At 58.9% G+C, this 230,176-nt stretch carries 207 protein-coding genes and 2 tRNA genes (2 of these 209 running past the window's edge); 95 read left to right on the top strand and 114 right to left on the bottom strand.

Annotated elements, in window-relative coordinates:
- Positions 1-189 carry the beginning of a heme-dependent oxidative N-demethylase family protein gene (locus BDE40_RS04430; protein ID WP_246030357.1) on the bottom strand. The gene continues 615 nt to the left of window position 1, outside the view, so only the first 189 of its 804 coding nucleotides appear in the window; its start codon is at positions 187-189; the stop codon falls past the left edge of the window.
- An 84-nt stretch (positions 190-273) separates the two neighbouring features.
- Here BDE40_RS04430 and dddP point away from each other — a divergent pair, with 84 nt between their 5' ends.
- Both dddP and BDE40_RS04420 read left to right on the top strand, forming a co-directional pair.
- A complete protein-coding gene (gene dddP, locus BDE40_RS04425) occupies positions 274-1,614 on the top strand; it encodes a dimethylsulfonioproprionate lyase DddP (protein WP_134013190.1) in 1,341 nt (446 codons plus the stop codon).
- A 101-nt stretch (positions 1,615-1,715) separates the two neighbouring features.
- Positions 1,716-2,924, top strand: coding sequence for a bifunctional alpha/beta hydrolase/OsmC family protein (locus tag BDE40_RS04420; protein WP_134013188.1), 1,209 nt, complete (start codon positions 1,716-1,718; stop codon positions 2,922-2,924).
- An 11-nt stretch (positions 2,925-2,935) separates the two neighbouring features.
- Here the strand turns inward: BDE40_RS04420 and BDE40_RS04415 are convergent, their stop codons facing one another.
- The 9 genes from BDE40_RS04415 to BDE40_RS04375 form a co-directional block, all read right to left on the bottom strand.
- Positions 2,936-3,301: a hypothetical protein gene (locus tag BDE40_RS04415; protein ID WP_134013186.1), complete on the bottom strand. Its 366-nt coding sequence runs from the start codon at positions 3,299-3,301 to the stop codon at positions 2,936-2,938.
- Positions 3,298-6,180 carry an excinuclease ABC subunit UvrA gene (uvrA, locus tag BDE40_RS04410; RefSeq protein ID WP_134013184.1) on the bottom strand — a complete coding sequence of 961 codons (2,883 nt, stop codon included), beginning with the start codon at positions 6,178-6,180 and terminating at the stop codon, positions 3,298-3,300. Before uvrA ends, BDE40_RS04415 begins: the two co-directional genes overlap by 4 nt.
- Before the next feature lie 89 nt (positions 6,181-6,269).
- The gene (locus tag BDE40_RS04405; RefSeq protein WP_162848025.1) at positions 6,270-7,406 is read right to left on the bottom strand and encodes an MFS transporter; all 1,137 of its coding nucleotides are present in this window, start codon (positions 7,404-7,406) and stop codon (positions 6,270-6,272) included.
- A 129-nt stretch (positions 7,407-7,535) separates the two neighbouring features.
- On the bottom strand, positions 7,536-8,933 hold the full coding sequence (lpdA, locus tag BDE40_RS04400) for a dihydrolipoyl dehydrogenase (RefSeq protein ID WP_134013180.1): 1,398 nt from the start codon (positions 8,931-8,933) through the stop codon (positions 7,536-7,538).
- Between the two features lie 112 nt (positions 8,934-9,045).
- A complete protein-coding gene (locus BDE40_RS04395; protein ID WP_134013178.1) occupies positions 9,046-9,741 on the bottom strand; it encodes an SGNH/GDSL hydrolase family protein in 696 nt (231 codons plus the stop codon).
- Positions 9,742-9,753: 12 nt separating this feature from the next.
- The gene (locus tag BDE40_RS04390; protein ID WP_134013176.1) at positions 9,754-10,332 is read right to left on the bottom strand and encodes a DUF924 family protein; all 579 of its coding nucleotides are present in this window, start codon (positions 10,330-10,332) and stop codon (positions 9,754-9,756) included.
- 87 nt (positions 10,333-10,419) lie between these two features.
- The gene (locus tag BDE40_RS04385; protein ID WP_134013174.1) at positions 10,420-11,715 is read right to left on the bottom strand and encodes an MFS transporter; all 1,296 of its coding nucleotides are present in this window, start codon (positions 11,713-11,715) and stop codon (positions 10,420-10,422) included.
- A gap of 109 nt (positions 11,716-11,824) precedes the next feature.
- The gene (gene queA, locus BDE40_RS04380) at positions 11,825-12,862 is read right to left on the bottom strand and encodes a tRNA preQ1(34) S-adenosylmethionine ribosyltransferase-isomerase QueA (RefSeq protein WP_134013172.1); all 1,038 of its coding nucleotides are present in this window, start codon (positions 12,860-12,862) and stop codon (positions 11,825-11,827) included.
- 10 nt (positions 12,863-12,872) lie between these two features.
- The gene (locus BDE40_RS04375; RefSeq protein WP_134013170.1) at positions 12,873-16,235 is read right to left on the bottom strand and encodes a DUF3971 domain-containing protein; all 3,363 of its coding nucleotides are present in this window, start codon (positions 16,233-16,235) and stop codon (positions 12,873-12,875) included.
- Positions 16,236-16,348: 113 nt separating this feature from the next.
- On the opposite strand from BDE40_RS04375, the gene bcp reads away from it, so the two are divergent.
- The 5 genes from bcp (at position 16,349) to BDE40_RS04350 (ending at position 21,154) form a co-directional block, all read left to right on the top strand.
- The gene (gene bcp / locus BDE40_RS04370; protein WP_134013168.1) at positions 16,349-16,810 is read left to right on the top strand and encodes a thioredoxin-dependent thiol peroxidase; all 462 of its coding nucleotides are present in this window, start codon (positions 16,349-16,351) and stop codon (positions 16,808-16,810) included.
- Entirely contained in the window at positions 16,807-17,625 is an 819-nt protein-coding gene (locus BDE40_RS04365) for a ferritin-like domain-containing protein (RefSeq protein WP_246030356.1), read from the top strand. Before bcp ends, BDE40_RS04365 begins: the two co-directional genes overlap by 4 nt.
- A gap of 174 nt (positions 17,626-17,799) precedes the next feature.
- Entirely contained in the window at positions 17,800-19,146 is a 1,347-nt protein-coding gene (locus BDE40_RS04360; protein ID WP_134013166.1) for a M23 family metallopeptidase, read from the top strand.
- Positions 19,136-19,672 (top strand): bactofilin family protein, encoded by a 537-nt coding sequence (locus BDE40_RS04355; protein ID WP_134013164.1) that lies wholly within the window; start codon positions 19,136-19,138, stop codon positions 19,670-19,672. Before BDE40_RS04360 ends, BDE40_RS04355 begins: the two co-directional genes overlap by 11 nt.
- 84 nt (positions 19,673-19,756) lie before the next feature.
- A complete protein-coding gene (locus tag BDE40_RS04350; protein ID WP_162848024.1) occupies positions 19,757-21,154 on the top strand; it encodes an MFS transporter in 1,398 nt (465 codons plus the stop codon).
- Between the two features lie 6 nt (positions 21,155-21,160).
- On the opposite strand, the gene prfB is transcribed toward BDE40_RS04350, so the two are convergent.
- From prfB to BDE40_RS04330, 4 genes are all read right to left on the bottom strand, one after another.
- A complete protein-coding gene (prfB, locus tag BDE40_RS04345; protein ID WP_134013159.1) occupies positions 21,161-22,288 on the bottom strand; it encodes a peptide chain release factor 2 in 1,128 nt (375 codons plus the stop codon).
- A gap of 109 nt (positions 22,289-22,397) precedes the next feature.
- Positions 22,398-24,920, bottom strand: a complete 2,523-nt coding sequence (locus tag BDE40_RS04340; RefSeq protein WP_134013157.1) for a penicillin-binding protein 1A — start codon at positions 24,918-24,920, stop codon at positions 22,398-22,400.
- A gap of 121 nt (positions 24,921-25,041) precedes the next feature.
- Complete coding sequence (locus BDE40_RS04335; RefSeq protein ID WP_134013156.1) at positions 25,042-26,238, bottom strand: N-acetylmuramoyl-L-alanine amidase; 1,197 nt, start codon at positions 26,236-26,238, stop codon at positions 25,042-25,044.
- Between the two features lie 61 nt (positions 26,239-26,299).
- A complete protein-coding gene (locus BDE40_RS04330; protein WP_134013154.1) occupies positions 26,300-27,436 on the bottom strand; it encodes a pyridoxal phosphate-dependent aminotransferase in 1,137 nt (378 codons plus the stop codon).
- 80 nt (positions 27,437-27,516) lie between these two features.
- Here BDE40_RS04330 and BDE40_RS04325 point away from each other — a divergent pair, with 80 nt between their 5' ends.
- The gene (locus BDE40_RS04325; RefSeq protein ID WP_246030355.1) at positions 27,517-28,860 is read left to right on the top strand and encodes a M48 family metalloprotease; all 1,344 of its coding nucleotides are present in this window, start codon (positions 27,517-27,519) and stop codon (positions 28,858-28,860) included.
- 48 nt (positions 28,861-28,908) lie between these two features.
- Here the strand turns inward: BDE40_RS04325 and BDE40_RS04320 are convergent, their stop codons facing one another.
- The 8 genes from BDE40_RS04320 to purC form a co-directional block, all read right to left on the bottom strand.
- Positions 28,909-31,689, bottom strand: coding sequence for an Rne/Rng family ribonuclease (locus BDE40_RS04320; protein WP_134013152.1), 2,781 nt, complete (start codon positions 31,687-31,689; stop codon positions 28,909-28,911).
- Positions 31,690-32,141: 452 nt separating this feature from the next.
- Positions 32,142-33,473: a sigma-54-dependent transcriptional regulator gene (locus BDE40_RS04315; protein ID WP_134013150.1), complete on the bottom strand. Its 1,332-nt coding sequence runs from the start codon at positions 33,471-33,473 to the stop codon at positions 32,142-32,144.
- Between the two features lie 27 nt (positions 33,474-33,500).
- Positions 33,501-35,342: a sensor histidine kinase gene (locus tag BDE40_RS04310; protein WP_134013148.1), complete on the bottom strand. Its 1,842-nt coding sequence runs from the start codon at positions 35,340-35,342 to the stop codon at positions 33,501-33,503.
- 52 nt (positions 35,343-35,394) lie between these two features.
- Entirely contained in the window at positions 35,395-36,063 is a 669-nt protein-coding gene (gene purQ, locus BDE40_RS04305; RefSeq protein WP_134013146.1) for a phosphoribosylformylglycinamidine synthase subunit PurQ, read from the bottom strand.
- A 14-nt stretch (positions 36,064-36,077) separates the two neighbouring features.
- Positions 36,078-37,115, bottom strand: a complete 1,038-nt coding sequence (locus BDE40_RS04300; RefSeq protein WP_134013144.1) for a zinc-dependent alcohol dehydrogenase family protein — start codon at positions 37,113-37,115, stop codon at positions 36,078-36,080.
- Positions 37,115-37,345 (bottom strand): phosphoribosylformylglycinamidine synthase subunit PurS, encoded by a 231-nt coding sequence (gene purS, locus BDE40_RS04295; protein ID WP_134013142.1) that lies wholly within the window; start codon positions 37,343-37,345, stop codon positions 37,115-37,117. Before purS ends, BDE40_RS04300 begins: the two co-directional genes overlap by 1 nt.
- A 13-nt stretch (positions 37,346-37,358) precedes the next feature.
- Complete coding sequence (locus BDE40_RS04290) at positions 37,359-37,733, bottom strand: ribonuclease E inhibitor RraB (RefSeq protein WP_134013140.1); 375 nt, start codon at positions 37,731-37,733, stop codon at positions 37,359-37,361.
- A 13-nt stretch (positions 37,734-37,746) separates the two neighbouring features.
- Positions 37,747-38,508 (bottom strand): phosphoribosylaminoimidazolesuccinocarboxamide synthase, encoded by a 762-nt coding sequence (purC, locus tag BDE40_RS04285; RefSeq protein ID WP_134013138.1) that lies wholly within the window; start codon positions 38,506-38,508, stop codon positions 37,747-37,749.
- A gap of 195 nt (positions 38,509-38,703) precedes the next feature.
- On the opposite strand from purC, the gene BDE40_RS04280 reads away from it, so the two are divergent.
- A complete protein-coding gene (locus tag BDE40_RS04280) occupies positions 38,704-39,018 on the top strand; it encodes a DUF1476 domain-containing protein (protein ID WP_134013136.1) in 315 nt (104 codons plus the stop codon).
- Between the two features lie 210 nt (positions 39,019-39,228).
- Positions 39,229-40,242, top strand: a complete 1,014-nt coding sequence (gene bmt, locus BDE40_RS04275; RefSeq protein ID WP_134013134.1) for a betaine--homocysteine S-methyltransferase — start codon at positions 39,229-39,231, stop codon at positions 40,240-40,242.
- A gap of 11 nt (positions 40,243-40,253) precedes the next feature.
- On the opposite strand, the gene BDE40_RS04270 is transcribed toward bmt, so the two are convergent.
- Positions 40,254-41,357 carry a PA0069 family radical SAM protein gene (locus BDE40_RS04270; protein ID WP_134013132.1) on the bottom strand — a complete coding sequence of 368 codons (1,104 nt, stop codon included), beginning with the start codon at positions 41,355-41,357 and terminating at the stop codon, positions 40,254-40,256.
- A 157-nt stretch (positions 41,358-41,514) separates the two neighbouring features.
- On the opposite strand from BDE40_RS04270, the gene BDE40_RS04265 reads away from it, so the two are divergent.
- The 3 genes from BDE40_RS04265 to BDE40_RS04255 all read left to right on the top strand — a co-directional run bounded on the left by BDE40_RS04265 (position 41,515) and on the right by BDE40_RS04255 (position 43,145).
- The gene (locus BDE40_RS04265; RefSeq protein ID WP_073141150.1) at positions 41,515-42,219 is read left to right on the top strand and encodes a corrinoid protein; all 705 of its coding nucleotides are present in this window, start codon (positions 41,515-41,517) and stop codon (positions 42,217-42,219) included.
- A gap of 115 nt (positions 42,220-42,334) precedes the next feature.
- Positions 42,335-42,526: a hypothetical protein gene (locus tag BDE40_RS04260; RefSeq protein WP_134013130.1), complete on the top strand. Its 192-nt coding sequence runs from the start codon at positions 42,335-42,337 to the stop codon at positions 42,524-42,526.
- A complete protein-coding gene (locus BDE40_RS04255) occupies positions 42,516-43,145 on the top strand; it encodes a DUF1638 domain-containing protein (RefSeq protein WP_134013128.1) in 630 nt (209 codons plus the stop codon). Before BDE40_RS04260 ends, BDE40_RS04255 begins: the two co-directional genes overlap by 11 nt.
- On the opposite strand, the gene BDE40_RS04250 is transcribed toward BDE40_RS04255, so the two are convergent.
- Entirely contained in the window at positions 43,142-43,549 is a 408-nt protein-coding gene (locus tag BDE40_RS04250; RefSeq protein WP_134013126.1) for a SufE family protein, read from the bottom strand. The two genes, BDE40_RS04255 and BDE40_RS04250, sit on opposite strands and share 4 nt — an antisense overlap.
- Positions 43,550-43,687: 138 nt before the next feature.
- Here BDE40_RS04250 and BDE40_RS04245 point away from each other — a divergent pair, with 138 nt between their 5' ends.
- Entirely contained in the window at positions 43,688-44,146 is a 459-nt protein-coding gene (locus BDE40_RS04245; RefSeq protein WP_134013124.1) for a hypothetical protein, read from the top strand.
- A gap of 9 nt (positions 44,147-44,155) precedes the next feature.
- Here BDE40_RS04245 and rnd read toward each other — a convergent pair whose 3' ends face one another.
- From rnd to BDE40_RS04225, 4 genes are all read right to left on the bottom strand, one after another.
- Positions 44,156-45,316 (bottom strand): ribonuclease D, encoded by a 1,161-nt coding sequence (gene rnd / locus BDE40_RS04240; RefSeq protein WP_134013764.1) that lies wholly within the window; start codon positions 45,314-45,316, stop codon positions 44,156-44,158.
- 113 nt (positions 45,317-45,429) lie between these two features.
- Positions 45,430-46,020, bottom strand: coding sequence for a phosphoribosylglycinamide formyltransferase (gene purN, locus BDE40_RS04235; protein WP_134013122.1), 591 nt, complete (start codon positions 46,018-46,020; stop codon positions 45,430-45,432).
- Positions 46,017-47,069, bottom strand: a complete 1,053-nt coding sequence (gene purM, locus BDE40_RS04230) for a phosphoribosylformylglycinamidine cyclo-ligase (protein ID WP_134013120.1) — start codon at positions 47,067-47,069, stop codon at positions 46,017-46,019. Before purM ends, purN begins: the two co-directional genes overlap by 4 nt.
- A gap of 60 nt (positions 47,070-47,129) precedes the next feature.
- Positions 47,130-47,690 (bottom strand): ABZJ_00895 family protein, encoded by a 561-nt coding sequence (locus BDE40_RS04225; protein ID WP_134013118.1) that lies wholly within the window; start codon positions 47,688-47,690, stop codon positions 47,130-47,132.
- 11 nt (positions 47,691-47,701) lie between these two features.
- On the opposite strand from BDE40_RS04225, the gene BDE40_RS04220 reads away from it, so the two are divergent.
- Positions 47,702-47,778 (top strand) — tRNA-Ile (locus BDE40_RS04220).
- A gap of 8 nt (positions 47,779-47,786) precedes the next feature.
- Here the strand turns inward: BDE40_RS04220 and BDE40_RS04215 are convergent.
- Positions 47,787-49,106 carry an ATP-binding protein gene (locus tag BDE40_RS04215; protein WP_134013116.1) on the bottom strand — a complete coding sequence of 440 codons (1,320 nt, stop codon included), beginning with the start codon at positions 49,104-49,106 and terminating at the stop codon, positions 47,787-47,789.
- A 41-nt stretch (positions 49,107-49,147) separates the two neighbouring features.
- Here BDE40_RS04215 and BDE40_RS04210 point away from each other — a divergent pair, with 41 nt between their 5' ends.
- Together BDE40_RS04210 and BDE40_RS04205 are read left to right on the top strand one after the other, a co-directional pair.
- The gene (locus tag BDE40_RS04210; RefSeq protein WP_134013114.1) at positions 49,148-50,059 is read left to right on the top strand and encodes an MBL fold metallo-hydrolase; all 912 of its coding nucleotides are present in this window, start codon (positions 49,148-49,150) and stop codon (positions 50,057-50,059) included.
- A 60-nt stretch (positions 50,060-50,119) separates the two neighbouring features.
- A tRNA-Asn gene (locus BDE40_RS04205) sits at positions 50,120-50,194 on the top strand.
- Positions 50,195-50,248: 54 nt separating this feature from the next.
- On the opposite strand, the gene BDE40_RS04200 is transcribed toward BDE40_RS04205, so the two are convergent.
- The 3 genes from BDE40_RS04200 to BDE40_RS04190 form a co-directional block, all read right to left on the bottom strand.
- Positions 50,249-51,238 carry an MBL fold metallo-hydrolase gene (locus tag BDE40_RS04200; RefSeq protein ID WP_134013112.1) on the bottom strand — a complete coding sequence of 330 codons (990 nt, stop codon included), beginning with the start codon at positions 51,236-51,238 and terminating at the stop codon, positions 50,249-50,251.
- A 63-nt stretch (positions 51,239-51,301) separates the two neighbouring features.
- Entirely contained in the window at positions 51,302-54,859 is a 3,558-nt protein-coding gene (locus tag BDE40_RS04195; RefSeq protein ID WP_134013110.1) for an LPS-assembly protein LptD, read from the bottom strand.
- Positions 54,860-54,871: 12 nt separating this feature from the next.
- The gene (locus tag BDE40_RS04190; protein WP_162848023.1) at positions 54,872-67,456 is read right to left on the bottom strand and encodes a DUF7507 domain-containing protein; all 12,585 of its coding nucleotides are present in this window, start codon (positions 67,454-67,456) and stop codon (positions 54,872-54,874) included.
- A gap of 557 nt (positions 67,457-68,013) precedes the next feature.
- Here BDE40_RS04190 and BDE40_RS04185 point away from each other — a divergent pair.
- Positions 68,014-68,343 (top strand): TfoX/Sxy family DNA transformation protein, encoded by a 330-nt coding sequence (locus BDE40_RS04185; protein ID WP_134013106.1) that lies wholly within the window; start codon positions 68,014-68,016, stop codon positions 68,341-68,343.
- 66 nt (positions 68,344-68,409) lie between these two features.
- Here the strand turns inward: BDE40_RS04185 and ndk are convergent, their stop codons facing one another.
- Positions 68,410-68,832: a nucleoside-diphosphate kinase gene (gene ndk, locus BDE40_RS04180; protein WP_073141126.1), complete on the bottom strand. Its 423-nt coding sequence runs from the start codon at positions 68,830-68,832 to the stop codon at positions 68,410-68,412.
- Between the two features lie 106 nt (positions 68,833-68,938).
- On the opposite strand from ndk, the gene BDE40_RS04175 reads away from it, so the two are divergent.
- The gene (locus BDE40_RS04175; protein ID WP_134013104.1) at positions 68,939-70,780 is read left to right on the top strand and encodes an ABC-F family ATP-binding cassette domain-containing protein; all 1,842 of its coding nucleotides are present in this window, start codon (positions 68,939-68,941) and stop codon (positions 70,778-70,780) included.
- On the opposite strand, the gene BDE40_RS04170 is transcribed toward BDE40_RS04175, so the two are convergent.
- Entirely contained in the window at positions 70,777-71,823 is a 1,047-nt protein-coding gene (locus BDE40_RS04170) for a zinc-binding dehydrogenase (protein ID WP_134013102.1), read from the bottom strand. The two genes, BDE40_RS04175 and BDE40_RS04170, sit on opposite strands and share 4 nt — an antisense overlap.
- Before the next feature lie 65 nt (positions 71,824-71,888).
- On the opposite strand from BDE40_RS04170, the gene BDE40_RS04165 reads away from it, so the two are divergent.
- Genes BDE40_RS04165 through BDE40_RS04155 form a run of 3 tightly spaced genes read left to right on the top strand, consistent with a single transcriptional unit; the run spans position 71,889 to position 74,828 of the window.
- Positions 71,889-72,515, top strand: a complete 627-nt coding sequence (locus BDE40_RS04165; RefSeq protein ID WP_134013100.1) for a MarC family protein — start codon at positions 71,889-71,891, stop codon at positions 72,513-72,515.
- 21 nt (positions 72,516-72,536) lie between these two features.
- Positions 72,537-73,115 carry a retropepsin-like aspartic protease family protein gene (locus tag BDE40_RS04160; protein ID WP_134013098.1) on the top strand — a complete coding sequence of 193 codons (579 nt, stop codon included), beginning with the start codon at positions 72,537-72,539 and terminating at the stop codon, positions 73,113-73,115.
- Positions 73,116-73,175: 60 nt separating this feature from the next.
- On the top strand, positions 73,176-74,828 hold the full coding sequence (locus tag BDE40_RS04155; protein WP_134013096.1) for a serine/threonine-protein kinase: 1,653 nt from the start codon (positions 73,176-73,178) through the stop codon (positions 74,826-74,828).
- Between the two features lie 98 nt (positions 74,829-74,926).
- On the opposite strand, the gene BDE40_RS04150 is transcribed toward BDE40_RS04155, so the two are convergent.
- Together BDE40_RS04150 and BDE40_RS04145 are read right to left on the bottom strand one after the other, a co-directional pair.
- Positions 74,927-75,394 (bottom strand): DNA polymerase III subunit chi, encoded by a 468-nt coding sequence (locus BDE40_RS04150; RefSeq protein WP_134013094.1) that lies wholly within the window; start codon positions 75,392-75,394, stop codon positions 74,927-74,929.
- A 2-nt stretch (positions 75,395-75,396) separates the two neighbouring features.
- On the bottom strand, positions 75,397-76,869 hold the full coding sequence (locus tag BDE40_RS04145) for a leucyl aminopeptidase (protein WP_134013092.1): 1,473 nt from the start codon (positions 76,867-76,869) through the stop codon (positions 75,397-75,399).
- A 123-nt stretch (positions 76,870-76,992) separates the two neighbouring features.
- On the opposite strand from BDE40_RS04145, the gene lptF reads away from it, so the two are divergent.
- The 6 genes from lptF to rsmA are packed head-to-tail and all read left to right on the top strand — an operon-like array spanning position 76,993 to position 84,452.
- Entirely contained in the window at positions 76,993-78,120 is a 1,128-nt protein-coding gene (gene lptF, locus BDE40_RS04140; protein ID WP_134013090.1) for an LPS export ABC transporter permease LptF, read from the top strand.
- Entirely contained in the window at positions 78,117-79,214 is a 1,098-nt protein-coding gene (gene lptG, locus BDE40_RS04135) for an LPS export ABC transporter permease LptG (RefSeq protein WP_134013088.1), read from the top strand. Before lptF ends, lptG begins: the two co-directional genes overlap by 4 nt.
- A gap of 1 nt (position 79,215) precedes the next feature.
- Positions 79,216-81,372 (top strand): LPS-assembly protein LptD, encoded by a 2,157-nt coding sequence (locus BDE40_RS04130; protein ID WP_134013086.1) that lies wholly within the window; start codon positions 79,216-79,218, stop codon positions 81,370-81,372.
- Between the two features lie 17 nt (positions 81,373-81,389).
- A complete protein-coding gene (locus tag BDE40_RS04125; protein WP_134013084.1) occupies positions 81,390-82,646 on the top strand; it encodes a peptidylprolyl isomerase in 1,257 nt (418 codons plus the stop codon).
- Positions 82,643-83,608 carry a 4-hydroxythreonine-4-phosphate dehydrogenase PdxA gene (gene pdxA, locus BDE40_RS04120; protein WP_134013082.1) on the top strand — a complete coding sequence of 322 codons (966 nt, stop codon included), beginning with the start codon at positions 82,643-82,645 and terminating at the stop codon, positions 83,606-83,608. The genes BDE40_RS04125 and pdxA overlap by 4 nt, the downstream gene beginning before the upstream one ends.
- A 1-nt stretch (position 83,609) precedes the next feature.
- Entirely contained in the window at positions 83,610-84,452 is an 843-nt protein-coding gene (rsmA, locus tag BDE40_RS04115; protein ID WP_134013763.1) for a 16S rRNA (adenine(1518)-N(6)/adenine(1519)-N(6))-dimethyltransferase RsmA, read from the top strand.
- Here the strand turns inward: rsmA and BDE40_RS04110 are convergent, their stop codons facing one another.
- The 3 genes from BDE40_RS04110 to prfA form a co-directional block, all read right to left on the bottom strand.
- Entirely contained in the window at positions 84,453-85,103 is a 651-nt protein-coding gene (locus BDE40_RS04110; protein ID WP_134013080.1) for a DUF4167 domain-containing protein, read from the bottom strand.
- A 222-nt stretch (positions 85,104-85,325) separates the two neighbouring features.
- On the bottom strand, positions 85,326-86,102 hold the full coding sequence (prmC, locus tag BDE40_RS04105) for a peptide chain release factor N(5)-glutamine methyltransferase (protein ID WP_134013079.1): 777 nt from the start codon (positions 86,100-86,102) through the stop codon (positions 85,326-85,328).
- Positions 86,099-87,151, bottom strand: a complete 1,053-nt coding sequence (gene prfA / locus BDE40_RS04100) for a peptide chain release factor 1 (RefSeq protein ID WP_134013077.1) — start codon at positions 87,149-87,151, stop codon at positions 86,099-86,101. The genes prmC and prfA overlap by 4 nt, the downstream gene beginning before the upstream one ends.
- Before the next feature lie 53 nt (positions 87,152-87,204).
- Here prfA and BDE40_RS04095 point away from each other — a divergent pair, with 53 nt between their 5' ends.
- Positions 87,205-87,438 carry a hypothetical protein gene (locus BDE40_RS04095; RefSeq protein ID WP_134013075.1) on the top strand — a complete coding sequence of 78 codons (234 nt, stop codon included), beginning with the start codon at positions 87,205-87,207 and terminating at the stop codon, positions 87,436-87,438.
- Between the two features lie 3 nt (positions 87,439-87,441).
- Here BDE40_RS04095 and BDE40_RS04090 read toward each other — a convergent pair whose 3' ends face one another.
- The 5 genes from BDE40_RS04090 to BDE40_RS04070 all read right to left on the bottom strand — a co-directional run bounded on the left by BDE40_RS04090 (position 87,442) and on the right by BDE40_RS04070 (position 92,366).
- Positions 87,442-87,891 (bottom strand): DUF1499 domain-containing protein, encoded by a 450-nt coding sequence (locus BDE40_RS04090; protein ID WP_134013073.1) that lies wholly within the window; start codon positions 87,889-87,891, stop codon positions 87,442-87,444.
- On the bottom strand, positions 87,892-89,022 hold the full coding sequence (gene ispG, locus BDE40_RS04085) for a flavodoxin-dependent (E)-4-hydroxy-3-methylbut-2-enyl-diphosphate synthase (protein ID WP_134013071.1): 1,131 nt from the start codon (positions 89,020-89,022) through the stop codon (positions 87,892-87,894).
- Positions 89,023-89,115: 93 nt separating this feature from the next.
- The gene (locus tag BDE40_RS04080; protein ID WP_134013069.1) at positions 89,116-90,321 is read right to left on the bottom strand and encodes a helix-turn-helix domain-containing protein; all 1,206 of its coding nucleotides are present in this window, start codon (positions 90,319-90,321) and stop codon (positions 89,116-89,118) included.
- A gap of 116 nt (positions 90,322-90,437) precedes the next feature.
- Positions 90,438-91,661 (bottom strand): 5-aminolevulinate synthase, encoded by a 1,224-nt coding sequence (hemA, locus tag BDE40_RS04075; protein ID WP_134013067.1) that lies wholly within the window; start codon positions 91,659-91,661, stop codon positions 90,438-90,440.
- Between the two features lie 117 nt (positions 91,662-91,778).
- Positions 91,779-92,366 (bottom strand): 5-aminolevulic acid synthase, encoded by a 588-nt coding sequence (locus tag BDE40_RS04070; protein WP_134013065.1) that lies wholly within the window; start codon positions 92,364-92,366, stop codon positions 91,779-91,781.
- A 177-nt stretch (positions 92,367-92,543) separates the two neighbouring features.
- Between BDE40_RS04070 and BDE40_RS04065 the strand changes: the two genes are divergently transcribed.
- A complete protein-coding gene (locus BDE40_RS04065) occupies positions 92,544-93,917 on the top strand; it encodes a M20/M25/M40 family metallo-hydrolase (RefSeq protein ID WP_134013063.1) in 1,374 nt (457 codons plus the stop codon).
- A gap of 35 nt (positions 93,918-93,952) precedes the next feature.
- On the opposite strand, the gene BDE40_RS04060 is transcribed toward BDE40_RS04065, so the two are convergent.
- Positions 93,953-94,414 (bottom strand): Lrp/AsnC family transcriptional regulator, encoded by a 462-nt coding sequence (locus BDE40_RS04060; protein ID WP_134013061.1) that lies wholly within the window; start codon positions 94,412-94,414, stop codon positions 93,953-93,955.
- Between the two features lie 137 nt (positions 94,415-94,551).
- Here BDE40_RS04060 and cysG point away from each other — a divergent pair, with 137 nt between their 5' ends.
- The 6 genes from cysG (at position 94,552) to BDE40_RS04030 (ending at position 99,932) form a co-directional block, all read left to right on the top strand.
- Positions 94,552-95,931: a siroheme synthase CysG gene (cysG, locus tag BDE40_RS04055; protein WP_134013059.1), complete on the top strand. Its 1,380-nt coding sequence runs from the start codon at positions 94,552-94,554 to the stop codon at positions 95,929-95,931.
- Entirely contained in the window at positions 95,928-96,230 is a 303-nt protein-coding gene (locus BDE40_RS04050) for a DUF2849 domain-containing protein (protein WP_134013057.1), read from the top strand. Before cysG ends, BDE40_RS04050 begins: the two co-directional genes overlap by 4 nt.
- Complete coding sequence (locus BDE40_RS04045) at positions 96,230-97,894, top strand: nitrite/sulfite reductase (protein WP_134013055.1); 1,665 nt, start codon at positions 96,230-96,232, stop codon at positions 97,892-97,894. The genes BDE40_RS04050 and BDE40_RS04045 overlap by 1 nt, the downstream gene beginning before the upstream one ends.
- Positions 97,884-98,603 carry a phosphoadenylyl-sulfate reductase gene (locus BDE40_RS04040; protein ID WP_134013053.1) on the top strand — a complete coding sequence of 240 codons (720 nt, stop codon included), beginning with the start codon at positions 97,884-97,886 and terminating at the stop codon, positions 98,601-98,603. Before BDE40_RS04045 ends, BDE40_RS04040 begins: the two co-directional genes overlap by 11 nt.
- Positions 98,600-99,013, top strand: coding sequence for a DUF934 domain-containing protein (locus BDE40_RS04035; RefSeq protein WP_134013051.1), 414 nt, complete (start codon positions 98,600-98,602; stop codon positions 99,011-99,013). Before BDE40_RS04040 ends, BDE40_RS04035 begins: the two co-directional genes overlap by 4 nt.
- Before the next feature lie 73 nt (positions 99,014-99,086).
- The gene (locus BDE40_RS04030) at positions 99,087-99,932 is read left to right on the top strand and encodes a ferredoxin--NADP reductase (RefSeq protein WP_134013049.1); all 846 of its coding nucleotides are present in this window, start codon (positions 99,087-99,089) and stop codon (positions 99,930-99,932) included.
- A 115-nt stretch (positions 99,933-100,047) separates the two neighbouring features.
- On the opposite strand, the gene BDE40_RS04025 is transcribed toward BDE40_RS04030, so the two are convergent.
- A complete protein-coding gene (locus tag BDE40_RS04025; protein ID WP_134013047.1) occupies positions 100,048-100,992 on the bottom strand; it encodes a translation initiation factor 3 in 945 nt (314 codons plus the stop codon).
- A gap of 232 nt (positions 100,993-101,224) precedes the next feature.
- Between BDE40_RS04025 and infC the strand changes: the two genes are divergently transcribed.
- Positions 101,225-101,740, top strand: coding sequence for a translation initiation factor IF-3 (gene infC / locus BDE40_RS04020; protein WP_246030354.1), 516 nt, complete (start codon positions 101,225-101,227; stop codon positions 101,738-101,740).
- Between the two features lie 66 nt (positions 101,741-101,806).
- On the opposite strand, the gene BDE40_RS04015 is transcribed toward infC, so the two are convergent.
- The 5 genes from BDE40_RS04015 to BDE40_RS03995 all read right to left on the bottom strand — a co-directional run bounded on the left by BDE40_RS04015 (position 101,807) and on the right by BDE40_RS03995 (position 106,520).
- Entirely contained in the window at positions 101,807-102,805 is a 999-nt protein-coding gene (locus BDE40_RS04015) for a molybdopterin-binding protein (RefSeq protein ID WP_134013043.1), read from the bottom strand.
- Positions 102,805-103,770, bottom strand: coding sequence for an XdhC family protein (locus BDE40_RS04010; protein WP_134013041.1), 966 nt, complete (start codon positions 103,768-103,770; stop codon positions 102,805-102,807). The genes BDE40_RS04015 and BDE40_RS04010 overlap by 1 nt, the downstream gene beginning before the upstream one ends.
- Entirely contained in the window at positions 103,760-104,224 is a 465-nt protein-coding gene (locus BDE40_RS04005) for a DUF1203 domain-containing protein (RefSeq protein ID WP_134013039.1), read from the bottom strand. The genes BDE40_RS04010 and BDE40_RS04005 overlap by 11 nt, the downstream gene beginning before the upstream one ends.
- A gap of 68 nt (positions 104,225-104,292) precedes the next feature.
- Complete coding sequence (locus BDE40_RS04000; RefSeq protein ID WP_134013037.1) at positions 104,293-105,543, bottom strand: vWA domain-containing protein; 1,251 nt, start codon at positions 105,541-105,543, stop codon at positions 104,293-104,295.
- 71 nt (positions 105,544-105,614) lie between these two features.
- Complete coding sequence (locus BDE40_RS03995; protein WP_134013035.1) at positions 105,615-106,520, bottom strand: AAA family ATPase; 906 nt, start codon at positions 106,518-106,520, stop codon at positions 105,615-105,617.
- A 110-nt stretch (positions 106,521-106,630) separates the two neighbouring features.
- Here BDE40_RS03995 and BDE40_RS03990 point away from each other — a divergent pair, with 110 nt between their 5' ends.
- Both BDE40_RS03990 and BDE40_RS03985 read left to right on the top strand, forming a co-directional pair.
- A complete protein-coding gene (locus BDE40_RS03990; RefSeq protein WP_134013033.1) occupies positions 106,631-107,851 on the top strand; it encodes an acyl-CoA dehydrogenase in 1,221 nt (406 codons plus the stop codon).
- A gap of 171 nt (positions 107,852-108,022) precedes the next feature.
- Positions 108,023-109,045: an extracellular solute-binding protein gene (locus BDE40_RS03985; RefSeq protein ID WP_134013031.1), complete on the top strand. Its 1,023-nt coding sequence runs from the start codon at positions 108,023-108,025 to the stop codon at positions 109,043-109,045.
- A gap of 50 nt (positions 109,046-109,095) precedes the next feature.
- On the opposite strand, the gene BDE40_RS03980 is transcribed toward BDE40_RS03985, so the two are convergent.
- The 3 genes from BDE40_RS03980 to BDE40_RS03970 all read right to left on the bottom strand — a co-directional run bounded on the left by BDE40_RS03980 (position 109,096) and on the right by BDE40_RS03970 (position 114,102).
- On the bottom strand, positions 109,096-110,745 hold the full coding sequence (locus BDE40_RS03980; protein ID WP_134013029.1) for an ABC transporter permease: 1,650 nt from the start codon (positions 110,743-110,745) through the stop codon (positions 109,096-109,098).
- Between the two features lie 65 nt (positions 110,746-110,810).
- Positions 110,811-111,902, bottom strand: coding sequence for a glycosyltransferase family 2 protein (locus BDE40_RS18555; protein ID WP_425462392.1), 1,092 nt, complete (start codon positions 111,900-111,902; stop codon positions 110,811-110,813).
- 1,168 nt (positions 111,903-113,070) lie between these two features.
- Positions 113,071-114,102 carry a glycosyltransferase family 2 protein gene (locus BDE40_RS03970; RefSeq protein WP_246030353.1) on the bottom strand — a complete coding sequence of 344 codons (1,032 nt, stop codon included), beginning with the start codon at positions 114,100-114,102 and terminating at the stop codon, positions 113,071-113,073.
- 138 nt (positions 114,103-114,240) lie between these two features.
- Between BDE40_RS03970 and BDE40_RS18335 the strand changes: the two genes are divergently transcribed.
- Genes BDE40_RS18335 through BDE40_RS03945 form a run of 4 tightly spaced genes read left to right on the top strand, consistent with a single transcriptional unit; the run spans position 114,241 to position 119,665 of the window.
- Positions 114,241-115,776 carry a class I SAM-dependent methyltransferase gene (locus BDE40_RS18335; RefSeq protein ID WP_246030352.1) on the top strand — a complete coding sequence of 512 codons (1,536 nt, stop codon included), beginning with the start codon at positions 114,241-114,243 and terminating at the stop codon, positions 115,774-115,776.
- Positions 115,773-116,783, top strand: coding sequence for a glycosyltransferase family 2 protein (locus tag BDE40_RS03955; RefSeq protein WP_162848021.1), 1,011 nt, complete (start codon positions 115,773-115,775; stop codon positions 116,781-116,783). The genes BDE40_RS18335 and BDE40_RS03955 overlap by 4 nt, the downstream gene beginning before the upstream one ends.
- Positions 116,780-117,742 carry a phosphoadenosine phosphosulfate reductase gene (locus tag BDE40_RS03950; protein ID WP_134013023.1) on the top strand — a complete coding sequence of 321 codons (963 nt, stop codon included), beginning with the start codon at positions 116,780-116,782 and terminating at the stop codon, positions 117,740-117,742. Before BDE40_RS03955 ends, BDE40_RS03950 begins: the two co-directional genes overlap by 4 nt.
- Before the next feature lie 27 nt (positions 117,743-117,769).
- Positions 117,770-119,665: an alpha/beta hydrolase gene (locus tag BDE40_RS03945; RefSeq protein WP_134013021.1), complete on the top strand. Its 1,896-nt coding sequence runs from the start codon at positions 117,770-117,772 to the stop codon at positions 119,663-119,665.
- Between the two features lie 91 nt (positions 119,666-119,756).
- Here the strand turns inward: BDE40_RS03945 and BDE40_RS03940 are convergent, their stop codons facing one another.
- Both BDE40_RS03940 and BDE40_RS03935 read right to left on the bottom strand, forming a co-directional pair.
- The gene (locus BDE40_RS03940; RefSeq protein ID WP_134013019.1) at positions 119,757-119,975 is read right to left on the bottom strand and encodes a DUF1127 domain-containing protein; all 219 of its coding nucleotides are present in this window, start codon (positions 119,973-119,975) and stop codon (positions 119,757-119,759) included.
- 130 nt (positions 119,976-120,105) lie between these two features.
- Positions 120,106-120,396: a DUF4156 domain-containing protein gene (locus BDE40_RS03935; RefSeq protein ID WP_134013017.1), complete on the bottom strand. Its 291-nt coding sequence runs from the start codon at positions 120,394-120,396 to the stop codon at positions 120,106-120,108.
- 204 nt (positions 120,397-120,600) lie between these two features.
- Between BDE40_RS03935 and pyrC the strand changes: the two genes are divergently transcribed.
- From pyrC to BDE40_RS03920, 3 genes are all read left to right on the top strand, one after another.
- On the top strand, positions 120,601-121,635 hold the full coding sequence (gene pyrC / locus BDE40_RS03930) for a dihydroorotase (protein WP_134013015.1): 1,035 nt from the start codon (positions 120,601-120,603) through the stop codon (positions 121,633-121,635).
- Positions 121,636-121,698: 63 nt separating this feature from the next.
- On the top strand, positions 121,699-122,373 hold the full coding sequence (locus BDE40_RS03925) for an orotate phosphoribosyltransferase (protein ID WP_134013013.1): 675 nt from the start codon (positions 121,699-121,701) through the stop codon (positions 122,371-122,373).
- Positions 122,374-122,620: 247 nt separating this feature from the next.
- Positions 122,621-124,135, top strand: coding sequence for a replicative DNA helicase (locus tag BDE40_RS03920; protein WP_134013011.1), 1,515 nt, complete (start codon positions 122,621-122,623; stop codon positions 124,133-124,135).
- A gap of 154 nt (positions 124,136-124,289) precedes the next feature.
- Here BDE40_RS03920 and der read toward each other — a convergent pair whose 3' ends face one another.
- The 3 genes from der to BDE40_RS03905 all read right to left on the bottom strand — a co-directional run bounded on the left by der (position 124,290) and on the right by BDE40_RS03905 (position 127,894).
- Entirely contained in the window at positions 124,290-125,762 is a 1,473-nt protein-coding gene (der, locus tag BDE40_RS03915; protein ID WP_134013009.1) for a ribosome biogenesis GTPase Der, read from the bottom strand.
- Positions 125,763-125,812: 50 nt separating this feature from the next.
- Positions 125,813-127,153, bottom strand: coding sequence for a PQQ-like beta-propeller repeat protein (locus tag BDE40_RS03910; protein WP_425462387.1), 1,341 nt, complete (start codon positions 127,151-127,153; stop codon positions 125,813-125,815).
- A 90-nt stretch (positions 127,154-127,243) separates the two neighbouring features.
- Complete coding sequence (locus tag BDE40_RS03905; protein WP_134013005.1) at positions 127,244-127,894, bottom strand: hypothetical protein; 651 nt, start codon at positions 127,892-127,894, stop codon at positions 127,244-127,246.
- Between the two features lie 261 nt (positions 127,895-128,155).
- Between BDE40_RS03905 and BDE40_RS03900 the strand changes: the two genes are divergently transcribed.
- From BDE40_RS03900 to BDE40_RS03855, 10 genes are all read left to right on the top strand, one after another.
- Positions 128,156-129,397, top strand: coding sequence for an efflux RND transporter periplasmic adaptor subunit (locus tag BDE40_RS03900; protein ID WP_134013003.1), 1,242 nt, complete (start codon positions 128,156-128,158; stop codon positions 129,395-129,397).
- Positions 129,394-133,065: an efflux RND transporter permease subunit gene (locus tag BDE40_RS03895; RefSeq protein ID WP_134013001.1), complete on the top strand. Its 3,672-nt coding sequence runs from the start codon at positions 129,394-129,396 to the stop codon at positions 133,063-133,065. Before BDE40_RS03900 ends, BDE40_RS03895 begins: the two co-directional genes overlap by 4 nt.
- 66 nt (positions 133,066-133,131) lie before the next feature.
- The gene (gene alr, locus BDE40_RS03890) at positions 133,132-134,151 is read left to right on the top strand and encodes an alanine racemase (RefSeq protein WP_134012999.1); all 1,020 of its coding nucleotides are present in this window, start codon (positions 133,132-133,134) and stop codon (positions 134,149-134,151) included.
- Positions 134,148-134,933: an MlaE family ABC transporter permease gene (locus tag BDE40_RS03885; RefSeq protein WP_134012997.1), complete on the top strand. Its 786-nt coding sequence runs from the start codon at positions 134,148-134,150 to the stop codon at positions 134,931-134,933. Before alr ends, BDE40_RS03885 begins: the two co-directional genes overlap by 4 nt.
- Positions 134,930-135,676 (top strand): ABC transporter ATP-binding protein, encoded by a 747-nt coding sequence (locus tag BDE40_RS03880; RefSeq protein WP_134012995.1) that lies wholly within the window; start codon positions 134,930-134,932, stop codon positions 135,674-135,676. Before BDE40_RS03885 ends, BDE40_RS03880 begins: the two co-directional genes overlap by 4 nt.
- Positions 135,677-135,890: 214 nt before the next feature.
- Positions 135,891-136,670: a DNA repair protein gene (locus tag BDE40_RS03875; RefSeq protein WP_134012993.1), complete on the top strand. Its 780-nt coding sequence runs from the start codon at positions 135,891-135,893 to the stop codon at positions 136,668-136,670.
- A gap of 48 nt (positions 136,671-136,718) precedes the next feature.
- The gene (locus BDE40_RS03870) at positions 136,719-137,147 is read left to right on the top strand and encodes a paraquat-inducible protein A (RefSeq protein WP_134012991.1); all 429 of its coding nucleotides are present in this window, start codon (positions 136,719-136,721) and stop codon (positions 137,145-137,147) included.
- Between the two features lie 48 nt (positions 137,148-137,195).
- A complete protein-coding gene (gene radA, locus BDE40_RS03865; protein ID WP_134012989.1) occupies positions 137,196-138,569 on the top strand; it encodes a DNA repair protein RadA in 1,374 nt (457 codons plus the stop codon).
- 13 nt (positions 138,570-138,582) lie between these two features.
- A complete protein-coding gene (locus BDE40_RS03860) occupies positions 138,583-139,155 on the top strand; it encodes a CvpA family protein (RefSeq protein WP_073141018.1) in 573 nt (190 codons plus the stop codon).
- 87 nt (positions 139,156-139,242) lie between these two features.
- Positions 139,243-140,295, top strand: coding sequence for a fatty acid desaturase (locus BDE40_RS03855; RefSeq protein WP_134012987.1), 1,053 nt, complete (start codon positions 139,243-139,245; stop codon positions 140,293-140,295).
- Between the two features lies 1 nt (position 140,296).
- Here BDE40_RS03855 and BDE40_RS03850 read toward each other — a convergent pair whose 3' ends face one another.
- A complete protein-coding gene (locus tag BDE40_RS03850; protein ID WP_134012984.1) occupies positions 140,297-140,998 on the bottom strand; it encodes an SGNH/GDSL hydrolase family protein in 702 nt (233 codons plus the stop codon).
- Complete coding sequence (locus tag BDE40_RS03845) at positions 140,991-141,527, bottom strand: pseudouridine synthase (RefSeq protein ID WP_134012982.1); 537 nt, start codon at positions 141,525-141,527, stop codon at positions 140,991-140,993. The genes BDE40_RS03850 and BDE40_RS03845 overlap by 8 nt, the downstream gene beginning before the upstream one ends.
- Before the next feature lie 118 nt (positions 141,528-141,645).
- Here BDE40_RS03845 and purF point away from each other — a divergent pair, with 118 nt between their 5' ends.
- Positions 141,646-143,136, top strand: a complete 1,491-nt coding sequence (gene purF / locus BDE40_RS03840) for an amidophosphoribosyltransferase (protein WP_134012980.1) — start codon at positions 141,646-141,648, stop codon at positions 143,134-143,136.
- Positions 143,137-143,258: 122 nt separating this feature from the next.
- A complete protein-coding gene (locus BDE40_RS03835) occupies positions 143,259-143,552 on the top strand; it encodes a hypothetical protein (protein ID WP_134012978.1) in 294 nt (97 codons plus the stop codon).
- Between the two features lie 336 nt (positions 143,553-143,888).
- On the opposite strand, the gene BDE40_RS03830 is transcribed toward BDE40_RS03835, so the two are convergent.
- On the bottom strand, positions 143,889-144,461 hold the full coding sequence (locus tag BDE40_RS03830; RefSeq protein WP_134012976.1) for a biotin transporter BioY: 573 nt from the start codon (positions 144,459-144,461) through the stop codon (positions 143,889-143,891).
- Between the two features lie 106 nt (positions 144,462-144,567).
- On the opposite strand from BDE40_RS03830, the gene BDE40_RS03825 reads away from it, so the two are divergent.
- The 5 genes from BDE40_RS03825 to BDE40_RS03805 all read left to right on the top strand — a co-directional run bounded on the left by BDE40_RS03825 (position 144,568) and on the right by BDE40_RS03805 (position 147,386).
- Positions 144,568-145,230 (top strand): SDR family NAD(P)-dependent oxidoreductase, encoded by a 663-nt coding sequence (locus tag BDE40_RS03825; protein ID WP_134012974.1) that lies wholly within the window; start codon positions 144,568-144,570, stop codon positions 145,228-145,230.
- Positions 145,231-145,271: 41 nt separating this feature from the next.
- On the top strand, positions 145,272-146,090 hold the full coding sequence (locus BDE40_RS03820) for a trypsin-like serine peptidase (protein WP_134012972.1): 819 nt from the start codon (positions 145,272-145,274) through the stop codon (positions 146,088-146,090).
- Between the two features lie 16 nt (positions 146,091-146,106).
- Positions 146,107-146,523, top strand: coding sequence for a hypothetical protein (locus tag BDE40_RS03815; protein ID WP_134012970.1), 417 nt, complete (start codon positions 146,107-146,109; stop codon positions 146,521-146,523).
- A gap of 119 nt (positions 146,524-146,642) precedes the next feature.
- Positions 146,643-147,083, top strand: a complete 441-nt coding sequence (locus BDE40_RS03810; RefSeq protein ID WP_134012968.1) for a hypothetical protein — start codon at positions 146,643-146,645, stop codon at positions 147,081-147,083.
- Between the two features lie 12 nt (positions 147,084-147,095).
- Positions 147,096-147,386 carry a PAAR domain-containing protein gene (locus BDE40_RS03805; RefSeq protein WP_134012966.1) on the top strand — a complete coding sequence of 97 codons (291 nt, stop codon included), beginning with the start codon at positions 147,096-147,098 and terminating at the stop codon, positions 147,384-147,386.
- 77 nt (positions 147,387-147,463) lie between these two features.
- Here the strand turns inward: BDE40_RS03805 and BDE40_RS03800 are convergent, their stop codons facing one another.
- Entirely contained in the window at positions 147,464-148,297 is an 834-nt protein-coding gene (locus tag BDE40_RS03800; protein ID WP_134012964.1) for a class I SAM-dependent methyltransferase, read from the bottom strand.
- A gap of 87 nt (positions 148,298-148,384) precedes the next feature.
- Positions 148,385-150,184, bottom strand: coding sequence for an ABCB family ABC transporter ATP-binding protein/permease (locus BDE40_RS03795; protein ID WP_425462391.1), 1,800 nt, complete (start codon positions 150,182-150,184; stop codon positions 148,385-148,387).
- 223 nt (positions 150,185-150,407) lie between these two features.
- On the opposite strand from BDE40_RS03795, the gene BDE40_RS03790 reads away from it, so the two are divergent.
- Positions 150,408-151,556, top strand: a complete 1,149-nt coding sequence (locus BDE40_RS03790) for an HPP family protein (RefSeq protein WP_134012959.1) — start codon at positions 150,408-150,410, stop codon at positions 151,554-151,556.
- A 12-nt stretch (positions 151,557-151,568) separates the two neighbouring features.
- Here BDE40_RS03790 and BDE40_RS03785 read toward each other — a convergent pair whose 3' ends face one another.
- Entirely contained in the window at positions 151,569-152,870 is a 1,302-nt protein-coding gene (locus BDE40_RS03785; protein ID WP_134012957.1) for a LysM peptidoglycan-binding domain-containing protein, read from the bottom strand.
- Between the two features lie 102 nt (positions 152,871-152,972).
- Here BDE40_RS03785 and BDE40_RS03780 point away from each other — a divergent pair, with 102 nt between their 5' ends.
- From BDE40_RS03780 to BDE40_RS03755, 6 genes are all read left to right on the top strand, one after another.
- A complete protein-coding gene (locus BDE40_RS03780; protein WP_134012955.1) occupies positions 152,973-153,527 on the top strand; it encodes an LOG family protein in 555 nt (184 codons plus the stop codon).
- 129 nt (positions 153,528-153,656) lie between these two features.
- A complete protein-coding gene (locus BDE40_RS03775; protein WP_134012953.1) occupies positions 153,657-154,115 on the top strand; it encodes a hypothetical protein in 459 nt (152 codons plus the stop codon).
- 11 nt (positions 154,116-154,126) lie between these two features.
- Positions 154,127-154,696 (top strand): hypothetical protein, encoded by a 570-nt coding sequence (locus BDE40_RS03770; RefSeq protein ID WP_134012951.1) that lies wholly within the window; start codon positions 154,127-154,129, stop codon positions 154,694-154,696.
- A complete protein-coding gene (locus tag BDE40_RS03765) occupies positions 154,693-155,253 on the top strand; it encodes an SCO family protein (protein ID WP_134012949.1) in 561 nt (186 codons plus the stop codon). Before BDE40_RS03770 ends, BDE40_RS03765 begins: the two co-directional genes overlap by 4 nt.
- Positions 155,253-155,717, top strand: coding sequence for a rhodanese-like domain-containing protein (locus BDE40_RS03760; RefSeq protein ID WP_134012947.1), 465 nt, complete (start codon positions 155,253-155,255; stop codon positions 155,715-155,717). Before BDE40_RS03765 ends, BDE40_RS03760 begins: the two co-directional genes overlap by 1 nt.
- The gene (locus tag BDE40_RS03755; protein ID WP_246030351.1) at positions 155,684-156,520 is read left to right on the top strand and encodes a CE1 family esterase; all 837 of its coding nucleotides are present in this window, start codon (positions 155,684-155,686) and stop codon (positions 156,518-156,520) included. The genes BDE40_RS03760 and BDE40_RS03755 overlap by 34 nt, the downstream gene beginning before the upstream one ends.
- Here BDE40_RS03755 and mdoH read toward each other — a convergent pair whose 3' ends face one another.
- From mdoH to BDE40_RS03735, 4 genes are read right to left on the bottom strand one after another with little or no spacing between them, the layout of a single operon-like run.
- Entirely contained in the window at positions 156,521-158,410 is a 1,890-nt protein-coding gene (gene mdoH / locus BDE40_RS03750; protein ID WP_246030350.1) for a glucans biosynthesis glucosyltransferase MdoH, read from the bottom strand.
- Entirely contained in the window at positions 158,407-159,966 is a 1,560-nt protein-coding gene (locus BDE40_RS03745) for an OpgD/OpgG family glucan biosynthesis protein (RefSeq protein WP_134013759.1), read from the bottom strand. Before BDE40_RS03745 ends, mdoH begins: the two co-directional genes overlap by 4 nt.
- A complete protein-coding gene (locus BDE40_RS03740) occupies positions 159,963-161,273 on the bottom strand; it encodes an OpgC family protein (protein WP_134013758.1) in 1,311 nt (436 codons plus the stop codon). The genes BDE40_RS03745 and BDE40_RS03740 overlap by 4 nt, the downstream gene beginning before the upstream one ends.
- 42 nt (positions 161,274-161,315) lie before the next feature.
- Complete coding sequence (locus BDE40_RS03735; protein WP_134012943.1) at positions 161,316-162,689, bottom strand: tetratricopeptide repeat protein; 1,374 nt, start codon at positions 162,687-162,689, stop codon at positions 161,316-161,318.
- 311 nt (positions 162,690-163,000) lie between these two features.
- Between BDE40_RS03735 and BDE40_RS03730 the strand changes: the two genes are divergently transcribed.
- Positions 163,001-163,228: a hypothetical protein gene (locus BDE40_RS03730; RefSeq protein ID WP_134012941.1), complete on the top strand. Its 228-nt coding sequence runs from the start codon at positions 163,001-163,003 to the stop codon at positions 163,226-163,228.
- 41 nt (positions 163,229-163,269) lie between these two features.
- On the opposite strand, the gene BDE40_RS03725 is transcribed toward BDE40_RS03730, so the two are convergent.
- The 12 genes from BDE40_RS03725 to BDE40_RS03670 all read right to left on the bottom strand — a co-directional run bounded on the left by BDE40_RS03725 (position 163,270) and on the right by BDE40_RS03670 (position 175,165).
- On the bottom strand, positions 163,270-164,484 hold the full coding sequence (locus BDE40_RS03725) for a CaiB/BaiF CoA transferase family protein (RefSeq protein WP_246030348.1): 1,215 nt from the start codon (positions 164,482-164,484) through the stop codon (positions 163,270-163,272).
- A 35-nt stretch (positions 164,485-164,519) separates the two neighbouring features.
- Positions 164,520-166,133 carry a thiamine pyrophosphate-binding protein gene (locus BDE40_RS03720; RefSeq protein WP_134012939.1) on the bottom strand — a complete coding sequence of 538 codons (1,614 nt, stop codon included), beginning with the start codon at positions 166,131-166,133 and terminating at the stop codon, positions 164,520-164,522.
- A 32-nt stretch (positions 166,134-166,165) separates the two neighbouring features.
- Positions 166,166-166,627 carry a DUF302 domain-containing protein gene (locus BDE40_RS03715; RefSeq protein ID WP_134012937.1) on the bottom strand — a complete coding sequence of 154 codons (462 nt, stop codon included), beginning with the start codon at positions 166,625-166,627 and terminating at the stop codon, positions 166,166-166,168.
- 180 nt (positions 166,628-166,807) lie between these two features.
- Positions 166,808-167,260, bottom strand: coding sequence for a host attachment family protein (locus BDE40_RS03710; protein WP_134012935.1), 453 nt, complete (start codon positions 167,258-167,260; stop codon positions 166,808-166,810).
- A 186-nt stretch (positions 167,261-167,446) separates the two neighbouring features.
- Complete coding sequence (locus tag BDE40_RS03705) at positions 167,447-168,046, bottom strand: superoxide dismutase (protein ID WP_134012933.1); 600 nt, start codon at positions 168,044-168,046, stop codon at positions 167,447-167,449.
- A 103-nt stretch (positions 168,047-168,149) separates the two neighbouring features.
- Positions 168,150-169,016 (bottom strand): hypothetical protein, encoded by an 867-nt coding sequence (locus BDE40_RS03700; protein ID WP_134012931.1) that lies wholly within the window; start codon positions 169,014-169,016, stop codon positions 168,150-168,152.
- 78 nt (positions 169,017-169,094) lie between these two features.
- Positions 169,095-169,661 carry a sarcosine oxidase subunit gamma gene (locus BDE40_RS03695; RefSeq protein ID WP_134012929.1) on the bottom strand — a complete coding sequence of 189 codons (567 nt, stop codon included), beginning with the start codon at positions 169,659-169,661 and terminating at the stop codon, positions 169,095-169,097.
- A complete protein-coding gene (locus BDE40_RS03690; protein WP_134012927.1) occupies positions 169,654-172,668 on the bottom strand; it encodes a sarcosine oxidase subunit alpha family protein in 3,015 nt (1,004 codons plus the stop codon). The genes BDE40_RS03695 and BDE40_RS03690 overlap by 8 nt, the downstream gene beginning before the upstream one ends.
- 70 nt (positions 172,669-172,738) lie before the next feature.
- Complete coding sequence (locus tag BDE40_RS03685; RefSeq protein ID WP_134012925.1) at positions 172,739-173,077, bottom strand: sarcosine oxidase subunit delta; 339 nt, start codon at positions 173,075-173,077, stop codon at positions 172,739-172,741.
- An 84-nt stretch (positions 173,078-173,161) separates the two neighbouring features.
- Entirely contained in the window at positions 173,162-173,365 is a 204-nt protein-coding gene (locus BDE40_RS03680; protein ID WP_121024600.1) for a hypothetical protein, read from the bottom strand.
- A 213-nt stretch (positions 173,366-173,578) separates the two neighbouring features.
- Positions 173,579-173,827 (bottom strand): hypothetical protein, encoded by a 249-nt coding sequence (locus BDE40_RS03675; RefSeq protein WP_121024598.1) that lies wholly within the window; start codon positions 173,825-173,827, stop codon positions 173,579-173,581.
- 93 nt (positions 173,828-173,920) lie between these two features.
- Positions 173,921-175,165 carry a sarcosine oxidase subunit beta family protein gene (locus tag BDE40_RS03670; protein WP_134012923.1) on the bottom strand — a complete coding sequence of 415 codons (1,245 nt, stop codon included), beginning with the start codon at positions 175,163-175,165 and terminating at the stop codon, positions 173,921-173,923.
- A gap of 190 nt (positions 175,166-175,355) precedes the next feature.
- Between BDE40_RS03670 and ruvX the strand changes: the two genes are divergently transcribed.
- From ruvX to BDE40_RS03655, 3 genes are read left to right on the top strand one after another with little or no spacing between them, the layout of a single operon-like run.
- Positions 175,356-175,838, top strand: a complete 483-nt coding sequence (ruvX, locus tag BDE40_RS03665) for a Holliday junction resolvase RuvX (protein ID WP_162848020.1) — start codon at positions 175,356-175,358, stop codon at positions 175,836-175,838.
- Positions 175,835-176,062: a DUF1289 domain-containing protein gene (locus BDE40_RS03660; RefSeq protein WP_134012921.1), complete on the top strand. Its 228-nt coding sequence runs from the start codon at positions 175,835-175,837 to the stop codon at positions 176,060-176,062. Before ruvX ends, BDE40_RS03660 begins: the two co-directional genes overlap by 4 nt.
- Before the next feature lie 33 nt (positions 176,063-176,095).
- Complete coding sequence (locus tag BDE40_RS03655) at positions 176,096-177,199, top strand: THUMP domain-containing class I SAM-dependent RNA methyltransferase (RefSeq protein ID WP_134012919.1); 1,104 nt, start codon at positions 176,096-176,098, stop codon at positions 177,197-177,199.
- 45 nt (positions 177,200-177,244) lie between these two features.
- Here BDE40_RS03655 and BDE40_RS03650 read toward each other — a convergent pair whose 3' ends face one another.
- Positions 177,245-178,012, bottom strand: a complete 768-nt coding sequence (locus BDE40_RS03650) for a hypothetical protein (protein ID WP_134012917.1) — start codon at positions 178,010-178,012, stop codon at positions 177,245-177,247.
- Positions 178,009-179,022, bottom strand: coding sequence for a tRNA dihydrouridine(20/20a) synthase DusA (gene dusA, locus BDE40_RS03645; protein WP_134012915.1), 1,014 nt, complete (start codon positions 179,020-179,022; stop codon positions 178,009-178,011). Before dusA ends, BDE40_RS03650 begins: the two co-directional genes overlap by 4 nt.
- 219 nt (positions 179,023-179,241) lie before the next feature.
- Here dusA and BDE40_RS03640 point away from each other — a divergent pair, with 219 nt between their 5' ends.
- Genes BDE40_RS03640 through BDE40_RS03630 form a run of 3 tightly spaced genes read left to right on the top strand, consistent with a single transcriptional unit; the run spans position 179,242 to position 182,353 of the window.
- Positions 179,242-180,477: an efflux RND transporter periplasmic adaptor subunit gene (locus BDE40_RS03640; protein WP_134012913.1), complete on the top strand. Its 1,236-nt coding sequence runs from the start codon at positions 179,242-179,244 to the stop codon at positions 180,475-180,477.
- Complete coding sequence (devC, locus tag BDE40_RS03635; protein WP_134012911.1) at positions 180,474-181,649, top strand: ABC transporter permease DevC; 1,176 nt, start codon at positions 180,474-180,476, stop codon at positions 181,647-181,649. Before BDE40_RS03640 ends, devC begins: the two co-directional genes overlap by 4 nt.
- The gene (locus tag BDE40_RS03630) at positions 181,649-182,353 is read left to right on the top strand and encodes an ATP-binding cassette domain-containing protein (protein WP_134012909.1); all 705 of its coding nucleotides are present in this window, start codon (positions 181,649-181,651) and stop codon (positions 182,351-182,353) included. The genes devC and BDE40_RS03630 overlap by 1 nt, the downstream gene beginning before the upstream one ends.
- Before the next feature lie 126 nt (positions 182,354-182,479).
- Here BDE40_RS03630 and BDE40_RS03625 read toward each other — a convergent pair whose 3' ends face one another.
- On the bottom strand, positions 182,480-183,169 hold the full coding sequence (locus tag BDE40_RS03625) for a fumarylacetoacetate hydrolase family protein (protein ID WP_162848019.1): 690 nt from the start codon (positions 183,167-183,169) through the stop codon (positions 182,480-182,482).
- 90 nt (positions 183,170-183,259) lie between these two features.
- Between BDE40_RS03625 and BDE40_RS03620 the strand changes: the two genes are divergently transcribed.
- The 5 genes from BDE40_RS03620 to BDE40_RS03600 all read left to right on the top strand — a co-directional run bounded on the left by BDE40_RS03620 (position 183,260) and on the right by BDE40_RS03600 (position 187,339).
- On the top strand, positions 183,260-183,808 hold the full coding sequence (locus tag BDE40_RS03620; RefSeq protein WP_134012907.1) for a DUF4329 domain-containing protein: 549 nt from the start codon (positions 183,260-183,262) through the stop codon (positions 183,806-183,808).
- Positions 183,809-183,907: 99 nt separating this feature from the next.
- The gene (locus BDE40_RS03615) at positions 183,908-184,789 is read left to right on the top strand and encodes a metal ABC transporter substrate-binding protein (RefSeq protein ID WP_134012905.1); all 882 of its coding nucleotides are present in this window, start codon (positions 183,908-183,910) and stop codon (positions 184,787-184,789) included.
- A complete protein-coding gene (locus tag BDE40_RS03610) occupies positions 184,786-185,673 on the top strand; it encodes a manganese/iron ABC transporter ATP-binding protein (protein ID WP_134012903.1) in 888 nt (295 codons plus the stop codon). The genes BDE40_RS03615 and BDE40_RS03610 overlap by 4 nt, the downstream gene beginning before the upstream one ends.
- The gene (locus BDE40_RS03605) at positions 185,673-186,518 is read left to right on the top strand and encodes a metal ABC transporter permease (RefSeq protein ID WP_134013754.1); all 846 of its coding nucleotides are present in this window, start codon (positions 185,673-185,675) and stop codon (positions 186,516-186,518) included. Before BDE40_RS03610 ends, BDE40_RS03605 begins: the two co-directional genes overlap by 1 nt.
- Positions 186,518-187,339 carry a metal ABC transporter permease gene (locus tag BDE40_RS03600; protein ID WP_134012901.1) on the top strand — a complete coding sequence of 274 codons (822 nt, stop codon included), beginning with the start codon at positions 186,518-186,520 and terminating at the stop codon, positions 187,337-187,339. The genes BDE40_RS03605 and BDE40_RS03600 overlap by 1 nt, the downstream gene beginning before the upstream one ends.
- Here the strand turns inward: BDE40_RS03600 and BDE40_RS03595 are convergent.
- Entirely contained in the window at positions 187,336-187,836 is a 501-nt protein-coding gene (locus BDE40_RS03595) for an anthrone oxygenase family protein (RefSeq protein WP_134012899.1), read from the bottom strand. The two genes, BDE40_RS03600 and BDE40_RS03595, sit on opposite strands and share 4 nt — an antisense overlap.
- A 93-nt stretch (positions 187,837-187,929) precedes the next feature.
- Here BDE40_RS03595 and BDE40_RS03590 point away from each other — a divergent pair, with 93 nt between their 5' ends.
- Complete coding sequence (locus tag BDE40_RS03590; RefSeq protein WP_211342395.1) at positions 187,930-188,532, top strand: TetR/AcrR family transcriptional regulator; 603 nt, start codon at positions 187,930-187,932, stop codon at positions 188,530-188,532.
- Here the strand turns inward: BDE40_RS03590 and BDE40_RS03585 are convergent.
- Positions 188,529-189,308, bottom strand: a complete 780-nt coding sequence (locus BDE40_RS03585) for a DUF2189 domain-containing protein (RefSeq protein ID WP_134012897.1) — start codon at positions 189,306-189,308, stop codon at positions 188,529-188,531. The genes BDE40_RS03590 and BDE40_RS03585 overlap by 4 nt on opposite strands.
- A 120-nt stretch (positions 189,309-189,428) precedes the next feature.
- Here BDE40_RS03585 and puuE point away from each other — a divergent pair, with 120 nt between their 5' ends.
- The 5 genes from puuE (at position 189,429) to BDE40_RS03560 (ending at position 195,110) form a co-directional block, all read left to right on the top strand.
- Entirely contained in the window at positions 189,429-190,844 is a 1,416-nt protein-coding gene (puuE, locus tag BDE40_RS03580) for an allantoinase PuuE (protein ID WP_134012895.1), read from the top strand.
- Positions 190,841-191,656: a bifunctional allantoicase/(S)-ureidoglycine aminohydrolase gene (locus BDE40_RS03575; protein ID WP_134012893.1), complete on the top strand. Its 816-nt coding sequence runs from the start codon at positions 190,841-190,843 to the stop codon at positions 191,654-191,656. Before puuE ends, BDE40_RS03575 begins: the two co-directional genes overlap by 4 nt.
- Complete coding sequence (locus tag BDE40_RS03570) at positions 191,650-192,132, top strand: ureidoglycolate lyase (RefSeq protein WP_134012891.1); 483 nt, start codon at positions 191,650-191,652, stop codon at positions 192,130-192,132. Before BDE40_RS03575 ends, BDE40_RS03570 begins: the two co-directional genes overlap by 7 nt.
- A 63-nt stretch (positions 192,133-192,195) precedes the next feature.
- Positions 192,196-193,629 carry a nucleobase:cation symporter-2 family protein gene (locus tag BDE40_RS03565; protein WP_134012889.1) on the top strand — a complete coding sequence of 478 codons (1,434 nt, stop codon included), beginning with the start codon at positions 192,196-192,198 and terminating at the stop codon, positions 193,627-193,629.
- 122 nt (positions 193,630-193,751) lie between these two features.
- Positions 193,752-195,110: a phosphohexomutase domain-containing protein gene (locus tag BDE40_RS03560; RefSeq protein ID WP_134012887.1), complete on the top strand. Its 1,359-nt coding sequence runs from the start codon at positions 193,752-193,754 to the stop codon at positions 195,108-195,110.
- 56 nt (positions 195,111-195,166) lie between these two features.
- Here BDE40_RS03560 and BDE40_RS03555 read toward each other — a convergent pair whose 3' ends face one another.
- The 3 genes from BDE40_RS03555 to BDE40_RS03545 all read right to left on the bottom strand — a co-directional run bounded on the left by BDE40_RS03555 (position 195,167) and on the right by BDE40_RS03545 (position 197,641).
- Positions 195,167-195,760, bottom strand: coding sequence for a L,D-transpeptidase (locus BDE40_RS03555; protein WP_134012885.1), 594 nt, complete (start codon positions 195,758-195,760; stop codon positions 195,167-195,169).
- A 67-nt stretch (positions 195,761-195,827) separates the two neighbouring features.
- On the bottom strand, positions 195,828-196,814 hold the full coding sequence (locus BDE40_RS03550; RefSeq protein ID WP_134012883.1) for a type I glyceraldehyde-3-phosphate dehydrogenase: 987 nt from the start codon (positions 196,812-196,814) through the stop codon (positions 195,828-195,830).
- A gap of 101 nt (positions 196,815-196,915) precedes the next feature.
- Positions 196,916-197,641 carry a DsbA family protein gene (locus BDE40_RS03545; RefSeq protein ID WP_134012881.1) on the bottom strand — a complete coding sequence of 242 codons (726 nt, stop codon included), beginning with the start codon at positions 197,639-197,641 and terminating at the stop codon, positions 196,916-196,918.
- 143 nt (positions 197,642-197,784) lie between these two features.
- Here BDE40_RS03545 and BDE40_RS03540 point away from each other — a divergent pair, with 143 nt between their 5' ends.
- Positions 197,785-199,830, top strand: coding sequence for a protein-disulfide reductase DsbD family protein (locus tag BDE40_RS03540; protein ID WP_134012879.1), 2,046 nt, complete (start codon positions 197,785-197,787; stop codon positions 199,828-199,830).
- Here BDE40_RS03540 and ccmI read toward each other — a convergent pair.
- From ccmI to BDE40_RS03515, 5 genes are all read right to left on the bottom strand, one after another.
- A complete protein-coding gene (gene ccmI / locus BDE40_RS03535) occupies positions 199,827-200,978 on the bottom strand; it encodes a c-type cytochrome biogenesis protein CcmI (protein ID WP_134012877.1) in 1,152 nt (383 codons plus the stop codon). The two genes, BDE40_RS03540 and ccmI, sit on opposite strands and share 4 nt — an antisense overlap.
- Positions 200,975-201,442, bottom strand: coding sequence for a cytochrome c-type biogenesis protein (locus BDE40_RS03530; RefSeq protein ID WP_134012875.1), 468 nt, complete (start codon positions 201,440-201,442; stop codon positions 200,975-200,977). The genes ccmI and BDE40_RS03530 overlap by 4 nt, the downstream gene beginning before the upstream one ends.
- Positions 201,439-201,981 carry a DsbE family thiol:disulfide interchange protein gene (locus BDE40_RS03525; protein WP_134012873.1) on the bottom strand — a complete coding sequence of 181 codons (543 nt, stop codon included), beginning with the start codon at positions 201,979-201,981 and terminating at the stop codon, positions 201,439-201,441. Before BDE40_RS03525 ends, BDE40_RS03530 begins: the two co-directional genes overlap by 4 nt.
- Before the next feature lie 4 nt (positions 201,982-201,985).
- Entirely contained in the window at positions 201,986-203,971 is a 1,986-nt protein-coding gene (locus BDE40_RS03520; RefSeq protein ID WP_134012871.1) for a heme lyase CcmF/NrfE family subunit, read from the bottom strand.
- Positions 203,972-204,083: 112 nt separating this feature from the next.
- Complete coding sequence (locus BDE40_RS03515; RefSeq protein WP_134012869.1) at positions 204,084-204,932, bottom strand: DMT family transporter; 849 nt, start codon at positions 204,930-204,932, stop codon at positions 204,084-204,086.
- 145 nt (positions 204,933-205,077) lie between these two features.
- Here BDE40_RS03515 and ppk2 point away from each other — a divergent pair, with 145 nt between their 5' ends.
- Together ppk2 and BDE40_RS03505 are read left to right on the top strand one after the other, a co-directional pair.
- Positions 205,078-205,968 (top strand): polyphosphate kinase 2, encoded by an 891-nt coding sequence (ppk2, locus tag BDE40_RS03510; protein ID WP_134012867.1) that lies wholly within the window; start codon positions 205,078-205,080, stop codon positions 205,966-205,968.
- Between the two features lie 111 nt (positions 205,969-206,079).
- Positions 206,080-207,132: a hypothetical protein gene (locus BDE40_RS03505; protein WP_134012865.1), complete on the top strand. Its 1,053-nt coding sequence runs from the start codon at positions 206,080-206,082 to the stop codon at positions 207,130-207,132.
- Positions 207,133-207,179: 47 nt separating this feature from the next.
- Here the strand turns inward: BDE40_RS03505 and BDE40_RS03500 are convergent, their stop codons facing one another.
- From BDE40_RS03500 to BDE40_RS03460, 9 genes are all read right to left on the bottom strand, one after another.
- Positions 207,180-208,160, bottom strand: coding sequence for an ABC transporter substrate-binding protein (locus tag BDE40_RS03500; RefSeq protein WP_134012863.1), 981 nt, complete (start codon positions 208,158-208,160; stop codon positions 207,180-207,182).
- 35 nt (positions 208,161-208,195) lie between these two features.
- Positions 208,196-209,041 carry an ABC transporter permease gene (locus tag BDE40_RS03495; protein WP_134012861.1) on the bottom strand — a complete coding sequence of 282 codons (846 nt, stop codon included), beginning with the start codon at positions 209,039-209,041 and terminating at the stop codon, positions 208,196-208,198.
- A complete protein-coding gene (locus BDE40_RS03490) occupies positions 209,038-209,952 on the bottom strand; it encodes an ABC transporter permease (protein WP_134012859.1) in 915 nt (304 codons plus the stop codon). The genes BDE40_RS03495 and BDE40_RS03490 overlap by 4 nt, the downstream gene beginning before the upstream one ends.
- A gap of 257 nt (positions 209,953-210,209) precedes the next feature.
- Positions 210,210-211,001, bottom strand: coding sequence for an ABC transporter ATP-binding protein (locus tag BDE40_RS03485; protein WP_073140871.1), 792 nt, complete (start codon positions 210,999-211,001; stop codon positions 210,210-210,212).
- 23 nt (positions 211,002-211,024) lie between these two features.
- Positions 211,025-211,222, bottom strand: coding sequence for a hypothetical protein (locus BDE40_RS03480; protein WP_134012858.1), 198 nt, complete (start codon positions 211,220-211,222; stop codon positions 211,025-211,027).
- Positions 211,223-211,332: 110 nt separating this feature from the next.
- A complete protein-coding gene (hydA, locus tag BDE40_RS03475; RefSeq protein WP_134012856.1) occupies positions 211,333-212,796 on the bottom strand; it encodes a dihydropyrimidinase in 1,464 nt (487 codons plus the stop codon).
- Positions 212,797-212,817: 21 nt separating this feature from the next.
- Positions 212,818-213,540, bottom strand: coding sequence for an endo alpha-1,4 polygalactosaminidase (locus tag BDE40_RS03470; RefSeq protein ID WP_162848018.1), 723 nt, complete (start codon positions 213,538-213,540; stop codon positions 212,818-212,820).
- 37 nt (positions 213,541-213,577) lie between these two features.
- Positions 213,578-214,270 carry a hypothetical protein gene (locus tag BDE40_RS03465; protein ID WP_134012854.1) on the bottom strand — a complete coding sequence of 231 codons (693 nt, stop codon included), beginning with the start codon at positions 214,268-214,270 and terminating at the stop codon, positions 213,578-213,580.
- Positions 214,267-215,517, bottom strand: coding sequence for a Zn-dependent hydrolase (locus tag BDE40_RS03460; protein WP_134012852.1), 1,251 nt, complete (start codon positions 215,515-215,517; stop codon positions 214,267-214,269). Before BDE40_RS03460 ends, BDE40_RS03465 begins: the two co-directional genes overlap by 4 nt.
- Positions 215,518-215,644: 127 nt before the next feature.
- On the opposite strand from BDE40_RS03460, the gene BDE40_RS03455 reads away from it, so the two are divergent.
- On the top strand, positions 215,645-216,265 hold the full coding sequence (locus BDE40_RS03455) for a TetR family transcriptional regulator C-terminal domain-containing protein (RefSeq protein WP_134012850.1): 621 nt from the start codon (positions 215,645-215,647) through the stop codon (positions 216,263-216,265).
- A 2-nt stretch (positions 216,266-216,267) separates the two neighbouring features.
- On the opposite strand, the gene preA is transcribed toward BDE40_RS03455, so the two are convergent.
- From preA to BDE40_RS03430, 5 genes are read right to left on the bottom strand one after another with little or no spacing between them, the layout of a single operon-like run.
- A complete protein-coding gene (preA, locus tag BDE40_RS03450) occupies positions 216,268-217,572 on the bottom strand; it encodes an NAD-dependent dihydropyrimidine dehydrogenase subunit PreA (RefSeq protein WP_073140856.1) in 1,305 nt (434 codons plus the stop codon).
- Positions 217,573-217,598: 26 nt separating this feature from the next.
- Entirely contained in the window at positions 217,599-217,976 is a 378-nt protein-coding gene (locus BDE40_RS03445) for a hypothetical protein (protein ID WP_134012848.1), read from the bottom strand.
- The gene (locus tag BDE40_RS03440) at positions 217,973-219,349 is read right to left on the bottom strand and encodes an NAD(P)-dependent oxidoreductase (RefSeq protein ID WP_246030347.1); all 1,377 of its coding nucleotides are present in this window, start codon (positions 219,347-219,349) and stop codon (positions 217,973-217,975) included. The genes BDE40_RS03445 and BDE40_RS03440 overlap by 4 nt, the downstream gene beginning before the upstream one ends.
- A 57-nt stretch (positions 219,350-219,406) precedes the next feature.
- A complete protein-coding gene (locus BDE40_RS03435; protein WP_134012845.1) occupies positions 219,407-220,204 on the bottom strand; it encodes an N-acyl homoserine lactonase family protein in 798 nt (265 codons plus the stop codon).
- The gene (locus BDE40_RS03430) at positions 220,201-220,491 is read right to left on the bottom strand and encodes a putative quinol monooxygenase (protein WP_134012843.1); all 291 of its coding nucleotides are present in this window, start codon (positions 220,489-220,491) and stop codon (positions 220,201-220,203) included. The genes BDE40_RS03435 and BDE40_RS03430 overlap by 4 nt, the downstream gene beginning before the upstream one ends.
- An 86-nt stretch (positions 220,492-220,577) precedes the next feature.
- On the opposite strand from BDE40_RS03430, the gene BDE40_RS03425 reads away from it, so the two are divergent.
- The 3 genes from BDE40_RS03425 to BDE40_RS03415 are packed head-to-tail and all read left to right on the top strand — an operon-like array spanning position 220,578 to position 223,329.
- Positions 220,578-221,666, top strand: coding sequence for an isocitrate/isopropylmalate dehydrogenase family protein (locus BDE40_RS03425; protein ID WP_134012841.1), 1,089 nt, complete (start codon positions 220,578-220,580; stop codon positions 221,664-221,666).
- Positions 221,663-222,667, top strand: coding sequence for a Gfo/Idh/MocA family protein (locus tag BDE40_RS03420; protein WP_134012839.1), 1,005 nt, complete (start codon positions 221,663-221,665; stop codon positions 222,665-222,667). Before BDE40_RS03425 ends, BDE40_RS03420 begins: the two co-directional genes overlap by 4 nt.
- Before the next feature lie 2 nt (positions 222,668-222,669).
- Positions 222,670-223,329 (top strand): GntR family transcriptional regulator, encoded by a 660-nt coding sequence (locus tag BDE40_RS03415; RefSeq protein WP_134012837.1) that lies wholly within the window; start codon positions 222,670-222,672, stop codon positions 223,327-223,329.
- Positions 223,330-223,370: 41 nt separating this feature from the next.
- Here BDE40_RS03415 and BDE40_RS03410 read toward each other — a convergent pair whose 3' ends face one another.
- From BDE40_RS03410 to BDE40_RS03385, 6 genes are all read right to left on the bottom strand, one after another.
- Positions 223,371-224,633 carry an ABC transporter permease gene (locus BDE40_RS03410; protein WP_134012835.1) on the bottom strand — a complete coding sequence of 421 codons (1,263 nt, stop codon included), beginning with the start codon at positions 224,631-224,633 and terminating at the stop codon, positions 223,371-223,373.
- Complete coding sequence (locus BDE40_RS03405) at positions 224,630-225,559, bottom strand: ABC transporter permease (RefSeq protein ID WP_246030346.1); 930 nt, start codon at positions 225,557-225,559, stop codon at positions 224,630-224,632. The genes BDE40_RS03410 and BDE40_RS03405 overlap by 4 nt, the downstream gene beginning before the upstream one ends.
- 6 nt (positions 225,560-225,565) lie before the next feature.
- Positions 225,566-226,678, bottom strand: a complete 1,113-nt coding sequence (locus BDE40_RS03400) for an ABC transporter ATP-binding protein (RefSeq protein WP_134012833.1) — start codon at positions 226,676-226,678, stop codon at positions 225,566-225,568.
- A gap of 115 nt (positions 226,679-226,793) precedes the next feature.
- On the bottom strand, positions 226,794-227,930 hold the full coding sequence (locus tag BDE40_RS03395) for an extracellular solute-binding protein (protein WP_134012831.1): 1,137 nt from the start codon (positions 227,928-227,930) through the stop codon (positions 226,794-226,796).
- Between the two features lie 184 nt (positions 227,931-228,114).
- A complete protein-coding gene (locus BDE40_RS03390) occupies positions 228,115-229,350 on the bottom strand; it encodes an NAD(P)/FAD-dependent oxidoreductase (RefSeq protein WP_134012829.1) in 1,236 nt (411 codons plus the stop codon).
- On the bottom strand, positions 229,343-230,176 hold the 3' portion of the coding sequence (locus BDE40_RS03385) for an NAD(P)/FAD-dependent oxidoreductase (RefSeq protein ID WP_246030345.1). It continues 555 nt past the right edge of the window; only the last 834 of its 1,389 coding nucleotides appear in the window; its start codon lies beyond the right edge, outside the window; the stop codon is at positions 229,343-229,345. The genes BDE40_RS03390 and BDE40_RS03385 overlap by 8 nt, the downstream gene beginning before the upstream one ends.

The following is a 230,176-nucleotide window of genomic DNA, read 5'->3' as shown; positions in this document are numbered from 1 at the left end:
GACGGTGTCTCGTCGCTCCGACATCAGTTTTGCTTTGTAAGCCAGCTGCCTCGCATAGGCGTCATCAACTTTCAGCCAGTCACCATATTCCAACGGCATCACCCCCGGTAGGCGGCGCGCGCGCGGGTTAAGCCATGGGGCAAACGGGAGATGGGATTGCAAAATCGGGTCCATATTGCCTTTAACCATCCAAATTCGACATAATCCATGACGTTTTCGAAACAGCGACGTGCTTGAGCTGTCCTCAAACTGGAGGCAACAGGGAGATGCAGGATGAACGAACATTACCGCGACGCGCGCAAGATCGACCCGACGAAGGGCGCTCGTTTGGGTGACGGCAATCTCAACGACAACGACCGCGTCGAGATCGGACCAACCCTACTGGCCTATGGCGAATGGGAGAAAGCGGGCCTTGCTCTACCCAATCTGGAGCGGATGCGGGAATACCGCTGGAAGCGATTGACCCAGCACATCGTTGATCGAGACCTTGGCGGACTGCTGATGTTCGACCCGCTGAATATCCGCTACGCCACGGACAGCACTAATATGCAATTGTGGAACACGCATAACCCGTTCCGTGCCGTCCTGCTTTGTGCCGATGGATATATGGTGATCTGGGACTACAAGAACTCACCGTTCCTGTCGGAGTTCAACCCGCTTGTCCGCGAACAGCGGTCCGGCGCGTCAATGTTCTACTTCTCTAACGGAGACAAGGTCCAGCAAGCCGCATCTACCTTTACAGCCGAGGTAGAAGATCTGATGCGGGAGCATGGTGGGAACAAGCGCATTGCCGTCGACAAGATCATGGTCGCAGGTCTCCGCGCGTTGGAGGCCCGCGGCTTCGAGGTGCATGAAGGTGAAGAAGTCACCGAACATGCCCGCTCCGTAAAAGGCCCCGACGAAATCCTAGCGATGCGCGCAGCTTGCCATTCCTGCGAAATGGCCATGTACGAGATGGAGGATTTTGCACGCATCCAAGGCCCGACGGGGACAGTCTCGGAGGACGACGTATGGGCCGTCCTTCATGCAGAAAACATAAAGCGGGGCGGCGAATGGATTGAAACGCGATTGTTGGCGTCTGGTCCGCGCACAAACCCGTGGTTTCAGGAATGTGGTCCACGCTTGATCCAGAACAACGAGATTTTGGCGTTCGATACCGATCTTGTCGGGGCCTATGGCATCTGTTGTGACATCTCGCGAACATGGTGGATCGGTGACCGGAAGCCCCGCGCTGATATGATCGAGGCGATGAAACATAGCGTCGAGCATATCCAGACCAATATGGAGATGCTGAAACCGGGCGTCTCGCTCAACGAGCTCTCCGCGAATACCCATGCCCTTGACGACAAGTATCAGGCGCAAAAATACGGCTGTTTGATGCATGGTGTGGGCCTATGTGACGAGTGGCCTTTGGTTGCCTACCCTGACAAGCACGTGGACGGGGCCTTTGACTACGAATTGCAACCCGGAATGACCCTGTGCGTCGAGGCTTTGGTGGGTGAAGTTGGTGGTGATTTCTCGATCAAGTTGGAAGATCAGGTCCTGATCACCGAGGACGGGTACGAAAACCTGACCAAATATCCGTTCGATCCGGCATTGATGGGTGAAAGCTGACACAACTGCTCACCTTGCTGTGACAATAGCCTTCCGAACCTTGTTTGGGAGGCTCGGGGGTTACATTCCTTTAGATATGTAATTCGAGCAGGAGCGTGTCTATGGGCATTGAACGCATAAACTTCACCGGCCATTCTGGTGCAACGCTGGCTGCGCGTCTGGATATGCCGGACGGGCCGCATCTGGCAACGGCGCTATTTGCGCATTGCTTCACCTGCTCCAAAGACATTGCAGCGGCCAAGCGCATTTCTGGGCGATTGGCGGGGATGGGGATTGCGGTGCTCCGCTTCGACTTCACTGGCCTCGGCCATTCTGACGGGGAATTCGAGAACACGACTTTCACCTCGAACGTGGATGATCTTTTGCTGGCGGCACAGCATCTCGACAGCATGGAAATGGCCCCCGACCTGCTGATTGGCCATTCGCTGGGCGGGGCTGCGATCCTGAAAGCCGCACCCAAGATCACCTCCGCGAAGGCAGTCGTCACCATTGGTGCGCCGTTTGATCCTGACCATGTCACGCATAATTTCAACGACGCCCTTTCCGAGATAAAAGCGAAAGGCATCGGAGAAGTAATGCTTGGCGGTCGCCCCGTCCGTATCGGGCGGGACTTTGTGGAGGACGTCTCTGCCGAGAGCATTGCCGACTGCATCCGGAACCTGAACAAATCACTTTTGATTTTGCACGCCCCGCTCGACAACACCGTTAGCATCGACAACGCCGCGAAAATTTTTCAACACGCCAAGCACCCGAAAAGCTTCGTCACGTTGTGCCAATCGGACCATCTTATTACCCGTCCCGAAGACGCCGAGTATGTTGCCAACGTGATTGCAGGCTGGGCCTCCCGCGATCTGGATTTACGTCCACCTGCCCCGCCAATCGGTGCGCCGGAGGGTGTCGTGCGTGTCACCGAGGCCGACCCCGACGGGTTCCTTCAAGACATCAATTCGGGGCCGAGCCACCACCTACAGGCAGACGAGCCGCTGGCCTATGGTGGCACCAACCTAGGCATGTCCCCTTACGGGTTGTTGGCGTCTGGCTTAGGGGCTTGCACATCCATGACGATCCGCATGTATGCGCGGCGCAAGAAATGGCCACTGACCCGTGTGTGGGTGGATGTAACCCACAACGCGATGCACGCGCAGGATGCGGGCGGGCCGTCGAAAATCGACCGCTTCAATCGCGAGATCCACTTGGAAGGCGATCTCGACAACGATCAACGGCAACGCTTGATGGAGATTGCGGACAAATGCCCCGTACACAAAACTCTGGAAAGCGGCGCTGAAATCAAGACGGTATTGGCAGACTGATCGACCAGCGATCAGTCGCGCCAGAACCGCAGGTAGTAAAAGGCGAACACAGATTCTACGGCCACGGCCAGAAGAATCCCGATACCAGCCGCACCACGAACCAGTTCAAACAATCCCAGAATGGCCAGTGCCGCCATGATTACGGCGAACGAGAGCGAGACAACCTGCCTGACTTCGTCGCTTTCGGTTTCGGCTGTGATCAAAGCCAACACGGATAACCCCGCAAACAGCATTGCTGCGCGCCGCGCAATGAAGTCCACAGACGGTCCACCCTCAATGGCGAATAGCCAGTAAATCAGGCTGGGAAAGAACAGAAGCACCACGAATAGAGCTGCAAAAATGATAAACGCAATTCTATTCAGAACCTCGAAAGTCATTCAGCCGCGACCTTCTTCTTCGCCTTTTTCGGTAGTGGTTTTTTCGGCTGCAACATCGGCTTGAGGTAGTATCCGGTGTAGGAGCCCTCGACTTCAGCCACCTGCTCTGGCGTGCCGGTTGCCACGACCTGCCCGCCCCCATCGCCACCTTCAGGACCAATATCAATGATGTGGTCCGCCGTTTTGATCACATCCAGATTGTGCTCGATCACAACGACCGTATTCCCCTGATCCACCAGTTCATGCAGCACTTCGAGCAGCTTTTTCACATCCTCGAAATGAAGGCCTGTCGTCGGCTCGTCCAGAATATAGAGCGTGCGTCCGGTGGAGCGTTTTGCCAGTTCCTTGGACAGCTTCACCCGCTGCGCCTCGCCGCCCGAAAGTGTCGTAGCCTGCTGGCCAACCTTGATGTAGCCGAGGCCCACACGCATGAGCGCGTCCATCTTTTCGCGGATGGACGGCACTGCTTTGAAGAACTCTTGCGCGTCCTCAACCGTCATATCCAGCACGTCCGCGATGGATTTGCCCTTGAACTTCACCTCCAAAGTTTCGCGATTGTAGCGCGCACCTTTGCAAGTTTCGCATTCCACATAGACGTCCGGCAGGAAGTGCATTTCGATCTTGATGACACCGTCCCCCTGACAGGCCTCGCAGCGACCACCCTTCACGTTGAAAGAGAACCGACCCGGCTTGTAGCCCCGCGTCTTGGATTCCGGCATGCCTGCGAACCAATCGCGGATCGGGGTGAAGGCCCCGGTGTAGGTCGCCGGATTAGAGCGTGGTGTGCGCCCGATGGCACGTTGGTCGATATCGATAACCTTATCGAGATGTTCCAGCCCTTTGATCGTCTCGCAAGGCGCAGGGGTTTGGCGCGCACCGTTGAGGGTCATCGAGGCGGTCTTGAATAGCGTCTCAATCGTCAGCGTGGACTTACCCCCGCCCGAGACACCGGTCACGCAGACAAACTTGCCCAAGGGGAACTCGGCGGTCACGTTTTGCAGGTTGTTGCCCGTGGCCTTGACGACAGTCAACTTCTTCTTGTTGCCCTTACGGCGCTCTGCCCTAACCGGAATTTCACGCACACCCGTCAGGTAGTCACCGGTGATCGAGCCGCTGGCCGCGACCTCTGCAGGCGTGCCATGTGCTACGACTTCGCCGCCATGCACCCCTGCCCCCGGGCCAATATCGAAGACATAGTCGGCCTCGCGAATGGCTTCCTCGTCATGTTCCACCACGATCACGGTGTTGCCCTGATCGCGCAGGTTTTTCAGCGTCGTAAGCAAGCGGCCGTTGTCGCGTTGGTGTAGACCAATCGAAGGCTCGTCGAGGACATAAAGCACGCCGGTCAGACCTGAACCGATCTGTGACGCCAGCCGGATACGCTGGCTTTCACCGCCCGACAGCGTACCCGCGTTGCGCGACAGCGTCAGGTATTCCAGACCAACATTGTTGAGAAACCCCAAACGCTCGCGAATTTCCTTGAGGATTGCACGCGCGATTTCGTTCTTTTGTTTGGTCAGCGCTGCCGGAACCTTGTCGCACCAGTCAAACGCTTCCTTGATCGACATCTCGACCACTTGCCCCGCATGCAGCCCAGCAATTTTCACCGCCAGAGCTTCGGGTCGCAAACGGTAGCCGTCACAGACCCCGCATTTGCGGTTGTTCTGGTAACGCTCAAACTCTTCGCGGATCCAGTTGCTATCGGTCTCGCGATAGCGACGTTCCATATTGGGAATGACCCCCTCGAAGCTGCGCGTGACCTGATAAACCCGCCCGCCTTCGTCATAGCGGAACGGAATTTCTTCGTCACCGGAACCGTAAAGGAACACCTGCTGCACATGCGCGTCGAGGTTCTTCCATGGTGTGTTCTTGTCAAACTCGTAATGGTTGGCGATCGCTTCTATGGTCTGCAGGAAATACGGGCTTTTGCCTTTTCGCCAAGGGGCCAGCGCCCCGTCATAGAGCTTTAACGTCTGGTCCGGCACCACAAGGCGTTCGTCGAAGAACAACTCGACACCAAGGCCGTCGCATTCAGGACAGGCCCCAAAAGGCGCGTTGAACGAAAACAACCGCGGTTCGATCTCTGGGATGGTAAAACCGGACACCGGACAGGCGAATTTTTCCGAGAAGGTGATGCGCTCCGGCTCGCCCTCTTTCGGGGCCGTCTCAAGGATTGTTATCCCGTCAGCCAGATCCAGCGCCGTGCGGAAGCTGTCTGCCAAACGCGTCTCTAGCCCTTCACGCACGACAATCCGGTCCACGACAACATCAATGTCGTGGCGGAACTTCTTGTCCAAGGTCGGCGCATTGTCCAGTTCGTAGAATTCGCCGTCGACCTTCACACGTTGAAAGCCCTGCTTGGCGAGTTCCATGAACTCTTTGCGGTATTCGCCCTTGCGATCGCGAATGATCGGCGCCAGCAAATACCCCCGTGTCCCCTCCTCCATCGCCATGACGCGATCGACCATATCCTGCACTTGCTGCGCTTCGATGGGTTTGCCGGTGGCCGGACTGAACGGAGTGCCAACTCGCGCAAACAGCAACCGCATGTAGTCATAAATCTCGGTGACGGTGCCAACAGTCGAGCGCGGGTTCTTCGACGTTGTCTTCTGCTCGATGGAAATCGCAGGAGACAAGCCGGAGATGTGATCCACGTCCGGCTTCTGCATCATATCAAGGAATTGCCGTGCGTAGGCGCTGAGCGATTCCACGTAGCGACGCTGCCCTTCGGCATAGATCGTATCAAAGGCCAGCGACGATTTCCCAGAGCCGGACAGGCCGGTGATCACCACCAGCTGATCGCGTGGAATGTCCACATCGATGTTTTTCAGATTGTGCTCGCGCGCGCCGCGCACTTCGATGTTTTTCAACTCGGCCATGGTCCACCCCGGATGCGTTGCGCCACACATAAGCCGTCTGACGGCAGGTTCCAATCGGTTATCAGAACATTAAGAGAACATCTATAGATTTATTTGATCCTCGCGCGCAATAAGACCGTACATCCGATCCCGATTGCGCAAAACAGGGCCATAACGATGCAAACGCCCGCCAACCCTGCTTGATCAAAGACCAGCACAAAGATCGGTGTACCAGCCGTCGTGCCGACATTCCCAAGCTGCGCAATCCCGCCCGTGGCGCGGGCACGGTCTGTAGGTGCCGCGTTGAAATACGGGATTGCCGCGAAAGAGGCCGCAGGGATAAGCGCCATCACAAAGAACAAGCCAAACAGCGGCCAGATCGCGGGGCTCATCAGGTAAACAAGGCCACTCGCGCCGATTGTTAGGACAAACCCTACAACCACCAGTTGGTCCGGTGGAAATCGCTTACCGAGGAACCCACCCCATAAAGTCCCGACAATACTAATGAGCGGCAGTGCAGTAATCGCCCAAACTGTCAGATTCAGCGCGACAGGCAAAACCGCCAGTAGCGAAATGTAGAGGATCGTATACCAGACAAACCCGCCTCCCGCGATCAGAAGGCGCGGTGTTGAATAGATCGTTCGATGCTCTGCAAAGTAGGAAATCGGGACAGGTTTGGCGATGCGCTCCTTGGGCAAAAGCGGGTATAACAGCAAAGCCATGGCCAACATGCCCGAACCATGCGCCACAAACACAACCGACAAACCACCCAAAGCCAACAAGCTCGGCAATAAAACGGCCGTGAGCGCCATGGAGATGCCAAAGAACGAAGCCCAGATCGCCATCACGACCGGACGGTCTTTGTCAGCAGATATGCTTGCCATTAGCGTCGGCGTCGCAACGACAATGGCCAGATGCGACACCCCTTCAGCCGTTCGAAGCAACGCGAAGATCGAAATGTGCGGCAAGGTAGCCTCCAACAGGGATAAAACCCCACCGGCCAGCAATGCAGCAGTTAGCGCGCGCGCCACACCAATCCGTGCAACCACCGAGCCGGCCACGGCACCGAGAAGGATACCAACCATCCCGACGATGGAGATCAAGACCGGAACGAACGCACCACCTTCAGGATAGGTTTCCCGCAGCACAGGCAGGGTGAGCGTCAGTTTGCCGAACTGCGCAGCAGCAAAAAGCCCTGCGACAAGCAGGGCAAACACCAAAACCCAATTTGTTTTTTGAGACGTCATGGCGTCTTCCTGTGCTGCATCGCGGGTCGCGTCAATCTGCATCTACGCACATGGTAAGCGCGCAGGTTTCCCCGCGCGCCAAATAAAATATTATGCGCCGCGCAAGCGGCTCCTTTAAGTCAAGTTTGCCTAGAAGTGAATGGCCCGTCCGTAAGCGTCCAGCACGGATTCGTGCATCATCTCGGACAATGTCGGATGCGGGAAGACCGTGTTCATTAAGTCTTCTTCAGTCGTTTCCAGCGTGCGGCCGACGACATATCCCTGAATTAGCTCGGTCACTTCCGCGCCAATCATGTGCGCGCCTAGCAACTCACCGGTTTTCTCGTCAAAAATCGTTTTGACAATGCCCTCCGGCTCGCCCAATGCAATTGCCTTGCCGTTGCCGATGAACGGGAAGCGACCGACCTTGATCTTGTAGCCAGCCTCTTTGGCTTTCGCTTCGGTAAACCCGACCGAGGCGACCTGCGGGTGGCAATAGGTACACCCCGCAATGCTTTCAGGGCGCACAGGGTGCACGTCGTTTTTGCCAGCGATCAACTCAGCCACCATAACGCCTTCGTGGGAGGCCTTGTGCGCAAGCCATGGCGCCCCTGCAATGTCCCCAATCGCAAAAAGGCCATCGACACCGGTGCGGCAATATTCATCGACGGTCACATGTGTGCGATCAATTTTCACACCGAGGTCTTCAAGGCCAAGCCCTTCAACATTACCGACAATGCCAACAGCCGAGATCACCGTGTCGAACTCGACCTTCTCCACCTTGCCATTTGCCTCGATATGCGCGGTGACTTTGCCTTTGCCGCGATCCAGTTGTTTAACCATGGTCTTCTCCATGATCTTCATGCCTTGTTTGACGAATTGCTTCTTGGCAAATGCCGAAATTTCGGCGTCTTCCACGGGAAGGATACGGTCCATGACCTCGACCACAGTCGTGTCACAGCCAAGTGTGTTGTAGAAGCTGGCAAACTCGATCCCGATAGCTCCCGATCCGATGACCAGCAGCTTCTTTGGCATCCGTTTCGGGGTCAGCGCGTGCTTATATGTCCAGACCAGATCACCATCGGCTTCCAGCCCGGGCAGTTCGCGCGCTCGCGCTCCGGTAGCCAGAACGATGTTCTTGGCCGTCAGCTCTTCAGTGCCTTTGTCGGTCTTAACCGAAACCTTGCCTTTTGCGGGAATCGACGCTTCGCCCATGATCGTGGTGATCTTGTTTTTCTTCATCAAATGACCAATGCCACCAGATAGCTGCCCCGCCACACCACGAGACCGCTTCACAACGGCGTCCAGATCGTAGCTGATCTTCTCGGCCTTCAATCCGAAGTCCTTCGCGCGCTCCATCAGGTGGAACACCTCGGAGGATCGCAGCATCGCCTTGGTCGGAATGCAGCCCCAGTTCAGACAGATACCGCCCAAATGCTCGCGCTCAACAATGGCCACGCTTAAGCCTAGCTGAGCCCCACGGATGGCAGCGACGTAGCCGCCGGGGCCCGCGCCAATTACGATCATATCAAAGGATTTAGCGGCCATGTTTTCTCACTCCAGCGTCGAAATCGAAATAGTTTAACGCTAAACTACTTTTTTGATCCAAATAACGCAACGTGAGAATCTGCCGCAACGTCATGCCCGCCATGCTGGGCTGTTAGCGTCGCCGCGCCTCTAGCTGCGCAAGTGATTGCGCCAAGAGCGCCCCTACCCGTCTGGTTCCCTTTCGCGACAGATGAAAGCCATCCAACGCAAAGTGACTGCGGTTCTTCGGATCAATCGCGGCCTTGGTCCGGACAAGCTCCACACCACGCAGGCGGCTGGCCAACAGTCGCTGTCGCTCTGTCAGCTCCTTTACCACCTTCTCACAGCGCGAAAACAAGTTCGGACGCGCGTTGCCTTCATAATACGCGAGCAGAATGACACGCGGGCCATCGTTCCGGATTTGCTTGGCAAGGTCCGGCAATACCCCGCTCGACGCATCCTCGGAGATTAACTTATCCAGAACGCTGTCGCATCGAGAGCACCCGCATTTGGCCAACAGGTCATTCGCACCGCCATTCATCACCACCCAATTCCAGTTCCCTTTGGAATATTGGGTCGGAATAACGCTTCGTGCGTTGCCTTCGGCACCAGTCAGATAGAGCTTCGCACCAGAGGCCGCGCGGTTCTCGACGTTGCGCTTCGTGCGTTTCGCAAGAATCTGAGGGATCGACGCCCCTTTAAAGCTTTGCCATTCCAACATGCTGTCACCGATGACAAGAATGTCGTCCTTGGCGTCTGCTTCGGCAGGCAACAAAACGGATACGGCAGCGCAGGCCGCCAAAAGAAGGTCGCGAATTTTTGAGATCACTTGTCTAGAATCCTAGCCCGCAGCTTTTAAAGCTTCGACGGTCATCCCGTACCCGCCATCATTGATATAGGCATCTTCGATCTGTGTTGTGCGGCGGTGAAGGGCGTCATTTCGGTACGGAAAGCGGCCAAACTTGCGAATAACCTCGCGATGGGCCTTTGCATGAAGCAAATTTCCCTCGCCCGACTTTGGCATTCGGGTCAAGAACAAGCGCACGCAGCGCTCTTGGTCTGTCACGCTTTCGGAATGCATGAGCGGCAGGTAGAAGAATTGCCGCGCGGGTTCGTCAATCTTCAGGTCCCAATTCTTGCTGATCACCGTTTTTGCCACAGAAAGCGCCAAACGGTCTGATGCGAAGGCTTTCTCTGAGCCGCGGAACATATTTCGTGGAAACTGATCTGTCAGAATAATGTAGGCCAGCACACCACTTGGGTAGGTCATCCAAAGAGAAAGCCCGCCTTCCATAGCACTTTGCCATAAAGGCTCGAACCGGTTGCGGATTTCGGCGTCCAGCGCCTCACCTCCAGCGTACCAACCCTTTTCTCCCTGCTCATCCAGCCAAAATGCAAGGACGTCCTCAGGTGTAGACATGGTAGTTCCTTCCGTGTCGCAGCCCCCAAGTGTTAATAAAAGGTTACAAGCTGCTGGCGAGACCGCAAGTCATTTTTCTGGACTTGATTAACTCGAGGACCCCTCGGCAACACCTTCCGAAGCCTCAGCAATTTCTTCAGCAGCTTCAACGTAAACTTCTTGCGCCAGCTCAGCCAGATAAGGCGTCGATCCCGGGCGCACCGGTGTGTATGGCACCGCCTCGTATTCGTCTTCTTCGGCATAGGCGGATTGGCGACGCGTCATACGATAGGCCGCATAACCAGACGTGGCTGCCATCGTCACCATAATGATCAGCCAGAACCCCTGGGGGCCAAATTGCGTCATCAGCCAACCTGTCAGCACCGGGCCCGCGATTGCGCCCAACCCGTTCACGAACAACAACCCGCCCGAGGCCCCTGCCATATCATCCGCTTCTAGATAGTCATTGGTGTACGCGATCAGCAGCGCGTAGAGCGGGTTGGTCATTCCGCCGATCACAAAGGAACATGCCAGTAGAACGGGGAAATAGTCCCCAAAAACCCAAGCTACCCCAGCAGCCGTTGTCGCCACGACCGACACGCCGAAGATCAAAATGCGTCGGTCCATGCGATCCGAGAGCCAACCAATCGGGTATTGTAGAATCATGGCCCCGACGAAAATCGAAGACACAAAGACCGAAATCTGCGCCACGCTGAAACCGGCTTGGGTGCCATATACCGCGGACATTCCGAACTGCGCCGAAAAGACACCGCCAAGCAGCAGCATCCCCACGACCCCGAGAGGCGAGATTTTATAAAGGTCAGAGAAACTCAGCTGCCGCGTAGTCCCGAATGCAGGTGTCGGAGCGACCGAGAGCAAAATGGGCGCGAACGAGATTGAGACCAGCACGGACGGGATGACAAACAGGATAAACCCACCCGGATCAGCCACGTTCAGAAGGCCTTGCGCTGCGACAATACCGACCATCTGCACAATCATATAAAGCGACAACGCCTGCCCGCGCGTTTCATTTGACGAGGCATGGTTGAGCCAGCTTTCCGCCGTGACGTAAACGCCCGAAAAACAGAACCCGATTATCACGCGCAGAATGATCCATGCGATAGGATCCGTCACGGTTGGATATAATATCAGGGCTGCAGAGATAAACGACCCAAGTGCTGCAAACACACGCACATGGCCAACCCGTTGAATAAATCCAGGGGCAAGCCGAGAACCGCCCAAGAAACCCAAGAAATAGCCAGAGGTAATTAGTGAAAGCTCGAACGTACTGAAGCCCTCAATACCACCACGCACGCCAATCAATGACCCTTGGAGGCCATTGCCAACCATCAGAAACATCATGCCCAGCAGGAGTGCCCACGAGGATTTTAAGACTTCAAACATATTTCGATCCAAATCCTGAAAAGGGCTAAGAAGTTAGTGCTGGGATAGCTGAACATCAGGGCGCATAGCCCCCTATCACCGACGCTGCAAGGCCTACGCGCGTCAAAGCCTAGGGTAACAACAACGACGAGTCCCCGTAGGAAAAGAATCTATACTCCTGCGAGATGGCGTGGTCGTAGATCTGTCGCACCCGCTCCTGCCCCATCAATGCCGATACCAGCATCATCAGGGTAGACTTTGGCAGGTGGAAATTTGTCATCAGCGCATCTGCGATCTGAAACGCATATCCGGGGTAAATGAAAATATCTGTCTCCCCTTGCCATGGTGCGATCACTCCGTTTGACTTGGCAGCGCTTTCAATCAGCCGAAGCGCGGTTGTGCCGACAGGAATCACCCTCCGTCCTTCAGCCTTGGCTGCACTGATCCGCTCGGCAGCATGCTTGGACACCTGACCCCATTCAGCGTGCATCTTATGGGTTTCGACATCATCGACCTTTACGGGAAGAAATGTGCCTGCCCCAACGTGCAAAGTGACGTGCACGAATTCGACGCCAACTTTGGACAGACGATCTAGAAGTTCGGCATCGAAATGCAAAGAGGCCGTCGGAGCAGCGACGGCACCGGAAGTCTTGGCAAAGACAGTTTGATAATCGGTCTTGTCCTGCGCATCTGCGGCACGCTTGGCTGCGATGTAGGGTGGCAACGGCATTTGTCCCGCTATCGCCAGCGCATCATCGAACGCCTGACCTTCCAGATTGAACCCCAAAACCGCTTGCCCGTCGGTGCGAGACAAAACCTCTGCCACAAGTCCGGCCGCAAACGTAATCGCCTCCCCGTCGCGGACTTTCCGAAGTGGCTTTATCAACGCCCGCCAAGTTCCGTCTGTCGTGGGTGACAACAGCGTGACCTCCATCTTCGAGATATTTCCATCCCGTTCACGGTGGCCAAAGAGACGCGCAGGAATGACCTTCGTGTCATTCAAGACCAGCACATCCCCCGCATGTAGGTAATCGACAAGATCGGTGACCACGCGGTCCTCGATCCGGTCAGGTGTTGCGACAAGCAGCTTGGACGCACTGCGCGGCACCGCAGGGCGTGTCGCAATCAGCTGCTCTGGCAGGTCGAAGTCGAAATCGCTCAATTTCATAAGTGCTGTCTCAGTTTTGTAGTTTTGGCGGCGGCTGGCGGAATATCTCCCGGAAGATGCCCGGCGTCAGAACTGACAAGGGATTAACTCCCACTTTCGGCCCGTCCGCTGATCCTTTGAGTGTATAGTTGAACCCGAACAGTCCCTCGCCTTTGCGTGGCGCGAATAACGCCCCAAACAAGCCATTCACCGCATAGATCGGGGAAACCACCCCGCGCATATCCATTCGCCGTGTTCCCGTATTGTAAATTCCGTCCATCGTGATCCCCATCGAAGGTCCGACGGCGGACGAGCTTCTGAGCGTCACACCGCCCGGCGTCAACAAGAATCGCGCTTCGGTGTTGGTGAACAGAATGCCATCCCCGGTGAGCTGTTCCAGCAGGCCGATCACACTAATCGCGGACAACAAATCAGCCAGAGCCGGAGCTTTTTTCACGCGCGTATTTGTGATCTTGAGCGCGCCGTCGAACTGACCCGGCTTTCCATTGGGCTGCAACGTCAATGACATCTCCCCACCATTCACGTTTTGCAGGATGCCTGTCGCGGATATGACCCTACCCCCGTTGTCCGATATGATGCGCACCGCTGGCCCTTTTCCCGTTGGAATAACCGTGCCTGAAATTGCGGCCTTGCCGTTCAGGTTCGCTTTGAAGGTGCCGTCGATCCCCCTGTCATTGCGAAAGCTTCCGCGGAACTGATCCATCGCGATGGTGTCGGTCACCACCAACCTGTCGAGCGCGAATTCCAATGGTGGGCCGCCCGCACTGCTCCCCCCAGTCGTGACGCCAAACTTGCGAATGTCGATCGTTCCGCCCTTGATCACCACCAACGGTTGCCGGTTCGCCCCACGCCCGACAATCTCGACCCGCGAGTTGAGACGCCCGGCAACTTTAAGCGGCGTGAACACGGCCTTATCAAGCCCGCCACCATTGGGCTTCAACGAAACAGTGCCGCGCGCATCCAGACCGCTGACCTGAGCACGCACATCATTGACCTTTGGCGTGTCGCCCATGGTCAAATCCAAGATCAACGAACCATTGGAGGCGCGTGATTTTGCCCACCCCAATGCCGGAATAGACAATCCAACACCTCTGAGGTCCGATGTCAGCTTTGCTTGCGGTGCAGCCCCTTTCGCAAGCTGGATTTCCATTTTCGCAGTTCCTTTCCCCGAAACACTGCCCTTGGGCAGGCCGACGTTAAACGCCTCAAGCATGCGGGGTGACAGTTCGATGTTGCCGTCGACCTTGCTGGTATTGCCGGTTCCTTTGCCAATTTCGCGTGACCAGACGACATCCATCGGGATGCCATCAATTGTACCCTTCCCCTCGATCGACAAGGCACCATCGCCTGCCGATACATTCATTTGGTCAGAGCGCAACACACGCCCTTTGATCAGGGTCTCTGAAACAACATCGCTCACCTTGGCCGAGACCACGTAGCCGACATCCTCGACTTCGACCTTCGGCTCAAGTGGAACGGTCAACCGCGTCGAGACGACCGCGCTTCCGGTTGCCACCTCTGGGGAAAGGTCGGATTTGGACAGGAACTCGAACGGCTCCATATCCAACAAATAAAGCGCCGCGGGCAGCGGGCCGTCCAATGTCAGATCAAAGACCGCGACCGCTGGCTTGGCTGTCATATCCGGGATTTGCATAACCGACCCGCCGGCCTGCAATGCGCCGCCGCTGGGGGCGGTGATTAGCCCCTCCGTCACGCTGAGGTTGAAGGAGTTGCCTGATATGGATGCAAAACCATGAGCACTCTCAATCGGTGGTAAGGTCTTCAGATAACTCACCTTCGCCTCTTCAAAGTCGAAGCTAACGGCGGCCTTAACGGGTTCTTCCGGTATAACGCGAAGTGCGGCATGGGCGTGTTTCACGCGCCCTCCTTGGATGTTCTCGATCAACCATTTACGCGTTTTGTCCACCGCGTTCTCGGGCCACAAGGCCATCAGACGGACATGATCAATTTCGTCAATTCCAGCATTGAGGGAAACCGACCACCCCGCTGGCAACACGTCAACTGATCCTTCCGCCAACAGCTCCGCCCCTTCGTTGCGCAGCACCAATTGGCCGATATCAAGGGCAAGTTCCGCCGGACGATAACGCAAATCCAGTGCGCCTTCCTGGAAGATTACAGGGGCTTCGAACATCCCTTCGGGTGCAAGACGGACATTCGTAAAGCGAAACTGCCCCAAAAGAGTTTGCGGGATACCCGCCTTGAAATCGAGGAGGTCCGCATGGCCGGTAGCACTTAGTCGAAGCTGTGGGGAATCCAGTGCTATCTGATCAAAGATCAAGCGCCCCGTAGCCGCCTCGTACCGGATATAGCTTTTGGAGGAGTTGAAAGGCACCGGCTTCGCCTGCTCTGTCGGGCGCAAAGCCCCTTTGGCAAGATCCAAGGTTCCAGCCAATCCGACGACCTGCCCCGCCGCATCAATTTCAGCCGTCAGCGAACCGGAAGCGGGCGCATCCAAGACGTTGAGAAAGTTCAAAGCCCCGATCTGCGCCGCAAGATCGCGGGCGCGCAAATCATTGAATTTCCCGACAAGCCGTGCCCCTTCGGAGCCTTTGGCTTTATCGGCAGAAAAAAACAGCCGCGCGGGCGGGCCGCTGGGCTGGTCAAGGTCAAAGGCCACATTCAGACCAATCACCTTGTCGCCATTGGTCAGCTTCAACTGCCCCTGCTCTACAATTGTAACCTCGCCAGTTCGCTGATCAGACAGCCGGATCGTCAGCGATTCAGCGCTCGCCTCCTCCATCTCTTCCATCCACGGCGCGTCAAGCCAGTCATCAATCTGCTTCATCACCTCGGCCATCGACCCGGCCTTAACCTGAGCGCCGCCCATCTGGGTGCCAAAAGCAAGTTCGATCTGACCGTTCTGGTTACGGTTCAACTCAAGGATTGCGCCCTGAACTTCGACTGTTTCAAGTTTGATGCGGCCAAGCAGCAGTTCGGACGTGTCGAGCTTACTGCGCAATTTTGGCAATGCCAGTATTGGGACACCACCCGCGTTGTAGACCTCGATACCGGTGAAATCGACGGTCGGGCGATACGCGTCATCCCGCAAACCAACTGCAATCGTGGCCAAGGCAATCCGTTCCCCGTCTAACTCGGTGTTCAGGCGTTGTTCAACCTGCTCAACAGCCCATTGCGGCAGCTCAATGCTGCGGCCCATCACCGATAGCAAGGCAATGATCACAAGGAAAAAAGTGAACGTCAGAAGCGTGCCGAACACCGAGAAAAACAACATGACCGCCCCCGGCTTACGGTGGCGCCACTTGGTGCGGGGTGGGTGTGCGTTATTGTCCCCTTCGACCTCTGCCTCGGGGGGGAGTGTATCTTCCTTGTTTTGCGTGCCGTCGTCGGCCATGCCACCTCGTCTTTCAGTCGGGGCGCGCAAACAGTTGCACTCGCCCCTTTATCTTTACATACAGCGCCCTACCCTCGACGACACATCAAATCGACATCAAAGGACAAAGCCCTATGACACAAATTGGCGAGCTTGCCCCCGACTTTACCCTTCCTCGTGATGGTGGCGATACTGTCACGCTTTCCGCACTCCAGCCCTCGAAGGTTGTTTTGTACTTCTACCCGAAGGACGACACTCCGGGTTGCACCAAGCAGGCCATCGGGTTCACCGAGCAATTGCAAGCCTTCAAGGATGCAGGATGCGAAGTCATCGGTGTGTCCAAAGACACTGCTGCAAAGCATGACAAGTTCCGCGATAAGCATTCTCTGGGCGTCATCCTCGTCTCGGACGCAGAAGGGGACGTCTGCGAACAATACGGGGTGTGGAAAGAGAAGAGCATGTACGGGAAAACCTTCATGGGCATCGAGCGCTCGACATTTTTGATCGGCAGTGATGGCAAAATCCTGCAAGAATGGCGCAAGGTTCGCGTGCCCGGGCATGTTGAAGCGGTACTCGAAGCGGTGCAATCCGTATGAGCACGAGCTTGCGGGAAATGTCGGTCGCGGTGCTCACCACGGCTGATCCGCGCCAGAAGACCGCACTCTCGCGCCGCTTTGCCGAAGAATGGCGAACAGCGCGCAAGAATGGCCGAAAGATCGAACTGGGCAGCGCCCAACCGCCCGACATGCCCGCGCGCCCGTCGAAACCTGAATTATTGAGCCCCCGTGACGTCGCACAGCGCAAACCCGGAACGCCGGAGGGGCGCATCGCAATGCTGCACGCTATCGCACATATCGAACTCATTGCCGTGGATTTGCATTGGGACATTATCGCCCGCTTCCCGGATGTAGATTTTCCGATGGGCTTCTACGATGACTGGGTTCAGGCCGCCGATGACGAATCCAAGCATTTCAACCTGATGGCGGATTGTCTTGAAGCGCGCGGAAGCCACTATGGCGCGTTGCCCGCACATGCAGGCATGTGGATGTCGGCCAGCGAAACCTCGAATGATATCATGGGGCGGCTTGCCGTTGTCCCGATGGTTTTGGAGGCGCGAGGGTTGGACGTGACGCCGGGCATGATCAAGCTGTTCAAGCAGGCGAAGGATCACGCTGCCGTCGACGCCCTGGATGTCATCTACTCCGAAGAAGTGGCCCATGTCGCATACGGATCGCGATGGTTTCACTTTCTTTGCGGTCGTGAAAATCTAGACCCGACACCGACCTTTCACACCCTTGTCCGGCGATACTTTCATGGTCAGCTAAAGCCACCATTCAACGAAGAAAAACGTGCTGAAGCGGGGATCGCGCCCGACTTTTACTGGCCTTTGGTCGATCAGCAAAAACCCTGAACGCGCCGCTATCGGCAAGATACCGCCAAAAATACGCGGAAATGACGCAGGTTGTCACATCCGGCGGCTTAATTGTTGCGTGGTTTACGCTCAATGTTTAAGCAACTCCAAGTTGACAGAACGGTGGGGACCCGCAGTCAGCTTTTATGTCTGGGGAAAACGGGAAGTAGAACTGTGAAAACACGTCTTTTCAGCGCACTAGATCATGCACTTGAACGCAGGTTGCCTGAACAACGCCTCTTTCTGAAATCGGAAGAAGGTACGCGCTTCATTCGTTTGCGCCCGACCATGCAGGCCGGGATCGTCCTTGGTGGCGCTGCAATCGCATGCTGGACGTTTGTCGTTACTGCTATTTTCCTGATGGACACGATCAGCTCTGGCAATGCCCGTGAGCAAGCGCAACGCGAGCGCGCGATTTACGAAGCCCGTTTGAACGCCCTGTCCAACGAGCGCGATGATCGCGCAGTCGAAGCCTCGGCGGCTCATGAACGTTTCTACGTGGCGCTTGAACAAATCTCCGAAATGCAATCGTCCCTGCTTGCTTCCGAAGATCGCCGCAACGAACTGGAAACCGGTATCGAGGTGATCCAGACGACATTGCGCAAAACCATGAAAGACCGCGACGCAGCCCGTGACGAGTCAGAAGTCCTGCTCGCTCAGATCAACGCCGATGGCAATTCCGACGCCCCTCTTCTTGCGCGCGCCAAAAGCACTGACGGCTCGGTCTCGTTCCTGACTGAGGCTCTGGAGCAGACCGCTGCAGAGCGCGATCAAATCGCCCGCGACGCCCAAGACGCTATTGATACTGCCGCTGAGCTGCGCTTCACGCTGAAGATGAATGAAGACCGCAACGAGCAGATTTTCTCGCGGCTGGAGGAAGCAGTCACTGTGTCCTTGGAACCGCTTGATAAAATGTTCCGCGCTGCAGGTATGCCGACCGAGAGCATCCTGCGCGAAGTGCGCCGCGGATATTCCGGCCAGGGCGGCCCGCTTCTGCCTGCAACAATGTCCACATCCGGTGGCGGTACTATAACCGACAAGACATCCACCCGCGCGAACCGCTTGCTCAAAGAGCTGGACCGCATCAACCTGTTCCGCATCGCAGCCGACAAATCGCCTGTGGCGATGCCGGTCAAAGCCGCCTTCCGCTTCACGTCGCCCTTCGGCTATCGCAAAGACCCGAAAGGGGCTGGTCGCCGGATGCATGCAGGCGTCGATTTTGCCGGCTCACGTGGTACCCCGATCTATGCAACCGCTGACGGAGTTGTGACTCACGCAGGTTGGCAATCGGGCTATGGTCGCCTTGTGAAGATCAAACACGCCTTTGGTATTGAAACCCGCTATGCCCATAACTCGAATATTCGTGTAAAAGTCGGTCAAAGGGTATCGCGTGGGGACCGTATCAGTGATATGGGAGCCACTGGCCGTGTCACCGGCACCCATCTTCACTACGAGGTCCGTCTCAACGGAACTCCGGTCAACCCGATGACCTATATCAAGGCAGGACGCGATGTTTTCTAAAAGCAAAATCAACGACCCAAGCGCAAAACCGGCAGAGGACAGCTCGGCACCAGCCAAGCCAGCCCCCTCGTCTTCCAGCGCTCCAAAGCCAGACTTCGCTGCTTCGGCACCTCGTCCCAAAGCGCCACCATCGTCATTGTCGACTGACCTGACAATCACCGGCAACATGAAGACAACGGGCGACATCCAAGTCGAAGGCAATGTAGAGGGCGACATCCGCGCCCACTTGCTGACAGTTGGTGAAACCGCCGTGATAAAAGGTGAAATCGTTGCTGACGACATCGTCGTCAACGGCCGCGTCATTGGTCGTGTACGTGGTTTGAAGGTGCGCCTGACTTCTACGGCGCGTGTCGAGGGTGATATCATCCACAAGACAATCGCGATCGAAAGCGGTGCCCATTTTGAAGGCTCTGTTCAACGTCAAGACGATCCGCTCAACACCGGTGCCGGTAAGGGTGCGGGTGCTGCTTCAGCGGCCAAGCCTGCTTCTCCGGCCCCTGCTTCGACTGACACTCCAAAAGCCTAGAATCTTATGGTCGAAAAAGCGTCCTTGGGCCAAGCTGATCCGAGGACGTTACCTCTTTGCGCACCCGAAAGCCGTCCCTATCTGTTGGCCGCAGCGATTCTTGCGTCCTCTCTCGGGTTCATTGATGGCTCGATAGTCGCAATCGCACTTCCTGCGATGCGCATGTCACTTGGGGCTTCACTCGTCGAAGCGCAGTGGATTTCCAACGCCTACATGCTCACCCTAAGCGCCTTGATCCTCGTTGGTGGGGCTGCCGGCGACAGGTTGGGCCTTGCACGGGTGTTTGGCGGTGGCATTGCCTTGTTTGTGCTCGCCTCGATGGCGTGCGCCTTTGCCCCGACTGCCAGCTTCCTAATTTCGGCCCGCGCGGTTCAAGGATTGGGCGCAGCCTTCATGGTGCCCGGTTCTCTGGCGCTCATCAGTCGTGCCTACCCGAAAGAAGAACGGGGGAAGGCGATCGGCACATGGGCCGCCGCAGCGGCAGTGACCTCCGCGCTCGGCCCGATCATTGGCGGCGTTGCCTTAACCGTTGGCGGTCCGGATGTCTGGCGCTGGATATTCGCTGTCAACCTGCCCTTGGGTTTACTCGCCCTTTACTTCCTTTTCACAAAAGTCGAGCAAGACCCGAGCCAACCGGAACGCGGCATCGACATTCCGGGCGGGGTTTCGGCAGTTTTGGGCCTTGGGTTAATCGCTTGGGCGCTTAGCGGCGCCGAACACGGAGAGGCTGTCTCCAAAGCGTCCCTTTATCTTGGTTTGGCTGGAATCGGTGTCATGCTTGTGTTTCTGCGTATCGAGGCGCGAAGTCCGCATCCTATGATGCCGCTATCGCTCTTTCAGAACAGTGGCTTTGCGGTCGCTAACGTCGCCTCCTTCGGCATTTATTTCGCCTTCTCAGCCATCTTGATGTATCTGCCCATGGTCGTCATCGGCGGCTGGGGCGAGTCAGAAATCACCACATCAGCCGCCTATGCGCCTCTCTCCGTATTTATCGCGCTGCTTTCAGGATATGCTGGCAGGTTGGCGGGACGCATCGGTCCTACCTCATTGCTTGTGGGAGGTTCCTTGGTGCTGGCCGCAGGTTACGCGGCTCTAGCACTTGTCATCCCGACGCAAAACTTCTGGGGCGCAGTTCTACCGGCGATGTGCCTACAGGGCATCGGCATGGGCTTGGTTGTGGCGCCCTTGTCGACTGCTGTGATGGGCTCTGTCGCACCACATGCGACCGGCACGGCGTCCGGTATCAACAACGCGGTGATCCGCATGTCCAGCTTGATCGCCGTCGCGGCTATGGGAAGCGTCGTGGCAATCGGGTATGGCGCTGCCGAGGGGCCCGCGACCTTCGGGGAAATTATGCAGGACCCTGGCCATGCTGCGGCGTCAAATGCAGCTTTCATCAAGGTTGCTTGGGCGGCCTGTGTGATCTGCCTGATATCTGCGGCAATCACCGCGATCGGCGGCCGAAGCGCAGCGCGTGGCTAACGCGGCTTAGTCTTCGGCCCGCGCCTCTGCGCGGGACTTGCCAGAGACATCTAACGCCAGCGTTGCCCCCATGAACCCGTCAAGATCTCCGTCCAGCACACCTTTGGTGTCTGAGGTCTCGTAGTTGGTGCGCAGGTCTTTCACCATCTGATAGGGCTGCAATACATAGGACCGGATCTGGTTACCCCAGCCAGCGTCGCCCTTGTTTTCATGTGCTTCGTTGATCGCCGCGTTCCGACGCTCCAATTCCATCTGGTAGAGGCGCGATTTCAAAGCCTTCATCGCGATATCACGGTTCTGGTGTTGTGACTTCTCTGACGACGTCACGACGATACCTGTCGGCTCGTGGGTAATACGCACGGCTGAATCCGTGGTGTTCACGTGCTGCCCGCCCGCACCCGAAGATCGATACGTATCAATGCGAATGTCTGACGGGTTAACGTCAATCTCGATATTATCATCCACAACCGGATAGACCCAAACAGAGGTAAACGACGTATGTCTCTTGGCTGCACTGTCGAACGGCGAAATGCGCACAAGACGGTGCACGCCGGATTCCGATTTCAACCAGCCATACGCGTTGTGGCCGCTGATTTTGTAGGCAACGGATTTGATCCCTGCCTCGTCACCAGGCGACATGGATTGCAGCTCTACCTTGTAGCCACGCTTTTCAGCCCATCTGGTATACATGCGCGCCAGCATGGACGCCCAGTCACAGCTCTCGGTGCCCCCGGCCCCGGCGTTGATCTCCAGAAATGTGTCGTTGGCATCCGCTTCGCCATTTAGCAGCGCTTCCAACTCCGCCGCCGCAGACCGCTCTTTCAGCTTCACTAGCGCAGTCTCCGCTTCGGTGACGACGTCAGCATCACCTTCCATCTCACCAAGTTCGATCAACTCGACATTGTCGTCGAGCTCTTGTTTCATGCTCGAATAGCTATCTATCGCATCAACCAGCGATTGACGGTCGCGCATCAGTTTCTGGGCTGCCTCGGCATCGTCCCAAAGGTTCGGGTCCTCGACCCGCGCGTTGAACTCTTCCAGGCGGTACGCAGCTGTTTCCCAATCCATCCGCTGGCGCAACAAAGCCAGGGATTTCTCGATAGCATCCACATTGTTCTGAGCGTCCGCGCGCATAAGGATAGTCCCGTAATTTTAGTTAGATCAAGGTGATAGGCCACAGCCCGCCGCCACGCAAGCAGGCTTCATCTTGGCAAAAATATTCCCGCCGGAGGCGCAGGGGGATTTAATACAACCCGCCCGCACTCAAAGTGCCGAAGTTCGCCCGCTTTGGAATAACCGCCTTCTTACCCGTGGATGTAGTCACCTCGGTCACCGCTGTCACATCGTCGGATCCGCGTGTGAACAAGTTCAGGTTCGACCCCATGGCAAAGCCACCGTCGATGATTGCGCCAAGCCCGTATGCCGGCTCCTCGCCATCGCGGAAATACTCAACCACGACATGGTCGCCACTTGCGTTTGCGGGCAAGACGGCACCGGTAAAACGGTCAATCTTGACGAAATAACCACCCGGCGGCACGTCGAACTTCCCGCCGCCATATTTGGCCGTCGCCTTCTTCATGAACCGGTTGAACACTGGCCCACACATGCCACCACCGCTTGCCCCCCGGCCAAGGCCGCGTGGTCGGTCATAACCAATATAGCAGCCCGCCACGATGTTCGAGGTGAAGCCCACAAACCAGACATCTTTGGCGTCGTTGGTTGTGCCGGTTTTACCAGCAGTCGGCACGCTCAGGTTCACGGTTTTCCGCGCCGTCCCGCGCTGGACAACGCCCTGCATCATCGAGGTCAATTGATAAGCTGTAATCGCATCCATCACCCGCTCACGGCTGGAGGTAATGGTCGGTGCAAAATTCGGATCAAGTGATGCAAGCTGGCAATCCTCGCAGGACCGTTTGTCATGCCGGTACACCGTGCGGCCCCAGCGATCTTGCACGCGGTCGACCAAGGTCGGCTCAACCCGCTCGCCGCCATTGGCGAACATCGCATAAGCCGTCACCATCTTCAACAAAGTGGTTTCCTGCGCCCCGAGGGCATTCGACAGGAACGGGTTCATGTCGTCATAAACACCAAACCGCTCTGCATAGCTCGCGACTGTATCCATGCCGATTTCCTGAGCCAGACGAATGGTCATCAGGTTGCGCGATTGCTCGATCCCTGTGCGCACAGGTGCTGGACCGTAAAAGCGGTTGGAGGCATTCTTTGGACGCCACAAGCCCTGAGGTGTGTTGATCTCGATCGGGGCGTCGACGATAATCGTGTTCGGTGAAAAACCACTGTCCAGCGCCGCGGCATAGACGAACGGTTTGAAGCTCGAACCCGGTTGGCGGGTGGCTTGCGTCGCACGGTTAAATACAGAGGCTTGGTAGGAGAAACCGCCCTGCATCGCCAGAACACGGCCCGTGTTCACATCCATCGCCATAAAGCCGCCCTGCACTTCCGGCACCTGCCGCAATGACCATGTGCCATCGTCACGCGGGCGGACATGGATAATGTCGCCAACATCCAACAAACTGTCTGCATTCGCCGACGCTTTGCCCAGCTTGCCGTCTTCCAGCCTTGGTCGCGCCCATTTGACGTCCGCGCCCAAAATGCTACCTTCTTCACCAGCACCTTCCACACCGACGGTCGCATTCGCCCCGTCGAACCCCAGCACCACGGCAACGCTCCAACCTTCGATGTCCCGCGGGAACACAGTGTCGTTCAAAGCTTCGCGCCATCCGTCACCTGCCAGCTTTTCGGGCTCAATCTTCGCCTTCACACGGTGAAATACGCGGCGGCCCCGGTCATAGCTTTCAAGCGCTCGGCGTAGGGAACTTGCTGCCTCTTCCTGCAATTCGCGATCAACCGTGGCGCGAATGGTCAAACCGCCACCAAAAAACTCCTCCTCGCCAAAGTCTTTGGACAACTGGCGACGGATTTCATCGGTGAAGTAATCCCGATCGGGCAGTTCTGACTTGAAGTCCGCAAAGCTGCCGCTTTGTACGGTCGACAAGGGTTTTTCGCGCGCAACCTTGTAGTCATCTTCCGAGATGTAGCCGTTCTCGAACATTTCACGCAGCACGAAGTTACGCCGTCCAGTCGCGCGTTCGGCTTCGCGAACGGGGTGATAGCGCGATGGAGCTTTGGGAAGAACCGCAAGGTAGGCCGCTTCTTCTACATTTAGCTCTGACAACGTTTTGTTGAAATAGGTTTGAGCTGCAGCTGCTACGCCGAAACTGTTCTGGCCCAGAAAAATCTCGTTCAGATAGAGTTCCAGAATTTTGTCTTTGCTCAGCGTGCCTTCAATCCGCGACGCGAGGATCAATTCCTTGATCTTGCGTTCAGCGGACCGGTCGCCAGAAAGCAGGAAGTTTTTCATGACCTGCTGCGTGATCGTTGACGCCCCACGAAGACGCCCACCCTGCGCGGCATCCAACGCAGCCTTGGCCATCCCCAGAGGATCATAGCCCTTATGCGTGTAAAAATACTTGTCCTCTGCCGAGATAAACGCCTGCTTCACAATGTCAGGGATTTCATTCGCAGGTGCAAACAAGCGTCGTTCTTGGGCAAATTCGTCAATCAGTGCGCCCTGACCCGAATAGATGCGACTGATGGTCGGCGGAGAATACTGAGCCAACGTGTCGGTGTCGGGCAAATCGCGCGAATACATAAAGAAGATCGCACCAATCAGCAGCGCTACCGCGAAGGCACCGATGCAGATCAGACTGAAGATCGACCCGAAAAAGGAAAGAATCGCGCGCAGCATTAGTTCTGCCCCCAAAAGCATGTTGAACAACATATATGTGCAGCACCGCCCGAGGTCAAAACACCCAAGGGGGGAAAACAGGCTAAAACCGGCCAGTTTCGATCACGTTTTGGCGCGATCATCATCGACCAGCCGCGATTGCGTCGTCTTCCAGCGCCCAAAGGTCGAGCGCGTCAACGATTCCAGCCGCAGCCTGACTACGCCACACCTGATCTTGCAGCCGGTCCAGATCCCTTTCGGAAGACATAAAGCCCAACTCGATTAGAACCGATGGAATATCAGGGGCTTTCAGCACCGAGAACCCAGCCTCTAGACGGGGCCGCTTGTGAAGCTTGCCCAACGTATTGCGCAACCCGTCAACCAGCGCTTCGGCCAGCCGGTCAGTGCGCGGTGTCGTTTCACGCCGCGCCAAGTCCATCAAAACGGTTGCGATCTGGTCGTCTTGTGCTGTCAGATCGACGCCGGCAAGGATATCCGTGCGGTCCTGCCGCTCCGCCAGATTGGCAGATGCCTCGTCAGAGGCCTCATCGGACAAGGTGTAAATGGTCGTCCCGGTAGCCCGCCCCTCTGCCAGTGCATCGGCATGCAGCGAGATAAATACATCAGCCCCCGCCGCGCGGGCCAGCGAAACCCTCTGAGGCAGTGAAACAAAACTGTCATCCTCTCGCGTCATGATGACATCATAGCGACCAGTGCGCAGAAGTTGCTCGCGCAGTTCCCGCGCGAATTGAAGCATAAGATCGGCCTCATCCACACCCGCCCGCTGTGCACCCGGGTCGACTCCACCATGGCCCGGATCAACAACAACCATTCGGCGGGTCTCGCCTGTGTTCGCAAGTTGCTCCTGCTGCCAAGCCGTCAGCTTTGTCACCGTGGATTTTGCGTGCTCCGAGAAATCGCTCTGGGTGGTCGGGGCAAGGGTTACCGTGATGACTGCGTCCCCGTCTTGGGGGTCGGTTTGCATACCGGCATTCTCGACCAGCATCGGCTCGGATAACTCCATCACGAGGCGCGACCAGCCATCGCGGATTGTTCCGGCGCGAAGTTCAGCAATGCGGTCTGACATATCCAATCCTGACAGATCGGCCTCAAAGGAGACTTCGCGAAAATCCACCGCAATCCTGTTGGGCGCATCGAAAACCTGAACGCGGTACGGCACCGCTTGTGTCAACGCCAGAGACAAGGTTGTGCTACCACGGTTGTCAGTCACGCGCGACGCATCCATGTCGACACGAGCAAGCGCGCGCAGGTCTTGCGACGCAGCGCTCATGGTCATCCCAAGGGACGCCAGTGCAATGAGTGAGATCAGCCTGCTCATGACCGCCTTTATTATTTTGAAGGCATCCTAACAGGATTCCTCAGACTGGCGAAGGCCCGAATTACCCGCGCTGCGCCATAAACGATGTCAGGCGCTTTATGCCTTCGGCGATATCATCCGTGCTGCGCGCATAAGAAAACCGCAATGTTGTGTGGCCTCGCACCGGATCGAAATCCAGACCCGGCGTGACCGCCACTCCGGCCTGCTCCAATATCTCGGCGGCGAAGGCGCGGCTGTCCTGCCTCAGGTCTGATACATCTGCGTAGATGTAGAATGCCCCGTCCGGCGGCGCGATCTTGTCGAAGCCCGCCTTGGGCAGACCATCCAGCATCAAGCGGCGGTTTTCCCTGTAATTCGCAAGCATTGCTTCGGTTTCGTCCCGTGCGCCCAAAGCACCGAGCGCTGCGATCTGGGCTGCGTGCGGTGCACATATGAACATATTCTGAGCCAACCGCTCGATCCGGCGCACGTGACCTTCGGGTACCACCATCCACCCCAAGCGCCAGCCGGTCATTGAAAAATACTTGGAGAACGAGTTGATGACATAGACGTCATCCGACAGCTCCAACGCCGAGACCGCGCGGCCTTCGTATTGCACACCATGGTAGATTTCATCCGAGATGAAGGCCGTGCCTTTAGCCTGACAGGCGGCAATCAAAGCGCCAAGGTCATCTTTGGACAGCATGGTTCCGGTCGGGTTGGCGGGCGATGCCACGATCAGGCCCGCAAGGTCAACGTCCGGCAATTCGGGGACGTGTCGGTCCGCGGCGTGCGTTGGAATGGCATAGGGGTCCAAGCTAAGCGCTTTGAGGATTTGGCGGTAGGACGGGTATCCCGGCTCGGTAACGCCCACCTTCTCACCCGCCTCGAACAGTGCGGTGAAGGCCAACACGAACGCAGCAGATGACCCTGCGGTGATCACGACGCGCGCCGGGTCCAGCTCGACGCCATACCAGTCCGCATAGAGCGCGGCGATGCCCTGACGCAGCTCCGGTAGGCCAAGGGCGACAGTGTAGCCGAGGGCACCGTCGTCCATCGCACGCGCCAAGGCTGCGCGCGCAGCTTTGGGTGCAGGTGTACCGGGTTGTCCCACTTCCATGTGGATGATTGAACGGCCCGCCTGCTCCAGACGGCGGGCTTGTTCCATGACATCCATAACAATGAACGGATCGACGTCGCCACGACTTGAACTTCGCATGATATCCTCGCAGGGTTGCGGTGTTTTGCGCTTCAAACCAGTCCCCGCGCTCGGGGTCAATCACTGGAAGGGACTCTGTATTGAAACTTTTGCGCCACCTGCTGTTGATCTTCATAGCTTCTTTGACGTCAGCGCCTGCCTATTCTGCCAGCCTGATCCGCGATGCTGAAATTGAACAAGCGCTCCAGCAACTTGCAAAACCCGTACTGCGGTCCGCCGGATTCGGCTCGGGCCGCATTCGGGTCTTGGTGATCAATGACCCGAAACTCAACGCGTTTGTGGTCGACGCAAATCACGTCTTCATCCATTCGGGGCTGATCATGAAGCTCAACCGTCCTGAAGCTCTGCAAGCGGTGATTGCGCATGAATTGGCCCATATTGCGAACGGCCACCTCACCCGCCGCGCAACCAATGCGCGCGTTGCTGGCCGTGTCACTGCCATTGGTATGGCCTTGGCTGCGGCCGCAGCGATCGGCGGGAATGGGGATGCAGCGGTCGGACTGGCCGCAGGAACCAGCAGTTCCGCCGCGCGGCGGTTCTTCGCCCATACCCGTGCCGAGGAATCGTCGGCGGACCAATCCGCGATGCGTTATATGGGCAGTGCCGGGCTGGATCCTTCCGCGATGGTCGACATTTTGCAGATATTCAGAGGTCAGGAGGCCTTGCGCCCGGGCAGGCAAGACCCTTATGCGCGGACGCACCCTCTGACCCAAGATCGGCTTCGCGCGGTAAAAGGCTTTGCCGCAAGCTACAAGAAACGCTCCCAACCGACCACACCCGAGGCAAGTTATTGGTACGCGCGCATGTCGGCCAAACTCAACGGGTTCCTGCGCAATCCGCGTTCCGTTCTGCGCCGCAGTGAAAGCAAAGGGAATGGCGAGATCGCCACATTGCGACGCGCCATCGCCTATCACAAAACGCCAAACCTGAAAAAAGCGTTGGCCGAGATGAACGCTTTGCTGAAAATGCGCCCGCGTGATCCTTACTATCATGAGCTAAAGGGGCAAATCTTGTTGGAAGCCCGCCAGTTCAACGCCGCCGTGGGCTCTTACAAGCAAGCAATGGCATTAGCGCCACGGGAGCCGTTGATCGAATCCGGATTGGGTCGCGCATTGCTGGCGCAAGGCTCCAGTGGTGCAGCCAAACAGGCCCTGACCATCCTGACAAGTGCAAGGTCACGCGATCCCGGCGATCCGCAGATGCTTCGCAATCTCGCGCTGGCCTATGCAAAGAATGGACAGAACGCCATGGCATCCGTTGCAACGGCGGAGCGCTATGCCGTGCTGGGTCGGTTCGATGACGCAGCCATTCACGCGAAACGCGCTATGGGCGCCCTGCCCCGTGGCTCGTCCGGCTGGCTACGTGCGCAAGACATTCTTTCCTCTGCCGAAGCGGCTCCCAAACGCAAAAAGAAGCGCAAATAAAAAAGGCCGGGCGATTGCCCGACCTTTTCTCATGTAGAACTGCGTAAGTTAGCGCCCGAGGGACCACCAGCCTTTGCGCTTCGGCTTTTCAGCCTCTGCCGTCGGTGCTGCTTCCGCGACCTCTTCAACAGGCTTCGGCTTCGAAACCCGTGTGCGGGTCTTCTTGGGCTTTGGCTCCGCCGGAGTTTCCTCATCTGCAACAATCGTAGAGGGTTCAGCCGCTGCGGGCTCCGCTGCTATGGCTGTCGTTGCCTCATCAGTCTTCGTCTTGGTCGACTTCGCTCGAGGTTTGCGCGTGCTGGTCTTTTTCGGCTTTTCAGCAGGAGCATCTTCCGACACTTCAACAGCGGCCTCTGCAACAGGTGCATCCTCGGTCTTTTTGGAGCGAGATCGTGAGCTGGTGCGTTTCTTCGGCTTCGTCTCAGCTTCAGCTTCGACTTCAGGTGTCGGTTCCGATTTCGCATCTGCGCTTTCGGTCACGGCTTCCTCAGTCTTGGTCTCTTCAGCTTTGGCGGAAGATTTAGACCGGCTGCGCGAACGCGACCTTGATTTCGGCTTCTCGCCATCTTCCGGCTTGGCCTCATCCGTGACATCCGCTTTTGCCGCTGGGGCGTCCGCTGTATCACTGTCAGCTTTCACGTCGCCATTGTCTTCACCGTTCTCTCCGGAGCCATCTTCGGAACGATTGGAGGATGACTTGGAGCGGCCACGCCCACCCCGACGACGACGGCGCTTTTTCTTTTTCGGGTTCCCGTTTTCGTCCAACTCTGGCGCATCTGCTTCTGCGACGACCTCGGCTGTTTCAACTTCAGCTTCGACTTCGTCTTCCATCTCGTCGATGTCAGACATGTCGATGCTGTCCATCGACACGACGTTCGAGGCAATAGCGTTGATCACCCGTGTCGCAGTTTTGAACTTCTCGATGGTGTAGTCCGGGCTGACCAGATGCGCATCAGCTTCCAGTCGCACGGCCATGTTGTAACGGCTTTCAATCTGGGCCACATGCTCGCGCTTTTCGTTCATCAGATAGTTGATGACCGCAATCGGCGCCTTGAGCAGAACTTCCTTCGACCGCTTGCGCGTACCCTCTTCTTCCAACTGGCGCAGGATGGTCAATGCAAGGCTGTCATCAGAGCGGATCAAGCCAGTCCCATGACAGGCAGGGCAAGGCTGTGTGGAGGCTTCCAACATGCCCGGACGCAGACGCTGACGCGACATTTCCAATAGGCCGAAGCCGGAGATACGCCCGACCTGAATGCGTGCACGGTCTGTTTTCAACTTGTCCTTCAACAGCTTCTCGACGGCAGTGTTGTTGCGACGTTCATCCATGTCGATGAAGTCGATAACAATCAGGCCCGCGAGGTCACGCAGACGCATCTGACGGGCGACCTCTGCGGCGGCCTCTAGGTTGGTTTTCAGTGCAGTCTGTTCGATCGAGCCTTCTTTTGTGGCGCGACCAGAGTTCACGTCCACCGCGACAAGCGCTTCTGTGGTGTCGATCACAATATAGCCGCCAGACGGCAATTGAACCGTTGGATTGAACATCCCTGACAGGTACGATTCCACCTGATGACGTGCGAACAACGGCATCGGATCGGTATAGCGTTTCACGAATTTGGCGTGAGACGGCATAATCATGCGCATGAAGTCCTTGGCCACACGATAGCCGGCTTCACCTTCGACAAAAACCTCGTCGATGTCTTTGTTGTAAAGGTCGCGGATAGACCGTTTGATCAGATCGCCTTCTTCGTAAATCTGCGCCGGAGCAATTGATTTCAGCGTCAGCTCACGCACCTGCTCCCATTGGCGTTGCAGGTATTCATAGTCGCGCTTGATCTCGGTCTTGGTGCGTTGCGACCCAGCCGTGCGCACAATCAAACCAGCACCCAAGGGCACATCGATCTCGTTGGCGATCTCTTTGAGTTTCTTGCGGTCGGCAGCGTTGGTGATCTTGCGGGAAATGCCACCGCCACGTGCGGTGTTCGGCATCAAGACGCAGTACCGGCCAGCCAAAGACAGGTAGGTTGTGAGTGCCGCACCTTTGTTGCCGCGCTCTTCTTTAACCACCTGAACCAGCAGGATTTGACGAACTTTGATAACCTCCTGGATTTTGTACCGCTTGGCGCGTGGTTTGCGCGGCTGGCGGATTTCCTCAATCACATCTTCCTGAGCGACACTTTCGATATTGTGGTTTTCCGAGGCCGAGGTTTCTTCGTCGTCATCGTCATCGTTATCGTCGTCGCTGGCTTCTGCGTCGCTGTTCAGATCGACCACATCCATGCCCGGAATTGCAGGTGCCACTTCGGCTTCGGTCGATGTGATTTCAGCTTCGCTTGCTTCAACCGGAGCCTGAGCTTCCGCGTCAGACGTACTGGCTTCGGCTTCGACAGCCTCCGTTGTCGCCTCTTCCGAAATCGGTTCCTTGACCTCTTCGGTCACCACCGCATCGTCAGTCTTGGACTTCTGCGACCGAGAGCGGGAACGGGACCGAGAGCGCGAAGACTTCTTCGGTTTTTCATCCTCTTCCGCTTGTTGGCGGGCATATTCCAGCTCTTCGTCGATCAGCGCCTGACGGTCAGCCATCGGGATCTGGTAGTAGTCCGGATGAATTTCCGAGTAAGCAAGGAAGCCATGGCGGTTTCCACCATAGTCCACAAAGGCCGCCTGAAGCGACGGCTCTACCCGAGTAACTTTTGCAAGATAGATATTGCCAGCTAGCTGGCGTTTGTTTTCCGATTCAAAGTCAAATTCATCAACTTTGTTTCCGTCTGCCACCACGACGCGGGTCTCTTCCGCGTGGGTGGCGTCGATAAGCATTTTCTTAGCCATGTTTTCCGATTGCATCTGGCCAACGACAAACACGCCCCGGGGGGCGCGGCATTGTTAACGGGATGTCTTGTTTGGGCGAGCCTGGACGCGGATGGCTGCAAAACGGCATGTGACGAGAGGACTCCCCCGCCATTATGTCCGTTGCTGTGCCTGTCGCGTCTCATCGCGTTCTTGTCTCCGACCATGACCTATTGCTGGTGCTGGCCTTACGAATGGTGCCACGGCGCGTTTTGCGAGCCAGCGGCGATGGCCCGAAAAGGGCCGTCAATCCTGCGGTGCTTGAGCTCGTTTTGTCCTTCGAGCATAGCTGCAGTGAAACTCTAACCGTCCAATGCGCCTGTTCGGGGCACCGAGCCGTCTTCAACACATAGTATTGTTTGCATGTCGATTACAATGAACAATCGCCGTTGTGACAGATTACTCACATTTTGCGATTACATGTGGCAGGCAGCTTAGACGTAGTCTGCCCTTTGCAATCCGTACTTTGCCATCTTTTCGTTCAAAGTCCGGCGCGGCAAACACAACTCGTCCATGACACTCGCGATAGAGCCTTTGTGGCGGCGCATTGTGTTATCGATCAACATCCGCTCGAATGCTTCAACGTACTCCTTGAGCGGTTTACCTTCGGTCGTCACCACCGGCCCCATCTCCGAGTTATCGGCCATCAGCAAGGACGCAATCGAGCCTGAACCGCGGCGGTTTTGCAGAACAGCACGTTCTGCGACGTTGATGAGCTGGCGCACGTTGCCGGGCCATGGAGCCTGCAACAGCTGAGCTGCTTCTTGCGCGGATACTTCCGGCGCGTCAGAGCCGTATTCCTCGCCGAATTGCTCTCCAAAGCGGTTAAACAATGTCAAAATATCCTCGCCTCGCTGGCGTAGCGGAGGGATGGTGATCTTCATTGCAGCTAGGCGGTAATACAGGTCGGCACGGATCAGGTCTTCGCAGGTTTTATCCTGCTCTTGGGTGTTGCAGATTGCGATGATCCGCGTCTCGGCAGGGCTGCCCTGCTCGTTAATCAACTGCAACAACCGCGCTTGCAGCGTTCCTGGCAGAGCTTCGATGTCTTCCAGCACCAAGGTACCGCCGCGCGCCTGCTCGACCAACGGAAGCTCTTCACCTTCGACGACAGGATCAAACAACTTCTTCGACAAAGAGGCCTCGTCAAAAGCGGCACAGCTTAGGGTTACGAACTTCTTACCTGCGCGCGGCCCTACTGCGTGAAGCGCATGGGCGATCAAGGTCTTGCCAGTTCCGGTCTCACCGTCAATCAGCACATGACCGTCTGCCTGCCCCAGATCAAGAACATCCTCGCGCAGACGCTCCATCACGGGCGAAGAGCCTATCAGCTTGCGCATCAATGCAGCGCCATCCGATAATTCCCGACGCAGCGCGCGGTTGTCCAATGTCAGACGTCGCGAAATGGTGGCGCGCTTGGCAAGCTGCGTCATGCGGTCGGGGTTAAACGGCTTCTCGAGAAAGTCGAACGCCCCGACGCGCATCGCCTCCACCGCCATCGGAACATCACCGTGGCCGGTGATCATGATGACGGGCAAAGCGCTGTCCTGGCTCATCAGACGTTTAAGGAACTGCATACCGTCCATGCCGGGCATCTTGATGTCGCTTACCACGATACCGGGATAGTCGCTGCCGATGCCCTTCAACGCATCCTCCGCGCTAGAGAATGTCTCGGTGTCGTAGCCGGAAAGCGCAAGCCACTGGGAAATAGACTGACGCATGTCCTGTTCATCGTCGACAATTGCAATTTTCAATGCGTTGGCCATGTGCTGGCTCCTTTTGCTGTACTGCGCCTATTCGGCGGCCTCAACTTTGCTGTTTGAGGCGGGTAATTGTGTCGGGGGTTGGGTCTTGATCGCGTCTTGACCCAAAATTGGTAGCTGTACTTCGAACACCGCGCCGCCGGCCTGACCGTTGCGTGCTGTCAAACGGCCACCCAGATCGGCAACGATACCGGACGAGATTGCGAGACCAAGGCCAACGCCCTCCCCCGGCTGTTTCGTAGTGTAAAACGGCTCGAACAATTCATCGAGGCTTTCAAGCCCCTCACCATTGTCCCGCACGCTGAGCACGGCAGTTTCACCGGAGTTCAGTAGTATTTCAACCTGAGGTTTAAGCACGCCCTTGGTCGCATCTAAGGCGTTGCGGAACAAGTTGATGATCACCTGCTCAAGCCGCACGCGATCTCCCAAAACCAGAACGGGTTCGTCGGGCAATGTCGAGATCACCCGCACATCGCCGCGCTTCAATTGCGGCTCCATCATCGACAAAGCGCCGCGCACCGCATCGCGTAGATCTACTGGTTCCAATGCGTCGCCACCTTTGCGGGCGTAGGATTTCAGCTGCTTGGTGATTGCTCCCATCCGCTCGATCAAGTCATCAATGCGTTGGAAGGAAGCTTGCGCTTCCTCGGGGCGACGTCGTTGCAGCAGCAACTTGGCACCCGCGAGATAGGTTTTCATCGCGGCCAGCGGTTGGTTCAACTCGTGGCTCACGGCGGCGGACATCTCGCCCAAAGCCGCAAGCTTTTGCGATTGGGCCAATGACTGCTCGGCGACTTCAAGATTCTTTTGAACCTTTTGCCGTTCAGCTATTTCGCGGCTCAACCGCAGGTTCAATGCCCGCAATTCTTCGCTTTCGCGGCGGAAAAAGCCTGCCTGTGTTTGGGCGCGCCGCGAGAGAACATAGAATGCCAACGCCAACAAAATGGCGAACGCCATGATCTCGATGGCAAGCACACCGTTCACACGTTCCCGAACACTCGCGTAAGTCGAGAAGGACGTGATCCGCCACCCGCGGAACGGGATACGACCAACCATTTCCATCACCGCCTCGCCGCGGAAATAGGCGTCCGGTTGTTCGATATCGAACAGGCCGCCGGTTGCCTCGAATGCACGCCTCAACGCGCTGTCCGGCGTTCGTTTCTCTAACGCCTCCGCAATATCCAAGCCCCGCCAGCGCGGGTCTGTAGCGATGACGATCTGCCCTTCCGAATTGGCGACCAGAACCGCCTCGGATGGCGAGCGCCAGCGTGTCTCAAATTGCCGCAAATCGACGTCGACCACGATAACACCGATCCCCTGCTTTTCGGATTCAATCCGGCGGGCATAGGTGAACTTGTAGGCCCCACTTTCCAGCTGCGTCGCGTTGAACACCGTCTCGTTGGTGCGCAGCGCATCTACGAAATAGGGTGAATTGCGAAACGCGGCACCCAATTCGTTCCGGTCCGACGAGGCCACGATAACCCCGTCTTGATCCAGCAGGCGCAGCGCAGCCGCCCCGATCTCTTCCGAAAACGAAATCAACCGACGGGATGTGGCCGAGAAATCATTGGAATTCAGCGCCGAGATCATCACCGGGTCACGCGACAACAGCAAAGGGACGACGCGGTTGCGCTGCAACTCGGACGTAATGGCGTTGGAATACAGGGCGAGCCGGATTTCGCCTCTGTTACGGGTGGTCTCTGTGAAGCGATCGGTGAGCCAGAGGTTGGATATCCAGATGATACCAACCGCCAGAGCGATTAACCCCAGAACAACGCCTCTTACCAGCCAAGTCGCTTTACGCGATGGCCGTGTTTGAGGGGGCGTGACCGCTTTGATGTCGGTCCCACCAGTGGGAGGCGTCGTCTTCATGTGCCCAGATTAGGTCAGTGACCGCGTACTCTCAAGCGCACCTTCGGCGGATTCACGCCAGCGCCAAAACCTCGGTTAAGGATTTAAAAACCCCCTGCCCGTCGGTTCCACCATGCGCAGGCTCGCTTGCCCGCTCCGGATGGGGCATCATTCCCAGAACACGCCGGTTTTCACTGAGAATACCCGCAATATCGCCGGTTGAGCCATTGGGGTTGCCGACATAGCTGAATGCCACGCGGTCTTCGCCGCGCAAACGGGAGAGCAAATCCGCGTCGGCGGAAAAGTTCCCATCGTGGTGCGCAATCGGCACCATGATCTCATTGCCTTTGCTGTAAGCGTTGGTGAAAGGGCTGTCTGCAGTCTCGACACGGAGCGTTTGCTGGCGGCAAACAAACTTTAGCCCCGCATTGCGCATCAACACGCCGGGCAACAGACCGGTCTCGCAAAGCACTTGGAAACCGTTACAAAAGCCCAGCACATGCCCGCCTTTATGGGCGTAATCCACAACTGCGCGGCAAATAGGCGACTGGGCTGCGATTGCACCGCACCGCAGATAATCCCCAAAAGAAAAACCCCCGGGAATGCCGATCACGTCCATGCCCTTGGGCAGGTCGGTGTCTTTGTGCCAGACCATGGAAACCTCAAACCCCGCTTGGCGGAACCCTTCGGCAAGATCGCGGTCGCAATTGGACCCGGGGAAAACGATGACGGCAGCTTTCATGGCAAACGGTCCCTTTAGCTTAGAAAATCAGTGATGACGGCCACACCCGGAGGGGTTGGCCCGTTGAAGGCAGCAAGCTCGTCGGAGACACCCGACAGCCCGATTTCGCGGGCGACAAGCGGCGACATGTCGATACGACCGCTGGTGATCAGCGCCAGCAAGCTCGGGTATTTCCAAGGCGGCATGCCGCGTGTGCCGTACAAAGCAAGATTGCCGAGATAGACGGCGCTCATGTTGATTTCCATCGTCGCTGTATGACCCACAGGCATGCCGACCTGTACATGGCGGCCCAAGGGGCGCAGGCATTCAATTGACGCATTGGTCGTGACAGGAAGCCCGAGCGCCTCGACAGACACATGTGCGCCGCCTCCGGTGATCTCTTTGATCTTTGCGGCGACGTCACCATCTGCAGCGTTCACCGCAGCTTCGGCCCCCAAGCCTTTGGCGTGAGTAAGTTTTTCCTCGACGATATCAACCACAATCACCCGAGCACCCATTGCGATACCAAGCAACAATGCCGACAAGCCGATGCCCCCCGTCCCGTGAACCGCGAGCCATTCACCCGGCTGCAATGCGGCGCGTCCGGTCAACGCGTGCCACGCGGTTGTGACCCGACATCCAAGACCAGCCGCAACGGTCGGTGAAAGGTTTTCCGGCAGATGCGCCAGATTGTGGTCAAATGGGACGGCAACATATTCCGCAAAAGCGCCGGGCTCGATAAAGCCGGGAAGTCGCTGGTTCGGGCATGTATTTTGATTGCCCTCTTGGCAGGACGGGCATGTCCCGCACGCAAGAATGAACGGCGCAATCAGCTTGTCGCCCAACTTATGCGTCGCCAACGGCCCCGCCTCTACGACTTCACCGCAATATTCGTGACCGCCGATTTGCCCCGGCTTTACGCGAGGATGCTCTCCCGTCCAACCATGCCAGTCGGAGCGGCACACCCCGCACGCCATGACCTTCAGAACGACGCCGTCTTCAGGGCAAGCGGGTTCTGCCACGTCCTCGATGGACAGCGGAGCGTTGTATTCACGAAGGACGGCGGCACGCATTAGGTAAGCTCGATCGTGTAGCTTTCGATCACTGTATTTGCGAGAAGCTTTTCGCACATGTCCTTGACCGAAGCCTCAGTTGTTCCCTCGGCCAGATCCAACTCGATCACCTTACCTTGGCGCACACCGTTTACGCCGTCGAACCCCAGAGTTCCAAGCGCGTGGCGCACGGCCTCACCTTGCGGATCGAGCACCCCGTTTTTCAACATGATATGGACGCGTGCTTTCATGATCTTTGCTCCCTCAGCTTTTCAAAACGGCGCATTCCCAGCCGTCGTATTCCCAGCCCATGCGGGCAAACTCGTCGCGCAGGCTGTCGGTTAATTGGTCGAATTCTTCGTTTGCCACCGCCGCGTAATGCTCACCCATGACACCGTCTCGGTACTGGGTTTCAGCCACGTCTAAACCAGCCTCGGCGAACAGCTCGATGGCTTGGTCGCGACCGGCCGAGCCGGCGCCGCGCATGGGGTAGGCAAAGTGGCGGACGTGACGCTCTTCCGTGCCATCGTCACCTTGTTCTGCAATTTGCGCCAGAACCAGCTTGTTGGCTTTCGGGCTACCCAATTCCAACGGCTTGCGAAACCGCACGACGATGGAATTGAGCAAACGTAAAATCACGGGGCGATATCCGTTAGTTAATCAGAGTGGGCTTGCCCAATGGCGCATTGTTATTTGGCAATACCCCAAGGCGCCGAGCAACTTCGGTATATGCGTCAGCCAGGTTACCAAGATCGCGGCGGAACACGTCTTTATCGAGCTTCTGGCCCGTTTCCATGTCCCACAAGCGACAGCTGTCGGGGCTGATCTCGTCGGCGACGATCAAGCGTTGGAAGTCGCCATCAAACTGTCGGCCAATCTCGATTTTGAAGTCGATCAGCTTGATGCCAACGCCATACATAACACCAGACATGAAGTCGTTGACCCGCAGGGCAAGTGCTACGATGTCGTCCAGATCCTGCTGGCTCGCCCATCCCAAAGCGATAATGTATTCTTCCGGCACCAGCGGATCGCCCAATGCGTCGTCCTTGTAGGAAAACTCGACGATGGGACGCGGCAGCATGGTGCCTTCTTCCATCCCCAGACGCTTCGCCATGGACCCTGCCGCGTAGTTGCGCACGATCACTTCCAGCGGAATGATTTCGACGGCGCGGATCAACTGCTCGCGCATGTTGAGGCGTTTGATGAAATGGGTCGGGACACCGATATGGCCGAGGCCGGTCATAAAGAACTCGCTCAGGCGGTTGTTCAACACGCCCTTCCCCTCGATGATGCCATGCTTTTCAGCATTGTTGGCCGTTGCATCATCCTTGAAATACTGGACAAGTGTACCGGGCTCAGGGCCTTCATACAGTGTTTTAGCTTTGCCTTCGTAGATCTTCTTTCGGCGTGCCATGAGCATCTCCTGTGGCGCGGCGTCCCGCGCGGGTGCGGGACTCGCATCCCGTTGTTAGCCGAGCCTATACGTCACCCGCGCGGGTCAGACAAGCAATGCAAGCCGCGTCACATCACCCCGCGAAGGCACCACCCCCTTGCGTCAGCGCCAAAGCATGGGCATATCAAGAGTAACAGACATCCACAGGAGCCTTAAATGACCACCTTTGATGACCGCGAGAATGCGTTTGAAACGAAATTCGCCCATGACGCAGAAATGCAGTTCAAAGCGGAAGCCCGCCGCAACAAGCTTCTTGGCTTGTGGGCCGCAGATTTGATGGGCAAGTCCGGCGACGACGCTGCAGACTACGCCAAAGAAGTGGTTCGCGCCGACTTCGAAGAGGCGGGCGACGAAGATGTTTACCGTAAAGTTGCAGGCGATCTTGGCGATAAGGCCACAGAAGCGACCATTCGCGCGAAGATGGCGGAATTGATGGCTGAAGCCAAATCCCAGCTGTTGACAGAAACCTAACACACCTTCCGACAGGTGCGTATAACGGTCGCCGGAGCATTGCCGGCGGCCTTTTTTGTTTCTCTGCGCTGCTGTTTAGCAAACGCGACCAGTACCAGACTTCGTACATGGCCTAACTCATGATCATTATGATGATTATAAATTTGATTCATCTGGGAACTCATGTGATCAGGCTCTCTGACGGACTCCGATTCAGGACAGGACCAGCCAATGACCAATTCCGACGCCCTTAGCCGCCTGCTTGCAGAGCGCGACTGGCTCCTCGCAGACGGGGCGACCGGCACCCAGTTGTTCAACATGGGGCTTAGCGCGGGCGAACCTCCGGAGCTTTGGAATGTTGATCACCCCGACCGGATCCGTCGGCTGTATAGCGATGCGGTTGAAGCGGGTTCTGACCTGTTCCTGACCAACAGCTTTGGTGGCAACGCCTCCCGCCTCAAGCTGCACAACGCACAGGATCGCGTCTTTGAACTCAACCGTTTGGCGGCTGAGATCGGTCGCGAAGTTGCAGACGCCTCGGGGCGGACCGTTATCGTCGCAGGATCGATGGGACCGACCGGCGACATCATGGCGCCGATGGGAACCCTGACCCATGAAAGTGCGGTGGAGATGTTTCACGAACAGGCCGAGGGCTTGAAGGCCGGTGGTGCTGACGTTCTGTGGTCCGAAACCATTTCTGCCCCCGAAGAACTGAAAGCCGCCTCTGAGGCCGCGAAACTCGCTGATATGCCATGGTGTGGCACCATGAGCTTTGACACCGCTGGCCGCACGATGATGGGCCTAACCTCCGCTGGGCTGGCGGCTTTGGCAGGGCGACTGGCGCAAAAACCGCTGGCCTTTGGTGCGAACTGTGGTGTCGGGTCGTCAGATTTGCTGCGCACGGTGCTTGGCTTTGAAGGGACAAATATTCCTGTCATCGCAAAAGGCAACGCTGGTATCCCGAAATACCATGATGGTCACATTCATTATGATGGCACCCCGGAGTTGATGGCGGATTATGCCTGCCTTGCACGCGATTCCGGCGCCACAATCATCGGCGGATGCTGTGGCACGACGCCAGATCATCTGCGCAGCATGCGCGCGGCCCTTGAAACCCGTCCGCGTGGTGATCGCCCGGCGCTTGAGCAAATCACCGAAAAGCTCGGTGGCTTCTCGTCGGAGAGCGACGGCACAGATGGCGCCGGACCCGCCCCGCGCATCACGCGCCGCCGCGCCCGCACTTGAACGGTATCAGCTCAGAACAAGCTGAGCTGGTCCCCGTCTTGCGTTGGTCGCATAAACAAATCCGTTCGGAGGCGCTGAAGATGCTCCGTCAAACCAATCCGTTTGCATGCAGATTTAAACCGTCGCCGCATCAGGTCGGCATGGACGCCCTGCCCCCGCATGCGGTGACCGAATGTCGAGTCATAGTCGCGACCGCCATGCATCTGGCGCACCCGCGCCATGACCTTTGTGGCATACCCCGGAAGCTCACGCGCCAGCCAATCCTGAAACAGGTCGGACACCTCACCCGGCAACCGCAAACTGATGGTACTGGCCGCGACTGCACCGGCGTCGTGGGCCTTTTGCAAAATGGTTTCCAACTCATGATCGGTCAGCCCGGGGATCAGGGGCGACACGCTCACGCGGACAGGTATACCCGCAGAGGCCAACCGTTCGATGATCTGCAAGCGGCGCGCGGGAGACGGCACCCGGGGCTCCATCGTGCGGGCAATCTTGGCATTCAAAGTGGTGATGGATATCGACGCCGAGGCCAGCCTGTCAGCGGCCATGTCTCCCAAAATGTCGATGTCCCGCTCAATCAAGCTTCCCTTGGTCACAATCGCCACGGGATGCCTGAATCGCCGCAAAACGTCCAAAACGCCACGCATGATGCGCCGGTCTCTCTCAATCGGTTGGTAAGCGTCAGTGTTGGTGCCAATCGCCAAAACATCAGGGGTGTAACTCGGGCGGCGAAACTCCCGTTCCAAGGCATGGGCTGCATTCGGACGCGCAATCAGCCGCGTCTCGAAATCCAAGCCCGGCGACAGCCCCAGATAGGCATGGCTTGGCCGCGCAAAGCAATAGATGCACCCGTGCTCGCACCCTCGGTAAGGATTGAGGGACCGATCAAACGGTACGTCCGGCGACGTGTTGCGCGTTACCGCATTGGTCACCTGTTCACAGGTGACCTGCGTTCGCAGCACAGGCAGATCGTTTTCAGGACTATCCCAGCCATCATCGGCCGCGACGCGTGTAAACCGTTCAAAGCGGCCAGCATCATTTTGCACCGTGCCGCGGCCTTTTATCCGACCGGTCAGCCGCTCCGATCCCTGTGCAGTTGCAGCATTATTTTTCATCACCCCAAATTGGAACAATGCGAGAACATTTGCAAGGGCAAGTCGGTGCAAGCTTTTGCTATGTCGCAAAACGTCGCGCCCGAAACAGCGCAGCGGCGCATCACTTTACTAACGCAAGACCACGACGCCTACGCGCGTGTTGAGGAGTTCTAAGCCTATGTCAGACGAAGAAGACGATATCATCCTGTCGGAACTCGACGATGAAGAGCTTGTCGCGCAAATGTTCGACGACCTTTACGACGGCCTCAAAGAAGAGATCGAAGAAGGCGTTAACATCTTGCTAGAGCGAAAATGGGAACCCTACGACGTGCTAACCAAGGCCTTGGTCGGCGGGATGACCATCGTTGGCAACGATTTCCGCGACGGCATTTTGTTTGTTCCGGAAGTTCTTCTGGCTGCCAACGCCATGAAGGGCGGTATGGCAATCCTCAAGCCGCTGTTGATCGAAACCGGCGCCCCGCGCGTCGGCAAAATGGTGATCGGCACAGTAAAGGGCGACATCCATGACATCGGCAAGAACCTTGTCGGTATGATGATGGAGGGTGCCGGCTTCGAGGTTATCGACCTCGGGATCAACAATTCCGTTGAAGCCTATCTTGACGCGTTGGCGGCAGAGACACCGGATATTCTGGGCATGTCCGCCCTGCTGACGACAACGATGCCATATATGAAAGTCGTGATCGACACGATGGTCGAAAAAGGCATTCGCGACGACTACACAGTGTTGGTTGGTGGCGCACCGCTGAACGAAGAGTTCGGCAAGGCCATTGGTGCCGATGCCTATTGTCGTGATGCGGCTGTCGCGGTGGAGACGGCGAAAGAGTTTATGTCCCGCAAACACAACCAAATGGCCGCTGGCTAAGCAGCCGATTATTGCAGTGTATGACGGGCCCTGCGGGGCCCGTTCGTCATTCCGCTAGCGCTTGACGTCCCGCGCACTCAGCGCAATCATGCGCGTCTTTCGAGGACACCTTGCCATGCCCTTCACGCGCCTTGCCTTGATTTTTTGTTACGTGGTCGTGGCCGCGGGGCTAACCGTATTCGTGTTTTCACAAATGCAGCCCCAGGGTCAGGCGGCGCAGGCAATTCCTGCTCTGCTGCCGCTGGCGATGCTTGCCGGTCTTTTGATCCGCGCCCTTCACAAAAGGCTCGAACGAGATGACACCTGACGACAGCACGCTTCGCGACCAAGGCCTCGCACCACAGGGCGCGGGTAAGGTATTGCTGTTGGCCTGCGGGGCGCTTGCACGTGAAATTCTGGCGGTAAAGGAAGGCAATGGCTGGGACCACATGACCCTCGCCTGTCTTCCGGCGATTTTGCACAACACACCGGAGAAGATCGTGCCCGCCGTGCGCGAAGCAGTCGCCAAGCACAAAGACAGTTTCGACAAGATTTTCGTCGTCTATGCCGATTGCGGCACAGGTGGATTGCTGAAAGCCGCATGTGACGAGATGGGCGTGGACATGGTCGACGGGCCCCACTGCTACAGCTTCTACGATGGCAACGCGGCTTTCGAGGCGCGCAACGAGGTCACATCGTTCTATCTAACCGATTTCCTGTGCCGCCAGTTCGATGCGTTCGTCACCAAGCCACTGGGGCTCGACCGTCACCCCGAGTTGCGCGACATGTATTTCGGCAATTACGAAAAGTTGGTCTATCAGGCCCAAAGCCGCGATCCGGCCTTGGAGGAAAAAGCCAAAGCCTGTGCTAAGTTTTTAGGGTTGGAATACGAGTACCGTTTCACCGGCTACGGCGATCTTGAAACTGCGTTAATATCGCAGGCTTAGGCGGCCGCAGCTACCGTGCGAATGCGTTCGACCATCGCACGCACCCCGTTGGAGCGTTGCGCGGACAAATGCTCGTTCAGCCCAAGGCGGCCCAATTCGACGGCGGCGTCAACTTTGGCGACATCGGCAACAGCCAGACCTGAATACAGCCCCTTCAGCACAGCAATCAGGCCACGCACAATCATCGCGTCGCTATCGCCGTCAAAGGTGAACACGCCCTGCTCTACCTTCGGATGAAGCCAAACCTGGCTTGCACAGCCGTCAACTTTGGTCGCAGGCACCTTCAGCGCGTCATCCAGCGGGTCCATTGCCTTGCCCATGTCGATCACATGACGATAGCGATCTTCCCAATCATCCAGAAATTCAAAGGTCTCAACTATGTCTTCAAACGCCTCTTGCGCCATGGCCTGTGCACCTTTCGATGAGTGTTCCTTTGCAGTTAACCCGCTGGTTCCACATCGTCCAGTGCAGGCCGGACTTTTCAAGTCCTCTCGGTTGCGCTACTCCATTGGGAAACACAGGCGCTGGCGGGGACTCGAGCAATGACACGCACCATTTTAGCAATTCTGGCGATAAGCCTGACCGTGAGCGCCTGCGGACGCATCCGCGACTCGCGCATTAACCCGTTCAACTGGTTTGGCCGCGACCGCGCCGAGACCGTGGCCGTCACCGACGAAGCCCTTTTGCGTGACCCTCGCCCGTTTGTCGCTCAAGTTGTTTCGCTTAAAGTTGAACCAACGCCGGAGGGCGCGATTATTCGCGCCGTCGGCTTGCCGTCCTTGCAGGGCTACTGGAATGCGGAGTTGCTGGAGGTTGATCGCGACGACCTCAGCACGCTGACTTACGAGTTCCGCGTCTCGCCACCCGTAACTCAAACCCGTCAAAGCACACAGCGGTCTCGCGAGATTTTCGTGGCGCGGGCTGTTTCGACAAACAGGTTGAACAAGGTGCGTACGATTACAGTCATTGGCCAAAGCAACCGGCGCGCAGTGAAGCGTTAAGAACGACGCCTAAAGCTCTATAATCTTTACTGAACTTCCGGAGCACGAGAGCGCGAGCTCTCCCCCGCAAAGGCGCAATGCGTCCAATCCGAACACTTCTGAGCGCCAGCCCTTTAGGGCCAAAACGTCGCGTTCGCCCAAAGCAATATCGTCCAGATCAGATGCGGTTGCGATCAGCTTCTGGGCAATTCCAACCTCTTCGGCTTTCGCTTTCAGCATCACGCGCAGAAGATCAGCCAAGGCTGAATTCATGCTTGATCGATCGCGCGCAGGCGGCACTTTCGGCAGTTTGTCAGGCGGGCAAGATACACCGATAGCAACAGCAGCCACGATACCTTCAGCAATCGGCCCTTTGCGGGCATCTCGCAGCAACAGACGGGATTTGCCGATGTCGCGTTCATCCTTGGGCTTTGTGGAGGCAAGCTCAAGCAACGCGTCATCTTTGTAAACGCGGCTTCGCGGAATATTTCGTTCCTGCGCGTAAGTTTCACGGAACTTTGCCAATTCCCGCACAATGGCAAGGAATTTAGGTGCGTTCGAGCGGACTTTGACTCGACGCCATGCAGACTCTGGATCCACGACATAAGTCTCGGGTGCGAGCAGAATTGCCATTTCTTCTTCGACCCAAGGCTTACGCCCCGTGCGCTCCAGCCGTTTGGACAGGTACTCGTAGATATCGCGCAGGTGGGTCACATCAGCCAAAGCATACAGTTTTTGCGCATCGCTGAGCGGACGTCGGGACCAATCGGTAAAGCGGGATGATTTGTCGACCGTGGCTTTCGCAATCTTGCGGACCAATGTCTCGTAGCCGACCTGTTCGCCAAAGTCGCACACCATCGCGGCAACTTGCGTGTCGAACAATGGTTTCGGGATCACGCCGCCTTCGACGTAGAAAATCTCTAGATCCTGCCGCGCTGCGTGAAATACTTTCACCACATTTTCGTCTCGGAACAGATCGTAGAGCGGTTCCAGCGACATGTCCGCGCCCGCAATAGGATCAACAAGCACGGCGTCGTTGCGGTCGTCCCCGGGGATGGCCAGCTGGATCAGGCACAATTTCGCATAATAGGTGCGTTCGCGCAGAAATTCCGTATCGACGGTGACGTAAGGGAAGTCCTTCGCCCGCTCGCAAAAGGCGGACAATTCATCGGTGGTCGTGATCGTAATGATGTCTGATGGCATGTAAGTTCTTCGGGTAATCGCTTGTTGTTGTTGTTCTTTGTAGACCGCCCCCGAGCCTGCTCTTTATTAAGCCGTTTAGGCATAAAAGGGAAGCCCAAGCCTCACGTCAACTCCAGCACCCCTTGTTCACCTTCAGCGAAACGGCGCAAAACGGCGGGGTAAAGCCTATGTTCTTGTTTAAGCACTTTGGCCGCCAAACTTGAAGCTGTTTCGCCTGGTTCAATGGTCACGCGAGCCTGTCCAAGGATGGGGCCGTCATCAAGTTCCGGTGTCACCACATGGACCGAGCACCCCGCCTCTGCATCACCGGCTTCCAGCGCACGGGCATGGGTATTCAACCCTTTGTATTTGGGCAAAAGCGAGGGATGAATATTGAGCATCCGTCCTGCGTAGCGCTCAACAAAGCCCGCTGTTAGAACCCGCATAAAACCTGCAAGGCAGATGATGTCAGGCTCGACCGATTCTAGATGCTTTACCAGTTCAGCCTCAAAAGCCGCGCGGTCTTTTCCAAATTTCCGGTGGTCCACGGACGCCACGCTTAGCCCGCGTGCGGCGGCATATTTCAACCCTTTCGCACTGGGGTCGTTTGACAAGACCAATACAGGTCTCGCCGGATGGTCATCCATCATACTGCTACACAGTGTCAGCATGTTCGAGCCGCCACCTGACACCAGAATGGCTACTTTTTTCAAAGCAGGCGGCCCGAGTAGCGAACGCCCTCGCCCGACGTGACCGCCCCGATGCGGAACACTGTCTCGCCAGCATCTTGCAAAACGCTGGTCAGCGCTTCGGCCGCGCGTGGGTCGACTGCCAACACCATGCCGATACCCGAATTAAAGGTCTTCAACATCTCGGCTTCTTCAATGCCAGCGATCCCGGCCATCCAGGAGAACACGCCGGGCAACTCCCATGTGCCAAGATCGATCTCGGCCCCCAACCCCTCAGGTAAAACCCGTGGCAAATTCTCGGTCAGACCACCGCCGGTGATATGGGCCAGCGCATGAACGCCCCCTGCCCGAACCGCAGCCAAGGCAGATTTCACATAGAGGCGTGTCGGGGTCAGCAAAGCCTCTCCCAAGGATTGCCCTTCTGCAAACGGGGCGGCATCGTTCCAGCCGTGACCGGAAGTCTCCACAACTTTGCGCACCAAAGAATACCCGTTGGAGTGAACACCGCTCGACGCGAGGCCCAACAGAACGTCCCCTTCTGCCACGCCTTGCGGCAAGGCCGTCCCGCGCTCCATTGCGCCTACCGAGAATCCGGCCAGATCGAAATCACCCTCGCTATACATCCCGGGCATTTCGGCGGTTTCACCACCGATAAGCGCGCAGCCGGAAGCCTCGCAGCCCGCCGCGATCCCGTTGATGATCGTCGTGGCCGTATCGAGGTCCAGTTTGCCAGTTGCGAAGTAGTCGAGAAACAGCAGCGGTTCCGCGCCTTGGCACACCAGATCATTGACGCACATGGCGACCAGATCGACGCCGATTGTGTCGTAATGGCCGGTATCAATGGCAATGCGCAGCTTGGTCCCGACGCCGTCGGTGGCAGACACCAAAATCGGGTCCTTGAACCCAGCATCTTTAAGGTCGAACAATGCCCCGAAACCGCCCAACCCTTCCATCACGCCAGAGCGTTTGGTGGCTGCAGCAGCGGGCTTGATCCGGTCGATCAGTGCGTTGCCGGCATCAATATCCACGCCAGCATCGGCATAGGTCAAACCGTTCTTCGGGGTCTTTGTCATGGGGTCACATCCGGCAGCAGATTAGAGTTGCGCCGACCTAGCAAGCCAGCGGGCACGAGTCTATGGCTGCTTCTTCGCGGCCAGCTTTTCTTGCATCTTCAGCTCGTTTTTCGCGCCAAATCCAAAGAAAAAGCGGCTGGCGAGCCAATAGATTGCAAATGCGATGGCAATAATGATGGCCCGCCCCAGCGGACCTACCCCGCTCAATAACTCGGACACATCAGCCAAACCGCCGAACGCCATGACAAACACCAACGAGAACGCGAGTCCCAAAGCCGCGTTTATCACCACGAAAACTGCCGACAATTTCCACGCGAACCCGCTTTCGGGCTGCTTCCTAACACGTCTCGCGTAGGTTTGGCCTGCATCCATGGCGGGAACAAGTGCGGTGGCGATTGAACCGCCTGAGCCGATGTCGAACCCGGCGAACACGTCCAGCAGGTACGAGATAACAAGCACCGCGAACATGGTGATTACAGAGACCACGGCGTAGCGCTTTAGGAGGTATCCGGTATCCATCACATGTTCCTTTTGATTTCGGGTCCGGTGTAAAACACCCGCCGCACTTTCGCAATTGATGCGTCTAAGAGACTTGACGCGGGCGTTCGGTCTGGTAGCCATCCGTTCCTAGGGGGCCTGTAGCTCAACTGGTTAGAGCAGAGCGCTCATAACGCTTTGGTTGCGGGTTCAAGTCCTGCCGGGCCTACCACTTCTCCCCTATCGCGGCAGCACCAGTTCCGCTTTCAACCCGCCCAGGTGATCGCTGTCACCCAGCCGCAATGTGCCGCCATGGGACCGTGCCACATCCGCCGCGATTGCCAGTCCCAGCCCGACACCGGAGCCTGCATTTTGGTTGCGTGATGCATCCAACCGCGAAAAAGCTTTTACCGCCTGCTCCCGCCTCGCTTCGGGAATACCAGGTCCGTTATCCTCGACACTGATCCGCAACGCCGTTTCCAGCACTGCGACTTCAACCTGCGCGAACGTCCCGTAACGCACTGCGTTGTTTATCAGATTTTCAACGGCGCGCCGCACGGAAAGCGGGCGAAGCTTCATGTTCACAGCGTCGGGAATATCTCCTGCAAGCTCAACCGACTTTCCTGCCCTTTGTGCGTTCGCGACGAGGTCCTTGACCAAGTCGATCGGATCGGCGCGCTCCAGTTCTTCCTGCGCATCAGCTTTGGCGAAATCCAGAAATGCCTCGATCAACCGCTCCATTTCGTCGACGTCGCCAATCAGATCTTTGGTCTCTTCAGTGTCCGGCTGCATCGACAGCCCCAGCTTCAAGCGGGTGAGCGGCGTGCGCAAATCGTGGCTGACACCCGACAACATCAGCGTGCGCTGCTCGATTTGCCGCTCGATCCGTGCGCGCATGTTCAAAAAGGCGGCACCCGCAGAGCGCACTTCCAACGCCCCACCCGGATAGTATGGCTCGTTCCGGCCCTTACCAAACGCTTCCGCCGCGCGGGCGAGACGTCGGATCGGGCGCAGCTGGTTGCGCAAGAACAGATAGGAAATCACCGTCATCAACACAGCGGTAAACAGCATCAGAACAAGCAATTGATGCGGGTTAGAGACAGCCACCCGTCGCCGCGAGAACGCCACTTCGAGGACGCCTTTCGACGTCTCCAAGCTGGCTTGCACAGTCTTGTCGAGGCTGACCAGATCAACCGCACGCAGCGTTTCAAATTGCTGGTCTAGCGTCTCGCGGATCGCCCGTCCGGACAAATCCGTAAAGCGACGTCTCTCCCGCACGTCTGCACCGGGGAATGTCACATCAATATCCAAAGCGTTCGCAGTCTGGATCAGTTTCGTGGCAGCTTCTTCGACATTTTTCGCATCTTCGACGATGTCCAACAATAGCTGCAGTTCCACCGAAATGTTCTGCGTCATCTGCGCTGTTACGTCTTCATACAGGCGCTGGATAAAGGCGAAGGACACGACCAGTTGGATCGTCACGATCGGCACCAACAAGATGAGCGCCGCCCGCCCGTACAGGCTGCGTGGAAGGTAGCGCTTGATTGAGAACCGTGCCATGTTCCGGATCGTAAAGCCCCTTCGCCGAAAGGAAAAGAGCGATGGCAAATTCCGAGCAAGACACGCGTAAAGCGGGGCAGCCCGTGACCCTTTCAGAGGGACTGCGCTGCATCCTTGCGCCGAACGCCTCGCCCATGACCTACACAGGCACCAACACATATCTGCTTGGCACGCGGGATATTGCCGTAATCGACCCGGGCCCGCCGGATGAAGAGCACTTGGCCGCTATTCTCTCTGCACTTGAGGCCCATCAACGCATCAGCCACATTTTCGTAACCCACTCCCATATTGACCATTCCCCCTTGGCGATGGTTTTGGCACAGATCACCGGTGCGAAGGTCTATGGATTTGGCAGCAGCTCTGCGGGGCGCGCGGAGGTGATGGCCTCGTTCACAGATTTGGGCGGTGGCGAAGGCATCGATTCGACCTTCCTGCCCGACGTCAACCTTGCCCATGACGTCCGTGTTGACGGGTCCGATTGGGGCCTCACCGCGTTGCATACCCCTGGCCATATGGGGAACCATCTGTGTTTCCACTGGCACGAGGGAGATGCAATTTTCAGCGGTGATTTGGTGATGGGTTGGGCGACATCCATGGTATCACCGCCAGACGGGCATCTCACGGATTTCATGGCCTCGCTGGAGATGCTTGCGAAGCGCGATCCGGTTGCGACCTATTTTAGTGGCCATGGAAAACCCGTGGATAACCCGTCTGCCAGACTTCAGGAATTGCTCACACATCGGCGAATGCGCGAATCTCAAATCCTTGCCTCTTTGAATTCCGGCCTTCAAACACCAAAGGAGCTTACAGCGCGGATCTATATAGGCGTAAACCCCGCACTTCTGCCCGCGGCCGAGCGAAATGTCATTGCCCATCTGATTGATCTTTCAGAGCGAAAACTTGTGAAACCCGAGCACAAACTCAGCGCAACAAGCCGGTTTTCAGTTATCTGAATTATTTGGGCAAAACCCTCTTTACGACCGGAATCGCGCTTGCTATACGCGCCTCACCGTTCCGACGTAGCTCAGCGGTAGAGCAGTTGACTGTTAATCAATTGGTCGTAGGTTCGATCCCTACCGTCGGAGCCATTTCCCCTTTGAAAACATGAGCCGCATCAGTGCAGTCTCTCTAACTTGTTCAGGTTACCGAACCGTCGGCAGTGAATAGACCTCGCCGGGTCCAAACGCAGGAAATTGCGTCGGGTCTATCCCTGCTTCAAGCACACATCTCAGCAACAGTTCTTTTGGTGCCTCACGTGCCTCGTGGGTCAACTGAAATGTCCCCCAGTGGAATCCGAGCGCTTGCTTGGCAGCGACATCGCGGAAAATGCGCACCGACTCCTCGGGGGCGACATGCTGATCCGACATGAACCAGCGGGGCTCGTAGGCGCCAATCGGGATCAGTGCGATATCGGGAGAGCCGTGTCGGCTGCGAATGTCGTGGAAAATCTTGCCATCCCCATAGCCTGTATCCCCTGCGAACCAAATCTGAGCTTTGGGGCAGTCAATCCAAAAGCCGCTCCATAGTGCCATGCGCCGGTCTCGCACCCCGCGCGATGACCAGTGGTTGGCGGGTGTCAGGCAGACAGACACCTCAGGTGACAGGGCAATCCGGTTGTTCCAGTCCTCGCAGGCGATCCGCGCGGTTCCAATGCCTTTGCGAACCGTCGCATCGGTGCCAAGTGGCATCACCATCAGCGGGCGGTGCAGCGCCTCCAGACGCCTGAGCGTAGAAATATCCAGATGATCGTAATGGTTGTGACTCAGCAGGACTGCATCAATCTTCGGCAAGTCGTCAAAATCAATCCCCGGCGCGGTGACGCGTTTGGGGCCAAGAAAACTCAACGGGCTTGCGCGGTCGGACCAGACGGGATCTGTCAGGATGTTCAATCCCGCGACTTGGATCAGCACCGTTGCATGGCCCACCATCGTAAGGCGTGGCAACTCGCTGGTTGCGGGTGGCGTCGATGGGTTCACCGGAACAGACTTTGGCCATCGCGCGCGGCCGCTTTCCCGCTGCCACCGCAGCAGATCGCGCAGCGAACGGTCGGGAGAAGGTTGGCCTGGCGAGTGGAACCGTACACCGTCGAAATGGTCACTCACCGGACCGGAATAGTATTTGTTTTTTGGCATGCGCGCCTTCTCAATCGCGATCAGTCGATCATCTTCAGGCAGTATGACACTGCTGCACCCTGACTAGAACTTCGCGATCAGGTTAATAAACATGCCCTTGTCGTCATAAGTCAAATCCGTCAGGTCATCCGAGAATTTCCCGAAATTATACCCGACACCCACCTTGTAGTTGTTCCCGATATGGCGATACGCGGCGCCCAATATGCCGTATTCCGTGACGCCCGCCTGCTCTGCCCGCAAAGCGCGCCCTTCGACCAGAACGTCCCATTTATGGGTCAGGTGGTAACGCGCATTCGCCACGACCAGCCACGCATCATTGTCCTGAAACGCCGTCGTCGCATCCGGAGAGCTTTGCGACCAGCGGCCACCCAGCTTGCCGCCCAAGGTCCAATTGCGGTTCAGATCGTAGGACGCGTCCAAGGACAGCACATGGCTTTTCTGGCGCGGGCCGGGGTCATTGGTGCCGTCCACTTCCTGCCCGTAGAGGTCATGCAGGTAGGTATACTTGAGCAGCACGTTCAGCCGGTCGTTTTCAATGGGACGATAGGCATAGCCCAAAGTCAGCTCCGCATAGCGCCCGTCAGGGATCGAAGAGCCGTCAGTGTCGGTGTAGCTGCCATCGAAACTGAACAGCAACCGTTGCTCTTCATCGATTTTGTAGCGCAGGGTCGAGACCAGCGCGATCGTGTCACCGTCACGACTGGTGTTGTTATAGACCCCGCGGTCACGTCGGTATTCCAAGCGCGCGGTGCCTGTAACACCTGTCTGGTTTTCATACCGCACACCAAAGGACAGTGCGGTGCGATCAAAGTCACCGTTCGCACTATCGTCCACGCGACCAACCTCGACGGAGGCCGAGTAGCGCAGGAATTCGGACCGCGCGTAGTTGATCCCGTAAGTCGAGGTTAGCGAACGGTGCTGCCCGAACAGATCATATGTATTCTCGGCATAGACATCGACCGCTTGGCTCAAGCGGCGGGTACCACCAACTACGAACTGACCACGGTCCTTTCCGCTCAGGTCCACGCCGTTATAGCTGCGGCCGGGATCAAGGGTGTATCCGAAATATGCTGTGCCATCCTTGCCATTGTCATAAGACAGCAGCGCCAACGCCCCTACCCCGCGCGACCCATCGGAGATTTCGCCCTCAAAGGTCCAATTTTGTGCGAATTGATATTTCACGCCTGCACCAACACGGTGATTGCGTGCCAGCCCGCCAGAGCGAGAAACCGTCGCTTGACCGAACACGGAGTATTCCAACTTCGGGTTCACCGTGATCGTCGCGCGCACAGCAACGTCAGTGCGCTTGCCTGTCTCGTCCGCCGCACCCGCGGGGGTCACCTTGTCGATATGCTCGATGCCGAAATCGTAGGTCAGGCGTTTGCTGACCTTATAGGTCACTTCCAGCCCGCCCTCGCGAGCGACCTTGCCCGCGTCATCGGTGAAATCATCATAGTAAAGACGGTAAGACAGCCGTTCAGTTGGTGCATACTCGCCGTAAACACCCCATAGTTCCTCATCAACGGTGGTCTGGTAATCCAGCGTCGAGAACCCTGCCCGACGCTTTTCGTAATACGCGCCTAGCTGGCCGTTCAGATCCGGGTTGAGGTCTTTCAGATCCACTTGCCCACGGGCCATATAGGCCTCACCCGTACCACCAACCGCATTGGTGTTGGTCACGATCAGGCCACCATCAGACGAATAACTAGACCCGAACCCCGGCCCCTCTGTGCGGGCATATTCAAGCTCCAGGAATGTGGTGTCGGAAATCTCGTAGCGCATGTCCGCGCCGTATGCCGTTTGGTCGGCGATGTCCGTCTGCTCGACCAGACCTGTCGCGCCGAACCGCAGATTATCGGTTGCCCAGAATTGCGCCCGCCCACCATAGGCGTAGCCATCGATGGTTCCTGCGGTCGGGGTGAATTCATAGTTCACAGTCAACTGGACTGTGTTCTCGCCCAGCGGGTCAGTGATCACCGTGCCACCGCCCGTAGCCCCCGTTAAAGGCCGCGTCAGCGTGATGACACCTTGCAAGTAGTTGATGTCATAGTCGCGCCCGTATACGAGCACCTCGCGACTGGTCACGCGGCCCGTGTCAGGGTCGCGGATTTCGATGGCGATGGTTTCAGAGCCAATGGATAGGTCTTGGCGTTGCAGGAAGTAAACCGAGCCGCCAGTGCCACGGAACACATCCCGACCCGGCAACGTATCTGGCTGCGCGGCATATAGATCAAGCTCTGCCCGAGGCTCGCCTTTGGACGTCGTCGCCTGTGTCTGCACATGTCCTTGGAAGCCGTAAAGCGTGCGTTCGTTGCGCAGGAAATGCGATCCGTTGACCTGACCTTTGTAGTTCCCCCACAGGGCGAAATTGCCCTCCCGCTCTGCTTTGAAGTAGAACTTGCCAGAGGTCGGCGCGTCTTCAACTATCGTACTGTCATCACCGTAAACGGGATAGGCTTTTTCACTGTCGAGCCGGAGCAGAAGGTGGCGCGGGTCTTTCTTGTCGAGGTTGCGGAATATCTCGCTCAACTCGTCTTCGCCCGTGTCTGCGCTGGCGGTGATGTTCCAACCCTTTTGCGTTTTGCCTTTCACGTAAAACGCCAACCGCCCTCGGTCGTAATACTTATCCACGGCACCGCCTGCGGCGTTCTTGCCCGCATCTTCACGGTATCCAAAGGTCAGATCCACCGTCGCCACGCCAAACCACTCGGAGCGTGGAATTTCGACGGAGCGTTGCAGGTAGATGTCCTCTCCCGCGCCGCTGATCCGTACTTCGACGTCGCGTTCGCCCGCAGGCAAGATGCGCTGCACGACGAAGCTGCCATCCGCATCAGGCTTAACATTCTCGCCCAAGGTTTGGACAGTTGCACCTGAGCGCACCCCCTTACCGTAGACGGTGATCGCCCCACCGGAGACGGGGATACCACGGACACGGGTGGCGTCGGTGCCTTCCTCAGCCTGCGCAAACAGTCCACGGTCGTCGCTGCCTTGCAGGGAAAGCGGTTCGGTCTCGTTGTAGCGCCCGCGCGCGTCATACACTCTGTGGATAGCAACAACGTCGCGGCCTTCGGGGATGGTCACTGAGACGGAGCCGTTCGGTTGCACCGGCACCACGGCCAAGGTTTTCGGTCCTGCTGCGTTGCCGATATCCACCATGCGCACCTCGCCGCGCGACAGGTAGGCGGGGTAGTTTGTCCGCGAGCGGAATGTGACAACATCGCCTGCTTCGAAGGCTTCGGTTTGATCGACGGCGACGAGGTCAAGGCGCGGTACCGCACCCAATCCGTCGAACTTCACCTGCACATCCGCGTTGGACAGCGCGATGTCAGTTTTGCGGATTTCGTCTTCTACCCGCTTGTCACCAATGACAGGTTTGCCATCGATGGAGATCAGGAAGCCATCCCCGCCAACCGCAGCGTTGCCGCGATCTAGCTCGTTGTTCTCTCCCGCGGGGACAACAACGACCTCGGACGCGTTGTCTTGCGTACAATTGGCAGGAAGAACGCCGTTGACCAATGCGCAAGAGGTTTCAAAATCCGCTTCTTGAGCAGTTACCGCCCCGCCCCACACCATGGAAGTAGAGGCAATCAAAACGGCGCGTAAGGTATTGTTCATTTTCATAATCCCGCTCCCCTACTGCACACGCTTGATGCTGCGTTCGATGTTGAGCTTGTATCTGCCGGAGCCTTTCCAGCGCTCTCGAACAAGGCTTTCAACCGCCTTCAGTCGCGCATTCGCGAGTTTCCGGTCTTCACCTTTCAGAATGTAGCTGAGCCGCAGCACCGAAGGTGTCGATTTGATCTGACCAATCAACCCATCAACCCCGCTCTCCAACGCAGCAGATGGCTTGGACGAGCTGCCAAGGAACGCCGCAGCGGTGAGGTCGATATCAACCACATTGGACAGCGACGCACCGAAGTTCAGCTTGGCGAACTTACCAGCCGTAACACGGATCACACGCGGGTTTTCCGTGGTCACGCGGTAGCCTGTGGGCAATGTCCGTGTGTCGAGTTTAAGCGTGAAGTTGGAGCCGATATCTTTCGGAAGCTCTGCACAAGGCACGTGATACCGGCCATGCTCGTCGGTCGTTATCAGCAAGCCACGCACAGTCGCCAAGCGCACACCGGGCAAGCCCGGCTCTCCCTGATCCTGATAGCCGTTCTGGTTCTTGTCATCGAAAACCTTGCCAATGATGTCGGAGCAATCAAACACATGCTCCGGCTCGACCCGCACGACAGCCGTGGCGACGTTTGAAATCGGCGCACCAGCGGCGTTGGCAAGGAACCCTCTGTTGGTCAGATCACCGTAAGAGCCGTTCGCCACCACCCGCGCCGAAAGCGTCAGGTTTATGGTTTGTCCCGGCGTCACGGTCTGCCCCGGCCATTCTAGATGCAAGCCTGTCACGGTTGGCTCAATCGCGGCCCCATCCACGCGTGCGGTGTTGGGAGTGTAGAGCATACCGGCTGGCAACAGGTCGACCAGTGTCGCGTTGGTCACTGTCGTCGGCGTATTGTTGGTGAAGGTCAGAGTGAAGTTCACCGCCTCGCCGAACACAGCCGAATTGCGGTCGGCGACTTTGGTTGCCTGCAAATCGGGCGTTCCCGCGCAGTTTTCCAGCGGGATGTTGTTGTTCAGGATGAACGGATCACCCGCCTCGAAGGTCAGGGTCAGGTAGAACGGGTTCGCCCCTGCGGAGAAGTCCGCAAGTCGGTCGGTGGCGCCAAACTCCGAGGACCCGATAGAGGCCGGATTGGCTGGAAGCAGGCTGGTCGCGTCGAGTGTCGGGCTTGCCAAACGGCTTGTCGACACGGCACCGGACGCCGGATAGGTCGGGTTGATCGTGTAGGTGCCGGCGCGGGTGACAAAGAACTGGAACTCCCCTGCACTGCCATCCCGCACGATGGTGATGAAGTTGCTGGTCCCGACACCGGTTTGTGTGCCGAATGGCCCCGTAACCGAGATTGAGCCCCCCGCAAGAATGCGCCCGTCATCCTCGCAATAGAAATAGCCCGTCGGATCGTAATCGTTTGCGTCAGGTATGCCGTCCCCGTCACGGTCCGCTGTCGCTGATTCTAGGGAGTCTGGCACCCCGTCCCCGTCACTGTCCGTCACGGCCACACTGGCGGTCGCATCTTGCGGGCTTGGCAAAAGACCGGAGGTCAGATTTGCCACGTTGTCCGCTGGCACGCCCGCCCCTTCGGTGCTGTAGACCACATCAATTTCAACCGTTCCGGTTTCGCCCGGCGCAAGGGTCGGATTCCCGCTCAACGTCGCGGTGTCGCCTGCCCCGTCAAAGGACGGATTGACCGCCGCGTCGGTAAAGCCGCTGGTGCGAACCGACAGCCCGAACGGTGCATCCCGCAACACTTCCGCCGAGCCTTCAAAAGCGCTTAGATCATCCGCAATCTGGTAGCCCTCTTGCGTCACATTGCCGGTATTCTCGACCGTCAGAGTGAACGTCACCTGATAGATCATCGGGAAGAGCGGCACGGGTTGCGACGCCGTTTTGACGAAGGTATTCGCCGGAGCGGCTTCGATCGTCGCGATCGTCGGATCGTCCTCATCATTGCCATCCGAGGGGTCGTCATCGCGGGACACATCAGAAAGCGGGCCACCGAGTGGTGTTGTCGCGGTTGCCGTTACCGAGTTGCTGACCCCGCCCGCATCGACATCGTCTTGGGTCAGGATGTAGCTCACAGTGTACGTCGCTGTTTCACCCGGATTCAGCGTTCCTTCGCCCGACCCTTCTGAAGCGCTATCAAAGCTGACGCTGGTCGGCGTCAGCGCCGCGCCATCCAGCCGACGCAAGTTCTCGATCAAGGCAACGCTGCTCAGGGTAACGTTGCCGGTATTGGCGACTTCAACCGCGAACTCGACGCGGCCACCATCAAACGGCTCATCCGCCGAAACCACACGTTTTAGCACGTCCAAGGCTGGCGCCGCCGGAATGGTCACAACGGTCGGGTCATTTTCCACATTGCCATCGAATGGGTCCCCGTCGGCTGACAGGTCGCTCACTGCGCTACCATCAGGACCTGTGCCCGAAACGGTCGCAGAGTTGGCAACGCCACCCGCATCGATATCCTCTTGCAGCAGCGTGTAGGTTGCATCCCAGATGACCTGCTCACCGGCACCGATAAAGCTAGCATCGCCGACTGGAGTTGGCCCCGTGGTCAGCGCCAGCGCACCACCACCGTTTCGTGTCAGTTGGTCGTCAATCGTGACACCATCAATATCGACATTGCCAGTGTTGGCCGCAGTGATGCGGAAGACAACTTGCTCGCCTGCAATGGAGCCTGCCGATACGACCTCTTTGGTCACCACAAGGCGCGGGTCCGACGTGATCGAAACCACGGTCGGATCGTCGGTCAAGTTGCCGTCACCATCATTGCCGTTATCCGATGTGTCACTCACCGGTGTGGTATCCGGTCCTATGGCATCGACCACCACCGTGTTCGACACACCCTGAGCGTTCAAATCCGCTTGGGTCAGCGTGAAGGTCGCGGTGTAGACCCAAGTCTCGCCCACATCGAGCCGGCCATCGCCATCCGCATCGCTTGACGCGACCAGTGCAAACGGGCTGTCCAGCGCAACACTGCGCCCGTTCAGGTTTCGCGTCATCGTGTCGGTCACGTTCACATTATCAAGGGTGACGTTTCCTGTGTTCTCTACCTGCAAAGTATAGCTGGCCAAATCGCCGACGGCGACGCCGCTAAAGCTGACCACCTTTGTGGCCTCAAGTGACGGCGCTTGGGTCGGGCCAGTCGTGATAATCGTCGCCGTGGCATCTACCGGGTTGCCCAACTGATCTGCAGCGGTGACGTCAACTGTGTTGGTCAAGCTGCCCGCATCGACCAGCGCCTGATCTACTTCAAGCGTGAACGCACAACTGCTATCCGTTGCCCCGACATTCAGCCGCGCGATCTCACACGCAGGCCCGCTATCCAAGCTGTCATCGACCGCAACATTGAACAGCGTCACGTTGCCGTCATTGGTCACGTCAAACGTGTAGGTCACAGAACTGCCCACAGGGCCGAAGGGCGACACGCTGGGGCGCTTGACCACCGACATAAGCGGATTGGCAGTCGGCATGGTTGTCGTCTCTGCGCTGGTCTCTTCCAGCTCGCCACCTTGCGGTGTCTGTGCCGTGGCCGTCGCCGTGTTCTGCACTTCGCCTGCATCAATGTCGTCTTGCGTAATTTCATATGTCGCGGTGCAGGTCAGGCTGTCCCCGCGCAACAATTCCGGCGTGGAGCAGACAAGCGTCGGGAAGAAGGGATCGCTGACGCTGACCGTGTTAAGGGTCTGGTTACCTGTATTGGTCGCAGTAAACGAATAGGTAATATCCGTGCCGACAGCGCCCGCAGGGTTCGGGCTCGACACTTTGGAGAACGTCAGCTCCGGCGTTAGATCCGCCGCCACGGTCACGTCAACCGGTGTTGAACTGACCGGAGTATCACCCGCCCCGAACAGCGTTTGTGCATAGGCCTCGTTGGTCACTTCACCCGCGTCCAAGTCCTCTTGCGTCACTTGATCAGTGCCCGTGCAAGTCAGCACTTCACCAGCGCGAAAATCGGGGTCGTTTGTCGGATCTGCAGCGGGATCGAAGCAGATGATTTCGCCAAGACGGTTGTCATAGACCGTCACCACGGAGGCAAAGGTTCGCGTCCCCGCATTGAGAACTTCGAATGTGTAGGTGATCTCGTCACCCACCTCCGCAAAAGTCGCACCTGCTTCGGCGGTCTTAGTGATCTCCAGCAAGGGGGTCGCTGCATCAGGGATGGTTTCCGTGACGGTCGGGCTGGGTGTGGTGCCGTCGGTTGCATTTGCGGTGTTGGTGACCTGTCCAAGATCTACATCAGTGGCCGTTACCGTATAGGTGGCCGTACAGACATAGGTTCCGTCCGGAGCGATCCCTTCCGTTGGGAAAGGTGTCGGGCAAACCACCGTATCAATCAGGTTATCCTCGACCGCAATCGGATCAAAAATTGTCACGTTGCCGGTGTTGGTCACTGTGTAGGTGTAGGAAATCTCGGGACCCGTGAAGAAGTCGGTTGCCAGAACTTCCTCGGCTTCTTTCAAAAGCTCCATCGCCGGGCTCTGCACAGAAGGCACTGTCAACGTCGCTTCGGGACTGGTTGTGGCACCACTGGTTGCGGTGGCTGCGTTGTCGACACCTCCGGCATCCACGTCAGATTGCAGAACCTCATAGTCCCCGAAACAACTGATGCTTTCACCCGGAGCAACTGGTGGCGCAGGACAGGTGATCGTACCCCCTGCATCGGTGATCAGGGGGTCGGTGATCGTAATCGCGTCGGTCAGCGTTACGTTGGACGCGTTGGTCACCACGAATTCATATCGCAGGATGGCGCCATCCTCGGTGAAATTCGCAGGTTCGCCATCCACGAGTCTTTTAACCAGCTCAATCGCGCGGTCTTCGGGAATGTCCAAAACCGTCGGATCGTCGCCGGTATCCCCTGCTCCGGTATCCCCGTCATCGGATGTATCCGTTACGGGAACACCGCTTAGGGGCGTGCCGCTGACCTCCGCGGTGTTCGAAATACCACCCGCGTCGATGTCAGCTTGGGTCAAAGTGTATTGCGCGGTGTAGGTCGCGATCTCGCCCGGCAGAAGCGTTCCCTGAGGTGACCCATTGCCAGCCCCCGCGAAAGCCACCGGCGCGTCGAGTGCCAGAACGGTTCCATCCACACGCGTCAGCGTATCGTCAACACTGACACTGTTCAGGGTGACATTGCCGTCGTTTGTAACTGTGATCTGGAACGTCACCACCTCATCCACGGCGATCGTGCTGGAGGTAATGGTTTTCAACGACGAGATTTGTGGATCAACAACAATGTCGAACGGCGTCGGGCTGTCTTCGCCCCCGGGCAACCCGTTGCCAGACCGGTCTGAAACGGGCGTTCCGTCCGGTGACGTGGTCGTGACAAGCACCGTGTTGTCGATCCCTCCGGCATCCACATCGGCTTGGGTCAGGGTGTAGCTTGCCTGATAGGTCCAGACTTCACCCACATCGAGAGTTGCCAATGGTGCGGCATTCCCGGACGCGAGAGTTGGCCCCGTGGTCAAAGCGAGAACTGCGCCCCCGTTTCGGGTCAGATCGTCGTCGAGAACCGGTGTTGCGAGCGTTACATTACCAGTGTTGCGAACAACGATCTCGAAACTCACGACGTCATCAGCGGCACTGCCGGTGCTTCCCGTCACTGTCTTTTCAACGGCAATACCCGGGTTCGACACTTCGACCGGCACATTGACCGTTACGCTGTCACTTGGCGGGGTTGTCCCGGCGGGGCTGGATGTGCTGACGCTTGCGGTATTGGACAACACCTGCCTCGCGTCGATATCGGCTTGCGTGACAGTATATTCGGCACTGAATTCAACCGCATCACCAGGTGCGAGGCTATCCCAAATCCCGTTAGCCCCCGCATCGGTCGAGTCGTTGGCAACACCCGCATCAACGACTTGCACGTCGCCCGCGATGCTCAGGGGCGCTGTGGTCGTGGCGCTGGTATGCGTGTCCGCCATCGTCACCGCATCAAGGGTCACGTTGCCTGTGTTACTAACACGATAGGTGTACTCGATTATGTTACCGATTTGTGCATCCGCTGTAATCGACGGTGTTTTTGTCAGGCTCACACCCGGAGTGCGCGTACCAGTGGTTGTAACGCTTGCGACTTCCGGCGTCGGGGCTTCAGCACTGGTGGCACTTGCGTTGTTCGTAATCGTTCCCGCGTCCACGTCGGCTTGCGTGACGGGATAATCCCGCGTGCACGAAACAAACTCCTGCGGCGCAAGGCCACCTGCCGGAATTGTACCACAGGCGAAGGGGCCGGGCTGAATAGCGGCGTCAGTCACAAAAGGCTGCGCGAACAGCGTCACGTTGCCCGCGTTGGCGACCGTAAACGTATAGGTGATCACGTCACCTGCCGCCGAGAAGTCGGTCACATTGGCTTCTTTGTTAAACGCAATTGCAGGCTCTGCGGGCGGGCCGAGAACCAATACATCGTCGATCCCGACCGTCGGACCGGCTCCCGCGCGTGGTGTGCCCGATGCCGTCGCCTCGTTGGTGAACGAACCGGCATCAACCTCGTCTTGCATCACCGTAAGGGTGAACACACAGCTGTCGTTTCTATCCCCAGGTGCCAGCGTGCCGACATTGCAGGTCCCTGCGATCAGGTCGTCGGTGACATTGATGTTGTCGACCGTGATGTTGCCCGTGTTTTCAACCTCAACGATGAATGTGACCACTTGACCCGGTTGGGTATAGGCTGGGTCGGTTCCGCTGATCGGCTCCGGGTTGATACGTTTCGTAACAGTTAGCTCGTCGTTCGGTGCATCGACTCCCAAAACGTTTTCGGTATCGGTTGAAACGATCGTCCCGTCGGGGGCAGCTCCGCGCACATTCGCGGTGTTGCGGACTTCCTGATCATCGACCATCGCCTGAGTGACTGTCAGCGTGCCCGTACAAATCAGCGGATCGCCGTTCGGGTCAAGGTCTGCACTGGTAACACTCGCACCAGATTGCAGGCAGCTGAGAGATGGCAGCAACGGGTCGGAAATGCTTGCACCCAAAATGGTTTGGTTGCCCGAGGCCGTTGCGGTCAGCGTGTAGGTCAATATATCGCCTGCGGACGCTGGCGTGGTGGGTGACACTTCTTTGGTTAGCGCAACCAGAGCCTCAACATCACCGCTGACGGTAAGTGTGGCAGGTTGGGACTGCACCGGATCACCCGCAAAGCTCGTCGTCGCAGAGGCGACGTTGGTTACACTCCCCCGATCAAGGTCTTCCTGCGTCACGGTGTAGGTTCTGGTACAGATTGCGATTTCCGTCGGCTCGTCGATTATGCGCGCGAAAGTGCCTCCCGACGGGTCAACGCAGGTGATGGTTTCACCCGGGAATTTGTCATCCGTCACGGTCCCGGGGGATGGCAATCCAGTATTGCCTGTGTTGGTCACCTCATAGACATAATCAATCTCGTCATTCACCGCTGCGAAAGTGACACCTGTTGCAGGTTCGGTGCGCTTGAGCACGGAGACAGCAGGTTCTGCATTCAATGGATAGATTGCACTGTTCGGCGCAGATAGGATTTGACTGGCGTCAGGCAGTGTACCCGTTGCGGTCGCCACATTGACAGCGGACCCAAGAAGGATGTCGTTTGCCGTGACGGTGTAAGGCGACGCCGGACCTGTGCAGGTATAGGTGTCAGATGGCTCCAGTATCGTTGGTATTCCGGTGCAGGTGAACGGGCCGATCTTTGGGTCACTGATGACCGTCGCAGGATCAACGGTGATCGAGACATTACCGCTATTTGTGACCACGAAGTTATAAGTGAGTTCCTGCCCCTCGAAGAATCCCGGGTTTGAAACCGGCAGGCCCGAGGCCGAAACAAAGTTCTTTTCAACAACCAGAAGCGGGTTTTGCAAGGCTGGTACAGTCACGCTGTCGCTGTTGGAGCTGAGCGTTGCGGCCCCAAGGTTAGGCCCTGTGTAGGCGGTGGCGGTGTTGGTCACTTCGCCATCATTCACGTCGCCTTGGGTCGTGCTGTAGGGCTGCTCGCAGATGATTTGCGCTGTTGGGGCCAAATCGACAGCCGTACAAACCAAATCCGTGCCGAAGCGGTCGTCGTCGATTTTTATGTCGTCAGTGATCGTCGTGTTCCCGCTATTGGTCACGACATATTCATAAATAAGCGGCTCGGCCGCTGCGGAGAAGCTGACAGCTGACGTGCTTTTCAAGCGCTTGTCCAAGGTCATGGCGAAGTTTTGGTCGGCGTTCAGTGTGAGCACAGCGTCCGGCGACGTGATCGAGCCCGCCGTTGTCGTTGTCGTGGCGCTCGCAGTGTTGGTCACGGACCCTGCATCAATATCAGGTTGTGTGATTGCATAGGTTCCCGTGCAGGTGACAACCCCCATTGGTGGTAGGCCACCCGCAGGAAGTGCATCACAAGTGACCGAAGAGATTCGGTCATCCGTGACGGTGATTGCATTCGGCAGGGTCGTATTGCCGGTGTTTGTCACATCGTAGCTGTAGGTGATCACCTGACCAAGCGTGTCGAAGTTGCCAGTCAGGTCGCTTGTCTTCACAACACCCAACGAGCGGGTTTGTGCCGGACTGTCCAGCTCGACGGTTGCACTATCACCAACGGTCGTACCATTGATCGTTGTACCGGATGCGCTTGCGGTGTTGCTCAACGATCCGCGATCGACATCCGCTTGTGTAATCGTGTAGCTGCCCGTCATCGGAACGGATGCCCCACCACCGACGGGGTCACAACTGGTCGCAGTGGCGGAAGGTGCCAAGGTCGGCACGATACAATCCAGCCCGATCAGCGCATCGGTGACCGAGATATTGTTCAGCGTGACATTGCCGCTATTGGTGACGGTAATGGTGTAGCTCTCGGAGCTGAGTGGCAGGCCGAAATCGCCGCTGGTGTCATCTTCGACTTTTGTGACGGTCAATGCAGGGGCTTCGAGCGGGCCTGTGACAGTTTCCTGAGGGGTCTCAGTTAGAGGCGTCCCGTCCGCACCTGTACCCGTGACAGTCGCGGTGTTTACGACACCGCCAGCATCCACATCGGCCTGCGTGACAGGGAAGGTAAACTGGCACGAATTGTCAACTTCACCCGGCTCAAGCGTTCCGACCGTCGTGCACAGCTGACCACGATCAGAGACCTGAACACCGTTGATGCGCACGTTGCCATTGTTGGTCACGGTGAAGCGATAGGTGATTGAATCGCCGTCAACAGTATAGCCGGACAGCGCGTCTTTTACGGCCGTGAAACTCGCGTTTCGGGTGGGCCCCGGAATGGTCAAACCAGAGGTTTGCGGCGCGACACCAGAACCCGACGCGGTCGCAAGGTTGACCACTTCCCCGGCGTCGATGTCGTCTTGCGTGACAACATGCGAGAAAGTGCAACTGCTACTGGACGCGCCCGGGGCGAGGGTCGGAATGTTACAGCTATAGGCCGCATCAAGAACGTCCGTGACAGTCAGGTTCGTCAGGGTTTGCAACCCGTCATTGGTCACCTCGATTGCATAGATCAGCTGTTGGCCGACCGTGGTGAAGTCCAAACGGTTGGCAGTTTTGTCGACGCTCAACACGCGGTCGGTAGGTTGGACCGCACGCGTCGCAGTGGAGCTATCGGTTTGCGTGTCCTGGCTGCCCGAAGCGGAAAGGCCGGTCACGCTGGCATTGTTGAGAACAGTTCCCGCGTCAACGTCCGCTTGGGTGACTGTGTAGCTGCCGGTACAGGTGGTGGACGCAGACGGTGCCAAGCTGCTCACAGGACAGCTTGCGTTGCTGATCAGATCATCGGTCAGCACGAAGGACGTCATCGTGACATTGCCGGTATTCACGATGTCAAAGCTGTAGCTCAACACCTCGTTCACAGTGGTGAAGCTCGCGGGTCCGGTCTTGGCAAAGGTGAACTGCAAGTTCTCCGCAATCGGTGTCGTCGCTGTTGCGGTGTCGGACGTAATCGTCTGCACGCCGGAGCCGTCGTTGAACGGGAAGGATGCGGACGCCGTGTTCACGACCTCGCCCGCGTCGATCTCGGCCTGCGTTAAGGTGTAGCTCGCAGTGCAGTCGAAAGACTCCCCTGCCGCAAGGAGTGTCGGCGCATCGAGTGTTGCCGGCTGCGCCGAGCAATCGACCGCTCCGACATTGGGGTCATTTACCGTGATCGGGTTGGTCGACAGCAATAATTGCGCCGTACCCGTATTTTGAACGTTGAACGTATATGTAACGGAGGTCACGCCAGCGGGAATAGGCGAAGGCGATGCCGTCTTGGTCAGCGTCACTTCGGGCGTTTCGCTGTTGGACACCGTTGCGCCATCGCTGGGCGACGTTACACCACCGCCACTTGCGGTCGCAGAGTTTACGACCAAGCCGGACTGCAGATCAGCCGTAGTCAGTGTGTAGTCGCGCGTACAGCTTTGCATTGTCCCTGCAAGCAAAGGCCCTACGAAGCACTCGAATGGTGCGCCAAGTTTGCTGTCAGTGATGGTGATCGGACCCGGATTGTCTACATTGCCGTCGTTCGTCACATCGAATGTGTAGGTGATCGTCGCGCCAAGGCTAAAGCTGGGGGCTGGCGCGCCGGCGCTTTTTGCCAGTGCCAAAGATGGTGTTTGAACGGCTGGCACCGTCAGCTCTTGCTCCACGCTTTCGATCGCGACAGTCTCGCCACGCGGGGTGGCGGATGCCGTCGCGGTGTTTGTTACGCCACCATCGTTCACATCCATCTGCAAGGTGATGTAGTCTGCGGTACAGACGATCTGGGACATCGGTGCGATTTCGGATGCGGGGCAGCTCACAGTCGTTTTGTCATCAATGACGCCGACGGCCTCTAGCGTGACATTCCCGGTATTCCGCAAAACATATTCGTAGCTGAGCGTTATCGCGTCTGCCGCAAAGCTTGTCGGGCTGGTGGACGCCAAACGCTTGGTCAGTGTCAGACCTGTCGAGCGCGTGGCCGTCACCATCGCGCTGTCACTCTCAGACAGGTTAACACCCGCAATCGAAATTTCCGCGGTGGCGGTATTGTCGATCTGACCGTCATCGATATGAGGTTGCGTCACGGAAATTTCTGCTGTGCAGGTGATCTGCCGTCCTGGCGCCATGGCGCCTGCGGGACATGTCACGGGAATTCCCAGGCTGTCGGTCACGGATGGCGGCGCAGGGAAGGTGATATTTCCGGTATTCGTTACATCGAAGGCGTATTGGACGACATCGCCGACGCTATCATACGTCCCGGTCAAGGCACGCTTGACGATGGTCAAAGCGGGTGCTGCGGCCGGTCCGCTTAATTCCACAAAGTCCGTATCCTGTACGACCCCGCCAGTCGCCGCGTCTGCGGTGACCTCGGCGTCGTTGCGAAGCAGCGTCCCCGCGGCAAAACTGTCCACGTCAGTTTGCAATACCGTATAAGTTCCCGCGCAGGTTTCGACAGCATCCGGCAACATTGTTGCAAAGGTGCAAGACAGGCCGGGGATGTTCGGGTCCGTGACCGTGATGTCCGTCAGCGTGACGTTGCCGGTATTCTCGACCCTGAATTCATAGGGCACAGTTGTATTGGCCGCACCGAACGCTGCACTTGTCGTTGATTTCTCGAGGGTTATTGCAGGAATTGCAGGTGGGCCGGTGACCGTCTCGGTATCCGTAACTGCACCCAACACACCAAAATCCGGGGTACCTTGGGTGGTTGCTACGTTGGTGACCTGCTCGGCCTCGATGTCGGCCTGCGTAACAGTGTAAGTTGCGCGACAAATCGTTTGAAACGGTTGGGCAGCACCGGACGGGCTGTCTAAAATGACTTGGTCATCGCAGGTGACGCTTCCACCCTGCGCGCTGATCCTGTCGTCAGTTACGCCTACATTGCGGATTGGAACGGAACCGATATTTCTCAGGACAAAAGTGTAGTCAATCTCGTCCCCGACGTCGTTATAGGTGGTCGGGTTGGCAGACTTCTCGATTGTCATACCCGGGGCAACCGTTTGGATGTTCGAGTTCTGCAAGCTTGGGCCGCGCTGGAAATCCCAATAGTTGTCGTTCGGGTCGTCGTCAAAAACCTGAATTGTGGTCTGACCTGTAGGCCCTGTGTCCAGCAACGAATCCATTAAGCCGGAGTTAGAGGACGCGAACCAGCCCGTGTTAAATGTGTTGTTTCCAAAACCGGTTCTAAACCCGAAGGACCGCGTGCCGTTGTCATTGGTCCGTTCGGTCGTTAGGCCAGACCAACTCCCCACATCGAAGCCGTTTATTCGCAGAGTGATGTCATTTTCATCAAAGCCACCCGGTTGGGTGTCCCCGTCATAGGCCGAAAACCGGATATGGACCCGTGCAAGGCCACCACCAAAATAGTCCCGGCAGCTTGAAAAGCCGCAATCAAGCGGGATCGGATCATTTATGGTGAAAGGATTCCCTCCCAACTCCGGACGATTGGGACGGTTGTTAAAGCCGACAAACGCGTTGGCGGGGTCGGAGAACTGGTAATATATGTTACCGTTCAGGCCAATCATGACGATGGCAACGCCCCCTGCCTCAGGGTATTCTGTAGGCAATGTGATTGACGTTCCAGGGACAGTGGACGTGAAGGTCGTGGCCTGTGCGGAGGTGGCAACCAATCCGAGCCCCATCCAAATAACCGATAGTAAGATCAGAATTGGTGCCGCAATATCGCGGGAGGTCCAGATCTTCATGCAATTGTCCCCGTCTCGAAACACTGCGCGAACTCGCAAGAGCACGCGCATCTAAAATGAGAGTTTGCGACAAGGTTTGCCCTGCTCGCGTGTTCTTGGGATAATTCGACCCGCCTCGGCTGCCTTTAGTTGAAACAGCTTGAATCAGTCTCGCAAAAGTACACGCGATCCTCAATCGCTAAAAGGGCTTGAAAGGGGGGAAAACCCGCGGCAAATTTGCAAAATGTGGGAATATCTTGTGGAATTCGTCAATATGTTGCGGCTCGCAAGGAAAACTCGCCAGCGGTGATTCTTGCGCTGTTGCCCAAACTCCCCGTCACATTTCCGCCTCATTTTTGACACCTACGCGTCAAAGTGCTATGGTGCCTTCGTCTTTAGTGAGTATTTTTATTAAACAGGAGGCCGCTAAAATGGCCTATGAAGCACCAGCCCCGACTCCAAACCCGCAACCGCAGGATACCAAGTCTCCGCGACCAACGCCGCCCGCCGGCTTTTCGGATTGGGCTAGCTTATAAAGCCCCTTTCCTCTGCGATACCGATGAGATTAAGCAGGTTCTATGACCGACCCTGTTTCCTCTATCCGTAACCTTGGCCCCGCCTACGAGGCCAGCTTGGCCCGAGTAGGCATTCAGTCAGCCGAGGCATTGCGTGCCCTTGGAGCCGATGCGGCTTACGCCAAGCTTTTGGAAAATGGCGACCGCCCCCACTTCATCGGCTTTTACGCCTTGGTGATGGCCCTTCAGGGTAGACCATGGAACGATTGCAAAGGTGCGGAAAAAGTTGCGCTGCGCGTTAAGTTTGATGCGTTGAAAGCCAAACACTTCAACAAAAATATCAGTGCGTTAGAAGCTGACCTTGATGCGATTGGCGTCGGCCTGCACCGCTAGTGCAAAGAAAAAGGCCGCACAACCTGAAGTTGCGCGGCCCTTCCCCAAATTTCTGTAGCCGAAGTCTTAGCCAACCAGCTCTAGGCCGGAGAAGAAGAACGCGATTTCTTCTGCTGCGGTCTCTGGCGCGTCGGAACCGTGTACGGAGTTTTCACCGATGGACAGCGCGAACTCTTTGCGGATGGTACCGTCTGCTGCGTCCGCAGGGTTGGTTGCACCCATAACTTCGCGGTTTTTCGCGATGGCGTCTTCGCCTTCCAGAACCTGAACAACAATCGGCTCGGAGATCATGAACTCACACAGCTCACCAAAGAACGGGCGCTCGGAGTGGACACCGTAAAACTGCTGCGCTTGGGCCAGCGTCAGCTGAATGCGCTTGGAAGCAACAATGCGAAGACCGGCCTCTTCGAACTTGGCAGCGATTTTGCCAGTCAGGTTGCGTTTGGTGGCGTCTGGTTTGATGATCGAGAATGTGCGTTGGATAGCCATGATGCGGGTCCTTACCAAGAGTGAATTTGAGGCGCACCTAGCATGGTGGTCTGCTCATGAAAAGCGCCCAATTGACACCCCTGCCCGCATAGGCGAAACGCAGGGCATGTTAAGCATGTCAGAACTCCGCTACGCCGTCGAAGGCCGTTCCCTGTTTGAGGGCGCCTCGGCCAATATCCCTACGGGTCACAAAGTTGGCCTCGTGGGGCGCAACGGGACGGGCAAAACCACCCTGTTCAAATTGATCCGTGGTGAACTGGTTCTGGAGAGCGGCACGATCACTATGCCGGACCGCGCCCGCATTGGCGGGATCGCCCAAGAAGTGCCGTCGAACGAGGTCTCTCTTCTCAACACCGTTCTGAACGCGGATAAAGAGCGCGCAAGCCTGATGACCGAGGCCGAAACGGCCACAGACCCCAACCGCATCGCCGACATCCAGACCCGTCTGGTAGATATCGACGCATGGTCTGCGGAAGCGCGGGCCTCTTCGATCTTGGTGGGTCTTGGCTTTACGCCCGAGGAAACACACCGTCCCTGCTCCGACTTTTCGGGTGGCTGGCGGATGCGTGTGGCCCTGGCCGCAGTGCTGTTCTCGGAGCCGGACCTGCTGCTGCTCGACGAGCCGACCAACTATCTGGACCTCGAAGGCGCGTTGTGGCTGGAGCATTATCTGACCCGCTACCCGCATACGGTCATCATCATTTCGCACGACCGAGAACTCTTGAACCGCTCGGTCAACGGCATCCTGCATCTCGAAGACAAACAGCTGACGTTCTATTCCGGCAACTACGACCAGTTCGCCCGCCAACGCGCCGCGCGCCGTGCGGTGCAGGCTGCGGCCGCCAAGAAACAGGATTTGCAACGCGCGCACCTGCAATCCTTTGTGGACCGCTTCAAGGCCAAGGCGTCGAAGGCCAAGCAGGCCCAATCCCGCGTGAAAATGCTGGAGAAGATGGAAACGATCACCGCCCCCGAAGACGCGGCCCGTGTGGTGTTTACCTTCCCTGAACCGGAAGAGCTGTCACCGCCGATCATCAGCACTGAAAGCGCGTCTGTTGGATACGATGGAAAAGTTATTCTGAGCCACCTGAACCTGCGCATCGATCAAGACGACCGCATCGCACTTCTGGGTCGGAACGGAGAGGGAAAATCCACTCTTGCCAAGATGTTATCTAACCGTCTTGAAGTTATGGGAGGGCGCATGTCGACCTCCAATAAACTGCGCATCGGCTTCTTTGCCCAGCATCAAGTCGACGAGCTTTTCGTTGACGAAACCCCGCTGGAACACCTTATCCGGGAACGCGCCCATGAGGGGCAATCCAAGCTGCGCGCCCGTCTTGCCAGCTTCGGCCTTGGCCCTGATCAGGCGGACACAGAAGTGGGTCGTCTCTCTGGTGGGCAAAAGGCACGTCTGTCGCTGCTATTGGCCACCCTGCCCGCGCCGCATCTGTTGATCCTCGATGAGCCGACAAACCACCTTGATATCGAAAGCCGCGAAGCCTTGGTGCAAGCGCTGACCGCCTATTCCGGCGCGGTCATTCTGGTGTCACACGACATGCACTTGCTGTCTCTCGTCGCAGACCGTCTGTGGCTGGTTAAAGACGGTCGCGTGAACCCGTATGACGACGACCTCCCCAGCTACCGGAAGCTGCTTCTGGCACCGCCAGAGAAGCCTCAGAAAGACAAGCCGAAGGCCAAGACCGCATCGCGCGATGACATCCTGGCCCTGCGTTCGGACGTGCGAAAATGCGAGGCCCGTGTCGCCAAGCTGTCGGAAATGCAGAATGAGTTGGCAAAGCGTCTTGGCGACCCGAAGGTCTATGAAGACCACATGGCCGACAAGCGCGCGGTCTGGCAGAAGAAGTATTCCGAGGTCATGGAGGCCATGGACCGCGCAGAGGCCATGTGGGTCAAGGCGCAGTCCAAACTGGAAAAGGCGGAAAGCTAAGTTCCGCCCGCCACATCAATCGCGATCTTGCCGACATGTGTTTTGGCAGCGAACGCGGCTTGGGCAGCCTTCAGGTCTCGCAGCGGAAATGTTGCGGTCACCGCCGGCCGCAATCGCCCTGCCTCCACATAGCTGATCAAGTCGGGCATGATGTTGTCCGGCTGAAAGGTCGATCCAAAGAAACTCAGGTCGCGCAGATAGAGCTTTCGCACATCCAGCTCGACAATCGGACCTGCTATCGCGCCAGAGCACACATAGCGCCCAAAATCGGCCAACCCGTCGAGCATGTCTGGAAAACCGGGGCCGGCCACCAAATCCACCAGCACATCAAATGCACCGCGCGGCGGGGTTTCATCGCGGGTTAAGATTGCGTCCGCACCCAATTCTCGCACGGCATCCGCTTTGGAAGGTGTTGTAACTGCAGTCACATGCGCCCCACGCATTTTTGCCAATTGCACTGCCGCAGCCCCAACTCCACCGGATGCTCCTGTGATCAACACACGCTCAGCCTTGAGGGATGCGCGTTGCAACATGCCCTCTGCCGTGGAGTAAGCGCAGGGAAGCGTGGCCAGTTCCAGATCGCTCCAGCTGCTGTCCACCACAAGGGCATCATGGGCGCGAGCCACGCAGAATTGGGCAAAGCCGCCATCGCATTCCGACCCCATGGTCCACACGGCGCCATCATGATTTTGCATGGTCCGTACCAAAACACGCTCGCCAATTCGGTTCGGGTCAACGTCGCGCCCGACTTGCGAAATCCGGCCACACACATCCGCGCCCTGAATGCGTGGTAAGCCAAGGGGCGTGCCGGACCATGACGCATCCACGTCCGAGGTTTCACTGACCGCATCGGTCGCCCCGCGTACGGTCTGGGAATACCAGCCTATCCGCGTGTTGATATCGGTGTTGTTGACCGAAGAGGCCGCCACTTCGATCAGGACCTCGTCGGGTTTTGGCGTCGGAACTGCAATATCGTCCCGCCATTCCAGCATATCAGGGCCGCCATGACCCGTCAGGACCATGCCTGTCATCACATTCGTCATGTCAAATCTCCCAGATATGCCGACAAAGGGTTTTCCTTCGTGAAACAAACATATAGGGCGAGGAAATGGAACTCTCTATCGCAATCACCGCCTTTGTCACCCTGTTCGTGGTGATCGACCCGATCGGGCTTGCACCGCTTTTCGTGGCGCTCACTTCTGGTATGGATTTCCGCAACCGTCTGCGGATCGCAATCCGGTCGTGTCTGGTCGGGATATTCCTGCTTACGCTATTCGGGCTGGCGGGCGAAGCGCTTCTGGACTTTATCGGGATATCAATGGCGGCCTTCCGCATCTCGGGGGGTGTTCTGCTCTTCGTTACAGCGCTCGATATGCTTTTTGAGCGACGCACCCAACGCCGCGAAGATCAGGTCGATGGGCCTGGTGACGAAGACCCTTCGGTCTTCCCGCTGGCCACGCCTTTGATTGCAGGTCCGGGAGCGTTGGCGACAATGATCCTTTTAACCGGCACACCGGGCGCGGATTTCACCTATGTGGCCGCCGTTCACGGTGTCATGTTGTCCGTGCTTGCCGTCGTCTTCGGCATGTTCTTGATGGCGGGCCTGATGGAGCGCGTAATTGGCGACACCGGGATCAAGGTAATCACCCGCCTGATGGGAATGTTGCTGGCGGCGCTGTCGGTGCAATTCGTCCTAGACGGCCTGCGCGAGTTTGGAGTGGTGGCAGGCACCTGACCTAGCCCCTATATTAGAGCTATGGATAGCCAAGACACCGCCCGCCTCATCTACCTCGTTCTGCTCGGCTCCGTGATTGCGGGATATTTTTTGATCTCCAATCGCGCCCGAATGGGCGAGATGGCGCGCCAAGCCGCATTGTGGGGATTCATTTTCGTCGGCGTCATCGTCGCTTACGGGCTTTGGAATGACGTGTCCAAAACCGTCCTACCCCGCCAAAGCACATTCGAGAACGGCCGCATCGAAGTGCCCGTGCGCAGTGACGGGCATTATCACCTGACGTTGCATGTGGGCGATGTTCCAGTGGAATTCATTGTCGACACCGGTGCAAGCAGCGTTGTTTTGTCCCAAGAAGATGCGGAGCGCGTCGGGATCGACACCGAGACTTTAGTCTTTGGCGGCCGCGCCAGCACGGCCAACGGCGAAGTCCGTACAGCGCGCGTTACCTTAGCGGATGTAAGTTTGGGTGATCTAGAGGAAGGTCGCGTACGCGCATTTGTCAACGAAGGCAAATTGGATACATCCCTGCTGGGTATGGATTATTTAGAGCGGTTCAAACGCATCGAAATAAACCGCCGCATGCTTGTGTTGGAACGCTGAAGACGCGAGCCGCAAAACTTCCCTTACGTCAATCAAAGCTTGCCAAACTCTATCCCAAGGATGAAAATTCCCCAGCAGGAGTTTGCGCCGATGGAGATTGACCCCAAAATAGAGACCCAATTGCCCGACTACGGCGAATGGCATTTTTTGGGTAAAGGGTCGCTCGGGCAAACATGGCGGGTTCGCAAACTCGACGGCACGGGCTTTGCTGTTGTCAAGATCAGGCCAATGACCGAAGCCGCCCGCCGCGCCGTGGAACGCGAGGCCGACCTGATGCGCCGCCTCAAGCACCCAGGGTTGCAGCGCTTCATCGGACAGCAAACCGTCGAAGATCAATTGATCCTCATATATCATTACATCGAAGGCCCCTCCCTCAAGGAGGAATTGCAGACCAACGGTGCATTTCCAGTCGATATCGCGCTCCAAATCATGGTGCGGGTGCTACAGGCATTGCAGGTGATCCATGACGCGGGCTTTATCCACCGCGATATCAGCCCACAGAATTTGATTTTGCAGCGGGGTCGCTTTCCGGTTCTCATCGATTTCAACGCCATTGGGCACCTCACCGAAGACAGCAATCTCGGCAGGACCACAATGGTCGGCGAATATGCGGGCAAGCCGCTATATATGACACCAGAGCAGCTGTTCGGGATGCAGCAGGGTGCCAGCGTCGATATTTGGGCCATCGGCGCCGTGCTGTACGAAATGGTCACGGGTCGCACCTACCGTAAGGCAGATACTCTAGGGGCGTTGGTCAAGGGATCACTTTCGGCTGTCGGGCCCAACGTCCAAGATGCGCCGGAAAAGCTGCATGGTCTTCTAGCGCGCTTTCTGTCCCAAGACCCCGCCGCCCGCCCAAATGCCACCGAAGCTTTGGCCGAGATCGAAGCGCTCTTGCCCCAGGCCAACAGCAATGACCCGTTCGTGGCTTCCATCGATGAATTTGGCCCTCTTCTGGAGCGAAATCTCGGGGGCAAGCCACCTTCTTCTCCGCCTGCCGTCAAGCAACACGACGACTTCGGAGACGACTTCTACATACCGCCCAGCCCACCAGAGCCGCCACCTACAAAATCCCCAAGCCCATATCCACGCGAGAAATCTGCGCGAAAGGCGTCTGGTATCTGGTGGAAGCTAGCGCTGGTGATCCTTATCGGGGCGCTTGCCGCAGGACTCGCCATGTATCGCGTCGGAAGAATGGACGCGTCAGATCCGACCGACCCACCGGCACCCTATGTTCCCTTCTGGTCCAAGCTTAGTGGGCTTGATTACACTCCGATCGCGTTTTTGGCCGCCGGATTATGCCTGATCGGGTTAGGCATCTTCGCCGCCAGGTGGCTGCGGCAACACGCCTCCAAACTGCGCGTCGGCCTGCCCCTGCAAGCGGTGCAATTGATCTCCGGCCCCGATGCGCGCGACCGATTAAGCGAGACCATATGTTTTCAGATCGACGCCTACCACGAAGCCGCAGGCCAAGGACCGGACCAAATGCTGACGCTCACCATGGTTGCGTTGGCGAAAGAATACGCGGATGCAGACAACGCAGATCAGCGCCTCAAGGCGTTGCAAATGCTCCATGATTTGCACGGCAAAGTAGCAGGGCGATTAAAGCCATGGTGGCTGGATTACGAAACACTGATGGCCCGTGGCCTTTCGCTATCCAGCCTTGCCGCCGGGTCATTGGTAGTCATTGAGGGTCTGCAACGCCTGTTCTAGCGATACGGGTTCAAACAGCCTCATCGACACTACTTACTGAGTCCTAACGGTTTTTCTTCAGAATTTTCGTGTCCTACAACCCAGTGCCGCGGGCATACTCATTTCTCGGGCTTGGGGTGCTCCGCCTTTTTTGCCCACGACCCACCATCTTGAGCCCAATATTGCGCCGTACATCCCGCCTCTGTCAGCAATTTCCACTGCTGCCTCGCGACGCTGACAGCATCACCATCATTACCGTCGAACAGGATCATCGTGCGATCCGACCCATTGACCTCTTCAGGTGCGATCTCTGCACCATCAAGACTAACAAGACAGCTTGCACCGTTCGGTGCCTCGACCGCTTCGGTCAATAAAATCGGCTGTTCCGCGTCATGCGGACCACCTGCGAGACCGTGGGCAAGAAACCCGTCCGCCTCCCACAGCTTCCCGTCCAAATGATCCAGTCTTGCGGCATCGCGACCCCTGACCGCGACACGCCACCCCGCCCCGCGTGCCTTGCCCAACAGCATGGGCAAGGTCACGTCTACGGGCTGCGTGGTCATATGGTAGAAAAAGGCAGCCCCCATGGTTATTCGCCCTCGAAATTGTCCATGATCAGGCGGTTCAATGCACGGACACCCCAACCAGTGGCGCCCTTAGGTGCAAAACCGGTTTCCTCTTTCACCGATGCCACCCCTGCGATGTCGAGATGAATCCATGGGGTTTCCGGCTTCACAAAGCGTTGCAGGAACTGTGCCGCGGTGATGGAGCCTGCGGGGCGCCCGCCAACGTTCTGCATATCCGCAATCCGTGATTTCAGCTTATCGTCATAGGCCTTGCCCATTGGCATACGCCATGCGCCTTCCTCCTCGACATTGGCGGCCTTCAGGAATGCATTGGCCAGCGCGTCATTGTTGGAGAACACACCTGCATTCTCGTGCCCCAGACCGATGATGATGGCCCCTGTCAGCGTCGCGAGGTTGATCATGCCCAGCGGCTCGAACCGCTCTTGCGCATACCAAAGCACATCCGCCAGAACCAAGCGGCCTTCGGCGTCGGTGTTTATCACCTCAATCGTGTCGCCTTTCATCGAGGTCACCACGTCACCGGGACGAACGGCGTTGCCCGACGGCATGTTTTCGACCAATCCGACAAGGCCAACCACATTTGCTTTGGCCTTACGCTTTGCGATCGCTTTCATAACGCCTGCGACCACACCAGCGCCGCCCATATCCATGGTCATTTCTTCCATGCCAGCTGCAGGTTTCAGCGAGATGCCCCCCGTGTCGAAGACCACGCCCTTGCCGACGAAGGCAAACGGCTTGTCCCCTTTGGTGCCGCCGTTCCACTCCATGACAACAACTTTGGACGGGCTGTCAGACCCCTGCCCCACACAAAGCAACGAGCCCATGCCGAGTTTTTCGAGGTCTTTTTCCTCCAGCACTTCGACCTTGAGGCCAAGGTCTTTCAGGTCAGATAATTGCTTGGCGAACTCGGTCGTGGTTAGCACGTTTGCAGGCATGTTCACCAAGTCACGGGTGAAGAATACGCCTTCGGCCAAGGCGTCCAGCCCATCGAACGCCGCTTTCACATCGTCGGGCGCATTGACCACAAAGGAAGCACCCTCATGGGCGGTCTTTTCGGCAGTTTTCTGGTCGGTGTACTCGTAAGCGCGCAAAATCATACCATAGGCCAACTCGTGGGCGCGGCGCAGGTTGCCACACAGTGCGTGGACCTTGGTCGTGCCCGCTTGCTTGGCCAGAGTTGCCCCCGCTTTGCGGGCCTCGCCCACGGTCGGGCGACGCGCCAGCTTCACAATGATCACTGCCTCGGCAGGGATATTCACCGGATAAGACAGGACCATCGCGGCGCCGTCTTCCAGCTTTTCAAAGGCATCACCGGATACCGCGCGGGCAATCGAGCCGCGCGTCAACCTGTTGACCCGTTTGGCCGTTGCATCGAGTGTGCCGGCGGGGGGCACAAAAATGGCCAGACGTCCCTCCATATCCTTGATGGCGTCAATGTCGGTGGCGGCGAAGTCTACTGGGATCAAAGCGGTCATGAGTCTGCCTATATTGGAGAGTTTCCCCATTGCTAGCGCGGGCAGAGAGCAATGACCAGAACCCCCTGTTCCACCCCCAGATTTTGCGCTAAAAAGTGTCTCAACAACTAGGGAGGACAGAATTTGGCACGATTCGACAGATACATGCTGTCGCAATTGTTGATCCTGTTCGGCTTCTTCTCCCTTGTTTTGGTATCCGTATATTGGGTGAACCGCGCGATTGGCTTGTTTGACCAACTGATCAGCGATGGCCAGACCGCATTGGTGTTTCTGGAGTTCACCCTGCTCACCTTGCCGTATGTCATCCTGATTGTGCTGCCGATTTCGGCATTTGTAGCAGCTGTCTATGTCACAAACCGCCTGAGCTCGGATTCCGAGATGGTCGTGCTGCAAACGGCAGGAGCCTCGTCCCTGCGGATCGGGCGGCCCGTGATCTATTTCGGTGTGTTAGTTGCCGTTCTGGTCGCGATCCTAGCACATGTTCTTGTTCCCGCGGCGCGTACCGAACTTGCGGGACGCAGTCAGGAAATATCCAAAGACATCACCGCGCAGTTCCTGAAAGAAGGCCAGTTCCTACATCCGACATCGGATATCGCCGTATATATCCGTAATATCACAGAGCTGGGCGAACTTGACGAGCTGTTCTTGGAAGACAGCCGCGATCCGACAGCGGTGGTGACCTACACGGCGGAACGCGCATTTCTGGTGCGCGCGGTATCCGGTCCACGGCTGGTGATGCGCAACGGGCTGGCCCAAACTTTTCATAAAGACACTGGCCGCTTATCCACGGTCGCCTTCGAAGACTTTGCATATAATATCGGGGCCTTGATCGGCCCAAGTGGCGCGCGAAATCGCGACCTCCGAGAATTGTCCACGCCAGTGTTGCTCAGCCCGTCCGAGGCGGATCTGGCCTCGGCCCATGGCGACTTGCCAGACTTTTTGTTCGAAGCGCATGACCGCTTCGCCAAATCGCTTCTGGCAATTGTCGTCCCACTTATGGGATTTGCCACTTTGATGCTTGGGGGCTTTTCGCGTTTCGGGGTCTGGCGGCAGGTCGTCATCGCCGTTGTGCTGATTATTCTGGTGCAAATGGTTTCCAACGTAGCAGAAGAAGCCGCCCGCAAAGACGCGGCATTGTTCTGGCTGGCCTACGCTGCTCCTGCCGTGGGGGCCTTGATCTCGGCCCTCTTGCTTTATTCGACATCAATGAAACGTATGCGCGGACGCACCCCGAAAGGGATACCGGCATGAGGCTTGATATTTATTTTGCCCGCCGGTTCGCATGGTCGTTCACCTTGGTGTTCGGTGTGTTTTTCGGCATCGTGTTGCTGATTGATCTGGTCGAGCAAATGCGCCGGTTTGACAGTGATCAGGTTGGCGTCATGGAAGCAGGACAGCTTGCATTGCTGAATGCCCCCGCCGCCATGTACCGTATGCTTCCGCTGTTGGTTGTGCTTGCGACCATCACGCTTTTCCTTGGTCTCGCGCGGACGTCCGAACTGGTTGTGACCCGTGCGTCGGGGCGTTCTGCGCTGCGTTCGCTGGCAGCCCCTGTCCTGACATCTCTCGTTTTCGGCGCACTTGGTGTAGCTGTTCTGAACCCCATCGTTGCGGCCACGTCCAAACAATTTGAAGTTGTCTCCGGCCGTTACGCCAATACAGGCGGGTCGGTTAGCTCCGTCTCCGAGGAAGGGCTTTGGTTGCGTCAGGCCAGCGCCGGAGGTCAGGTGGTCATCCGCGCAGAGCGCTCCAATCTGGATGGGACGCGGTTTTTCGGAGTCACCTTCTACGGGTTCAACCGCGACGGTTCGGTCAGTTACCGCATCGAAGCTGCCGAGGCGCTGCTGGAGCCAGGGAGCTGGGTTCTGTCCAAGGCAAAGCGTTGGACCTTCTCCGATCTGGAAAATCCAGAAGCCGGCGCGGTACTTCACCCGCAAATCAATGTGAAGTCCGATCTGACCCGTGATCAAATTCGAGACAGCTTCGGAAGCCCGGAGTCGATTCCGATCTGGGATCTGCCAAGGTTCATCCGGCAACTGGACCGTGCGGGGTTTTCCGCCCTGCAGCACCGAGTCTGGCTGAATATGGAGCTTGCGAACCCTGTGTTACTGGCCGCGATGGTGCTGATCGGGGCTGGCTTCACGATGCGTCATACTCGCTTCGGGCGCACTGGTCTGATGGTGTTGTTCGCGGTCCTCATGGGGTTTGGAATTTTCTTTTTGCGAAACTTTGCTCAGGTGCTTGGCCAGAACGGGCAAATTCCGGTACTGGTTGCCGCGTGGGCCCCGCCGCTTGCAGGAATCTTCCTGTCACTGGGCTTGCTGTTGCACACGGAGGACGGCTGACATGCGTGCGGCCCTGTTTGGTTTACTTATGGCTGCAAGCGCCGCAGCCCCCGGCTTTGCACAGCAGCAAGCCGTGGAAACCGCGAGCCTTGTGGCTGACAGCGTCGTCTTTGCAAGCGGCACTCAGGAATTGCGCGCCTCCGGAAATGTGGAAATCCTGCAAAACGGGGTGCGGCTTCGGGCGCAATCAATTTCGTATAACGGCGCAACTGATACCTTGGTGGTCACGGGGCCGATTTACATCATCGACAAAACCGATACCCTGATCGTCGCTGACTTTGCGCAATTGTCCGGTGACCTGCGGGACGGCGTGTTGAAAAGCGCCCGCGTGGTTTACGCGCGCCAGCTTCAGGTCGCCGCAGCTGAAATTCGCCGCACCGAGGGGCGCTACACCCAGTTTTACAAAACCATCGCATCCAGTTGTCACATCTGTGAAAGCGATCCGGTGCCACTTTGGGAAATTCGCTCGAAGCGTGTTGTTCATGACGCGACCGAGCGCCAGATCTATTTTGATGAGGCAACGCTAAGGGTCCTTGGCGTTCCGGTTTTCTATACTCCCTATCTGCGACTTCCAGACCCGTCCGTGAAGCGGTCAAACGGGTTTCTGTTTCCCGAACTCCGCTCCAACGGCGATTTGGGTGTTGGATTACGCACACCGTATTTCTTCACGCTGGGGGATCATGCCGATCTGACCTTAACGCCATGGGTGACCAGCAAAGGAGCGAGAACGCTGGAAGCGCGTTATCGCCAAAAATTCGCGAAAGGCGAAATCGAACTGAACGGCGCGGTGACCGATGACAATGTGAGCAACCTCGACGCACGCAGCTACCTGTTTGCCGACGGCACATTTGCATTGGGCCGCGGCTTTACCGGCAAATTTGACGTGGAACTGGTGTCAGACCCAGGCTACCTGCTGCTTTACGGCTATTCCGACAAGGACATCCTCGACAGCGCGATCTCGGTCGATCGCGCCCGCCGAGACGAGTATATCGGCGCGGAGCTGATCCATTACAAATCGTTGCGCGATGGCGATGACAACCGCACCCTGCCGACACTTGTGGGCGACGCGACTTACATCAAACGATTTTCCCCGTCGTCGCTTGGCGGGATCGCCACTCTGACGGCTCAGACCCACGGGCATTATCGTCGCGCGGACGCTGACCCGACAAGCGCAGGTCTGTCGCGTGATGTGGTGCGCATTTCCACCTCGGCCGAATGGCGCAGGGATTGGTTATGGAGCAACGGGATGATGGTCGCGGCCGAGGGTGCGATCTTTATCGACGGCTACAAAATTCGCCAGCCCCGCGCGAACCCGACGCTTGCTTTTGACGACACCGTGGAAGTCACACCTTATGCCGCCATAGAATGGCGGTGGCCGATGTTGCGTCAGGGCGCACGGGCTAACCACTTGCTGGAACCCGTTGTTCAACTCGTCCTATCGAAGAACAGCGTGAGCGGTGAAGTCGACAATGAGGACAGCCTGCTGGTCGAATTCGACGAGGCCAATATTTTCGAGTTTTCACGCGCCCCCGGTGTGGACAACCGCGAGCTTGGCAACCGGCTCAATCTTGGTCTGACCTACACCCGCGAGAGCCATTCCGGTTGGAAACTTGGCCTGACAGTCGGGCGCATCTTGCGTCGGGACGATCTAAACCAGTTTTCCAATTCGACCGGCCTGACCGGCTCGAAGTCCGACTGGCTTGTGGCGGCCCAGTTGAAGGTCGGCGAGAGCTTCGATCTGATCAACCGCGCCATCTTTGACGACGAATTCTCTTTCGCGCGAAACGAAATGCGTATGGGCTGGACGACGGACACGTTTCAGCTGGCCTCGACCTTCGCTTGGCTCGAAGCTGATGTGGCCGAAGGTCGGCCCACGGACACCTCGGAACTGGCCTTTGAGGGTGCTTACCGCGTGTCGCGGCACTGGACCTTGTCCAGCGAGCTGCGCTACGATTTTGTCAATGATCGCACCACCGAGGCAGGGCTAGGGATTAGCTACCAGAACGAATGCGCAAAAATGGACCTTTCGGTCTCGCGCCGCTTCACGACTTCGACTAGTGTATCGCCAACGACGGACCTGAGCCTGTCGGTCCAGCTTGCGGGTTTCGGCGCGCGGGGGATCGGCGGGGGCAGCTTCGCCAGACAGTGCAACGGATAAAGAACAGAGCAGATAATATGATGCCGAAACATGCGCTCCTGACCCGGATTTTTGCTTTCACCCTTACAGCACTGGCCTTTCTTGCGCCTGCAGCAAGTGCGCAGCAGCAAGGGCTGTTCCAGACCGCCATTACGGTGAATGATCTGGTCATCACGAATTACGAGCTTCAACAACGCGAGCTGTTTCTCAATGTGCTCCGCGCTCCCGGAAACGCAAAAACCGAAGCCCGCAAAGGGCTGATCGATGACAGATTGCGCCTGATGGAAACGCGACGCGCGGGGATTACCCCGACGGAGGAGCAAATCGTCGAAGGCATGGAAGAGTTCGCGTCCCGCGCAAACCTGACTGCTGATGAGTTTATCAAGGCCGTGAGCCAGGCTGGTGTGTCAGCAGAAACCTTCCGCGACTTCGTGATCGCGGGACTTGCATGGCGCGAGTTGGTACAGGGTCGCTTTGGTGCGCGTAGCCAAGTGTCGGAACCAGAGGTCGACCGCGCTTTGGCTCTTCAAGGCACCACGGGCGGCGCGCGGGTTCTGTTGGCCGAAATCGTTTTGCCTCTTGCCCCCCAATCTGCGGAGCGCAACCAAGCATTGGCGCAACGCCTGTCAGAGACCATTTCATCTGAAAGCGCATTCAGTGCGGCCGCACGGCGCTACTCCGCCTCCCCCACCCGTGGGCGTGGCGGGCGTCTTGAATGGCTTCCTTTGGGCAATGTTCCTCCGCAAATCCGTGCCGCCGTGCTGACACTTGGACCGGGCGAAGTGAGCGAACCACTAAACCTTGGGAACGCCATAGGTGTGTTCCAACTGCGCGGCCTTGAAGAAACCGAGGCAGGATCACCGGAAACCCAAGCGTTGGAATATGCAACCGTGCTTTTCCCGGGTGGTCGGAATGCCGAGACGTTGGCGCAAGCCAAAGCTTTTGAGGAACGCTACGACACCTGCGACGATCTGTATACACCTGCGAAAGACCTGCCGGCGGAGTATTTCGAACGCACTGTCTTGCCCACCGCTGACGTGCCCGGAGACATCGCCCTCGAATTGGCAAAGCTCGACAGCAATGAAGTCTCCACCGCGCTGACACGTCAGAACGGACAGTTCTTGGTCTACCTGATGCTGTGCGGCCGGACGCTGGATATCCCGCTGGACGAGAATGGTGAAGAAGTTGACTTGCGCAGTCGTGTCCGTGAGCAGTTGTTCAATCAACGCATCACCTCTTATGCTGACAGCTTCCTTGAAGAACTGCGCGCTGACGCGATTATCGTCGAGCAATGAACCCGCGTCCGCCCGTCGTGGTAAGCTGCGGCGAGCCTGCGGGCGTTGGCCTTGAAATCGCCCACTCTGCCTTTGCCGCGGTGCGTGGTGAAGTGCCGATGGTGCTTCTTGCCGATCGTCGGCACCTCACTAGTCCCGTGTCTGAAGTGACGTCTCTTTCAGAAGTCACTGGACAAGAGACCGCCCTGCCCTTGCTGCACCATGATTTTGCCGGCGACGCCACAGCGGGTGTTCCCGATCCGCGTAACGCGCAAGGGGTGATCGACGTTATCGCGCGCGGGGTCGAGCTGGTGAGCACAGGCTCTGCCTCGGCGCTTTGCACGCTGCCAATTCACAAGAAGGCTCTCAAAGACGGCGCTGATTTTGCCTATCCGGGTCACACGGAATACCTTGCAGCCTTGGCCGGTGTCGAACGCGTGGTGATGATGCTCGCCTGTCCTGATTTGCGGGTCGTTCCGGTGACCATCCACATCGCCGTGGCCGATGTTCCCGATGCTCTTACATCCGAGCTGTTGGAAGACACCCTTCGCATCACCCAAGCGGCGTTGATCCGCGACTTCGGGATCGCGGAGCCGCGATTGGCCGTCGCAGGACTGAACCCCCATGCGGGCGAAGGCGGCGCAATGGGAACCGAAGAGATCACGCTAATTTCCCCACTCATGGAACGCTTGTCGCAAGATGGAATGCGCCTGTCCGGCCCGATGAGCGCCGATACCATGTTCCACGCGCAAGCCCGTGCTGGCTATGACGCGGCGATCTGCATGTATCATGACCAAGCCCTGATACCGATCAAGACAATCGACTTTTCGGGCGGGGTCAACGTGACCTTGGGACTGCCGTTCATCCGCACCTCTCCCGATCATGGCACAGCTTTCGACATTGCAGGCAAAGGTTTGGCTGATCCTACCTCCACAATCGCAGCCTTGCGCATGGCGTGGGATATGGCGGGCAAGCGAGGATGACGTGGCGCAAATAGACGGGCTTCCCCCACTCTCGGACGTGATCCGCAACCATGAGTTGTCGGCAAAGAAGAGCCTTGGCCAGAACTTCCTGCTGGATCTGAACCTGACCGCGAAAATCGCGCGTCAAGCGGGTGACCTGTCTGGTTGCGATGTGCTTGAGGTTGGTCCGGGGCCCGGAGGCTTGACCCGTGGGCTATTGGCTGAGGGGGCACGGCGCGTACTTGCCGTCGAGAAGGACCCGCGATGCTTGCCTGCACTGGCAGAAATTACCGCCGCTTATCCCGGACAGTTGCAGGTAATCGAAGGCGACGCGCTGGAGATCAACCCCCTAGAGCACCTGACCCCGCCGATCCGCGTGGCAGCGAACCTGCCCTATAATGTCGGCACCGAATTGCTGGTCCGATGGTTGACCCCGAAAGACTGGCCGCCCTTCTGGCAAAGCCTGACTTTAATGTTCCAGCGCGAGGTGGCCGAGAGGATAGTCGCAGCACCGGGAAGCAAAAAATACGGAAGACTGGCGCTGCTGGCCCAGTGGCGGGCAGACGCGCGTATCGTGATGGAATTGCCCCCTGAGGCGTTTGTGCCAGCGCCAAAGGTGCATTCGGCTGTGGTCCATTTAACCGCGCTCGAAAAACCACGGTTTGAAGCAGATGCCGCAGTGTTATCGAGAGTGGTCGGAGCCGCCTTCAATCAACGTCGCAAAATGCTACGTGCCGCGTTGAAAGTCGTGGGACCAGAGATTGAAGACCATCTTCGGGCCGCAGGCATTCCACCGACAGAGCGGGCGGAGCAGGTTTCTTTGGAAGCGTTCTGCGCATTAGCGCGCGAAATCGCCCGCAGCTGATTACTCAGCTGCAGGTGTTTCATCCGTCGAAGATTCGGTCGGCTTGGCTTTAGGCTTGCGTGTCCGAGGCTTGCGGGCTGGCTTTGGCGCGGCTTCAGCCGTCTCGACCAAGCCGCTTTCACTGGAATCGGCATCACCGGAAAGGTCGATCACATCAGATTGATTGCCGCCGCCCGCACGCGCCTCTGCCGCTGCGGCAAGTGCTGCAGGTGACATATCATCAACCCGAACATCCGGCTGCTGATCTTCGTTGCGATCACGCGACTGATCACGGTTCTGATTTTGAGCCTGGTCACGATTCTGGTTCTGGTTTTGGTTTTGGTTCTGATCGCGCTTTTGCTGCTGCTCACGCTGCGCCTGTTGCTGGGCTTCATGCGCCTCGCGACGGGCCTCTTGCTCTTTCATCGCTTCGCCAAGCATACGCGCATAGTGTTCAGCGTGTTGTGAGAAGTTTTCAGCGGCAACACGGTCATTCGACAGCTGCGCATCGCGGTGCAACTGCTGGTATTTCTCGATAATTTGCTGCGGAGTGCCGCGCACTTTGCCTTCAGGGCCGGAGCTGTCGAACACCCGGTTGACGACATTAACGCCAGAGCGGTTGTTGTTGTTATTGCGGCTCTTTCCGCGCGAGCGGGACTTCGATGATCTCATGTGTTTTGGGTTCCAGCCGTTTGAGCTTCGGTCCTGTTTTTCGATCCTATCCGCTTCCAAGCTGGCGGCGTCCCCATGACGTTAGAATCGAGACCTTTTTTTGGGCTTAAGCGTAGGAGGCGCTTAAAACGCCTGCGACCTACTGCAGAAGACAAAAGCAGCCAAGCCGGTCATTTGCAAGCTGATTCTGCTAATTAACGCGGGAAATTGCCTGTTAATCAGCTATTCCGGTGCTTTTGCGCGGATCACACGATCTTTGCCGTTGAGGTCGGGGATGCAAGCGACGTCGCGCCAGCCGTGTTGTTTAAAAAGAGACTGCACAAGCGCCCCCTGATCATACCCGATCTCCACCAGCACAAAGCCGTCTTCGGTAAGGAACTTGGTGCTTTCTGCCGCGATGACACGGTATGGGTCCAACCCGTCGCCCCCCGGTGTCAAAGCGATGCGCGGCTCGAACCGGTGGACCGTTGGATGCAGGTCGCGGTAAGCAGCCTCGGTGATATAGGGCGGGTTGGAGACGATGAGATCAAAGCGTCCGTCCACCCCTGCAAACCAGTTGCTTTCGATGAATGTCGCGCGCACTTGCGTGCCGGTCAGCGCTGCGTTGCGCCGCGCCACGTCGAGGGCATCCGGCGAGATATCCGTACCCGTACCAGTCGTCGAAAGGCGCTCCGCCAGTAAAGAACACAGGATACAGCCCGACCCCGTACCCAGATCCAGCACGGTATCGAAAGGCAGTGTTAACGCAGCTTCCACCAGTGTTTCCGTGTCAGGGCGCGGGTCGAGAACTGCGCTGGAAACGATGAACTCATGGTTCCAGAACGCACGCCGTCCGGCAATGTGCGAAAACGGCTCATGGGTCACACGACGCGCGACAAGCTCAGCAAGGTCCATGTTCTGTTCGGCAGCCAGCGCCTCGAGGCGGCGTGCTTCATTGGATGGATCGGGAATACCGGCCTCATGCAACCGCACGATGGCCGAAGACAGCGCGTCGCTCATAGCCCCTGTTCGGCCAGCATCTGAGCCTGCGCGTCAGCCGTTAGCGCGTCGATAATTTCGTCCAGATCGCCTTGCATGATCTGGTCAAGTTTATACAGCGTCAGGTTGATACGGTGATCCGACATACGGCCTTGCGGGAAGTTATACGTGCGGATGCGCTCGGAGCGGTCACCGGTGCCAATCTGGCTTTTGCGCGCGGCAGAGCGTTCGTCATCCAGCTTCTGACGCTCCAGATCATACAGGCGCGTGCGCATGACCTGCATGGCAATCTCGCGGTTACGGTGTTGCGACTTCTCGGCACTGACGACGATAATCCCCGTCGGGATGTGGGTGATGCGCACAGCGGAGTCAGTGGTGTTGACGTGCTGCCCCCCTGCCCCCGACGCGCGCATGGTGTCCAGCCGAAGATCACTGGCGGGGATGTCGATATCGACTTCCTCTGCCTCAGGCAATACGGCCACGGTTGCCGCAGAGGTGTGCACCCGCCCGCCGCTTTCAGTCACTGGCACGCGCTGCACGCGGTGAACACCGCTTTCAAATTTCAATCGGGCAAACACGTTTTGCCCTTTGATGTGGGCCGTGACCGCTTTAACGCCGCCCAGCTCGCTTTCTTGATATTCGATCAAATCGAAGGTCCAACCGCGCGCTTCCGCATAGCGGCGATACATATTCAGCAGATCCCCCGCAAACAGCGCCGCTTCGTCGCCGCCCGTTCCTGGGCGAATTTCAAGCATGGCGGGCCGCGCGTCGGCGGCATCCTTGGGCAGGAGCGCCAGTTTGATCGAGTCCTCGGCCTCCGGAAGCCGGGCTTCCAGAGCAGGCAACTCCTCTTGCGCAAGTTCGCGCATTTCAGGGTCGCTCATCATCGCCCGCGCATCGTCGATATCGGTGATCAATTGACGGTAAGCCGCCACCTCGTCTGCGACAGGCTTAAGCTCTGAATACTCACGCGAAATGCCTGCAAAATCTTCCGTGTCACCGGAAGCGAGCCGCGCCTCAAGATACTCAAACCGTTCGGTGATTTGCTGAAGTCTGTCCAATGGAACCATGGGGCGTTGATGAACATTTGGAAGTGTGGGGTCAAGTGTGCTAATCTAGGGCCATGTGGAAATATGCTCTGGCTTTCGCCGTGCTGACCCTGCCAATCAGCGCTGATGTGACGTCGCCCTCTGGTAAGACAGTGGAATGCTACTGCACGGACAAATCCGGCGCGCGGGTCGAACTGGGCGAAAACCGCTGTCTGACTGTAGGTGGCCGCGTCTTTATGGCCCGCTGCGAGATGTCTTTGAACGTGCCGATGTGGCGGGAAACTGGCGGTAGTTGCGTGACGGGTTAACGACTAGCCCTTCACCGCGCCCAACCAGTGGCGTACACGCGCCTCGTTCACCCCGAAATCCGCTTTCCCGTACACCAGTCTCGCAACCATATGAACGGCAGTTTGGTCCCCCATTGGTTCCAGCTTGATATTAGTGACGTCGGGAAACCCCCAAAATTTGGAGCGCGTGACATAGGTGGCGAAAGCTTCGTTCAAATTGCCCGCCAACAATGTCGTGCCGGGAGTAGCCTCAATGCGAGCCTTCAAGGCATTCGCAACCTCTAGCACGGTGCCTTCGACCATGTAGGGCGCGATATCTCCGCCTTTGGTGGCTGCAAAGTGCCCAGCCTCCCCTTTGCTGGCGATAGTCTCGGGCTCGACATGCCATGCCTCTGGCGTAATCGGGCGCAAACGCACGATGGCAGCCAAGGCGACCACCGCCAAGATGAGTGCGACAGCTAAATATTTAAGCATTTATTCAGCCGCATCAGCTGCCATTTCCGCCTCGATCAAACTGGCGCGCTTCTCAACTTGCTCGACGATATGCTCAACCATTTGGTCATTGCTCAGCTTGTGGCTTTGTTTGCCCGCCAGATACACCATGCCGGACCCTGCCCCGCCGCCGGTGAACCCGACATCCGTCATCAGTGCCTCGCCCGGCCCGTTGACCACGCAGCCGATGATGCTGAGGCTCATCGGTGTCTTGATGTGCTCCAGACGTTTCTCCAATGCCTCAACCGTTTTGATCACGTCGAAACCTTGTCGTGCGCAAGACGGGCAGGAAATGATGTTCACACCGCGATGGCGCAGGCCTAGAGATTTGAGAATTTCATAGCCGACTTTGACTTCTTCAACAGGGTCAGCGGACAAAGACACCCGAATGGTGTCACCAATGCCGCTCCACAGCAGATTGCCCAAGCCAATGGCAGATTTGATGGTGCCGGAGGTCAGCCCGCCAGCCTCGGTAATTCCCAGATGGATCGGTGCATCCGTGATCTCCGCCAACCCTTGATAGGCGGCGGCGGCAAGAAAAACGTCCGAGGCTTTGCAGCTGATTTTAAACTCGTGGAAATCGTTGTCTTGCAGGATGCGGATATGATCCATCCCGCTTTCGATCATCGCCTCAGGGCAGGGTTCGGCATATTTATCAAGGAGATGTTTCTCCAAAGAGCCTGCGTTCACCCCGATCCGGATGGAGCATCCGTGGTCTTTCGCGGCCTTGATTACCTCGCGCACACGCGTCGCATCGCCGATATTTCCGGGATTGATCCGCAGGCAAGCCGCGCCAGCCTCGGCGGCCTCAATGGCGCGCTTATAGTGGAAATGGATGTCGGCCACGATCGGAACCGGGCTTTCCTTCACCACCTCTCGCAGGGCCTTGGTGGAGCTTTCATCGGGCGTGGACACGCGCACAATGTCTGCGCCCGCTTCGGCACATGCCTGCACTTGAGCAACAGTCGCTGCCACATCGGAGCTATCGGTGTTCGTCATGGTTTGCACCGTGATCGGCGCATCGCCACCAACCGGCACATTGCCGACCATGATCTGGCGGGATTTGCGGCGGTCGATCTGACGCCACGGGCGTATGGAATGGAGGGAGGACATGGGCCTACTAGCCTTGTGCGATTACTGCTGTTCTTTGGTGATATAGCCCTCACCGAAGAGGGTCGCAACGTGTCCTCCGGAATTAACCGTTGGCTATTCGGTCGCGGGCGCGTTCGGGTCGATTACAATTGGTGTCGTCGCCATCGCAGTCAGGACCTCCGACAACAAGGCGTCGGTGGTGTCGGCCACGGCATAGTTTTCGGTAATGACATCTACCCCGAGCGGTACATTCTTCGCCACAGAGGTGCCCGGACCAGCAGGGCCGTAGGTTTGGCCCTTGATATTGAAGAACAAAGATCCGGAGTTGCCCGCGCGTAGGGTTGGCTGCTCGTCGGTTTGTGGCAAGACATATGTCTCGCCCGCGTCGAGGATTTTCTCGAACAGTACCGACCCGTCCGCGTTGGAGATGCGCACCCATGCCGGACGGGTTGCGAACAACACTACATCTTCTGCGTTTTCGGCCAAAACCTGTGGCGTGGCGAGCGCTGGCGCGTCGTTTGCAGTGCGGCTTAGCGCGGACGACGCAAATCGCGGATCGTCCTCAACCACCAACGCCCCGTTGGAATTCGGGTCCAGCGCGGCGATGGGACCATCACGTGCCGTCAACACCGGAGCCTCAAGAGCTTGCGGGCGGTACAGACGGTCAAGGGCATCCGGTGCAGGTGCTACGAAACCCGTCGCAACTTCCGTTTGAGGGAGCGTCGTGGAAAGCGATGCGACATCCGTTGACAGGCTCGGGGATTGATCCACAGGCGCAAATTCCACACGCTGGATTTCCTGAAGCACCGAATAACCGCCGTAGCCGATCAGTCCGATCAGACCAAACAGCACTGCAATAGAGCCGATGGCACCCGGTTCGATCTTGGAGAAAATGCTTTCACCCGAAGGCGCATAGGGGGCAACGGGGCGGATTATCGCCTCTTCCCCCACCGCTTTTGCGCGAGTCTTGTTCTCTTTGCGCGAAGATGCGGATGTTCCCGATAACCCTTCGACACCAGCAAATCCGCTTTCTTTGCAGAACCGCTCAAATGCCCAATCAGGATCCATCCCCAAGTAACGCGCATAGGAGCGGACATATCCGGCGATAAAGCCGGGTGTTTCGAAAACTGATGGATCAGAATTTTCTACGGCGGCGATGTAGGTGGCTTTAATCTTTAACTCGCGCTGCACGTCGAGCAAGGATTTACCCAATGTCGCACGTTCGCCGCGCATCATGTCGCCGAGGCGCATTTCAAACGCGTCGAAACCCCGAGTCTCCTCGGTCTTTTCCGATTTGGGCTGTTTGTTTCGCCCCAACATCCGCGTCTGCCCGCTGTTATCCGTTATCCCAAAATGCGGCATCGATTCGTCCCCACGCCGCCGCATTCCATGAACAGTAGCACATCACACCCGCGTGTTGCAGTGCAGAAAAGCGGCTAACCCGCCATCTCGGCGCGATTCAGCGCACAATGGGACCACAACTCGTCCAGCGCGTGAACCAGTGCATCGACCTGTTTTGGGCCATGAACCGGAGACGGAGTGAACCGAAGCCGCTCGGTCCCGCGCGGCACAGTCGGGAAGTTGATCGGCTGCACATAGATACCGTGGTCATCCAGCAAGCGATCAGAGATCATTTTACACTTCACCGGATCACCGACATGGACAGGCACGATGTGCGAGCCGTGGTCGATGAGCGGCAGGCCCAACCCCTTCAAACGCAGCTTCAACGCAGCCGCACCGTCTTGGTGTTGCTTGCGCAATGCCGTGTCGGTTTTCAAATGAGCAACAGAGGCCGCAGCCCCCGCCGCAACAGCAGGTGGTAGCGACGTCGTGAAGATGAACCCCGGCGCGTAAGACCTTATCGCATCACACATTTTCGCGGATGCCGCGATATACCCGCCCATAACGCCATAGGCTTTGGCAAGGGTGCCGTTGATGATGTCGATACGGCTCATCAACCCGTCCCGCTCGGCCACACCGCCACCTCGGGGGCCATACATGCCAACGGCGTGGACCTCGTCGATATAGGTCAGCGCGTTGTATTCATCGGCCAAATCCAAAATCGCTTCGATTGGCGCAAAGTCACCATCCATCGAATAGATGCTCTCGAATGCGACAAGCTTCGGCAGGTTCGCCGGAACAGCTTCCAGTTGGGCTCGCAGGTCATCCAGATCATTGTGCTTGAAGATGCGCTTCGCACCGCCGTTGCGGCGAATGCCTTCAATCATCGACGCGTGGTTGAGATTGTCGCTGAGGATTACCAATCCGGGAAAAAGTTTAGGCAAAGTCGACAGAGTGGCATCATTGGCGATGTAGGCAGAGGTAAACAGCAGCGCCTCTTCCTTGCAATGCAGGTCGGCCAGTTCGGCCTCCAAACGCTTGTGGTACACGGTCGTGCCCGAAATATTGCGTGTCCCGCCAGAGCCCGCACCAGTGGCATCCAGCGCTTCGTGCATCGCCGCCAGCACTACGGGGTGTTGGCCCATGCCCAAGTAGTCGTTGCCGCACCAGATCGTCACGTCTTGCGTCGTTCCATCAGGCTTGGTCCAAACCGCATGAGGGAAGTTACCGCGCGCGCGCTCTACATCAATAAAGGTCCGGTAGCGGCCTTCGTCGTGCAGGCGTTGCAAGGCAGTGTCGAGCGCAGAGTCATAAGTCACAGGTTTGGCAGCCTTTTTGCTGTGGCATTAGAACAGTTCTACCGCGTTTAACGAATTTTGGCATCCTAGAATAGGCTACATTTTGCCACCCCACGAAAAAGACGGGGTGTAGGCCGGTCAATCCGCCACCACCACGGTACAATCTTTAGCCCCGCCACCCGACTTGGCACAAGCTGACAGCGCCCTCGCCCCGTCTCCGCCGGCAAAGCCGAACGTGCCCTGACTTGGCGAAATGGCGAAGGCCTTGGGTGCCTTCAATTTGCGGTACTCTCCCCTCAAGCTGTCCGCAGCCTCGGCGGACAGGCTCAATGGTGCTTCAGGTTTCGCGCCCTTGGGCGACACCTCGAGAACCACGACACATTTGGCCGATGATTTCTTCCGGTTGGCCTCGCAATGTTTGAGCGCTGCCGCACGCGCGGCTTCAATCGAATGGTGTTGCGCCGAGGCATTCAACCAATCGACAAACAGCCCCTCATCCGGCGACAGCGCCAGCGCGCCGAAGTAAGGAATGGTATCTTTTAGCGACAGCACGATTGCTTGCTGCTTCTCGTCCAGAAAGGAGGTCTCGCGCAGTTCGGCTACGGTGCGATTTCCCTTCGGCAAAACCCGCCGAGCATCCTTGTACGAGAGCGACTCAGCGGCCGCGCTTGTCGCTGATCCAGCCAGAATAATCGCTACACTTACGCTACGTAGAGTGGAAACCATGGAAAATACCTCAACATATAGATCATTGTTAACCGTCATTACGCGCCAAATTGACCCTAGTCTCAAGGGGGAATTGCTATTGTTTCGATACCCGCGAAAACCGGCCCTTGGTGCTGGACAGCACTGTCGTGACTGTTAACCTTATGACCAAATATTTCGGCATGGGGGCTGAACAACATGACACTGGACGCTGTATTGGATCAGGTCGACGGGGATCTGGAATCCGCCGTCGCCAGACTACTGGAACTTCTTCGCATTCCGTCGATTTCGACGGATCCTGCCTATAAGGAGGACTGTGACGCCGCTGCCGACTGGCTGGTGGACGACTTGCAAAGCATCGGCTTTGACGTCTCCAAACGCCCAACTCCGGGCCATCCGATGGTTGTCGCGCACGCGGAGGGCGAAGGCCCACATGTGATGTTCTACGGCCATTACGACGTGCAGCCCGTTGATCCACTGTCGCTCTGGAGCAATCCGCCATTCGAGCCGCGATTGGAAGACACCGACAATGGTCCCGTCATCCGTGGCCGTGGCTCGTCCGACGACAAGGGTCAGCTGATGACCTTCGTCGAAGCCTGCCGCGCCTGGAAAGTTGTCCACGGCACGCTGCCAGCCAAAATCTCGCTGTTCTTTGAAGGTGAAGAGGAAAGCGGCTCGCCGTCCCTCGTGCCCTTCATGCAAGAAAACGCGGACGAGTTGAAAGCCGACATTGCGTTGATTTGTGATACCGGCCTGTTCGGGGACAGCACCCCTGCCATTGTCACGCGCTTGCGAGGACTTTTGGGAGAGGAACTCACGATCACCGGCCCCAGCAAAGACCTGCATTCCGGCATGTACGGCGGCATCGCGCGCAACCCGATCCGCGTGTTGGCCAAGATCATCGCCAGCCTGCACGACGCCTCCGGCCGCATCATGGTGCCTGATTTCTATGACGGGGTGGAGGAACTTCCCGCCGATATCGCCCAGCAATGGAACGATCTGGGCTTCGACAACAGCGAATTTCTGGGGGAAGTCGGCCTTGGCGTTCCTGCGGGCGAGGACGGTCGCACCGGGTTGGAAATGATCTGGTCGCGCCCGACTTGCGAAGTAAACGGAATTTCCGGTGGGTATCAGGGCGACGGGTTCAAGACCGTTCTGCCATCACAGGCCAGCGCAAAAATCTCCTTCCGTCTGGTGCCGGGTCAAGACCCTCTAAAGCTGCGTGAAAGCTTCCGCGCCTTCGTACAAGCGCAGCTGCCCGAAGATTGCACTGTGGAATTCAAAGGCCACGGCGCAGGATCGGCCTCCGAGATGTCGACCGACCACCCTGCTTTTGAACAAGCTCGTGCCGCGCTGTCAGACGAGTGGCCAAACCCGGCGACCTTCGTCGGTTGTGGTGGCTCGATCCCGATTGCGGGTCACTTCAAGGACATTCTAGGCATGGATGCCATGCTGATCGGCTTTGGCAAAGATGACGACCAGATCCACTCACCCAACGAAAAATACGATTTATCCAGCTTTCACAAAGGTATCCGGTCTTGGGTGCGTGTGCTTGACGCTATGTCGAAGTAAAATGCGGCGGCGGCCTTTTGGGCCGCCGCATTGCACTACAATGGAAGCGCCGTTGTGGATTTGATTTCCTCCATCGACAGCAATGCCGTGACGTTGAATATCCGCACTTCCGAGATCAAGGCCTGATAAAACACATCATAGGCGCGCGCGTTGGCCACCCTCACCTTCAGGATGTAGTCAATGTCACCTGCAAGTCGATGCGCTTCGAGCACCTCTGGCCGCGCCTGAAGCGCGTGCAGGAACTTCTCCTGCCAATCGCTCTCATGCTCCGATGTGCGGATCAGCACAAAGAAACACGCCTCCAACCCCAGCTTTTCAGGGTCCAGAACCACAGTGTCCTGACGGATCACTCCCGCCGCGCGCAACTTCTTGATTCTGTTCCACACAGGCGTCTTGGAAGAGCCTGTTTTGCGGGCAATTTCATCAAGACTCTGTGACGCGTCCTCTTGCAGTTGCGCGAGTATGTTCCGGTCCATTGCGTCTATCTGTGCTGCCATTCCCAATTTCCCTCCATTGCGAAACATATGTTCCCAAATTCACCCCAAAACGAACATTATTCCTTATTGTATCGTATGGGTAGGCATTATTAGGAAATTTTTCTAAATATGGGGGCAAGCAACGAAGGACGCCTCAGATGAAGCACTTTCCGATTTTTATGGCCCTTGAGGGTCGTCGCGTGGTCGTCTCCGGTGGAGGCGAGGCCGCGTTGGCGAAATTACGGCTGCTTCTCAAGACGGAAGCCAACTTGACTGTGGTCGCCAGCGACCCCGCCCCCGAAATTGTAACTTGGGCTGCCGAAGGCCGCCTGACTCTGATCGCGCGCGCCATGGAAGCAGGCGACGCCGTGTGCGCCCGCCTGTTCTATGCGGCCAACGAGGATGATGCCGAGGACGCCCGCGTGGCCGATTTGGCAAATCGCGAAGGGGCGCTTGTAAACATTGTCGACAATCTTGAAGACAGTCAGTTCATCACGCCCGCCATGGTGGATCGTGATCCTGTCGTCGTGGCGATTGGCACCGAAGGTGCGGCCCCCGTTCTGGCCCGCGCTATCAAGAAAGACATCGAAGAGCGGTTATCCCCTCGATTGGGCCTTATGGCGCGTATCGGCAAAGCCTTTCGCACCAAGGCCGAAGCCCTGCCCTTCGGCGTAAAGCGTCGCGAGTTTTGGGCAGAGTATTACGCCAAAGACATCGCAACCAGCGAAGACGCCGAAACGACGTTGGATGCGTTGCTCGACAAGCACCTGTCCGCGCACGCCAAAGAAGGCCGCGTTGAGCTGGTCGGTGCTGGCCCCGGTGATCCCGAACTGCTGACATTGAAGGCCCGCAAGGCTTTGGATGAAGCCGATGTGGTGATCTATGACCGCCTTGTCGCCCCTGAAATTCTGGAATTGGCCCGCCGCGAGGCAATTATGCTGTCCGCTGGCAAGGAAGGCTTTGGCCCATCAGTCACGCAAGACGCGATCAACGAGATGATCGTCAGCCACGCCCGCAACGGCTCTCACGTTGTGCGCCTCAAGTCCGGTGATCCAACTGTATTTGGCCGTTTGGACGAGGAAATCGAAGCCTGCGAAGCTTCCGGCGTCGCGTGGAGCATCGTGCCCGGTATTACCTCTGCTTCCGCGGCGGTTGCGGCCCTTGGGCAAAGCTTCACTAAACGCGGACGCAATTCTGGCGTGCGCTTCATCACGGGCCACGACACCAAGGGCTTTGCCGATCACGACTGGAAGACCCTCGCCCGCGCAGGCGAAGTCGCCGCGATCTATATGGGCAAGAAATCCGCCCGTTTCATCCAAGGCCGTCTGCTGATGCACGGGGCCGATGCCCTAACGCAGGTGACGGTAATCGAGAACGCGTCGCGCCCCGACCAACGCATCCTCGCCACCACCTTGGGCGAGTTGGAGCCGACCTTGACCCAAGCCAACCTGACCGGCCCTGCGCTGGTCTTCCTTGGCCTCGCCCCCCGCGCGGCACTCAACGCCGCACAGCAACACGAATTGGAGACTGCGATATGAGCAAGCCCTTTATCCCAAAAGTCGTCACCGCCAATGCGTTGCTGGAAGGCGATGTGGTATACCTGACCGCTGACGATCAATGGTCGCGCCAACTTGCCGACGCCGAAGTGATCGAGGACTTGGCCCATGGCGATCTGCGCCTGCTAGACGGCAGTTCGCAACCTGACGTGGTCGTAGGCGTCTACTTGATCGACGTGGCGCTGGAAGACGGCATCCCGCAACCCACGCATTTTCGCGAAGAGTTCCGCACCCGCGGCCCATCCAATTACAACCACGGCAAACAGGCGGAGTTATTTTAATGTATCAGTACAATGACTTCGACCGCGACTTCCTCGCGGAACGCAACGCCCAGTTTCGCGCCCAGGTGGAACGCCGCATTGACGGCTCCCTGACCGAGGACGAGTTCAAGCCGCTGCGATTGATGAACGGCCTCTACCTGCAATTGCACGCCTATATGCTGCGTGTGGCGATCCCCTATGGCACGCTGAATGGCGGCCAGATGGATGTGCTCGCGAACATCGCGGACAAGTGGGACAAGGGCTACGGCCACTTCACCACGCGCCAGAATATCCAGTACAACTGGCCAAAACTGAAGGACGTTCCAGACATGCTGGACGCCTTGGGCGAGGTTGGCATGCACGCCATCCAAACCTCCGGCAACACGATCCGTAACGTCACCGCAGACCATTTTGCAGGGGCCGCGAAGGACGAGGTCGCCGACCCGCGCCCGACTGCTGAGTTGCTGCGCCAGTGGTCCACTGACCATCCGGAATTCCAGTTCCTGCCCCGTAAGTTCAAACTGGCCGTGACCGGATCGGCCAATGACCGCGCCGTTATTAAAGCGCATGATATCGGCATTCGCTTGCTGACGCGTGACGGTGAAGAGGGCTATGAAATCATTGTAGGCGGCGGTTTAGGCCGCACACCGATGATCGGCAAGGTGCTGCGGGACTTCCTGCCCAAAGCGGATTTGTTGCCCTATTGCGAGGCCATCGTCAGCGTCTACAACCTTCTGGGCCGCCGCGATAACAAATACAAAGCCCGCATCAAGATCACCGTGCACGAGAACGGCATCGAGACCATCCGCGACTTGGTTGAGGATCGTTTTGCACTGCTGAAACCTCAGTTCGGTGGCGTTGACCAGAAGATGCTCAAAGACATCGAGGCGCAGTTCGCACTGCCCGAATTCAAGAACGGCTCTGTTGCGGCGTTCAAGGACGCTTATCACAGCGATCCAGTATTCCGCTCTTGGGCGGATACCAATCTGACGGCACATAAAAACGACGACTATTCCATTGTGTCGATCTCGATCAAAAAGCATGGCCAAACACCCGGCGATGCGACCTCTGCGCAGATGCGCGAGATGGCCGCGATTGCCCGTGAATTTGCACATAACGAACTTCGTATCAGCCATGAGCAGAATGTTATCCTGCCCCACGTGCACAAATCGCACCTTCCTGCGATCCACGCCCGCTTGAAATCTGTTGATCTGACGACTGCAAATATCGGTAAGATTTCCGACATCATCGCCTGCCCCGGCATGGATTACTGCGCGCTGGCAACCGCCCGCTCGATCCCTGTCGCGCAACAAATCGCAACACGGTTTGACGAGTTGAAGCTGGAGCATGAAATCGGTGATCTGAAGATCAAAATCTCGGGCTGCATCAACGCCTGTGGCCACCATCATGTAGGCCATATCGGCATCCTTGGCTTGGACCGCGCGGGCGTGGAGAACTATCAAATCACACTTGGTGGCGATCACACCGAGACCGCCGCAGTGGGTGAACGCGCCGGACCGGGCTTCGCATATGACGAAATCGTACCAGCGATTGAGCGCCTGATCGGTGCCTATTTGCAAAACCGCGAGGATGAAAACGAACGCTTCATCGACGCCTATCGCCGCCTCGGCCTCGCGCCGTTTAAAGCCGCCCTGTATCCGGAGGTCAAAGCCGATGCCGCTTAAGGAACTCGCCGAACGTCGCAACATCCTGCACCGCAAAAGTGGTGCGGAGACGATTTTGAAACATGTCTTGGATGACGTCCAGATCGGGCGCGTTGCCATGGTCTCCAGCTTCGGCGCGGAAAGCGTCGTGCTGTTGCATATGGTCAGCCAGATCGCACCGGACACGCCCATCCTGTTTCTGGACACCGAAATGCTGTTTCCAGAGACGCTGACCTATCAGCGTGAGGTCGCGTATATCTTGGGGCTCACCGATGTGCGGGTCATCCGCCCGTCACGCGCAAAACTGTTGGAGAGCGACGTCGACAGCATTTTGCACACCATCGACCCTGACGCCTGCTGCTCCTTGCGCAAAACACAGCCGTTGGAAGAGGCGCTCGCAGAGTTTGACGGCTGGATCACCGGTCGCAAGCGGGCGCATGGTGGCGCACGCGCTCAGCTCCCGCTTTACGAAAAGCAGGACCGCAAGATCAAAGTGAATCCTCTGGCCAGCTGGGACACTGCGCAAATCGCCAATTATTTGGACAAACACGACCTGCCCCGCCATCCATTGGTGGCCCGCGGCTTCACCTCCATCGGCTGCACGCCGTGCACCACCAAGGTTGCGGCGGGGGAAGACCCGCGCGCAGGCCGCTGGCGGGGTATGGAGAAATCCGAATGCGGCATTCACATTGTGGATGGCAAAGTCATCAGACGGGAGAACGCAGCATGAGCGTTATAATCACAGACACCGGTTTCGCCCCCGATACGTGGGACCGCGGCTTCACCGATTTGGCCGATTTGCCTGCCAATGACACGCCGTGTTGCATCGACGTCGCGTCAGATGCCGACCCTGCGGGGATTGCCAACCGTTTGAGCAAAATAGAAATGATCCGCGTAGATTTTCCAAGTTCAGCCGACGGTCGCGGCTTCAGCATCGCGCGCCGTCTGCGCCTGATGGGGTTCAACGGACGCCTGCGTGCTCGCGGTCACGTCATCGCGGACCAATATGCAATGGCCCGTCGGTCCGGCTTCGACGAGGTCGAAATCGACGACGAACTCGCAGCACGGCAACCCGAGGATCAATGGCTCGCGCGGGCCGATTGGAAGGCACACAATTACCAAGCCCGCCTGCGCGGCTGATCGTCCCATTTAACAATCGCTCCAAGAGCACTAGAAGGGCCGGAGAGGTTATTCACCTCTCCGGATATTTGCTATGAATGAAGTTACAGCTATGAACGCACCCGTAAAAGCCGTCCCCACCCTGCCTGACGCGCAAACCGTCACCGAGGTAAAGCACTGGACGGACCGCCTGTTCTCATTTCGCGTGACGCGCCCTGCGTCTTTGCGCTTCCGCTCCGGCGAGTTCGTGATGATCGGCTTGATGGGTGACCCGAACCCAGACACCGGCAAGCAAAAACCGCTGCTGCGTGCCTATTCCATCGCCTCCCCCAGCTGGGATGAGGAGTTGGAGTTCTACTCGATCAAGGTGCAGGACGGCCCGCTGACCTCCAAGCTGCAACATATCAAAGTGGGTGACGAGATCATCCTGCGCCCCAAGCCCGTTGGCACACTGGTCCACGATGCGTTGCTTCCGGGCAAACGGTTGTGGTTCTTTGCCACCGGCACCGGCTTTGCCCCGTTCGCGTCCCTGTTGCGGGACCCGCAAACCTACGAGGACTATGACGAGGTCATCATCACCCATACCTGCCGCGAAGTGGCAGAGTTGGAATATGGCCGCCAGTTGATCGACGAAATCCGCACGGATGAATTGCTGGGTGAATTGATCGGCGAGGAAAACCTCAAGAAGCTGGTCTATTACCCGACGACCACACGCGAAGATAGCCCGAAGATGGGCCGCATTACCGACAAGCTACGCTCGGGTGAGCTGTTCGAGGAGCTGGGCGTTCCCCCCATGTCCCCAGAAACGGACCGCGCGATGGTCTGTGGATCCATTGGCCTGAATATGGACCTCAAGGAAATCTTCGAAGGGTTCGGACTGGAAGAAGGTGCCAATAGCGACCCCAAGCATTACGTGGTCGAGAAGGCCTTTGTGGGCTAACGCTTAAGACAACCTCGGAAATTCAAAACGCCGTGCCGGAATATATCCGACGCGGCGTTTTCTATTGGTGCAATGCCTGGGCATCATTCAAGATGTCCAGGCCCCGCAACGAGCTTTACATGCCCATTGCAGCTTTGACTTGGTCCAAGACGGTAGACAACATCTCTGGGTTGTCCTTGGCTTTGTTCAAACCTGTTTTCAGGGTTGTTTTCGCAACGGCGCCAAGCTCGGAGTTGTCGACCATTTCGACAACTTTGTCGTAGTTAAAGCCATCAACTGTCAGCAGCTCGGACATACCAGCCATCGAACCCGCGTCTGTACCTGCGTCGGTTGCAGCGTCCGCAGCTTCTGTTGTTGCGGTCGCAGCATCAGTTGCCGTGTCAGTAGTAGCGTTCGCAGCGTCGGTTGCAGCTTCCGTTGTGGCGGTCGCAGCGTCGTTGGCCGTGTCAGCTACAGCGTTCGCAGCATCAGTTGCAGCTTCGGTTGCCTCGGTCGCTGCTTCTCCAGCAGAGTTCGCAGCATCGGTCGCGGCTTCTGTTGTTGCTTCGACAGCGTCAGATGCCGCAGTTGTCGCATCGGCGGCTGCGTCAGCCGCGGCTTCGGTTGCGTCTGAAGCGGTGTCTGTCACAACGTTGGCAGCATCGCTGGCAGCGTCCGTTGCAGCGTCGACTGCTTCGCCAGCAGTCTCGGTCGCAGCATCAACAGCGTCGGATGCAGCGTCGGCGGCTTCCTCAGCTGCACCTTCAACGGCGTTTACAGCATCAGAGGCAGCTTCTGTTGCCCCCTCGACCGCGCCTTCAACGGCACCCTCTACGGCGTCCGCAGCATCAGCAGCAGCTTCTGTTGCACCTTCAACGGTTTCGGTCACAGCTTCGGTTGTGGCCTCAGCAGCATCGGACGCAGCTTCGGTGGTCGCATCGACGGCCCCTTCAACTGCGGACGTTGCGTCGCCGGTCGCTTCTTTTACAGCGTCCATGGCGTCGCCATCTTTGTTCATCCAAACATAACCGCCCACACCAATCAGTGCGAGCACGACGATGATGATAATTCCACGTTGCATAATTCTAATAGTCCCTTTGGTTTCGCAGGGTTTCCCCCGCCTGCAGCGACGAGCTATGGCATAGGAATGCCGTTTACAACGGGATTTCGCCATAGTTTTTCCCCGTCTGCCCCAAATGGGCGGAAAACCGACTTGTAGGACGGGCCGCGCCCCTCTATTTTGATGTTTCGAAACAATTGAAACCAAAGAAGGACTTCAGGCCATAGCCCGCAGACCACACAATGCGCCACCCGTGCGTGAAACCGGACCGCGCGTCAACGACCGCATCCGCTCTGATGAAATTCGCCTTATTGGCGCAGAAGGCGAAAACGTGGGCGTAGTCACGCCCGCCCGAGCAATGGCCATGGCAGAAGAAGTCGGGCTTGACCTCGTCGAGATTTCGCCAAACGCCAGCCCGCCTGTTTGCAAGATCATGGATTTCGGCAAGTATAAGTACGAAACCCAGAAAAAAGAGGCCGAGGCCCGCAAGAAGCAAAAGATCATCGAGATCAAAGAGGTCAAGTTCCGTCCGAACACTGACACCAATGATTACGACGTGAAAATGCGCAACGTGTTCAAGTTCCTAGAGAACGGCGACAAGGTGAAAGTCACCCTGCGCTTCCGCGGTCGCGAAATGGCCCATCTTAATCTTGGCCGTGAGTTGCTGGAACGTGTCGCTGACGACATCGAAGGCCACGGCAAGGTCGAGAACTTCCCCAAGATGGAAGGCCGCCAGATGATCATGCTAATCGGCCCGCTGAAGACGTAACACCGCCCCGTCTTTCCGAATTTAAAAAGCCCCGATGCGCGAACGACGATCGGGGCTTTTTCTTTGTCAGCTGCGTTTGGGGTTCCGTGGCTGTGGCCGCGAGGGGATTTCCTTCAACAGGCCTCCGACCCCCATCCCCATAATGTCTTTAGCCGACACGGGGATGCCGCAAATCAAACGCTCCAACACCCAATCGGCACCGTTTAACGCCGGTGATCGGGCACATCCGGGCAGGCCGATCACAGGCTTGCCCCCCAGCTCGCCAAGGAACAACAGATTGCCGGGGTCTACGGGCATCCCGAAATGCGCCACCTCCCCCCCTGCCATCCGCACCGCCTCTGGCGCGATGTCCCGCAAGTCGGACGTGGCAGAGGCGGTCAGGATCAACACCATATCCCCTGTCGCCCGCCGCAGCGCGTCTGACAGCGCCGAGATGTCATGGGTGCATCGCACCGGCTCATCCATTCGGGAGCCGAGGGCTTCCACCCTGTCGCGGATCGCCTTGGCCCCTTTGGGCGACACCGGACTGGCGAGCGTCGTCTCGATAAAGCTGACCCGCGCTGCACTGGCCACTGCCACCCGTAGCGCAGCCTTGCCGACTTCCCGCGTCCGCGCCACAGCATCTTTGGGTACAGCATAAGAAATAATCTTCACGGTCGCGACCATGCTGCCCTGCTCCATCCGGTGCATCTGCGGCACCGTGGCGACTGTGATCATCGGATGGATTGCGTTCAGCGCGTTGATTGCGTCCGCATCAATCTGAACCACGCCCGGCGCTGTCGCAAAGATGTTGCAACGCCCCGTTCCGACCGCGCCCAATCGCAGGTAGGCAGCACCCTCGTCCGGCACCAATGCCTGCGCCAGCGCCAAAGCCGCTTCGTCTTCGTGCACATCATCCGCCGCCAACCGGGCAACGGTCACTTCCGTTTTTCCAGCTTCGACGAGCGTATCAAGATGGGACTGCTCCAACACCAACCCTTTGCGCAAACGCTGCCCCTTGGCCTGTACCGAATGGGCAAGGATCGCACCAAGGGCGGAGGATGTGGGGACCGGTCCGAACTCCATCACGATTGCCGCAGGGTCTGGATGATCTGCGCCATGATGCTGACCGCGATCTCCGCCGGAGATTTCGCTCCGATATCCAGACCGACCGGCGCATGGATGCGCGCGATCTGTGCTGTGGTAAAGCCAGCATCGGTCAGCCGTGCCACGCGCTTGGCATGAGTGCGGGTCGAACCGAGACACCCGAGATAGAAGCAGTCCGACCCTAACGCCGCTTGGATCGCGGGATCGTCGAGTTTCGGGTCATGGGTCAAGGTCACGATGGCTGTACGGGTGTCGATGCCGAACTCCGCCAAGGCGGCATCCGGCCAGTCATGACGCAACGCCGTCTGGGGGAAACGGTCCGCACTGGCGAAAGCTTCACGCGGGTCTATTAACACAGGCGCAAACCCAGCAGTGCGTGCCATCGGGAGCAGGCTTTGCGCGATGTGCACGCCACCGATCACCGCCATACGCAAAGGTGGATTGTGCACCGCCACAAACAGACTTCCCTCAAAGCCGGATTTATCCGACCTGAAGCGTTCGGGGAAAGCGTCCGGAGCAGCCAAGCCGCGCGCCCAGCTTTCAGTGTCAACGGTGTAGGCAACCGGCCTGGACGCCGCGCGGGCCTCCACCAACTTGGCCAACAAGTCCTCGGGGATCGCCGCCCCGACAGGCTCGACCAACACGCGGATGGTGCCGCCACAGGCCAAGCCCACGGCGAAGGCCTCGTCGTCAGAAACACCGTATTCCAGCAATCGCGGCGTGCCGTCGTCCAAGGCGTCCATCGCTTCAACCACGACGGCCCCTTCAACGCAGCCGCCCGAGACCGACCCCATGATATCGCCCTGCCCCGAGATCGCCAGCTGCGAGCCCACAGGGCGCGGGGCCGAGCCCCATGTCTCGACCACCGTTGCCAAAGCCGCGCCGGTGCCGGCCCGATGCCATTTCAATGCTATGGCGGGTATGTCGTTGAGGTCAGTCGTCACGATATATCCTTGTCAAAAAGCAATTGTTCCGGCTGGATCGCACATCAACGTAAGCCACATCGGCGCGTTCGAAAAGCGTGGAGGCGTAGGGCTCCACCTGCGCGGCGGGCGTTATCTGGCCTGTTCCGTAAATAATTCGGCTGTCTTGCGAATAGGCTTTGAGCAGGTAGTCCGGCGATGTGCTCATGATCGGCGGGGCTTCTGCGCCTTGATAGGGTGTGCAAGCCTCTGCGCAAAGAAAGATCGGACCCAACTCTGCGTAGGGCTGGGGTTCTGGAAAGGGCCGCGCGGCAAGGATCAACATGATCGCGCCCTCCGGCACCTGATCAAGGCAGCATCGGCAGGGTTTTCCTTGCCCGTCGCTGACGACACGTTCCGCCGCTTGGCCATTGGCGTCGGGGCCGCCTGCCCGCACTGCGTCGACGAAAATCTGGTCATAAGATGTATAGCGCATGATGGTCTCCATTGTTGCTGCGCTTGAGTTTGACCTTGCTGATCTTTCCAATCGACCCGCTCCTTGCGCTAAAGCAGCGCCATCAGGCGCGCCTTTTCGCCCACATCATCGGGACGTGAAATGGCCTCGGCCAAGGCCTCCAGCGCCGCGATATTGTGGCCGGCGCGAAAGCTGTCGACATGGGGCAGCATGGCTTTAATGCCCCGGGCCTTCGGGGCGAACTCCTCCCACCGCAAAAGCGGGTTCAGCCAGATTACCTTTCTGGCGCTCAGATGCAGGCGGCGCATCTCGTGGGCAAGCGCATCGGGATCATCGCGGTCCAAGCCATCGGTGATCAGCAACACAACCGCCCCATTGCCCATGACCCTGCGCGACCAGTCGCGATTGAACTGGTGCAGACAGGTGCCGATCTTGGTGCCACCCTCCCAATCCTGCGCTTGCGCACCCGCTGCGGCCAGCGCCGCATCGACATCCCGCGTGGCCAGATGGCGGGTGATGTTGGTGAGTTGCGTGCCAAAGGTGAAGGCATGGACCTTGGCCCAGCCCGCGCCCTTTTCGTTGCTGACGGCATGCAGGAAGTGCAGCACCGCACGGGAATATTGCGACATGGAGCCCGAAATATCGCACAGCGTCACGAGGTTCGGCCACCGCGTGCGCCGCGCCTTCAAGGCGAAGTCTTGCATGTCCCCCCCTTGTCGCATCGCCGCTCGCAGCGTCGCAGGTCCGTCGATCAGATGGCCATTCCGGGTCAATCTGGTACGCCGCGAGACGAGTGGTATCACCGGAAGCGTCAGCTTCGCGAGCATGCGTTTGGCGGCGGCCATTTCGGCATTGCTCATCAGCTCGAAGTCGAGACTGCGCAGCCGTTCCTCGCCCGACATGGTGCGCGACGCGTCGATCTCGATCTCCGTCTCCTCGCCCTCTTCTTCGTCGCGCGGGATCTCCCGTGTGACACCTTCCAGTAAGGCTTCGGCGGCACGTTTTTCAGCAGGCTTGGCTTTGTGCTCCTCTTGGACGCCGCGGATCATCGGGCTGAGGGCGGCGATCATGTGCTCCAGATATCGCGGGTCCCGCCAAAACAAGCGAAAGACCTGAGCGAAAATCGTGCGATGTTCGGGACGCGACACGAAGCACGCTTGCAAGACGTAGAAGAAATCAGGCTTGCGGGAAAAACCGACAGCCTCGACCGCGCGGATGGCGTCTATCACGCGCCCGGAGCCGACAGGAATCCCCGCCGCACGCAGCGCGCGCGCGAACCATGTGATGTTATCAGCGAGTTTGCCGTCGGCGGGGATATCAAGGGGCGGATAGGCAGACATTCAGTTGCGCATTGGGGGCCAGCCCCCAAACCCCTTAGGTATTTTTGAAGCAATGATAGGGAAGTGCCGTTTCATGCCAGTTCTTCGCGCAGGTCTTCCAGGATGCGCTTGGCCTCGGCGCCCTGTATTTTCTGGATGTCGTCCTGGTATTTCAAAATTGCGCCAAGGGTGTCGGCGATGACTTCGGGACTCATGGCGATGACATCCAGCGCCAGCAGGCATTTGGCCCAGTCGATGGTTTCCGCCACACCGGGGGATTTGAACAGGTCCTCCTTGCGCAGGCGTTGCACGAAGCCGACTATCTCGCGGCTCAGGGCCTCTTGGGCTTCGGGCGCGCGGGCATAGAGGATCGCCATTTCGCGATCGAAATCGGGATAGTCCACCCAATGATACAAGCAGCGGCGCTTGAGAGCGTCGTGGACTTCGCGGGTGCGGTTCGAGGTCAGGATGACGATCGGGGGCTCTGCGGCTTTGATGGTGCCCAGCTCCGGGATGGTGACTTGGAAATCCGACAAGGCCTCCATCAGGAATGCCTCAAACGGGGCGTCCGTGCGGTCCAGCTCGTCAATGAGCAGAACCGGCGGGCCACCTTCTTGTGGCTGCAACGCCTCCAGAAGCGGGCGTGCGGTTAGGTAGTCGTCAGAGAATAGCTCTGTCTGCAAGGCATCGCGGTCCGTGGCGCCTGTCGCCTCCGCCGTGCGGATGGCGACCATTTGCGCGGGGAAATTCCATTCGTAGACGGCCGAGGACGCATCAAGCCCCTCGTAGCATTGCAGCCGGATCAGACGACGCCCCAACGCGGCGGCGATGGCTTTGGCAATCTCGGTCTTGCCCGTCCCCGCCTCGCCTTCCAGAAACATCGGGCGCCCCAATTTGAGCGAAAGGAACACCACCGTGGCCAAGGCCCTGCCGCAAATATAGTCCTGCTTTGCCAACAGTTCGATCGTCTCGTCGATGGACTGGGGTATTTGGATCATGCGGGGCTCCTTCCTGCGACATAGCTGCATCTAGGATCACCGCCGTCAAGCATTGCCCCCCACCAAGCGCGACTATAGTCTAAGGCAAACGCTGCATTTGGAGTTGCCCCATGAACGTCACCACCCAAATTTCCGCAAAAGACGCCCCCGACATGGCGCGTTTCGACTGGGAAGACCCGTTCCGCCTTGAGGACCAATTGACCGAGGACGAGCGCATGTTGCGCGACGCGGCCCGTAGTTTCGCTGACACCGAACTGGCCCCGAAGGTGATAGCCGCCTACCGCGATGAGACCGTTGATCCCGGAATGTTCAAAGCCATGGGGGCTGCGGGATTGTTGGGCCTGACAGTGCCAGAGCAATACGGCGGCTTGGGCGCGTCCTATGTGACCTATGGGCTGGTGGCCCGCGAGATCGAGCGGGTGGATTCGGGGTATCGCTCGATGATGTCGGTGCAATCCTCTTTGGTGATGTACCCGATTTATGCCTATGGCTCCGAAGAACAGCGCAAGAAATATTTACCGGGCCTTGCGTCGGGCGATCTGATCGGCTGCTTTGGCCTGACTGAACCCGACGCGGGCTCCGACCCCGCGGGGATGAAAACCGTCGCAAAGAAAACCGACACCGGATATGTGCTGAACGGCGCGAAGATGTGGATTTCAAACTCCCCCTTTGCAGATGTGTTTGTGGTCTGGGCCAAATCCGAGGCCCATGGTGGCAAGATACGCGGCTTCGTGCTGGAGAAAGGCATGGACGGGCTGTCCGCTCCGAAGATTGGCGGCAAGCTGTCGTTGCGCGCCTCCACCACCGGCGAGATCGTAATGAAAGATGTGGCTGTCGGCGAAGACGCGCTGCTGCCGAATGTCGAGGGGCTGAAAGGTCCGTTCGGGTGTTTGAACCGTGCGCGCTATGGCATTTCTTGGGGTGTCCTTGGCGCCGCCGAGTTCTGCATGCACGCCGCGCGTCAATACGGTCTCGATCGCAAGCAGTTCAATAAACCGCTGGCGCAAACGCAGCTCTATCAAAAGAAGCTGGCGGATATGTTGACCGAGATTTCGCTGGGGCTGCAAGCCTCTTTGCGCGTGGGTCGCTTGATGGACGAAGGCCGCGCTGCACCCGAGATGATCTCCCTGGTCAAACGCAACAACTGTGGCAAGGCGCTGGATATGGCACGGATGTCGCGGGACATGCATGGTGGCAACGGCATTCAGGAAGATTACCAGATCATGCGCCATATGCTGAATCTTGAAACGGTGAACACCTACGAGGGCACGCATGATGTCCACGCGCTGATTCTGGGCCGCGCAGTCACAGGGCTTCAGGCGTTTTTCTAGGAACACAGCATTAGAGTTTGGAACGGGGCGGTCGTTTGGCCGCCCTTTTTCGTTCTCTAAGCGGTCAAATGTTATTTCCGATCTTTTTAGTCAGAAACGCTTGCATCCTCCGCGAGATATAGTAACCAATCAAAACAGTAAGAAATACCAACCCAAACTGGATCGCTAAAAATGACCAAACCTACCGTTACCTTTCCGTTAATCGTGGCCGCCACCTTTGGCGCAGCCCTGCCAGCACTCGCCGCCGAGGAGCTGAACCTCTATTCAGCTCGCCACTACGACACGGACGAGCGCCTTTACTCCGACTTTACCAAAGCCACTGGCATCACGATCAACCGCATCGAAGGCAAAGCAGACGAGCTGCTAACCCGCATGAAGGCAGAAGGCGCGAACTCTCCGGCTGATATTTTGATCACCGTCGACACCTCCCGCCTGAAACGCGCAAAGGATGCGGGCGTGCTGCAATCTGTGGATAGCGACATCCTGGAAGCCGCCGTTCCTGCCAATCTGCAAGACAGCGATAACCAGTGGTTTGGCGTCTCGCAGCGTGCGCGCATCATCTTCTACGACAAGGCCGCCGTGGCGAATCCGCCCGCCACCTACGCCGACCTCGCAGACCCTGCGTATAAGGGCATGGTGTGCATCCGGTCGTCATCCAACACCTACAACCAGACCCTGCTGGCCTCGATTGTCGAGCATGAAGGCGAGGAAGCGGCCAAAGCTTGGGCGCAAGGCGTTGTCGACAACATGGCGCGCGCGCCCCAAGGAGGTGACACCGACCAATTGCGCGGCATCGTCTCTGGTGAATGTGCCATCGCAGTCTCCAACACCTACTACTTCGCCCGCGCGATCCGCACCGACGTGGACGGCGTATCCGCTGACATCGAGCGCATCGGTTGGATCTTCCCTGACCAAGACGGCAACGGCGCGCATGTGAACCTGTCTGGCGCTGGCATCGCCAAACACGCACCAAACCGCGACAACGCGGTGAAGTTCATGGAATACCTCGTCTCCAAGCAAGCGCAGAGCTACTTCGCTGACGGCAATGACGAATACCCCGTCGTTGCGGGCTTCAAAGGTAACGCGGCTGTTCAAAAGCTCGGTGAATTCAAGGCTGACGAGGTGGATCTGTCCGCCGTGGCGACTAAACTGCCGGTGGCACTTGAGATATTCAATCAGGTTGGCTGGGAATAAGTCCAACCACTCTAATATTCAAAGGCGCGGTGGGAAACCTCCGCGCCTTTTTATTTGCGGCGGACTTGGCGGCAGATCAGGATGACGGGCAGCAGCCCGATGGCGACGATCACTAAAGACGGTACTGCCGCCCCCTCCAACCGCTCGTCCGAGGCCAAGCGATACGCCTGCACCGCCAGCGTGTCATAGTTGAACGGGCGTAGGATCAATGTTGCGGGAAGTTCCTTCATCACGTCCACAAACACGATCAAAAGCGCCGTCAACAGGCTGGGCCGCAAAATCGGGAAATGCACGCGCCGCAGGGTGCCAAACGCCGTCTGCCCCAAAGCCCGCGACGCCATGTCCATATTCGCATTCACCGCCACCTGCCCACCCTCATAAGCGCCCAAAGCCGCGGCAAGAAAACGGATCATATAGGCCGCAATCAGCAACCAGATGGAGCCAGTGATCAGCAAGCCGGTCGAGATATCGAACGTCGCCCGCATCCACGCATCCAGCGCGTTGTCGAAATTGGCGAAGGGCACCATCAGACCCACTGCAATCACTCCGCCGGGCACGGCGTAGCCCAAGCGGGCAATCGACGTGGACAAACGCGACAACAACCCGTCATCAAGGCGCTGCAAATACCCAAGCGTCACCGCCGCGGCGAGAGTCACGAAGGCCGCAATCATCGCCAGCGTGATCGAATTCAAAGCGAACGACATATAGCGTGGCGAGAACAGGTTTTGCTCACTGCCAAATCCCATGATCAACAAGGCCACACCCGGCACAACCCAGCCAAAGATCACCGGAATTGCGCACAGCGCCATCGCGCCCCATTTTGCCCAGCCTTCCAGCTCGATTGCGGCCATCGGCTCTTGGCGTTTGGAGCTGTCGTGGTATTTCGCCCGCCCGCGACTGGACCGTTCCAGCACCGCCAGAACAAGGGCCACCATCAAGATGCCAAGCGCCAGTTGCGCCGCCCCTGCCCGATCCCCTAGCGAGAACCAGCTTGTATAGATACCCGTCGCGAAGGTTTGCACGCCGAAATAGGCAACGGTACCGAAATCGGCAATCGTCTCCATCACCGCCAGCAAAACCCCTGATGCAATCGCAGGCCGCGCCATGGGAATGGAGACGCGCAGAAAGGCCTGCCACGGCGTCTTGCCCAAGGCGCGTGCGGCCAGAAAGGACGTCGCACTTTGTTGCAAGAACGCGGCCCGCGCCAGCAGGTAAACATAGGGGTATAGCACCAAGATCAACATGACCGCCGCCCCGCCCAAAGAGCGTATTTCAGGGAACCAGTAATCCCGCGCACCCCAGCCGGTCACATCGCGCAGCGTAGATTGCACGATGCCGGGGTGGTCTAGCAAATGGGTGTAGGCATAGGCCAGCACGTAGGCCGGAAAGGCCAAGGGGATGACCAGTGCGATCTCGAGCAGTTTGCGACCGGGAAACTCCGTCATGGTTACCAGCCACGCGGCACCCGTGCCGATCATCAGCGTCCCGATGGACACCATCAACACCAGCAATGCTGTGGTGGCCGTATAACGCCCCAACACCGTATCCGCGAGATGCTCCAGCGTCTCGCTTCCTCCGGTCAACGCGGCCAAGGCCACGGCGATCATTGGCAGCAGGCACACGGTCGCCAGCACAACCGCCGCGCGGCGCAGGCTTTTGGGACCGGTGATGGTCTGACGGGGACGGTTAAGCTTCAACATTGCACCCCGTCTCTACAATCGCAGGCTGATGATGGGAAGGGATGGCCTACAAAAACGCTCAGGCACTAATGCGTCGTTTTGACCTTTTCGACGGTGAAGAAGAAATCCTCGGGGATGTCGTCTTTGAGCGCCACCTCGTCAGGGATCACATCGGGACCGGCGAGAAACACATTTGCCCCGAAATAATTGTGCATCCGCGCCAGTCGCTCCATCCGCGGGCCGGTCAGGTCCTTGTAGAAGTTGGAATAGTTCTCCGTGGCTTTCAGCTCCTCGATCTTTTCGCGGTGCTTGGCGACCGAGTATTCATGCGCCGCGCGCAGCTCGGGATCGGCCATCAGGCGGTTAAACTCGGCTTGCAGCAGCGGCAGTTTAGTCTGAGCAGAGGTATTCTTTTCCCAGTTGTTATTCATGCGAAACCAATAACTTAAACCTTGATCCCGATCGACATGGTTCACCCGCCCACGGTCACGCTTGACCAGAAAGCTCTCGGCAGAGCGCACCGCGTAGTGGTTTAGTGTCACCAGATCATACCCGTAGCTGTCCGTGGTCGAACGCCAGCCGTTGCGGATCAGTTTCTTCGGCATCGGCTTGCCGGACCCGTTCACCCATTTGATCTTGTCCCACAAGTCAGGCTTCAGCCCTTTTGGTCGGTGGACACCCATCTTCTTGTAGATGCCGATATTGCGGAACAGGGTCTTGAAGCCCCATGCCTGATGCGGTTTTCGGCATAGCTCTGGCGCACATTGCGTAAACTGTGTGATCAGGAATTCGTCTTTGTATTCATGCACATCCGCATTGCCAAACAGCCGCCAGGTCAGCGAAATCATGTTGGCGTCGCCGACGGCCTTATACAAATCGTCCAGCTTGCCCTCGCCCACATGGATGTTGATGAACTCATCCACATCCATCGAAATCGCCCAACCCGCGTTCTTGAACACCTTTTCATTGTCAGCGGCATCCAGCGCCCAGTGCTGAGGCTTCAGGTCAGTGCCCGCAAATTTGTTATCACGTCGTTGCAGAATGCCGCGTTCTTGGAGCAAGTCCAAAAGCTCGTCCGTGCCGTCGTTGCAGTCATTGGTGTAAACAAGGAAGTCATCAACACCGATGGCGCGGTGATAGGCGATCCATTCAAGGATAAATGGCCCTTCGTTTTTCATACAGGTCACGATGACCGTCCGTCCGCCATCAATGGCCTTGCCTGCGGGTTCTTCCATCTTGCTTTCGGGGGGGCGCACGGGCTTGTGCTCCCAGACATCTTGCGCCAACGCCAGTAAATGCTCGTCTTCGATCAGCGACGATTTCGGCACCAACTCCGCGGCCGAGCTATCCGGATGCCGGATCGCCATCGCCCGCGTAAAGGTCATGATTTCATCCGGTTGCGGCTCGGCATCAACGATCCGCACGAAGCGCCAAACTTTGTCACTGCCCAAGCGGGACGGCGCGATGCACCAGCGGCGGTTGGCACGAGGATTGTCAAACTGGCGACAGATATGATCCCCGAAAGTCGGCTTCTTCTTGGGCCGGACCCGCCACGGATAGATGCGCTGCCCGATAAGCTGGATAACCCCCGCCGAGGTTTCGTGAACCGCGTCGAACGGCTTGTTTTCCGGCGCCAGAATATCCGTCAGGTCGATATTCATCACCGCCCGCGCACGCCCCAAAAAGCGCCACTTGGCCCATTCATACAGCGATAACTCGGCCATGGGCGAGGTTTGCGGCTCTTGTGGCAAATCCTCCATCCGGTCCTTACCCGGTGCATCAGGAGCATTGAACGGGTGTGAGGCGGACGGAAGCGTTGCATCCCCAAGCGGTACGGACGACTTCACATGCACAAGACGTTTCAATTCCAGCTTTGACACGAGTGCTTTAAGTTTATCCTCGAAGCCTTTCTCAAATTTGGGTTTTTCGCGATCTATGACAAGGAGTGCTTCAAGCCCATGCCCCGCCATATGGTACCGCAACCAATCCTCGATCACAGCGATGGACTCGCCATTCCGCTCGACCATGCAGACATTCATGTCCTCGAACAAATCGGTTTCCGGCTGCTGCACCGGCAGTATCAACGACCCCTCTTTCAGCGCGATCGTGACCTGTGTAGACGGCTCTGCCGCCACGCCGACAAGCATTGGCCCGCCATTAATCACACGGGCTTCGCTGATCGTCGCGCAACCCTCGCGGGGTTCTGGCTCGAATGCCTCCAAAGGCGTTCCGGTTTTGAAAAACACCCGAAGCCCCATACCCCCGATGGGGTCTTCCCAGCCGATACAATCAAGAGCCACAATGCCTTGATCTTCAACAACATTCAGTTCGCGTTTTTGGTAGATATCAGTTTGCGCCATGGACCTGTCCATAACGCCTGACCAGATCAAGCGCCACCGCTTCCGGCAAATGCGCGGCACCCTCTGCCAGCAACAAGCGGCCAAAAAGCTTCAACTCGTCAGGGTCTTGCATTACCCCATCAAACCGCGCGCGATGCCATGCACGGCAAGCCGCCAGCGCATCCGTCACACCGTCCAACGCCAGCAGTTTTTCAATCTCGGCCTTGGTCGCAGGTGCCATACGGGAAATCGAAAGGTCTTCGACAGTGTTGAAGTTCCGCTCGACCCAATAGGTCAGATCAATCTGTTTTTGTTGATGGTTGGGTAGTCCGCGACCGCGCTTGAGCATAAAATCCGCCGCAGACCGCACCGAATAATGGTTCAACTGAACCAAACCGCGCGCAATCAGCTGCCCCCAAAGCATGATCTGCCCTTCATTCGACGCCACCGCGTCAGGGACGGGCGCGCCGGAGCCATCGACAATCCGGGGCAAGCCATGTCGCTCCGGATTCTTTTGCTTGGGCCGGTGAACGCCTAACTGGCGGAACGGTCCGTCGCGTCGGAACAGGGATTTGAAGTAACTCCCAATCGCCGGATAGAGCAGGTTTTCGGGAGCTGCGCGCGTGAAGCGTTCGGTCGTGAGTTCGTCTGATAGCTCCGCCTGACCCGAGTGACCGAACAGGCGCCACGGCAACAAGATCATGTCGGCATCCACTTGGGAAATTAGATCAGGAAGATCAGATAACCCACCGTCAAGATTGATAAACTCGTCGCAATCAAGACAAGCAACCCAGTCCGCAGAGGCCACAACAGGATGGTCCCAAGCTGCCTTCAGCGCCCGCCACTGAGGAGGTTTCTTGCCCTCATCCAACGGCACATGTGTCACGTCGGGGAGCAACTCCAGAAGCGCTTCGGTGCCGTCTTCGCAATCGTTGGTGAAGACAAGGAAGTCGCTCACCCCCGCAGCGCGGTGATGGGCCATCCATTCCAGCAGATGCGGCCCTTCGTTGCGCATGGTTGTGACGAGTGTGATGTTCATATGACGCCTGTTGCCCTTACGACCCGTTATTCGCGTGAAGCGAATCAGTTTTCCTTGCGTTTTAACCCCTCCTTTGCGAGAATCGAAACAATCATAAAGAGATGGCGGGGATTAACTCCGCTCACGAGAGGCAGAAACGTGTCCAAAGACTATGCAATTGCCCAGCTGTGGATCGGCGGCAATCTTTCCTACATGGAGCAGCTTTGCGCCGTGTCGTTCCGTGACGCTGGCCATCATGTGAAAATGTATACCTATGGCGACGTGGGCAATATTCCCGATGGCATCGAGATTTGCGACGCCAACGAGATCATGCCGCTTGGCAATGTGATCGCGCATAAACGCACAGGCTCTCCCGCCCCGCAGGCGGATAAGTGGCGCTACAACATGCTGGCCAAGACTGACGACCAGATCTGGGCCGACACCGACGCCTATTGTGTGAAACGATTTACAACCCCCAACGGACATTTCCACGGCTGGGAAAGCGCGCATCATATCAACAACGGTGTGGTGGGATTGCCTGCTGACAGCGAAACGCTTGCCGGACTGATCGACTTCACGTCCGACGAATACGCCATTCCCGATTGGTTTTCCGAAGACCTGAAGGCCGAAATGCGTGCCAAGAAGGAAGCTGGCGATCCGGTCCATGTCGGAGAACAGTCCTGGGGTGTCTGGGGCCCGCAAGCCCTGACCCACTTCCTGCACAAAACCGGCGAACACAAATACGCCATGCCGATCGAGGCCTTGTTCCCGATCAGCTTCAAAAAGCGTCGGATGATGCTGAAGCCGAACATGGACCTGAGCCACTATATCACCGACAACACGCTCTCGATCCATTTCTGGGGTCGCCGGATGCGTATGCGCATCATCGAGCGCGAAAATGGCGAACCGCATCCGGACAGTCTGATCGGCAAGCTGATCAAGAAGCACAAGATCGTGCCGTCGGATGCGCCTTTGCCCAAGTCCAACCCGCATCGGCCGAAAGAGCCGAAGATGATCCCCGGCACGGCAATCCCCGAGGTCACGAATGTCGACCGCAAAGGGCGCGGCATCGTGAACCTGACTGATCTGGCGGATGAGCGCGGCTTGGACCAAGGCTCCGGCAAGCACCGTTTCACGGAACTCTACCAGATGCTGTTCAGCCCCCTGCGTGGCCGCGCCATTCACATGGGGCTGCTTGGCCTGCGCGAGCCTGCGGCGGTCGAGATGTGGTTGGAGTACCTGTCCAAAGCCAAGCTGACGGGCATCGACGCGGAGGCTTATACAGGCAAGAAAGATGCTCGCCTCAAGACCGTCCGCGCGACGTCCGACAGCGTCGAAACATTGGATCGCGCGACTGCCAAATCTGACCCGTTCGATGTTGTGCTCGATGACGCCACCCATGCGTCGCACCATCAACAACACGCCTTTACCGCACTGTTTCCAAAAGTAAAATCCGGCGGGCTTTATATCGTCGAGGATTTGCGGTTTCAGCCCAAGGCGCTGGAAAACTCCGGCTACCCTCGCACCGCGGTCTTGTTCCAAGGCTATCTGCGCGAAGGTGGCTTCGCCCATCCTGACACAGATATCCAAGACGTCTTGAACGGCTTTCGCGCCGACATTTCAGGCTGCTTCATCTTTCAGGCCCAATGGCACAAAGACAAACGCGACCAAGTGCTGGTGGTGCAAAAACGATGAGCCAAAAGCACCTGATCCTGACATGTATGAAGAACGAAGGCCCCTACATTCTTGAGTGGGTCGCCTATCATTTGTCGATCGGGTTTAACCACTTTCTGGTCTACACAAACGACTGTGAAGACGGCACCGAGAAAATTCTCCGCCGTCTGGAAAATATGGGCCTTGTCACCCATCGCCGCAATCCGGCCCGCGAGGGTGCCCGCGCCTCTCATCAGGTGCGCGCCTTCCGCAAATCCACCAAGGAACAGGTCTACAAGGATCACGACTGGGTTGCGGTCATCGACGCCGACGAGTTCGTGAACATCCATGCGGGCCAAGGCCAGATCACCGACCTGACCGCAGCCGCCCCTGACGCCAAGTGCATTTCACTGGCCTGGCGGTTATTCGGCAGCGCTGATGTGACGTCTTTCCATGACGGCTTTCTCACTGAAACCCTGCGCCGTTGCGCACCCCAGCATTGCCCCAGCCCTGCACAGGCTTGGGGGATCAAGTCGATCCATCGTACCGACGCGGTGGAGCTTGTCGGCTGCCACCGCCCAAAATCGGTGCCAAATAACGACTGGGATGCGTTGAACTGGACGGGTCCCGCAGGCACCCCTTTGCCCGAAAGCTATCATAGCAGCAGTTGGCGCCTGAACCGCGAGACCATTAGCTACGAGCTGGGCCAGATCAACCATTACGCAGTGCGTACACGCGAAAGCTTCCTGCTCAAATCAGCCCGCGGTCGTGCCTTCGGCGAAGGTTTACGCGGGGCCGATTACTGGGAGGATATGAACCGCAACGAGGCCTATGACGCGACAATCCAGCCAAAACTGGGGGGGATGAAAGACATTTACGACGACCTCGTCGGTGATGCCAAGTTGGGACGTCTGCATGACCGCGCCGTGCAATGGCACCGTGACCAAATCCAGATACTGATGGAAACCGAAACCGGACGCGCATTGTTCGAAGCCATTTCGCCCTCACTCGACCTGTTCCCGGGACTGCGCAAACGAGTTGCCGCATGAGTGATGTCATCGATCTCAAAGCCCCGACCGACGAGATGGACCGCGACGCGTGGAATGCCGAGTTGCGCGCCATGGGCGAGGAGCATGGATTTTTCGAAGAACTTGGCGCAGATCACACTGCTTTGTTCGTCAAATCGGGCAAAACGCTGATTGTCACCTTCGAGAACCTTGACCACGTGTTCGAGCATGGCAATCGCCTGCCGTGGGGCTTTGACTTCGTGCAAAAGCAGGGCTGGTCGATCCTTGGCCTGATGGCGCATGACTGGACGTGGTACCGCGACGACGACGTCATCGCCTTCTTCAACCGTCTGAAGAAAGAGAAGTTTTTTGCCCAGTTCGACACCGTCGTTTTCTACGGCGCGTCCATGGGGGCCTATGCTGCCTGCGCATTTTCCGCCGCCTGCCCCAAGGCGACGGTGGTTGCAATCAGCCCTCAGGCCACGCTCGATCGCGACGTCGCCTCTTGGGAAACGCGCTACCAAAAAGCATGGAAGCGCAATTACAACAATGACTACGGCTACGCCCCCGACATGGTGGCCAAGGCCAAAGACGTGTTCATCTTATATGATCCGTTGGAGCCGCCAGACGCCATGCACGCGGCCCTGTTTCGCGGGCCAAACATCACCAAGCTGAAATGCCGGTTCCAAGGCCACCGCATCGCATCGGGCCTAATCCAGATGGGTCTATTGAAGCCCGTGGTCGGTGCCTGCGTCGATGGCACGCTGACACGTACCAGTTTTTACAAAATGCTTCGGGCGCGGCGCGATTTCCGCCGCTACCTGCGCGAATTGATCCTGCGCATTCCCGAGGACAAACATCCCCTGCTCATCGCCTATCTGGCGGAGCGGGTTCTGAGCACCGGCAATGGTCCGGTGTTTCGCCGCAAACTCAATGCGGCAAACGCGCTTTTGGAAGAGCGTGGCATAACGCCCCCCGGCAAAAGAGGGGGCCGCAAATGACGAAAACAGGCAAGGCGGGCAAGGCACATGGGAAAGATATGGCTTCATATCGGGTCACCTAAAACAGGGACCACATCACTTCAGAACTTTCTGAACGACAACGCCGACACGTTGCGCGACACGGGGCGATTGAACTTCATGTCCACGGGTCGAGCGCATATCGCGCACAACCAGCTGGCCGCCGCGGCCCGCACCGGAAACGCGACCAAGCTGATGGAAGACATGCTGCGTGAAGCCGATGCCATGCCAGACGTCACGCAAGTTGCCTCCTCGGAGATGTTGTTCAACCTGCACACCGCACGCAAATTGTCAGGCGCCGCCCCTGACGAGTTCAAGCAGCGCACCAAGGTTATTTGCTACATTCGCCGTCAGGACAGCTATCTCGAGGCGCTCTACAAGCAACTGTTGAAAAACAGCCGCATCCCGCCGGATCGCCAAGCCTTCCTCGATGACGCCAAACGCCGTCTGCACTATCTCAACACCTTCAACACCTATGCCGACTTGTTTGGTGAAGAGAACATCATTGTGCGCCCCTTTGGCCCCAAATGGTTGGTGGACGGCGATGTCGTACGTGACTTCGCGCATCATCTGGGCATGCCCATCACCCGAGACCTTCGGGTTATGGAAGGCTTCTCGAACAAGACCTTCTCGGCAGAAATGTCGGAACTTTTATCCATGATGGGCGAGCGTACCGACTTCAACACCCGTGAGGTCATCCGCGAACTTATCGCCCTGAACCACCCCGGCACCATCAAGTCCCGCGATGTGTTCTCGCGCAGCGAACGGTTGGGATTGATGAACCAAGTCACCCGCGAGAACCGCCGCCTGGTGAAGCGATTTATGCCTGATTGCAAAGACTTTTTCCAAACTGAAGACCTTGAGGGCGAGGATAGCAGCGCAAGCACCGAAGACCAGCTTGCCACCCAACTGGCAGACCGCGCCGCCGCAACCGAGGCTCTGATGACCGCCATGGGCAACCTGCAAGCCCGCCGCAAGCAGGAGGCCGAACTGGCTGCGGAAGCCGAAGAACTCCCTACCCCCAGCCCCGCCAATGACGCGTTGGAAGAAGCCCTCGCCCCGCCCACATGGTACCGCGAGATCTATCCCGGCGGCGATAAGCGTGGTTGGTTCCATTCCCACGGCAGCTACGCCGCCTCGTTTGTCGAGCGTGACACAGACCAACTTGTGGTGTCCTTCGACAACCTCTCGCAAGCCGGCAATGACGCATATGCCCGCGAGCCGTGGGCGCAAAAATTCTGTGCCGACCGCGAGTATTCCCATCTTGGAATCTACGCTCAGGAGCCCACGTGGTTTCGTGACGAGGGATTGATCGCGCATCTCGAAGGGTTGCGCGACGAAGGGTTCTTTTCCGGGTTCAAGAAAGTGGCATTTGTCGGCACGTCGATGGGCGCATTCGGCGCGTTGACGTTTTCGTCGCTGGCCCCCGGCGCCACGGTGGTTGCTTTCTCTCCGCAAACCACGCTCGATGCGGCCAAAGTCCCGTGGGAAGGCCGTTTTGCCAAAGGTCGCGCCGCTGATTGGGGCCTGCCCTATTCGGACGCCTCCAAACAAACCAAATCTGCGTCTCAAGTTTACCTGATCTATGACCAGTTCCACGAAGGCGACCGCAAACATGTCGAACGCCTGAAGGGCCGGAACCTCGTCCACCTGAAAGGAGCGGGCTTGGGCCATAAATCAGCGTTGGTTCTCAGCCGGATGAACGTCTTGAAAGACGTGATGGAAGGCGCTGTCGAGGGTACGTTGAGCGAGCTGGACTTCTACCGCGCCATTCGCGCCCGCAAGGATATCTATCTATACCGCCAAGCTATGGAAGGGTATCTCACCGATCGCGGAAACGAAAAACGGGCCGAGCGTTTCGCCAGTGCCTTCAAAAAGCGCCGCCGTTTGCAAAACACGTCATAAGGTTGCGAAATTACATGTGATGAAGAAGAAGGGCGCTTTCTGCGCCCTTTTTTATTCGATAAAGACAAGACGCTGATCGCCTTAGCCTCTGTTAAAAGTCGTAAATATCCCGAAAAACATGCCGCGCAATGTCTTCGCGGCGCAGCCCCATTTTTTCAAGTTGGGCATCGGATCGTGCGTTTAAATGTTCCATCTCGCGGATACGGGTGTTGGCGCTCGCCGCCACATCTACTGCACTTAGCAAGGACGCGAAGAAATCACTGATACGCTCGAAAAGTGCGATTGGTTGAGTTTGGCTGATATAGGCCATGTCCATCTCCGTCTGCATCCAAGCCTAAACGCTTGCCTTGCGTCAGATATAGGAGCTGGCACCCTCCGGCACGACCGACAATCGGGCAATCCCGCATTGCAACACACGCAACCCTAAGGCATCGCCTGTCCTAGCAGGCATAAACCTTGGCTGGCACATCATAGACTTCAGCCCCTTCGGGGATTGGCTCGAACACAACCGTGTTGCCGCCAACCTCTTTGGCCTTCACTTTGGCCGCGCGACGCGCATCCTTCAGGCCAATATCCTTTAACGGACCAAAGACCGCAGGAATCCCGCGCACCGTCCCGATAAACTGGCAGGACGCGACATCGGCCGCGCTGCGTTCGGCCACGTCGGCTGTGTCGTATATCTTGGGGGTACAGGCGGCCAGAACGGCCAAAATCAGTGCTGCTCGCTTCATTATTCGCCTCATAACGTGTGTCATTGGATTTATTTCACTTTGGTTAACATACTCGGATGGCCTTGCCCTGTGTAAAATGCGCACCGCGCCCGTCTCGCCGCTTCCCGCTTATCGCAGCAGCGCTTTTTGCCCCAATTGCCCTGCGCCCTCTGGCCTTGCGGCTGTCAAAGCGCTAATCACCGCCAACGATATGAGGTGCGACCTATGACCAGCTTAACCCTGACCCGCCCGGACGACTGGCACTTACACCTGCGCGACGGGGATATGCTCAAGGCCGTGTTGCCAGAGACCGCGCGCCATTTCGGTCGCGCGATTATTATGCCGAACCTCGTGCCCCCCGTGGTCACCGCCAAGGATGCCGCCGAGTATCGCGACCGGATCATGGCGGCCAAACCTGACAACTCGAAATTCCAGCCCCTGATGACGCTCTATCTGACCGAGGAAACTGACGTCAAAGACCTGCGCGCCGCCGCCGAGATCGGGCTGATCCACGCGGTCAAACTCTATCCGGCTGGTGCCACAACCAACTCTGCCTCCGGCGTGGCGGATTTCTCCAAGGTGCAACGCGTTCTTGAAAACATGGCGCAAATCGGCTTGCCGCTATGCGTGCATGGCGAGGTCACCAACCCTGAAGTCGACATTTTTGACCGCGAAGCAGTGTTCATTGACACTGTGCTCGACCCGATCCGCCGCTCGGTTCCGGGCCTGCGCGTGGTGATGGAACACATCACCACCAAGCAAGGCGCGGATTATGCGCGCGAGGGTGGCGATGATCTGGCCGCAACCATCACCACGCATCACCTCGTCATCAACCGCAACCACATCCTCGCGGGCGGCATCAAGCCGCACTACTATTGCCTTCCCGTGGCCAAGCGCGAGGAGCATCGCCTCGCCCTTCGCGCAGCCGCGACCTCCGGCGATAAAAGTTTCTTTCTGGGCACAGACAGCGCCCCCCATACAGATGCCAACAAGCTGCTGCCCTGCGGCTGCGCGGGCTGTTTCACCGCGACCAACACTCTGTCGATCCTCGCGGAGGTATTCGAACAGGACGGTGCCCTCGACAAGCTCGAAGGCTTTGCCTCGCTACATGGCCCTGCCTTCTACGGCCTGGCCCCGAACCCCGACAAGATCACCCTGACCAAAGGCGACCCCGTCACCTATCCCGACCACATCAAAACGCCTCAGGGCGATGTCACCGTGTTCGACCCTCAAATGGCGCTGCATTGGCGCGTCACCTAACCTATCATTGCTTCAAAAATACCTCCGCCGGAGGCTCCGACCTACGCCACAAGGACCGCTCATATGATCCCGACCACCTATCCCAGCCGCGAAGAAATCGCCCGCCTGACTGCCTCGATGCTGCTGGAGGTTGGCGCGGTCCATTTCAACGCCCGAGAGCCATTCACCCATTCCTCCGGCAAGAAAGCCCCGACCTATGTCGATTGTCGCAAGCTGATCTCCTTCCCGCGCATCCGCGCAACGCTAATGGATTTCCTTGCCTGCACCGTCATGCGTGATGCGGGGTTCGAGGCGTTCGACAATGTCGCGGGCGGCGAGACGGCCGGCATCCCCTTCGGCGCGCTGATGGCCGAACGTCTGGGCCTGCCCATGACCTATGTGCGCAAGAAACCTAAAGGCTACGGTCGCAATGCCCGCATCGAGGGCGTGATGAAAGAGGGCGAGCGCGTCCTGCTGGTCGAGGATATGACCACCGATGGCGGCTCCAAGATAAGCTTCGTCGAAGCGATCCGCGAAACCGGCGCCACCTGTTCGCACACGGCCCTGATATTCTTCTACGACATCTTCCCCAACACCCGCGAGGTGCTCGACGGCCACGGCATTACCTTGCACTGCCTGTGCACGTGGTGGGACGTGCTAGCGGTCGCCAAGGAACAGCAATCTTTCGATCCGGAGACCTTGGCCGAGGTCGAAAAATTCCTGCGCGACCCTGCCGGATGGCAAGCAACGCATGGCTGACGAATCGCAATTTGGCGCGCGGGTTTTTGCCAGCGCGCCAAATTGCATTTATCAGTCGCCCGTAAGGTTGCCCTTACGTTAAGATAATCGGTCAAGACCAGATTTATTTCCCACATGTTGACGAATGCGACCCTGACGTCGCAATATGCACCCTTAAAATGCCAATCATGAGTTACCCACAGGATATCCAGATTGATCCGACTCCCGTGATCCGTCATTGGTCTTATCCAGGGACAAGGGGACTGTAATGAATGATCTGAGTACGGCACCGGGTGCGGGGCCAGGCGCATCTGTGCATGTGGATGCGGGCGGGGCGTTGCCCCACAATATCGAAGCAGAGCAACAGTTGTTGGGCGCGATCCTGACCAATAACGACGTGTTCGACCGCGTCGCCTCGGTGATCTCTGCGGAGCACTTCTTCGACCCGGTCCACCGCCGCATCTACGAGACCTCTGCCGCGCGTATTCACAAGAACCTGCTCGTTTCCCCCGTCACGCTGAAGCCCTATTTTGAAGACGATGAAGGTCTGCAAGAGCTGGGTGGTCCTGCCTATCTAGTTCGTCTGCAAGGCGCGTCGATCTCGGCCTTTGCCGCCCGCGACTACGCACAAATGATCTATGACCTCGCGATCCGCCGCGAGTTGATCGAATTGGGGCAGGAAATTGCCTTGAAAGCGGGCAAGGTCGAAACCGAAAGCGACCCGCGCAGCCAGATCGTTGACGCGGAGCAGCGGCTCTATGCACTGGCCGAGGCTGGCCAGACCGAAAGCGGCTTCCAAAGCTTCCTGAAAGCCGTGACTGACGCGGTCGAGGTCGCGAACGCCGCCTACCAACGCGAAGGCGGGCTTGCGGGTGTCTCCACTGGTTTGATCGACATGGACAAGAAGCTGGGCGGGCTGCACCGCTCCGACCTTCTGATCCTCGCCGGACGCCCTTCTATGGGGAAAACCTCGCTGGCCACCAACATCGCGTTCAACGTGGCGAAGGCCTATAAGAAAGGCGTCACACATGACGGCTCCGAAGGGGCGATCGAAGGCGGCTCCGTTGGGTTCTTCTCGCTGGAGATGAGCGCCGAACAGTTGGCCGCCCGTGTACTGTCCGAGGCTGCCGAAGTGCCGTCCGAGCAAATCCGCCGTGGTGACATGAACGAGACCGAATTCCGCCGTTTCGTTGAGGCCGCCAAGTCCTTGGAATCCTGCCCGCTGTTCATCGACGACACGCCTGCCCTGCCCATCTCCCAGCTTGCCGCCCGCGCGCGACGCTTGAAGCGAACGCATGGTCTGGACGTGCTGATCATCGACTACTTGCAGCTTGTGCGCCCTGCGACAGCCAAAGACAGCCGCGTGAACGAGGTGTCGGAGATTACCCAAGGTCTGAAAGCCATCGCCAAGGAACTCGACATCCCCGTGATCGCGCTTTCGCAGTTGTCGCGGAACGTGGAAAGCCGCGAAGACAAGCGTCCGCAGCTCTCTGATCTGCGTGAATCCGGCTCGATCGAGCAGGACGCGGATGTGGTGATGTTCGTGTACCGCGAGGAATACTACAAAGAACGCGAGAAGCCCGCCGACCACGAGCTTGAGAAAATGGCGAACTGGCAAAACGAAATGTCGCATTGCCACGGCAAAGCTGAAGTCATCATCGGCAAGCAACGCCACGGTCCTATCGGCTCCGTCGAGCTGTCATTCGAGGGTCGTTTCACCCGCTTTGGCAACCTGATCAAACCTTGGCAGGACGGCGCAGGCGAAGGCGGCGGCGAGTTTTAGAACTCTATAGCTGCGACTCAGCAAAAATTGTGCTATGAGTATCGGTAGAAGCCAGTCCGTCCTGCTCTAATTCCAGGAAAACCCTCTTAACATATAGCAGGTGAGAGGCTTCCAAGAACCGCCGCAACCCAGCGGCGGTTCTGGCTTTTCAAACCTACTTCTTGCGCCCGTCGATATGCTTGCGCAACTTGGACGGTGGCGCTTTCTTGCGTCCCTTGAAAGGGTTGTCCTCGTTCTGCGAGCGCATGAACAGGCGGATCGGTGTGCCGGGCATGTCGAAGTCTTCACGCAGGCCGTTCACCAGATAGCGCGAATAGCTCGCTGGCAGCAGATCAGGATGCGAGGCCATCACAACGAATCCCGGTGGGCGGGCTTTCACTTGCGTCATGTAGCGCAGCTTGATGCGTTTGCCCTGCGGTGCGGGCGGTGGATGTTGCTCCAGCATCCCGACCAACCAGCGGTTCAGCGCCGACGTGCTGACACGGCGGTTCCAGACTTGGTGCGCTTCGAGAATGGCGTCGTGCAGGCGCTCCAGCCCTCTTCCGGTTAGTGCAGAAACGGTGATCAACGGCGCGCCGCGCAGTTGTGGCAACAGTCGCCCGAACTGCTCTTTAAGCTGTTTGAGCTTGTCCTGCTTGTCGCCTTCCAAATCCCATTTGTTCACGGCCAGCACAACCGCACGACCCTCGCGCTCGGCCAGATCGGCGATGCGCAAATCCTGCTGTTCGAACGGGATATCCACGTCCAGAAGCACCACAACAACTTCGGCGAATTTCACCGCGCGCAGCCCGTCGGACACGGACAGCTTCTCCAGCTTGTCTTGAATTTTTGCCTTCTTACGCATTCCCGCCGTGTCGAAAATCCGCATCGGAGTGCCGGACCAGTCGGTCATCACGGAAATCGCGTCACGGGTAATTCCAGCCTCGGGGCCAGTCAGCAAACGCTCCTCGCCGATGATCTTGTTGATCAGTGTCGACTTGCCCGCATTCGGACGGCCAACAACCGCAATTTGCAAAGGTTTTGAAGGGGTTGGCGGGATATATTCAACCACCTCGTCTTCGTCATGTTCTTCGTCTGTGTCGGTCAGATCAATGTCGACTTCAGGGATGTAGTCGACATGCTCTTTCTCGGCCAGATCAATCATTGGACGCAACACATAGGCCAGATCGGCCATGCCTTCGCCGTGCTCGGCAGACAGGCCCAACGGCTCGCCCAGCCCCAAGGAATAGGCTTCCATCAAGCCCGCCTCTCCCGCCTTCCCTTCGGCTTTGTTCGCAGCCAAAATCACCTGCGCATTCTTTTTGCGCAGGATGTCGGCGAAAATCTCGTCAGCGGGCAAAACACCCGCACGGGCGTCGATCAGGAACAGGCACGCATCTGCCATCTCCACCGCGCGCTCGGTAAGCATCCGCATCCGGCCTTGCAGCGACTCGTCCGTGGCCATTTCCAAGCCAGCGGTGTCGATGATGGTGAACTTCAAATCCCCCAGCCGCGCAGCGCCTTCGCGCAGGTCGCGGGTGACGCCGGGTTGGTCATCGACCAGCGCCAGACGCTTGCCCACCAGACGGTTGAACAGCGTGGATTTGCCCACATTGGGACGGCCCACAATGGCGAGGGTGAAAGACATGACAATAGCTCCGAAGGTCGGTCAGAGGCGCGTCATACAGGCAAACGGCGTCAACGGAAAGCGGCGAGTTGTCCCTTGCCCGTCATGACGTAGAGCGTGCCGTTCACAACAACCGGTGCAGAGGCGGCGCCGCCTTTGAGGGCTGTCGTGCCGATCAGCGCGCCCGATGCCGGGTCATAGCTGCGGATTTGGCCGTCACCAGAGGCCACGACAAGGCGGCCACCCGCAAGAATTGGCCCGAAATGCGCGTAAATTTCGTCCCGTTTGCGCAACTTCCGCGCTGTGTAATACGGCAACTCGGTGCCCCAGATACGCTCGCCCGTTGCGCGGTCGAGACGCAGCAATTCGTTTTGGTCCGAGACGAGGAACACGCTGTCGCCCGACGGCCAGACCGGTGAGTAAGAGCCTTCGCGGGCCGTCCAGATGCGCTCGCCCGAGGACGCTTTCATTGCCACGACGCGTCCGGACTGGTTCGCCGCATAGATCACACCGTCAACGATAACCGGATCACCGGTCACGTCCGAGATCGTCGCGTAAGCCACACCCTTGCGCTTGCCCGCCACAGACGAGCCCCACACGCGGATGCCGGATTTCTTCAGCGCCCCTGCCAGCTCGCCAGAGCTGAACGGGAACACCACCAGTCGCGGTGCGATGGCGGGACCTGCCCCGCCGCTGATTGCCGCGTTAGACGGCGTTCCGGGCAGTTGCCACTTGATGCGACCATGCGTCGTGTCCAACGCCCAGGCTTGGCTGTCGCGGCTCACCACGTAGACCAATCCACCCTCGACCGTCGGGGCAGAGGTTAGCGGCGCGTCAAGTTTCTGCCGCCACTTAACCGCACCCGAGGTGGCCTCGATGGCGAACAGTTCCCCGAATCCGGTCGTCGCGTAAATCGTGCCGTCCGCAAAGGCCAGCCCGCCGCCAGTGGCGTCGCCGTCCTTGTCCGTCGAAGGGATCAGCGCACGGCTCCATAGGGCTGCACCGTCAGAGCCGGTGGCAACCACGGTCGACGCGCTGTCCATGGTGAAAATACGACCGCCCGCAACCACCGGATCGGCTGTGATCCGCGTTTTGCGGCTGTTGCCTTTGCCGATATTGGCCGTCCAGATGGGGGTCAAATTGGCATTCAGCGCCGGATGCGAAACTTTATGGGAGTTGCTGCCGCCGCGATGCGTCCAGCTGGCATGGTTCGCTTGCGCAGGCGCGTTGAAGGCTTTGGTCAGGTTCACGTCACCGCCGCCGTCGACACCAGCGGCACCGTCAGCGCCCGGAAGCGGGGCGCGGACGTCGTAGCGTTCGCCATCCAACACCAGCTCGTCTTCGCCACATGCGCCTAGCGCCAGCAATGCGCAGATCGCCACGCCCGTCAGTGAAGTCTTGGAAAATTTCACGCCCATAGCCCCTGCTGACCCTCTCTCGTACTACTCTGCCGCGCTGTTCTGCGCGCGGTCAATTGGTCTGTCTCGGGCTGCGCCCGTATTTTACTGCGTATCCGCAAGCTCGCCGCCCAATGCCACAATCAACTCTGCGGCGCGTCGTTGCAAGCCCGGTGTGATTTTCGCTGAATCCAGCAGCCCCTGAAGGATCGCAACGGCTTCTTCCGGTTTGCCGGTTTCCGCTGCAATCAGTGCCAGCTGTTCCTCGGCCAAAGGCTGAAACGGCGCACCCGGGGCCGCCAAGGCTTCGAATGCCGCACGGCGTTCTTCTACAGGGGTTTCCGGTGGCAAGGCCAAAGCGCGCTTGAGCTTTGCAAGCTCGGCATAGACGGTGGGCACGCCTTCGGTGCCGACAACCTTGTCCAGCGTATCCATGCCGGCGTCGGTGTTCTGGGCGGCAAGCGCGTCAGCGGCGGCCAGATGGCCTGCAATCGCGGCTTGCTGCGGGTTCGATGTCGGAACCGTCGCCAACGTCGCACCGGCGTCATTTGCGTCAATTCCCGCCAGCAGCACGTCGCCAAAGCCCTCGGCTTCGGCTTTGATCGCGGATTTGCGGTATTCGTTGTAAGCGGCCCCGCCAACGATCATCAGAACGACCAGAATAGCGACCCATCCCCACTTCTTGATCATCGCGAACAAACGGTCGCGGCGAACCTCTTCGGTTACCTCTTCGATGAAGCTGTCAGTTTGGCTCACAGGTGTTCTCCGTCAATGCGTTGCGCGAGGCATACCCCGAAGGGCCAAACCTTGCCAAGGGCAAAGGCGCACCCGCGAAAAAGCTCTGTTGTTCGCTCTTAGGCCACAAATACCGCACTTCACGCACAAGTGTTGCGCGAATATACGGATTTCAGGCCCTTGCGGGAAATTCGACAAAACTATAATCTGAACCGGTCGGTTTAGCGTATACGGAACTGACGGACAAAAAATAAAGCCGAATTCGGCACAGGGAATAATTTGATGCGCTTCTTTCCGATCGTCACCGCCATTGTGGTGACCCTCGCTCTTTATCTTATCGTGTTCGAACGCGATCGGCTTCTTTCGTTCGCCTCAAATGATGCGGAAACACCCGTCACCGAGGTTGCAGTCGAGGCGGAATCCTCTGCACCCGTACCTGAGGTAGGTGCGCGTGTGGTCTCCGTCGTTGCCATGCACTCCACAGCGCAGGCCATCGACAACGCGGTCCTGCTGCGCGGCCGTACCGAGGCGGCCCGTCAGGTCGATGTCCGTGCTGAAACCTCCGGTTTGGTCAATTCCGAACCGCTGCGCAAAGGCTCTTATGTTGAGGCGGGCCAGTTGTTGTGCGAAATCGCCCCTGGCACCCGCCAGTCAGCATTGGCCGAGGCCGAAGCCCGTTTGCCCGAAGCCGAATCCCGCCTGCCCGAAGCGGAAGGCCGTGTGCTTGAAGCCGAATCCCGCCTGAAAGAGGCCCGCATCAACGATAACGCCGCCAAGCAGCTGTCTGCCGACGGTTTCGCCTCAGACATTCGCGTGGCCGGAACGCAGGCCAGCGTACAATCCGCACTGGCCGCCGTTGAGACCGCGCGTGCCGGTGTCGAAAGTGCTCGCGCCGGAATACTGGCAGCCGAGGCCGCCATCGCATCCGCGAAAAACGAGATTGGGCGTTTGCAGATCACAGCGCCGTTTGCCGGTTTGCTGGAAACCGACACCGCAGAACTGGGCGCCTTGATGCAGCCCGGCGGGCTGTGCGCCACGATCATTCAGCTTAACCCGATCAAGCTGGTCGCCTTCGTGCCGGAAACCGAAGTCGCCAAAGTTGCGGTCGGCGCGCGCGCCGGTGGCCGCACCACCGCAAACCAAACCGTCGAGGGCCGCGTCACCTTCATGTCCCGCTCCTCCGACCCTGAGACCCGCACTTTTCGCGTAGAAATCACCGTCGACAACGACGACCTACAACTGCGCGACGGCCAAACCGCCGAAATCCTGATCGGGGCTGCGGGGGAAAAGGCACATCTGTTGCCCGCTTCCTCCCTTACCCTGAACGATGTTGGCACCTTGGGTGTGCAGGTCGCGACCGAAGACAATGAAGCAGCCTTCATGCCTGTGTCCATTCTGCGCGACACCGCTGACGGCATGTGGGTCGCCGGCCTGCCGGAGGACGTGGCTGTTATCGTCGTCGGTCAGGAATACGTCACTGACGGGGTCGCGATCAAAACAACCTACGCCGGGTCCAAGTCATGACCGGCATCGTCGACTGGGCGGGCGAACGCGCCCGCATGATCATCGCCTTCATCGTGATGTCGGTGGTGATCGGGGCGTTTGCCTATACCGGACTGCCGAAAGAGGGCGAGCCGGATATCGAGATTCCTGCCCTGTTCGTCTCCGTCCCCTTCCCCGGCATCTCGGCGGAAGACAGCGAGAAGTTGCTGGTCAAAGTGATGGAGACCAAGCTGCAAGATCTCGACGGGCTGAAAACCCTGTCAGGCACCGCCGCCGAGAACTACGCGGGCGTGGCGATGGAGTTCGAATTCGGCTGGGACAAAACCAAGATCCTTGCCGATGTACGCGACAAGATGGGGCAGGCTCAGGCCGAATTCCCAGAAGGCGCGGAGCAATATAACCTCATAGAGATCAACTTCTCCGAGTTCCCGATCATCATCGTGTCGCTGTCTGGCGACCTGCCCGAACGGACGCTGACCAAGGTCGCCAAAAACCTGCAAGACGTCATCGAAGCCATGCCCCCGATCCTAGAGGCTGGTCTGGCCGGTCAACGCGACGAGATGCTGGAAGTCATCATCGACCCGCTGGCGCTGGAGGCCTACAACGTCTCGGCGGGCGAATTGATCAACGTCGTGACCAACAACAACCTTTTAATCGCAGCGGGTGAAGTGGAAACCGACCAAGGCGCGTTCTCGGTCAAAATCCCCGCCTCCTTTGACGAGCCGCTGGACGTCTACAAACTGCCCATCAAGGTCAATGGCGACCGCGTCGTCACACTGGGCGAGCTGGCCGATATCCGCCTGACCTTCGAGGACCGCACCGGCACCGCACGCTTCAACGGCAACGACACCGTGGCCCTGCAAGTGGTCAAGCGGAAGGGCTACAACATCATCGACACCGCGCAACTGGTGCGCGACACGGTCGCCGACGTGCAAAAGCAGTGGCCGCAAGAGCTGCAAGAGGCCATCCGCGTCGACGTCACCCTCGACCAGTCCAAGACCGTGGACAACATGGTTCGCCAGCTGGAAGGCTCCGTGCTGACCGCCATCGCATTGGTGATGATCGTGGTGTTGGCGTCGCTTGGCACCCGCTCGGCTTTGCTGGTGGGCTTCGCCATTCCGACGTCGTTCCTGCTGTGCTTCATTTTGCTGGGCATCATGGGCATCTCGATCTCCAACATTGTAATGTTCGGTCTGATCCTTGCCGTGGGGATGCTGGTCGACGGGGCCATCGTTGTGGTCGAATACGCCGACAAACGCATCGACGAGGGCGCGGGCCCGATGGAGGCCTATACCGACGCCGCAAAACGCATGTTCTGGCCCATCGTGTCGTCCACCGCGACGACCCTTTGCGCCTTCTTGCCGATGCTGTTCTGGCCCGGCGTTCCGGGCGAGTTCATGGGCATGTTGCCGGTCACGCTGATCTTCGTGCTCTCCGCCTCGCTGATCGTGGCGCTGATCTACCTGCCCGTCATGGGCGGCGTGTCTGGCCGCATCTCGCGGATGATTAACCGCGCCTCCGGCTTCCTGCGCCAGTTCCACATCGTAATCCGCTTGTCGCTGGTCGCGGTTGCGATGTTCGGCCTGTTCATCTCCGCAATGCAGCTGCTGAACCCCAGCTATCTGCTGCCGATCCCGCGCGGCCAAGGCGGCGTTGGCGTTATGGCCTTTGGCGGAATGTTCTTCGTTGCCATGGCTATGTTTGCCTCCACTACGATGGGCGCGGTATCCCGCCCCCGCCGCGAACGGCGCATCAATGCCGGCTACCGCCGCACCCCATTCGGCCATTTCATCAAGCTGATTTCCGGCAATCCGATCATGCCGCTGGTCGCCATTGGCGCCGTCGGGGCCTTTGTCGCCGTCACGTTCGCCACGTTCTCGGCCAACAATAACGGGGTCGAGTTCTTCGTGGAATCCGAGACCGAGCAGGCCATCGTCTATGTCCGCGCCCGCGGCAACCTGAGCCTGTCGGAAAAAGACGGTTTCGTGCGGCAGGTCGAAGCCCAGATTGCCACCGTGGACGGCATAGACTCGATCTTCGCATTCGCCGGAGAGGGCGGTTTGGACACCAATACGGGCGGCGCGACAGGTCCCTTGGACACGATCGGCCAGATCCAGATCGAGCTGGCCGAATGGGGCAACCGCCGTGACGACACGGAAATCCTTGCCGAGATGCAGGCGAAAATGGACGCCATCCCCGGAATCTACACCGAGGTTCTAAGTCAGGACCGTGGCCCTGCGGGGGGCAAGCCGGTGAACCTGCGCCTGAAAGGCGACAATTGGGCAGACCTTCAAGAGGCCACTCGCATCGCCCGCGCGAAGTTCGAGAATATCGAGGGTCTCATCACCATCGAAGACACCCTGCCCCTGCCCGGCATCGACTGGCAGATCGACGTCGATGTTGAGGCCGCTGGCCGCTACAAGGCCGATGTCGCCACCGTCGGGGCCATGGTGCAGCTGGTCACCCGCGGATTGCTGCTGGACACAATGCGGATCGACAGCTCTGACGAGGAAATCGAAATCCGCGTTCGTCTGCCCGAAGATGCCCGCGTGCTGTCCACCTTGGACAACCTCAAGGTGCGCACGCCGGACGGGCTGATCCCGCTGTCCAACTTCATCACCCGCAAACCGGTGGCGAAGCTCGGCCAGATCGACCGCGTTGACCAGACCCGTTTCTTTGATGTGAAGGCGGATGTGGCACCCGACCTCAAGAACGAGGATGGCGACATCATCAACGCCAACGAGCGGATCGCCTACATTACCGACTGGCTGGAGACCGAAAAGCCTCTGCCCGCATCCGTGACATTCGAATGGGCTGGCGACACCGAGGAAGAAGCCGAGTCACAAGCTTTCCTCGGCAATGCCTTCCTTGCCGCCCTTGGGCTGATGTTCGTGATCCTGCTGGCGCAGTTCAACTCGTTCTACAACTCGGTTCTGGTGCTGCTGGCAGTTGTCTTGTCGACGACAGGCGTGCTGATCGGGATGCTGGTTATGGATCAGGCGTTCTCCATTATCATGACCGGCACGGGGGTCGTCGCGCTTGCGGGGATTGTGGTGAACAACAACATCGTGCTGATCGACACCTATCAGGAATACTCCCGCTACATGCCACGTCTGGAGGCGATCACCCGCACCGCCGAGGCGCGCATCCGCCCGGTGCTGCTGACTACGATCACCACAATGGCAGGCCTTGCGCCGATGATGTTCGGCCTCAGCCTTGATTTCTTCGGCGGCGGCTATTCCATCGACAGCCCCACTGCCCTGTGGTGGAAGCAACTGGCGACTGCCGTGGTCTTCGGCCTTGGCGTGGCGACGGTGCTGACCCTGGTGCTGACCCCTGCCATGCTGGCGCTCAGGGTCTGGATATCGCTCGGCGCCTACGCGTCGTTGCAGCAATTGCGCGCCCTTGGTGGCCGCGGCTCGCAAACCGCCCGCGATCTGGCGCTGAACAAGAACGCCCGCAAGGTACGGGACCCGTTGATCTTGTGGTCCGACCCGACCGAGCCGGAAGCGCGAAGTGCGGATGACATTCTGAAAGCAGCTCAGAAAACCGTGAAAGCCGCAAAAGAAAAGCTGGCCAAAACCGCCGAGGACCTCGACGGACTGACGGAAGGCACCGCCGACACCGCAACCGGTAACGACGATCCGGATGGCGGGCCGAAACAGTCGCAACTCCGCGCGGCGGAATAGGGTCTCAGAGGTCGAGGGCCGCCAAAAGCCCTTGACCTCCCCGCCCCCATGTCTCACCCAGAACCTATGGGAACCGGAATTCTACATATCGACCTGAACGCGCTGGTGGACAATTGGCAGATGCTGGACCGCCAGTCCGCGACCGAAACGGGTGCCGTGGTCAAAGCCGACGGCTACGGACTGGGCGCAGGCCGCGTGGCGAAAGCGCTGGCCGGTGCAGGCGTGCGCACCTTTTTTGTGGCCGCTGTCGAAGAAGCGGCCGCCTTGCGCGCGACGCTGGGCCAAGACCCTGTGATCTATGTCTTTTCCGGCCATATGGACGAAGACACGCAAACGCTGTCCGACCTCGGCGCGGTTCCCTTATTGAACTCGCCCGAGCAGGTCACGCGCCACCAAGCACGCCTGCCCGACCATTCGTTCGGGCTGCAAATTGACACCGGCATGAACCGCCTCGGTATCGAGGCTTATGACTGGTCCCCCGAGATGAGCCAGGACGCCTCTCTGGTCATGTCGCACCTTGCTTGCGCGGATGAGCCGGATCATCAGGGCAACAAGGATCAGCTCAAGGCCTTTCTGGACATGACCGCCGGGCTATTGGCCCCCCGCTCGCTGGCCGCGACGGGTGGCATCCTGCTAGGTCCCGAATACCATTTCGACCTGACCCGCCCCGGCATCGGCCTATATGGCGGGTTGCCTTTCGGGGAGGCCAAAACCGTGGCACGGCTGGACCTACCCGTGATCCAGACCCGCACCGTTAACGCGGGCGAGGCCGTGGGCTACGCACAGGCCTTCATTGCAGATAAGCCCCGCACGATTGCCACAGTCTCGGGCGGCTATGCTGACGGGCTGATCCGCGCACTGTCCGGAAAAGCCACGCTTTATGCGGGTAACACGCCTTGCCCGTTGGTTGGCCGTGTGTCGATGGATTTGATAACCGTGGACGTGACCCATCTGGACGCGGTGCCGGACCACCTGACAATCCTTGGCCCGCAACAAAGCGTGGACACGCTGGCCGACGCCGCTGGCACTATCGGCTATGAAATCCTGACCTCGCTCGGCCATCGCTACAAGCGGTCCTATTCATGAGCCGTGTCTTGTCGCCCTTGGCCATTCTTGGCGCGCTGACCCTGTCGGCGCTGGCCGCGTTGGGGCGTCTGGCGATCTTCACCGGTCAGACCTTCGTCCACATGATCCGACCGCCGTTCTACATCAAGGAATTCGGCGCGGCGTTGATGAATGTGGGCTACTTCTCCCTGCCTGTCATCGGCCTCACCACCCTGTTCACCGGTGGCGCGCTGGCATTGCAGATCTACGCAGGCGGCGCACGTTTCAGCGCCGAGGCCGTAGTGCCCCAGATCGTCGCCATCGGCATCGTGCGGGAGCTTGGCCCCGTCATGGTCGGCCTGATGATCGCTGCCCGCGTGACCTCCTCCATCGCGGCCGAGATCGCCACAATGAAGGTGACCGAGCAGTTGGACGCGCTGGTGACCTTGTCTACCCATCCGATGAAATACCTCACCGTGCCACGCGTGCTGGCGGGGATCGTTGTGGTACCGGCGCTGGTCGCCGTGGGCAACATCATCGGCATCATGGGCGGCTGGGCTGTCGCCGTCGGCACGCTGGACTTCAACTCGGCGACCTACCTGCAAAACACCGCTGATTTTCTGGAAACCTCCGACGTCGTAACATCGCTCGCCAAGGGGGCTGTGAACGGCGGGATCGCAACCCTGATGGGCTGCTACTACGGAATGAATTCCGGTCGCGGGGCGATGGGTGTGGGCAAGGCCACCAAAGGCTCGGTCGAGGCCGCCGCCGTGCTTATCCTTGCCGCAAACTTCATCCTAACGGGGATATTCTTCTCGTCATGATCCGCTTTGAAAACGTCCATAAAGCCTTCGGCTCCAACCGCGTTCTGCGCGGGGTGAACCTGCATATCCCCAAGGGCGAAAGCATGGTGATCATCGGTGGTTCCGGCACCGGCAAATCCATCGCATTGAAGTCTGTTCTGGGGTTGGTGAAGCCCGATAGCGGCACCATTCTGGTCGACGGCAAGGACGCCACCAAAGGCGACCACGACGCCTTCCTCGCCCGCTTCGGGATGCTGTTCCAAGGCGGCGCATTGTTCGACAGCCTGCCCGTGTGGCAAAACGTGGCCTTCCGCCTGCTGCGCGGATCGCTGAAACGCCCGACCGAGGAGGCCCGCGCTATTGCGGTCGAAAAACTACGCCGCGTGGGCCTGAAAGAAGAGGTCGCAGACCGCTTCCCCGCCGAGCTGTCCGGCGGGATGCAAAAACGTGTGGGGCTTGCCCGCGCCATCGCAGCCGAGCCAGAGATTATCTTCTTTGACGAGCCGACAACCGGACTGGATCCGATCATGGCCGGTGTGATCAACGACCTGATCCGCGAAATCGTGGTGGAAATGGGGGCCACCGCCATGACCATCACCCATGATATGTCGAGCGTGCGCGCCATCGCCGACAAGGTGGCAATGTTGCATGACGGGGTGATCCAATGGACCGGCCCCGTGTCCGATCTGGACAACTCCGGCGATCCTTACGTGACGCAGTTCATTTCCGGCAGCGCCGAGGGACCGATCGAGGCGGTGCGATAAGTAGGCGCCGATCTCTGCCCCACACTTTGTCCAACAAAGTCCTCCGCCCAATACTGTTTCCCATACAGAAACAATTAACCCGATCCCTCAAGATTTCGCGGCAGCCCTCTGAAACTACGCCACATTTTGGACAAAATTCCCCGTGGTCAATCGGCGGTTTTCCGCTACTATTAATTTACCAATTTTTAACCAGTACCTTTGGGGGGTGTCTGCAATGACTGGTGCAAACCAGACTTGGCTGCAGCTTCAGCAGTTTTTTCAACGTGTAGCCCTTGTGGCCGTTGTCGTGTTTTCCATTGTTGTTATCGGGGCCACTTTGGCCGCAACCGTCGGCCTCGCGCCGTGGTTAAGTTTCACCGCAAACTATGGCGAAACGGTCGTGCCCTACGCGGGAATGATCACCCAGTTGTTCCTCGCCGCCCTTGCCGTCTCCTTGTGCTTCTATCTGCCGTCGAACCGTCGCATCCTTGAGTTGGAAAAGTCGCACCGCAACTTCCACCTCTCGATGGAAGACGTCACCCGCGCCTATTTGGCGGCCCACAAGGCCGACAAGGAAAAGCTGTTCTCCCTGTCATCGGAATTCGACTCAGTGCGCGAACGCATTATGCATTTGCGCGACCATCCCGACTTGCACACGCTGGAGCCAACGGTTCTGGAAGTCGCAGCCCAGATGAGCCACGAATCCCGCGATCTGGCATCCGTCTATTCCGAAGAAAAGGTCGAACGTGCCCGCACCTTCCTGCGCCAGCGCCAACGCGAAATCGAAGATTACCGCGAACAGATTGCTCTGGCCCAGCAAACCTGCGCCGATCTGAAACGCTGGTCCCAGCAGGTCAATGTCGAAGACAGCGTCGTGACTGCACAAATGCAGCGGCTTGAAGCCGATCTGGCCGAAATCCTGCCGCTCATCGGCTACGAGATGGCCGACGCGCCGGAGCCGGAAAACGTCGTGCCTTTGCCAAAACCAAAAACCTCGGACAAGAGCGCTGGCTAACCCATTTGACCGCTTGAGCTTTCCGGCAAAGCGCGGTTCAGTGCGCCCATGTTTTTGAAGATCGCAAACCTCTCGCTTCTGGTGCTGTTTCCCATCGCGTGGGCAGCCCCCTTGTTGAAAGCCGGGTTGCTGCCGTTCTTTTCCTTATCGGAAATCTCCGTTCTGACAGGCATCCAGACACTTTGGGGCAAGGACGTGTTTCTTGCGCTGGTGGTCACCTTCTTTGCGCTCGTAGCACCCTTCCTGAAAACCGTCGGGCTGGCACTGATCCAGTTCCGCCTCGCCTCCCCACGCCTGCTGCCTGCGATCACGGTGATGGGCAAGCTGGCGATGGCAGACATCTTCCTCATCGCGCTGTATATCGTGCTGGCCAAGGGTGTGGGCGTCGGACGGGTCGAGACCGGCTGGGGGCTATACCTGTTCACCGCCTGCGTCATCGCATCGCTCGCCATATCGTTCGCAAGCGCACGTAAGTGACGTATTATCGTCTTGCCTGCACCTAGCGCCTGAGCGAAAACACCCGTCATGGCAAAACAACCCACGCACAAATGCACCGAATGCGGCGCCGCCCATTTCAAATGGTCTGGCCAATGCGACGCCTGTCAGGCGTGGAACTCCATCATTGAGGAAGCCCCGCTAAGTACCGGTCCCGGCAAGAAATCCTTGGGCGCGATGCGTGGCAAGGCCTTGGCGCTGTCGGACCTGAACGCCAAGGACGATCCACCCTCGCGCACCGCCTCCGGCGTGGCCGAGATGGACCGCGTTTTGGGTGGTGGATTGGTCGAAGCCTCCGCCATTCTGGTGGGCGGTGATCCGGGCATCGGCAAATCCACGCTGCTCTTGCAGGTCGCAGCACGCTTCGCGCGCAACGGCATGCACGTGATATACGTGTCCGGAGAGGAATCCGCCGAGCAAATCCGTATGCGGGCCGCACGGTTGAAACTCTCGGAGAGCCCCGTGCGCTTGGCCGCCGAGACCAACCTGCGCGACATCCTCACCACCTTGGACAAAGAACGCCCCAAGCTGGTGATTATCGATTCCATCCAGACCATGTGGTCCGATCAGGTCGACAGCGCCCCCGGCTCCGTGTCTCAAGTTCGCGCCGCGTGTCATGAGTTGGTCACCTTCGCCAAACGCACCGGCACCGCGATTATCCTTGTGGGCCACGTCACCAAAGAAGGGGCGCTCGCAGGCCCGCGCGTGGTCGAGCACATGGTCGACACCGTACTCTATTTCGAAGGCGAGCGCGGCCACCAGTTCCGCGTGCTGCGCGCCGTGAAGAACCGCTTTGGCCCCGCCGACGAAATCGGCGTGTTCGAGATGACAGGCCGCGGCTTGGCCGAGGTCAGCAATCCCTCCGCCCTGTTCCTGTCGGATCGCGACAAGCCCGCCCCCGGCTCGGTGGTGTTCTCCGGCATCGAAGGCTCGCGCCCCGTGCTGACCGAGATCCAAGCGCTGGTGTCCCCTTCACCCAATCCGCAGGCGCGGCGCACTGTTGTCGGCCTCGATAGCCAGCGTCTCGCGACCATTCTGGCCGTGCTAGAATCACGCTGCGGGGTGCCGTTTGCGGGTCTCGATGTCTATTTGAACGTCGCGGGCGGCATGCGCGTGAACGAGCCCGCCGCCGATCTGGCTGTTGCCGCGGCGCTACTGTCCGCCCGCGAGGACATCTCTTTGCCCCCTGAATCAGTGGTTTTTGGTGAAATAAGTCTCTCAGGTGCGTTAAGGCAGGTCACACAAGCCGAAAACCGGTTGAAAGAGGCGTCCAAACTGGGCTTTACCTCCGCCATTGGCCCCGCGCAGAAAAAGCTGCCTCGGGTGGACGGCATGACACTGCGCACGATGCCGGACTTGGCAACATTCGTGCAGGAACTATTCGGCACCGATCCGGCGCCCTAGGAGAAGAGACGAGATGGAAGGTTTCACGATTATTGACGGCGTCGCCGCTGGGGTCATCGTTATCTCGGCGATCCTCGCCTATTCGCGCGGCTTGGTCCGCGAGGCGCTGTCTATTGTCGGCTGGATTGCCGCTGCGGTTGTGGCCTACATCTTCGCCCCGCAAGCCGTTCCACTTGCTAAAGAAATTCCGTATCTCAACACCCTGATCGAGGGCTGCGAGCCGGCCACGATCACCGCCTTCGCGCTGGTCTTCGCCGTGGCGCTGGTGGTGGTGTCGATCTTCACCCCGATCCTGTCGGGCGCGGTACAGCGTTCCGTACTGGGTGGCATCGACCAAGGTCTGGGCTTCCTGTTCGGCGTCGCGCGCGGCGCGTTGCTGGTCGTGGTGGCCTTCGTGATCTACGACCGCGTGGTGGCCGATCAAGCGATCCCGATGGTCGACGATTCGCGCACTGCCAAGGTGGTGGCACAAATGTCGGGTTCTGTAGATGAGGTCATCCCCACAGACGCACCGGGCTGGATTGTCGGAACCTATGAAGATCTGATCAGCCACTGCACCGAAACCACTGGGCAATCTGACGCATAAGCTGCATTTCAGCGTAATAAACTTGCGTTAACCCCCCAGTGCTATATCGCTGTTCGGAACCGCCCACAGAGAGACGGACGTAGCAGTATGTTCCAAGACCCAGTCGCGCCAGAAGCGCTCACCTTGCCCGCGGGCGCCCCTGCCAAGATTTGGATTCGCCATCTGGCGAAGTATCGTGACCCTAATCCGGCACGTTCTGGGTTCGAGTTGGCTGTGACGCTTTTGCCGTTCATCGGGATATGGGCCGCTGCTTGGGCGATGCTGTCGGTCAGCTACTGGCTCGCCGTCGCACTGGCTTTGGTCAACGGACTGTTTCTGGTCCGCATCTTCTGCATCCAGCATGATTGTGGCCACGGCTCATTCTTCTCGAATTCCACCCTCAGCGATTGGGTCGGGCGCGCCTTGGGCGTGCTGACCATCACGCCCTATGACGTCTGGCGCCGGAGCCACGCGATCCATCATGGGGCCGCCGGCAATCTGGACGCGCGCGGCTTTGGTGATATCGACACTCTTACGGTCGAAGAATACAAGGCCCGCAGCGCTTATGGCCGCTTCAAATACCGCCTCTACCGCAATCCCGTCACCCTGTTCTTCATCGGCCCCGCCTATGTGTTCTTCCTGGAGCAGCGTCTGCCGATCGGCTATATGAAAGCGGGCGCGAAATACTGGCTGTCCGCCATGGGCACCAATGTAGGCATCGCGGTGGCCCTTGGCCTGATCGTCTGGTTTGGCGGCATTATGCCGCTGCTGCTGGTGTTCATCCCGTCCACCATGATGGCGGCCGTTCTGGGCGTCTGGTTGTTCTACGTTCAGCACCAGTTCGAAGAAACGCATTGGGATCACAAAGAAGACTGGCAGGTTCACGAGGCGGCCCTCCACGGCTCCTCGCACTATGTCTTGCCGCCGGTTCTGGCATGGTTCTCTGCCAATATCGGCATCCACCATGTTCACCACCTTTATTCCCGCATCCCGTTCTACCGCTTGCCGGAAGTGCTGAGAGACCACCAGCAACTGGCTGACGCCAACCGCATGTCGATCCGCGAAAGCATCAAAACGGTCGGCTTGCAGCTTTGGGACGAACAAAGCCGCCGCCTGCGGTCCTTCCGCGATGTGCACAAAAACCTGCTAGGCTCGAAGTAAGCTACAGCAGCGGGCGAAGCTGCTTTAGGATCGCGTCAGCCCACATCTCGTAAACTTCTGCGCCTGGGTGAAACCCATCCTCCGCCATCTGGTCGGGGGCAAGGCTTTCCGCCGCCTTCACATGGTGGCATCCGTCCATCCCGTCCAGCATCGCGATCAACGCACGATCCCAACGCCTCCCCTGCTCGGCCAGGACCCACCTGAGCGGATCAGGCAAAAGCGGAAACGACCCTATTGGCGGCACGCCGGACACGAACACATGCGCGCACCCGAAATCCGTGCGCAGCCGCTCGCACAGTTCGCGCTGTTGTCCCAGCCAACGCCGTAACGTCGCGCCCTTGGTGATGTCATTCACCCCAAGCGCCACCACGGCCATGTCGAACGGCCCCGTTTCCTCGGCGGTAAGACGTGCCAGCGTCGCTCCCGTGGTCGCCCCGCTCACCGCGTTGAGCCGCCATGCGACACGGAGGGTCTGTGACAGCGACTGCACCAAGCGCCCCATAATGGCCTCGCGCTGATGCGCGACCCCCACCCCAGCAGCGGAACTGTCCCCGAGGACGAGCAGCCGCAGCAAAGGCCCCTCCCCGTCGATGCCTTCTCGCGGGCCGTCAGGCTCCGGCAATTGTCGGGCTGACTTTCGGGCGCGCCAGCCTTGCGCGGCCAGCAGTGGCAACAACGCCAGTTTTACGGCGGCGTCACGCATCGCGCCAAGTCCCGGGCGCGATACCCGTCAGAGACCACTCGCCCACAGCGACACGGATCAGGCGCAAACAGGGATGCCCCACGGCGGCACACATCCGGCGCACCTGACGGTTGCGGCCTTCGGTGATGGACAGCTCAAGCCAGCTGTCCGGCACAGTCTTGCGCACCCGCACCGGCGGATCACGCGGCCACAGCCAGTCCGGCTCCGCCACCGCAGCAACCTTCGCGGGTCGCGTGCGCCCGTCTTTCAGATCGACTCCGCCACGCAATTGCGCAAGTGCCGCGGCGACAGGTTTCCCTTCCACCTGCACCAGATAGGTCTTGGCCGCCTTGTATTTCGGATGCGCGATACGCGCTTGCAGCTGACCGTCATCGGTCAGGATCAACAACCCCTCGCTGTCGCGATCCAGACGTCCGGCGGCGTAAACCTTTGGCACGTCAATGTAATCCGACAACGTGGCGCGGGCCTGTCCGTCGGTGAACTGCGACAACACCCCGTGTGGTTTATTGAACAAAATGGTGCGTGACATGACCTTTTCATGCCATGCGCGACTTCTGCTCGCAACGGGGCAAAGCGCCCGTGACTTCCCGACGCAAACCCCTTATCCAGTGTCATACTCATGTCACGCGGATTCGGAGCTGCCCCTAATGACGCATGCGGACCTTGACCAAAGTCCCGAGCCTTGGCTCACCAACCCGTTTGACGACGACAAACTCAAAGAAGAATGTGGTGTGTTTGGCGTTATCGGCACTGCCGAGGCGGCCAACTTTGTGGCCCTCGGCCTGCACGCCCTGCAACATCGCGGCCAAGAGGCGGGCGGCATCGTGTCCTACGACGCCGATGCCGGTTTCCAGCAGGCACGCCGCTTCGGCTATGTCCGAGACAACTTTACATCCCACAAGGTGATGGAAACCTTGCCGGGCGAGCTGGCCATCGGCCATGTCCGCTACTCCACCGCTGGCAACAAGGGCCAGACCGCCATTCGCGACGTGCAGCCCTTCTTCGGGGACTTCTCGCTGGGCGGTGCCGCGATTGCACATAACGGCAACATCACCAATGCCGAAGCCTTGCGCAAAGAATTGGTCGAGCGCGGCTCGATCTTTCAAAGCTCCTCGGATTCCGAATGCATCATCCACCTGATGGCCCGCTCCATGGGCCGCACCATCCCTGACCGCATGGAAGAAGCCTTGCGCAAGGTCGAAGGCGCGTTTTCCGTGGTGGCGATGACCCGCACTAAGCTGATCGGCGTGCGCGACCCGCTGGGTGTGCGCCCGCTGGTCTTGGGCAAAATCGGTGACGGCTACGCGCTATCCTCCGAGACCTGCGCGCTGGACATTATCGGCGCGGAGTTCGTGCGCGAGATCGAACCGGGCGAAATGGTGGTTATCACCAACAAGGGTATCGAAAGCCATCACCCGTTCCGCCCCGCCAAATCACGTTTCTGCATCTTCGAGCATGTCTATTTTTCCCGTCCGGATTCGATTCTTGGCGGGCGGTCTGTCTACGAGACCCGCGAAAACATCGGGCGCGAGCTGGCCAAGGAAAGCCCAGTCGAGGCCGACATGGTCTGCCCCGTGCCTGATTCCGGCACGCCAGCGGCTATCGGCTACAGCATCCAGAGCGGCATCCCCTACGCCATGGGCATCATCCGCAACCAGTATATGGGCCGCACCTTTATCGAGCCGACCGAGCAGATCCGCAACATGGGTGTGCGCCTGAAGCTCAACGTCAACCGCGCGCTGATCAAGGGCAAGCGGGTGATTCTGGTGGACGATTCCGTGGTGCGCGGGACAACGTCGCGCAAGATCAAGGAAATGATCCTCGATGCCGGTGCCGCCGAGGTCCACTTCCGCATCGCCTCGCCCCCCACCGCGTGGCCGTGCTTCTACGGCGTGGACACCCCGCAGCGCGAAAAGCTGTTGGCCGCGACCATGTCCGAGGACGAAATGCGCGAACATCTGGGCGTCGACAGCCTCAAGTTCATCTCGCTGGACGGCCTCTACCGCGCTGTTGGCGAGGCTCAAGGCCGTAACCCCAAGTCGCCGCAATATTGCGACGCGTGCTTCTCTGGCGAGTATCCGGTTGCACCGTCTGACCAGATCACCAACGGCTTCGAGTTGAAGACCGCCGCGGAATAAGTCTCGGCGAATTGCTGCACTGCGGCGAAATCCCGCCGATGCGGCTACAGTCCGCTTTCCATTAGACGCCACGCCCCTTATCTGCCGAGCGCTAGACGCGTTCAGCGACAAGGATAGAGACCGTGACCGAAACGACCGAAACCCCAATCGAGGCCCTGAAAGCCGCGACGGAAGAGAACACGCTGCCGATGGCGCAGCTGGCCCTTCTGGGGACAGTAGAAACCCCGGGCGAGACCCGTGCACTGCTCCGGCATGGGAACAAGCAGGTCGAAATCGTGCGGGCCGGCGATGTGGTCGGCGGTCGCAAAATCGTAGCAATAGAAACCGGTGCGGTGATTTTTGATCGCAACGGGACCGCCCAAAGGCTCGAAATCCCCGAACGCGGCGCGCAAGACCAGCGGCCTGACGCGGCTTAAGTTGTGCCCTGCGCACGCAGGTCTAACGCCACCTTAACGCCCCCAGCTTAAACCCCACCTCGGATCCAAAACGTCGCGTGGTCTTAAAAACCCGCGTGGCACCTGAAACATTCGTGACCGCGGTATCGGCATTCCAACCGATACCATCGCGCCTCACCGGTGAACCATAACGGGCTTACATCCCCGTGAAGATGCGTCTCTGTCATGGGGCGTCGCGCAGCCACAGATCTTGTTTCAAGGCGGCCGCCTCTTTTACCACCCGCGAGACAACGAAAAACGCCGCCCCCGGTTTCACGGGAGCGGCGCCAAATTCGTAGAGTGGGTTCATCCCGCCATTTACTTGGCGAAGAATTTCATCCCGCCAGCAACAGCGAATGCGGCCAGCACGGCTTTCACCGCATCGCCCAACAGGAACGGTGTCGCGAACGCGCCTAGAACCTTGTCGAAGCTCAAGCCAGCCCAGCCAGCCTCAACACCTGTGGCTTGTGCCACGCCCAGCGGCCATGCGAGGCCCGGCAGGTAGATCAGCGCGGCGGCGACAAGTGCGGCCACCAGCATCGCCACCATGCCGCGACCCGCGGCCAGACCGGCCACATAGGCCATTGCGACAAAGCCCAGCAGGAAGCCTGCGGTCGGACCCATCATGTAAGGCAGGCCTGCGCCCATATTGGCGAAAACCGGCAAGCCAGCGGCCCCTTCGGCCAGATAGGCCAGCACGGTGACCGCACCAAGGCGCGCGCCGAAGGACAGGCCGACGATCAGGATCGCCAGCGTTTGCAGGGTCATCGGCACGGGGAAGAACGGCACGCTTATTTGCGCGGCCAGTGCGATGAAGAGCGATCCGCCCAACACCAGCAGTGTTTTCTTGGTGAATGTGTCTGCCCCGAATGCAGCTTGGGTCAAAGTCATGGCTGTTCCTCCAGCGTTATACGTTACGATCTTTTTCGGCAGCGCAGCATGGAATGTCAAGTAAATGGGCTTGATCTAGGCCCCTGCCAGTGAGAAAGACGCCGCTATGACAGAACAATCTCAGAAAATCGCCCTCGTGACAGGCGCATCCCGTGGCCTTGGGGCCGCAATGGCTGAAGGCTTGGGCGCGCGCGGATATCATGTAATCGCCCTCGCCCGCACCGTGGGTGGCCTCGAAGAGTTGGACGACCGCATCACCGCCAAGGGCGGCAGCGCCACGCTGGTGCCCATCGACATCAACGATGACGACGCCATGGCGCAGATCTGCCACTCCATTCACGAACGGTGGGGGCATGTGGACCTGCTGGTCCACGCCGCGATCCACGCAGCGCCCCTCGCTCCGATGGAGCATGTGGACGCCAAGGATCTCGACAAAACGCTGGCCACAAATATCCGCGCCACGGCACGGCTGATCCTGAACACCACGCCGCTGCTGAAAGCCTCCAAGGCGGGCCAAGCGGTGCTTTTCGACGACCCGGAGCAAGGCGACAAGTTCCACGGCGCCTATGGCCTGAGCAAAGCCGCACAAATGCGCATGGCCAGCAGCTGGCGCGACGAGACTGCCAAGACCGGCATCACCGTCCATATGCTGACCCCTGCCCCGATGCCAACCGCGACACGCGGGCGGTTCTATCCGGGCGAGGATCGCTCCAAGCTGACCGATTGCCATGCCGAGGCCGCGCGGCTGCTGGATCAATTGCCGCTCTGAGGCCCTAATCCTGCCAGATTGGGCGCGTAACTCTCGCGCCTATGAAACGTATATTGCTGTCCTTGTTGATGGTCTGCGCCTCGGCGCAGCCGCAAATTCTGGCCAAAGAGGCCACGCCGCATCAGGCTTTGGACACCCCGTCCGAAGTGTTGCCATGGCAGGCCGTTGGCCGTCTTGATCTAGGCCGCTCCGGCTTTTGCACAGGGGCGCTGATCTCTCAGAAGCTGGTTCTCACGGCGGCGCATTGCGTTTATAACAAGCGCACCGGCAAGCTGCGGGACGCAGGGGACATCGTGTTTCGCGCGGGTTACCGCCATGGCCGCTCTGCCGCCAGCCGTGTAGGCAAACGCTTCGTGGTCCATCCTGAATATGATTATGGCGGTGGCACCAACAGCTATTCCGAGATTGCCACGGATGTCGCGGTGATCGAGTTGGAGCACCCCATTAACAGCGCCGCGATCCAGCCGTTTCGCACCCACCGCCAACCATCCGCCAATGACCGCGTGATGGTGGTGTCCTATGCGCGGGGCCGCTCCGAGATTCCGGCACTGGAAGATGGCTGCAAAATGACCCACGCGGCGGCAGATGTGCTTCATTACACCTGCGATATCGATTTCGGCTCCTCCGGCGCGCCGGTCTTCGTGATGACCGATCAGGGACCGCAAATCGCGTCGGTGATGTCTTCAGGCGGCAGACGCGGTAGCCGCGATGTATCGCTTGGCGTTGCCATGGGACCGTCGGTCGACAGGATGGTGCGTCAACTTCAAACCTCGAATGCGAAGTCGAAATTTGTGAAGGTCGGCGGGGCGAAGCGGACCACAGGGGTGATCACATCGAGATTGCCGCAGATTACGAATTGATCTACTTATTTCGGCGATGACAGCACCAATTTTCAAAGTTCTTTCCGGCCCGCTACCAACCCAAAAAGGGCTATCGAATGCTATTACCGCTGGTCTAGCTCCTGCCCTTTCAGCCGGAAGTAAAGCCGCGGATTTGTTTCCTCACGACGAAGAAGGGCTTTTGCAAATTCTGCACTTTAGAAATCAAATCGCAAAGAATGCCAGCCGCCGGGCGCGGTGGTTTGGCGGCAGGCTCTTTAACCGTTTTTCCGGAGAAGACGGGACCTACATTCCCTTGTCGGGAACGCACCTACGGCAAACACTGGATGTCGCTGGCATTGATAGCCCGTCATTTGTAGTTGCCTCGGGACAATATTTGCTAAGGTTGGACATTTCCGAAAGGGCCGCAGCAGCCCTCAAACAGAGCCGCAACTTGCCAGCACCTTCGGTGTGAAGACCTAACACTCGCCGAATTCGCCCGCTTGCATCCAGTTTTCCACCCGCGCACTGCACCATTTCTCTTTATACTTCGCCGGTTTTCTGCTCTGATAGGTGTATTGTAGGAGACGTATTATGACCGATTTGAGTACCAAAACCCCGCTCGACATCAGCTATGACCAATCCGAAGGACGCCTTGTCATTACGACACCCGGCGGGCTGGTCGTGCATATCGAGGACCCGAGGGAGGTCAAAACCCCCTCCAAAACACCCGATCTGGTGATCACCCCGGACGAGGACAGCCTGCGCATTAACGCCCGCCAGTCCTTGTCGGTGAACTCCATGGGCCACTTGAACCTGTCCGGCCAGGACGGCGTGACCATCAACAGCGGCGGCGATGTCACGCTGGTGGCAGACAAGAACGTCACCACCGCGGCGGGCGAGACCCTGACGCTGAACGCGGCGGACATCAAAGCGGACGCCACCAAGACCTTCACCGGAGCCAGCGGCGAGGAATCGACCCTGATCTCTGACGGCGAGACCATCGTGCGCGGCGCGATGATCCGCATCAACTAAGGAGGCAAAGATATGCCTCCCGCAGCCCGTCTTGGCGACAACCACGTCTGCCCCATGGTCGACCCCGGCCCGAAACCGCATGTCGGCGGTCCCATTTCAGGCCCCTGCGCCCCGAATGTGCTGATTGGCGGCGCACCAGCCGCAACGGTCGGTGATATGTGCGTCTGCGTCGGACCGCCCGACACGATCACGCAAGGCTCCAGCAAGGTGATGATCAACAACAAACCCGCCGCCCGCATGGGCGACGGCACCGCGCATGGCGGCAAGATCGTCGTGGGCTTTCCGACGGTAATGATCGACTGACATTCAGCGACGGAGCAGATCCTCCTCTGAGAATCTGGCGATAGCGTTTCAATTAAACTCTGCTGTTCCGGCAGCGGCTATACCGCGACCGCGCCAGTCACCACGGCAGGGATCGGCACGGTCCAGTCCGGACCGTCTCCGTGATTTGCCAGCACCCGCGCGATGACCGCCGCCCTGATAGCCGCCGCATTCTCGGGCGGTTGCGGACGCAGCAGTGCCCCGCCTCTCGCGGTGCCTTCACGGAAAAAATCATAGGGAGCGCCGGGGTCGTTCACCTGCCATTCCGAGGCCACGACGGATTGGCCGCACTCCGCAAATCCGGCGTCTATCAACACCGGAAAAGCAAGTTCCGGATCGGCATAGTCATTGGCACCGGGCCCGGGCGGCAAGGCAATGTCTGGCGCGCCATGCAGGGCAATGGCGTCGAACACATAGCCGAGCGCAGTATCCACTTCCGGCCCGCACCAGACCGAGAACGCAAGCCGCCCACCGGCCCGCAAAACGCGGCGCGCTTCGGCCACAACTTTCGGGGGATCGGGCACATGCGGCATTCCGAAACCGATTGTAACGGCATCAAAAGACGCGTCGTCAAAATCCAGCGCCATCGCGTCACCTTCGACGAACCGGGCTTCGGGTACAGCCGCGCGCGCCATGGCCAGCATGGCGCGCGAGAAATCCAGACCCGTCGCGTCGGCCCCTGCCCGCACCAGTCCCGCTGTCACATTACCGTGCCCGCAACACAGGTCGAGGGTCTTCATGCCGAACCCTGCGCCTACTTTGTCCACCAGATGAGGCACCACCATATCCGCCGCTTTTGCGAACGCGCGCGCATAGGATTGTGCGACACTTGCATCCGCCCATTCCCGCTTTTCCAAAGCGGCGAAGGTATCAGGCTCTTGAGCGTCCGGCATAGCTTCCCTCCGTCCTGCAACAATTGACTGCCGCGAGCCGCGCAATGTCAAGTCAAGAGGGAGGCATATACGTCGCGCGCAACCTTCCTACGCCGCTTCCGCGTCCTCCGCCTGCTGGCGGTGCCACAGCGACGCATAGCGCCCGTCGCGGGTCAGCAGGTCGTCGTGGGTGCCTTGCTCCACCACCACGCCGTTCTCCAGCACCACGATCATATCAGCGTCCGCAATCGTCGACAGACGGTGCGCGATGGTCAGCGTCGTGCGGCCCTGCGCCATCTCTTGCAGCGACTTCTGGATGTCGGCCTCGGTTTCGGTATCGAGCGCCGATGTCGCCTCATCCAGCAGCAGGATCGGCGGGTTCTTCAGCAAGGTGCGCGCGATGCCCACCCGCTGCTTTTCCCCGCCCGACAACTTCAACCCGCGCTCGCCCACGGTGGTGTCGTAGCCGTCGGGCAGCTCCATAATGAAATCATGGATTTTTGCCGCCTTCGCCGCGCCCTCGATCTCGGCCCGCGTCGCATCGGCCTTACCGTATGCAATGTTGTAAAGGATCGTATCGTTGAACAGCACCGTGTCCTGTGGCACCACACCGATGGCGTCATGCAGGCTTTCCTGCGTCACGTCGCGCACGTCCTGCCCGTCAATCGACAGGCTGCCGCCATTGACGTCATAGAACCGGAACAACAATCGCCCGATGGTGGATTTGCCGGAGCCTGATGGGCCAACAATGGCCACCGTCTGCCCCGCCTGCACCTCCAGCGACACGCCTTTGAGGATCGGTCGCTCCGCGTCATAGCCGAAATGCACATCGTCCAGCCGCACGGCCCCGTCGGTCACCTGCAACGGCTTGGCGTCGGGCTTGTCGTTCACCTCGGCGGGTTGTTCCAGCAGGTTGAACATCTCGGCCATGTCGACCAGTGCCTGCCGAATCTCGCGGTAGACCGTGCCAAGGAAATTTAGCGGCATGGTGATCTGGATCATATAGGCGTTGACCATGACGAAGTCGCCGACGGTCAATGTTCCGTCCTGCACACCCATCGCCGCCAGCACCATCACGATGACCAAGCCCGCGGTGATCAACACCGCCTGTCCGAAGTTCAAGAATGCCAGCGAATAGGAGGTTTTCAGCGCCGCTGCCACATAGCCTTCCATCGCCCCGTCATAGCGCGCAGCTTCGCGCTTCTCGGCACCAAAATACTTGACGGTTTCGAAATTCAGCAGGCTGTCGATCGCCTTCTGGTTGGCGTCGGTGTCCTGATCGTTCATCTCCTTGCGGATCTTCACCCGCCATTCGGTGACCGCAAAGGTAAACCATGTGTAAAGTGCAATCGTGCCAACAACGACGACCAAGTACCAGATATTAAACACAAATGCCAAGATCACGGCAATCATCAGCAATTCCAGGATCAACGGCCCGATGGAAAACAGCAAGAAGCGCAGCAGAAATTCGACACCCTTCACCCCGCGCTCCACGATGCGGCTGAGGCCGCCCGTTTTGCGGGTGATGTGGTAGCGCATCGACAGACGGTGAATATGGGTAAACGTCTCCAGCGCCAGCATGCGCAGCGCCCGTTGCCCCACCAGCGCGAAAACGACGTCGCGCAATTGCTGGAAGCCGATATTCATCACGCGAGCCATGCCGTAGGCCACGGTAAGACCGACCGCGCCCAAGGCCAGCATCCAGCCCGCATCGCTGGCATCGCCCGACAATGCGTCAACTGCGCCCTTGTAGAGCACCGGCGTACCCACCGCGACCAGCTTGGAGATAATCAGAAAGGTCAGCGCGAACACGACGCGCCGCTTCACCCAAGGCTGGTCGTCCGGCCACAGATAAGGCACAACCTTGCGCACCACATGGAACCCGTCCTTGCGTAAATCCTGCTGCATGCGGGCGTCTGAAACTTCGGTGACCATAGGGAACGGGCTTTCTTGAATGTAGGCCGCTTAACTTAGGGCCAGCCCGCCCGAAGGACCAGTGGCGCGGGTCGAGAAAAGTGGAATTGCTTTCCCAATGCCTGCCCAAACACACATTGCGTGGGTTTCTTTACCCCCTTCACCACCGTAGACACGTCACACATTTCAAACGGCATGGCGAAGCTTCATGACCCTTATGTCCAAATTTCTGCGGTCAATCGGCCCCATTATTCCGGCTGCGTCACCGGTCGAGGCGTTGCGCGCAGGGTTTGGCGCCCTGGTCGGAATGGCCGTCGCCGGACTGTTCGTCCTGTCTCCCGCGGTCGACCTTGAGTTGGGCTTGTATCTTATCGCACCCTTCGGTGCGAGCTCTGTGCTGCTTTTCGCGGTGCCAAACAGCCCTTTGGCGCAACCTTGGTCGGCGGTTGTCGGCAACACTATAGCAGCCGTCATCGGCGTCGCGGTTTGCTTGACCGTTCCGGATGCCGCCCTGAGGGTTGCCCTCGCCGTCGCCCTTACCATCAGCGCCATGGTCCTGTGTCGTGCGGTTCATCCGCCCGCTGGTGCCGTTGCGATGACCGCCGCTCTGAACCCCGACATTGTGTCCGACCTCGGCTTTCGTTTTGCCCTTGCACCTGTCGCGGTCGGGACGTTGCTTCTGGTCGCGATAGCCGCGATCTATGCGAAACTCACCGGTCGCCACTACCCGCTCCGGCAGTTTGATGACGAGAATATTCACGGCACCAGCGACCCTTCTCCGGTGGAGCGATTGGGCTTGTCCGAGGAAGAGCTGACCAACATCCTCGACAAATATCGGCAATCTCTCAACCTTGGTGTCGAAGACCTCGCACGGTTGATCGGCGCGGCTGAAATGCAGGCCGCGACCCACCATACTGGTCCGCTTGTCGCCTCTGACATCATGTCACGCGACCTCGTCACCATTGGCCCTGATACGGTCGCATCACATATTGCAGACCTGTTTCGGCAGCATAAATTCACCGCGCTTCCCGTGGTCAGTAAAGACAACATGTTCTTGGGCATCATCTTCCAGATTCATCTGATTGCGAGCCGGATAGAAACGGCTCCGCATGTCGACCAAAGGTCGCGCACCACGATATCCGAGCGGCTTGACGCGAGCAGGGACGAACCTGCTCAGGCACATGAAATCATGGATACTAAAGGGCCGACCGCAATTCCCCAGACACCGATCTCGGCGCTGTTGTTTTTGATGTCCGAGGGGGATGTCGATGCGGTTCCAATTCTCGAAAAGGGCCGTATCACTGGCATCGTGACCCGCACTGACATGATCGCCGCACTTGCGCGCACGGCCTTACACAACGGGTAAAAAAATGCCGCCCTACCCCTCCGGCAGCGCGAACACCTGTCCGGGGTAGATCAGATCGGGGTCGCGGATCAGGTCGCGGTTGGCCTCGTAGACCCGCACATATTGCTCGCCGGACCCGAACCGGTCTCGTGCGATGGCCCATAGGGTGAACCCCGGCTGCACCGTCACCGCCGTGGCCGTTTGCGGGGCGGAGGTGGCAATCTCGGGGGCCTCGCGCTGGAACGGGGTCTCGACGCGGCTGGTTACGGTGCCGCCCGCGTCCACCTCGTCAACCCGCAAGCGATACACCCCTGCATCCACATCCGGCAACGGCGCTTCCCACGCGCCGTTCTCGGCGATGCGCGTGGTCTTCACGGCCTTATCGTTCAGGTAAACCCGAACATACCCTTGCGACGTCCCGCGCCCCGTCAAAGCCACCTCGCCCTCGGCGTCATAGGTGATCGTGTCGATCACCACATTGGCCGTCACAGGTGCGTCAGCCACAGCCTTCGGGGCTTGGGGTTGCGGGGCCGGTTGGAGCAAGGTCACGCCGGCATTATCCGCCAGCACCACCGCAGGGGCATCCGATGCGGTCGCATCTTCCGCTGCCTCTGCAGTGTCATTCACCACCGCCGGAGCTCGCGCAACTTCAGTTGCATCAGAGGCAGGCTGCGTTTCCGCCCCACCTTCAACCACCGCCTCCCCGTCCTCCGGCTTGGCGCTGGCGGTGTGAACAGGCGAAATCAGCAGCGTCCCTTCAGAGGCGATCTGCGTGCCATCAGCAAGCTCGGTGAGCATCGACAAGGTGCGCGGCGAATCTGCTGCCGGAAAATCAAGCAACACGCCGAACTTGCCCGCCGCATCCGCTTCGCCTCGCGCAATTTCCACCCCATCGAGCAGGAAAACCACCTCGCTACCGGGCTCTGCCGCGCCCGCAATGACACCGCCACCATCAGGCGCGACTTGCACCACGTCAAATGTCGGTGCTGCGGGTGCCGGGGGTTGCTCCCCCTCCGGCTCCGCTTCGGCGGCCACCTCTGCTTCAACCTGCGTAGTCGGGGTTTGCTCTTCCTGCGTATCCGCGACCGCCTGTTGGGTCTCCGGTGCGGCCCCATCGCTCGGTGTCACCGGCAGATCAGGCTCCCCCTTCACCATGTCCACCACGTCCGACGCCGCTTGCTCCGCTGTGTCCGGCACCGCTTGCACATTAGCCTCAGGCATCGCGACATCGCGGTTTTGCGTCACCAGATAGGTGCCACCGATAATGGCAATCACAACCGCGACTCCGGCCGCCGCCGCAGGTCCGCTCATCCCCAATCTGGACCAGATGGCCATACGTGTCTTCCTTCTCCGTCGGCCCTCCAAGAAAGGCGTTGTGACAGCGTAGCAGCCCCCATAGAACAAGGCAAAGCCACTTATCCGTCCGGAGACCGCCCCATGTCCCAGCAAAAATCCGTCTGTGTCTATTGCGGCTCCCGCTTTGGTGCCAATCCCGACTTCAAGCAGGCCGCCCTTGATCTGGGGCAGGCTCTGGCGGCCAATCAATGGCGGCTGGTTTACGGCGCGGGCGATGTCGGGCTGATGGGGGCCGTGGCGCAATCTACACAAGCGGCGGGCGGCGAGACCTTCGGCGTGATCCCCAGCCACCTGTTCAAGCGCGAGGTCGGCAAGCGCGACCTCAACACATTCATCGTCACCGAAACCATGCACGAGCGCAAAAAGGTCATGTATATGAACTCCGACGCCATCGTGGTGTTGCCCGGTGGTGCCGGCTCGCTCGATGAATTCTTCGAGGTGCTGACATGGCGCCAGCTGGGCCTGCACAGCAAACCGATCTTTCTGCTCAACACCAAAGGCTTCTGGTCGCCGCTGGTCGCCCTCACTGATCATATCGTGGCGCAAGGCTTCGCGGATGCGTCGCTGCTCGATTTCATCACCGTCACCGACACGGTCCCCGACCTGACGCGCCAATTAACTAATGTGCTGCGCTAACCCCATCATTGCTTCAAAAATACCTAAACCCCCGACAGCAGCCCCGATCGCAGCGGTCTGACCAAGACGTGATCCCCCTTCATCCTCCCTTCTTGCTACGCTGGTCAAAAGAATCACCGGAGGACACCCATGAAGCTCACACGACATCTTGCAGCCCCGCTATGTGCTCTGGCCCTGACTGCCCCCGCCAGTGCGACCGAGGGCGAGCGTATCCAGATCACCGGTGAGATCATCGACACGTGGTGCTATTTCTCCGGCGTCATGGGCGGGCCTGACGCGGTCGTCGGCTCGGCCCATCACACCTGTGCGCTGTGGTGCTCGGCGGGGGGCATTCCCGTTGGTCTCTTGGGCGAGGACGGCGAGGTCTATATGGTCCTGAAGATCGAGGGCGACGACCAGAACGCCTCCGGCGACACCAATCTGAACCTCGCCAGCCACGAGATTACCGCCGATGGCATGCTCTACAAGCGCGACGGGCTGAATTATCTGGTGGTCGAAAAGGTCGTGACCGATCACGGCATTACCAACCTGAACCATGAAGATTACGGCGTTGTGCCGGGCTTCGCCATTCCAGACCCCAAGAAGTGAGGGCCGTATTCATGAAACGCATCATCGCATCGGCCCTGATCGCCGCCAGCCCCGCCGCCGCGGCTGATTTCTCCGAAGGCTCCACCGCCAAAAGCTGGAATCTCTATGCCGAGGCCCCAGCCTTCTTCGAGGCCAAGGTGGTCGACATTACCTGCGAGGTCACCGGTGACTGCCCGGACAATTGCGGCGACGGCAACCGCCAGCTGGGCCTTTTGCGCGCCGCGGATGGCGTGCTGGTTTTCCCCAACAAGAACGCGCAAAGCGGCTTTCAGGGGGCCACCGTGGACCTGCTGCCGTTTTGCGGCAAGTCGGTCGAGGTGGACGGGCTGCTGATCGAGGACGAAGACATCAAAGGGGCAAGCAACATCTATCAGGTCCAAACCATCCGCGAGGCTGGAACCGAGGACTGGACCAAAGCCAACACCTGGAGCAAGGTCTGGGCCGCCAAATACCCCGAGGCCAAAGGCAAAGGCCCGTGGTTCCGCCGCGACCCGCGCGTCAATGCGCATCTGGCCGAGACCGGACATTTCGGGCTGGGCCTCGAGAAAGACGCCGAACTGATCAAGGAGCTGTTCGAGTGATCAAGCCCGTCTTTGCCCTGTTGGCGCTGTGTTCTCCGGCGCTGGCGGATCAATCCCCCTTGCCCTTCAATCTGGGCGGGGCGTTCGAACTGGTTGACCAGACAGGGACCGCACGCACGCAGGCTGACCCGCAGGGACATCCGCAATTGCTGTTCTTCGGCTATGCCAATTGCCGCGAAATCTGCTCTGCCGCGCTACCGATGATGGCGCAGGTGGCGGATGCAGTGGCTGAACAGGGGATCACCGTGACACCTGTCATGATCACCGTCGATCCGGCCCGCGACACAGTCGACACCCTCGGCCCCGCGCTGGCGCAGCATCATGCGGATTTTGTCGGGCTGACCGGCACGGCGATGCAATTGCAAGTGGCCTATGACGCCTACCAGATCGAAACCGAGGAGGTTTTCAGCGACCCCGAATACGGCCCCGTCTATGCCCATGGCAGCTTTCTCTATTTGCTGGACGCGCAGGGCAAGTTGCTGACCCTTGTCCCCCCCGTCATCACACCGGAGGCGGCGGCAGGGATCGTTGCGAAATATACCCAAGGCCAAAGCTGATGGCCGATCTGTCGAGGCGTGCGCTGCTGACCGGCGGAGCAATCGTTCTGGCGGGTGGCATGATCTATGCCGCGGGCGGGCGCAACCTGTTTTACTCTGCGATCACCGAGGCGTCGGAGGCTGTGCATATCGACCCACCCACCGCACATCAGCAGGCCGTGGCGGGTGATATCCTGTTGGTCGACATTCGCCGCCCCGATGAATGGGCACGCACGGGCTCCGGCGAAGGTGCCACCCGGCTCGACATGCGGCGTGAGGATTTCGTGGACGCATTGTTAACACTGACGGGCGGAGAGACCGCCCTGCCCGTCGCCCTGATCTGCGCGCGCGGTGTGCGCTCGGCGCGGCTTAGCAACCAGTTGGCAGCGGCGGGGTTCAGTAACATCATCGACGTGCCGGAAGGCATGCAAGGATCGCGGGCCGGACCGGGATGGCTGAAGCGCGGGCTTCCGGTGATCCGATGAAATGGCTCGCTGCATTGGCCTTTCTGGCCACCCCCGCCCTTGCCTGCGGCGACGCGGAACAGCCCTGCGAGCTGCCGCTTGGCAGCTATCATATCGAGGCACCTGAAGACGCGGATGGTTCGGTCCCCGCCGTAGTGTTTCTGCACGGCGCAGGTGGTAAAGGCACCGGTATCCTGCGGATGGGTGGCCCAATCCTGAAGCGCGGTTATGCGGTAATCGGCCCCAACGGATTGAAGCGCCCGAACTCGCGTTTCGGCTCCGGCTGGTCCTTCCATCCCGACCGGGTGCAACAACGCGACGAGCTGGCTTTTGTCCGTGCCGTCATCGACGACGCCGTCGCCAATCATGGTGTCGACCGCGACCGTATCTTGCTGGCGGGGTTCTCTATTGGCGGGTCGATGACCTCCTATCTGGCCTGCGACGCGCCTGATCTGGCCCACGCCTACGCCCCTGTGGCGGGCAGCTTCTGGCGGCCCCATCCGGCGATGGATGCGTGCAAAGGCCCTGTTAAACTGCTCCACACCCATGGCTGGCGCGACACCACCGTGCCGCTGGAAGGCCGTCCTTTGGGTGGCGGGCGCATCTATCAAGGCGATGTGTTCCAAGCGATGCAAATCTGGCGGGAAACCAACGGCTGCAAGAACATGCGCGCTGACACGTTCGACACCTCCGGCGAGTTCTGGCGGCGCAGCTGGGACACCTGTGACGCAGGTGCGCTGGAGTTTGCCCTGCACCAAGGCGCGCATGGCATCCCCAAAGGCTGGGCGGTTATGGCGTTGGACTGGTTCGAAGCGCTGGAGTAGCTATTCGGCGGCGACCTGGTCGGCATTCTCCAAAACCACCCGAATGCGGGAGCGCTCGCGCTTGGCGCTTTGGATGATCGCGGGGGCGTTGAACACCTCCGCCGTGCCAAGCTGGCGGGACGTCCATTTGAACCGCGTCAGCTTCGCGCCGCTCAGCATCGACAACGGCACCGCAAGGGCCAGAGACCCCGCGATGGGCAGCAGCCACAGCGTGATGATCCCCTCGGCCATACCTGCGACCAGCAAGGCCCCCGCGACTGTTTCCAGCGCGTGGAATTTCAGCACGGTCGTAAAGCCGTAGCGCCCGCCTTGGCGGGCTTGCGGGGACCATGTTTCCTTGAAACCGATCCATGTGCGGGCGACGGCAATGGTTTGCTGCACCATCAAAATGGGCGCGTAGAGCACCGAGACGATGATCTCGGTCACGAAGGACAGCACGAACTGCCCCGCCCCGCCAAGATCACGCAGCGACGGGCCGGAGCGCAGCAGCGCGGCCGCCCCAAGGAACTTCGGCGCAAGCAACATGCCATACATGAACACCAGAATGGCAAGGTTGCTGACATGGCCCATTTCGGGCCACGCCACCTGCGGGTTTTCGCCGGTGAAATAGCGGATGACGTTGGCTTCCTCGCCCTTGCCGATCAGCGCCCAGACGGTCAGCAACGCGAACCATGCGGGCGACAGCAGGTAGCCCATCGCACCATGGAACAGGTGGAAGCGGGTGACCGGATGAAAACCCTTGGAGCCAAGGATGTTGAGGTGTTGCAGGTTGCCCTGACACCAGCGGCGGTCGCGCAGCACGTAGTCGATCAGCGTCGCGGGGACTTCTTCATAGCTGCCTTTGACCTGCGGCATGAAGCGCACACCCCAGCCCGCGCGGCGCAGCAGACCCGCCTCGACAAAGTCGTGGCTGAGGATCAACGCGCCCTTGGAGCGGAACGTGTCCAGCCGTGGCAGCCCCGCACAAGATGCGAAGGCGGCGGTGCGGATGATGGCGTTATGGCCCCAGTAGTTGCCCTCGTGATCCGCCCAACGGGCCAGCCCCTCGGCAAGGGCCGCGCCGTAAATGGTGCTGGAGAACTGTTGCACACGTCCGAACAGCGTTTCCGCCCCGAACAGTTGCGGAAAGCTCTGGATCAGGCCGGCAGAGGGATCGTGCGCCATCTCGTCGGTCAGGGTGATAATCGCTTGACCAGACATCAGGCTGTCAGCGTCCAGCACCAGCATGGCGTCATAGCCACCGCCCCACCGCTGCACCCAATCGGCCAGATTGCCGACCTTGCGGTCGATATTGTCAACGCGGCGACGGTAGTGCAGCGCGATGTGGTCCGGCAGATTGGCGCGCAACATGGCGAAAGCGCGCAGTTCTTGCTCGGCGATGACCTCGTCGCGGGTGTCAGACAGGATAAAAAGGGTGTAGCTGTGCGGATGCTGCGTGCGGTCCAGCTCTTCGAGCATGGCGCAAGCGTTGCCGAACACGTCCCAAGGCACCTCGTTATAGACCGGCACCAACAGCGCGACGTCCTGCGCGGGCGCGGGCTTGTCCAACGCCGCGCGGCGGGGGCGCATCATGTTGACCAGCCCGACTGTGACAGTGGACACCGACAGGGAAATCCAGAAAAACGTGCAGGCGATCAGCGCGATCAGCAAGCCTTCGAACACCGACAAGCCGCCCATGGCGAACCAGTCGGTGAAGGCGGCAATCAACCCGCCTGTGGTGATGATCGCGGGCAGGAATGTCGCCAGCCGCCAAAGCCGCGTGGACGGGTCGGTCGGCAGCGCAGGTGCTGCCCCGTCGCGATAGTCCGAGGACAGGTCTTGCACCGGAAATGCCAAAGGCTGTTCCGGCGGCATCATCGGCATGCGGGTTATCGGGCCATGCGCGGTCATGCGGTCCACCTGTAGAGCCACACTTCGGTCAGTGATTTTCCGTCTTTCACCAGCTGCAACCTAAGTTCCGCCGAGGCCACGTCACCCGGCTCGAACTTGAACGCGAGACGTACGCCGCCGGTTCCCGCGTTACGCTGCAAGATGCCATCGCTAACGGTGCCGCGATTGGCACTTATAAACCGCGTGATGTCTTCGAGGTCCGCCTCCTTGGTGCCGAACGCCTCGTGATCCGCGAAGTCGACGGCCATGATGATATAGGGCTTTTCCTTGTCGTAGCCCTTGCCGATACGGGTGTTCAACACGCGCGAAACCGGCCGTGTGTCTTCGGGCTCTCCGCCCCATGCCATCTGGTAGGCGAAGCTGTAGCCCTGCCCAGCGGCCATCGGATCACGGGGCCGCCAATAGGCGACAATGTTGTCGTAAATTTCCTTGTCGGAGGGGATTTCCACCAAGGTCACCGCCCCCTGCCCCCAATCGCCTTGCGGCGTGATCCAGAGTGATGGGCGGTTGTGGTAAAGCGCCTCCAGATCGGCAAAATCCTCGGAGTGGCGGGCGCGTTGCATCAAACCGAAGCCGCGTGGATTGGTGTCTACGAAACTGGAGACCTGCAAGTTGGACGGGTTGGCCAGCGGACGCCAGAGCATCTCGCCCGCGCCATTCCAGACCAGCAATCCCTCGCTATCATGGACGGCCTCGCGGAAATCATCGAAGCGGGCGCGGTTGGTCTGGTCGAACAGGAACATCGAGGTGAGCGGGGCAAGGCCCACATGGGTCAACTCCGTGCGCGGGAAGAGCGTCGCCTCCACCGTCACATGCGCAGGTTGACCCGGTGTGATGCGGAAGCTGTAGGCGCCTGTTGTGGACGGGCCGTCGAGCAAGGCGTGGACGGTGATTGTGGTGGCGTCACTTGACGGGGCCTCAACCCAGAAACGGGTGAATTCGGGGAACTCCTCGCCCTCCGCCTCGCCAGTGTTCAGTGCCAGACCGCGGGCGGACAGGCCATAGGTTTGGCCGGTGCCGATGGCGCGGAAATAGCTTGCACCCTGGAACACCATGAATTCTTCGAAGCGGCCCGGTTTGGTCAACTCGTGGCGCAGGCGCAGGCCGGAATAGCCCAGCGTGCTGTCCATCGGGTCTTCGGCCATGGCGGCGTCGACCAGCTCTTTGGGGAACTGCTCGTAGCGTTTGAACAGCGACAGATCGAAGCCCAGCTTGCGGGCAGTGTCGCCCTCGACGATGTTGATCTCGATCGGGCGTGGAAAGTAGAGACCGGGGTGAAAGAAATCCATCTGGAAGGCGCGATCGGTGTCGGACCAGAGCGCTTTCTTGGTGTTGAACACCAGCGCCTTGTACTGGTCATAGGTCAGGTTTTTCCACGCGTCCGGCACCTCGGGCATGGGCGCGAAGTCTTCACCCGCGAGGCGCTGCGCCTCGGCCTTCAGCCAGTCGAGCGAGAACGGGACCGCCTTGCCTTTGAACATCGGCAGTGCGCTTGCGGGGGCAGCCATAGTGGCGGCCCCAAGCATGGTCAGGAAAGAGCGGCGCGACAGGCTCATGCGGCAGCCCCTTTCGCGGGTTTCCATGGTGTGCCTTTGATCCAAGCCACGAAGTAAGCCACGGCAATCAAGGCGGCGACGCCGACGAGGTTGACCAAGACAACCGTGCCTGTTTCACGGCCTACCTGATCCATCGTGAAGCCCGCGATGCGCGCGAACACCATGGAAAAGACAAACACAGCAAGGCTTTGCTGGCCGATCTTCATGATGATCTTGACGAATTTGCCCCAAGCGTCAGACAGCGCGGAGCCGCCCGTTGCAATCAAACGGTGACCGCCCACGCCCGCGACGACCCAAGCGAGGTAAGCCAGCGACAGGAATTGCACATAGCGCAGAATGGCGAAGGACGACTTGTCGATCAGCGGTTTGTTGGCAACGCGCCAGTCGATCACCGGATTGCCCTCGAACGCGCCGAACCATTCCTGATTGACCGCGCGCACCCCGATATTGGACAAGGGAATGTTGGCCACGACGATCACAGCAGCAAGTGCGATCAGCCATGTCTTGACCGGCGGGGCGGGAATCCAGCCGCGCATGAAGGCGAAACCGGTGAAAAAGCACAGTTGCCAACCGAACGGATTGAAGAACCAGTGACGGTCCGACCAAGGCTCTGCCGGCAGACTCAGCCAGAGATGACTGGCCCCGAGCCATTCCAGCACCCCTTCTTGCGCGAAAAGCCAGACGGTCACGACCACGGCGGCGGTCAACCACAGGTTAACGCGGCTCAGCGCCATGACGACGGGCATCATCACAAGGATCGCCATATACATAGGCAGAATGTCGAAATAATTCGGCACGTAGGTCAAGGAGAACAGCCCGACCAGATTGTCGGCGGTGGTGGTGACGATCCCTGTGGTGCTGCCGGTGCGGCCCTCGAAAATCGGCACGAGGTTCAGCGAGTTGATGTATTCCTTGCCGAACACCCCGAAGCTGTCCCACCACGCCACCATCATGGCGATGGTGAAGAACATGCAGATATGCGCCCAGTAGACCTGCCATACACGGTAGCCGACGCGGGCGGTGCCAAGCACCCATCCGGCGCGGTCAAACGTGCGCCCGAAGGCGATGGCCGATGCCATCCCCGAGCAGAAAACGAAGATTTCCGTCGCGTCGGAGAAGCCCCAACGGGCCGGAATCCAGCTGGTAAAGAAATTTCCCGGCGTGTGGGCGAACAGGATGATGATCATCGCAATACCACGATAAAAATCGAGCCGTGGATCACGCGTGGTGACGCCAGAAGTACCCGACGCCGTCGCGCTGGCCGCATATGCGCCCGCGGCTGGAGAAAGAGAGGAACTGGAGGCCATGGTCATGATATTGCGTTTCTTTTCGCCGATTCTACTGCGCGCTTATTCAGCAGGGACACGGGCCTTGCAAGAGCTTGCGTCACGCCCTTCGGAAATGAGCGAAAAACGGGCGGCGGCGTAGCCGTCTACACACCCCCCGCGCTTGCGTATCCGGTCTTTGAGTATGGTTTCCGCGTCATCCAGAAGGCCCGCGCGGATGCCCGCGTCGATGGTCAGACGCTCGAACACGTCGCGTTGGGCATGCGAGCCGCCTGCCCGTTGCATCGTATTACGTGCGCGCGCCAGATTGAAAAAGGCGGTCTTGTAATCCGCCTCGCCAAACGCTTCCAGTCCGGCAGCAGCGCTGAGGCCGGGGCTGGCCATGATCCGGTCCATCTCCAGCCGGTTTGATTGCGCGTCGCGATGCATGCGCCCCAGCAGCTTGGTAATCGCCTGTTTGCGCGACCCGCCGATCAGCGCCAGAAGGTAGTGCAAATCGGCAAAGATCAGGCAGCCGTCTTCGGTGCGGTTGGCCGACAGGTCTGCCAGCTCCTCCCAACGGTCGCCGACGTCGATGCCGTTCAGCTCCAACCGCGACAACAGTGAAGTGGCGTTGGAGATATCGCGGTAATCGTCGGTTTTGTCGGCACGGATCTGGGTATCGTAGAGCGCCAGCACCGCGTCGTTCTGGCCTAAATCAAGATGCATCAACGCCTTGTGCCACCACACATGGTAGCGAAAATTGTTGCAATGGGACCACGCTGCCTCGCGGCCTTCGAGCCACTTCAACCCGCCTTCGGCATCGCAGGTCATATCGTAAACATGAGCGATAGCGTGCAGACCCCACGCGTCGTCGGGGCTGACGGTCAGCCCCATGCGCCCGACGGTTTCAGCGCGGGCATATTCACCGGTTTCTTCCAACGTGAAAGCGTGACAACCCAACAGGTAGCCCCGCCCCGCATGGTCCGGTCCGTAGGCCCCCATAACCGCCTCTACCGATTTGCGCATTCCTGCGCCGTCGCCCAGCACAAAGCGGATCGCATGGCTCAGTTTCATCGCCAAAGTGTCGGCAGGATGCACCGCCAGCACGTCTTCCAGATGCTGGATCGCCTGCGTCAGACTACCCGTGTAGAACGCCTTCAACGCATCGACAAAGGAGCGTTCACGGGCGGTGATCGGGGTGGCCAGGGTCGACGCCTCCGCCAACCCAAGTGCCTCGCGGGCGGTTTCGCTCAATTCGCGGCGCCCCAGCAGCAAATAGAACATGCCCTTCACCGCATGTCCCAAGGCAAAATCCGGATCGCGGGTCAGCGTGTCACCCAGATGCGTCGGCGTCGCCGCCCCATGGGCCATGAAGGCCATCAGTGTTTTGTTCCACGCCTCAAGCGCGTCGCGGGAATTGAGCGTGGTGTCTTGCCCGAATACGTCTTGATACATGTTGTGGTCTCACTGTTGATTCTGGTGCAGACCAAGGCCCGCATCCTCTGTGATAGCGATTAGTCGGCACCGGTAAACGGTTGGGCCCGCCGAATAACGCATACGTGAGGCCGCGTGGGGGATAGGTGATCAAAAACAGGGCATGTGCGCGGCATTGCGCCGATTTACCAAGGGCTTAACGCCAGCGTCATAACGGCTTCGAGCAGGGCACGCCGTGTCGTCTCCCTGTGGTCATCGCCCCAAAACCGCCACCCGACGGCCTTAGAGGTTCCATTCTGGATGGGTAGGAATGCCGCGCAGGAGGACGCAGGATGCAACATCTAATCCAAATTCTGATCTATGCGATCGCGGGTTACACCGCCGCTTACATGGTGTTGCGCCCCAAGGCGCTGATCGATGCGCTCTTGACGGGTCCGGGTATGGGGGCGGCCGGATGGACCTTTCACCGCGAACATTACAAGCTCACTTATCCGGTGCTGGCGGTGCTGCTGGTCGTGTTGGCACTCGCCATTGCGCAAATCCCTGGCGCACCGGCCTAAGACGTCCCTGCATCACAAACTCGTCCGCACGAGGCTGCCCGCTATGACTGCGGAGCGGCCTTTGCCACCTGCTCCAGCCACTCCAGCACCGCATCCGTGTCCTCGCCGAAATGCGGTGGCGGGCGGCGATAGGTGACGGGTGTCTTCGAGAACTTCAGCGGGTTCCCGATCAACGACACCGCCCCGCCGCGCACATCGTCCCGCGCCAAGTCGACCTTCATCTCGCGTGCCGCGACTTGTTCGGAGGCAAAGACCTGCCCAAGCGTATTCACCGGCCCCACCGGAACCTTGCGCGCCTCCAGCCCGTCGAGGATGTCCTGCATGCTCCGCTCGACCATCAAACCTTCGATGATTTTCAACAGCTTGGTGCGGTTTTCAATCCGCGCAGGATTGGTGGCAAAGGCGGGGTCCTCGGCCAGATCGGGCCGCCCCAGATAGTCGCAGAACCGAGCATATTGACTGTCATTTCCGACCGCCACCAGCACATGGCCATCCGCGGCCTCGAAGGTTTGGTACGGCACGATCGTGGCATGTTCATTGCCTTGGCGTTTGCGCTCCTTGCCGGTGGTCAGATGTGCGACGCCTTCGTTGATCAGCCACGCGATCTGGCTGTCGACAAGGGCGATGTCCACATGCTGCCCCTCTCCGGTGGAGTCCCGGTGGCGCAGCGCTGCCAGAATGCCCACCGTCGCGTACATGCCGCACATCACATCCGCGATGCCGACGCCGACCTTCATCGGGCGGCCCTCCGGCTCTCCGGTCAGGGACATGATGCCGCCATAGCCCTGCGCCATCAGGTCGTATCCCGGCTTGCTGCGGTTGGGACCGGTCTGGCCATAGCCGGAAATCGAGCAATAGATCAGCTGCGGATGCGCACCCAAAAGACTGTCGTGATCCAGCCCGTATTTCTTCAGCCCGTCTGGTTTGAAATTCTCGATCACCACATCCGCCTGCGCCGCCAGTCGGTGAATGATCGACTGCCCCTCCGGTGTCGCGATATCCACGCTCACAGACAGCTTGTTGCGGTTGGCGCACATAAAATACGCGGACAAATCGGTGCGCTGGCCGTCAGGTCCGTCCACAAAAGGCGGGCCCCATTTGCGGGTATCATCCCCGTCAGAGCCGGGGTTTTCGATCTTCCAGACCTCCGCTCCCAAATCACCAAGCAGTTGCGTGCAGGTCGGACCTGCCAGGATGCGGCTGAGATCCAGCACTTTAATTCCGTCCAAAGCGCCTGTCATTTGTCCGCCCATCATTGCTTCATAAGTACCTCCGCCGGAGGCATTAAAATCTAGATCCGCCCGTCATAGGCCTTCCGGTCAATCAGGGCGGCGATCACGGTGAAGGTCTCAGCCTGCATCGCCGCCGTCAAGGCGTCTTGCAATTGCGCGCGCGAGGTCACCGTATGCCCCTCCCCGCCAAAAGCCCGTCCGATCGCAGCAAAGTCATGCGCGTCGAAATCCACCCCCGCATTGCCCATCTGCCGCTGGCGCTGTTTCAACTCGATCAGGGACAAGGAGCGGTCGACGAAGACCACGAAGATCGTGTTCAGCCCGTGCTCTTTGGCGGTGGACCACTCGCCGGCCACCATCAACGCCCCCGCATCGCCTGAAAAGCTGACCACACAGCGCGCAGGGTCCGCATATTTCGCCCCCATCGCCAGCGGCACCGCGCATCCCATCGTGCACAACGCCGAGGATTGCAGCAATGTGCGCGGCGATTGACAGGTCCACATCTGCGACAGCAATATCCGGTGCGCCCCGCTGTCCACGGTGGCGATGGCATCCTCGGGCAGCGTGTCGCGGCAGGTGGCGATAATCGCTGCGGGGCCCCATGCTTCATCTGTCGGGAACGCTGCTGCCAGCGCGGATTTGGTGGCCGCGACCTCGCCCTCAGGCCACGTGTCGCGCACCGCGCCGGATGTCGTCAACGCCCGCAAGGCGGCCCCCGTGTCACACACGAAACTCAGTCCCGCTTGGTGCATGTAATGATGGTTCGGCGCGGCCGATATGTCGATCACCCGCACCTGATCGGGATCCCACACCTCGCGCCAGCCCGGGCGCATCTCGATCGGATCGTATCCGACGCAGATCACCAGATCGGCCTGCCGCACCAAGGGCAAAAGATGTGTGTCCGCCAAAGGCGACAGCCCTGCCCCACCTAACGCTAGCGGGTGGGTCTCAGGGATCACCCCTTTGGCCTTGTAGGTGGTGATCACGGGCGCGCCCAAAACTTCGGCAAACCGCAATAACTCCGCTGCACTGTCATCATACAGCACATCCAATCCGGCGATGATCACCGGTCGCTCCGCCCCATCAAGCCAGGCACGGGCCAATGCCAGATCATCCCCGACGGGCGCGGTCCTGCCCGCTGGCGCACGGCGGCGCAGCTTCGGGGCCGCGACCGCGTCTGCCACAGAAATCGGCACGTCGATATGAACGGGGCCGCCGCGCCCTTCTGTGGCAATCCCCACCGCCTTGTCGGCCACGATGTCGGCCCCTTCAACAGTCAGGGTAAAGGTCGCTTTGGTGATCTCGTCGAACACCCGCCGGTGATCAAGCACCTGATGCGTATAGGTCAGCGCTTCATCGGGGTCGACGCATCCGGTGAGCACGATCATCGGCACCCGCTCCTGATGGGCGTTGGCCACCACATTGACACCGTTCATCGCCCCCGGCCCGACGGTGGCTACTAATATTGCGGGCGCGCCGTTCACATGATGCACCCCTTCGGCCATGAAACCGGCGGCGTTCTCGTGCTTGCACAGCACGAATTCGATCCCGGCTTTCTCCAGCGCATCAACAAGCGTCAGCACCTCGCCGCCGGGCATGCCGAACGCATGGCGGCACCCGGCCTCGAATAGCCGCTCGGCAAGCAAGTCAGCGGCGCGTTTTGGGCTGCCCATTTCCGTCTCCTTCAAAGCTCAGGACGCTGGTATCAACCGGCAGCGGCCTCAGCAATGGTCATAAAGATCACGTCCAGCTCCGATGCGGCCACGCCAAGGTCGGGGTCTGACTCTTCCATGTAAGGCGCAAACACCAATGACGGCGTTTTGTAGCTAAGCGTCGCGCCGCTTTGCGTCTGGGTCACATAAAGGCGGACCGGCGCTTCGATCATCGCCGCCGTGGACAGCGCCAGTATCCGGACGGCAAATGTGTTGTTGAACACGCCAATCACGCGGTTGCCCGGAATGGTGATCCCGCGCGCCTTGGCGGCACCTGTGGGTCCCGCTTGGGTCACCACGCCCATTTTATTGGCCTTCACCGCCTTTATGACGTCCTTCACCAGCTGGTCATAGGGTTTAGAGGTCTCCATCACCACCCATCCCGGTCGCGCAGTGACGTCCGCTGCGGCAAAGCCGGCCCAAAGGCTCAGGGCAACAATCAACATCGCGCGCATCTCATGTCTCCATTTGGTTCTAAATACTCATAAACACATGCCAGAGCCCCGCACGCATCGCCAATCACGTCTGCGCCAGCGCTTGCCAAACAGTCAAAGGGCCTCCGAGCGGCAGCTCGGAGGCCCTTTCAAACAAAACAGCGCGCAGGCATCGCCTGCGCTCAATCACATCAAGCCGGTTTATCCGGCCAGCTCCGCTTTCACGATTTTTTCGATGTCGCGCACGCTATGATTGGTCAGCGTCTTGTCGATCTCGCCAATAACCTTGTTCGATACTTCCTGATGCATGGAGTCGCGCAACTCCCCGAGTATCCCCGGGGCGGCAACAATCACCAAGGCGGCGAACCGTCCGGCATGGGCTTTCTCATAAAGCATGTCTGCCAGTTCGCTCGCGAAGCGCTCTTTGGCCAGTTCGTGCCAATCAGTGTCATCAAATGCGGAGCGGTGGCCAGGACCTCCGTCATGCATCCGCCCCGGGCGGTTGGCAGACTGGTCAATGTCTTTGGGGTTGTCCTGTTCATCCTTGCGGATCACGTCCAGATTGGGGTTCTCCCCATCTGTCAGGTTTTCAAGAATCAGGGCCTTTTCGCCATCGGCAACGACCACCCATGCTTTATGCGGAAGTTTGGTCATTGCGACATCTCCTCATTCCATTTGAGTTCGCGGGTGTTGTCTTTGGATCTGTGGCACACTGCCATGGGGACCTCCTGCGTTAAGGTTGGTTCACAAGATCAACCCCTCGCATCCGTCATAGTTCCCCAACCCAAAGAAAAACCCCGCACAATGGCGGGGTTCCTCGGCGTTAAAGATAGCCACACATTACATGCGCGAGGCGACGTTTTCCCAGTTCACCAGATTGTCCATGAAGTTGGACAGGTATTTCGGACGCGCGTTGCGGAAGTCGATGTAGTAGGAATGCTCCCACACGTCGCAGCCCAAAAGCGCGGTTTGCCCGAAGCAGAGCGGGTTCACGCCGTTTTCGGTCTTGGTGACCTTCAGCCCGCCATCGGTGTCTTTCACCAGCCAGCACCAGCCGGAGCCGAACTGGCCCGCGCCTGCGGCCGCGAACTCTTCTTTGAACTTGTCGACAGAGCCGAAGCTGTCCTTCAACGCCGCTTCCAGCTCGGATGGCATTGCGGATTTGCCCGGGCTCATCATTTCCCAGAACTGGTTGTGGTTCCACAGCTGCGAGATGTTGTTGAATATCCCGTTCTGCGCGACAGCCGATTTGTCATAGGTGCCGGTGATGATCTCTTCGAGGGACTTGCCCTCCCACTTGGTGCCTTCAATGGCCTTGTTGCCATTGGTTACATAGGCGTTGTGGTGAAGATCATGATGGTATTCCAGCGTTTCCTTGGACATGCCGGCATCAGCCAGAGCGTCATGGGCGTAAGGAAGGTCGGGAAGTGTAAAAGCCATTATCTGGGCCCCCTTGTTGGAATGAGTATCTACCTAGCATAACTGAGGGCGCGAAGGCGTGGGGTCAAGGCTCGTTTGGACAAACAAGCGCCCTGCCGCCAGCCTATTTGCAGTTGACGGGTACTCTGGAGGACGACTTGCGGCGGCTCGGTGCCGCCGAGGACTGCAGTGACGCCCTGCCCGATTTCATATCTACGCTCAGTTTATATTGCACGGTTGCCTTCAGCGGCTCGGTGAACCCTTGCCCCTTTTTGTCGGCAACCGTTTGGGCCCAGACATAGGTCACAAACTTCTTCGATTGTTTCACTTTGGCGCGGGTTTTGGCCTTGCCACTTCGGGTCGTGTATTCGACCACCGCCTCGTCCGCTTTCGCCTTCTGGCGGATCGCCACCTGTGTGGCGGACCAGTCATAGGCCTTGCGCGGCTTGCCTACCTTGCACGAGAAACTTCGGTTCTGCCCCGATTTCCACAAAGTATGAAGCATGCCGCCGTTTTGGGTCGCAGCCTTGCCCGCCGACTTGATCTTCGCGGTCAGGGCTTTGACCTGCGCGGCAGGAACGACCGCGCAGCGGCCACTTCCGGTGAACGTATCGGGGTATCCGAGCGGGGTCGCCACCACCTTATAGCTCAGGTCGGATTTGTTGATCACCGCACGAAACGCCAAGGCAGGTGTGCGGGACCCGCGACGGTCGCGCACGCCCTTGACCTTCCAAGTCAACACCAGCTGTCGCGCGTTGTCCCGCCGGACCTTGGCCGTCACCGGCACCTTCATGAAGGCGAGGATCAACGGGTCGGACACGGTGACTTTCTTGGAGGTCCCCTCGCGGGCATAGGTGAAGGCGTCAGGCACCCAGCCCGACGAGCCCGACGTTTTGGTGCATTGCACCAAGGCCTGCTGCGCCTGTGCACCCTGCGGGTTAGTTGTCAAAACCAGCGCTGCAACTATGGCGGCGAACATCCGAGAAAACATAGCAAAATCCTGTTTGGCCTATGGCAGCTTTCCTAGCCCAGAACATACAGATTGTGAACCGTCAGCGGTGGTGGCCTGTCAGAGAAATCCGACCTCTGAACCCGGCTTGGCCGACATGCTCAGCGCGTCAAACACATATTGCGCCTCGGAGCGGAAGCAGACCAGCTCGAACGTGGTCTCGTCGCGCAACCAGAAGGCCACCGCAGCTTGTGCCAGCCGTGTGCGGCGGAACATGCCTGTGGTGAAGGCCTCGCGGGACAAATCAACGGGCGAAAGTTTGGCCAGCACCTCTCGCCCGCCCTCACCTTCAATGGTGAACACCGCCCGCGCGTCGGAGACGTTGACCGCCAGCGCGTGCTCGCCTTCCAGTGCTTTGGCGAGGCGGGATGTGGCGTCGACCACCTCCGCATAAGGCACCATCACCAGCAATTCGTCGGGCGACATCCACGCGACAGCCTTGGCGCCCGCGCTGTTGCATGCGCGTTGCGCAGGGACATCGACGCCAGCGGCGGATTTGACCGCCTTTTTCAGTTTTGCCGACGACAGATCGCCGCGCAGGGTGATCATTCCGCGCAATCCTGCCTCGGTGATCATTGCGAAACCTTCAGAAGTTGCGCCTTGCAAGGCGCTGACAGCATTAGACATTTTGCTTCTCCCCTTCGGGGTCATAGAACACGGCACTGACTATTTTCGCCTGCACGATAGAGCCGTCGAGATTGGGGAAATCAATCACCTCCCCCATCCGGTCCGGCCCGTTATGGATCAGCCCCATGGCGATCCCCTTGCCCAAGGTCGGCGAATGGTAGGTCGAGGTCACGCGGCCTTGCGTGTTGCGTTGACCGTTGGCGTTGGTGCCGTCCGCGACCGCATAAGCGCCGTCGGGAAGGGTTGAACCATCGACGGTTTCCAAGCCGACCAACTGCCAGCGGTCGGGATCGGTCATGTGCACCCGCTCCTGCGCGCGCTTGCCGAGGTAGTCTTCCTTCTTCTTGGACAGCGCCCAGTTCAGACCGAGGTCTTGCGGGATGATGGTTCCATCCGTCTCGTCCCCGATCATGATAAAGCCCTTCTCGGCGCGCAGGATGTGCAGCGCTTCGGTGCCGTAGGCCGTGGCGTTGAACTCCGCCCCCGCCTCGTGCAGCGCGTCCCAGAAGGCACGAGTCTGGCTGGCGGGTACGGCAATCTCGTAGCTAAGCTCGCCGGAGAAAGAGATGCGGAAGACGCGGGCGTCGAAATCGCCGATCTTGCCCTCTTTCCACTCCATGAAGCCGAGCGCCTCTTTGGACAGGTCCATACCGCCCAGCTTCTCCAACACTTTGCGGGCATTGGGCCCAACGACGGCGATCTGGCCGTATTGCTCGGTCGCGTTAACAGTGTAGACGTTCCAGTCCCACCATTCGGTTTGCAGCCACTCCTCCATATGCCCGTGGATGCGCGAGGCGCCCCCCGTAGTGGTGTGGCAAAGCCATGTGTCGTCGTCGATCCGCGCGACCACGCCGTCATCGGTGAGAAAGCCGTTTTCAGTACACATGAGGCCATAGCGGCATTTGCCCGGCTTCAGGTTGGACATCATGTTGGTATACATCATGTCGAGGAATTTGCCCGCGTCGGGACCCTTGACGATGATCTTGCCAAGGGTGGACGCATCCAGCAGGCCGAGGCTTTCACGGGTGGCCTTGACCTCGCGGTGAACCGCCTGTTCTACCGTCTCGCCACTGCGTTGATAGCAATAAGCGCGACGCCAGTGGCCGACGGGTTCCCAATAGGCACCGTTGTCGTCACCCCAAGCGTGGAGCGGTGTGCGGTTGAGCGGCTGGAAGATATCGCCACGCGCCTCGCCACCGATAGAGCCCATGGAAATGGGGGTATAGGGCGGGCGGAAGGTGGTAGTGCCAACGGACGGAATGGGCGCATTCAAGCTGTCTGCAAGGATCGCCAAACCGTTGATATTGCTGAGCTTACCTTGATCCGTCGCCATGCCGATGGTGGTGTAGCGTTTGGTATGCTCGACGCTCTCGTAGCCCTCTTGCGCGGCGAGCTGCACGTCGGAGACCTTCACGTCGTTCTGGTAATCCAGCCACATTTTGGAGCGTAGCTTGTAGCCAGCACCCTGCGGCATTTTCCACACCGGCATGAGCGGTGCCTCATCGGTGGTATTGGCTTTCGGGGCTGCCATGCGCTTGGGCGTGTGGCCCGTGCGTTTGGCGGCGTTCTTACCTGCCTTGTCGGCGTCGGCCAGAACGGCTGTGCTGTCCATCGCCCCGCTGGCAATGCCTGCGGTGAGGACGAACGGTTCGCCATCGGCGCCTTTGGGCGCGGCGTCGGGATTCGGGCGGAAATGGGCTTGTCCGTCATCCCAGACCAGCTTGCCGCCGCAGTGGGACCACAGATGCACAACCGGCGACCAGCCGCCGGACATCGCGACCGCGTCGCACTCGATGGCTTCGCGGGCGTTGCCCTCGCCTGCATGGGTGGTGATTTCGACACCGGTGACGCGCTTGCCGCCTTTGACCTGCGCGATGGCCTTGCCGTTTTCAATGCGGATGCCCAAGCCGCGCGCCTCTTCGGCCAGCGCGCCGCCACCATTGGGGCGGGCGTCGATGATCGCAGGGACGTCCAGCCCTGCGTTCTTCAAGATGATCGCAGTGCGGTAGGCGTCGTCGTTGTTCGTGACGACCACCGTGCGGTCGCCGGGGCTGACGGCCCAGTTGGTCGCGTAGTCGCGCACGGCGGAGGCCAGCATGACGCCCGGAATGTCGTTGCCAGCGAAGGCCAGCGGACGCTCGATCGCGCCCGTCGCGGTGATGGTCTGGCCCGCACGTATACGCCATAGGCGATGGCGCGGCAGGTCTTCATCGGTGGGGGCGTGGTCGGTCAGGCGCTCATAGGCGGTGACGTAGCCGTGGTCATAGACGCCTGCGCCCATGGTGCGGGTGCGTAGGGACACGTTGTCCATCTTCTCAAGGGCTTGGATGGTGTCGTTGATCCATTCTTGAGCGGGCTGCCCGCCGATTTCAACGCCATCGACAGGCGCACGACCACCCCAATGGGCGGTCTGCTCGACCAATAGGACCTTGGCACCTGCATCACCTGCAGCCTTGGCCGCTTGCAGTCCCGCAATACCGCCGCCGACGATGAGGACATCGACGAAGGCGTAGAAATGTTCGTAGCGGTCCGCGTCGCGGTCTTTGGGGGCTTTGCCGAGACCCGCCGCGCGGCGGATGAACGGCTCGAACACGTGTTTCCACGCGGGCGCCGGAGCCATGAAGGTCTTGTAGTAGAAGCCCGCAGGCATGAAGCGCGAGGCGTAGTTGTTGACCACGCCCACGTCGAATTCCAGCGACGGCCAGTGGTTCTGGCTTTCCGCTGTCAGCCCGTCGAACAGCTCTGTCGTGGTGACGCGGGCGTTGGGCTCGAACTTGCCGCCCTTGCCGAGGTTGACGAGGCCGTTAGGTTCCTCCGCGCCCGACGCTACCACGCCGCGCGGGCGGTGGTATTTAAACGAGCGGCCCATGAGCATCTGGTCATTAGCCAGCAGAGCCGAGGCGAGGGTATCGCCCTCAAAACCGCGCATGGTTTTGCCGTTGAACTGGAACGAGACCTGCCTGGATTTGTTCAGCAGGCGGCCGCCGGTGGACAGTCTGGTGCTCATGTGATCGGGCCTTCGTCTGAGTTGGAGGGTCGGACCCTCCGGGGGAGGTATTTAGGAAGCAATGATAGGGTCATGTCGCGCCCTGCCAGTCGTTGAGGCTCCAGTCGGGGCGTTTGGCGGTGATCGCGTCGATGATGGCTTTCGGCGGCACGTAGGTCTGGGCGCTGTAGGTGCCGAAGACCTCCAGCGTGGTGGTGTCGCGGGCGGCGTGGAACCACTTGCCGCAGCCATTGGCATGACGCCAGCGCTCCAGATGCACGCCACGCGGGTTGGCGCGGGTGAACAGGTAGTGCTCGAACGCATCATCATCGGAGCCGACGGTTTCGCGTTTGATATGGGCCTGACCGCCGCCATGCAGCTCGGTTTCCTCGGCTTTGACACCGCAATAGGGGCATTCAAGGATCAGCATGGGGCGCTCCTTTGGACAAACGCGAAAAAGGCGGGTGCCGCGTGGCACCCGCCCTTATGGGGGAGGAAAACAGTGTGTTGAGTATCAGCCGCCGTCGGCAGGGACCGTAGTTGCAGGCGCTGTGACAGCGGGAGCATCGAGCGATTCTGGCGCGACCATGGTTTCACCTTCGGTGACCGAGCCGGAACCCAGCATGGCGAGCACGATGATGAACAGACCGATAAGAACGGCGGCAACAACGAGGCCGGTCGTGCCGACGCCTTCGTTGTGGGTGGTGTAGTCAGACATGGAAATACCTCCTGTGGTGAGGTGTCCATCATGGTGGGTTGGGCGCATGGCTCAACGATGTGTGGGGTTTGGTGCCGGTTTCGGCGGGGGGCAGCCGGAATGGGTGCTACACATGCGCAGGGCTTTGCCGGTTGCGCACGGCTCAGGGCAACTTGGGACCGCCCGCGCGTCTGCGCGACCGGCCCCTCAAAAAGAGTTGATCTTGGTTGGGGATCAGTTACTAGCGTCGCCAGAGACTGCCCCCTCGACAGCCTCGGCAGCGCCTTCAACGGCAGATCCTGCGCCTTCGATGGTAATGTTGACGTCATCCTGGCCAGACGGAGCTGATCCGGAGAAAATAACATAGGCGAGGAACGCCACAACCACGACCAGCGCGCCGACGACAATGCCCATGCCGGCCCCGCCGCCAGTCGTTGTTGTGGTGGTGGTGTGCGTGCGCTCTGTGTTGTCAGAGTGTGACATCTCGGATCTCCTGTGGTGTTTGCTTTCGCCACCACAACCCGTCGGAACCAGAATTGGTTCCCGTTAAACTTATGACCAAGATCGCAACACATCTTAGTGTGCCACCCCGGCGGCCACGCTCTCATCAATAAACCGGCCCTCTTTGAAGCGGTCCAGTCCGAACTCGGCGGTCAGGGGCGAGTGGCCCTTGGCCACCAGTTCGGCCATGGCCCAGCCGGAGCCGGGAATAGCCTTGAAGCCGCCCGTGCCCCAGCCGCAGTTGATGAAGCAGTTGCCCAGCGGCGTCTTCGACAGGATCGGGGAGCGGTCGCCGGTGACGTCCACGATACCGCCCCACTGGCGCAGCATCTTCAGGCGCGACAGCATCGGGAAAGTCTCGATCAGCGCGCGCACGGTTTCCTCGATATGCTGGAAGCTGCCGCGTTGGGTGTAGTTGTTGTAGCCGTCGGTGCCGCCGCCGATGACCATCTCGCCCTTGTCGGATTGCGACATGTAGCCATGCACCGTGTTCGCCATGACGACGATATCCATACAGGGCTTGATCGGCTCGGAGACCAGCGCTTGCAGCGCCACGGATTCAAGCGGCAAGCGGAAGCCCGCAAGCTCCGCCACATGGCCGGAATTGCCCGCGACAACGATGCAGAGCTTGTCGCACGCGATCTCGCCCTTGGTGGTGGAGATGCCTTTGACCTCGCCGCCTTCGCGCTTGATGGCGGTGACCTCGCATTGCTGGATGATGTCCATGCCCATGTCGGAGCAGGCGCGGGCGTAGCCCCAAGCCACCGCGTCATGGCGGGCGGTGCCGCCGCGGGCCTGAAACAGGCCGCCGAGGACCGGATAGCGCGGGCCTTCGATATTCATGATCGGGCAGATTTCCTTGACCTTTTGCGGGCCGATAAACTCGGTTTTCACGCCTTGCAGCGCGTTGGCATAGGCCGTGCGTTGGTAGCCGCGCACCTCGTGATGGGTTTGCGCCAGCATCAACACGCCGCGTGGGGAGAACATGACGTTGTAGTTCAGGTCTTGGGACATGGTCTCGTAGAGACTGCGGGCCTTTTCGTAGATCGCGGCTGACGGGTCTTGCAGGTAGTTGGAGCGGATGATTGTGGTGTTGCGCCCTGTATTGCCACCGCCAAGCCAACCCTTCTCGATCACCGCTACATCGGTGATGCCGTGGTTTTTACCAAGGTAATAGGCGGTTGCCAGCCCGTGGCCCCCTGCGCCAATGATGATGACCTTGTATTTCTTCTTGGGTGTGGGCGAGCGCCATGCGCGCTCCCAACCGGAGTGGAAACGGGCCGCCTCGCGGGCGATGGCAAAAGCTGAATAGCGTTTCATGCAAAAATTCCCTTCGGGAGGCAGCGTCGCACCCGTTTTGCATCAGAACGGGCGGTCAGGCCTCATTGGTTTCGGCATATCACATGCTACTTGCGACACGCCAGTATCAAGCACGTCAAAAATTGACGCGGGTGTGGACTTTCGGGCGGTGCTCCTCCTATCTGGAGCGGAGAAAAAAGGCGCGAACCAAATGGGCGAAATATTTGACGACATGACGGCGTTTGCCGCCGCCCTGCCCCCGATGCGGCCTGTTGTCGGGCTTGATTTAGGGACGGTGACCTTGGGTGTAGCGGTGTCCGACAGCTTCCTGTCGGTCGCCACCCCGCTGGAGACCATCAAACGCAAGAAATTCGGACTGGATGCCGCCGCCTTGCTGGCGATCATGGAAAAACGGTCAGTCGCGGGGATCGTGCTGGGGTTGCCTTTGAACATGGACGGCAGCGAGGGGCCAAGGGTTCAATCGACCCGCGCATTTGCCCGCAACCTGTCACGCCTGACCGACGTGCCGATCACCTTTTGGGACGAGCGCCTGTCCACCGTGGCCGCCGAACGTGCGCTTTTAGAGGCGGATACGTCGCGAAAACGTCGCGCGGAGGTCATAGATCATGTCGCCGCCGGGTTTATCCTGCAAGGAGCGCTGGACCGCATCCGGCATATTAAGGCGAACACATGAGCGACGACATTTGGCAACGCGACGAGGTGGAGAGCCCCTGCATCAAGGTGTGCATCGTGCATCCTGCGGAGCGGATCTGCACCGGCTGCCTGCGCACCATTGACGAGATTGGCGCATGGTCGCGTATGTCCAACGAGGCCCGCACGGCGCTTCTAGAGGAACTACCCGCCCGTTCAGCCCGCCTGAAAGTGCGACGCGGCGGGCGCAAGGCCCGCGTGGGGTAGCGTCCGGGGCCATGTGGCCCTATGGACGGTGCCATGACTGATACACTCGAAATTTTTGCCGTTGCCCCGCCGGGATTGGAAGCCGCTTTGTTGCCGGAATTCCGCGCTTTGGGATATAAAGACGCGCGCTATGGCGCGGGTGGCGTGACGATGATGGGAGGTTGGCCGGATGTCTGGCGGCTCAATCTGGAGCTGCGCGGGGCCACCAAGCTGTTAGCGCGGATCGGGACGTTCCGTGCCATGAGCCTTGCGGGGCTGGACCATCGCGCCGACGAGTTCCCGTGGGACGAGACGTTCTATTCCGGCACCACCGTGCGGGTGGAGGCGACGTGCAAGCGCTCCAAAATCTACCACGCGGGGGCTGCGATCGAGCGGGTGGAGCGTGCGCTGCTCAAGGCCGGCATGAAACCCTCCGCTGATGGCGAGGTGACGCTGAAAATCCGCATCGAGCAGAACATCGTGACCCTTAGCGTGGATACGTCGGGCGAGAGTCTGCATAAGCGCGGCCATAAGGAAGCCATCGGCAAGGCCCCCATGCGCGAAAACATGGCGGCGCTGTTCTTGCAACAGGCGGGCTATGACGGGTCCGAGCCGGTTCTGGACCCGATGTGCGGCTCCGGCACGTTTGTCATCGAGGCCGCAGAGATTGCCGAAGGGCTGCAAGCCGGACGCTCCCGCAGCTTTGCGTTCGAGGCTTTGGCGAGTTTCGACGTATCCGCGTTCAAGGCGCTGCGGCGCTCGGTCAGTGTGATCAAAGGACCTGTGCGGTTTTTCGGTTCCGACCGCGATGCAGGCACGATCAAGGGTGCGATTTCCAATGCGAACCGTGCGGGCGTATCAGCCTTGTGCGACTTTCAGTGCATGCCTGTCTCCGACGTGAAACGGCCTGACGGCCCCGCCGGTCTGGTGATCGTGAACCCACCCTATGGCGGGCGGATCGGGGATAAAAAACAGCTCTTCGCGCTTTATGCCAGTTTGGGGACAACCCTTAAAGACCGCTTCTCCGGCTGGCGCGTAGCGCTGGTCACGTCCGAGCCGGGATTGGCCAAGGCCACCAGATTGCCGCTGACCCAAGGACCAGCTGTACCCCATGGCGGCTTGAAGGTCTGGCTGTTCCAGACCCCACCGTTGAAGTAGCGCGCCAAACAAACAAGGATGCGCGCCGCAAGGCGCTCCTTTAGGTCAGGCCAGCCACGTGGCGATGTCGTCAAGTTCGGGGCGGAAATAGGCGATCATCCGGCCTTCAGGCGGTGCGGTGTTACCGTCTCTCCACGGGACGACCCCGTGCAAGGCAAGGCGGTGTATCACGTAAGCTTCACCCGGTAGTGCGTTGATTTCTATCCGGTTACAGGTTTCGAAACACTGCTTTCGCGCAGCTTGATAAGTGTCGGTGATATCCTCGGTCGCCCACTGCTCCGGCGGCACCGGCTCCAGACGTCTCGCGAAGGCGTCGCGCATAATGTGGTGACTGCCTTCCCACACCACCATCGGACTGGCTCTGGCCTCGTTCAATGGCAGGCCCAGCACGAAGCCGTGCGGTTCGTCGACATGGCGTCGCTTGTCGGGAAGTGCCAGCTTCAAACCGTCCACATGCGCCGCGTCGCGGTCGCGGCGAAAGCGGAACGCAGCGGGACTTTCCGCGTCCGAAGGTTTTGGATAGCCCTCGTAGATGACCGACACCTGCGCAGGATCGAGGGGGGCCCAAAGCCCCTCGCGCTGCAAAAACGCGATTGCCGGTCCCGCCAAGGGAGGACCGTCCGGCAAGCGCCCCTGCCCGTCATTGGGCAACAGGTTTACCCCGACAAACCACGTCTCGCCACAGCGCAGCCATTCCTTGGTGTATTGCGGGTCTTGAGCAAGCGGTATCGCCCGCTCACGCGCATGGTCGGCCCATTTGGCAGTGGCCGCGTTATGGGCAAATTTCACCCAGCCGTTGGCCGCAAAACTCATGCGGCCTGTGCGACTTGGACCGCATCAAGCGCTTGCAGCACCAGCGCCATTCCAGACTCGGGTTTATGCGCCCCTTCCGACAGGGTGCGCCGCCAGCCGCGTGCGCCGGGCTGCCCTGCAAACAGGCCGAGCATATGGCGGGTGACTTGGGCCAGCTTGCCGCCCGCGTCCACATGCGCCTCGATATAGGGCAGCATGGCGTGAACCACATCGGCGCGGGTCTTTGTTTGCGGAACCTCGCCGAAGACCTTCTCGTCGGCATCCGACAGCACGTCCCAAGGCTGGTGGTAGGCTGCGCGGCCATACATCAACCCGTCGAGCATCTGCAGATGCGGCAGCCCTGCCTCCAACGTCTCTAATCCGCCGTTGAGCGAGATGTGAAGATCGGGGAACTCGGCTTTCATCCGGTGCACCAAGTCATAATCCAGGGGCGGCACGTCGCGGTTTTCCTTGGGGCTTAACCCTTGCAACCACGCCTTGCGCGCATGGATCGTGACGCGCGAGACGCCCGCATCCCGTATGCGGCTCAGGAAATCGGGCAACACCGCTTCGGGATCCTGATCGTCTACGCCAATGCGGCATTTCACTGTGACTTCAACCGGTTGCGATTTGATCATCGCCGCGACGCAATCGGCCACCAGCGCAGGGCGTTCCATCAGAACGGCGCCGAAGCAGCCCGATTGCACGCGGTCGGAGGGACAACCGACATTAAGATTTATCTCATCATATCCGCGTTCGGCGCAAAGACGTGCGGCCTCTGCCAGTTCGGCCGGATCGGAGCCGCCGAGTTGAATCGCGACCGGATGCTCTGGCTGCGAGAACTCCAACAAATGCACGGCCCCACCGCGCACCAGCGCCGGTGCGGTCACCATTTCAGTATAAAGCAAAGCCCGTCCAGAGATCAGCCGGTGGAAATACCGGCAGTGACGGTCCGTCCAGTCCATCATCGGAGCCACAGACAGGCGGGCGGCGGCTGTCACGTCAGCGTCAGGACTGTTTTTCTCAGGCATCGGGCGTGTTCTTCTCGTTTCGCGTCAGGTTTGCGTCGGCAGGACTTCGGTCTAGCACTTTTTCCACACCGATTTCCATTGCCCAAATCGCGAGACTAAAGACCGTGTTGCAGCCCCGTTTTTCGGACGCGACTTGACCTATCGCAACTTCTGCGTCCAACTCGGCTGATACCACCTCCCTAGACATGCCTCCTACGCTTGGCGACGACAGGCAGCGCGATGTTGAGAATAGAGGACCGCCTGACAATGCCGACCGACCCGAACCTGCCTCTGGAAGACAGCGGAATTTCCAAATCCACCGACACGCCTGCGCCAAAATCCGCCGGACGGTCGCGGCTGTTTTTGATCCCGCTCTTGATGCTCACCTTGTTCACCGGCGCAGTGATCGGCATGTATTTCCAACCTCCCGGCTTGCGCGTGTTTTTCAACGCCACAGGTTTGCAGCCGGGTGCCGGAACCGAGACGCCGATTGCGGTGGCCATCCAGCAGGTCGAAAAGCAAGAACAGGTGGCGGTCGTCAGCGAAGGCGACGTGGTGGCCTTGGGCCGGATCATCCCCTTGGGCGATGTGATCAGCGTGGCGACCCCGTCCGGTGCGGGGGATGCCCGCATTGCCGAAATTCGCGTGAGCCGTGGTGACGTGGTCGCAGCAAGCGATGTTCTGGCGGTGCTGGACAACCTACCGCAATTGCAAAGCATCGCCACGTCGGCGAAGGCCAATCTGGGTGTGCGCGAGGCCAATCTGGCGCAAACCCGCGCCTCGATCCTTGCAAGCCAAGCCGAAGCCAAGGCAACACTTGAGCGCGCCGAGACCACTGCGAACGCCGCCAGTGCCGATCTGACGCGGATGACCTCCCTGCTGGAGCGGGGCGTGACCACACGGGCCGAGTTCGACGAGACCGTTGCCCGCGCCAACGAGGCTGGGCGCGACGTGGAGCGCGCCATCGCGACCTTGTCGCGCTATGCCACCGGATCCGACACCGTGCAGGCCGACATTGCCGTGGCGGAGGCCAATCTGGAAGCCGCACGCGCCGACCTTGCCCGCGCCACACAGGATCTGGAACGCGCCTATGTGCGGGCACCGGTGCAAGGGACCGTGCTGGATATCAATGCGCGCGCGGGCGAGCGTCCGCCATCGAGCGGTGTGGTCGATCTGGGCGACACCTCGCAGATGACCGTAGAAGTGGAAGTTTACCAAACGCTGATCGGGCGTGTGACCATTGGTGATCCGGTCACGGTTTCGGCCCGCGCCTTGTCACAAGAGCTTAGCGGGACGGTGACGGCCATCGGGCTGGAAATCGGGCGGCAATCCATCACCTCGGACAATCCTGCGGCCAATACCGATGCGCGGGTGGTGGACGTGATTGTGACACTTGATGCGCCGTCATCGGAACTGGCGCGCAACTTCACCAACCTCGAAGCCTTGGTGCGGATCGACGCAGGTCGCCCTGAATGAGCCGCCTTCTGACCTATCTGTTCGGGCGGCTGCCGATTGGCTGGCTCCAGCTGTCGCATAACAAGGCGCGGCTGGTGGCCGCCGTTTCCGGTGTGTCCTTCGCCACGTTGTTGGTGTTCATGCAGTTGGGCATCATGGGCGCGTTGAACTCGTCGACCGTTGCTCCTTACGGGCTGTTGAACGCCGATATCGTGATCTCGTCCGAGGAAGGCAACACGCTGACCGACGCGGGCGAGATTGCGCGGGCGCGGATGTTTCAGGCGCTTGGGGTTCCCGGTGTTGCCGACGCCACGCCGCTTTATATCGGCAACCTGCCCTTCACGCTGGACGATGGCAGCACTGTGTCGTTGTTGAGCTTCGGATTTGACGTCTCCCAGCCTGAATTCGTGTCCCCAAGCATTGCGGCCAGTTTTGGCAGCCTGACGATTGAAAACACCGTTATTCTGGACCGCGACACCCGTGGAATGCCGGCCTCTGTCATCGACACGCTTATGGCTGGCGGGCGCTACGCGTTCGAGGCGAATGGCAACACGCTGGTCGCCGTTGGCACCATGAATGTTGGTGGCGGCTTTCTGGCGGACGGGATGCTGGCGATGTCGGACCAGACGTTTCTGCGCTCCTTCCCTGCCCGCACAAGCAGCGCGCCCAACCATATCCTGCTGAATGTTGATGATGGCGTGTCGGTAGACACCGTGGTCGAGCGTCTGCGCGACGCCCTGCCCAGCGCCAATGTCAAAGTTCTGACGGCGGACGCCTCGGCGCAGGCCGATCTGGACTTCATGTCGTCGGAGCGGCCCACGGGCATCATCTTCGGCTTTGGCGTGTTTATGGGCATCCTTGTGGGCTTGGTGATCGTCTATCAGGTGCTATCCACCGACGTGGCCGACCACTTAGGCGAATATGCCACCTTCAAGGCGATGGGCTACGGCCAGCCATTCTTTCTCGGCATTGTGTTCGAGGAGGCTATCGTTCTGGCGGTCTTCGGCTTCATTCCGGGGCTGATCGTGTCGATCGGGCTTTACGCGGGACTGAGGGCCGTGACCGGATTGCCCGTCGAGATGGATGCGAGCCGTGCGATCCTTGTGTTTCTGGGCACGCTGACGGCCTGCACCATATCGGGTGCCATCGCCACCCGCCGTCTGGCGGCGGCTGACCCTGCGGATTTGTTCTGATGGCTGAGAGTTTCCCTATAGAAGCCAGCGGTTTGAACCACTTCTTTGGCGAAGGCGAAGCGCGCAAGCAGGCCATTTTCGACCTGACTCTGAACATTGAGCGCGGCAGCCTGACGATCCTGATGGGGCCGTCCGGCTCTGGCAAAACCACCGTGCTGACATTGATGGGGTGCCTGCGCGAAGTCCAAGAAGGCAGCGTGCGGCTGCTCGGCCAAGAGTTGAATGGCGCCAGCGAGGCGCAACTGGTCAGCTTGCGCCGCAGGTTGGGGTTCATCTTTCAGGCGCATAACCTTCATGAAAGCCTGACCGCGGCGCAGAACGTGCTGATGGGATTACAGGTCCATGGCAACGCCAATCCCGTCAAGCAACGCGCCGCAGCCGACCACATCCTTGATCTGGTGGGGCTGGCGGATCGCCGGACGTACTTGCCCGGCAACCTGTCGGGCGGGCAGAAGCAACGGGTCGCGGTGGCGCGGGCTTTGGTGTCGAACCCTGACATCGTATTCGCGGATGAACCCACCGCTGCGCTGGACAAGGAGTCGGGGCATACGGTGGTGCAGATGCTGAAAACGCTTGGGCAAACGCGGCAAACCACGACGGTGATGGTGACCCATGACAACCGCATTCTGGAGATGGCCGACCGGATCATCACGCTGGAGGACGGGCGGGTCGTGTCGGACAAGGTGCCCAAACGCTCGCAATAAAGCACCCAGCGCGCCCCGCGGCAGATCCATAAAGACGACTATGATCGACGACATCGAAATGTCGGGAGAGCTGACGTCAAAATAATCAAGGCTGGCCCTGAAGTCGCGTCTGGACAGCCGGTGCGCCTATGACGCCGCTATTTTCACGCTGACATTTGGCAGCCCGTCGATACCGGCCTCCATCATATCACCGCGCCCCACTGCGGAGACCCCTGCGGGAGTGCCGGTCATGATCAGGTCACCCGGTGCGAGCTCGACCAGTGTCGACAGATGCGCCACGCAATCTGCGGCGGACCAGATCATCTCGGCCAGATCACCGGTTTGACGGGGCTCTCCATTGACGGTCAGCCAGATTTCGCCAGAGGTCAGCCCCCCTGCCTGCGCCACAGGCACCAGCGCGCCCAGCGGGGCGGAGCGGTCGAAGCCTTTCGCCATATCCCACGGGCGGCCCGCCTTCTTAGCGACGGCCTGCAGGTCGCGGCGGGTCAGGTCGATACCGACGCCTGCCCCCCAGACGTGGGCCATGGCATCCGAAAGCGATATATCCGAGCCACCTGTGCCGATGGCCAGAACCAGCTCCACCTCGTGATGCAGGTCGGCTGTGGCGCGGGGATAGGCGATCTCTGCCCCGCTTTCGACCACCGCATCGGCAGGCTTGGTGAAATAGAACGGCGGGTCACGCTCGTCATTGCCCATCTCGAGGATATGTTCCGCATAGTTCCGGCCAACACAGAATATGCGGCGCACGGGAAACCGGTCAGAGGAGCCTTCGACGGCGACGGAGGCCTGAGGTGCGGGCGGGATGACATAGCTCATGATAGACCTTCCAGTGAGAATCTTTGGACGCAACCTAGCTTCACACGGATTAGTTGGACAGCGCGCGATGCATCGGGTTAGCTTTCGCGCATGAAATTTATCGCCCTAAGCCTATCCGTCCTGCTGTTTTTCACCAATCTTGCTGGTGCCGACACCCGCCGCTCCGCCGATGACCAACAACTTCGCGCCGCGGCGCGCCAGATTCTGACGGGTCTTCAAAGCCGCAGTTTCAAGACGGGCCGCGAGTTTTGCGGATTGCTGGGGCGCAACGAGGACGGCGCCATCGTCTCTACGCGCCCGCGCAAGGGGAATGCCGATGATTGCCTGCCAAACGAATTCCGCGGGCGCGGTATAACCGCCCTCGCCTCGTACCATACGCATGGGGCCTATGATCACGAGGCCGATAGCGAAGTGCCGTCGTTCGAGGATTTATCAGCTGATATCGGGGAAGGGCTTATCGGGTTCATCGCGACCCCCGGTGGCAGGCTTTGGGTCAACCTGCCCGACCGGAGCATGAGCTTCCAGCTATGCGGTTTGCGGTGCCTTCCCCAAGACCGCCATTTCCATGCAGGTGACTGGGGGTTGATCCGCGACAAATACTCCTTGCGCCAGCTCAAGCAGCGCCAACAACTCTACTAAGCCAATCTTGCGATTAATTCGCAACTAGCTTGACTTATTGCAAACGACTCGCATATAGGGAGGGAACACCATCCCCCTATTCAGAGTGGTTTCCCACCTATGCGTATTGCCCTGCCCGCCCTTCTTGCGTTTTGTCTCAGCGTGCTGCCGGTTGCTGCCGCCGACAAGTTCAAGGCCGTCACCACCTTCACCGTGATTGCCGATATGGCGTCCCGTGTGGCGGGGGATGCCGCTGTTGTGGAAAGCATTACCAAGCCGGGGGCTGAAATTCACAATTACGAGCCGACCCCGCGCGATATCGTGCGCGCCCAGAACGCCGATCTGGTGTTGTGGAACGGGTTGAACCTCGAGCTGTGGTTCGAGCAGTTCTTCCGCAACCTGCGCGACGTGCCGTCTGCGGTGGTCTCGGACGGGGTGGAGCCTATGGGCATTTCCAAAGGTCCCTACTCTGGCAAGCCGAACCCGCACGCATGGATGTCGGTGGAAGCGGCGTTGATCTATGTAGACAACATCGCGGACGCCTTTGCCACGCATGACGTCGCCAACGCCGACACCTACCGCGCCAATGCCGACGTCTACAAAGCCGAGATCGTGGCTGCCCTTGGGCCGCTCAAGGATCGCATTGCCGCTTTGCCGGAAAACAAGCGCTGGTTGGTGACCTCGGAAGGGGCGTTCTCCTACCTTGCCCGCGATCTGGGGCTGAAAGAGCTGTATTTGTGGCCGATCAACGCCGACGCCCAAGGCACGCCTAGCCAAGTACGCCAGTTGATTGATGCCGTGCGCGACAACAACATCGGAGTGGTGTTCTCGGAAAGCACCGTCTCCGCCGCGCCTGCCGAGCAGATATCGCGCGAAACCGGTGCCGCTTATGGTGGCGTGCTATATGTCGACAGCCTGAGCAGCGAGGACGGCCCTGTGCCGACCTATCTGGACCTGCTCAGGGTTACCGTTGAAACCATCGTAGAAGGTCTGGAACAATGAGTTTTGGCAGCCTGCCTGACGACGCCGCCGGTATCTGCGCCGAAGGGATCACCGTCACCTACCGCAACGGACATACGGCCCTGCGCGATGCGTCCTTCTCGCTACCCAAAGGGACGATTGCGGCCTTGGTGGGGGTGAACGGCTCGGGAAAGTCCACGCTGTTTAAGGCGATTATGGGATTTGTCCCGACATCTGCGGGCAGCATTTCCATCCTTGGTGGCACCGTGCGAGACGCGTTGCGCGCCAATACTGTGGCCTATGTCCCGCAGGCAGAGGAGGTTGACTGGACGTTCCCTGTGTTGGTCGAGGATGTGGTGATGATGGGCCGTTATGGCCATATGGGGTTCTTCCGCATCCCGCGCGCCGAGGATCACAAAATGGTCGAGAAGGCGTTGGAGCGGGTCAACATGCTGGAATTCCGCCACCGCCAGATCGGTGAGTTGTCCGGCGGCCAGAAAAAGCGCGTGTTCCTTGCCCGCGCATTAGCACAAGACAGCCGCGTGGTGTTGCTGGACGAGCCGTTCACCGGCGTGGACGTGCAAACCGAGGACGCGATCATCGCCCTGCTGCGTGAGATGCGCGACGAGGGGCGGGTTATGCTGGTCTCGACCCATAACCTTGGCTCCGTACCTGAGTTTTGCGACCGCACCATTCTGATCAAGGAAACCGTGCTTGCGCATGGGCCGACCGAGGATATCTTTACCCGTCAGAATCTGGAACTGGCCTTTGGCGGGGTGCTGCGTCACTTCGTGATGCAAGGTGCTGACCTGCATGACGACGAGGAAGACAAACGTCGCCTGACGGTTATCTCGGATGATGAACGTCCATTCGTGATCTACGACCATCACGACGAGGACGAAGAAGAAGAGGCGGACGCGTCATGATGAGCGTGTTGTGGGAGCCGTTTACCTATAATTACATGCTCAACGCCATGTGGGTGTCGGCCTTGGTCGGTGCTGTGTGCGCCTTCCTGTCGTGTTATCTGATGCTCAAGGGCTGGTCGCTGATCGGCGACGCGCTGAGCCATTCTATCGTTCCGGGTGTGGCGGCAGCTTACATGCTGGGACTGCCCTTTGCGTTGGGGGCGTTCTTCGCGGGCGGCTTGGCGGGGGCGTCGATGCTGTTTTTGAACCAGCGCACCGGACTGAAGGAAGACGCCATTATCGGGCTGATCTTCACCTCGTTCTTCGGGCTGGGGTTGTTCATGATTTCTTTGTCGCCCGCCTCGGTGAACATCCAGACGATCATCATGGGCAATATCCTCGCCATTTCCCCTGCGGACACGCTGCAGCTGGCTTTGATCGGGGGCGTGTCGCTGATTGTGCTGCTGGCCAAATGGCGTGACCTGATGGTGACGTTTTTTGACGAGAGCCATGCGCGGTCGATCGGGCTGCGGCCTGAATTGCTGAAAGTGGTGTTCTTCACCCTGCTTTCCGCCTGTACCGTGGCGGCCATGCAAACCGTGGGTGCGTTTCTGGTCATCGCCATGGTGGTGACACCGGGGGCGACGGCCTACCTTCTGACCGACCGCTTCCCCAGCCTGTTGATGATCTCCGTAGCGATCGGCACTCTGACCTCCTTTGTCGGAGCCTATGCCAGCTACTTCCTGGATGGGGCGACCGGTGGCGTGATCGTCTGCCTGCAAACCCTGCTGTTTTTGGCTGCGTTTGTCTTTGCCCCGAAACACGGCATCTTGGCCGCACGCGCCCGTGCGCGGGAGGCGTTGTGATGGAGTGGTCCCTTCCCTTCCAGTTCCCGTTCATGGTGAACGCGCTGATTATCTCGGTCATGCTAGCGATCCCTGCTGGCCTGCTATCATGCTTTCTGGTCCTCAAAGGCTGGTCGCTGATGGGCGACGCCATTTCCCACGCGGTGCTGCCGGGGGTGGTCTTGGCTTACGTCTTGGGTCTGCCCTTGGGCTTGGGCGCGTTTACCGCCGGCATGGTCTGCGCGGGACTGACGGGCTGGATCGACGAGAACTCTCGCGTGAAGCGTGACACGGTGATGGGCGTCGTGTTCTCGGGCATGTTCGGGCTTGGGATCGTCATGTATACCAAGATCGAGAGCGAGGTTCATCTGGACCACATCCTGTTTGGCAACATGCTGGGCGTCGGGCCGGAAGACATGTGGACCACCGGTGTGATCGCGGTGGTTGTTACCGGGCTTATCGGCTTTTTCTGGCGGGACCTGTTGCTGCAAGCGTTCGACGAGCAACAGGCCCGCGCGCAGGGGCTGCATGTCCGTGCATTGCATTTCGGGATGCTGGCAGCAATCTCGCTGACAGTTGTTGCAGCGCTTCAGGCGGTCGGGATCATCCTTGCGATTGCGTTCCTTGTGGCGCCCGGTGCCATCGCCTTCCTGCTGACTAAGCGGTTTGGTGTCATGCTGTGGCTGTCCATGGGGATCGCGGCTATCTGTTCCTTTGTCGGTGTCTATGCGAGCTTCTTTCTTGATAGCGCCCCTGCCCCGACGATTGTGTTGCTGATGACGGCGGCCTTCATCGCCGCCTTCATCCGCGCCACGGTGCAATCGCGGCGCGCAACGGTCTAGGCAGCCTTGCCGATCTTAGTGAGGCCAATGCAGGCAAACAGCAATGCAACCCCGCTGGCGACTGTGCGGGCTTGGTTCCAGAATTGCCATTTGGGGGAATAGCCCTCCCAGATGACCTGCGCCGCCGCGCGATCATCTGGGATGTCGACCAAAGCCAGCGCCTCGTTCATCGGGACGTTGACCGCCATGGTCAGCAGTGTTCCGAACACAAGTGACACCGTGGCAGCCACACCGAACCAGAGTGATGCACTTCCCTTGCCCGCCAGCTTTAGCGCCAGTGCGGTGAGTGCCAGTACCACGGGCGTGCCAAAGAAAGCAGGCGCGAAGACAGCATTTCGGACCGAGCCGTTCATCGCGTTCATCGCCGAGATGGCTGTACGCGGGTCGAGCGTGTCCAACCCCCACATCGTCGAACAGACCCACGCGTAGAAGAACCCGAATATCGCCCCTGCAAACACGGTGGAGATTACGGCAAATGACTTGGCAGATTGTTGCATGGTTCTTTCCTTTCAAAAATCGTACACATCTATACGGCTTTACATTTTCGTACACATGTGTTCGGTAATATTCAAGCTATTAAAGAGGCTAAGGTGCGGGCAGAGCGAAAAGACAAGCGGCGATCAGAAATCGAGAGCGTCGCGCTCGAAGTGATGCGCCAGCGCGGGTATGAGGGCGCGTCGATGCTCAACATTGCCAAAGCGGCCAAGGCTTCGAACGAGACCTTGTATCGCTGGTATGGCGACAAGCAGCAGCTGTTTCTGGAGATCGTGAAATCGAATGCCGCGGATGCGGAGGCGGCTTTGGACAAGGCGCTTGCCGCAGATTTGCCGCCCGAGAATATCCTTGAGGAAATGGGCAAACGCATGCTGCACCTATTGCTAGGGGAGCGTGCCGTTGCGCTGAACCGCGCAGCGGCGTCAGACGCGAGCGGGCATCTTGGCGCGGCCATCGCGAAAGGCGGGCGCGAGCGGGTGTTTCCAAAAATCGTGCTGCTTATGGGCGCGCTGCGTAAGGCCGGATTGATTGATCCGCCCGACGATGAACAGGCCGCGATGTGGTTTCTAAGCTTGCTGATCGGCGACCTGCAAACGCGCCGCGTCATCGGCACATTGCCGCAACCGACCCGCACGCAGATCAACGAACATGTCGAGACAACCTTGCAGGCCTTTTACCGCCTGTGCGGCCCCCGCTAAAGCGGCGTGAACAACGCGCGCCGGTAGATGTGCCATGTTGCGTGGCCAAGGACCGGCAGGGCCAGAAACAGCCCCAGAAACATCGGCACCATCGCCGCCAATACAGTCACCGCGATAATCGCGGCCCAAAGCAGCATGACGACGCGATTGCGCAACACGGTGCGGATGGAGAAGCCCATTGCGGTCATGAAATCAATCTCGCGATCCAAAAGCAACGGCATCGAGACCACGGTGATGGAATAAGTGAACAAGGCCACGAGGCCGCCCACAAGAAGCTGAAACGCGATCAGCATCATACCGTGCGGTGTCAGGAACATGTCCCATGAGGTGGTGATGTTGATCAGCTGCATATTGCCTAAGAACATCGCGAAGGACATGTGGGCAAAGAAACTCCAAAACAAGAAGATGATGACCAGCAAGGCGCCGATCCACGGCAACTGCCTGCCCCGCTCTGCCCAGACAACCGACAGGACCGAGGACCAGCCCAACGGCTCACCCGCTTCCAGGCGGCGGCTGACTTCGTAAAGACCCACCGCGGCAAAAGGGGCGAAGATCGGGAACCCCAAGGCCAGCACCAAAGTCCATGTAAAGGTTCCGGCCCCCCAATAGATCAGTCCTGCCCCGCACAAAACGTAGAAGGCCGAGAAGAAAAGCCCGTACATGGGCGCCCGCGTAAAATCACGCCACCCTTCGCGAAGCGCTCGAAACAGCTCCCATAGGGTGACGGTTCCGATTTCAGGGCGTGGTGAGGCGGCAATTTCGGTGTCTTCAGTCATGGCTCATGACAGCACAAGTTGAGGCGCGCGAGCAAGCATTAGCTGTCTTGCGGAACAGTCTTTCAAATTAAATTTGAAATACGAAAAGATTAAGATGATGTAGCCATAAGGTAACAAAGGATGACCATCATGCGATACACACGAGATTTGCGAGGCCACGGGCCTACCCCACCAAACGCCAACTGGCCCAATGGCGCGAAGATTGCTGTGCAAATTGTCGTTAATTATGAAGAGGGTGGCGAGAATTGCGTCCTGCATGGCGACGCCGCATCCGAGGCGTTCCTATCCGAGATTGTTGGGGCCGCAGCATGGCCGGATCAGCGCCACTGGAATATGGAATCAATCTACGAATATGGCGCCCGCGCCGGTTTTTGGCGGTTGCACCGGCTTTTGAAAGACCTGCCGATCACGGTTTACGGCGTTGCCACGGCGCTTGCGCGCTCCCCCGAGCAGGTCGCGGCTATGAAAGACGCGGGCTGGGAAATTGCCTCACACGGACTGAAATGGATCGAATATAAAGATTACGCGCCAGAAGACGAGCGCGCGGACATGGACGCCGCCGTAAAGCTGCATACCGAGGCTGTCGGCGAGGCCCCGCGCGGGTGGTACACGGGCCGCTGCTCGGAGAACACCGTGCGACTGGTGACCGAGCATGGCGGTTTCGACTATGTGGCAGACAGCTATGCCGATGATCTGCCCTATTACGTGCGCTATGACGGTCGCGACCAGCTGGTGGTACCTTATACGCTCGATTGCAACGACATGCGCTTTGCCACGCCGCAAGGGTTCAACTCGGGCGATCAATTCGAGGCCTATCTGCGCGACAGCTTTGATGCGCTGTACGAAGAAGGCAGTGACGGCGCACCGAAAATGCTGTCGATCGGGCTGCACTGCCGCTTGATCGGGCGTCCGGGCCGTGTGCAGGCGCTGAAGCGCTTTTTGACGTATGTGAACGGGCATGAGGGCGTGTGGTTCGCCACCCGCGAACAGATCGCGCAGCATTGGATGGCAGAGCACCCGCCGACCCCTGCAACCCGCCCGACGATGATGGATAAAGTCACGTTTATAAATACTTACGGCAGCATCTTCGAGCACTCTCCATGGGTTGCCGAGCGCGCATGGGATCTGGAACTCGGCCCTGCGCATGACAGCGCGGAAGGTCTTTGGAATGCCATGGCACGTGTTTTCCGTGCGGCCAGCCCGACGGAGCGGCTGGAAGTGTTGGACGCACACCCTGATCTTGCAGGAAAGCTCGCGGCCGCCAAACGGTTGACGGCGGAAAGCACTACCGAGCAAGCGAGCGCGGGGCTGGATTCCCTGACTGACGAGGAACGCCAAGCCTTTACCGACCTGAATGAAGAATACGTTGCAAAGCACGGATTTCCATTCATTATTGCGGTTCGTGACAACAACAAAGCCAGCATCCTCGCGGCCTTCCACAGCCGCATCAACAACGATAGTGAAACCGAATTTGTCGAGGCCTGCAGACAGGTTGAGCGAATCGCGCAACTACGCCTACAGGAATTATTGCCATGAGTTATGCCATCCCACCCGCAGGCCTGCCGTCGCAAGCAGATGACTTAACCGGAACGGCAGTTTTCACGGAAGCCTATGCGTTTATGCCGGCTGGCGTGATGCGCGATATCGTGACGAGCTTCATTCCGCATTGGGACAAGTCGCGCGCATGGATCATCGCCCGCCCGCTGTCGGGCTTTGCGGAAACCTTTTCGCAATACATCATGGAAGTCAGCGCGGGCGGCGGCTCTGACCGGCCAGAAGACAACCCGGACGCCGAAGCGGTGCTGTTTGTGGTCGAGGGGCAAGTCGAGCTGAAAAACAGCGCTGGCACCCATGTGTTGAAGGAAGGCGGCTATGCCTACCTGCCTGCGGGTCAAGGTTGGACGCTTCACAACCGCAGCGACAAGAAGGCGACATTTCACTGGATCCGCAAGCGCTACGAAGCTGTCGACGGCATCCCCTCACCTGAGGCCTTCGTGACCTCGGACGCCGAAACCGCACCAATCGCTATGCCCGACACCAACGGCGCATGGGCCACGACCCGCTTCGTCGAGCCGACGGATTTGCGCCACGACATGCATTTCAACATTGTGACGTTTCAACCGGGCGGATTGATCCCGTTCGAGGAAACGCATGTGATGGAACACGGGCTTTATGTCATAGAAGGGACAGCCGAATACCTGCTGAACCGCGATTGGGTCTCGGTCGGCCCCGGCGATTTCATGTGGCTGCGCGCGTTCTGCCCGCAAGCCTGCCGTGCCACAGGCGACGGGCCATTCCGCTATCTGTTGTATAAGGACGTGAACCGTCACGCGAAGCTGCCATGGTGATCCGCACCCAGCCTTTGACGGCTGACGCCTTTGCGCCCTATGGCGATGTGCTGGACTGCGCGGGCAACCCTGACAAAATAATCAACGAGGGCCTGTGCGGGCGGTTCCATGACCGTGCCGCATTGGACTTTGAAGATGGCCACGCGGGCGTCAGCCTGTTTCAGGCGCAACCGCGCGCGCTGCCCTATGAGTTGACGCTGCTGGAGCGTCACCCACAAGGCTCGCAGGCGTTCATACCGATGAGCTTTGATCCGTTTCTGGTCATCGTCGCGGAGGATCTGGGTGACAGGCCCGGCGATGTTGCCGCGTTTTTGAGCGCTGCCGGGCAAGCCATCAATTTTCACAAGGGCACGTGGCACGGGGTTTTGACACCCCTTCATGCGCCAGGGCTATTTGCCGTTGTCGACCGGATTGGTGACGGGGCGAATTTAGAAGAATACAGGCTGGAAGAACCGGTCCTGATAGAGCGCGGGTAACGCGCCATAGAGCGGTCACACTATCCAGTGTGGCCAAAGAAACAGTCGAACGGGGAGAACGTCATGGCTGATAATTCACTAGGGACCGCAGAACAACTGCGCGATCCGAACTACACACCGGCTCTCGCGAAAGCGATTCCACTTGGCATCCAGCACGTGCTGGCCATGTTCGTCTCGAACGTGACACCTGCCATCATCATTGCCGGCGCCGCCGGCTTCGGTTTTGGCTCGGACGCAGGCGCGCAGGGTTTCCCTGACATGACCTACCTGATCCAGATGTCGATGCTGTTTGCCGGCATCGCCACATTGTTCCAGACCATCGGTTTTGGCCCAGTTGGCGCGCGTCTGCCAATCGTTCAAGGCACATCGTTTGCGTTCATCCCGATCATGATCCCGCTTGTTGCCGGCAAAGGTGTTGAAGCTCTGCCTGCCTTGTTTGGCGGCGTCATCATTGGTGGCCTGTTCCACACGCTTATCGCGACATTCATCGGCAAAATCCGCTTCGCCCTGCCACCTTTGGTGACAGGTCTTGTGGTGACAATGATCGGTCTGGCTCTGGTCAAAGTGGGCATCCAATACGCTGCCGGTGGCGTTCCTGCCATCGACAAGCCGGAATATGGCTCGCTGTTGAACTGGTCCGCCGCACTGGTGGTGGTCTTCGTGACCTTGGCGCTGAAGTTCTACGCCAAGGGCATGCTGGCCGTGTCTGCGGTCGTGATCGGCATCTTCGTGGGCTACCTCTATGCCATGACCGTCGGCATGGTGACCCTTGAAGGCATCGCCACCAGCTGGGGCCGTGCGGCGCCTGTCGCCTTCCCGATGCCGTTCAAATACGGCTTCGAGATGAGCTTTGCTGCGATCATCGGCTTCTGCCTGATGGCCTTCGTGTCAGCGGTTGAGACCGTGGGCGACGTCTCGGGCATCACCAAAGGTGGCGCGGGTCGTGAAGCGACTGAGGAAGAAATCACTGGTGCGACCTACGCGGACGGTATCGGTTCTGCGGTTGCCGGCGTCTTTGGCGGCTTCCCGAACACCTCGTTCAGCCAGAACGTGGGCCTGATCGCCATGACCGGTGTGATGAGCCGCCATGTTGTGACCATCGGCGCGATCTTCCTGATCATCTGTGGCTTGATCCCGAAAGTTGGCGCGGTGATCCGCACCATCCCGATCGAGGTCTTGGGCGGCGGTGTGATCGTGATGTTTGGCATGGTTGTGGCCGCCGGTATCTCGATGCTGTCGGACGTCAACTGGAACCGCCGCAACATGGTGATCTTCGCGATTGCCCTGTCGGTGGGCCTTGGGTTGCAGCTTGACCCGAAGGCGGTGCAATACCTGCCTGACACGCTGCGCATCCTGATGACATCCGGCCTGCTGCCTGCAGCGCTGATTGCCATCGTGCTGAACCTGATCCTGCCGGAAGAGCTGACAGGCGAGGCCACAGAAGAGGTATCCGGCGGCATGGCAGGTCATGGTGAAGGCTCGCTTCCAAAGAGCTAGGCATACCAAATGAAGTTGTGAAACGGCCCCGTTGGAAACAGCGGGGCCTTTTTGCTGCGGTGCCCCCTTGGAGCAACGCAGGCTTCAGGTTAAGGCTATGGGCAACAATGCGAGGCAAAATTATGAGCACCCTGACCTGTTTCAAAAGCTACGATGTGCGTGGTCGCTTGGGCGACGAGTTGAACGAAGACATCTGCTACGGCATCGGACGGGGCTTTGCGCGCTCCATTGAACCGGAAACAGTGGTGATCGGGTATGACATTCGGCCGACCTCTAGAGCGCTTGCCGGGCAATTGGCTGAGGGGCTTCGTGATGAAGGTGTCGACGTCATCGACATTGGTCTGTGCGGCACCGAGGAAGTGTATTTCGCCACGTCGCACTATGAGGCCGGTGGTGGGCTGATGGTCACCGCATCGCACAACCCCATCGACTATAACGGCATCAAGATGGTGCGGGCGGGCTCGCGGCCTATTTCTTCGGCGGATGGTTTGGGCGAGATACAAGCCTTGGTGGAAGCGGGCGACTTTGGCCCTGTCAAAACCCGCGGCACGTTGGAGCAACGCAACTCTCGGGACGCCTATGCCGACCGCGTGGTGGGGTTTGCGGACGTCTCGACATGGCGGCCCATGAAAGTCGTGGTCAATGCAGGCAATGGCGTGGCTGGCCCCGCCTTTGACGTGATCGCAGACAAGCTCGGCGCGCCGGTTGACTTTGTGCGCCAACATCTCACCCCTGACAGCACGTTCCCCAATGGCATCCCGAACCCCCTGCTGGAAGAAAACCGCGCACAGACTGCCGAACTGGTGCTTTCCGAGGGTGCGGATATGGGAGTGGCTTGGGACGGCGATTTCGACCGCTGCTTTTTCTTTGACGAAACCGGAGCCTTCATTGATGGCGAATATGTCGTGGGCCTTCTGGCCGGCGCGTTTCTTGGCAAACATGCGGGCGCGAAAATTATCCATGACCCGCGGGTGATCTGGGCGCTGCTTGATCTGGTGGAAGCGGGCGGCGGCGAGGCCGTGGTGTCCCAATCGGGCCACTCCCACATCAAAGCGAAGATGCGCGAGGTGGACGCGGTCTATGGCGGCGAGATGTCGGCGCACCACTATTTCCGCGATTTCATGTATTGCGACAGCGGGATGATCCCGTGGATCTTGCTGATCGAACATATGAGCACGTCCGGCAAGAAGCTGTCTGAACTTGTCGCCGATATGCAGGCGCGGTTCCCGTCCTCGGGGGAGATCAACTTCAAGCTTGCCGACAAGCAACCTGCGATTGATGCGTTCGAGGCGACCTATTTGCCGGATGCAAAGGGCGTTGACCGTCTGGACGGGCTGTCACTGGATTACGGGGAGTGGCGGGTGAACCTGCGCCAGTCCAACACCGAAGCGCTGCTGCGCCTGAACGTGGAAACACGCGGCGACCGCGCGCTGCTGGCCGAGAAAGTGGCCGAGATCAGCACGCTGATCACCGAGGCCTGACCCGAGTTGCAAATACAAAACGGGCGGTGTGCACCTACGCCACCGCCCGTTTCTTGTCAGATCACGCGGACTTGCGTGCCGACGGGGCACAGCTCGAAAAGCTGTGCGATCTGTTCGTTATATAGACCGATGCAACCGGAAGACGAGCGGCGCCCGATCTTGCGTGTGTCATGGGTGCCGTGGATCAGATAGGCAGGCCAGCTCAGATACATCGCATGGGTGCCAAGCGGGTTACCGGGGCCCGGCGGCATATAGGACAGGTCCGGGTTTTCAGCGATCATGTTCGCGGTTGGCGTCCAGTCAGGCCCAACCCGTTTGCGCACGATCTTGGTATAACCGCGCTTGGTCAGATCCTCGCGACGGGGCACCGAGGTCGCGAAAACGCGGTAATCGGAGCCGTCGGAATTCCAGTAATGCAGCGCGCGCGACGTGGTGTCGGCCACGACTGTGGCGACGCCCAGCGTGTCAAAATGGTCTTGCCATTGCTGGTATTGGAAGCTTGATGCGTTGCGGCGCACGCCTTGAGGCGTTTGCGGGACGTCCAGCTCATCGACAGGCGTTTCGACAGACTGCGCCCGCAACAGCGCAGGCGTGACCAAGGCCGCCGAAGCGGTAGCAAGGAAGAGACGACGGGAATGCTTGATGCTCATAGGTTTCGGGCCTCTGGCTTTTGTTACTGTTTGGGACCGACTAACAGGTTGCTGGCGTGCCAGAAACTCACATCTTTGTCATGCGCCGGGTGAGGTCGATCATGCGGTTGGAGAAACCCCATTCGTTGTCGTACCAGCCGAACACCCGCGCCATGCCACCGGACTGGGTGACATGGGTCTCCGGCAGCGCCATGACGATGCTTTCAGGCCGCGCGCGCAGATCGGAGGACACCAGTGGTTCGTCCGTGGTCCCGATGATTGCCCCTTTTGCGGCAATCAAGACATCATTGATTTTCTTTTCGCTGAAAGGCGTTTGCGCCTGAAAGCTCATGTCGATTGCCGACACTGACGCCGTCGGAACCCGCACCGAAGTCGCGAATATCCGCCCCGCCAGATCGGGCAATACCAGATCGGTGAGTTTTCCTGCGGAGGTCGTGGTCGGCACCATCGACAGCGCGGCGGCGCGCGAGCGCACCAGATCGCCGCGCGGGGCATCGACCGTAGGCTGCGACCCCGTGTAGCAGTGGATCGTCGTCATATGGGCGGTGACCAGCCCGAAAGCGTCGTCGATCACCCGCGCCAAGGGTGCCAAAGCATTGGTGGTGCAGGACGCGCAGGAAATGATGGCCTGATCGGCCAAGGCGTCATCATTGGCCCCCAGCACCACAGTTTGATCGGCGGTCGGACACGGGCCGGAGATCAGTACCCGCCCCGCCCCCGCACGCAACCCGCGCTCGGCAAATTCCCGCGTTGTGGACTTGCCAGTGCATTCGAGGACCAGATCAACGCCGTTGAGGTCAATTTGGGACAGGTCGGGATTGTCAGTCAACGGATAGCGCGCGCCGTTGATCGTCAGAGACTCTTTGTCATAGCTGACGTCCCCCGGGAACGGGCCAAAGACGCTGTCATGTTTCAATAAATAGGCACAGAGTTCCGGTCGCGCGATGTCGTTGAGAGCTACGATTTCAAAGCCGTCACCCGCAGATGTGGTTGTTAACAAACGTAGAATGGAGCGCCCGATGCGCCCCAACCCGTTGATCGCAATCCTCGCCATGCGCCCGCCCCCTTCGCCTTATGGTTCGCTGAATTCCCCCGACACTAGGCCGTTACAAAATCCCAATGGAACCCCAAAAATGTGGGGAGGCAATTGAAGGGTTAGCCCGCGTCGCGGATTTGGGCGACAAGGTCTTTCATCTGGTCCAGCTCAATCGCGCCGGGTGCTATCTGGTCACCGAAGATAAAGGCAGGTGTGCCGTTGAGGTCCAGCGCACGGGTCAGCTGCATGCTGGTCTGGATATGGGCCACAACCTCTGGTGCATCCATGTCTTGCTTGAGTTGCTCGATATCCATCCCAAGCTCTTCGGCGATGCGGATGACGCTGGCCTCGTTGGCACGGCCCTCGTTGCGCATCAGCGCATTGTGGAACGCTTCGTATTTGCCCTGGCTGCGCGAGGCGAGGGCTGCGCGTGCTGCGTACACACTTTCTTCACCAAGGATTGGCCATTCGCGCATCACCACACGCACATTGGTGTCGTCGCGGATCAGCGCGTGAACGTCATCGAAGGTGCGCCGGCAATAACCGCAATTATAGTCAAAGAACTCGACCACGGTGACGTCGCCATCAGGATTGCCCAGCACAGGCGCGTTGGGATCGCGCTCCAACACGGCGCGATTGGCCGACAGTACCGATTGCGCTTGTGCGGCATCGGCCTCCTCTTTGCGCGCTTGCAGGGTTTGCAGTGCTTCCATGACGATTTCCGGATTTTCGCGGATGGTTTCCAGCACCAGTTCCTGCATCTGGGCACGGCTTAGGTCTTCTGCGGAAGCTGAGGTTGCGACAAGGCAAAGCGCAAGAGCAGTCGAGGTGGCAAAACGGATCATTGGGCAAGCTCCTTGGCAGCCGGAAAAGTTGACGCGACCGTGATGTGCGACGCCGCGATTGTCAAACACATGGCAATCACGAGGCGGTGACACAGCGGCAAAAGCACTTGCCTTTGCCGCCCCTTTCGGAGGACCAACAAGCCATGAGAATTTTGGCCACCCTTATCGTGATCTGGCTGTCCGCAGCTTTGTCCCCTGCCCTTGCCGCGTCATCACTGGCGTATCAAAGCGATCAACTGACCGCGCGCCTGCTTACAGCGGAAAATGCGGTAACGCCCGATGCGGGAACAGTATCGGCAGCGTTGCAGATCGAGCTTGCTGACGGTTGGAAAACCTACTGGGAAGCACCGGGTGCCGTGGGTTATCCGCCGGAACTGGATTGGGAGGGTTCCTCCAACATCGCAGGCGCAGAGTTGTTGTTCCCCGCCCCGACGCGGTTCGAAGCTTTCGAGATTGAAAACTACGGCTACGCCAAGGGAGTTACCTTTCCCATTCAGTTAATGCTGGAGGAAGCAGGCGGGGCCGTGGTCGTCAACATGTCGGCAAATGTGCTGGTATGCGCAGAGTTGTGCATCCCCGAGACGTTTGATCTGTCGTTAACGCTTTTGCAGGGGGAAGGCGGCATTGATGCCGATGCCGCCGCTGAAATTGCGCGTGCTGCGGCACTGGTTCCGGCCTCGCTGGAAGATGCGGCCATGAGCAACGCCCGTTTTTGGGTGTCGCCTGACCAGACCGAATTGCAAGTTGCAGTCGACAGCGATGAGGCGTTCGGCAGCGCTCTTCAGGTGTTCGCCAATATGGGGCTGGACGCGGCATTTGGCGCGCCTTTGTTCGACATATCCGCAGACCGGACATCGCTGGTCGCGACCTTGCCGATCCTGTCCGCTCCGCCAACGCTGGAGCCGTTCGAGGTCACACTGTCGGATGGCAGACGCGCGGCCAGCTTCATTGCCGAGACCCCAAATGACGAACCGCTGCTGTCTCGGGGAACCGCAGCGAGCCTGTGGTCCATCGCGCTGATTGCACTTTTGGGTGGCTTGATCCTGAACATCATGCCCTGCGTGCTGCCCGTTTTGACCATCAAATTCGCCTCGGCCTTGAAATCCAGCGACCAGAGCGCTGGCCGCATCCGCACGGGCTTCCTTGTCTCGGCGCTTGGCGTATTAGCCTTCATGTGGGCGTTGGCGTCAGTGTTGCTAACGATACGCGCAGGCGGCGGGCAAATCGGTTGGGGGGTGCAGTTTCAGAACCCTGTGTTCCTTGGCATCATGATTGCGCTTATCTCGGCCTTTGCGGCCAATATGGCGGGACTGTTCGAAATTACCCTTCCACAGCGCCTGAACACCTCCATGGCGCGGCTGGAACATGGTCCGGGCCTGTTAGGCGATTTCGCGACGGGCGCGCTTGCGGCCGTGCTGGCGACCCCGTGCTCTGCACCTTTCCTTGGCACCGCAGTGACATTCGCGCTGGCTGGCAGCGGGTTTGAGGCAATGGTGATCTTCACTGCGCTCGGACTTGGATTGGCCACGCCTTATATCGCCGTCGCCTTGCGCCCGTCTCTTGTGCAGGCGTTGCCGAAACCCGGCCCATGGATGGTGCGGGTCAAATGGGTCATGGCGGCCCTGCTGGCGCTGACCGCGATCTGGCTTGCATCGGTCATGGCGCTTGTTGCGGGTTGGGGTGTTGTGCTGACAGTGCTTGGCTTGCTCGCCGCAGCATTACTGGCGATGAAAACCTTGCGCCAAAGGCAGTTAGGCAGCTTGATCCCTGCGCTGTTTGTTGTGGCGGCGGTGATGGTACCTGTCGTGCTGCGCCCTGCACCGCAAGCGATTGTGCAAAGCGCGGATTGGGCGGCGTTCGATGAAACCACAATCGAGGAGCACGTCGCCAAAGGCAAGGTCGTGTTCGTCGACATCACCGCGTCGTGGTGCCTGACCTGCAAGGCCAACAAGGCGCGAGTTCTGGACCGCGATCCGGTGGCAAGTCTGCTGACCTCGGACGGGGTTACCGCTATGCGAGGCGACTGGACCCAGCCAGACCCCGTCATACTGGCCTACCTGCAGGAAAACGGCCGCTTCGGCATCCCGTTCAACATCGTCTACGGCCCTGAGGCCCCCAAGGGCATCGCCCTGCCGGAGTTTCTGAGCACCGATGCGGTGATGGAGGCCTTGGCCGCCGCCCGTCTTTAGTTTCCGAGCGCCGCCAGCCCCTGCTCCACCGTCACGCGGCGCGGATCGTCTTCGGGCAGCTTGTCGGTCAATGCCTTGGCGCTCTCATAGGCGGCGCGGGCGTTGTCGCCTTCGCCCAATACACCGTAAGCGCGGGCCAGTTGTAGCCAGCCTTGCAGGTTGTCAGGCTCGTCTTTCATCCGCTCGGCAAGATTACCGACCATTGTGCGCACGAATTCCTGACGGTCTTCGGCAGACATTTCCGACGCAGCATCGACATCGGCGGCCGACGGGCCGCGCGGTGCGTCGGGGAAGTCCGGCAATGTGGCAGGCTCCAGCCCCAACAAGTCGCCCAGACGGTTGATTTCGCGCAGGTAGAACGGCATCCAAGGCGCCGGAGCGGTCTCCAGCGCCAGACGGTCCAGAAGCGACTGGCGCGCTTGCTCTGTCTGTCCAGCCTGCCCCAAAGCGACGGCGTTATAATAGGTGCCCGCAGGGTTTAGCGGGTCCAAGGCAATAGAGCGTGCGATCGCCTCCTCGGCAGTCTTGGTGACCGTTCCGTTCTCCGCAGAGATCAAGGCTTCAGCGTATTGCGACCACGTGGCCGATGTGGCCCCGTCACGCTCCACAATGCGCGAATAGGCGTAGGCGGCATCGCCGTAACGCCCCATATTGCCATAGGTTGTCGCCAGCAACTCCCAGCCACGGGTCTCGCCGCCATCAGGTTCGCTTTCCAGCTTGGTGCGCAGCTGCGTCGTCAGCTTGTCGAGGTTTTGAGCCTCGGTCAGCTCGGCAGCCCGTTCGGTAAACGGTATGGACGGGATCGTCGGTGCGCCAAGCTGCGTGTAAAGCGCGGCCCCGCCCAATGGCGTGAGCAAAGCGCAAGCGATCAGCAGCTTGCGCCCTGACAAACCACCACTATCGACCGGACCGCGCCCTTTGTCGGCAGCGATCATCCGGCGTTTGATTTCGGTGCGCGCCGCCTCGGCTTCGACGCCGGATATGATCCCGCGCTCCGCATCGCGATCGACTTCACCCAACTGGTCGCGGAAAATGGCAATCGCCCCGTCTGCGCGGTCCATAGCCCCTTCGTTGCGGCGCAAAAGCGGCCATAGAAATGCAAGCATCGTCAGCAGCGCAAGTGCGGCTGCGGAAACCCAAAAGATCATAGGGATTTGTCCTCTTCCATGAGCTTGGCCAATTCGGTTTCCTCTTCGGCGCTCAAGTGGGTGTCTTTGGTTGCGGGTCTGCGCGGGCGACGCGACAGCGAAATCGCGACGGCGAGGCCCCCAATGAACAGGATGGCGAATGGTCCTAGCCAAAGCGCATAGGTCGAAGGCTTGAAGGGCGGCTTAAACAGGACAAAATCGCCATAGCGCAGCACAAGGAAATCATAGATTTCCTGATCGGTATCGCCTGTCACGAGCCGCTCGCGGATCAGTACCCTAAGGTCACGCGCCACGCCTGCATTGGAGCTGTCTATCGGCTCGTTCTGGCACACCACGCAGCGCACATTTGCCGAGATTGCACGGGCGCGTTCTTCCAGCGCAGGGTCCGATAATACCTCGTCCGGTTCCACGGCGAAAGCAGGGGATGCCAGCAGGGCAAGCGCAAAAAGGCACGCGCGGATCATTTGCGCACCTCGTCCAAAGCGTCCATGAACCGTTTGAGACCATCGCCCACAACAGGCCCCGCGAACCGGTGGCGGATGATGCCATCGGCGTCGATGATGAACGTCTCCGGCACGCCGGAAATGCCCAGATCAATGCCCGCCCGCCCCGCGTAGTCGGAGCCGAGGGCTGTGTATGGATTGCCCAGTTCTTCCAACCACGTGGCGGCGGCTTCGGGTTTATCTTTGTAATTGATGCCGATGAGGGTCAGCCCCTCCTCCTGCCCAAGGCGGGTCAGGTTGGGATGTTCGGCACGGCACGGCGCGCACCACGAAGCGAAGACGTTGAGCAGTTTGATGCCCTCCATCTTGGTAATGTCGGCAGTCGTCAGGCCGGGACGGTCGACGCCCTCGATTGGCCCAAGGTCAAGCTGTGGGACAGGTTGCGAGATCAACACGGAAGGCAGTGCCGACGGGTCGCGTCCACCGGACAGTCCCCAGATGGCAAAGCCGCCGATGATCAGGGCCACCAACAATGGCAGCGCGAAGAGTAGCCGTTTCATCTGATTACTCCGCCGGTGTTGCGCCAACCGGCGCGGCTTTGGATTTGCGTGGCGCACCGACGCGAAGCCGACGATCCGACAGGGACAACCCGCCCCCCAGCACAAGGAACACGGTGCCGATCCACAGGAAGTTGACCAGTGGCTCGTAGAGTATGCGCAACGTCCATTTGCCCTTTGCGCCCTCAGCCGCAGGTTGCGCGATGGAGGTATAGAGATCTCCCGCCAAGGTTTGACGGATCGAGCTTTCAGTCGTGGACGAGCCTGCTACCGGATAGTCCCTGCGCTCTGGATACAGTTTGGTGACAAAATCACCGTTCCGGGTCACGTTCAAGGTGGCGACTTGCGCGATGTAGTTCGGGCCTTGCTGGCGCTCGATGCCTTCAAATGTCAGCTCGAAGCCTGCGATCTCGACCTGCGTGCCGGGGCTGGCGAAGGTGACGATGTCCTCTTTCCAAGCCGACGACCCCGTCGCGCCCATCGCCAAGATTGCCACGCCCAGATGCGCCAAGGTCATACCGTGGGACGCACGGGGCTGGCGGCGGATGCGCGCCACGGCGCCGGGCTGGAACAGCTTCACGCGTTTGATCCATTCCTGTGCCGTTGCAACCAAAAGCCAGACCGACACACCCATGGCGATGATCGCAAGAACCGGGCCGCCCGTGGTGATATACCAGACGACCAAGGCCGCGATGACCGCGATGGCGAAGGCCAGTTTCAGGCGGGACAGCACGCCGCCGATATCCGCCCGTTTCCATGACAGGAACGGGCCAATGCCCATGACCAGCAGCAATGGCAGCATGATCGGGATGAAACCGGCGTTGAAGAACGGTGGCCCGACGGAGATTTTGTCGCCGGTGACAGCCTCAAGGAACAACGGGTAGAGCGTGCCGAACAGCACAGTCGCCGTGGCCGTGGCCAGCAACAGGTTGTTAATGAGTAACCCTGCCTCGCGGGAGATGGGCGCAAACAATCCGCCACCTTCCATCGAAGGGGCGCGCCATGCGAAGAGCGCCAGTGAGCCACCGATAGAGACAAACAGAAGGCCAAGGATATAGACGCCACGCTCGGGGTCGACCGCAAAGGCGTGGACCGAGGTCAGCAGACCGGAGCGCACGATGAATGTGCCAAGCAGCGACAGCGAGAAGGTCAGGATCGCCAGCAGGATGGTCCAGCTTTTGAAGGTGTCCCGCTTCTCGGTCACGATGGCAGAATGCAGAAGTGCTGTACCCAGCAGCCACGGCATGAAGGAGACGTTCTCGACAGGGTCCCAGAACCACCAGCCACCCCAGCCAAGCTCGTAATAAGCCCACCAAGAACCAAGCCCGATACCGGCGGACAGTGCGGTCCAAGCGGCCAAAGTCCATGGGCGCACCCAACGCGCCCATGCAGGGTCCACGCGCCCTTCGATCAGGGCGGCGACGGCGAAGGAGAACACGATGGAGAAACCGACATAGCCGACGTAAAGCAAAGGCGGGTGGATCGCGAGGCCGATATCTTGCAGCAGCGGATTCAGGTCATTGCCGTCCAAAGGGGGCGGAAATATCCGTGTGAACGGGTTCGAAGTGAACAGCATGAAGCTGATGAAGCCCACGGAAATCCACGCCTGCACAGAGAGCGTGCGGGCCTTCAACGCCTCGGGGATATTGCGCCCGAAAAACGCCACCGCCGCGCCAAAACCTGCGAGGATGAAGACCCAAAGCAACAACGAGCCCTCGTGGTTGCCCCAAGTGCCCGCAACTTTGTAGATCATCGGCTTTAGCGAATGCGAGTTATTGACCACGTTCACCACAGTAAAATCAGAGACAATGTAGCTGCGCATCAAGGCTGCAAACGCAAAGGCGATGAGCGCGAACTGTGCGAGTGCGCTGGCCTGAGCGGAGCGCATCCACAACGCGTTCCCCCGCGCGGCCCCCATCATCGGCAGCACGCTTTGCACTAATGCGGCGATCAGGGCCAAGGAAAGGGCGAATTGTCCGAGTTCAGGGATCATGGGCCAGCCTGTCTAGAGGGTTTGATCTAAATGCGCGCAAGCGTGAAGGAAGGTCAAGCAATCCAGCCGCGACGCGTTGACCCGATTGATCACATTCCGGCTATCTGGCCGCTCAAGACCGTGTCGCGCGCAGCAAGACAACACCAAGCAGCGTGATCATGGTCGAGACAACCTTGCCAAGGCTGAGGCGCTCGCCCATCAGGAGCACTCCGATCAAAAGCGCGAAGATAATAGATATCTCGCGCAGTGCCGTCACAAGCGCGATGGGTGCTTGGGTAAACGCCCACATCACAAGACTAAACGCGACAAACGAGGCCGAGCCGCCAACAAAGAATATCTTCTTCCCCTTGATTGGAAGGTCACGCAGGACCTGAGGCGTTGTCACCGCCATGAAGACAACAAAGAGGACCGCGTTGGCGATGCCCAGCCACGCGTAGAACCCAAGCGCCGTTCCCGCTACGCGCGCGCCCAAACCGTCCACAATGGAATAGCTGGCGATAAAGCAACCCGTGGTCAGCGCCATGGCCGTTGCACGACCGTTGCGCAAGCCATCTGCCCCCCGCACCAAGGAGATGCTCAGTATCCCTGCAGCGATGGTGACCACCGCCAGGATTTCCATGCTAGATAGGTCTACCCCAAGGAACACCAGCGACACGACGGCTACCAGCAATGGAGCGACCCCACGGGCGATGGGATAGATCTGTGTCAGGTCCCCAATTCTGTAGGACTCAAGTAAAAAACACTGATAGCCAAAATGCAGGGCTATACCTGCAAAAAGATAAGGATAGGACGCCGGGTCCGGCGCGGGCACAAAGGCCAGCATGGGCACGGCAATTGGCAAATGACCGATCACCACGGCTGCCATATTCAACCGCTTGTCAGACCCACTTTTTACCAAAGCGTTCCAAACGGCATGCAGCAAGGCGGCCGTCAGAACGGCAAAGAAAACCAATGATGTCATGCGAGGACGCTAGGCCGCAACTCCTTGGGCAGCAAGTGGTTTTGCGGAGTGATCTTGATTCAGGTCAAGGCAGTTTAAGTCATGTTTTGTTAAGGTTTGCGCGCTGAGCAAGCAGCCCTTTTCATTCCAACACCCGAAGGCCCATATGACCACATCAAAAGCAAACGCCACACCGACAGCACTCAAACCAGCCCATGATACCATCACCGGGTTCGAGCAAGGGGAGTACCCCTATGCCAAGAAGCTGGGCCGCGCGCCTTACGAGGCCGAAAAGGCCGCGTTGCAGGTGGAGTTGCTGAAGGTCCAGCACTGGGTTCAGGAAACCGGACAGAAGTTCGTTTTGCTGTTCGAAGGGCGTGATGCGGCAGGCAAAGGCGGCACGATCAAACGCTTCACCGAACACTTAAACCCGCGTGCGGCGCGTGTGGTGGCCTTGAACAAGCCCACCGACGAAGAACGCGGCCAGTGGTTCTTCCAACGCTATGTGAAGCATTTGCCGACGGCTGGCGAAATGGTGCTGTATGACCGGTCATGGTACAACCGTGCAGGGGTTGAACGGGTGATGAATTTCTGTGCGCCAACCGAGTATCTTGAATTCATGCGCCAGACCCCTGAATTCGAACGCATGCTAACCCGCAGCGGAATCAAGCTGTTCAAATACTGGTTTTCGGTCACGCAGGAAGAGCAGAAGCGTCGCTTCGCGTCACGTGAGACCGACCCGCTGAAACGCTGGAAGCTGTCCCCCATTGATCGTGCCAGCTTGGACAAATGGGACGACTACACCGAGGCGAAGGAGGCGATGTTTTTCTATACTGATACGGCAGATGCGCCATGGACTGTTATCCGCTCGAACGACAAGAAGCGTGCGCGGCTTGCTTGTATCAAGCACTTCCTGTGGCAACTTGACTACCCTGACAAGGATGACAGCGTTGCGACCCCGCCGGACCCGAAAATCTACCATCAGGCCGAAGCGGTTGTGCACGATTCAGACCACATCCTGTCGTCCTCGCTGCATCCCGCAAACCGAAAGGGATAAGCGCCACACTTGACCCAACGCCCTGTCTAAGCGCAATCTGATAACAATTTTATTGCTTTTCAAACGCGCGCAGACCTTTTCCTGCGCCCATTTTAGACAGGGGGCATCCCCATGGGGATCATTCCACCCCGCCTGCGGCCCCGCGGCCGTTTGGTTATCGCGCCCAAGCATCTTGGCATCCTTGCGTTGCCGGCATTTGTGCTGCTGGCCTCTGAATATATTCTGGGCAACTTTGGCAACAGCGCGTTGGTGCTGCCGGAGACGGTGACAGTCACCCCTGCCCCGTTGCTGGAACTGACGTCCCGTTATCGTTTCCTGTCGGCATGGTTTTTCTACTTTGCCGTCTGCGTGATTTTCATTGCGGTCTTCTTTTCGGAACTTTGGTCCCAACACAGCCCGAGATCTGCTGTCCGCATATTGCTGGGATTGGTCGCCGTTGTCGCGTTCACGATGGTGTTCAACACGCTAGAGCCCGCATGGATGGGCAGTTTTGAAGCCTATGAACTGCTGGGCAAAACCCTCTTCGTCGACGCCCTGAGTCCCGGATGGCTCAGGGCGTGCGAGACGTCTCTTGTTTGCGACGATGAAGGCGCCTTTCACGGGATGGAATTTTTGCTCGACAAGGCGAACCACATCACGTCCCTCGCCGCAGCTGCCGTTATTGCCGGAATGGTTCTGGCGCTTGCCCGCCCGCAGGGCCCGCATCTTCTGAGCCGCGAAGGCTTGGCCGCAGAGGCTGAAATCCTACGCCGCGCGCAAGACGCATCGACCAGATACCTCTATTGCTCCGGTATTTTGCTGAGCGTGGGGATGGTGCTGGTCCTGTCCTGGATGAAGTGGCCCGGACCGATGATTGCCGACCCCGATTTGCGCGCGCGTCATGCGGAACTGGTCAACGCGATCTCGCTCTACCGCGGGGTCAGCTATTCGGTGCTCATCCTGAGCTATTATATGCCCGTGAGCCTGATCCTGATGGTGCGTATCGAGCGGTTCCACGACGCGGTGGCTGCCCATGGAAGCCCCGAGGTTGGCGCGCAGGTCATGGGGTTCGACATCAACAGGATCGCGTCGCTGGAGGCCTTCAAAAAGATCGTGGCGATCGTCTCGCCGATCCTGGCAAGCGCGTTGGGTGCGGCAGTGACGTTCGAGGGGATTGGGGGCTGAACTTCCAAGGATCGAGACGGGCGCAAAACGCCCATCTCGTTAGTTGATTACTTCAAAGCTTCGTCCGTGATTTCAGCAGTCCAAGCCCCTTCCGGTGTTTTGGTGATCACCGGATCAGAGCCACCGGCAAGCAGCGTTGCCACCGTGCGTTCGTAATCCGCCTCGTCCAGCGCCCCGTTGGAGCCTGCGGTCAGCTTGGCAATCTCGCGCATCATGCGCTGCTGGTGCGCCTCGGTCTGCGCGCCGGATTCGTCATTCTCCAACACAATCTCTGCGGCCTCGTCAGGATTTTCCTCAGCGTATTTCCAACCCTTCATCGAGGCACGCACGAAACGCACCATTTTGTCTTTGAAGGCAGGATCATTGAGGTTGTCCTCAAGCACATAAATGCCGTCCTCCAGGGTTGCGACGCCCTGATCCTCGTATTTGAAGGTCACCAGCTCGTCTTCGGACACGCCCGCATCCAGCACCTGACCGAATTCGTTATAGGTCATGGTGGAGATGCAATCGGCTTGGCGTTGCAGCAGCGGATCCACGTTGAAGCCCTGTTTGAGAACGGTCACCCCATCCTCGCCGCCATCGGTAGAAATGCCCTCTTGGGACATCCAGCTCAGGAACGGATACTCGTTGCCGAAGAACCAAACACCAATTGTGCGACCCTTGAAATCTTGCGGGCCGGTGATGCCCGTGTCTTTCCAGCAGGTCAGCATCAGGCCAGAGGTCTTGAACGGCTGCGCGATATTGACAAGTGGCAGCCCCTTTTCGCGGGCTGACAGCGCCGATGGCAACCAGTCCAGCATGACGTCCGCCCCGCCGCCTGCAAGCACTTGGGCAGGTGCAATATCAGGTCCCCCCGCCATGACGTCGACGTCCAAGTTTTCTTCGTCGTAAAAGCCCTTATCCTTGGCGACATAGTAGCCTGCGAACTGGGCTTGCGTGACCCACTTAAGCTGCAGTTTCACCTCATCGGCTGCATGGGCTGTCGTCGCCATGGCCAAGGCCGCGGCGGTCATCAGTAGTTGTTTCATTTGTTTCTCCTCCAGGTTGATACTCTTGTTATACGTTATTTCCGTTGTGACGGGTGCCAGAAGGTCACCGATTTTTCGACCAGCGCAACGACGCCGTAAAAGGCCGACCCGGCAAGGGCCGCGACCACAATCTCTGCCCAGACCATATCCAGCGCAAGCTGGCCGACCGAGGTCGAGATGCGAAAGCCCATCCCCATGGTAGGTGAGCCGAAGAATTCGGCAACGATCGCGCCAATAAGTGCCAGCGTTGTCGAAATTTTGAGCCCGTTAAAAATGAACGGCATCGCTGCTGGCAAGCGCAGCTTGGTGAGGCTCGGCCAGTACCCCGCGCCATAGGTACGCATCAGGTCGCGTTGCATGGCGGTGGTCTCCTGCAACCCTGCGACCGTGTTCACCAGCATCGGGAAAAACACCATGACGACGACAACTGCCGCCTTGGACTGCCAGTCGAACCCGAACCACATGACAAGGATCGGCGCCGTGCCAACAATCGGCAGCGCCGCCACGAAGTTACCGACAGGCAGTAATCCGCGTTTCAAAAAGTCGTACCGATCAACCAGTATGGCCGTCAGGAATGCGGCACCGCAGCCGATAATATATCCGCTCAACGCGCCTTTGAGGAATGTCTGTTGCAGGTCAAGCCAGAGCGTCGGTAACTCGCTGAAGAAAGTTGCAAGAACATGGCTCGGGGCAGGCAAAATAACCAACGGTACATCCAGACCACGGACCAAAAGCTCCCACACAACAAGGATAGTGAGGCCAAAAATGGCAGGAACCGAAAGCCCGATGGTGCGGGTGTTCGCATTCTCGCCTGTCGCGAGCCGGACATTTAGCACCCACATGGACATCCAAATGAGCAAGGCAAGCACGACCAGCATCATGACAGGCCCATCCTCTTCAGCGTGAGCCTTTGGGCAATCCCGATTAACAGAACCAAAGCCGCTGCAAGAGCTGCCGCGAGGACCAGAGCCGACCAAATTTGCACCATTTGCCCGTAGTAGCTGCCGGTGAGCATGCGCCCGCCCAGCCCGCGCGCACCGCCCGCAGGCAGTTCCGCGACAATGGCCCCGACCAAGGCCGCTGCGACACCAATCTTCAAGGACGCAAACAGGTAGGGCATCGACGCAGGGAGCCGTAATTTCCAGAACCCTTGGTTTTGCGACGCGTTATAGGTCTTGAGCAGGTCAAGCTGCATAGCATCGGGCGCCCGCAGGCCTTTGACCATGCCAACAACGACAGGAAAAAAACTTAAGTAGGCCGAGATGATGGCTTTCGGGATTAGCCCTTGAATGCCGATCGAATTCAAAACGACGATGATCATCGGCGCAATGGCGAGGATAGGGATCGTTTGGGACGCGATGGCCCACGGCATAACGCTCATGTCCATGGCCCGATTGTGAACGATCCCGACGGCCAGCAGGATCCCTGCAGCGGTGCCGATCGCAAAACCTAGAAGTGTGGCACTCAGCGTGATCCAGCCGTGATACACCAATGAGCGTTTTGACGAGACATTCTTCAGGACCGTCGTTTCCCATAAATCCTGTGCCACTTGGTGGGGGGCAGGCAGGCGTGGCCGATCCTGTGCATAAGTCGCTGGAATGGCAAAGCTGTTACCAAAGACCAAACCGAATGAGGATAAATCGCGGCGCTCGATCGGGTTATCGGGGGTGACGACAGCCCCTGCCCGCTCCAAACCTGTCAGCGTCTCTTTCACGTTCATGAAGGGAACAGCCGCATACCACAGGGCGAACATGGCCGCGACGACTGTCAAAACAGGCAATCCCTTACCCATGATACGCACCCTCCCCTATCATTGCTTCAAAAATACCTCCCGCGGAGCGGTTCGACATTTCGTCCAGCGCCCAGTTCACCGGTTGGGAAAATAGGTGTTTATGAAGCAGTGATGCTAAGGGTTTGTTCACCAATTCAGAGCTACGTTTTTTTTGCGGAACAGGCTGAGGAGCCGATGGCCGTAAGCGGTGATGGGATGCAATGGCATCACGTTTCCAGCGCCCCGGCTCTTTGGGTCGGGGCGCATTTGGGGCAAAGTCAGTCATCCTCATGCCCCGCTCGAAGCCCTTCGCGCACGCGGTGGGCAATTTCGATGAACTCCGGCGAATCCCGAATATCAAGAGGACGTTCTTTTGGCAGCGGGCTTTCGATCACATCGGTAATGCGGCCGGGGCGCGGGCTCATCACTACGATCTTTGTCGACAGATACACCGCTTCCGGGATCGAATGGGTGACGAAAGCGATGGTTTTATTGGTCCGCGCCCAAAGCGCCAGCAATTGCTCGTTCAGGTGGTCACGTACGATTTCGTCCAAGGCCCCGAACGGCTCGTCCATCAGCAAGATATCAGCGTCGAAGGCGAGCGCGCGGGCGATTGACGCGCGTTGTTGCATCCCGCCGGAAAGTTGCCACGGAAATTTCGCACCAAAATCCGACAGCTCAACCAGGTCCAGAACGCGCGCAACGCGGTCATTCTGCTCGGCTCTGGAATAGCCCATAATTTCGAGTGGAAGTTTGATGTTTCCGGCAATCGTGCGCCAAGGGTAAAGCCCGGCGGCTTGAAACACATAACCATAGGCGCGGGCGCGCCGCGCCTCGTCTGCCGTCATGCCATTGACGGTCAAGGTTCCGCCAGTCGGAGTTTCCAGCCCGGCGATACAGCGCAAGAATGTCGTCTTGCCGCAACCGGACGGGCCAATAAAGCTGACAAAATCACCCTGAGAGATATCCAGCGAGACATCTTTCAAGGCATGGACCGGCGCATCTGCGGTCTGGAACGTCAAATCCAACGCATTGGCGGAAATGACTATCGAGTTTGCGTTCGGGGCCATTTAAAGTGGCCCCGCTGCAAAACTTAAGCTGCTGGCATATCCGTCGGCATTTCTTCCGCTTCGGCTTCCGCCGCAGCACTGTATTTCGACCAGACGCCACCGATCGCAAAGGCCGCGAAGATGAACATCGCGTCGGCGATCGCTACGTCGTTGATCCAAGTACCCAATGCAAGCAGGCCGAGTGCCAGCACCAAGAGTAGCTTCGTGAAGAGAACTTGCATGTGTAAACCCCTCTGCGTGTCCCGTTTGTGGGAAGAGGTTTTGCAGCGTATTCAGGCAATTCTGTGACACGATCCGGGCATTTCCTTCATTATTGTCCATTTCGGCGCCATTAAACTCCTGCCGGGATGTTGAGCGGATTGCGTTCGATCTTGCGGGGTGTGTTGAGCGACTTCCACTTGCTGAGCGCCTGAGACGCGCTGGCAAAAGCCGGACGGCGGACGAATTTGCCGCGACCGGGCTGGGGTTGCGAATTTTGACCATAGGCCCAGACCACATCACCGCGCGACAATGTATAGCGCGCCTGCGCGGTTACGGTCATGCCTTCGAACACGTTGTAGTCAATAATCGACTTCTGGGTACTCACAGCGATTTCACGACTGATGGTCGGATCCCAGACAACAACATCGGCGTCCCCGCCAACGGCAATACCCCCCTTCATCGGATAGATGTTGAGAATTTTTGCGATGTTGGTCGAGGTTGCCGCCACGAATTCTTCCGGTGTCAGGCGACCGGTTTCAACACCAGTGGTCCAGAGCATGGCCATTCGTTCCTCCAGCCCGCCCGTGCCGTTGGGGATGGTGGTGAAGTTGTCGAGACCCATTTGCTTTTGCTTGTCGGTGAAGGCCGCATGATCGGTGGCGACGACTTGTAGCGACCCCGATGACAGCCCCGCCCAAAGCGACGCCTGATGGTCCTTCGAGCGGAAGGGTGGCGACATCACGCGGCGGGCTGCATATTGCCAGTCCTTGTTGAAATACTCGGTCTCGTCGAGGGTCAGGTGCTGGATCAACGGCTCGCCGTAAACACGCATGCCTTTCTGGCGCGCCCGACGGATGGCCTCGTGGGCCTGCTCGCACGAGACGTGGACGATATAGAGCGGCGTGCCTGCGGCGTCAGCAATCATGATCGCACGGTTGGCGGCCTCACCCTCGACCTCGGGCGGGCGGGAATAGGCGTGGCCTTCGGGACCGGTGATGCCCTCGGCCAGATATTTCTGCTGCAACTCCTGCACGATGTCGCCGTTCTCGGCATGCACGAGCGGCAATGCGCCCAACTCGGCGCAGCGTTTAAAGGAGGCAAACATTTCGTCGTCCTCCACCATCAACGCGCCTTTATAGGCCATGAAATGCTTGAATGTGTTGATACCGCGCTCTTTAACAACGGCTTCCATCTCATTGAAAATGTTCTCGTTCCAGCCGGTGATCGCCATGTGATACGAAATGTCGGTGCAAATCTGGTCGCGCGATTTGCGGTCCCAATCGTCGATGGCATTCAGCAAGGAGCCGTCTTCCCCCGGCAGGCAGAAATCGACCAGCATGGTCGTGCCGCCGGCGGCGGCGGCGAAGGTGCCGGATTCAAATGTCTCGGCAGCCGTGGTGCCCATGAACGGCATTTCCAGATGTGTGTGCGGGTCGATCCCGCCGGGGATGACATAGGCACCTTCGGCGTCAATGGTTTCGTCGCCCTTCAGGTTTTCACCGATCTCGGCGATCTTTTCGCCCTCTATCAGCACATCGGCCTTCCAGTTGCGATCTGCGGTGACAATCGTGCCGCCTTTAATGACTTTGCTCATCTGCGTCTCCCTTCGTGTCTTTCAATCGGCGCAGGCCTTCCCGCCTGCGGAAATGTCTCGGTCCTTCATCAGCAGGTGGAATCCAAAGTCCTTGGCCTGCGTACAGGTCGCGTCCCAGTCCAGCCCTGCCTCCGTATATTCCACCACAAGGACATCCTTTCCGGCGTCCAGATATGGTTGGGTTTCCTCACAGAAGTCGTATTCAAAGCATTGTTCGAGCAGCAGGAAATCCATCTTGTCGACCAAATCCGGTATCAGCTCCGGCGCGTTTTTCTGGGCGATGGTAAGCCCCTTGCTATGGGCATAATCGGCAAGAGCGCTGGTATAGGCCAAGCTATCGGCCTTGGTAATGCCGAACCCGTTTTCATTTTCGAACAGGTCAATGTTGTCAGGCTCCACCCCGACGAACCCCATTGCGGCACAACGGTCGATACGCGCCTTCATGATGGTCGTCACCTCCGGGCTGCGGATATCGACATAGACCTCATCGGGCCAATCGCCCAAAGGTTTGCCGACAACATGGGCCGGAAAATCGGCGGCATCGTCGCGGTAGTCCTCACGTGTGCCGACACTGATGTAGCAAACCGGTTGCGTGTCGCGGGACTGCAATTGCGCTATCTGCTCTGGTGTCACTGCATCCATGTCGGTGATCAGGAGCGACACCCGCACGGTCAAATCCAGCGGCTCGGTCAGTTGCCAATCCCAATGCGCGGGCTGCTCCCCGCCGATTATAAATACAGCCATGGGTACAGTGAGAAACATCGGAAGATTGGCCATCGCTCTACTTCCTCCGGATCGCGAAGGAGGTTCGCCGCGCACCTGATCCGCGCATCACCACCATGTCAATCAGCACCGCATTCTTGTCGATGGAATAGACAGCACGGCGGATTTCGTTGGTCAAACCGGGGTTCTTGGCTCTCGGGTCAAGCTCCGTTTTAGAGCGCCAGACGCCGTCCTGCTCGGTGGTCTCAGAGACCAGTGCGGCAACGCGACCCGACCGGTCAATTGCCTTGTAGCGACAGGTGCCGAGGACCGCGAAACAGTCATGTGGCGCGTATCTGGTGACGTCGGATGTGATGTTGGAGCGGGACGATCGAAACCTGTTATCCGTGGTCAGACCCACGGGAATAAACAACTGGTTGCCCCGTGCCCGCACGGTGGTTTTGCCCAAGGCTTCCGCGATGACGGCAGCCACCTGTTCGAGGTTCTCCGCCGCAGGCAAGGTCAACACCATCTGTCCGCTATAGGTGTAGCGATTGCCGCTGCGTTTGCGCGATGTGAGGGACATGGTCGCAGGAACAGGTGCCCCGTCATTTGTTAGGATAAAGTTATAGGTCGCTTCCGATGGCGGGCGGATTGCGTCCAGATCAGCCTCTGCCCCAAGTCCGGGGCGGATCGTCACCGACCCTTGTGGCGCGGCACAGCCCGCAAGCGCGAGGCCGACCTGCACAACAAGGGATTTAAGGTGCTTCACCCGACGATCTCCGCTGTTTCGACGACCGCGTGGAACAGGACGTTCGTGCCGGCTTCTGCCCATTCGGGGCTGATCTCCTCGGCCTCGTTGTGACTTAACCCGTCCACGCATGGGCACATCACCATCGCGGTCGGGGCGACGCGGTTTATCCAGCACGCGTCATGCCCCGCGCCGGAAATCAGGTTCATATGCGAGTATCCCAGCCGCTCCGCCGCGTTTCGAACTGCGGTGACGCAGCCTTCGTCAAAGGTCACCGGGTCGAAGCCGCCAACCTTCTCTAGCTTGATCCCCAGCCCCATTTCGTCGCAAATCACCTGCGCACCGGTGGTCAATCGCCGCTCCATATCCTTGATCACCATCAAATCCGGCGAGCGGAAATCAACGGTGAACACCACCTTGCCCGGGATCACATTACGCGAGTTTGGATAGACATCGATATGCCCCGCCGCGCCGACTGCATGAGGCGCGTGCGACCATGCAATCTCATCCACCAGCTCCAGCACCTTCGCCATGCCCAGCCCTGCGTTTTTGCGCATCGGCATCGGGGTTGAGCCGGTGTGGCTGTCCTTGCCGGTGATTGTGATTTGCGTCCAGCTAAGACCCTGACCGTGGGTAACCACACCAATTTCTTTGTTTTCAGCTTCAAGAATGGGGCCTTGCTCGATGTGCAGCTCAAAAAAGGCGTGCATTTTGCGGGCGCCCACCTCTTCGTCACCACGCCAACCGATGCGCTTCAACTCGTCGCCGAATTCCTTGCCGTCCGCATCTTCGCGCTCGTAAGCCCAGTCCTGCGTGTGAATGCCAGCAAACACCCCTGAGGACAGCATGGCAGGCGCGTAACGCGTGCCTTCCTCGTTGGTGAAGTTGGTGACAATAATCGGGCGCTTTGTCTTGATATTGAGGTCGTTCAACGTGCGCAGTATTTCCAAACCGCCCAAGACCCCCAGCACCCCGTCATACTTGCCACCTGTCGGCTGTGTATCGAGGTGAGAACCCACATAGACCGGCAGCGCGTCAGGGTCCGTCCCTTCACGCCGCGCAAACATATTGCCCATTTGGTCAAGCCCCATGGTGCAGCTCGCGGCCTCGCACCAGCTTTGAAACAGGGCGCGCCCTTCGCCATCCTCATCGGTCAGGGTCTGGCGGTTGTTGCCGCCCGCGACGCCGGGGCCAATCTTGGCCATCTCCATCAGGCTGTCCCAAAGCCGCGCGCCGTCAATCTTCAAGTTTTCGCCAGGTGCTGCCATTTGAATGTCCCCCAGTATTTGACCAGTCGGTCAAAGGAAGGCTACCAGTGGTCAAGGGGCTGTCAAGGATTCCCCTTGGAAAATCCACCGCCAATGCGGCAAATGCGAACGAAAGAGGCATTTCTCCATGCCAGTCGGACAAGACGCCAAACGCCCGCGCACGCGTATCCAGCAACGCAACCGCGACTTGATTTTAGGGGCCGCGCTGGAGGTGTTCTCGACTCACGGGTTTCGCGGCGCGACTCTGGACCAGATTGCCACCGAAGCGGGACTCTCTAAGCCCAACCTTTTGTACTACTTTCCGTCAAAGGAAGCGATCCACAACGAATTGTTGTCCGGCCTGATGGACACTTGGCTTGACCCGATGCGCGCGTTGAAATCCAGCGGTGAACCGATTGGGGAACTGCTGGCTTACGTTGACCGCAAGCTGGAAATGAGCCGACTTTATCCGCGCGAAAGCAGGCTATTTGCCAACGAGATTGTGCAAGGTGCGCCACGCATTCTTGAGGCGCTAAAGGGCGATCTGAAAGAGCTGGTCGATGAGAAGGTCGCGGTGATCCGCGACTGGACAAAACAGGGCAAGATTGCCGATGTGCATCCCTATCATCTGATCTTCTCGATCTGGTCTTTGACCCAGCATTATGCCGATTTTGACGTGCAGGTGCGCGCGGTGCTGGGCGACGAGGAGCCGTATGACGCGGCCCCCGCCTATCTTCGCGAAATCTTCCTTAAGATACTGACCCCTTAGGGCTATTCAGCGGCGCAGGCTCCGGGATTATTCGGGTGCGTCGTCCAGTTGGCGTATTCTTTTTCGACCACTTTGCCGGTCCGTGGATCGACCTCGCCTGGGGCCATTTGCACCATGGTGATGCAATCCTCCACGGGGCAGACATCCACACACAGATTGCAAGCCACGCATTCCGCGTCGATCACCTCGAACACGCGATCCTCGGACATGGAAATCGCCTGGTGCGACGTGTCCTCGCACGCCGCGTAGCAGCGGCCACATTTGATGCAATCGTCCTGACTGATCTTGGCCTTGGCGATGTAATTCAGGTTCAGGTACTGCCAGTCGGTGACGTTCGGCACGGCCATTCCGACAAAGTCCTGAATGGAGGTGTGGCCCTTCTCGTCCATCCAGTCGGACAGGCCAGAGATCATTTCCTGAACCACCTTGAACCCGTAGGTCATGGCAGCCGTGCAGACCTGCACATTGCCGCAACCAAGGGCCATGAACTCCGCCGCGTCGCGCCATGTGGTGACCCCGCCGATCCCCGAAATGGGTAGGCCGTGGGTTTCAGGGTTGCGGGCGATTTCAGACACCATGGACATCGCAATCGGCTTGACCGCAGGGCCGCAATAGCCGCCATGTGAGCCTTTGCCGTCGATGCTGGGCTCAGGGCTCATTGTGTCGAGATTCACCGCGGTAATCGAGTTGATCGTATTGATCAGCGACACCGCATCCGCCCCGCCCCGCATCGCAGCAGCCGCCGGTTTGCGCACGTCGGTGATATTCGGGGTGAGCTTCACGATCACCGGCTTTGAGTAATATTGCTTGCACCAACGGGTGACCATTTCGATGTATTCAGGCACTTGGCCAACAGCCGCACCCATGCCGCGTTCCGACATGCCATGCGGGCAGCCGAAATTCAGCTCGATCCCGTCAGCGCCGGTTTCCTCGACCAGCGGCAGGATGTCCTTCCACGCCTGCTCTTCGCAGGGAACCATCAACGAAACGATGATTGCGCGGTCTGGATAGTCGGCTTTGACGCGTTTGATTTCTTCCAGATTGGTCTGCAACGGACGGTCGGTGATCAACTCGATATTGTTGAGGCCAAGCAAGCGGCGGTCGGCACCATAAATCGCGCCGTAGCGTGGGCCGTTGACGTTGACGACCGGCGGGCCTTCCATGCCCAGTGTCTTCCACACGACTCCCCCCCATCCGGCCTCGAAAGCACGGCGGACGTTGTATTCCTTGTCCGTGGGCGGCGCGGAGGCCAGCCAGAACGGGTTGGGGCTTTTGATGCCCAGAAATTCTGTTGTCAGGTCAGCCATGTGTAAGGGTCCTTTCCAAAGCGCCATCAACCGTCGCAGGGCAGATAATGCGTCTCTTCGTTATCGAGGTTCGTTCCAAGGATCAGTGTGCCATCCGCTGCGCCATGCAACGTCATATGCGTCAGGCCCTCTACGATTATTTCATGGACGCCGACCATCCCGCCCTCGGCGGTGTCTACGGCATAAACATTGCGGCATGCGACATCCGACTGCCAACGATCCTGCGCATCCAGCATAATTGGCGTGGCTTGAGCTTCGCAGATAGTGTGCTCGTTGAAATAAAGATTCTCGCTATCCAGGTGCATTGTCTCTCCGTTCATGCACCAGTCACCCCCCAAAGGTGCGGCACATACAGAACCGGCCGAACTGACCAGAAGAGCCAAGGCAATCGGCAGCTTGGTCATGGTGTCTTGGCCAGAAAGCTGGCGTGAATATCTTCAGCCGCATCGCGTCCCTCGGCCACCGCTGTCACGGTCAAATCGTCCCCGCCGGACGCGCAATCGCCACCGGCCCAGATGCCCTTGACGGAGGTGCGTCCCGCGCCTGTCACCGCGATCTTGCGACCGTCTAGTTTCAATGCTTCTGGCGCAGCTTCCAACGTCTGACCAATGGCCTTGAACAACTGGTCCGCTTTGATACGGAAGGTCTCTCCGGTGCCTTTCAGCGCGCCGTCCTTTGTTGTGGTGTACTCAAACTCCGCCTCGGCCACTGCGCCGTTACCGTGAACTGCGACGGGTTGCGCATTGGCGATGATGCGCACGCCTTTGGAGGTTGCCAAGTCTTGTTCGAACCGCGATGCGCCCATCTGGTCCTGCCCGCGTCGATAAACGATGGTCACATTCTGCGCGCCCAACAACTTGGATTGCACGGCAGCGTCAACGGCGGTCATCCCGCCCCCGATCACGACGACATCACGCCCGACAGGCAGCGCCGACAGGTCTGACGCCTGACGCAAATCAGCGATGAAAGAGACGGCGTCGGATACGCCCTCTCTCTCCTCGCCGGCGGCGCGCAGGGAGTTCACGCCGCTTAACCCGATGCCGACAAACACCGCGTCGTATTCGTTTTGCAATTCATCCAAGCTTAGCTCGTCGCCAAGCCTTTGGCCCGTCTCGACCGTGATCCCGCCAATCTTCAGCAGCCAGTCGACCTCATGCGCCGCAAAATCATCGGTCGACTTGTAGGCCGCGATCCCGAACTCGTTCAGACCGCCCGCTTTTGCGCGCGCATCGAACAGTACGACGTCATGACCATGCATTGCCAGCCTGTGCGCACAAGATAGGCCCGACGGCCCTGCCCCGACGACGGCGACGCTTTTCCCGGTCGACGCAGCTCGGGTGAAGGGATGTTTGCCAGCATGCATCAGCGTATCCGTGGCGAAGCGTTGAAGGCGGCCAATCTCGACAGGCTTGCCCTCCGCCGCTTCGCGGACGCAGGCTTCCTCGCACAGTGTCTCGGTCGGGCACACGCGGGCGCACATCCCGCCGAGGATGTTCTGGCTTAAAATTGTCTTGGCCGCAGCTTCCGGCGTGCCGGTCTGGATCTGCCGCAGGAATAACGGAATGTCGATCTCCGTGGGGCATGCCGTGATGCACGGCGCGTCGTGGCAAAAGTAGCAACGATCCGCCGCAACGGCGGCCTCGTGCGGCGCATAGGCCGGATGCAAATCGTCGAAATTTTGCGAAAGCGTCTCGGCACTCAGTCGGCCGGACGTGATACCGGGTGTCAGGGGCGTGGCGTCGGGCATGGTCTCTCCGGGCTGCGTCAACTTGCCCATTCAGAGTGCCACAGTTTAAAATTTTATCAACTGGTAAAATTTCGACACTGCAAATTTCTACAAGTCGAAGCCCTTGCCCGGCCCCCGATCCAGCCGCCAGCAATAGTCCGGCCCGTCCTGCGGGAACAGCGACGTCACCAGCGGATCATGGCCCGGTATGATCAGGGATCGGTCGGAGGCCAGCTTGTGCAATCGCGTGAAGCCGTCGAGCATGTTTTGGAGATCAACGACGATCGGGAACGGCTTCTTTTCAAATACATTTTCGTAGTAATGTGCCGCGTCAGACGCAAGGCATAGCCACCCTGCCTCCGTGCGCACCCTGACCGCTTGCAGGCCGCGCGAATGGCCGCCCAGACAATGCACAGTGACCCCTTCGGCGACCTCTCCGTCCCCGTCGTGAAAGACGCAGCGCCCTTGATAGACGCGCTTGACCGCTTCGCAGACATGATCCGCCGTGAACGGCATTTTCAGCGTATCGTGGCACATGCAGGGGCCAGTGGCGTAGGCCATTTCCGCCTCTTGCAGGTGAATCGTCGCGTTGGGGAACAGGTGCAAGCCGCCTGCATGGTCATAATGCAGGTGGGTCACGATGAGTTGGTTGATGTCCTCTGCCTTCAACCCGATCCCTGCCAGCGCGTCGCGCGGGTCACGCAAGATGGGGCGGTCGCGCAGCGCGGCTTCACCGGCGTCGTATCCGGTGTCGACAAGGATAACCTCAGCCCCGCGCCGCAACACCCAGATGAAATAATCCATCGCATGAGGCGCATCATGGTTGTCGTCAAAGATAAAGCTGTCTGCCCGCGTCCGGCTGTTCCGGTCCGCGTATTTGAGGGCGTGAACCTGCCAGTCGGTCATTGGTGAACTTCCTTGAAGAAGCGGACGTTTTTGTCTTTCACCATCCCCTCGGTCGTCGACTGGAGCGTGGCATAATGCGTCGTTTTGGTATGGGCCTCGAACGCCGCCTCGTCGTCATAAATTTCGTAAAGGAAGATTTCGGTCGGGCGCTCGGGATCCATGCACACATCGAACTGCCTGCATCCCGGCTCGGTCGACAAGGAGGCTTTCGCGTTGATCAGCATAGCCGCCTTGAAGGCATCAAGGTCAGCAGGAACGATGTCGAAGGTCACGGCGAGGGCAAACATGGGATGGTCCTTGGATCATTGCATACATTAACGTATACGTTATTAAGGGTCAAAACGTCCATTCATAAAGCCGGATACAACGAACAATGACAAAGACTTTCAAGATTGCAGTTTTCAACGGCGACGGCATCGGGCCGGAAATCATGCAGCCGACCGTCGATTTGCTGGCAGGAATTGCGAAAACATCACAGACCTATGGCCTCGTTTTTGATGCCGTGCGGGCCGGTGCCGCCCATTACGCAGAACATGGTGAGAGCCTGCCCGCCAGCTCTCTGGCGACCGCACGCACCGCCGACGCGATCTTGCTGTCCGCGATGGGGCTTCCCTCCGTGCGCTACCCTGATGGTACTGAAATCTCCCCCCAAATCGAAATCCGCAAGGAATTGCAGCTTTATGCTGGCGTGCGCCCTGTGCGCATCGTCCCCGGTCAACCCACGCCGCTGGCACTGAAAGGCGGGCAAGCGGTGGACTTCGTTTTGATCCGCGAAAGCACCGAAGGCCTGTTCCATTCCCAAGGCACCCGCGATGTGCGCAATGACGCCGCCGCCTACGAGACGCTGAAGATCACCCGCGCGACCTCCGAGAAACTGTTCCGCTTTGCCTTCTCGTTAGCGAAGGCGCGCAAGGCGGCGGGGCGCGGCAGCGGGCGGGTCACCTGCGTGGACAAGGCAAATGTCTTCGCGGCCTTCGCCTTCTTTCGCAAGATTTTCGACGAAGAGGCCGCACGCCATCCCGACCTGACATCAGATCACGCCTATGTCGACGCGACCGCCCTATGGATGGTCGAAAAGCCGTGGGTCTTCGATGTTATGGTCACCGAGAACATGTTCGGCGACATTCTGTCAGACCTCGGCGCAGGTCTTATGGGCGGCTTGGGGCTGGCCCCGTCAGCGGATATCGGTGATGATCATGCGGTATTCCAGCCGTGCCACGGCTCCGCCCCCGACATTGCAGGGCAAGGGATTGCCAACCCGTTCGCGATGATCCTTTCGGCGGCAATGATGCTCGACTGGTTGGGCGAAACCCATGGTAACACAGAAATGGCCGCCGACGGGGTACGCCTGCGCGAGGCAGTGGAGGCGGCAATCGCAGACCGCGAAGGCGTGACGCGCGATCTTGGCGGCACCGCTACCACGGCAGAGGCCGCAGCTGCGATTGCTGCGCGCTTGACATGAAGGTCGCGTGTCTTGGCGCGGGCTACTTCGCGCAGTTCCACTATGACGCGTGGCGACGCCTTTCAGGGGTCGAGCTTGCAGGCGCGTGCGATCATGACATTGCCAAAGCCGAGACCACTGGCGCGCCTGCATTCACAGAATTAAGCGCGATGCTGGATGCGGCGCGCCCCGACATTCTGGATATCATTACACCGCCACCCAGCCATGCCAGCGCAGTTGCAGCGGGGATTGCGGCGGGTGTTGAAGCCATAATTTGCCAGAAACCGTTTTGCTCTTCTCTTGAGGAGGCGCGTCAGGTGACGGAACTGGCAGCTTCGGCGGGTATCCACCTCATTATTCATGAAAACTTCCGCTTCCAACCTTGGTACCGCAACGCCAAAAAGCTTATGGAGGACGGCGAAATTGGAGCGCCATTGCAGCTGACATTCCGGCTTCGTACGGGGGACGGGCAAGGGCCGGATGCCTATCTGGACCGCCAACCCTATTTTCAGACCATGCCGCGTCTGTTGGTCCATGAAACGGCGGTGCATTGGGTGGACACGTTCCGGTTCCTGTTTGGCCGCCCCACCGCAGTTTACGCCGACCTGCGACGACTGAACCCTGCGATATCCGGCGAAGATGCGGGTCACATTCTGTTCGAGTTTCCCGAAGGCCGCCGCGCCTTGTTCGACGGCAACCGGTTGTTGGACCACGCTGCCGAAAACCACCGGATGACCTTGGGCGAAGGACTGTTCGAAGGGACCGAGGGCACGCTCTCGCTGACAGGTGACGGGGCATTGCATCTGCGGCGCTTTGGCGAGGTGAAGGTCGACACTGTCCTTCCTGCCCGCGCATGGTCCGGTTTTGGCGGGGATTGCGTTTTTGCGTTTCAGCGGCATGTTCTCGAAGGGCTCACGAACGGGCAGCCCTTCGAAAACGAAGCGGCGGATTATCTGTTTGTGCGCGAGGTTGAGGAAGCGATTTATCGCTCCTCGGAATCCGGCACGCGTGTGGAGGTTTAGACATGGGGCAATCACAAACCGAACAGGCACTCTCGCGTTTGCGGGAGATGGTCTTCAGTGGAGAACTTGCCGCCGGATCAAACCATTTCGAGGCTGATCTCGCGGACAGGTTGGGCATGTCCAGAACACCCGTGCGGGAGGCCGCGTTGACGATGAAAGCGCAAGGATTAGTGGATGTGCAGCCCCGACGCGGCGTCCGTGTTTGCCCGATCTCAGCCGAGGATATGGCCGATATTTATGACGTTCTATGCGAACTGGAAAGCCTCGCCGCCGCCCGCGCAGCGGAGCGTGGATATACGGCTAACGACCTACAGATCGCGCAAAACTGCATTGATGCTATGGACGCGGCGCTCACGGATAACGACCGCACGGCTTGGGCAGAGGCTGATGACAGGTTTCACGCGGAATTGGTGCGGCTGGGCGGCAATGCGCGGGTGATCGAAATCGTGGCGCGCTATACCGACCAGGTTCGACGGGCGCGGATGATGACGCTGCCGCTGCGTCCGCTGCCGGTTAAATCCAACGAAGACCACCGCGCGGTGCTAGACGCGATCCAGATCGGCGATGCTGCGCGCGCAAGAGACCTGCACCGCGCGCACCGCAACGCAGCACGTTCTCTGCTGACCGGTCTTATCCGTGATCTGGGATTGCACCGGCTATAGTACGGTGTGATCGGGCCGCACTTGAGTGCAGCCCGACCCGCTCATTCGCTGTTCAGGTTGTTGGGATCGAACACATTGCCAAACGCACCCGTTCCGGAGCTTGGTGCAGGGTCTGGCTTCGGAGCTTCCTCTTCGGACAGATTGCCCGGCGCGAACACGTTGCCAAATGCACCGCTGTTCTGCGGCGCGTTTGCCGGAGCCTGCGCTGGTTGCTCGGCTTCTTCGGCCGCCCTCGCCTCATCTTTGATACGACGCGCTTCGCGAAGCTCTTTGATCCGCTGCTGGATTTCGATCTGCTTGGCTTCACGCACCTGAACTTTGCATGCCTCAGGGCTATATTTCTGCGCGGTGCCAACAAGGACGATCACCACGAAGGCGAGCAGAACAAGCAGGATCGCAGCAGGATTGCCTGTCATGAAGCCGGGCAGCACACCAGATTTATTGGCTGATACTTTGCCTTGCTGGACAGCCAGTTTGCGTTCTTTGTTGCGGTTTGCCGCCTCGAATGCCAACGCGGCAAAGATCGTCAGAACAATGATGATGAACGCCAGCGACGAGATCGACGGGTTGATCCCCAACCGCACCTTTTGCGCCAGCACGGTGGTCAGGGTCTTGTAGTCGATGATGGTGAAGGTGGTGGTGTTATAGTTCTCGAACGAGGCGAGAAACGCCAGCACGGAGGCCGACGCAATGGCCGGACGCATGAAAGGTAGCAGTATTTTGCGAAACGCTTGGGTGTGGGTCGCGCCCAAGTCCAACGCCGCTTCGGTCAAGCCGGTGTCAAAGCGTTGTAGGCGCGCGACGAACACAAGCATCGCATAAGACGCGATGAAGGAGGACTGGCCAAGGATGGTCAAGAATATCCCGTTGTGGAACAGCCCGTGCAGGAACGACCCGTCCGTTGCCCCAAGTAAGGCCCCTGCCCGATCCCAGAACACCAGCGTCGAGATGCCCAGCACCACGCCGGGAATAAGAATCGGCGCGATGATCATGGTGTAATAGGTCGAGCGAAGTTTCGGCCACACTTGCGTCAACACGATGGACGCCGCCAGCCCCATAGAGACCGACAGGATGACCGTGCCGATGCCGATGACGATGCTGTAGTAGATGCCGTCGCGGATGTGCTTGTCGTTGAACAGGACGTCGAACCACTCAAACGAGAAGCAGGCCCATGGCGACACGGTCGGGAAGCTGGAGGAGTTGAACGCCGTGAGGCTCATCACCACAAGCGGGCCCAGAAGGTAGCTAAAGAAGATCAGAAGATAGGCACCAAGGGCAACGCGGATAAGGTTGGCGGAACTCATTTGCCGATGTCCCCCATGTTGACCTTAAAGATCTTCATCACCGTCAAAACGATGATGATCGTCGAGGCCAACAAGACAATCGCGTAAGCCGCGCCCTGCTGCCAGTTCAGCGAGTCGTTGAACCACTGATAGACCAGCTGCGTAAACCAAAGACTGCTTGGCCCACCCAAGATTTGCGGTGCGGCCAACGCGCCCGCCGACAGCATGAACACCATGGTCGCGCCGGACACGATACCGGGTTTTGCGTGGGGGATGACAATGCGGCGGTGGATGCGCATCCAGCTGGCCCCCATGTCACGCGCCGCCTCGATCTGGTTGCGATCAAGGCTTTCGATGACGTTATACATCGGGAACAGCATCAGCAGGATGTAGGCATATCCAAGCCCCGCATAGAGGGCGATGTCTTGCCGGATGAAGTCAATCGGCTCGCTGGTCAGGTGCAGGAACATGAGAGCTTCGTTCAGCAAGCCACTGTCTCCAAAGATAATTCTAAGCGCGAAGGCCCTCAGAATTTCGTTGATCCAGTACGGGATGATCAGCAGAACAACCAGCAGCCGCACAAAGCCGGAGCCTTTGGATTGCCCAAGGAAATACGCCAGCGGGTAGCACAGGAAGATGTTGAAGATGGTGACCAGCATCGCCGCAATAATCGTGCGCACGAACACTTTAAGGTCGACGGTGTTGTAGGTCTGATGCGTCGTATCCGAACCGTAGATCAAATGCTCATAATTGCTCAGGGTGTAGACATCTTTCGGGCCGCCCACCTCGGCAGGTGGCAGGTTGAAGCGGAAGGAGTAATCCAGCATCGACAACTGCGGCAGGATGATCAGGAAGATCAGCCAGAAGGACACCAGCCCGATCAGCAGGCAGCCCATAACAACGCCGTTGTTTTTGAAGAAGTCGGAGAAGATCATTTTCTTTTTCATCGACGTCTACTCCGACGCCAGTTCGCCCGCGGGCATCGTGACGGCATTCGACGCGTCGTAGCGCAGCGACAGGTTCTCGCCCCGCACCGAGATGCGATCCTGCCCCAGATTGGGAACTGACATCTTGATCTGCTTGCCGCCATCGCCTTGGAGGAAGACGCTGAACGAATTGCCCTCGAACTCTTCGTTGATCACATTGGCTGAAATCGTGGTTTTGCTGTCCGCGTCGCGTGGCGCAAGCTCAAGCGCCTCGGGGCGGATGAACATCATCGCGTCGTCACCCACGGCCAGTTTGCCAACTTGCGCAGGCGTAATCCGTGACAGAAGATCGCCGGATCGGTTCGTGGTGATCACCGCCTCATTGCCGCTGATAGATTTAACCTTACCACGGAAGACATTGTTTTCACCGACAAAAGAAGCCACAAACGGGGTCGCGGGATCGTCGTAAATGTTGTGACCTGTGTCGATTTGGTCAATCACACCCGCCTTCATGACGGCCACGTTGTCGGACATGGTCAAGGCCTCGCCCTGATCGTGGGTGATGTAGATAAAAGTGATCCCGACCCGCTGCTGGATTTCACGCAATTCAGTGCGCATGTGTTGGCGCAGCTTCAAATCAAGCGCCGAAAGCGGCTCGTCCAAGAGCAGCACATCAGGGTTCGCACACAGCGCCCGCGCGATGGCAACGCGTTGCTTTTGGCCGCCGGACAGCTCGCTTGGCAGCTTGTCGCCCTGCCCGCCCAAGGCGATCATGTCGAGCAGCTCGTCGGCGCGTTTGCGGCGCTCGGCAGCACTGGCGCCCGCGACCTCCATCGAGAAGGAAATGTTCTCCCAAACCTTCATCAACGGGAAAAGCGCGAGGTTCTGGAAGATCAACGCCGTCGGACGCTTGTTCGGACCGATACCCGCCATGTCGTTGCCACCGATCAACACGCGGCCTTCACTTGGCTCAAGAAAGCCCGAGACAGCACGCAAAATCGTCGTTTTCCCACAGCCCGATGGCCCAAGGAACGAGAAGAAATCGCCGCCGTTGATATTCACATTTGCATCTTTTACGGCTGTAAAGTCGCCGAACCTGATCGTGATGTTCTCAAGATCAACTGCTACACCAGAACTCATGTAGTCATTCCCCGTTGTCAGTTTTAGTCCGAGCCCTGTACCGAGCCCTTGGTCGGGGTTATCCCCTTGCAGTCCGGCCACATCAAGGATGCCGCCGGACCAAAGTCATTTAAGCTTATGCGCTTTGGAACTTGTTCACAAACTCCGTGCGCACATCGGCGTACCACGGTGCTTCTGCTGGCCATGCGTTGAGATTGGCCAAAGCGTCGCCCGGATAGGCTTCCGCGAAGTTTTTCGCATAGGCTTCGCCCGCCAGCTTGTCCGCCCCGAGGATCGGGGAGTTGTAGCCGTGCTGGTCAATAGCCGGACCTGCGTTTTTCGGATCGAAGGCAAACTTGATCAACTCGTATGCTTGATCAATGTTCTTCGCGCCTTTTGGCATCGCCAGACCGTCAACCCATGCCATCGCACCCTCTGCCGGTGCTTGATACGTCACAGGCTCGCCCGCTGTTTTGAGCGCAAGAGGTGGACCGTCCCAAGTCTGGCCGACAACAACACCGTCGTTCAGCAGACCGTTTTTCTGCGTATCGGCGTCGTTCCAAATCAACTTAAGGTTGGCTTTGCGTGCGATGCACCAGTCGGCAATCATACCCCAGGTTTTGCGCATGTTCTCTTCGGACTCGTAGGCAGCCCAGACAGAGCCCGGATCCATTTCGCCAGACGCTTCCATATAGAGGCCTGCACATAGCATGCCGGAATGCGCACGGATCATGGTCTTGCCCGCGTTCTCTTCGGACCAGATTTCGCCATAGCTTGGCACGCCGGACGCATCCGCGGGCGACCACTTGTCTACTCGCCAGGCCATGCCTTCCGTACCCCAGATATGCGGAATCCAGGTGTTGCCGCCGAAATCCCAAGCGTCCGGACCGATTTTGGCCATTGCGGGGTTTGCGGCATCAATTGGAATGCGGGTCATGTCGAACGGTTGCAGAAGTTCTAACGGCCCCCATTGCAACGAGCGGTTGTTGGTCGGGCCGATCAGATCAGCGCCGGAGCCTTGCGAGGCTTTCATCTTGTTGATCAACTCCTCGTTGGAGCCGATACCGATGTAATTCACCTTGATGCCGGTCTCGGCGGTGAAATTTGCCAGCATGTCTTCAGGCCAGTAATCGGACCAGTCCATCAAAGTCATCTCGCCGGATGTCGCAAATGCCTTGGACACCAGTGCGGGCGTTGCCAACGCGGCCACACCAGCGACCGCACCGGACTTGAGGACCGCGCGGCGGCTAAACGTGTTTCGAGTGTTTTTCATAAAGTTATTCCCTCCCGGAATAGTTGGAGCACCACAGGATGTCGTGCCTTTCGCAATTTTCATACCCAGTTATCTACAGGGTTTTTGATGTCACTTTTGTTACACGCGCCCCACTGTGACAGCCCGAAGCGTTCAATGGCCCCTCACTTTGTCCCACAGAGGGTGTTACGCATCGCAGTTTCAGTCAATCGGTGGGCTCCGATATTCTTAGCGCTACGTCTCGTCCGGCGCATGCTGACGCAATTTCATGCGTTTGCACAAGTACGCGCTGTTCAGGGCCGGCGCGCAGTTTCCGCCCCCAGATTTGTTCGCCGTCGCACTCTGCAATCAACTCCCCATCAACGTGTTGAGCAACACGAAGTTGAATGTCTCTCATGCCTCCGACGTCTTGTGATAAAACGATATTTTGAGGCACGGCATAGCGCAGACGGTGGTCGTTCACCGAAACCCTTACAGATGGTTCGGATTCTGGCAATAGTCCCGCAAGGTCCCGAGCGACCCATTGACCGGTCCGCCCTCCCTCTGACCAACTCCATCCGGCCGTCTCGACGGGGCGCAAAACATTCCCTGTGGCAAAATAAGTGGGGTCGGACATCCGTCCCCATTGATCGACCTGCGGACCACCGGTTGCCGGATCAACCAGTAGATGACCACTACGGGCAAGTGCCGCCTCCGGCGTGAACTGGCCGCTGAGAATAACGCCGTCGCACTCAATGCGACTGATTTGCCCCTTGGCGTCTTCAAGCACGACGCCTTCCACCTTGGTGTCGCCCAGAATTTCAACCAGGCGCGAACCCGTGTGGAGCGCCACCCCGGCCAGCCTTGGGAACAACGCGCAGGGCCAGCGTGCGGTGACACGTTCGTTGCCTTCAATCATCGCCACGGGACGAATTCCGGCATGGCGGCAGGTCAGGATGGCCGAGAAGGCGACAAGTTCGCTGCCGACAATAACCGGTCGCTGGAACGGGCGGCGCTTTGTCAGATACACCATGGATTGCAACGCACCCGTATTCACAACGCCCGCGACACGGGGCCCAGAGACCAGCCGCGCGGAACGCGGGGTTTCGCGCACACCGGTGGCGAGGATCACCCGTTTTGCCTTCAGTTCAGTCACCCCGGTTGGTGTGACCAACAGCAGATTGCCACCGGCACGCGCTTCGACAACGGTTGTGAGCGTGCGGATATCGACGCCTGCCGTCTGTGCCGACGAGACAAGGCGGGCTGCGTAGCTCGGGCCGGTCAAAAGCCGGTTGAACTCCCGCAATCCAAAGGGCGGATGGCCGCAGTGGCGCGGAATACCGCCCGCCTCTGCTTCGCGCTCCAGCACGACGACCCGTTCCACACCTGCGGATTTCAGCGCACTCGCGGCAGCCAGCCCAGCGGGCCCACCGCCGATAATTGCGACATCAACGTCACTCATGGGGAAGTTTCTCCGCCATCGCGGACACGAAACAGCCATCGGTGAGTTCTGCCAGCCGCGCGGAGCAGTAAAAGCCCTGACACCGCCCCATAGTGGCTCGCGTTTGCCGCTTCAGACCTGCCAACGACCGCGCAGGCAACGGGCCATGCAAAGCGGCCTCTATTTCGCGCCTTGTGACCAATTCACAGTGGCACACCACCTCGCCCGCGCCGTCTTGCTTCCAGTCGCGTAGGCCAGCCTCTGACAACATGTTGGCTTTGGGAATTACAGGGTCGGGCAGCTTGTCATGCGATGCTCCCATGTTCTCGTACAGGCCATACACGTGCCGCGCGATCCCCAACGCGCCGCTCAGGCCGGTCGAGCGGATGCCGCCCACGGTGATCCAGTTCTGCTCTGACGTCGCACTGATGCGGTATTCTTTCTGTTCGGATGCCGGACGCAGACCCGCATAGGTCGCCGTTACTGGCATGTCCTTCAAGGCGGGGACTTTGTTTATGCCATCCGCAATCAAAGCCTTCAGGGTCTCCTCGTCGGTAGAGGCGTCAGTGCGGCTGTCCTGCTCCTCGGCTGTCGGGCCGACGGCCAGATTGCCGAACACCGTGCGGAACACGACAATCCCTTTGGTTGTCTCGCTGGGGACTGGCAAAATAATCGCTGATACCAAACCGCTGGCGGCCTTGTCGAATACAACAAACTGCCCCTTACGCGGTTTGACTTCGAAATGCGTCTCGCCCAGCAATGCACGGTTGACCGTATCCCCGTACAGCCCAGCACAGTTGATCACATGGCGAGTGCGGAGGGTTCCGTTTGTCGTCACAACGCGCCA

Origin of the sequence: Litoreibacter halocynthiae, assembly GCF_004365635.1 — a bacterium.
Lineage (GTDB): Bacteria > Pseudomonadota > Alphaproteobacteria > Rhodobacterales > Rhodobacteraceae > Litoreibacter > Litoreibacter halocynthiae.
This window is presented reverse-complemented; position numbering and strand designations above follow the sequence as displayed.

What these genes read in the sequence shown, in the direction of transcription:
- dddP (WP_134013190.1), top strand. Translation starts at nt 274, where the DNA reads ATGAACGAACATTACCGCGACGCGCGCAAGATCGACCCGACGAAGGGC.
- BDE40_RS04420 (WP_134013188.1), top strand. Translation starts at nt 1,716, where the DNA reads ATGGGCATTGAACGCATAAACTTCACCGGCCATTCTGGTGCAACGCTG.
- BDE40_RS04415 (WP_134013186.1), bottom strand. Translation starts at nt 3,301, where the DNA reads ATGACTTTCGAGGTTCTGAATAGAATTGCGTTTATCATTTTTGCAGCT.
- uvrA (WP_134013184.1), bottom strand. Translation starts at nt 6,180, where the DNA reads ATGGCCGAGTTGAAAAACATCGAAGTGCGCGGCGCGCGCGAGCACAAT.
- BDE40_RS04405 (WP_162848025.1), bottom strand. Translation starts at nt 7,406, where the DNA reads ATGACGTCTCAAAAAACAAATTGGGTTTTGGTGTTTGCCCTGCTTGTC.
- lpdA (WP_134013180.1), bottom strand. Translation starts at nt 8,933, where the DNA reads ATGGCCGCTAAATCCTTTGATATGATCGTAATTGGCGCGGGCCCCGGC.
- BDE40_RS04390 (WP_134013176.1), bottom strand. Translation starts at nt 10,332, where the DNA reads ATGTCTACACCTGAGGACGTCCTTGCATTTTGGCTGGATGAGCAGGGA.
- BDE40_RS04385 (WP_134013174.1), bottom strand. Translation starts at nt 11,715, where the DNA reads ATGTTTGAAGTCTTAAAATCCTCGTGGGCACTCCTGCTGGGCATGATG.
- queA (WP_134013172.1), bottom strand. Translation starts at nt 12,862, where the DNA reads ATGAAATTGAGCGATTTCGACTTCGACCTGCCAGAGCAGCTGATTGCG.
- BDE40_RS04375 (WP_134013170.1), bottom strand. Translation starts at nt 16,235, where the DNA reads ATGGCCGACGACGGCACGCAAAACAAGGAAGATACACTCCCCCCCGAG.
- bcp (WP_134013168.1), top strand. Translation starts at nt 16,349, where the DNA reads ATGACACAAATTGGCGAGCTTGCCCCCGACTTTACCCTTCCTCGTGAT.
- BDE40_RS04365 (WP_246030356.1), top strand. Translation starts at nt 16,807, where the DNA reads ATGAGCACGAGCTTGCGGGAAATGTCGGTCGCGGTGCTCACCACGGCT.
- BDE40_RS04355 (WP_134013164.1), top strand. Translation starts at nt 19,136, where the DNA reads ATGTTTTCTAAAAGCAAAATCAACGACCCAAGCGCAAAACCGGCAGAG.
- prfB (WP_134013159.1), bottom strand. Translation starts at nt 22,288, where the DNA reads ATGCGCGCGGACGCTCAGAACAATGTGGATGCTATCGAGAAATCCCTG.
- BDE40_RS04340 (WP_134013157.1), bottom strand. Translation starts at nt 24,920, where the DNA reads ATGCTGCGCGCGATTCTTTCCTTTTTCGGGTCGATCTTCAGTCTGATC.
- BDE40_RS04335 (WP_134013156.1), bottom strand. Translation starts at nt 26,238, where the DNA reads ATGAGCAGGCTGATCTCACTCATTGCACTGGCGTCCCTTGGGATGACC.
- BDE40_RS04330 (WP_134013154.1), bottom strand. Translation starts at nt 27,436, where the DNA reads ATGCGAAGTTCAAGTCGTGGCGACGTCGATCCGTTCATTGTTATGGAT.
- BDE40_RS04320 (WP_134013152.1), bottom strand. Translation starts at nt 31,689, where the DNA reads ATGGCTAAGAAAATGCTTATCGACGCCACCCACGCGGAAGAGACCCGC.
- BDE40_RS04315 (WP_134013150.1), bottom strand. Translation starts at nt 33,473, where the DNA reads ATGGCCAACGCATTGAAAATTGCAATTGTCGACGATGAACAGGACATG.
- BDE40_RS04310 (WP_134013148.1), bottom strand. Translation starts at nt 35,342, where the DNA reads ATGAAGACGACGCCTCCCACTGGTGGGACCGACATCAAAGCGGTCACG.
- purQ (WP_134013146.1), bottom strand. Translation starts at nt 36,063, where the DNA reads ATGAAAGCTGCCGTCATCGTTTTCCCCGGGTCCAATTGCGACCGCGAT.
- BDE40_RS04300 (WP_134013144.1), bottom strand. Translation starts at nt 37,115, where the DNA reads ATGCGTGCCGCCGTCCTTCGTGAATACAACGCTCCGCTGTCCATCGAG.
- purS (WP_134013142.1), bottom strand. Translation starts at nt 37,345, where the DNA reads ATGAAAGCACGCGTCCATATCATGTTGAAAAACGGGGTGCTCGATCCG.
- purC (WP_134013138.1), bottom strand. Translation starts at nt 38,508, where the DNA reads ATGGCACGCCGAAAGAAGATCTACGAAGGCAAAGCTAAAACACTGTAT.
- BDE40_RS04280 (WP_134013136.1), top strand. Translation starts at nt 38,704, where the DNA reads ATGACCACCTTTGATGACCGCGAGAATGCGTTTGAAACGAAATTCGCC.
- bmt (WP_134013134.1), top strand. Translation starts at nt 39,229, where the DNA reads ATGACCAATTCCGACGCCCTTAGCCGCCTGCTTGCAGAGCGCGACTGG.
- BDE40_RS04270 (WP_134013132.1), bottom strand. Translation starts at nt 41,357, where the DNA reads ATGAAAAATAATGCTGCAACTGCACAGGGATCGGAGCGGCTGACCGGT.
- BDE40_RS04265 (WP_073141150.1), top strand. Translation starts at nt 41,515, where the DNA reads ATGTCAGACGAAGAAGACGATATCATCCTGTCGGAACTCGACGATGAA.
- BDE40_RS04260 (WP_134013130.1), top strand. Translation starts at nt 42,335, where the DNA reads ATGCCCTTCACGCGCCTTGCCTTGATTTTTTGTTACGTGGTCGTGGCC.
- BDE40_RS04255 (WP_134013128.1), top strand. Translation starts at nt 42,516, where the DNA reads ATGACACCTGACGACAGCACGCTTCGCGACCAAGGCCTCGCACCACAG.
- BDE40_RS04250 (WP_134013126.1), bottom strand. Translation starts at nt 43,549, where the DNA reads ATGGCGCAAGAGGCGTTTGAAGACATAGTTGAGACCTTTGAATTTCTG.
- BDE40_RS04245 (WP_134013124.1), top strand. Translation starts at nt 43,688, where the DNA reads ATGACACGCACCATTTTAGCAATTCTGGCGATAAGCCTGACCGTGAGC.
- purM (WP_134013120.1), bottom strand. Translation starts at nt 47,069, where the DNA reads ATGACAAAGACCCCGAAGAACGGTTTGACCTATGCCGATGCTGGCGTG.
- BDE40_RS04225 (WP_134013118.1), bottom strand. Translation starts at nt 47,690, where the DNA reads ATGGCTACCAGACCGAACGCCCGCGTCAAGTCTCTTAGACGCATCAAT.
- BDE40_RS04215 (WP_134013116.1), bottom strand. Translation starts at nt 49,106, where the DNA reads ATGGCACGGTTCTCAATCAAGCGCTACCTTCCACGCAGCCTGTACGGG.
- BDE40_RS04210 (WP_134013114.1), top strand. Translation starts at nt 49,148, where the DNA reads ATGGCAAATTCCGAGCAAGACACGCGTAAAGCGGGGCAGCCCGTGACC.
- BDE40_RS04200 (WP_134013112.1), bottom strand. Translation starts at nt 51,238, where the DNA reads ATGCCAAAAAACAAATACTATTCCGGTCCGGTGAGTGACCATTTCGAC.
- BDE40_RS04195 (WP_134013110.1), bottom strand. Translation starts at nt 54,859, where the DNA reads ATGAAAATGAACAATACCTTACGCGCCGTTTTGATTGCCTCTACTTCC.
- BDE40_RS04190 (WP_162848023.1), bottom strand. Translation starts at nt 67,456, where the DNA reads ATGAAGATCTGGACCTCCCGCGATATTGCGGCACCAATTCTGATCTTA.
- BDE40_RS04185 (WP_134013106.1), top strand. Translation starts at nt 68,014, where the DNA reads ATGACCGACCCTGTTTCCTCTATCCGTAACCTTGGCCCCGCCTACGAG.
- ndk (WP_073141126.1), bottom strand. Translation starts at nt 68,832, where the DNA reads ATGGCTATCCAACGCACATTCTCGATCATCAAACCAGACGCCACCAAA.
- BDE40_RS04175 (WP_134013104.1), top strand. Translation starts at nt 68,939, where the DNA reads ATGTTAAGCATGTCAGAACTCCGCTACGCCGTCGAAGGCCGTTCCCTG.
- BDE40_RS04170 (WP_134013102.1), bottom strand. Translation starts at nt 71,823, where the DNA reads ATGACGAATGTGATGACAGGCATGGTCCTGACGGGTCATGGCGGCCCT.
- BDE40_RS04165 (WP_134013100.1), top strand. Translation starts at nt 71,889, where the DNA reads ATGGAACTCTCTATCGCAATCACCGCCTTTGTCACCCTGTTCGTGGTG.
- BDE40_RS04160 (WP_134013098.1), top strand. Translation starts at nt 72,537, where the DNA reads ATGGATAGCCAAGACACCGCCCGCCTCATCTACCTCGTTCTGCTCGGC.
- BDE40_RS04155 (WP_134013096.1), top strand. Translation starts at nt 73,176, where the DNA reads ATGAAAATTCCCCAGCAGGAGTTTGCGCCGATGGAGATTGACCCCAAA.
- BDE40_RS04150 (WP_134013094.1), bottom strand. Translation starts at nt 75,394, where the DNA reads ATGGGGGCTGCCTTTTTCTACCATATGACCACGCAGCCCGTAGACGTG.
- BDE40_RS04145 (WP_134013092.1), bottom strand. Translation starts at nt 76,869, where the DNA reads ATGACCGCTTTGATCCCAGTAGACTTCGCCGCCACCGACATTGACGCC.
- lptG (WP_134013088.1), top strand. Translation starts at nt 78,117, where the DNA reads ATGAGGCTTGATATTTATTTTGCCCGCCGGTTCGCATGGTCGTTCACC.
- BDE40_RS04130 (WP_134013086.1), top strand. Translation starts at nt 79,216, where the DNA reads ATGCGTGCGGCCCTGTTTGGTTTACTTATGGCTGCAAGCGCCGCAGCC.
- BDE40_RS04125 (WP_134013084.1), top strand. Translation starts at nt 81,390, where the DNA reads ATGATGCCGAAACATGCGCTCCTGACCCGGATTTTTGCTTTCACCCTT.
- pdxA (WP_134013082.1), top strand. Translation starts at nt 82,643, where the DNA reads ATGAACCCGCGTCCGCCCGTCGTGGTAAGCTGCGGCGAGCCTGCGGGC.
- BDE40_RS04110 (WP_134013080.1), bottom strand. Translation starts at nt 85,103, where the DNA reads ATGAGATCATCGAAGTCCCGCTCGCGCGGAAAGAGCCGCAATAACAAC.
- prmC (WP_134013079.1), bottom strand. Translation starts at nt 86,102, where the DNA reads ATGAGCGACGCGCTGTCTTCGGCCATCGTGCGGTTGCATGAGGCCGGT.
- prfA (WP_134013077.1), bottom strand. Translation starts at nt 87,151, where the DNA reads ATGGTTCCATTGGACAGACTTCAGCAAATCACCGAACGGTTTGAGTAT.
- BDE40_RS04095 (WP_134013075.1), top strand. Translation starts at nt 87,205, where the DNA reads ATGTGGAAATATGCTCTGGCTTTCGCCGTGCTGACCCTGCCAATCAGC.
- BDE40_RS04090 (WP_134013073.1), bottom strand. Translation starts at nt 87,891, where the DNA reads ATGCTTAAATATTTAGCTGTCGCACTCATCTTGGCGGTGGTCGCCTTG.
- ispG (WP_134013071.1), bottom strand. Translation starts at nt 89,022, where the DNA reads ATGTCCTCCCTCCATTCCATACGCCCGTGGCGTCAGATCGACCGCCGC.
- BDE40_RS04080 (WP_134013069.1), bottom strand. Translation starts at nt 90,321, where the DNA reads ATGTTGGGGCGAAACAAACAGCCCAAATCGGAAAAGACCGAGGAGACT.
- BDE40_RS04070 (WP_134013065.1), bottom strand. Translation starts at nt 92,366, where the DNA reads ATGGTTTCCACTCTACGTAGCGTAAGTGTAGCGATTATTCTGGCTGGA.
- BDE40_RS04065 (WP_134013063.1), top strand. Translation starts at nt 92,544, where the DNA reads ATGACACTGGACGCTGTATTGGATCAGGTCGACGGGGATCTGGAATCC.
- BDE40_RS04060 (WP_134013061.1), bottom strand. Translation starts at nt 94,414, where the DNA reads ATGGCAGCACAGATAGACGCAATGGACCGGAACATACTCGCGCAACTG.
- cysG (WP_134013059.1), top strand. Translation starts at nt 94,552, where the DNA reads ATGAAGCACTTTCCGATTTTTATGGCCCTTGAGGGTCGTCGCGTGGTC.
- BDE40_RS04050 (WP_134013057.1), top strand. Translation starts at nt 95,928, where the DNA reads ATGAGCAAGCCCTTTATCCCAAAAGTCGTCACCGCCAATGCGTTGCTG.
- BDE40_RS04045 (WP_134013055.1), top strand. Translation starts at nt 96,230, where the DNA reads ATGTATCAGTACAATGACTTCGACCGCGACTTCCTCGCGGAACGCAAC.
- BDE40_RS04040 (WP_134013053.1), top strand. Translation starts at nt 97,884, where the DNA reads ATGCCGCTTAAGGAACTCGCCGAACGTCGCAACATCCTGCACCGCAAA.
- BDE40_RS04035 (WP_134013051.1), top strand. Translation starts at nt 98,600, where the DNA reads ATGAGCGTTATAATCACAGACACCGGTTTCGCCCCCGATACGTGGGAC.
- BDE40_RS04030 (WP_134013049.1), top strand. Translation starts at nt 99,087, where the DNA reads ATGAATGAAGTTACAGCTATGAACGCACCCGTAAAAGCCGTCCCCACC.
- BDE40_RS04025 (WP_134013047.1), bottom strand. Translation starts at nt 100,992, where the DNA reads ATGCAACGTGGAATTATCATCATCGTCGTGCTCGCACTGATTGGTGTG.
- BDE40_RS04015 (WP_134013043.1), bottom strand. Translation starts at nt 102,805, where the DNA reads ATGGAGTTCGGACCGGTCCCCACATCCTCCGCCCTTGGTGCGATCCTT.
- BDE40_RS04005 (WP_134013039.1), bottom strand. Translation starts at nt 104,224, where the DNA reads ATGCGCTATACATCTTATGACCAGATTTTCGTCGACGCAGTGCGGGCA.
- BDE40_RS04000 (WP_134013037.1), bottom strand. Translation starts at nt 105,543, where the DNA reads ATGTCTGCCTATCCGCCCCTTGATATCCCCGCCGACGGCAAACTCGCT.
- BDE40_RS03995 (WP_134013035.1), bottom strand. Translation starts at nt 106,520, where the DNA reads ATGATCCAAATACCCCAGTCCATCGACGAGACGATCGAACTGTTGGCA.
- BDE40_RS03990 (WP_134013033.1), top strand. Translation starts at nt 106,631, where the DNA reads ATGAACGTCACCACCCAAATTTCCGCAAAAGACGCCCCCGACATGGCG.
- BDE40_RS03985 (WP_134013031.1), top strand. Translation starts at nt 108,023, where the DNA reads ATGACCAAACCTACCGTTACCTTTCCGTTAATCGTGGCCGCCACCTTT.
- BDE40_RS03980 (WP_134013029.1), bottom strand. Translation starts at nt 110,745, where the DNA reads ATGTTGAAGCTTAACCGTCCCCGTCAGACCATCACCGGTCCCAAAAGC.
- BDE40_RS18555 (WP_425462392.1), bottom strand. Translation starts at nt 111,902, where the DNA reads ATGAAAAACGAAGGGCCATTTATCCTTGAATGGATCGCCTATCACCGC.
- BDE40_RS03970 (WP_246030353.1), bottom strand. Translation starts at nt 114,102, where the DNA reads ATGAACATCACACTCGTCACAACCATGCGCAACGAAGGGCCGCATCTG.
- BDE40_RS03955 (WP_162848021.1), top strand. Translation starts at nt 115,773, where the DNA reads ATGAGCCAAAAGCACCTGATCCTGACATGTATGAAGAACGAAGGCCCC.
- BDE40_RS03950 (WP_134013023.1), top strand. Translation starts at nt 116,780, where the DNA reads ATGAGTGATGTCATCGATCTCAAAGCCCCGACCGACGAGATGGACCGC.
- BDE40_RS03945 (WP_134013021.1), top strand. Translation starts at nt 117,770, where the DNA reads ATGGGAAAGATATGGCTTCATATCGGGTCACCTAAAACAGGGACCACA.
- BDE40_RS03940 (WP_134013019.1), bottom strand. Translation starts at nt 119,975, where the DNA reads ATGGCCTATATCAGCCAAACTCAACCAATCGCACTTTTCGAGCGTATC.
- BDE40_RS03935 (WP_134013017.1), bottom strand. Translation starts at nt 120,396, where the DNA reads ATGAAGCGAGCAGCACTGATTTTGGCCGTTCTGGCCGCCTGTACCCCC.
- pyrC (WP_134013015.1), top strand. Translation starts at nt 120,601, where the DNA reads ATGACCAGCTTAACCCTGACCCGCCCGGACGACTGGCACTTACACCTG.
- BDE40_RS03925 (WP_134013013.1), top strand. Translation starts at nt 121,699, where the DNA reads ATGATCCCGACCACCTATCCCAGCCGCGAAGAAATCGCCCGCCTGACT.
- BDE40_RS03920 (WP_134013011.1), top strand. Translation starts at nt 122,621, where the DNA reads ATGAATGATCTGAGTACGGCACCGGGTGCGGGGCCAGGCGCATCTGTG.
- der (WP_134013009.1), bottom strand. Translation starts at nt 125,762, where the DNA reads ATGTCTTTCACCCTCGCCATTGTGGGCCGTCCCAATGTGGGCAAATCC.
- BDE40_RS03900 (WP_134013003.1), top strand. Translation starts at nt 128,156, where the DNA reads ATGCGCTTCTTTCCGATCGTCACCGCCATTGTGGTGACCCTCGCTCTT.
- BDE40_RS03895 (WP_134013001.1), top strand. Translation starts at nt 129,394, where the DNA reads ATGACCGGCATCGTCGACTGGGCGGGCGAACGCGCCCGCATGATCATC.
- alr (WP_134012999.1), top strand. Translation starts at nt 133,132, where the DNA reads ATGGGAACCGGAATTCTACATATCGACCTGAACGCGCTGGTGGACAAT.
- BDE40_RS03885 (WP_134012997.1), top strand. Translation starts at nt 134,148, where the DNA reads ATGAGCCGTGTCTTGTCGCCCTTGGCCATTCTTGGCGCGCTGACCCTG.
- BDE40_RS03880 (WP_134012995.1), top strand. Translation starts at nt 134,930, where the DNA reads ATGATCCGCTTTGAAAACGTCCATAAAGCCTTCGGCTCCAACCGCGTT.
- BDE40_RS03875 (WP_134012993.1), top strand. Translation starts at nt 135,891, where the DNA reads ATGACTGGTGCAAACCAGACTTGGCTGCAGCTTCAGCAGTTTTTTCAA.
- BDE40_RS03870 (WP_134012991.1), top strand. Translation starts at nt 136,719, where the DNA reads ATGTTTTTGAAGATCGCAAACCTCTCGCTTCTGGTGCTGTTTCCCATC.
- radA (WP_134012989.1), top strand. Translation starts at nt 137,196, where the DNA reads ATGGCAAAACAACCCACGCACAAATGCACCGAATGCGGCGCCGCCCAT.
- BDE40_RS03860 (WP_073141018.1), top strand. Translation starts at nt 138,583, where the DNA reads ATGGAAGGTTTCACGATTATTGACGGCGTCGCCGCTGGGGTCATCGTT.
- BDE40_RS03855 (WP_134012987.1), top strand. Translation starts at nt 139,243, where the DNA reads ATGTTCCAAGACCCAGTCGCGCCAGAAGCGCTCACCTTGCCCGCGGGC.
- BDE40_RS03850 (WP_134012984.1), bottom strand. Translation starts at nt 140,998, where the DNA reads ATGCGTGACGCCGCCGTAAAACTGGCGTTGTTGCCACTGCTGGCCGCG.
- BDE40_RS03845 (WP_134012982.1), bottom strand. Translation starts at nt 141,527, where the DNA reads ATGTCACGCACCATTTTGTTCAATAAACCACACGGGGTGTTGTCGCAG.
- purF (WP_134012980.1), top strand. Translation starts at nt 141,646, where the DNA reads ATGACGCATGCGGACCTTGACCAAAGTCCCGAGCCTTGGCTCACCAAC.
- BDE40_RS03830 (WP_134012976.1), bottom strand. Translation starts at nt 144,461, where the DNA reads ATGACTTTGACCCAAGCTGCATTCGGGGCAGACACATTCACCAAGAAA.
- BDE40_RS03825 (WP_134012974.1), top strand. Translation starts at nt 144,568, where the DNA reads ATGACAGAACAATCTCAGAAAATCGCCCTCGTGACAGGCGCATCCCGT.
- BDE40_RS03820 (WP_134012972.1), top strand. Translation starts at nt 145,272, where the DNA reads ATGAAACGTATATTGCTGTCCTTGTTGATGGTCTGCGCCTCGGCGCAG.
- BDE40_RS03815 (WP_134012970.1), top strand. Translation starts at nt 146,107, where the DNA reads ATGACAGCACCAATTTTCAAAGTTCTTTCCGGCCCGCTACCAACCCAA.
- BDE40_RS03810 (WP_134012968.1), top strand. Translation starts at nt 146,643, where the DNA reads ATGACCGATTTGAGTACCAAAACCCCGCTCGACATCAGCTATGACCAA.
- BDE40_RS03805 (WP_134012966.1), top strand. Translation starts at nt 147,096, where the DNA reads ATGCCTCCCGCAGCCCGTCTTGGCGACAACCACGTCTGCCCCATGGTC.
- BDE40_RS03800 (WP_134012964.1), bottom strand. Translation starts at nt 148,297, where the DNA reads ATGCCGGACGCTCAAGAGCCTGATACCTTCGCCGCTTTGGAAAAGCGG.
- BDE40_RS03795 (WP_425462391.1), bottom strand. Translation starts at nt 150,184, where the DNA reads ATGCAGCAGGATTTACGCAAGGACGGGTTCCATGTGGTGCGCAAGGTT.
- BDE40_RS03790 (WP_134012959.1), top strand. Translation starts at nt 150,408, where the DNA reads ATGTCCAAATTTCTGCGGTCAATCGGCCCCATTATTCCGGCTGCGTCA.
- BDE40_RS03785 (WP_134012957.1), bottom strand. Translation starts at nt 152,870, where the DNA reads ATGGCCATCTGGTCCAGATTGGGGATGAGCGGACCTGCGGCGGCGGCC.
- BDE40_RS03780 (WP_134012955.1), top strand. Translation starts at nt 152,973, where the DNA reads ATGTCCCAGCAAAAATCCGTCTGTGTCTATTGCGGCTCCCGCTTTGGT.
- BDE40_RS03775 (WP_134012953.1), top strand. Translation starts at nt 153,657, where the DNA reads ATGAAGCTCACACGACATCTTGCAGCCCCGCTATGTGCTCTGGCCCTG.
- BDE40_RS03770 (WP_134012951.1), top strand. Translation starts at nt 154,127, where the DNA reads ATGAAACGCATCATCGCATCGGCCCTGATCGCCGCCAGCCCCGCCGCC.
- BDE40_RS03760 (WP_134012947.1), top strand. Translation starts at nt 155,253, where the DNA reads ATGGCCGATCTGTCGAGGCGTGCGCTGCTGACCGGCGGAGCAATCGTT.
- BDE40_RS03755 (WP_246030351.1), top strand. Translation starts at nt 155,684, where the DNA reads ATGGCTGAAGCGCGGGCTTCCGGTGATCCGATGAAATGGCTCGCTGCA.
- mdoH (WP_246030350.1), bottom strand. Translation starts at nt 158,410, where the DNA reads ATGACCGCGCATGGCCCGATAACCCGCATGCCGATGATGCCGCCGGAA.
- BDE40_RS03745 (WP_134013759.1), bottom strand. Translation starts at nt 159,966, where the DNA reads ATGAGCCTGTCGCGCCGCTCTTTCCTGACCATGCTTGGGGCCGCCACT.
- BDE40_RS03740 (WP_134013758.1), bottom strand. Translation starts at nt 161,273, where the DNA reads ATGGCCTCCAGTTCCTCTCTTTCTCCAGCCGCGGGCGCATATGCGGCC.
- BDE40_RS03735 (WP_134012943.1), bottom strand. Translation starts at nt 162,689, where the DNA reads ATGTATCAAGACGTATTCGGGCAAGACACCACGCTCAATTCCCGCGAC.
- BDE40_RS03730 (WP_134012941.1), top strand. Translation starts at nt 163,001, where the DNA reads ATGCAACATCTAATCCAAATTCTGATCTATGCGATCGCGGGTTACACC.
- BDE40_RS03725 (WP_246030348.1), bottom strand. Translation starts at nt 164,484, where the DNA reads ATGATGGGCGGACAAATGACAGGCGCTTTGGACGGAATTAAAGTGCTG.
- BDE40_RS03720 (WP_134012939.1), bottom strand. Translation starts at nt 166,133, where the DNA reads ATGGGCAGCCCAAAACGCGCCGCTGACTTGCTTGCCGAGCGGCTATTC.
- BDE40_RS03715 (WP_134012937.1), bottom strand. Translation starts at nt 166,627, where the DNA reads ATGCGCGCGATGTTGATTGTTGCCCTGAGCCTTTGGGCCGGCTTTGCC.
- BDE40_RS03710 (WP_134012935.1), bottom strand. Translation starts at nt 167,260, where the DNA reads ATGACCAAACTTCCGCATAAAGCATGGGTGGTCGTTGCCGATGGCGAA.
- BDE40_RS03705 (WP_134012933.1), bottom strand. Translation starts at nt 168,046, where the DNA reads ATGGCTTTTACACTTCCCGACCTTCCTTACGCCCATGACGCTCTGGCT.
- BDE40_RS03700 (WP_134012931.1), bottom strand. Translation starts at nt 169,016, where the DNA reads ATGTTTTCTCGGATGTTCGCCGCCATAGTTGCAGCGCTGGTTTTGACA.
- BDE40_RS03695 (WP_134012929.1), bottom strand. Translation starts at nt 169,661, where the DNA reads ATGTCTAATGCTGTCAGCGCCTTGCAAGGCGCAACTTCTGAAGGTTTC.
- BDE40_RS03690 (WP_134012927.1), bottom strand. Translation starts at nt 172,668, where the DNA reads ATGAGCACCAGACTGTCCACCGGCGGCCGCCTGCTGAACAAATCCAGG.
- BDE40_RS03685 (WP_134012925.1), bottom strand. Translation starts at nt 173,077, where the DNA reads ATGCTGATCCTTGAATGCCCCTATTGCGGTGTCAAAGCCGAGGAAACC.
- BDE40_RS03680 (WP_121024600.1), bottom strand. Translation starts at nt 173,365, where the DNA reads ATGTCTGACTACACCACCCACAACGAAGGCGTCGGCACGACCGGCCTC.
- BDE40_RS03675 (WP_121024598.1), bottom strand. Translation starts at nt 173,827, where the DNA reads ATGTCACACTCTGACAACACAGAGCGCACGCACACCACCACCACAACA.
- BDE40_RS03670 (WP_134012923.1), bottom strand. Translation starts at nt 175,165, where the DNA reads ATGAAACGCTATTCAGCTTTTGCCATCGCCCGCGAGGCGGCCCGTTTC.
- ruvX (WP_162848020.1), top strand. Translation starts at nt 175,356, where the DNA reads ATGGGCGAAATATTTGACGACATGACGGCGTTTGCCGCCGCCCTGCCC.
- BDE40_RS03660 (WP_134012921.1), top strand. Translation starts at nt 175,835, where the DNA reads ATGAGCGACGACATTTGGCAACGCGACGAGGTGGAGAGCCCCTGCATC.
- BDE40_RS03655 (WP_134012919.1), top strand. Translation starts at nt 176,096, where the DNA reads ATGACTGATACACTCGAAATTTTTGCCGTTGCCCCGCCGGGATTGGAA.
- BDE40_RS03650 (WP_134012917.1), bottom strand. Translation starts at nt 178,012, where the DNA reads ATGAGTTTTGCGGCCAACGGCTGGGTGAAATTTGCCCATAACGCGGCC.
- dusA (WP_134012915.1), bottom strand. Translation starts at nt 179,022, where the DNA reads ATGCCTGAGAAAAACAGTCCTGACGCTGACGTGACAGCCGCCGCCCGC.
- BDE40_RS03640 (WP_134012913.1), top strand. Translation starts at nt 179,242, where the DNA reads ATGTTGAGAATAGAGGACCGCCTGACAATGCCGACCGACCCGAACCTG.
- devC (WP_134012911.1), top strand. Translation starts at nt 180,474, where the DNA reads ATGAGCCGCCTTCTGACCTATCTGTTCGGGCGGCTGCCGATTGGCTGG.
- BDE40_RS03630 (WP_134012909.1), top strand. Translation starts at nt 181,649, where the DNA reads ATGGCTGAGAGTTTCCCTATAGAAGCCAGCGGTTTGAACCACTTCTTT.
- BDE40_RS03625 (WP_162848019.1), bottom strand. Translation starts at nt 183,169, where the DNA reads ATGAGCTATGTCATCCCGCCCGCACCTCAGGCCTCCGTCGCCGTCGAA.
- BDE40_RS03620 (WP_134012907.1), top strand. Translation starts at nt 183,260, where the DNA reads ATGAAATTTATCGCCCTAAGCCTATCCGTCCTGCTGTTTTTCACCAAT.
- BDE40_RS03615 (WP_134012905.1), top strand. Translation starts at nt 183,908, where the DNA reads ATGCGTATTGCCCTGCCCGCCCTTCTTGCGTTTTGTCTCAGCGTGCTG.
- BDE40_RS03610 (WP_134012903.1), top strand. Translation starts at nt 184,786, where the DNA reads ATGAGTTTTGGCAGCCTGCCTGACGACGCCGCCGGTATCTGCGCCGAA.
- BDE40_RS03605 (WP_134013754.1), top strand. Translation starts at nt 185,673, where the DNA reads ATGAGCGTGTTGTGGGAGCCGTTTACCTATAATTACATGCTCAACGCC.
- BDE40_RS03600 (WP_134012901.1), top strand. Translation starts at nt 186,518, where the DNA reads ATGGAGTGGTCCCTTCCCTTCCAGTTCCCGTTCATGGTGAACGCGCTG.
- BDE40_RS03595 (WP_134012899.1), bottom strand. Translation starts at nt 187,836, where the DNA reads ATGCAACAATCTGCCAAGTCATTTGCCGTAATCTCCACCGTGTTTGCA.
- BDE40_RS03585 (WP_134012897.1), bottom strand. Translation starts at nt 189,308, where the DNA reads ATGACTGAAGACACCGAAATTGCCGCCTCACCACGCCCTGAAATCGGA.
- puuE (WP_134012895.1), top strand. Translation starts at nt 189,429, where the DNA reads ATGACCATCATGCGATACACACGAGATTTGCGAGGCCACGGGCCTACC.
- BDE40_RS03575 (WP_134012893.1), top strand. Translation starts at nt 190,841, where the DNA reads ATGAGTTATGCCATCCCACCCGCAGGCCTGCCGTCGCAAGCAGATGAC.
- BDE40_RS03570 (WP_134012891.1), top strand. Translation starts at nt 191,650, where the DNA reads ATGGTGATCCGCACCCAGCCTTTGACGGCTGACGCCTTTGCGCCCTAT.
- BDE40_RS03565 (WP_134012889.1), top strand. Translation starts at nt 192,196, where the DNA reads ATGGCTGATAATTCACTAGGGACCGCAGAACAACTGCGCGATCCGAAC.
- BDE40_RS03560 (WP_134012887.1), top strand. Translation starts at nt 193,752, where the DNA reads ATGAGCACCCTGACCTGTTTCAAAAGCTACGATGTGCGTGGTCGCTTG.
- BDE40_RS03555 (WP_134012885.1), bottom strand. Translation starts at nt 195,760, where the DNA reads ATGAGCATCAAGCATTCCCGTCGTCTCTTCCTTGCTACCGCTTCGGCG.
- BDE40_RS03550 (WP_134012883.1), bottom strand. Translation starts at nt 196,814, where the DNA reads ATGGCGAGGATTGCGATCAACGGGTTGGGGCGCATCGGGCGCTCCATT.
- BDE40_RS03545 (WP_134012881.1), bottom strand. Translation starts at nt 197,641, where the DNA reads ATGATCCGTTTTGCCACCTCGACTGCTCTTGCGCTTTGCCTTGTCGCA.
- BDE40_RS03540 (WP_134012879.1), top strand. Translation starts at nt 197,785, where the DNA reads ATGAGAATTTTGGCCACCCTTATCGTGATCTGGCTGTCCGCAGCTTTG.
- ccmI (WP_134012877.1), bottom strand. Translation starts at nt 200,978, where the DNA reads ATGATCTTTTGGGTTTCCGCAGCCGCACTTGCGCTGCTGACGATGCTT.
- BDE40_RS03530 (WP_134012875.1), bottom strand. Translation starts at nt 201,442, where the DNA reads ATGATCCGCGCGTGCCTTTTTGCGCTTGCCCTGCTGGCATCCCCTGCT.
- BDE40_RS03525 (WP_134012873.1), bottom strand. Translation starts at nt 201,981, where the DNA reads ATGAAACGGCTACTCTTCGCGCTGCCATTGTTGGTGGCCCTGATCATC.
- BDE40_RS03520 (WP_134012871.1), bottom strand. Translation starts at nt 203,971, where the DNA reads ATGATCCCTGAACTCGGACAATTCGCCCTTTCCTTGGCCCTGATCGCC.
- BDE40_RS03515 (WP_134012869.1), bottom strand. Translation starts at nt 204,932, where the DNA reads ATGACATCATTGGTTTTCTTTGCCGTTCTGACGGCCGCCTTGCTGCAT.
- ppk2 (WP_134012867.1), top strand. Translation starts at nt 205,078, where the DNA reads ATGACCACATCAAAAGCAAACGCCACACCGACAGCACTCAAACCAGCC.
- BDE40_RS03505 (WP_134012865.1), top strand. Translation starts at nt 206,080, where the DNA reads ATGGGGATCATTCCACCCCGCCTGCGGCCCCGCGGCCGTTTGGTTATC.
- BDE40_RS03500 (WP_134012863.1), bottom strand. Translation starts at nt 208,160, where the DNA reads ATGAAACAACTACTGATGACCGCCGCGGCCTTGGCCATGGCGACGACA.
- BDE40_RS03495 (WP_134012861.1), bottom strand. Translation starts at nt 209,041, where the DNA reads ATGATGCTGGTCGTGCTTGCCTTGCTCATTTGGATGTCCATGTGGGTG.
- BDE40_RS03490 (WP_134012859.1), bottom strand. Translation starts at nt 209,952, where the DNA reads ATGGGTAAGGGATTGCCTGTTTTGACAGTCGTCGCGGCCATGTTCGCC.
- BDE40_RS03485 (WP_073140871.1), bottom strand. Translation starts at nt 211,001, where the DNA reads ATGGCCCCGAACGCAAACTCGATAGTCATTTCCGCCAATGCGTTGGAT.
- BDE40_RS03480 (WP_134012858.1), bottom strand. Translation starts at nt 211,222, where the DNA reads ATGCAAGTTCTCTTCACGAAGCTACTCTTGGTGCTGGCACTCGGCCTG.
- hydA (WP_134012856.1), bottom strand. Translation starts at nt 212,796, where the DNA reads ATGAGCAAAGTCATTAAAGGCGGCACGATTGTCACCGCAGATCGCAAC.
- BDE40_RS03470 (WP_162848018.1), bottom strand. Translation starts at nt 213,540, where the DNA reads ATGGCTGTATTTATAATCGGCGGGGAGCAGCCCGCGCATTGGGATTGG.
- BDE40_RS03460 (WP_134012852.1), bottom strand. Translation starts at nt 215,517, where the DNA reads ATGGCAGCACCTGGCGAAAACTTGAAGATTGACGGCGCGCGGCTTTGG.
- BDE40_RS03455 (WP_134012850.1), top strand. Translation starts at nt 215,645, where the DNA reads ATGCCAGTCGGACAAGACGCCAAACGCCCGCGCACGCGTATCCAGCAA.
- preA (WP_073140856.1), bottom strand. Translation starts at nt 217,572, where the DNA reads ATGGCTGACCTGACAACAGAATTTCTGGGCATCAAAAGCCCCAACCCG.
- BDE40_RS03445 (WP_134012848.1), bottom strand. Translation starts at nt 217,976, where the DNA reads ATGACCAAGCTGCCGATTGCCTTGGCTCTTCTGGTCAGTTCGGCCGGT.
- BDE40_RS03440 (WP_246030347.1), bottom strand. Translation starts at nt 219,349, where the DNA reads ATGGGCAAGTTGACGCAGCCCGGAGAGACCATGCCCGACGCCACGCCC.
- BDE40_RS03435 (WP_134012845.1), bottom strand. Translation starts at nt 220,204, where the DNA reads ATGACCGACTGGCAGGTTCACGCCCTCAAATACGCGGACCGGAACAGC.
- BDE40_RS03430 (WP_134012843.1), bottom strand. Translation starts at nt 220,491, where the DNA reads ATGTTTGCCCTCGCCGTGACCTTCGACATCGTTCCTGCTGACCTTGAT.
- BDE40_RS03425 (WP_134012841.1), top strand. Translation starts at nt 220,578, where the DNA reads ATGACAAAGACTTTCAAGATTGCAGTTTTCAACGGCGACGGCATCGGG.
- BDE40_RS03420 (WP_134012839.1), top strand. Translation starts at nt 221,663, where the DNA reads ATGAAGGTCGCGTGTCTTGGCGCGGGCTACTTCGCGCAGTTCCACTAT.
- BDE40_RS03415 (WP_134012837.1), top strand. Translation starts at nt 222,670, where the DNA reads ATGGGGCAATCACAAACCGAACAGGCACTCTCGCGTTTGCGGGAGATG.
- BDE40_RS03410 (WP_134012835.1), bottom strand. Translation starts at nt 224,633, where the DNA reads ATGAGTTCCGCCAACCTTATCCGCGTTGCCCTTGGTGCCTATCTTCTG.
- BDE40_RS03405 (WP_246030346.1), bottom strand. Translation starts at nt 225,559, where the DNA reads ATGAAAAAGAAAATGATCTTCTCCGACTTCTTCAAAAACAACGGCGTT.
- BDE40_RS03400 (WP_134012833.1), bottom strand. Translation starts at nt 226,678, where the DNA reads ATGAGTTCTGGTGTAGCAGTTGATCTTGAGAACATCACGATCAGGTTC.
- BDE40_RS03395 (WP_134012831.1), bottom strand. Translation starts at nt 227,930, where the DNA reads ATGAAAAACACTCGAAACACGTTTAGCCGCCGCGCGGTCCTCAAGTCC.
- BDE40_RS03390 (WP_134012829.1), bottom strand. Translation starts at nt 229,350, where the DNA reads ATGAGTGACGTTGATGTCGCAATTATCGGCGGTGGGCCCGCTGGGCTG.